Annotated in this window: 204 protein-coding genes, 2 tRNA genes, 7 pseudogenes and 1 riboswitch (2 of these 214 only partly in view); of the genes and pseudogenes, 102 read left to right on the plus strand and 111 right to left on the minus strand. The window is 71.6% G+C overall.

The window, feature by feature from the left end; genetic code table 11:
* From otsB to ACTWJ9_RS18210, 3 genes are all read right to left on the minus strand, one after another.
* Positions 1–9 carry the 5' portion of a trehalose-phosphatase gene (gene otsB / locus ACTWJ9_RS18200; protein WP_279335287.1) on the minus strand. It extends 897 nt beyond the left edge of the window, so 9 of the gene's 906 nt are visible here — the first part of the coding sequence; the start codon lies at positions 7–9; its stop codon lies beyond the left edge, outside the window.
* 83 nt (positions 10–92) lie between these two features.
* Positions 93–1,499 (minus strand): alpha,alpha-trehalose-phosphate synthase (UDP-forming), encoded by a 1,407-nt coding sequence (locus ACTWJ9_RS18205; RefSeq protein ID WP_279335289.1) that lies wholly within the window; start codon positions 1,497–1,499, stop codon positions 93–95.
* Between the two features lie 92 nt (positions 1,500–1,591).
* Positions 1,592–2,575, minus strand: a complete 984-nt coding sequence (locus ACTWJ9_RS18210; protein WP_443294435.1) for a glucosyl-3-phosphoglycerate synthase — start codon at positions 2,573–2,575, stop codon at positions 1,592–1,594.
* Between the two features lie 208 nt (positions 2,576–2,783).
* A riboswitch (SAM riboswitch) is annotated at positions 2,784–2,978 on the plus strand.
* A gap of 18 nt (positions 2,979–2,996) precedes the next feature.
* Between ACTWJ9_RS18210 and thrC the strand changes: the two genes are divergently transcribed.
* From thrC to groL, 4 genes are all read left to right on the plus strand, one after another.
* Positions 2,997–4,301 (plus strand): threonine synthase, encoded by a 1,305-nt coding sequence (gene thrC / locus ACTWJ9_RS18215; RefSeq protein ID WP_279335291.1) that lies wholly within the window; start codon positions 2,997–2,999, stop codon positions 4,299–4,301.
* Between the two features lie 175 nt (positions 4,302–4,476).
* Complete coding sequence (locus ACTWJ9_RS18220; protein WP_388703308.1) at positions 4,477–4,752, plus strand: ubiquitin-like small modifier protein 1; 276 nt, start codon at positions 4,477–4,479, stop codon at positions 4,750–4,752.
* A 430-nt stretch (positions 4,753–5,182) separates the two neighbouring features.
* The gene (locus ACTWJ9_RS18225; protein ID WP_004929928.1) at positions 5,183–5,386 is read left to right on the plus strand and encodes a cold-shock protein; all 204 of its coding nucleotides are present in this window, start codon (positions 5,183–5,185) and stop codon (positions 5,384–5,386) included.
* A gap of 372 nt (positions 5,387–5,758) precedes the next feature.
* The gene (gene groL / locus ACTWJ9_RS18230; RefSeq protein WP_279335293.1) at positions 5,759–7,381 is read left to right on the plus strand and encodes a chaperonin GroEL; all 1,623 of its coding nucleotides are present in this window, start codon (positions 5,759–5,761) and stop codon (positions 7,379–7,381) included.
* A 200-nt stretch (positions 7,382–7,581) separates the two neighbouring features.
* Here the strand turns inward: groL and ACTWJ9_RS18235 are convergent, their stop codons facing one another.
* Positions 7,582–8,151: a hypothetical protein gene (locus tag ACTWJ9_RS18235; RefSeq protein WP_279335294.1), complete on the minus strand. Its 570-nt coding sequence runs from the start codon at positions 8,149–8,151 to the stop codon at positions 7,582–7,584.
* Between the two features lie 274 nt (positions 8,152–8,425).
* Between ACTWJ9_RS18235 and ACTWJ9_RS18240 the strand changes: the two genes are divergently transcribed.
* Positions 8,426–8,983 (plus strand): hypothetical protein, encoded by a 558-nt coding sequence (locus ACTWJ9_RS18240; RefSeq protein WP_443294436.1) that lies wholly within the window; start codon positions 8,426–8,428, stop codon positions 8,981–8,983.
* On the opposite strand, the gene murQ is transcribed toward ACTWJ9_RS18240, so the two are convergent.
* Together murQ and ACTWJ9_RS18250 are read right to left on the minus strand one after the other, a co-directional pair.
* Positions 8,944–9,915, minus strand: coding sequence for an N-acetylmuramic acid 6-phosphate etherase (gene murQ / locus ACTWJ9_RS18245; RefSeq protein ID WP_279335296.1), 972 nt, complete (start codon positions 9,913–9,915; stop codon positions 8,944–8,946). The two genes, ACTWJ9_RS18240 and murQ, sit on opposite strands and share 40 nt — an antisense overlap.
* 124 nt (positions 9,916–10,039) lie before the next feature.
* Positions 10,040–10,948 carry a MurR/RpiR family transcriptional regulator gene (locus ACTWJ9_RS18250; RefSeq protein WP_387039882.1) on the minus strand — a complete coding sequence of 303 codons (909 nt, stop codon included), beginning with the start codon at positions 10,946–10,948 and terminating at the stop codon, positions 10,040–10,042.
* 55 nt (positions 10,949–11,003) lie between these two features.
* Here ACTWJ9_RS18250 and ACTWJ9_RS18255 point away from each other — a divergent pair, with 55 nt between their 5' ends.
* Both ACTWJ9_RS18255 and ACTWJ9_RS18260 read left to right on the plus strand, forming a co-directional pair.
* Entirely contained in the window at positions 11,004–11,435 is a 432-nt protein-coding gene (locus ACTWJ9_RS18255; protein ID WP_387039880.1) for a hypothetical protein, read from the plus strand.
* Positions 11,432–11,770 carry a DUF4031 domain-containing protein gene (locus ACTWJ9_RS18260; protein ID WP_279335299.1) on the plus strand — a complete coding sequence of 113 codons (339 nt, stop codon included), beginning with the start codon at positions 11,432–11,434 and terminating at the stop codon, positions 11,768–11,770. Before ACTWJ9_RS18255 ends, ACTWJ9_RS18260 begins: the two co-directional genes overlap by 4 nt.
* On the opposite strand, the gene ACTWJ9_RS18265 is transcribed toward ACTWJ9_RS18260, so the two are convergent.
* From ACTWJ9_RS18265 to ACTWJ9_RS18280, 4 genes are all read right to left on the minus strand, one after another.
* On the minus strand, positions 11,752–12,285 hold the full coding sequence (locus ACTWJ9_RS18265) for a GNAT family N-acetyltransferase (RefSeq protein ID WP_341483693.1): 534 nt from the start codon (positions 12,283–12,285) through the stop codon (positions 11,752–11,754). The genes ACTWJ9_RS18260 and ACTWJ9_RS18265 overlap by 19 nt on opposite strands.
* 129 nt (positions 12,286–12,414) lie before the next feature.
* On the minus strand, positions 12,415–12,585 hold the full coding sequence (locus tag ACTWJ9_RS18270) for a hypothetical protein (RefSeq protein ID WP_443294437.1): 171 nt from the start codon (positions 12,583–12,585) through the stop codon (positions 12,415–12,417).
* On the minus strand, positions 12,582–12,878 hold the full coding sequence (locus ACTWJ9_RS18275; RefSeq protein WP_443294438.1) for a hypothetical protein: 297 nt from the start codon (positions 12,876–12,878) through the stop codon (positions 12,582–12,584). The genes ACTWJ9_RS18270 and ACTWJ9_RS18275 overlap by 4 nt, the downstream gene beginning before the upstream one ends.
* Positions 12,879–12,931: 53 nt before the next feature.
* Entirely contained in the window at positions 12,932–13,576 is a 645-nt protein-coding gene (locus ACTWJ9_RS18280; protein WP_443294439.1) for an HD domain-containing protein, read from the minus strand.
* Between the two features lie 239 nt (positions 13,577–13,815).
* Here ACTWJ9_RS18280 and ACTWJ9_RS18285 point away from each other — a divergent pair, with 239 nt between their 5' ends.
* From ACTWJ9_RS18285 to ACTWJ9_RS18295, 3 genes are all read left to right on the plus strand, one after another.
* On the plus strand, positions 13,816–14,694 hold the full coding sequence (locus tag ACTWJ9_RS18285) for an alpha/beta hydrolase (protein ID WP_279335303.1): 879 nt from the start codon (positions 13,816–13,818) through the stop codon (positions 14,692–14,694).
* A gap of 40 nt (positions 14,695–14,734) precedes the next feature.
* Positions 14,735–15,415 carry a maleylpyruvate isomerase family mycothiol-dependent enzyme gene (locus ACTWJ9_RS18290; protein ID WP_279335304.1) on the plus strand — a complete coding sequence of 227 codons (681 nt, stop codon included), beginning with the start codon at positions 14,735–14,737 and terminating at the stop codon, positions 15,413–15,415.
* Between the two features lie 104 nt (positions 15,416–15,519).
* Positions 15,520–16,218: a copper homeostasis protein CutC gene (locus tag ACTWJ9_RS18295; RefSeq protein WP_279335305.1), complete on the plus strand. Its 699-nt coding sequence runs from the start codon at positions 15,520–15,522 to the stop codon at positions 16,216–16,218.
* A gap of 80 nt (positions 16,219–16,298) precedes the next feature.
* Here the strand turns inward: ACTWJ9_RS18295 and ACTWJ9_RS18300 are convergent, their stop codons facing one another.
* Entirely contained in the window at positions 16,299–18,449 is a 2,151-nt protein-coding gene (locus tag ACTWJ9_RS18300; protein ID WP_443294440.1) for a HelD family protein, read from the minus strand.
* 203 nt (positions 18,450–18,652) lie between these two features.
* On the opposite strand from ACTWJ9_RS18300, the pseudogene ACTWJ9_RS18305 reads away from it, so the two are divergent.
* Both ACTWJ9_RS18305 and ACTWJ9_RS18310 read left to right on the plus strand, forming a co-directional pair.
* A pseudogene (locus ACTWJ9_RS18305) lies at positions 18,653–19,678 on the plus strand (IS200/IS605 family accessory protein TnpB-related protein); the annotation flags it as partial.
* Between the two features lie 122 nt (positions 19,679–19,800).
* The gene (locus ACTWJ9_RS18310) at positions 19,801–20,007 is read left to right on the plus strand and encodes a hypothetical protein (RefSeq protein ID WP_384205043.1); all 207 of its coding nucleotides are present in this window, start codon (positions 19,801–19,803) and stop codon (positions 20,005–20,007) included.
* Here ACTWJ9_RS18310 and ACTWJ9_RS18315 read toward each other — a convergent pair whose 3' ends face one another.
* The 4 genes from ACTWJ9_RS18315 to ACTWJ9_RS18330 form a co-directional block, all read right to left on the minus strand.
* Positions 20,008–21,819 carry an alpha/beta hydrolase gene (locus tag ACTWJ9_RS18315; protein WP_443294441.1) on the minus strand — a complete coding sequence of 604 codons (1,812 nt, stop codon included), beginning with the start codon at positions 21,817–21,819 and terminating at the stop codon, positions 20,008–20,010.
* A 235-nt stretch (positions 21,820–22,054) separates the two neighbouring features.
* On the minus strand, positions 22,055–23,698 hold the full coding sequence (locus ACTWJ9_RS18320; protein ID WP_279335310.1) for a DNA repair helicase XPB: 1,644 nt from the start codon (positions 23,696–23,698) through the stop codon (positions 22,055–22,057).
* A gap of 140 nt (positions 23,699–23,838) precedes the next feature.
* Entirely contained in the window at positions 23,839–24,213 is a 375-nt protein-coding gene (locus ACTWJ9_RS18325) for an iron chaperone (RefSeq protein WP_279335311.1), read from the minus strand.
* A 32-nt stretch (positions 24,214–24,245) separates the two neighbouring features.
* Complete coding sequence (locus tag ACTWJ9_RS18330) at positions 24,246–26,846, minus strand: helicase-associated domain-containing protein (protein ID WP_443294442.1); 2,601 nt, start codon at positions 26,844–26,846, stop codon at positions 24,246–24,248.
* A 119-nt stretch (positions 26,847–26,965) separates the two neighbouring features.
* On the opposite strand from ACTWJ9_RS18330, the gene ACTWJ9_RS18335 reads away from it, so the two are divergent.
* On the plus strand, positions 26,966–28,027 hold the full coding sequence (locus ACTWJ9_RS18335; RefSeq protein ID WP_443294443.1) for a hypothetical protein: 1,062 nt from the start codon (positions 26,966–26,968) through the stop codon (positions 28,025–28,027).
* A gap of 31 nt (positions 28,028–28,058) precedes the next feature.
* Positions 28,059–28,700 carry an HAD family hydrolase gene (locus tag ACTWJ9_RS18340; protein ID WP_443294444.1) on the plus strand — a complete coding sequence of 214 codons (642 nt, stop codon included), beginning with the start codon at positions 28,059–28,061 and terminating at the stop codon, positions 28,698–28,700.
* Between the two features lie 27 nt (positions 28,701–28,727).
* On the opposite strand, the gene ACTWJ9_RS18345 is transcribed toward ACTWJ9_RS18340, so the two are convergent.
* Positions 28,728–28,976, minus strand: coding sequence for a hypothetical protein (locus tag ACTWJ9_RS18345; RefSeq protein WP_279335315.1), 249 nt, complete (start codon positions 28,974–28,976; stop codon positions 28,728–28,730).
* Positions 28,977–29,139: 163 nt separating this feature from the next.
* On the opposite strand from ACTWJ9_RS18345, the gene ACTWJ9_RS18350 reads away from it, so the two are divergent.
* Entirely contained in the window at positions 29,140–29,523 is a 384-nt protein-coding gene (locus ACTWJ9_RS18350) for a cold-shock protein (protein WP_384205024.1), read from the plus strand.
* Positions 29,524–29,584: 61 nt separating this feature from the next.
* Here the strand turns inward: ACTWJ9_RS18350 and ACTWJ9_RS18355 are convergent, their stop codons facing one another.
* From ACTWJ9_RS18355 to ACTWJ9_RS18370, 4 genes are all read right to left on the minus strand, one after another.
* Positions 29,585–30,439: a 1,4-dihydroxy-6-naphthoate synthase gene (locus tag ACTWJ9_RS18355; RefSeq protein WP_384205022.1), complete on the minus strand. Its 855-nt coding sequence runs from the start codon at positions 30,437–30,439 to the stop codon at positions 29,585–29,587.
* Positions 30,429–31,124, minus strand: coding sequence for a futalosine hydrolase (locus tag ACTWJ9_RS18360; RefSeq protein WP_388703349.1), 696 nt, complete (start codon positions 31,122–31,124; stop codon positions 30,429–30,431). Before ACTWJ9_RS18360 ends, ACTWJ9_RS18355 begins: the two co-directional genes overlap by 11 nt.
* 62 nt (positions 31,125–31,186) lie before the next feature.
* Positions 31,187–31,684 carry a DUF2771 domain-containing protein gene (locus ACTWJ9_RS18365; RefSeq protein WP_279335319.1) on the minus strand — a complete coding sequence of 166 codons (498 nt, stop codon included), beginning with the start codon at positions 31,682–31,684 and terminating at the stop codon, positions 31,187–31,189.
* A gap of 62 nt (positions 31,685–31,746) precedes the next feature.
* Positions 31,747–33,195, minus strand: coding sequence for an MFS transporter (locus tag ACTWJ9_RS18370; RefSeq protein WP_443295898.1), 1,449 nt, complete (start codon positions 33,193–33,195; stop codon positions 31,747–31,749).
* 317 nt (positions 33,196–33,512) lie between these two features.
* On the opposite strand from ACTWJ9_RS18370, the gene ACTWJ9_RS18375 reads away from it, so the two are divergent.
* Positions 33,513–34,439 (plus strand): DUF3027 domain-containing protein, encoded by a 927-nt coding sequence (locus ACTWJ9_RS18375; protein WP_387035555.1) that lies wholly within the window; start codon positions 33,513–33,515, stop codon positions 34,437–34,439.
* 590 nt (positions 34,440–35,029) lie between these two features.
* A complete protein-coding gene (locus ACTWJ9_RS18380) occupies positions 35,030–38,170 on the plus strand; it encodes a sacsin N-terminal ATP-binding-like domain-containing protein (protein WP_443294445.1) in 3,141 nt (1,046 codons plus the stop codon).
* A gap of 71 nt (positions 38,171–38,241) precedes the next feature.
* Here the strand turns inward: ACTWJ9_RS18380 and nhaA are convergent, their stop codons facing one another.
* A complete protein-coding gene (nhaA, locus tag ACTWJ9_RS18385) occupies positions 38,242–40,134 on the minus strand; it encodes a Na+/H+ antiporter NhaA (protein ID WP_443294446.1) in 1,893 nt (630 codons plus the stop codon).
* A gap of 327 nt (positions 40,135–40,461) precedes the next feature.
* On the opposite strand from nhaA, the gene ACTWJ9_RS18390 reads away from it, so the two are divergent.
* A complete protein-coding gene (locus ACTWJ9_RS18390; protein WP_443294447.1) occupies positions 40,462–41,388 on the plus strand; it encodes a hypothetical protein in 927 nt (308 codons plus the stop codon).
* Positions 41,389–41,575: 187 nt separating this feature from the next.
* Here the strand turns inward: ACTWJ9_RS18390 and ACTWJ9_RS18395 are convergent, their stop codons facing one another.
* On the minus strand, positions 41,576–43,993 hold the full coding sequence (locus ACTWJ9_RS18395) for a cation-translocating P-type ATPase (protein ID WP_443294448.1): 2,418 nt from the start codon (positions 43,991–43,993) through the stop codon (positions 41,576–41,578).
* Positions 43,994–44,110: 117 nt separating this feature from the next.
* Positions 44,111–44,503, minus strand: coding sequence for a DUF2530 domain-containing protein (locus ACTWJ9_RS18400; protein WP_279335327.1), 393 nt, complete (start codon positions 44,501–44,503; stop codon positions 44,111–44,113).
* Positions 44,504–44,684: 181 nt separating this feature from the next.
* On the opposite strand from ACTWJ9_RS18400, the gene ACTWJ9_RS18405 reads away from it, so the two are divergent.
* Entirely contained in the window at positions 44,685–46,136 is a 1,452-nt protein-coding gene (locus ACTWJ9_RS18405; protein WP_279335328.1) for an NCS2 family permease, read from the plus strand.
* 78 nt (positions 46,137–46,214) lie between these two features.
* On the opposite strand, the gene ACTWJ9_RS18410 is transcribed toward ACTWJ9_RS18405, so the two are convergent.
* Positions 46,215–46,397, minus strand: a complete 183-nt coding sequence (locus ACTWJ9_RS18410; RefSeq protein ID WP_109379380.1) for a ribbon-helix-helix protein, CopG family — start codon at positions 46,395–46,397, stop codon at positions 46,215–46,217.
* A 189-nt stretch (positions 46,398–46,586) separates the two neighbouring features.
* On the opposite strand from ACTWJ9_RS18410, the gene ACTWJ9_RS18415 reads away from it, so the two are divergent.
* Positions 46,587–47,024 carry a MarR family winged helix-turn-helix transcriptional regulator gene (locus ACTWJ9_RS18415; RefSeq protein WP_279335329.1) on the plus strand — a complete coding sequence of 146 codons (438 nt, stop codon included), beginning with the start codon at positions 46,587–46,589 and terminating at the stop codon, positions 47,022–47,024.
* Positions 47,025–47,056: 32 nt separating this feature from the next.
* Positions 47,057–48,448, plus strand: a complete 1,392-nt coding sequence (locus ACTWJ9_RS18420) for an MFS transporter (protein ID WP_279335330.1) — start codon at positions 47,057–47,059, stop codon at positions 48,446–48,448.
* A 50-nt stretch (positions 48,449–48,498) separates the two neighbouring features.
* Here ACTWJ9_RS18420 and ACTWJ9_RS18425 read toward each other — a convergent pair whose 3' ends face one another.
* Complete coding sequence (locus ACTWJ9_RS18425) at positions 48,499–49,086, minus strand: Uma2 family endonuclease (RefSeq protein WP_384204988.1); 588 nt, start codon at positions 49,084–49,086, stop codon at positions 48,499–48,501.
* 114 nt (positions 49,087–49,200) lie between these two features.
* Here ACTWJ9_RS18425 and thpR point away from each other — a divergent pair, with 114 nt between their 5' ends.
* Positions 49,201–49,797 (plus strand): RNA 2',3'-cyclic phosphodiesterase, encoded by a 597-nt coding sequence (gene thpR, locus ACTWJ9_RS18430; RefSeq protein WP_443294449.1) that lies wholly within the window; start codon positions 49,201–49,203, stop codon positions 49,795–49,797.
* Between the two features lie 158 nt (positions 49,798–49,955).
* Here thpR and ACTWJ9_RS18435 read toward each other — a convergent pair whose 3' ends face one another.
* The 3 genes from ACTWJ9_RS18435 to ACTWJ9_RS18445 form a co-directional block, all read right to left on the minus strand.
* On the minus strand, positions 49,956–50,948 hold the full coding sequence (locus ACTWJ9_RS18435; protein ID WP_279335333.1) for an aldo/keto reductase: 993 nt from the start codon (positions 50,946–50,948) through the stop codon (positions 49,956–49,958).
* Positions 50,949–50,978: 30 nt separating this feature from the next.
* Positions 50,979–51,581: a Uma2 family endonuclease gene (locus tag ACTWJ9_RS18440; RefSeq protein WP_279335334.1), complete on the minus strand. Its 603-nt coding sequence runs from the start codon at positions 51,579–51,581 to the stop codon at positions 50,979–50,981.
* Between the two features lie 115 nt (positions 51,582–51,696).
* Complete coding sequence (locus tag ACTWJ9_RS18445; RefSeq protein ID WP_279338013.1) at positions 51,697–52,383, minus strand: SGNH/GDSL hydrolase family protein; 687 nt, start codon at positions 52,381–52,383, stop codon at positions 51,697–51,699.
* An 88-nt stretch (positions 52,384–52,471) separates the two neighbouring features.
* Here ACTWJ9_RS18445 and ACTWJ9_RS18450 point away from each other — a divergent pair, with 88 nt between their 5' ends.
* Positions 52,472–53,503 (plus strand): WD40 repeat domain-containing protein, encoded by a 1,032-nt coding sequence (locus tag ACTWJ9_RS18450; protein WP_279335335.1) that lies wholly within the window; start codon positions 52,472–52,474, stop codon positions 53,501–53,503.
* A gap of 27 nt (positions 53,504–53,530) precedes the next feature.
* Here the strand turns inward: ACTWJ9_RS18450 and ACTWJ9_RS18455 are convergent, their stop codons facing one another.
* Positions 53,531–53,962: a PPOX class F420-dependent oxidoreductase gene (locus ACTWJ9_RS18455; protein ID WP_387035539.1), complete on the minus strand. Its 432-nt coding sequence runs from the start codon at positions 53,960–53,962 to the stop codon at positions 53,531–53,533.
* A 396-nt stretch (positions 53,963–54,358) separates the two neighbouring features.
* Positions 54,359–55,075 (minus strand): YqeB family protein, encoded by a 717-nt coding sequence (locus ACTWJ9_RS18460; RefSeq protein ID WP_443294450.1) that lies wholly within the window; start codon positions 55,073–55,075, stop codon positions 54,359–54,361.
* A 108-nt stretch (positions 55,076–55,183) separates the two neighbouring features.
* Between ACTWJ9_RS18460 and ACTWJ9_RS18465 the strand changes: the two genes are divergently transcribed.
* The 6 genes and pseudogenes from ACTWJ9_RS18465 to ACTWJ9_RS18490 form a co-directional block, all read left to right on the plus strand.
* Positions 55,184–55,810 carry a TetR/AcrR family transcriptional regulator gene (locus ACTWJ9_RS18465; RefSeq protein WP_387035535.1) on the plus strand — a complete coding sequence of 209 codons (627 nt, stop codon included), beginning with the start codon at positions 55,184–55,186 and terminating at the stop codon, positions 55,808–55,810.
* Positions 55,811–56,472: 662 nt separating this feature from the next.
* Complete coding sequence (locus ACTWJ9_RS18470) at positions 56,473–56,847, plus strand: hypothetical protein (RefSeq protein ID WP_387035532.1); 375 nt, start codon at positions 56,473–56,475, stop codon at positions 56,845–56,847.
* A gap of 496 nt (positions 56,848–57,343) precedes the next feature.
* Positions 57,344–57,667 carry a hypothetical protein gene (locus ACTWJ9_RS18475; protein ID WP_443294451.1) on the plus strand — a complete coding sequence of 108 codons (324 nt, stop codon included), beginning with the start codon at positions 57,344–57,346 and terminating at the stop codon, positions 57,665–57,667.
* Between the two features lie 95 nt (positions 57,668–57,762).
* Entirely contained in the window at positions 57,763–58,473 is a 711-nt protein-coding gene (locus ACTWJ9_RS18480; protein WP_387035528.1) for an ABC transporter ATP-binding protein, read from the plus strand.
* A 119-nt stretch (positions 58,474–58,592) separates the two neighbouring features.
* Positions 58,593–60,713, plus strand: coding sequence for an FtsX-like permease family protein (locus tag ACTWJ9_RS18485; RefSeq protein WP_443294452.1), 2,121 nt, complete (start codon positions 58,593–58,595; stop codon positions 60,711–60,713).
* Positions 60,714–60,768: 55 nt separating this feature from the next.
* Positions 60,769–60,906, plus strand: a pseudogene (locus tag ACTWJ9_RS18490) (integrase core domain-containing protein); the annotation flags it as partial.
* Positions 60,907–61,509: 603 nt separating this feature from the next.
* Here ACTWJ9_RS18490 and ACTWJ9_RS18495 read toward each other — a convergent pair.
* Positions 61,510–61,932 (minus strand): ATP-binding protein, encoded by a 423-nt coding sequence (locus ACTWJ9_RS18495; RefSeq protein ID WP_387035524.1) that lies wholly within the window; start codon positions 61,930–61,932, stop codon positions 61,510–61,512.
* A 188-nt stretch (positions 61,933–62,120) separates the two neighbouring features.
* Here ACTWJ9_RS18495 and ACTWJ9_RS18500 point away from each other — a divergent pair, with 188 nt between their 5' ends.
* The 3 genes from ACTWJ9_RS18500 (at position 62,121) to ACTWJ9_RS18510 (ending at position 64,547) form a co-directional block, all read left to right on the plus strand.
* Positions 62,121–62,990, plus strand: coding sequence for a helix-turn-helix domain-containing protein (locus ACTWJ9_RS18500; RefSeq protein ID WP_387035521.1), 870 nt, complete (start codon positions 62,121–62,123; stop codon positions 62,988–62,990).
* Positions 62,987–63,166: a DUF397 domain-containing protein gene (locus ACTWJ9_RS18505; RefSeq protein WP_387035519.1), complete on the plus strand. Its 180-nt coding sequence runs from the start codon at positions 62,987–62,989 to the stop codon at positions 63,164–63,166. Before ACTWJ9_RS18500 ends, ACTWJ9_RS18505 begins: the two co-directional genes overlap by 4 nt.
* A gap of 370 nt (positions 63,167–63,536) precedes the next feature.
* Positions 63,537–64,547 (plus strand): hypothetical protein, encoded by a 1,011-nt coding sequence (locus tag ACTWJ9_RS18510; RefSeq protein ID WP_387035517.1) that lies wholly within the window; start codon positions 63,537–63,539, stop codon positions 64,545–64,547.
* Positions 64,548–64,621: 74 nt separating this feature from the next.
* Here the strand turns inward: ACTWJ9_RS18510 and serC are convergent, their stop codons facing one another.
* The 7 genes from serC to ACTWJ9_RS18545 form a co-directional block, all read right to left on the minus strand.
* Entirely contained in the window at positions 64,622–65,740 is a 1,119-nt protein-coding gene (serC, locus tag ACTWJ9_RS18515; RefSeq protein ID WP_387035515.1) for a phosphoserine transaminase, read from the minus strand.
* A gap of 238 nt (positions 65,741–65,978) precedes the next feature.
* Positions 65,979–67,238 (minus strand): cytochrome P450 family protein, encoded by a 1,260-nt coding sequence (locus ACTWJ9_RS18520; protein ID WP_387035513.1) that lies wholly within the window; start codon positions 67,236–67,238, stop codon positions 65,979–65,981.
* Entirely contained in the window at positions 67,235–68,476 is a 1,242-nt protein-coding gene (locus tag ACTWJ9_RS18525; protein ID WP_387035511.1) for a cytochrome P450, read from the minus strand. The genes ACTWJ9_RS18520 and ACTWJ9_RS18525 overlap by 4 nt, the downstream gene beginning before the upstream one ends.
* The gene (locus ACTWJ9_RS18530; protein WP_279335344.1) at positions 68,473–69,090 is read right to left on the minus strand and encodes a GTP-binding protein; all 618 of its coding nucleotides are present in this window, start codon (positions 69,088–69,090) and stop codon (positions 68,473–68,475) included. Before ACTWJ9_RS18530 ends, ACTWJ9_RS18525 begins: the two co-directional genes overlap by 4 nt.
* The gene (locus tag ACTWJ9_RS18535) at positions 69,071–69,418 is read right to left on the minus strand and encodes a DUF742 domain-containing protein (RefSeq protein ID WP_109379351.1); all 348 of its coding nucleotides are present in this window, start codon (positions 69,416–69,418) and stop codon (positions 69,071–69,073) included. The genes ACTWJ9_RS18530 and ACTWJ9_RS18535 overlap by 20 nt, the downstream gene beginning before the upstream one ends.
* Positions 69,415–69,822, minus strand: coding sequence for a roadblock/LC7 domain-containing protein (locus tag ACTWJ9_RS18540; RefSeq protein WP_279335345.1), 408 nt, complete (start codon positions 69,820–69,822; stop codon positions 69,415–69,417). Before ACTWJ9_RS18540 ends, ACTWJ9_RS18535 begins: the two co-directional genes overlap by 4 nt.
* Entirely contained in the window at positions 69,819–72,038 is a 2,220-nt protein-coding gene (locus tag ACTWJ9_RS18545; RefSeq protein ID WP_443294453.1) for an ATP-binding protein, read from the minus strand. The genes ACTWJ9_RS18540 and ACTWJ9_RS18545 overlap by 4 nt, the downstream gene beginning before the upstream one ends.
* A 387-nt stretch (positions 72,039–72,425) precedes the next feature.
* On the opposite strand from ACTWJ9_RS18545, the gene ACTWJ9_RS18550 reads away from it, so the two are divergent.
* Both ACTWJ9_RS18550 and ACTWJ9_RS18555 read left to right on the plus strand, forming a co-directional pair.
* The gene (locus ACTWJ9_RS18550) at positions 72,426–75,308 is read left to right on the plus strand and encodes an FAD-binding and (Fe-S)-binding domain-containing protein (RefSeq protein WP_387035506.1); all 2,883 of its coding nucleotides are present in this window, start codon (positions 72,426–72,428) and stop codon (positions 75,306–75,308) included.
* A gap of 198 nt (positions 75,309–75,506) precedes the next feature.
* Positions 75,507–76,628, plus strand: a complete 1,122-nt coding sequence (locus tag ACTWJ9_RS18555) for a lipid II:glycine glycyltransferase FemX (RefSeq protein WP_443294454.1) — start codon at positions 75,507–75,509, stop codon at positions 76,626–76,628.
* A 331-nt stretch (positions 76,629–76,959) separates the two neighbouring features.
* Here the strand turns inward: ACTWJ9_RS18555 and ACTWJ9_RS18560 are convergent, their stop codons facing one another.
* Positions 76,960–78,543, minus strand: coding sequence for a YfbK domain-containing protein (locus ACTWJ9_RS18560; RefSeq protein ID WP_443294455.1), 1,584 nt, complete (start codon positions 78,541–78,543; stop codon positions 76,960–76,962).
* A 374-nt stretch (positions 78,544–78,917) separates the two neighbouring features.
* Here ACTWJ9_RS18560 and ACTWJ9_RS18565 point away from each other — a divergent pair, with 374 nt between their 5' ends.
* Both ACTWJ9_RS18565 and ACTWJ9_RS18570 read left to right on the plus strand, forming a co-directional pair.
* Positions 78,918–79,886 carry an EamA family transporter gene (locus tag ACTWJ9_RS18565; protein ID WP_279335350.1) on the plus strand — a complete coding sequence of 323 codons (969 nt, stop codon included), beginning with the start codon at positions 78,918–78,920 and terminating at the stop codon, positions 79,884–79,886.
* A gap of 46 nt (positions 79,887–79,932) precedes the next feature.
* Positions 79,933–80,292: a DUF6247 family protein gene (locus ACTWJ9_RS18570; protein WP_279335351.1), complete on the plus strand. Its 360-nt coding sequence runs from the start codon at positions 79,933–79,935 to the stop codon at positions 80,290–80,292.
* A 49-nt stretch (positions 80,293–80,341) separates the two neighbouring features.
* On the opposite strand, the gene ACTWJ9_RS18575 is transcribed toward ACTWJ9_RS18570, so the two are convergent.
* Both ACTWJ9_RS18575 and ACTWJ9_RS18580 read right to left on the minus strand, forming a co-directional pair.
* Complete coding sequence (locus ACTWJ9_RS18575; protein WP_279335352.1) at positions 80,342–80,632, minus strand: helix-turn-helix domain-containing protein; 291 nt, start codon at positions 80,630–80,632, stop codon at positions 80,342–80,344.
* A gap of 11 nt (positions 80,633–80,643) precedes the next feature.
* The gene (locus ACTWJ9_RS18580; RefSeq protein ID WP_279335353.1) at positions 80,644–81,042 is read right to left on the minus strand and encodes a type II toxin-antitoxin system RelE/ParE family toxin; all 399 of its coding nucleotides are present in this window, start codon (positions 81,040–81,042) and stop codon (positions 80,644–80,646) included.
* Between the two features lie 137 nt (positions 81,043–81,179).
* On the opposite strand from ACTWJ9_RS18580, the gene ACTWJ9_RS18585 reads away from it, so the two are divergent.
* Genes ACTWJ9_RS18585 through ACTWJ9_RS18620 form a run of 8 tightly spaced genes read left to right on the plus strand, consistent with a single transcriptional unit; the run spans position 81,180 to position 91,332 of the window.
* Positions 81,180–81,977: a TIGR03084 family metal-binding protein gene (locus ACTWJ9_RS18585; RefSeq protein ID WP_279335354.1), complete on the plus strand. Its 798-nt coding sequence runs from the start codon at positions 81,180–81,182 to the stop codon at positions 81,975–81,977.
* Positions 81,974–83,674 (plus strand): acyclic terpene utilization AtuA family protein, encoded by a 1,701-nt coding sequence (locus ACTWJ9_RS18590; protein ID WP_387035494.1) that lies wholly within the window; start codon positions 81,974–81,976, stop codon positions 83,672–83,674. The genes ACTWJ9_RS18585 and ACTWJ9_RS18590 overlap by 4 nt, the downstream gene beginning before the upstream one ends.
* Entirely contained in the window at positions 83,671–85,269 is a 1,599-nt protein-coding gene (locus tag ACTWJ9_RS18595) for an acyl-CoA carboxylase subunit beta (RefSeq protein ID WP_443294456.1), read from the plus strand. Before ACTWJ9_RS18590 ends, ACTWJ9_RS18595 begins: the two co-directional genes overlap by 4 nt.
* Before the next feature lie 6 nt (positions 85,270–85,275).
* A complete protein-coding gene (locus ACTWJ9_RS18600; RefSeq protein ID WP_443294457.1) occupies positions 85,276–87,192 on the plus strand; it encodes an ATP-binding protein in 1,917 nt (638 codons plus the stop codon).
* A gap of 57 nt (positions 87,193–87,249) precedes the next feature.
* Positions 87,250–88,386 carry an acyl-CoA dehydrogenase family protein gene (locus ACTWJ9_RS18605; RefSeq protein ID WP_388703421.1) on the plus strand — a complete coding sequence of 379 codons (1,137 nt, stop codon included), beginning with the start codon at positions 87,250–87,252 and terminating at the stop codon, positions 88,384–88,386.
* 17 nt (positions 88,387–88,403) lie between these two features.
* On the plus strand, positions 88,404–89,984 hold the full coding sequence (locus tag ACTWJ9_RS18610) for a 4-coumarate--CoA ligase family protein (RefSeq protein ID WP_443294458.1): 1,581 nt from the start codon (positions 88,404–88,406) through the stop codon (positions 89,982–89,984).
* Entirely contained in the window at positions 89,981–90,715 is a 735-nt protein-coding gene (locus ACTWJ9_RS18615) for an enoyl-CoA hydratase family protein (RefSeq protein WP_279335360.1), read from the plus strand. The genes ACTWJ9_RS18610 and ACTWJ9_RS18615 overlap by 4 nt, the downstream gene beginning before the upstream one ends.
* On the plus strand, positions 90,703–91,332 hold the full coding sequence (locus tag ACTWJ9_RS18620) for a TetR/AcrR family transcriptional regulator (RefSeq protein ID WP_279335361.1): 630 nt from the start codon (positions 90,703–90,705) through the stop codon (positions 91,330–91,332). The genes ACTWJ9_RS18615 and ACTWJ9_RS18620 overlap by 13 nt, the downstream gene beginning before the upstream one ends.
* A gap of 13 nt (positions 91,333–91,345) precedes the next feature.
* Here the strand turns inward: ACTWJ9_RS18620 and pdxH are convergent, their stop codons facing one another.
* Entirely contained in the window at positions 91,346–92,032 is a 687-nt protein-coding gene (gene pdxH / locus ACTWJ9_RS18625) for a pyridoxamine 5'-phosphate oxidase (protein WP_387035486.1), read from the minus strand.
* A gap of 318 nt (positions 92,033–92,350) precedes the next feature.
* Here pdxH and ACTWJ9_RS18630 point away from each other — a divergent pair, with 318 nt between their 5' ends.
* Positions 92,351–93,451: a citrate synthase 2 gene (locus ACTWJ9_RS18630; RefSeq protein ID WP_279335363.1), complete on the plus strand. Its 1,101-nt coding sequence runs from the start codon at positions 92,351–92,353 to the stop codon at positions 93,449–93,451.
* 364 nt (positions 93,452–93,815) lie between these two features.
* Here the strand turns inward: ACTWJ9_RS18630 and ACTWJ9_RS18635 are convergent, their stop codons facing one another.
* Positions 93,816–95,258 carry an NCS2 family permease gene (locus ACTWJ9_RS18635; protein ID WP_279335364.1) on the minus strand — a complete coding sequence of 481 codons (1,443 nt, stop codon included), beginning with the start codon at positions 95,256–95,258 and terminating at the stop codon, positions 93,816–93,818.
* 291 nt (positions 95,259–95,549) lie between these two features.
* Here ACTWJ9_RS18635 and ACTWJ9_RS18640 point away from each other — a divergent pair, with 291 nt between their 5' ends.
* Together ACTWJ9_RS18640 and ACTWJ9_RS18645 are read left to right on the plus strand one after the other, a co-directional pair.
* Positions 95,550–96,227 (plus strand): helix-turn-helix transcriptional regulator, encoded by a 678-nt coding sequence (locus ACTWJ9_RS18640; RefSeq protein WP_279335366.1) that lies wholly within the window; start codon positions 95,550–95,552, stop codon positions 96,225–96,227.
* Between the two features lie 191 nt (positions 96,228–96,418).
* Positions 96,419–97,870 (plus strand): PAS domain-containing protein, encoded by a 1,452-nt coding sequence (locus ACTWJ9_RS18645; RefSeq protein WP_387035565.1) that lies wholly within the window; start codon positions 96,419–96,421, stop codon positions 97,868–97,870.
* Between the two features lie 45 nt (positions 97,871–97,915).
* Here ACTWJ9_RS18645 and ACTWJ9_RS18650 read toward each other — a convergent pair whose 3' ends face one another.
* Positions 97,916–98,671 (minus strand): SIS domain-containing protein, encoded by a 756-nt coding sequence (locus ACTWJ9_RS18650; RefSeq protein ID WP_443294459.1) that lies wholly within the window; start codon positions 98,669–98,671, stop codon positions 97,916–97,918.
* 250 nt (positions 98,672–98,921) lie between these two features.
* Between ACTWJ9_RS18650 and ACTWJ9_RS18655 the strand changes: the two genes are divergently transcribed.
* Complete coding sequence (locus ACTWJ9_RS18655; RefSeq protein ID WP_279335369.1) at positions 98,922–99,614, plus strand: metal-dependent transcriptional regulator; 693 nt, start codon at positions 98,922–98,924, stop codon at positions 99,612–99,614.
* Positions 99,615–100,159: 545 nt separating this feature from the next.
* Positions 100,160–101,035 carry an alpha/beta fold hydrolase gene (locus tag ACTWJ9_RS18660; protein ID WP_279335370.1) on the plus strand — a complete coding sequence of 292 codons (876 nt, stop codon included), beginning with the start codon at positions 100,160–100,162 and terminating at the stop codon, positions 101,033–101,035.
* A 32-nt stretch (positions 101,036–101,067) separates the two neighbouring features.
* On the opposite strand, the gene ACTWJ9_RS18665 is transcribed toward ACTWJ9_RS18660, so the two are convergent.
* Together ACTWJ9_RS18665 and ACTWJ9_RS18670 are read right to left on the minus strand one after the other, a co-directional pair.
* Complete coding sequence (locus ACTWJ9_RS18665; RefSeq protein WP_443294460.1) at positions 101,068–101,217, minus strand: hypothetical protein; 150 nt, start codon at positions 101,215–101,217, stop codon at positions 101,068–101,070.
* 189 nt (positions 101,218–101,406) lie between these two features.
* A complete protein-coding gene (locus ACTWJ9_RS18670) occupies positions 101,407–102,114 on the minus strand; it encodes a bifunctional DNA primase/polymerase (RefSeq protein WP_279335371.1) in 708 nt (235 codons plus the stop codon).
* A 340-nt stretch (positions 102,115–102,454) separates the two neighbouring features.
* Between ACTWJ9_RS18670 and ACTWJ9_RS18675 the strand changes: the two genes are divergently transcribed.
* Together ACTWJ9_RS18675 and ACTWJ9_RS18680 are read left to right on the plus strand one after the other, a co-directional pair.
* Positions 102,455–103,840 carry a transcriptional regulator gene (locus ACTWJ9_RS18675; protein ID WP_279335372.1) on the plus strand — a complete coding sequence of 462 codons (1,386 nt, stop codon included), beginning with the start codon at positions 102,455–102,457 and terminating at the stop codon, positions 103,838–103,840.
* Between the two features lie 300 nt (positions 103,841–104,140).
* Positions 104,141–105,748 carry a hypothetical protein gene (locus ACTWJ9_RS18680; RefSeq protein ID WP_443294461.1) on the plus strand — a complete coding sequence of 536 codons (1,608 nt, stop codon included), beginning with the start codon at positions 104,141–104,143 and terminating at the stop codon, positions 105,746–105,748.
* Between the two features lie 171 nt (positions 105,749–105,919).
* Here the strand turns inward: ACTWJ9_RS18680 and ACTWJ9_RS18685 are convergent, their stop codons facing one another.
* Positions 105,920–107,218 carry an ABC transporter substrate-binding protein gene (locus ACTWJ9_RS18685; protein WP_443294462.1) on the minus strand — a complete coding sequence of 433 codons (1,299 nt, stop codon included), beginning with the start codon at positions 107,216–107,218 and terminating at the stop codon, positions 105,920–105,922.
* A 117-nt stretch (positions 107,219–107,335) separates the two neighbouring features.
* Between ACTWJ9_RS18685 and ACTWJ9_RS18690 the strand changes: the two genes are divergently transcribed.
* On the plus strand, positions 107,336–107,836 hold the full coding sequence (locus tag ACTWJ9_RS18690) for an SCO4402 family protein (protein WP_279335375.1): 501 nt from the start codon (positions 107,336–107,338) through the stop codon (positions 107,834–107,836).
* A gap of 46 nt (positions 107,837–107,882) precedes the next feature.
* A complete protein-coding gene (gene purU / locus ACTWJ9_RS18695; protein ID WP_279335376.1) occupies positions 107,883–108,764 on the plus strand; it encodes a formyltetrahydrofolate deformylase in 882 nt (293 codons plus the stop codon).
* Positions 108,765–108,873: 109 nt separating this feature from the next.
* On the opposite strand, the gene ACTWJ9_RS18700 is transcribed toward purU, so the two are convergent.
* Both ACTWJ9_RS18700 and ACTWJ9_RS18705 read right to left on the minus strand, forming a co-directional pair.
* A complete protein-coding gene (locus tag ACTWJ9_RS18700) occupies positions 108,874–110,133 on the minus strand; it encodes a maleylpyruvate isomerase N-terminal domain-containing protein (RefSeq protein WP_279335377.1) in 1,260 nt (419 codons plus the stop codon).
* Positions 110,130–110,726, minus strand: a complete 597-nt coding sequence (locus ACTWJ9_RS18705; protein WP_279335378.1) for a sigma-70 family RNA polymerase sigma factor — start codon at positions 110,724–110,726, stop codon at positions 110,130–110,132. Before ACTWJ9_RS18705 ends, ACTWJ9_RS18700 begins: the two co-directional genes overlap by 4 nt.
* Positions 110,727–111,131: 405 nt before the next feature.
* Between ACTWJ9_RS18705 and ACTWJ9_RS18710 the strand changes: the two genes are divergently transcribed.
* From ACTWJ9_RS18710 to ACTWJ9_RS18720, 3 genes are all read left to right on the plus strand, one after another.
* Positions 111,132–111,512: an STAS domain-containing protein gene (locus ACTWJ9_RS18710; protein ID WP_279338015.1), complete on the plus strand. Its 381-nt coding sequence runs from the start codon at positions 111,132–111,134 to the stop codon at positions 111,510–111,512.
* Positions 111,513–111,737: 225 nt separating this feature from the next.
* Positions 111,738–112,250, plus strand: coding sequence for an EF-hand domain-containing protein (locus ACTWJ9_RS18715; protein ID WP_279335379.1), 513 nt, complete (start codon positions 111,738–111,740; stop codon positions 112,248–112,250).
* Positions 112,251–113,056: 806 nt separating this feature from the next.
* Complete coding sequence (locus ACTWJ9_RS18720; protein WP_387041470.1) at positions 113,057–113,497, plus strand: ATP-binding protein; 441 nt, start codon at positions 113,057–113,059, stop codon at positions 113,495–113,497.
* 846 nt (positions 113,498–114,343) lie between these two features.
* On the opposite strand, the gene ACTWJ9_RS18725 is transcribed toward ACTWJ9_RS18720, so the two are convergent.
* On the minus strand, positions 114,344–115,546 hold the full coding sequence (locus tag ACTWJ9_RS18725; protein WP_443294463.1) for a flavin-containing monooxygenase: 1,203 nt from the start codon (positions 115,544–115,546) through the stop codon (positions 114,344–114,346).
* Positions 115,547–115,694: 148 nt separating this feature from the next.
* Between ACTWJ9_RS18725 and ACTWJ9_RS18730 the strand changes: the two genes are divergently transcribed.
* Complete coding sequence (locus ACTWJ9_RS18730; protein ID WP_279335381.1) at positions 115,695–116,309, plus strand: GNAT family N-acetyltransferase; 615 nt, start codon at positions 115,695–115,697, stop codon at positions 116,307–116,309.
* 82 nt (positions 116,310–116,391) lie between these two features.
* Here the strand turns inward: ACTWJ9_RS18730 and ACTWJ9_RS18735 are convergent, their stop codons facing one another.
* The 3 genes from ACTWJ9_RS18735 to ACTWJ9_RS18745 all read right to left on the minus strand — a co-directional run bounded on the left by ACTWJ9_RS18735 (position 116,392) and on the right by ACTWJ9_RS18745 (position 118,407).
* A complete protein-coding gene (locus ACTWJ9_RS18735) occupies positions 116,392–117,060 on the minus strand; it encodes a pyridoxine/pyridoxamine 5'-phosphate oxidase (protein ID WP_387041462.1) in 669 nt (222 codons plus the stop codon).
* Between the two features lie 42 nt (positions 117,061–117,102).
* Positions 117,103–117,528: a pyridoxamine 5'-phosphate oxidase family protein gene (locus ACTWJ9_RS18740; protein WP_443294464.1), complete on the minus strand. Its 426-nt coding sequence runs from the start codon at positions 117,526–117,528 to the stop codon at positions 117,103–117,105.
* 243 nt (positions 117,529–117,771) lie between these two features.
* Positions 117,772–118,407, minus strand: coding sequence for a TetR family transcriptional regulator (locus ACTWJ9_RS18745; RefSeq protein WP_279338017.1), 636 nt, complete (start codon positions 118,405–118,407; stop codon positions 117,772–117,774).
* 134 nt (positions 118,408–118,541) lie between these two features.
* Here ACTWJ9_RS18745 and ACTWJ9_RS18750 point away from each other — a divergent pair, with 134 nt between their 5' ends.
* The 3 genes from ACTWJ9_RS18750 (at position 118,542) to ACTWJ9_RS18760 (ending at position 122,600) form a co-directional block, all read left to right on the plus strand.
* Positions 118,542–119,360 carry a VOC family protein gene (locus ACTWJ9_RS18750; RefSeq protein WP_443294465.1) on the plus strand — a complete coding sequence of 273 codons (819 nt, stop codon included), beginning with the start codon at positions 118,542–118,544 and terminating at the stop codon, positions 119,358–119,360.
* Between the two features lie 278 nt (positions 119,361–119,638).
* Positions 119,639–122,005, plus strand: coding sequence for a serine/threonine-protein kinase (locus ACTWJ9_RS18755; RefSeq protein WP_279335385.1), 2,367 nt, complete (start codon positions 119,639–119,641; stop codon positions 122,003–122,005).
* Positions 122,006–122,057: 52 nt separating this feature from the next.
* Complete coding sequence (locus ACTWJ9_RS18760; protein WP_279335386.1) at positions 122,058–122,600, plus strand: hypothetical protein; 543 nt, start codon at positions 122,058–122,060, stop codon at positions 122,598–122,600.
* Positions 122,601–122,728: 128 nt separating this feature from the next.
* On the opposite strand, the gene ACTWJ9_RS18765 is transcribed toward ACTWJ9_RS18760, so the two are convergent.
* From ACTWJ9_RS18765 to ACTWJ9_RS18780, 4 genes are all read right to left on the minus strand, one after another.
* Complete coding sequence (locus ACTWJ9_RS18765; protein ID WP_443294466.1) at positions 122,729–122,911, minus strand: hypothetical protein; 183 nt, start codon at positions 122,909–122,911, stop codon at positions 122,729–122,731.
* A gap of 240 nt (positions 122,912–123,151) precedes the next feature.
* Positions 123,152–126,118 (minus strand): BTAD domain-containing putative transcriptional regulator, encoded by a 2,967-nt coding sequence (locus tag ACTWJ9_RS18770; RefSeq protein ID WP_443294467.1) that lies wholly within the window; start codon positions 126,116–126,118, stop codon positions 123,152–123,154.
* 211 nt (positions 126,119–126,329) lie between these two features.
* Complete coding sequence (locus ACTWJ9_RS18775) at positions 126,330–126,725, minus strand: nitroreductase/quinone reductase family protein (protein ID WP_279335389.1); 396 nt, start codon at positions 126,723–126,725, stop codon at positions 126,330–126,332.
* Between the two features lie 12 nt (positions 126,726–126,737).
* Positions 126,738–128,276 carry a CehA/McbA family metallohydrolase gene (locus ACTWJ9_RS18780; protein ID WP_443294468.1) on the minus strand — a complete coding sequence of 513 codons (1,539 nt, stop codon included), beginning with the start codon at positions 128,274–128,276 and terminating at the stop codon, positions 126,738–126,740.
* A gap of 293 nt (positions 128,277–128,569) precedes the next feature.
* On the opposite strand from ACTWJ9_RS18780, the gene ACTWJ9_RS18785 reads away from it, so the two are divergent.
* The 3 genes from ACTWJ9_RS18785 (at position 128,570) to ACTWJ9_RS18795 (ending at position 132,918) form a co-directional block, all read left to right on the plus strand.
* On the plus strand, positions 128,570–129,463 hold the full coding sequence (locus ACTWJ9_RS18785; RefSeq protein WP_443294469.1) for an LLM class F420-dependent oxidoreductase: 894 nt from the start codon (positions 128,570–128,572) through the stop codon (positions 129,461–129,463).
* A 115-nt stretch (positions 129,464–129,578) separates the two neighbouring features.
* The gene (locus ACTWJ9_RS18790) at positions 129,579–132,164 is read left to right on the plus strand and encodes a bifunctional FO biosynthesis protein CofGH (protein WP_279335392.1); all 2,586 of its coding nucleotides are present in this window, start codon (positions 129,579–129,581) and stop codon (positions 132,162–132,164) included.
* A gap of 163 nt (positions 132,165–132,327) precedes the next feature.
* Complete coding sequence (locus ACTWJ9_RS18795; RefSeq protein WP_279335393.1) at positions 132,328–132,918, plus strand: hypothetical protein; 591 nt, start codon at positions 132,328–132,330, stop codon at positions 132,916–132,918.
* Between the two features lie 28 nt (positions 132,919–132,946).
* Here ACTWJ9_RS18795 and ACTWJ9_RS18800 read toward each other — a convergent pair whose 3' ends face one another.
* Together ACTWJ9_RS18800 and ACTWJ9_RS18805 are read right to left on the minus strand one after the other, a co-directional pair.
* Complete coding sequence (locus tag ACTWJ9_RS18800; protein ID WP_279335394.1) at positions 132,947–133,201, minus strand: hypothetical protein; 255 nt, start codon at positions 133,199–133,201, stop codon at positions 132,947–132,949.
* 94 nt (positions 133,202–133,295) lie between these two features.
* Entirely contained in the window at positions 133,296–133,757 is a 462-nt protein-coding gene (locus tag ACTWJ9_RS18805; protein ID WP_279335395.1) for a prevent-host-death family protein, read from the minus strand.
* Positions 133,758–133,937: 180 nt separating this feature from the next.
* On the opposite strand from ACTWJ9_RS18805, the gene ACTWJ9_RS18810 reads away from it, so the two are divergent.
* Positions 133,938–135,074, plus strand: coding sequence for an ADP-ribosylglycohydrolase family protein (locus tag ACTWJ9_RS18810; protein ID WP_443295899.1), 1,137 nt, complete (start codon positions 133,938–133,940; stop codon positions 135,072–135,074).
* A 7-nt stretch (positions 135,075–135,081) separates the two neighbouring features.
* Here ACTWJ9_RS18810 and ACTWJ9_RS18815 read toward each other — a convergent pair whose 3' ends face one another.
* Together ACTWJ9_RS18815 and ACTWJ9_RS18820 are read right to left on the minus strand one after the other, a co-directional pair.
* Positions 135,082–137,034 (minus strand): MFS transporter, encoded by a 1,953-nt coding sequence (locus ACTWJ9_RS18815; protein ID WP_279335396.1) that lies wholly within the window; start codon positions 137,032–137,034, stop codon positions 135,082–135,084.
* A 202-nt stretch (positions 137,035–137,236) separates the two neighbouring features.
* A complete protein-coding gene (locus tag ACTWJ9_RS18820) occupies positions 137,237–139,849 on the minus strand; it encodes a D-alanyl-D-alanine carboxypeptidase (RefSeq protein WP_443294470.1) in 2,613 nt (870 codons plus the stop codon).
* 247 nt (positions 139,850–140,096) lie between these two features.
* Here ACTWJ9_RS18820 and ACTWJ9_RS18825 point away from each other — a divergent pair, with 247 nt between their 5' ends.
* From ACTWJ9_RS18825 to ACTWJ9_RS18835, 3 genes are all read left to right on the plus strand, one after another.
* On the plus strand, positions 140,097–140,855 hold the full coding sequence (locus ACTWJ9_RS18825; protein ID WP_279335399.1) for a GOLPH3/VPS74 family protein: 759 nt from the start codon (positions 140,097–140,099) through the stop codon (positions 140,853–140,855).
* Positions 140,856–141,207: 352 nt separating this feature from the next.
* Positions 141,208–142,065, plus strand: a complete 858-nt coding sequence (locus tag ACTWJ9_RS18830; RefSeq protein ID WP_279335400.1) for a helix-turn-helix domain-containing protein — start codon at positions 141,208–141,210, stop codon at positions 142,063–142,065.
* A gap of 225 nt (positions 142,066–142,290) precedes the next feature.
* The gene (locus ACTWJ9_RS18835) at positions 142,291–142,482 is read left to right on the plus strand and encodes a DUF397 domain-containing protein (protein ID WP_279335401.1); all 192 of its coding nucleotides are present in this window, start codon (positions 142,291–142,293) and stop codon (positions 142,480–142,482) included.
* Positions 142,483–142,642: 160 nt separating this feature from the next.
* Here the strand turns inward: ACTWJ9_RS18835 and ACTWJ9_RS18840 are convergent, their stop codons facing one another.
* The 3 genes and pseudogenes from ACTWJ9_RS18840 to ACTWJ9_RS18850 form a co-directional block, all read right to left on the minus strand.
* Positions 142,643–143,515 carry a MerR family transcriptional regulator gene (locus ACTWJ9_RS18840; protein WP_443294471.1) on the minus strand — a complete coding sequence of 291 codons (873 nt, stop codon included), beginning with the start codon at positions 143,513–143,515 and terminating at the stop codon, positions 142,643–142,645.
* Between the two features lie 123 nt (positions 143,516–143,638).
* Positions 143,639–144,148, minus strand: a complete 510-nt coding sequence (locus ACTWJ9_RS18845; protein WP_384208008.1) for a glutathione peroxidase — start codon at positions 144,146–144,148, stop codon at positions 143,639–143,641.
* A gap of 9 nt (positions 144,149–144,157) precedes the next feature.
* Positions 144,158–144,307, minus strand: a pseudogene (locus ACTWJ9_RS18850) (transcriptional regulator); the annotation flags it as partial.
* Here ACTWJ9_RS18850 and ACTWJ9_RS18855 point away from each other — a divergent pair.
* Positions 144,301–145,005 (plus strand): annotated as a pseudogene (locus ACTWJ9_RS18855) (MFS transporter); the annotation flags it as partial. The pseudogenes ACTWJ9_RS18850 and ACTWJ9_RS18855 sit on opposite strands and share 7 nt — an antisense overlap.
* Here the strand turns inward: ACTWJ9_RS18855 and ACTWJ9_RS18860 are convergent.
* Both ACTWJ9_RS18860 and ACTWJ9_RS18865 read right to left on the minus strand, forming a co-directional pair.
* Positions 144,996–145,247 (minus strand): hypothetical protein, encoded by a 252-nt coding sequence (locus tag ACTWJ9_RS18860; protein ID WP_279335406.1) that lies wholly within the window; start codon positions 145,245–145,247, stop codon positions 144,996–144,998. The pseudogene ACTWJ9_RS18855 and the gene ACTWJ9_RS18860 overlap by 10 nt on opposite strands.
* 184 nt (positions 145,248–145,431) lie before the next feature.
* A complete protein-coding gene (locus ACTWJ9_RS18865; RefSeq protein ID WP_443294472.1) occupies positions 145,432–145,719 on the minus strand; it encodes a hypothetical protein in 288 nt (95 codons plus the stop codon).
* A gap of 304 nt (positions 145,720–146,023) precedes the next feature.
* Between ACTWJ9_RS18865 and ACTWJ9_RS18870 the strand changes: the two genes are divergently transcribed.
* Together ACTWJ9_RS18870 and ACTWJ9_RS18875 are read left to right on the plus strand one after the other, a co-directional pair.
* Positions 146,024–146,635 carry a TetR/AcrR family transcriptional regulator gene (locus ACTWJ9_RS18870; RefSeq protein WP_443294473.1) on the plus strand — a complete coding sequence of 204 codons (612 nt, stop codon included), beginning with the start codon at positions 146,024–146,026 and terminating at the stop codon, positions 146,633–146,635.
* Positions 146,632–147,042: a DUF6069 family protein gene (locus tag ACTWJ9_RS18875; RefSeq protein WP_443294474.1), complete on the plus strand. Its 411-nt coding sequence runs from the start codon at positions 146,632–146,634 to the stop codon at positions 147,040–147,042. The genes ACTWJ9_RS18870 and ACTWJ9_RS18875 overlap by 4 nt, the downstream gene beginning before the upstream one ends.
* A gap of 1,117 nt (positions 147,043–148,159) precedes the next feature.
* Here ACTWJ9_RS18875 and ACTWJ9_RS18880 read toward each other — a convergent pair.
* The 3 genes from ACTWJ9_RS18880 to ACTWJ9_RS18890 all read right to left on the minus strand — a co-directional run bounded on the left by ACTWJ9_RS18880 (position 148,160) and on the right by ACTWJ9_RS18890 (position 150,194).
* The gene (locus tag ACTWJ9_RS18880; RefSeq protein WP_443294475.1) at positions 148,160–148,987 is read right to left on the minus strand and encodes an SAM-dependent methyltransferase; all 828 of its coding nucleotides are present in this window, start codon (positions 148,985–148,987) and stop codon (positions 148,160–148,162) included.
* Between the two features lie 137 nt (positions 148,988–149,124).
* Positions 149,125–149,334, minus strand: coding sequence for a DUF397 domain-containing protein (locus ACTWJ9_RS18885; RefSeq protein ID WP_443294476.1), 210 nt, complete (start codon positions 149,332–149,334; stop codon positions 149,125–149,127).
* An 8-nt stretch (positions 149,335–149,342) separates the two neighbouring features.
* The gene (locus tag ACTWJ9_RS18890; RefSeq protein ID WP_443294477.1) at positions 149,343–150,194 is read right to left on the minus strand and encodes a DUF5753 domain-containing protein; all 852 of its coding nucleotides are present in this window, start codon (positions 150,192–150,194) and stop codon (positions 149,343–149,345) included.
* A gap of 233 nt (positions 150,195–150,427) precedes the next feature.
* Here ACTWJ9_RS18890 and ACTWJ9_RS18895 point away from each other — a divergent pair, with 233 nt between their 5' ends.
* Positions 150,428–150,841, plus strand: coding sequence for an ATP-binding protein (locus tag ACTWJ9_RS18895; RefSeq protein WP_443294478.1), 414 nt, complete (start codon positions 150,428–150,430; stop codon positions 150,839–150,841).
* Between the two features lie 51 nt (positions 150,842–150,892).
* Here the strand turns inward: ACTWJ9_RS18895 and ACTWJ9_RS18900 are convergent, their stop codons facing one another.
* Positions 150,893–151,369, minus strand: coding sequence for a hypothetical protein (locus ACTWJ9_RS18900; RefSeq protein WP_443294479.1), 477 nt, complete (start codon positions 151,367–151,369; stop codon positions 150,893–150,895).
* Between the two features lie 65 nt (positions 151,370–151,434).
* Positions 151,435–153,567, minus strand: coding sequence for a restriction endonuclease (locus ACTWJ9_RS18905; protein WP_443294480.1), 2,133 nt, complete (start codon positions 153,565–153,567; stop codon positions 151,435–151,437).
* A 339-nt stretch (positions 153,568–153,906) separates the two neighbouring features.
* On the opposite strand from ACTWJ9_RS18905, the gene ACTWJ9_RS18910 reads away from it, so the two are divergent.
* The 4 genes from ACTWJ9_RS18910 (at position 153,907) to ACTWJ9_RS18925 (ending at position 158,236) form a co-directional block, all read left to right on the plus strand.
* A complete protein-coding gene (locus tag ACTWJ9_RS18910; RefSeq protein ID WP_279335419.1) occupies positions 153,907–155,280 on the plus strand; it encodes an MFS transporter in 1,374 nt (457 codons plus the stop codon).
* Positions 155,281–155,499: 219 nt separating this feature from the next.
* The gene (locus tag ACTWJ9_RS18915) at positions 155,500–156,174 is read left to right on the plus strand and encodes a TetR/AcrR family transcriptional regulator (protein ID WP_387040085.1); all 675 of its coding nucleotides are present in this window, start codon (positions 155,500–155,502) and stop codon (positions 156,172–156,174) included.
* Positions 156,175–156,496: 322 nt separating this feature from the next.
* On the plus strand, positions 156,497–157,141 hold the full coding sequence (locus ACTWJ9_RS18920; protein ID WP_279338019.1) for a DNA alkylation repair protein: 645 nt from the start codon (positions 156,497–156,499) through the stop codon (positions 157,139–157,141).
* A 756-nt stretch (positions 157,142–157,897) separates the two neighbouring features.
* Positions 157,898–158,236: a MerR family transcriptional regulator gene (locus ACTWJ9_RS18925; RefSeq protein ID WP_279335421.1), complete on the plus strand. Its 339-nt coding sequence runs from the start codon at positions 157,898–157,900 to the stop codon at positions 158,234–158,236.
* A 126-nt stretch (positions 158,237–158,362) separates the two neighbouring features.
* Here the strand turns inward: ACTWJ9_RS18925 and ACTWJ9_RS18930 are convergent, their stop codons facing one another.
* From ACTWJ9_RS18930 to ACTWJ9_RS18950, 5 genes and pseudogenes are all read right to left on the minus strand, one after another.
* A complete protein-coding gene (locus tag ACTWJ9_RS18930; protein WP_279335422.1) occupies positions 158,363–158,695 on the minus strand; it encodes a WhiB family transcriptional regulator in 333 nt (110 codons plus the stop codon).
* A 190-nt stretch (positions 158,696–158,885) separates the two neighbouring features.
* Positions 158,886–159,230, minus strand: coding sequence for an SCO5918 family protein (locus ACTWJ9_RS18935; protein WP_443294481.1), 345 nt, complete (start codon positions 159,228–159,230; stop codon positions 158,886–158,888).
* A 48-nt stretch (positions 159,231–159,278) separates the two neighbouring features.
* Positions 159,279–159,688, minus strand: a pseudogene (locus tag ACTWJ9_RS18940) (CBS domain-containing protein).
* A 46-nt stretch (positions 159,689–159,734) separates the two neighbouring features.
* Positions 159,735–161,225 (minus strand): DEAD/DEAH box helicase, encoded by a 1,491-nt coding sequence (locus ACTWJ9_RS18945; protein WP_387040080.1) that lies wholly within the window; start codon positions 161,223–161,225, stop codon positions 159,735–159,737.
* 276 nt (positions 161,226–161,501) lie between these two features.
* Positions 161,502–161,705 (minus strand): cold-shock protein, encoded by a 204-nt coding sequence (locus tag ACTWJ9_RS18950; RefSeq protein WP_030939356.1) that lies wholly within the window; start codon positions 161,703–161,705, stop codon positions 161,502–161,504.
* A 1,175-nt stretch (positions 161,706–162,880) separates the two neighbouring features.
* Between ACTWJ9_RS18950 and ACTWJ9_RS18955 the strand changes: the two genes are divergently transcribed.
* The gene (locus ACTWJ9_RS18955; RefSeq protein WP_279335425.1) at positions 162,881–164,521 is read left to right on the plus strand and encodes a helix-turn-helix domain-containing protein; all 1,641 of its coding nucleotides are present in this window, start codon (positions 162,881–162,883) and stop codon (positions 164,519–164,521) included.
* Positions 164,522–164,954: 433 nt separating this feature from the next.
* Positions 164,955–166,415, plus strand: coding sequence for an amino acid permease (locus ACTWJ9_RS18960; RefSeq protein ID WP_443294482.1), 1,461 nt, complete (start codon positions 164,955–164,957; stop codon positions 166,413–166,415).
* Here ACTWJ9_RS18960 and ACTWJ9_RS18965 read toward each other — a convergent pair.
* The 6 genes and pseudogenes from ACTWJ9_RS18965 to ACTWJ9_RS18990 form a co-directional block, all read right to left on the minus strand.
* Positions 166,348–167,883, minus strand: a complete 1,536-nt coding sequence (locus tag ACTWJ9_RS18965; protein ID WP_443294483.1) for a diacylglycerol/lipid kinase family protein — start codon at positions 167,881–167,883, stop codon at positions 166,348–166,350. The genes ACTWJ9_RS18960 and ACTWJ9_RS18965 overlap by 68 nt on opposite strands.
* A 27-nt stretch (positions 167,884–167,910) precedes the next feature.
* Positions 167,911–168,570, minus strand: a complete 660-nt coding sequence (locus tag ACTWJ9_RS18970; protein WP_443294484.1) for an HdeD family acid-resistance protein — start codon at positions 168,568–168,570, stop codon at positions 167,911–167,913.
* A 171-nt stretch (positions 168,571–168,741) separates the two neighbouring features.
* Positions 168,742–169,281, minus strand: a complete 540-nt coding sequence (locus ACTWJ9_RS18975) for a hypothetical protein (RefSeq protein ID WP_387041121.1) — start codon at positions 169,279–169,281, stop codon at positions 168,742–168,744.
* Between the two features lie 140 nt (positions 169,282–169,421).
* Positions 169,422–169,604: pseudogene (locus ACTWJ9_RS18980) on the minus strand (MFS transporter); the annotation flags it as partial.
* A 478-nt stretch (positions 169,605–170,082) separates the two neighbouring features.
* Positions 170,083–170,307, minus strand: a complete 225-nt coding sequence (locus ACTWJ9_RS18985) for a helix-turn-helix domain-containing protein (protein ID WP_279335430.1) — start codon at positions 170,305–170,307, stop codon at positions 170,083–170,085.
* Positions 170,307–170,927, minus strand: a complete 621-nt coding sequence (locus tag ACTWJ9_RS18990; RefSeq protein ID WP_443294485.1) for a DUF2975 domain-containing protein — start codon at positions 170,925–170,927, stop codon at positions 170,307–170,309. The genes ACTWJ9_RS18985 and ACTWJ9_RS18990 overlap by 1 nt, the downstream gene beginning before the upstream one ends.
* A 271-nt stretch (positions 170,928–171,198) precedes the next feature.
* Between ACTWJ9_RS18990 and ACTWJ9_RS18995 the strand changes: the two genes are divergently transcribed.
* A complete protein-coding gene (locus tag ACTWJ9_RS18995) occupies positions 171,199–171,891 on the plus strand; it encodes a DUF998 domain-containing protein (protein WP_443294486.1) in 693 nt (230 codons plus the stop codon).
* Positions 171,892–171,962: 71 nt separating this feature from the next.
* Complete coding sequence (locus tag ACTWJ9_RS19000; protein ID WP_279335433.1) at positions 171,963–172,175, plus strand: DUF4287 domain-containing protein; 213 nt, start codon at positions 171,963–171,965, stop codon at positions 172,173–172,175.
* Positions 172,176–172,221: 46 nt separating this feature from the next.
* On the opposite strand, the gene ACTWJ9_RS19005 is transcribed toward ACTWJ9_RS19000, so the two are convergent.
* Positions 172,222–173,238: an NAD-binding protein gene (locus ACTWJ9_RS19005; protein WP_443294487.1), complete on the minus strand. Its 1,017-nt coding sequence runs from the start codon at positions 173,236–173,238 to the stop codon at positions 172,222–172,224.
* 225 nt (positions 173,239–173,463) lie between these two features.
* Between ACTWJ9_RS19005 and ACTWJ9_RS19010 the strand changes: the two genes are divergently transcribed.
* Entirely contained in the window at positions 173,464–174,021 is a 558-nt protein-coding gene (locus tag ACTWJ9_RS19010; RefSeq protein ID WP_279335435.1) for a hypothetical protein, read from the plus strand.
* A gap of 123 nt (positions 174,022–174,144) precedes the next feature.
* Positions 174,145–174,219, plus strand: a complete 75-nt coding sequence (locus ACTWJ9_RS19015) for a 50S ribosomal protein bL37 (RefSeq protein WP_387042757.1) — start codon at positions 174,145–174,147, stop codon at positions 174,217–174,219.
* A gap of 75 nt (positions 174,220–174,294) precedes the next feature.
* Here the strand turns inward: ACTWJ9_RS19015 and ACTWJ9_RS19020 are convergent, their stop codons facing one another.
* The 5 genes from ACTWJ9_RS19020 to ACTWJ9_RS19040 form a co-directional block, all read right to left on the minus strand.
* Entirely contained in the window at positions 174,295–174,792 is a 498-nt protein-coding gene (locus ACTWJ9_RS19020; RefSeq protein ID WP_341483717.1) for a methyltransferase domain-containing protein, read from the minus strand.
* A 165-nt stretch (positions 174,793–174,957) separates the two neighbouring features.
* Entirely contained in the window at positions 174,958–175,326 is a 369-nt protein-coding gene (locus ACTWJ9_RS19025) for a hypothetical protein (RefSeq protein ID WP_443294488.1), read from the minus strand.
* A gap of 250 nt (positions 175,327–175,576) precedes the next feature.
* Positions 175,577–176,542 carry an aldo/keto reductase gene (locus ACTWJ9_RS19030; RefSeq protein WP_279335437.1) on the minus strand — a complete coding sequence of 322 codons (966 nt, stop codon included), beginning with the start codon at positions 176,540–176,542 and terminating at the stop codon, positions 175,577–175,579.
* A 556-nt stretch (positions 176,543–177,098) separates the two neighbouring features.
* The gene (pdxR, locus tag ACTWJ9_RS19035) at positions 177,099–178,523 is read right to left on the minus strand and encodes a MocR-like pyridoxine biosynthesis transcription factor PdxR (protein WP_443294489.1); all 1,425 of its coding nucleotides are present in this window, start codon (positions 178,521–178,523) and stop codon (positions 177,099–177,101) included.
* Between the two features lie 748 nt (positions 178,524–179,271).
* Entirely contained in the window at positions 179,272–179,574 is a 303-nt protein-coding gene (locus tag ACTWJ9_RS19040) for a DUF1540 domain-containing protein (RefSeq protein ID WP_388703534.1), read from the minus strand.
* A 966-nt stretch (positions 179,575–180,540) separates the two neighbouring features.
* Between ACTWJ9_RS19040 and ACTWJ9_RS19045 the strand changes: the two genes are divergently transcribed.
* The 3 genes from ACTWJ9_RS19045 (at position 180,541) to ACTWJ9_RS19055 (ending at position 184,069) form a co-directional block, all read left to right on the plus strand.
* Positions 180,541–181,383: a DUF4397 domain-containing protein gene (locus ACTWJ9_RS19045; RefSeq protein WP_443294490.1), complete on the plus strand. Its 843-nt coding sequence runs from the start codon at positions 180,541–180,543 to the stop codon at positions 181,381–181,383.
* Positions 181,384–181,388: 5 nt separating this feature from the next.
* Complete coding sequence (locus ACTWJ9_RS19050; protein ID WP_279335441.1) at positions 181,389–182,075, plus strand: class F sortase; 687 nt, start codon at positions 181,389–181,391, stop codon at positions 182,073–182,075.
* A 485-nt stretch (positions 182,076–182,560) separates the two neighbouring features.
* On the plus strand, positions 182,561–184,069 hold the full coding sequence (locus ACTWJ9_RS19055; protein ID WP_443294491.1) for a DUF4153 domain-containing protein: 1,509 nt from the start codon (positions 182,561–182,563) through the stop codon (positions 184,067–184,069).
* 480 nt (positions 184,070–184,549) lie between these two features.
* Here ACTWJ9_RS19055 and ACTWJ9_RS19060 read toward each other — a convergent pair whose 3' ends face one another.
* Entirely contained in the window at positions 184,550–186,607 is a 2,058-nt protein-coding gene (locus tag ACTWJ9_RS19060) for a PA14 domain-containing protein (RefSeq protein ID WP_443294492.1), read from the minus strand.
* Positions 186,608–186,660: 53 nt separating this feature from the next.
* On the opposite strand from ACTWJ9_RS19060, the gene ACTWJ9_RS19065 reads away from it, so the two are divergent.
* Positions 186,661–189,069 (plus strand): multicopper oxidase family protein, encoded by a 2,409-nt coding sequence (locus tag ACTWJ9_RS19065; RefSeq protein ID WP_443294493.1) that lies wholly within the window; start codon positions 186,661–186,663, stop codon positions 189,067–189,069.
* A gap of 4 nt (positions 189,070–189,073) precedes the next feature.
* Here the strand turns inward: ACTWJ9_RS19065 and ACTWJ9_RS19070 are convergent, their stop codons facing one another.
* The 4 genes from ACTWJ9_RS19070 to ACTWJ9_RS19085 form a co-directional block, all read right to left on the minus strand.
* A complete protein-coding gene (locus tag ACTWJ9_RS19070; RefSeq protein WP_157977391.1) occupies positions 189,074–189,316 on the minus strand; it encodes a hypothetical protein in 243 nt (80 codons plus the stop codon).
* Positions 189,317–189,413: 97 nt separating this feature from the next.
* Positions 189,414–189,472: transfer RNA gene (locus ACTWJ9_RS19075), tRNA-Phe, on the minus strand.
* A 176-nt stretch (positions 189,473–189,648) separates the two neighbouring features.
* Positions 189,649–190,407: a DUF2182 domain-containing protein gene (locus tag ACTWJ9_RS19080; protein WP_388703550.1), complete on the minus strand. Its 759-nt coding sequence runs from the start codon at positions 190,405–190,407 to the stop codon at positions 189,649–189,651.
* A complete protein-coding gene (locus ACTWJ9_RS19085; RefSeq protein ID WP_443294494.1) occupies positions 190,404–191,018 on the minus strand; it encodes a DUF1326 domain-containing protein in 615 nt (204 codons plus the stop codon). The genes ACTWJ9_RS19080 and ACTWJ9_RS19085 overlap by 4 nt, the downstream gene beginning before the upstream one ends.
* Before the next feature lie 120 nt (positions 191,019–191,138).
* On the opposite strand from ACTWJ9_RS19085, the pseudogene ACTWJ9_RS19090 reads away from it, so the two are divergent.
* The 5 genes and pseudogenes from ACTWJ9_RS19090 to ACTWJ9_RS19110 form a co-directional block, all read left to right on the plus strand.
* Positions 191,139–191,366, plus strand: a pseudogene (locus tag ACTWJ9_RS19090) (helix-turn-helix domain-containing protein); the annotation flags it as partial.
* Between the two features lie 39 nt (positions 191,367–191,405).
* Entirely contained in the window at positions 191,406–191,774 is a 369-nt protein-coding gene (locus tag ACTWJ9_RS19095; protein ID WP_443295900.1) for a type II toxin-antitoxin system RelE/ParE family toxin, read from the plus strand.
* A complete protein-coding gene (locus tag ACTWJ9_RS19100; protein WP_388703567.1) occupies positions 191,774–192,097 on the plus strand; it encodes a helix-turn-helix domain-containing protein in 324 nt (107 codons plus the stop codon). The genes ACTWJ9_RS19095 and ACTWJ9_RS19100 overlap by 1 nt, the downstream gene beginning before the upstream one ends.
* 429 nt (positions 192,098–192,526) lie before the next feature.
* Positions 192,527–192,799 (plus strand): hypothetical protein, encoded by a 273-nt coding sequence (locus tag ACTWJ9_RS19105; protein ID WP_279335449.1) that lies wholly within the window; start codon positions 192,527–192,529, stop codon positions 192,797–192,799.
* Complete coding sequence (locus ACTWJ9_RS19110) at positions 192,796–193,224, plus strand: type II toxin-antitoxin system VapC family toxin (RefSeq protein ID WP_279335450.1); 429 nt, start codon at positions 192,796–192,798, stop codon at positions 193,222–193,224. Before ACTWJ9_RS19105 ends, ACTWJ9_RS19110 begins: the two co-directional genes overlap by 4 nt.
* Before the next feature lie 206 nt (positions 193,225–193,430).
* On the opposite strand, the gene ACTWJ9_RS19115 is transcribed toward ACTWJ9_RS19110, so the two are convergent.
* The 7 genes from ACTWJ9_RS19115 to ACTWJ9_RS19145 form a co-directional block, all read right to left on the minus strand.
* Positions 193,431–193,503 (minus strand) — tRNA-Arg (locus ACTWJ9_RS19115).
* 202 nt (positions 193,504–193,705) lie between these two features.
* Positions 193,706–194,695 carry a zinc-dependent alcohol dehydrogenase family protein gene (locus ACTWJ9_RS19120; RefSeq protein ID WP_443294495.1) on the minus strand — a complete coding sequence of 330 codons (990 nt, stop codon included), beginning with the start codon at positions 194,693–194,695 and terminating at the stop codon, positions 193,706–193,708.
* On the minus strand, positions 194,692–195,492 hold the full coding sequence (locus tag ACTWJ9_RS19125) for a carbohydrate ABC transporter permease (RefSeq protein WP_279338021.1): 801 nt from the start codon (positions 195,490–195,492) through the stop codon (positions 194,692–194,694). Before ACTWJ9_RS19125 ends, ACTWJ9_RS19120 begins: the two co-directional genes overlap by 4 nt.
* A 107-nt stretch (positions 195,493–195,599) precedes the next feature.
* Positions 195,600–196,565 (minus strand): carbohydrate ABC transporter permease, encoded by a 966-nt coding sequence (locus ACTWJ9_RS19130; protein WP_279335452.1) that lies wholly within the window; start codon positions 196,563–196,565, stop codon positions 195,600–195,602.
* 198 nt (positions 196,566–196,763) lie between these two features.
* Positions 196,764–198,134 carry an ABC transporter substrate-binding protein gene (locus ACTWJ9_RS19135; protein ID WP_279335453.1) on the minus strand — a complete coding sequence of 457 codons (1,371 nt, stop codon included), beginning with the start codon at positions 198,132–198,134 and terminating at the stop codon, positions 196,764–196,766.
* Between the two features lie 181 nt (positions 198,135–198,315).
* Positions 198,316–199,077: a DeoR/GlpR family DNA-binding transcription regulator gene (locus ACTWJ9_RS19140; RefSeq protein ID WP_279335454.1), complete on the minus strand. Its 762-nt coding sequence runs from the start codon at positions 199,075–199,077 to the stop codon at positions 198,316–198,318.
* Positions 199,078–199,432: 355 nt separating this feature from the next.
* Positions 199,433–200,803, minus strand: coding sequence for a M6 family metalloprotease domain-containing protein (locus tag ACTWJ9_RS19145; RefSeq protein ID WP_387038774.1), 1,371 nt, complete (start codon positions 200,801–200,803; stop codon positions 199,433–199,435).
* 345 nt (positions 200,804–201,148) lie between these two features.
* Here ACTWJ9_RS19145 and ACTWJ9_RS19150 point away from each other — a divergent pair, with 345 nt between their 5' ends.
* The gene (locus ACTWJ9_RS19150; RefSeq protein WP_388703580.1) at positions 201,149–201,793 is read left to right on the plus strand and encodes a TetR/AcrR family transcriptional regulator; all 645 of its coding nucleotides are present in this window, start codon (positions 201,149–201,151) and stop codon (positions 201,791–201,793) included.
* Between the two features lie 215 nt (positions 201,794–202,008).
* Positions 202,009–203,601 (plus strand): MFS transporter, encoded by a 1,593-nt coding sequence (locus tag ACTWJ9_RS19155; RefSeq protein ID WP_388703583.1) that lies wholly within the window; start codon positions 202,009–202,011, stop codon positions 203,599–203,601.
* An 84-nt stretch (positions 203,602–203,685) separates the two neighbouring features.
* On the opposite strand, the gene ACTWJ9_RS19160 is transcribed toward ACTWJ9_RS19155, so the two are convergent.
* On the minus strand, positions 203,686–204,231 hold the full coding sequence (locus ACTWJ9_RS19160; RefSeq protein WP_279335458.1) for a MarR family winged helix-turn-helix transcriptional regulator: 546 nt from the start codon (positions 204,229–204,231) through the stop codon (positions 203,686–203,688).
* Between the two features lie 164 nt (positions 204,232–204,395).
* On the opposite strand from ACTWJ9_RS19160, the gene ACTWJ9_RS19165 reads away from it, so the two are divergent.
* The 3 genes from ACTWJ9_RS19165 (at position 204,396) to ACTWJ9_RS19175 (ending at position 207,841) form a co-directional block, all read left to right on the plus strand.
* Entirely contained in the window at positions 204,396–205,181 is a 786-nt protein-coding gene (locus ACTWJ9_RS19165; protein ID WP_279335459.1) for a dioxygenase family protein, read from the plus strand.
* Between the two features lie 533 nt (positions 205,182–205,714).
* Positions 205,715–206,713 (plus strand): sigma-70 family RNA polymerase sigma factor, encoded by a 999-nt coding sequence (locus tag ACTWJ9_RS19170; RefSeq protein ID WP_279335460.1) that lies wholly within the window; start codon positions 205,715–205,717, stop codon positions 206,711–206,713.
* A gap of 372 nt (positions 206,714–207,085) precedes the next feature.
* The gene (locus tag ACTWJ9_RS19175; RefSeq protein WP_443294496.1) at positions 207,086–207,841 is read left to right on the plus strand and encodes a TetR/AcrR family transcriptional regulator; all 756 of its coding nucleotides are present in this window, start codon (positions 207,086–207,088) and stop codon (positions 207,839–207,841) included.
* A gap of 80 nt (positions 207,842–207,921) precedes the next feature.
* Here the strand turns inward: ACTWJ9_RS19175 and ACTWJ9_RS19180 are convergent, their stop codons facing one another.
* Positions 207,922–208,890, minus strand: a complete 969-nt coding sequence (locus tag ACTWJ9_RS19180; protein ID WP_443294497.1) for a helix-turn-helix transcriptional regulator — start codon at positions 208,888–208,890, stop codon at positions 207,922–207,924.
* Positions 208,891–209,107: 217 nt separating this feature from the next.
* Here ACTWJ9_RS19180 and ACTWJ9_RS19185 point away from each other — a divergent pair, with 217 nt between their 5' ends.
* The 4 genes from ACTWJ9_RS19185 to ACTWJ9_RS19200 all read left to right on the plus strand — a co-directional run bounded on the left by ACTWJ9_RS19185 (position 209,108) and on the right by ACTWJ9_RS19200 (position 213,672).
* Positions 209,108–209,869 (plus strand): DeoR/GlpR family DNA-binding transcription regulator, encoded by a 762-nt coding sequence (locus tag ACTWJ9_RS19185; RefSeq protein WP_279335462.1) that lies wholly within the window; start codon positions 209,108–209,110, stop codon positions 209,867–209,869.
* The gene (pfkB, locus tag ACTWJ9_RS19190; RefSeq protein WP_279335463.1) at positions 209,866–210,813 is read left to right on the plus strand and encodes a 1-phosphofructokinase; all 948 of its coding nucleotides are present in this window, start codon (positions 209,866–209,868) and stop codon (positions 210,811–210,813) included. Before ACTWJ9_RS19185 ends, pfkB begins: the two co-directional genes overlap by 4 nt.
* 187 nt (positions 210,814–211,000) lie before the next feature.
* The gene (locus tag ACTWJ9_RS19195) at positions 211,001–213,160 is read left to right on the plus strand and encodes a fructose-specific PTS transporter subunit EIIC (RefSeq protein WP_387038760.1); all 2,160 of its coding nucleotides are present in this window, start codon (positions 211,001–211,003) and stop codon (positions 213,158–213,160) included.
* 170 nt (positions 213,161–213,330) lie between these two features.
* Entirely contained in the window at positions 213,331–213,672 is a 342-nt protein-coding gene (locus ACTWJ9_RS19200; protein ID WP_279335465.1) for a hypothetical protein, read from the plus strand.
* A 52-nt stretch (positions 213,673–213,724) separates the two neighbouring features.
* Here ACTWJ9_RS19200 and ACTWJ9_RS19205 read toward each other — a convergent pair whose 3' ends face one another.
* Both ACTWJ9_RS19205 and ACTWJ9_RS19210 read right to left on the minus strand, forming a co-directional pair.
* Positions 213,725–214,480 carry a DUF6227 family protein gene (locus ACTWJ9_RS19205; RefSeq protein WP_279335466.1) on the minus strand — a complete coding sequence of 252 codons (756 nt, stop codon included), beginning with the start codon at positions 214,478–214,480 and terminating at the stop codon, positions 213,725–213,727.
* A 237-nt stretch (positions 214,481–214,717) separates the two neighbouring features.
* On the minus strand, positions 214,718–215,794 hold the full coding sequence (locus ACTWJ9_RS19210; protein ID WP_387038757.1) for a P1 family peptidase: 1,077 nt from the start codon (positions 215,792–215,794) through the stop codon (positions 214,718–214,720).
* Between the two features lie 85 nt (positions 215,795–215,879).
* Between ACTWJ9_RS19210 and ACTWJ9_RS19215 the strand changes: the two genes are divergently transcribed.
* Positions 215,880–216,056 carry a hypothetical protein gene (locus ACTWJ9_RS19215; protein WP_109380318.1) on the plus strand — a complete coding sequence of 59 codons (177 nt, stop codon included), beginning with the start codon at positions 215,880–215,882 and terminating at the stop codon, positions 216,054–216,056.
* A 40-nt stretch (positions 216,057–216,096) separates the two neighbouring features.
* On the opposite strand, the gene mscL is transcribed toward ACTWJ9_RS19215, so the two are convergent.
* From mscL to ACTWJ9_RS19245, 6 genes are all read right to left on the minus strand, one after another.
* A complete protein-coding gene (mscL, locus tag ACTWJ9_RS19220; protein ID WP_279335468.1) occupies positions 216,097–216,567 on the minus strand; it encodes a large conductance mechanosensitive channel protein MscL in 471 nt (156 codons plus the stop codon).
* A 138-nt stretch (positions 216,568–216,705) separates the two neighbouring features.
* Complete coding sequence (locus ACTWJ9_RS19225; protein ID WP_279335469.1) at positions 216,706–217,242, minus strand: RcpC/CpaB family pilus assembly protein; 537 nt, start codon at positions 217,240–217,242, stop codon at positions 216,706–216,708.
* Between the two features lie 219 nt (positions 217,243–217,461).
* Positions 217,462–218,304, minus strand: coding sequence for an S-methyl-5'-thioadenosine phosphorylase (locus tag ACTWJ9_RS19230; RefSeq protein WP_279338023.1), 843 nt, complete (start codon positions 218,302–218,304; stop codon positions 217,462–217,464).
* A 108-nt stretch (positions 218,305–218,412) separates the two neighbouring features.
* The gene (locus ACTWJ9_RS19235) at positions 218,413–218,745 is read right to left on the minus strand and encodes an FmdB family zinc ribbon protein (protein ID WP_279335470.1); all 333 of its coding nucleotides are present in this window, start codon (positions 218,743–218,745) and stop codon (positions 218,413–218,415) included.
* 68 nt (positions 218,746–218,813) lie between these two features.
* A complete protein-coding gene (locus ACTWJ9_RS19240; protein WP_279335471.1) occupies positions 218,814–220,100 on the minus strand; it encodes an MFS transporter in 1,287 nt (428 codons plus the stop codon).
* 324 nt (positions 220,101–220,424) lie between these two features.
* Positions 220,425–221,954: a potassium/proton antiporter gene (locus ACTWJ9_RS19245; RefSeq protein WP_443294498.1), complete on the minus strand. Its 1,530-nt coding sequence runs from the start codon at positions 221,952–221,954 to the stop codon at positions 220,425–220,427.
* Between the two features lie 244 nt (positions 221,955–222,198).
* Between ACTWJ9_RS19245 and ACTWJ9_RS19250 the strand changes: the two genes are divergently transcribed.
* Complete coding sequence (locus ACTWJ9_RS19250; protein ID WP_279335473.1) at positions 222,199–225,042, plus strand: penicillin acylase family protein; 2,844 nt, start codon at positions 222,199–222,201, stop codon at positions 225,040–225,042.
* A gap of 140 nt (positions 225,043–225,182) precedes the next feature.
* On the opposite strand, the gene ACTWJ9_RS19255 is transcribed toward ACTWJ9_RS19250, so the two are convergent.
* A complete protein-coding gene (locus ACTWJ9_RS19255; RefSeq protein WP_279335474.1) occupies positions 225,183–225,797 on the minus strand; it encodes a 5-formyltetrahydrofolate cyclo-ligase in 615 nt (204 codons plus the stop codon).
* Between the two features lie 92 nt (positions 225,798–225,889).
* On the opposite strand from ACTWJ9_RS19255, the gene galU reads away from it, so the two are divergent.
* Positions 225,890–226,453 carry the 5' portion of a UTP--glucose-1-phosphate uridylyltransferase GalU gene (gene galU / locus ACTWJ9_RS19260; RefSeq protein ID WP_279335476.1) on the plus strand. 348 nt of this gene lie beyond the right edge of the window, so only the first 564 of its 912 coding nucleotides appear in the window; the start codon lies at positions 225,890–225,892; the stop codon falls past the right edge of the window.

Here is a 226,453-nt window from a genome sequence, read left to right on the forward strand (position 1 = left end):
ACTGCCCATACCGCCAACCTATCCATGCCCTCCCCGCGGCACGCCACCCCGACCGGCCGTACAGGACAGATCCCCTCGGGGACCCGCCCGGCCTACGACTCCTCGCGGAGGGCGTTCAGCTGGTCCAGGAACCACTTCTGCGGTGGCAGCGCGGTCGCCGCCGCGGTCAGGCGCTTGGCGCCTTCGGTCCGCTCCGCCGGGCCCGTCGTGAGGGCCTCGTGCAGGGCGCGCGCCGTGGCGACCACGTCGTACGGATTGACGGTGATCGCGTCCTCGCCCAGCTCCTCGTGCGCGCCCGCCTCCCGGGACAGCACCAGCGCGCAGCCCCCCTCGGCGAGGATCGGGATCTCCTTGGCGACCAGGTTCATCCCGTCCCGGATGGGGTTGACCAGCGCCACGTCGGCCAGCCGGTACGCGGCCAGCGAGCGCGCGAAGTCGTCCCTGACGTGCAGCACGACCGGACGCCAGCCGGGCGTCCCGTACCGCTCGTTGATCTCCTCGGCGACCCGCCGCACCTCGGCGGTGTACTCGCGGTACACGGCGAGGTCCTGCCGGGACGGATAGGCGAAGGCGAGGTGCACCACCCGTTCGCGCCACTCGGGGCGGTCCTCGAGGAGCTGCCGGTACGCCAGCAGACCGCGCACGATGTTCTTCGACAGTTCGGTCCGGTCGACCCGGACGACCGTCCGCCGCGCGGTGCCGTCGGGGGCCGTGCCGATCTCCTCGCGCAGCGTGAGGAGCCGCTCCTCGACGTCCGCCTCCCGCGCGCGCCCGCGCAGGAAGTCCGCGTCGGCGCCCAGCCCGTGCACACCGATCCGGGTGTCGCCGAGCCCGCCCACGAACCGCTCGCAGCACGCGGTGAACGCGTCCGCCCAGCGGTGGGTGAGGAAACCGAGCCGGTCCGCGCCCAGCATCCCGCGCAGCACCTGCCCGGCGATGTCGTCGGGCAGCATCCCGAAGTACTCCGGCGGCGCCCACGGTGTGTGCGAGAAGTGGCCGATGTGCAGGTCGGGGCGGAGCTCCCGGAGCAGCCCCGGGACCAGCGTCAGGTGGTAGTCCTGCACCAACACCGCGGCCCTCTGCGCCGCCTCCTCGGCCAGCGCCTCGGCGAAGGCCCGGTTGTAGGCCTCGTAGGAGGCCCACTGCCGCCGGAACTCCGCGTCGAAGACGGGCTCCACCGGTGTCTGGTACAGCATGTGGTGCACGAACCACAGCACCGAGTTGGCGATGCCGTTGTACGCGTCGGCGTGCACGTCCGCCGGGATGTCCAGCATCCGCACGCCGTCCTCGCCGACCCCGCGCCGCACGGCCTCGCGGTCGCCGTCGGACAGCGCCGAGCACACCCACAGCGACCCCGCGTCCGGCCCGATCGCCGACAGCCCGGACACCAGTCCGCCGCCACCGCGTCCGGTCCGCAGCGAACCGTCCTCCTCCACCGTGTACGAAACGGGGCCGCGATTCGACGCGACCAGCACCCGGGCACCTTGCATGGAAGCCATACGCCTGAACCTAGCCCGCCTCCGAAACGCTCAAACGTAACGGATCAGCCGTATACGGCCCGGGCGTTCCGGCCGGGGCGTGCCCGTCGTGCTCAGGCCACCCGGCGGGACCGGTACTCGGCGATCTCCGTCATCGGGGGCCGTTCCTCGGTGTCCACCGAGTGGGTACGGGGCTCGAAGCCGGCGCCGATCCGTTCGAACTGGGTGAGCGCGGGGCGGATCAGGTGCCCGCGGGCCAGGCGGAGCTGGGCGGTGCGGTAGATCGCGGCGGCCATGCGGCCGAGGGCCTGGCCGTCCTGATGACGGTGCCTGCGGACGCCGACGTCGACCTGGGCGAGGGCGTCCAGGCCCACCAGGTGCAGGGCGTCGACCAGCATGCCCAGCTCCACGCCGTAGCCGACGGGGAAGGGCAGCCGCTCCAGGAGCGAGCGCCGGGCCGCGTACTCGCCGCCGAGCGGCTGGACGAAGCCGGCCAGCTGCGGCCAGTGCATGTTGAGCAGCGGGCGTGCCATCAGCTCCGTGACCCTGCCGCCCTGACCGGCCGTACCGGCGGTGCCGGCGGTACCGGCCGTGTCTCCGTCGGACACCGTGAGGGGGCGGTCGTACATCGCCTTCACCAGGTGGACGTCCGGCTCGGTGAGCAGCGGGCCGACGATGCCGGAGACGAAGTCGGCGGAGAACTCCCTGAGGTCCGCGTCGACGAAGCAGACGATGTCCCCCCGGGTGACGAGCAGGGAGCGCCACAGCACCTCGCCCTTGCCGGGCACGGCGGGGAGGCGGGGCAGGATCGTGTCCCGGTGCACCACCGTCGCGCCCGCCGCCGCGGCCACCTCGGACGTGTGGTCGGACGAGCCGGAGTCCACGACCACGACCTCGTCGACCAGCGGGACCCGGAGCATCAGCTCGCGCCGGACGACCCCGACGATGTCACCGACCGTCGCCTCCTCGTTGAGCGCGGGCAGTACCACGCTCACCGTCCGGCCCGTGGCGCGCTTCGCGGCCAGGACGCGGTGCAGCGGGCGGTCGGCCACGGACCAGGAGCGGTCGGCCAGCCAGCGCTCGACTTCTTCCAGCACGGTCTGTGGCTCCTCACCTCTGTGACCTCTGTGATCCATACACCTGGCACCCGTTGATCCATCTCGCGGTTCGGACGCGCACTCTCCACCGTCCGAGCCGTCGGTTACAGTCTTGAACAACGCGGGCGCCCCTTGCACACCGGGGGTCTCGACCCCCCTTGCGTCCGCGGCGCACGACCGCGTCACCGCATGACACACAACCGAATACAGCTCATCCAGAGGGGCAGAGGGATACGGCCCGATGAAGCCCCGGCAACCCTCCAGCCGGTTCTCGTGGATCACCGTCGATCGACGATCACAGCGGAACACCGCACGCTGATCGCTGATCGTCCACGCGAGGCTCCCGGCTAGGGAAGGTGCCAAGTCCGTCTCACGACGAAACACGTCGTGAGGAAGATGAGGAGAAAGGGCCTCGCCTCACATGGCTGTGCAGACCGTCGCAAGCACCACCGACTCCGTCGCTGAATCCGCTGCGCCCTCCGTCGATCTCGGCCCCGCCGCCGCGCTGTCCTGCCGCGAATGCGGCCACCGCGTCCCCCTCGGCCCGCTCTTCGCGTGCGAGGAGTGTTTCGGTCCGCTGGAGATCGCCTACGACTTCTCGGCCTACGACACCGAGGAACTCCGCCGGAGCATCGAGGCGGGCCCCGCGAACATCTGGCGCTACGCGCCGCTGCTGCCCGTCCCCGCCGACGTGGCGACCAAGCCGAACATCAACCCCGGCTGGACCCAGCTCGTCCAGGCCGACCGCCTCGCCCGTGAACTCGGCGTCACCGGCGGCCTGTTCGTGAAGGACGACTCCGGCAACCCGACCCACTCCTTCAAGGACCGGGTCGTCGCCCAGGCCCTGGAGGCCGCCCGCGCCTTCGGCTTCACCACCCTGTCCTGCTCCTCCACGGGCAACCTCGCCGGTGCCGTCGGCGCCGCCGCCGCCCGCGCCGGCCTGCGCTCCTGCGTGTTCATCCCGCACGACCTGGAGCAGGGCAAGGTCGTCATGGCCGCCGTCTACGGCGGTGAACTCGTCGGCATCGAGGGCAACTACGACGACGTGAACCGCTTCTGCTCCGAGCTGATCGGCGACCCGGCGGGCGAGGGCTGGGGCTTCGTCAACGTCAACCTGCGGCCGTACTACGCCGAGGGCTCCAAGACCCTCGCGTACGAGATCTGCGAGCAGCTCGGCTGGCGGCTGCCCGACCAGCTCGTCGTCCCCATCGCCTCCGGCTCGCAGCTCACGAAGATCGACAAGGGGCTGCAGGAGCTGATCCGGCTCGGCCTCGTCGAGGACAGGCCGTACAAGATCTTCGGTGCGCAGGCCGAGGGCTGCTCGCCGGTGTCGACCGCGTACAAGGCGGGCCACGACGTCGTCCGGCCGCAGAAGCCGAAGACCATCGCCAAGTCGCTCGCCATCGGCAACCCGGCCGACGGTCCGTACGTCCTGGACATCGCGCGCCGCACCGGCGGCGCGGTGGAGGACGTGACGGACGAGCAGGTCGTGGAGGCCATCCGGCTGCTCGCCCGGACCGAGGGCATCTTCGCCGAGACCGCGGGCGGTGTGACCGTCGGCGTGACGAAGAAGCTGATCGAGAACGGCCTCCTGGACCCGTCCCTGACCACCGTCGTCCTCAACACCGGCGACGGCCTCAAGACCCTGGACGCGGTGGCCGACACCGGCCTGACCGCGACCATCCGCCCCAGCCTCGAGTCGTTCCGAGAGGCCGGCCTCGCCTGACCTCCTCCTCGGAGTCCCGAGGAGACCGACGGTCGCCCGTGGGGCATCGCGCCGCACGGCCGACCGTCCCCGGGGCGCACCCGGGCCGGGGTCCCGCACCGGCTTCACCGGCCGACACCGCCGACCCGGCGGCCGACACGCAGAGTATTCCCCTCGTCACTGGAGGTCGATCCGCATGAGCGTGACCGTTCGCATCCCCACCATCCTGCGCACCTACACCGGCGGCAAGGCCGAGGTGAGCGCCGAGGGGGCGACCCTCGGCGACGTCATCGCCGACCTGGAGAAGAGCCACACCGGGATCTCCGCCCGGGTCCTGGACGACCAGGGCAAGCTGCGCCGTTTCGTCAACGTCTACGTCAACGACGACGACGTCCGCTTCGAGCAGGGCCTGGAGACGGTGACCCCGGACGGTGCCGGTGTGTCGATCATCCCGGCCGTCGCCGGCGGCTGATCATTACCCTCGGTAACCGATGTGACCGAGGGTTTACCGTGTCGCCCCCTCCGTGAGAGAAGCGGAGGGGGCAATTCCATGGGGTTGAGCGCGGTAGGGTTGGGGAACGCGGTCCCGGCTCCCTGTTCTGGAACCGCCAATTCCTGCCGCACACCCGACTGGATGCAGCCAAAATCCGGTTCGCTTCTGCGGCATTTGCGGGCTTTGCCCCACCTGACTTGCCCTGAAATCAGGTGAATTCCCGTTACATTCCGGACTGGCGGCGTCCAGATTTCTCGTCCGATTGACCTGTTGCAGAGGGCAGTTGGACGGATACATTCGGCCGCGGTCGACGCGTTCCGGCGCACGCCCCCAGTCGTTGGGGGGTGAGGTCTGACCCGGATCCGCGAAGTGTGGATCTGTGCAAGGGCCAGTAATAGGGGAGTTAGGCATGGCTCAGGGCACCGTCAAGTGGTTCAACGCGGAGAAGGGGTACGGCTTCATCGCGGTCGACGGTGGTGCGGATGTTTTCGTCCACTACAGCGCGATCCAGATGGACGGCTACCGCACCCTCGAAGAAGGCCAGCGGGTCGAGTTCGAGATCTCGCAGGGCCAGAAGGGCCCGCAGGCCGACATGGTCCGTCTCAGCGCCTGAACGCGCTACCACCGCAAGAATTTCCTGCCGACGAAGGGTCCGCACCCCCAGGGTGCGGACCCTTCGTCATGCCGGGACCCGGGTGGTGACCGGCGCCCGGGGGCGTTCGCGCGCGGCCGGCTCCGCGCCGCCCGCGCTGTTCGCGTGCGGCTGACTCTTCCCCACGATCCACGGGGGGCGCTTGCACTCGCATGGGTCGAGTGCTAATCATTGGCGTTAGCACTCTGAAGGTGAGAGTGACAACGTAAGGACCGGGTCGGTGAGGCCCGCAGGCCGGTGGGGCAAGGAACCGCCGGTTCTGTGAGCCGTCCGTCGCGGGCGCGGGCGCGGTCCTAGGAGTCATCACCCCCAGTCCTGGAGGGACCACTTCACATGGCCAAGATCATCGCGTTCGACGAGGAGGCGCGACGCGGCCTCGAGCGCGGCATGAACCAGCTCGCGGACGCCGTCAAGGTGACGCTCGGCCCCAAGGGCCGCAACGTCGTCCTCGAGAAGAAGTGGGGCGCCCCCACGATCACCAACGACGGTGTGTCCATCGCCAAGGAGATCGAGCTCGAGGACCCGTACGAGAAGATCGGCGCCGAGCTGGTCAAGGAAGTCGCCAAGAAGACGGACGACGTCGCCGGTGACGGTACGACCACCGCGACCGTCCTCGCCCAGGCCCTGGTCAAGGAGGGCCTGCGCAACGTAGCCGCCGGCGCCAACCCGATGGCCCTCAAGCGCGGTATCGAGAAGGCCGTCGAGGCCGTCTCCGGTGCCCTGCTGGAGCAGGCGAAGGACGTCGAGACCAAGGAGCAGATCGCCTCCACGGCCTCCATCTCCGCCGCCGACACCCAGATCGGCGAGCTCATCGCCGAGGCCATGGACAAGGTCGGCAAGGAAGGCGTCATCACCGTCGAGGAGTCCCAGACCTTCGGTCTGGAGCTGGAGCTCACCGAGGGTATGCGCTTCGACAAGGGCTACATCTCGGCGTACTTCGCCACCGACATGGAGCGTATGGAGGCGTCGCTCGACGACCCGTACATCCTGATCGCCAACTCCAAGATCGGCAACGTCAAGGACCTGCTGCCGCTCCTGGAGAAGGTCATGCAGTCGGGCAAGCCGCTGCTGATCATCGCCGAGGACGTCGAGGGCGAGGCCCTGTCGACCCTGGTCGTCAACAAGATCCGCGGCACCTTCAAGTCCGTCGCGGTCAAGGCCCCGGGCTTCGGCGACCGCCGCAAGGCGATGCTGAACGACATCGCCATCCTCACGGGCGGCGAGGTCATCTCCGAGGAGGTCGGCCTCAAGCTCGAGAACACCGGCCTCGAACTGCTCGGCAAGGCCCGCAAGGTCGTCATCACCAAGGACGAGACCACCATCGTCGACGGTGCCGGCTCCTCGGAGCAGGTCCAGGGTCGCGTGAACCAGATCCGCGCCGAGATCGAGAACAGCGACTCGGACTACGACCGCGAGAAGCTGCAGGAGCGCCTGGCGAAGCTCGCCGGCGGTGTCGCGGTCATCAAGGCCGGTGCCGCCACCGAGGTCGAGCTCAAGGAGCGCAAGCACCGCATCGAGGACGCCGTTCGCAACGCGAAGGCGGCCGTCGAGGAGGGCATCGTCGCCGGTGGTGGCGTGGCCCTGCTCCAGGCCTCCCAGGTGTTCGAGAAGCTGGAGCTCGAGGGTGACGAGGCGACCGGCGCCAACGCCGTGAAGCTCGCGCTCGAGGCCCCGCTGAAGCAGATCGCCGTCAACGCCGGCCTCGAGGGCGGCGTCGTGGTGGAGAAGGTGCGCAACCTGACCCCGGGTCACGGCCTGAACGCCGCGACCGGCGACTACGTCGACCTGGTCAAGGAAGGCATCATCGACCCGGCCAAGGTGACGCGCTCCGCGCTGCAGAACGCCGCGTCGATCGCCGCGCTGTTCCTCACCACCGAGGCCGTCATCGCCGACAAGCCGGAGAAGGCCGGCGCGGCCGCCCCGGGCGGCATGCCGGGCGGTGACATGGACTTCTGAGCCTGACTCACCTCAGGTTCGGACCCGGTCCGTCAGTACCGAGGGCGGCACCCCCTGTTTCGGCAGGGAGTGCCGCCCTCGGGCGTTTCCGCGTTTCCGCTCTGGTGCCCGACCGGCTGGAGCGCGACGAGCTCGAGCCGTACGACGCGGCGTCGCTGCGGACGCCGAGCCGAGCCGAGCAGAGCTGCGGGCCCCGTCGACTACAGGTCGCGCATCGGTTCGATGTCGTGCCGGACCGGCGTGCCCCACACGCGCAGTACCTCGTAGTCGGTGAACTCGTGCACCACCCGGTACGCCGTGGCGGGCCGGGGCCCGCGCCGCTGCGCCGCGATGTACAGCTCGGCCTCGCGCCGGTCCCGGCGCGGGGTGCCGCACAGCTGCCACGCCTGACCGTTCCACAGCTCCGGCAGCCAGCGCTGCTGCGGCTGGGGGCGGTCGCCGTGCATCCCGTACCGGGACGGGACGGGCTCGGTGGGCGGCTGGTGGGGCGCCGGCCCGTTGAACTCGGCGCGGCGGGCGGTCCGGCGCCGGGTCTCGCACAGCAGGCACAGGTCGGGGGCGCTCTTGTCGACCGGCCCGGTCGGGTGCTCGGCACAGCGGGTGCTGGGCGCGGCCGTCTCGACGCTCTCCTCCAGCCGGTCCAGCGCGCGCTTCAGGTCGGCCCGTACCTCGTGCAGCTTGGCGTCCGGCGTGTCGGCGGCCAGCGCCTCGCCGTGCTCGCCGAGGACGCGCAGGGCGCGGCCCAGGGCGGTGAGCTGCGCGTGGTTCATGATTCGTCTCCGGGTGGGGGAGGTCCAGTATCCCAGTGTTCACCGGGGGCGGTCACCGTCGTGCGGAGCGGTCGTCCCGGACTGCTCGAGGCCCGGACGAACCGTGCGGGCGGTGTGGATCCAGCCGCCCGCCGCGTACGTGTTCCGGCATCCGATGAGCCGGGACCTTGCCGGGATCCGGCATGTCGCACGCCCGTGATGCCCGTTTACCCTGCTCGGACACATCCGGTGTCGGCACTGACCGGGACGGACGGCCGACGAGGGGAGGGGCGCGATGTTCTCGGTGGCCTGGGGGGTGTTCGCGACCGCCTTCGGCTGGATCGTCGCGACGGATTTCCGGGGGGCGGCCCACCGCTTCCACGCGATGTCCCGCGCGGCCACGCCGTTCGGCGGCGCCGGCGCCTCGTGTGTGGGCGTCGGCTTCCTCCGTGCCGTGGCGGGGGTGTTCGGCCTGATCGGCCCGTTCGTCCTGGGCGCGGGGCTCCTGGACCTGTGGCGTGGTGAGGCGGGGCCGGGCGGATTGCCCCCGGTGCCCTCCTTGCCCGCCTGGCTCCTCGTGTGTGAGGCGCTGGTCGCCGGTGTCGGTCTGTGGACGATGTGGCGGCGTTCCGGCATGCTGCGCCGTGAGTGGGACGCCGGCACCGGACTGCGGCGTGCTGCCGTCGTCGTTCTCACGGCGTCGTTGGTCGCGTTCCTCGTGACGCTGGGCCTCGGTCAGGGCGGATGGGCGGTGGGGAGCTGGCTGGTCGGCGGTCTGTGCAGCCTCACCCTGCTCCTGGGCCGCCGAACCGATCAGCCCTCCGCCGCCGGTCCGGCCCCTGCGGATTCCTGACCGCTCACCTTCGCCAGCGCGGCGCGCAGGTGGCCGGCGGCCTCGGTCAGCAGGCGGGTGGCCGTCGGGCCGTCCACGTCGGCGAGCAGGACCAGGATGGCGTGCTTGACCTCACCGTCCGTGGCGGCCAGGGCGCGCTCGATGTCGGCGTCCGCCGCGCCGGTCGCGAGGGCGACGATACGGCGGGAGCGGGCGCGCAGCTTCTCGTTGGAGGCGCGGACGTCGACCATCAGGTTCCCGTACGTCTTGCCCAGCCGGATCATCGTGATCGTCGAGATCATGTTCAGGACGAGTTTCTGGGCGGTGCCGGCCTTGAGGCGGGTGGAGCCGGTGAGGAGTTCCGGGCCGACGACCACCTCGACGCCGTGCTCGGCCGCCGCGGCGAGCGGGCTGTTCGCGTTGCAGGCGAGGCCCACGGTCAGCGCGCCCCGCTCGCGGGCCCAGGTGACGGCGCCGACGGCGTACGGGGTGCGCCCGGAGGCGGAGACGCCGACCACCGAGTCGTCGGCGGTCAGCCCCAGCGCGGCCAGGTCGGAGGCGGCCAGCTCCGCCGAGTCCTCGGCGCCCTCGACCGAGGTCACCATGGCGCCGGGACCGCCCGCGATCAGGCCGACGACCCTGGCGGGGTCGGTGTTGAAGGTCGGCGGGCACTCGGAGGCGTCCAGGACACCGAGCCGGCCGGCGGTGCCCGCGCCCGCGTAGACCAGCCGGCCGCCCCGGGCCATCCGGTCGGCGACGGCGTCGATCGCGGCGGCGATCCGCGGCAGCTGTCCGGCCACGGCACCGGCCACGGTGGCGTCCTCGCCGTTCATCAGCCGGGCGATGTCGAGGGTGGGCAGCCGGTCGACGTCCGCCAGCTCCGGACGGAACGCCTCGGTGGTCAGGGTCTCCAACTCGGCGCGGAGACCACGGGGTTCGGGCGTGGGGGTCATGGAACGGTTCTCTCCGGTGGTCTGTGTCCGGTGGGCTGCGCCCGGTGTCTTCGGCCGGTGTCCTCGGCCTGTGCGGGAACGCGGGAACCGCGGTGGGGCGTGAACGGCTCCGGTGTCCCGTCCGCTACCGCGGACCGCTCCGGTGCCGGTGGGCCAGCGCCTCGTACGACGCGGACAGGGCGGGGGCCGCCGACTCGTAGGTGCGCTGGGCGATGCCGACGAACAGACAGTCCACCACCAGGAGCTGACTGGTCCGGGACGACATCGCGGCCGGGCGCAGCTCGCTCTCGCGGGCCGTGGACGTGGTCAGTACGTGGTCGGCGTACTGGGTGACGGGTCCGTTCGGGCGGCCGGTCACCGCGATCGTCGTCGCCCCGTGCTCGAAGGCCACCCGCAGCGGTTCGATGACGTCCCCGGTCGACCCGGAGTGCGTGATGGCGACGGCCACGTCACCGGCGCGCAGCTGCACCGCGTTGGTGACGGCGAGGTGCGGATCGCCGGGGGCGTGGGCTATCAGGCCTATGCGCAGCAGCTTCTGGGTGAGGTCCTGGGCGACCAGGCCGGAGGCGCCGATGCCGTACACGTCCGTCCGGCGGGCACCGGCCAGCGCCGCGACGGCCGCGCCGAGCTGGACGGTGTCCAGTCCGGCCGCGGTGTCGGCGAGGGTCTGCTGCTCGTCGTAGGCGAGTTTGGCGACGACGTCGGAGATGGGGTCGTCCACCGCGATGTCGGTCGTGATGGAGGGCGCGCGGCCGGACTGCTGCTGGGCGGCGAGCCCGGCGAGGGCGAGCCGCAGGTCGCGGTAGCCGGGGTAGCCGAGCAGGCGGGCGGTGCGGACGACGGTGGCCTCGCTGGTGCCGGTGAGCTCGGCGAGGCCGGTGACCGTGAGGGCGGCGCAGCCGGCCGGGTCGCCCGCGACGGCCTCGGCGACCCGCTGCATGGAACGGGTCATCGAGGGGGCCAGCGTGCGCACCTTGGCCGCGAGGGCGGCGGGGGCGGGCGGAGCGAAAATTTCCTTCACGTCCTGGGTCACCCCTGAAAGATATTTTCGTTTCGGTGGTGCGGTCAAGGGTGCGCACAATGGGGGCATGGCCCCCCATGACGATCCCGTCGATCCCGTCGATCCCGGCAATTCCGACGACACCCCCGTCGGCCCTGTCAGCTCCCTGGAGCAGGCGTTGCACGCGGCCCGCGCGCTGGTGCTCGCGGACCTGGTCGCGCACGAGGTCGCTGAGGCGGACGTCGTCTCGCTCGTCGAGGAGTCCGTCGCGCACCGCCGCTGGTGGGTCGAGCAGTGGCCGGAGGGCATCGGGTTCCTCGCCGGTCTGGTCGCCCAGGACGTGCAGGACGCCCTGCTGGAGCGGTACGGCCGCTGGCCGCTGTGCCCGGTGTGCGGCTCCGGCGACCCGCACGCGCTGGAGGTGGAGCCGGAACTCGGCCCCGATCCGCACTGGGTGTGCCACCTGGCGGGCGTGAAGGTCGCGGCGGTCGGCTCGCTGGGCGGGGCGGCCTCGACGTGACCCTGTACATCGACCCGCCCACCTGGCCGGGACACGGCCGGCTCTGGTCCCACCTGGTCAGCGACGTCTCCTACGACGAACTGCACGCCTTCGCCGCCGGCCTCGGCGTCCCCCGCCGCGCCTTCGAACGCGACCACTACGACATCCCCGAGCACCGGTACCCGGACGTCGTGCTCGCCGGGGCGCTGGAGGTCAGCAGCCGCGAGGTGGTGCGGCTGCTGTACGGGGCGGGGCTGCGGGTGCGCAAGAGCACGGTGCGCGAGGGCGTGGTACGCGCCGACGTGGTGCGCACCGCCGTGGTGCGCGTCAGCGAGGTTCAGCGGCGCAGCTCGTAGACGTACTCGCCCGCGTTCTCCCCCGCGTTCTCGGCGGCCCGGGTGAATCCGGCGCGGGTGACGACGTTCCGCGAGGGCAGGTTGGCGCGGTCGATGACGGCGGTGACGGTCCGTACGCCGTCCTGCGCGAGCGCCCACGCCGACAGCGCGCGCAGCGCCTCGGTGGCGTAGCCGTGGCCGCGGGCACCCTCGACGAGGTCGTAGCCGATCTCCACCCGGCCGTCCCCGTCCGGCGCGCGGTGGAAGCCCATGGCGCCCACCGCGAGATCGTCCTCCCGCCGGACCAGTACGTACATGGTCCACGCCGGGTGGAAGGTCCCTTCCCCGTACTGCTCGACCATCAACCCGGCCCCCACCCGGGTCCCGTCGGCGGGAGCGGCGCCGACCCACCGGTAGCCGCCGTCACCGCTCGACGACAGATCGGACGCGACCGCGGGAGTGATGCTCGCCAGGGTGAGGCGGTCGGTGGGTATGCGGATCGTGTTCTCGCCCGCCGGCTCGTCAGCCCTTGTCATCCTCGCCCCCTTCGTTCCCCGAGTCGTCCGGTACGACCGACACGATGGCGCAGGTCGGGGGAGCCGGGTGGGGAAGGTGGACATACGTGACGGACAAGGCGGGGCAGTTCGCACGGGCTTCGACACGCGTCACCCGGACCTCCGCGCCCCGGTCGAGTACACGGCGCGACGGCCCAGCTGCTGCGTCCGCTCCAGCTCCGTACGTAACGCCTCGACGACCGCCTCAGCGGCGGGGCCCAGGAGGTCGAGGCGCTTGCGTGCGGTGTGCGTGACTTCCACGGCGGCCGTCGGCTCGGTCAAAGGGGACTCTCCAGCTTCAACGCGCGGGCCAGCTCGACGCCCTCGGCGAGGGAGGCCTCGAAGTCGGGATCGCAGCGTGTCAGGACATGCCCGCGATACGTCGCGATCAGCTCGGACACCTCACGCAGGTCCGTGAAGTCGACACGGTTGAGGGTGGCCGCCAGTTCGGCTTCGAGGCGGGCCAGGTCGCCCGGGAAACCAAGCCCGGCGGCAAGGGCGGCCCGGACTTCGCAGAGGGTCCGCATGGGCGGCGGTTCGACGGGCGCTTCCGGATGGACGGGCTGTTCACTCATGGAGGGTGATCCTTCCTGCGGAGAGCCGGTCCACGACGCTACTCCGGTCGGCCTCATTGCGTCAGCAGTTCCCACTCGCCGCCGATGTTGTACCGGGCCGTGGCCTCCCAACGCTCCTGTCCGTACGGCGTGCGGAACAGGCGGGGCAGGGCGAGGAGTCGGCGCAGGACGGCGGCGCGGCCCTCGCGGAAGGCGTCGCCCGGCACGAAGTGGTACTCCGCGCGGACGGCGGCGGTGTAGGCGGCGTACGCCGACGGGGGCGAGGCGAGGACCGCCAGGTCGGCGTCGCACAGCACCTGACCGTCCCGGTCGTCCTCGGCCGGGTCGTGCGTGACGGTGAGCCGCACCAGCCGCGCCACCTCGGCGACCTTCGCCTCCGGCACCCCGGCCTCGGCCAGCGCCCGCTCGGCGAGCCGCGCGGACCGCTCCTCGTTCTCGGAGCGGTCGGGCAGGTACACGGCGTCGTGGAACCAGGCCGCGAGCCGCACGACGTCCGGGTCGTCCGCGTACGCCTCCAGCTCGTCGACGTGATCGAGCACGGCGGTGAGGTGGGCGAGCGTGTGGTAGTGCCGCTGCGGCTCCTGCCAGCGGGTGATCAGGTCGTCGGCGTAGGGCGCCGGATCGGGCCCGCCCCCGGAACCCCGGGCCCCCTCCAGGGCGCGGGCGAAACGGGCACGCAGGACGTCGGTGTCGGCCATACGGCCATTCTTCCCGACCCGGTGGAACGCGGGGACCTCGCCACAGAGCTCCGACTCGGCCCGTACCGTGAGGTACCGGACGGGGTCGCGCCGCGCCCTGTATCTCTCGGGGCGTGCCTTGCGCGCAAGCGGAAGGGGCCGTTACGGGTAGTGCGGGTGATCTTTCGCTGGGTAGTGTGAATCGCCGGAGCGTGAACATCCGTCCGCGCGTGCCGCCGACCCGAAGGAGACCGGAAGAAGTGAGCAACCAGGTGCAACCGACGTTCGTACTGGTCCACGGGGCCTTCGCGAACTCCTTCTCCTTCGCGCCGCTCCAGGCCGAACTCGGCCTGCTCGGGCACCGTTCGGTCGCCGTCGACCTGCCCGGCCACGGCTTCGCGGCGACCTACACCCGCGCCTACCAGGCGCCGCAGGATCCCGGAGGGCTCGCCACCGCGCCCGGTGCGATCAAGGGCGTCACGCTCGCCGACAACGCCGCGCACCTGATCGGGGTCCTGGAGCGGGCCAGGCGGAACGGCCCGGTGATCCTCGTCGCCCACAGCCGGGGCGGCGCCACGGCCACGGCCGCGGCCAACGCGCGGCCCGACCTGATCGACCGCATCGTCTACGTCGCGGCCTGGTGCCCGGTCGCGCTCGACGTCGGCGACTACTACGCCGAGCCGGAGATGGCCACGGTCGACGCCGCCTCCCTGGGCCTGGCGATGGCCGGGAACCCCGCCGAACTCGGCCTGCTCCGCGTCAACTTCCGCACCGCGGACCCGGCCGCCCTCGCGGCGCTCAAGGATGCCTTCCTCGCCGACGGCACCGACGAGGAGTTCCTGACCTTCCTGAGCACCTTCCAGCCCGACGAGAACCTGGACGTCGGCACCTCCGCCGACCGGGCGCAGGCGGCGACCTGGGGCCGTATCCCGAAGACCTATCTCCGCCTGGCCGACGACGCGAGCATGCCGCTCGCCCTGCAGGACCGGCTGATCCGCGAGGGCGACGAGCTGACGCCGGACAACCCGTACGACGTCCGCACGCTCGCGGGCAGTCACCTGAAGTGGCTGGTCGATCCGGCGCCGGCGGCCCGGGTCCTGGGCGAACTCGCCACGCTCCCGGCCCCGTCCGCGGGGTGACTCCCCTCCCAGGGGCGGAGCCGCCACTAGCGTGGGCGGCATGACGACTCCTGCGGATGTGCAGAACGTACGAGACCCGGAGCTGCCCGGGCGGCTGCTGACCGCCGAGCGGGACGTGCTGATCCCGTTGTTGCGGGGGAGGGCGGACGCGGACTTCGCGCTGCCGGTGGTGGCGTGTCCGGGGTGGACGGTGCGGGATGTGCTGGCGCACTGTTCGGCCGCGTTCACGCGGGTGCTGGAGCGCCGGTTCGAGGAGGGGGTGTTCTCGCCCGCGTCCAACGGCCGGGACATCGCCGAGCGGGCCGGGTGGAGCAACCGGCGCGTCGTGGACGAGCTGGAGCGCGGGATGACCGAGGCCGGTCCGGTGATCGCGGAGGCGGGCGGGGCGCTGGACGTCCTCGCGCTGGGCGAGTGGGTGCACGCGGGGGACGTGCGTGAGGCGTTCGGGGAGCCCGGCGCGTACGCGGGCGCGGGGCTGCCGTCCGCGTTCTCCCTGCTGGCCTACGTGACCGGCCGGAAGGGGCACCTTCCGCTGCACGCCGACCTCGACGACGTGGACGAACCCCTGCGGCTGGGCGAGGCCTCGGGCAGGCGGCCCCCGGCGCGGTACATCGGGGACGGGCCGACGCTGGTACGGCTCTACGCGGGACGGCCGGTGGACGGCGCCGCGTACGAGCTGGCCGGGGCACGGGCGGCGGAGCTGAACATCTTCGGCGAGTGAGGCGCGGCGAGGGCGCTCGGGGCGCGGATCTCCGGGCGGCGGGCGTAGGGTGGATTGGACTAGACCTCTAGTCGCCGCCGACCGATGCCGAGGAATGGGGTCCCATGAGCGAGCGTGCAGTCCTGGAGGTGATCGCCCTCGACGTCGAGGACGCCGTCGCCGCGCAGGCCGGGGGCGCGGACCGGCTCGAGCTGGTCACCGACATGGCCGCCGACGGGCTCACCCCGTCCGCCCGCACCGTCGCCGCCGTGCGCGCGGCCGTCGACATCCCGCCGCGGGTGATGCTGCGCCTGGCGGACGGGTTCGCGGCGGGTGATCTCGACCGGCTGGTGGACACGGCGCGGGAGATGCGGGACGCGGGGGCCCAGGAGTTCGTGCTCGGGTTCCTGGACGCGGACGGCGGCGTGGACCTGGGCGCGGTGGAGCGGGTGGTCGGCGCGCTGGACGGCTGCCGCTGGACCTTCCACCGCGCCATCGACCGCGCCGCCGACCGCGACGCCCTGCGCAAACAGCTCGACGGCCTGCCCGGCCTCGACGCCTACCTCACGGCCGGCGCGCCCGGCGGGGTGGCCGACGGGCTGCCGACGCTGCTCGCCGAGGCCCGGCGGGGGAAGCAGGACGAACCCGGGTACGAGCAGCAGCTGCTCGTGGGCGGCGGGCTGCGGCTGGAGCAGGTGCCCACACTGCTCGGCGCCGGGATCCACGCCTTTCACATCGGGGGCGCGGCCCGGCCGGACGGGTGGGGCGGGCCCGTCTCGGCGGAGGCCGTGGCCGAGTGGCGCCGGGTGGTGGACGGGGGCTGATTCCGGCAGGCACCGGTCGGCACCGGCTGATTCCGGCAGGCACCGGCAGGCACCGGCCGGCACCGGCCTCACGGACCGGCTCAGTGCGGCAGCAACTGCTCCGGCAGCGGGGCCGCGTGGGTCACGATCAGGCCCGAGACCGCTCGGGTCAGGGCGACGTACAGGCGGCGCAGACCGGTGCGTTCGTCGGGCTCGGCGTCGACGACGGCGCATGGCTCGTCCAGGACCACGTAGTCGTACTCCAGCCCCTTCGCCAGGGACGCCGGGACCAGGGTGAGCCGGGTGTCGTGCGTCGTCTCCTCGCCGGGCGCGACGTGTCCGAGGCCCGCCGCGGTGAGCTCCCGGGCCAGTTCCGGGACGCGGGCGTCCGCGGCGATCAGGCCGACCGAGCCCTCGTGGCCCAGCAACTCCCGGCAGGCCGACACCACTTCGCCGCTGCCGGTGATCGGACGGACCGCGAAGAAGCCCGGGTTGTCGCGGATCGACGCCACCGGCGTCAGCCCCGGCGCGATGTGCGGGAGCAGCCGGGAGGCGTACGCGATCACGTCCGTCGGAACGCGGAAACCGGCCGTCAACTCCTCGACCACGGCGTCCCGTTTGCCCAGGTGGGCCAGTGCCTCCTCCCAACTCCGGGTCGCCCACGGCGTGGTGCCCTGCGCCAGGTCGCCGAGGACGGTCGCCGAGCCGGTGGTGCAGCGCCGGCCCACCGCCCGGTACTGCATGGGGGAGAGGTCCTGCGCCTCGTCGAGCACCACGTGCCCGAGGGAGGGGGTGCGCCGGATCAGGTCGGTGGCCTCGTCGATCAGGACCGCGTCGGCCGCCGACCACTTCGCGGACCTCACCGACCGCGCCGGCTTCGTCCACAGGATCGCCTTCCGCTCGTCCTCGTCCAGCAGTCCGGCCGCGTGCTCGGCCAGGAAGTCCGGGTCCGCCAGCAGGCGCAGGACGAGTTTCGCCGGGTCGACGGCCGGCCAGACCGTCTTCACCGCGGCCTTCACGGCGCCGGTGCGGGCCACCGTGTCCTGCACCCTGTCGTCCGGCGTCTCCCCGGCGCGCTCCATCCGCACCAGCACGGCGTGCGCGACGCGCTGCGGGAGGGCCTCGCGGGCGGCGCCGTAGCGGATGTCGCGGTCGAGCAACTGGCGGACGATCTCCTCCAGTTCGTACGCCGGTACCCGCCAGCGGCGTGAGCCGCGCACGACGACGACCGGTTCGGTGGGCATCGTCACGTGCGAGTGGAGGGCCCGGCGCAGGACCTCGGCCATCCTCGCGTCGCCCTTGACGAGCGCGGCCCGCGGGTCGTCCGTCCCGCGCACCTCGACATGGGCCACCAGGTCGTCCACCGTCGCCTGCCCGACCGTCAGCTCGCCCAGTGCGGGCAGCACCTGCTCGATGTAGTGCAGGAAGGACCGGTTCGGCCCGACGACCAGCGTGCCGGTGCGGGCCAGCCGCTCACGGTGCGCGTACAGGAGGTACGCCACCCTGTGCAGGCCGACGGCGGTCTTCCCGGTGCCGGGGCCGCCCTGCACGCAGACGCTGCCCGAGAGGCCGGAGCGCACGATCTCGTCCTGCTCGGGCTGGATGGTGGCGACGATGTCCCGCATCGGGCCGACGCGCGGCCGCTCGATCTCCTGCTGGAGCAGCTTGCTGGTGGCCGATGCCTCGGCCGGGTCGGACAGGTGCTCGTCCTCGTACGCCGTGAGGTCGCCACCGGTGTAGCCGAAACGGCGGCGCAGCGCGAGGTCCATCGGGTCCTTCCTGGACGCCCGGTAGAACGCCTGCGAGACCGGCGCCCGCCAGTCGATCACCATCGGGTCGCCGTCGACGTCGTGCACATGCCGGCGACCGACGTAGAAGCGCTCGCCCTCGGCTCCTTCCGCCTCCTCGGCGCCGTGGGGGTCCCCCTGCTCATGGGGGTGCCCCCGCTCGAGCGGAGTCGAGAGTGGGGGAGGAGCCGAGAGTGGGGGAGCGTGCAGGTAGTCGAGGCGGCCGAAGAACAGCGGGGTGTCGCTGAGGTCGGCCAGTGCCTTGACGCGCTCCGCCATCTGCCGTTCCAGGATCTGCGTGTTGACCCAGTTCGCGGTGACGTTGCCCAGGTCGAGGGCCTCGACGTCCGCGCGCATGGCCCGCAGGGCGGTACGGGACGCGGCGAGGTGGGCCCGCTCGCGGTCCAGCGGGCCGGTATCGGCGAGCGCGGGCGTGGGAGCGGGTTCGGGGACGTGCGTGGGCACGGGGCTGCCTCCGGCTGGTGCTGACGGTGATGCCGCCTGGTGCTGACGGTGATGCCGCGTGACCACGGCATGGCTGACCGGCCGGTTTCCGTCCGGGCGGTGGCGCTCCGGCGAGGGAGGCGGGGAGGCCCCGGACGGCGCGGCCGGGGCGAGCGGGAGATTCTAGTCGGCCGCAGGCCCCGGGGGCGAACGGTTTCCCTCCCGGCCGTTTCCTGCAGGCGGATGGGGAGTCCGGGAAACGCCACGGCAACGAGACCATCCGCATCGGCCCGGACGGTCAGGTCGGTATCAAGCTGCCCGCCCCGCTTGCCGGGCTGGCCAACGCCCCGCGCGGCCGGTACGTCCTGACCGGCCGGGTGGCGTTCGCGCACCGGGGCGAGCAGTGGGCCGACCGCGTGTCCGCGAACCGGGCGGTGGCCTACCGCATCCACTACGACGTGGACCGGGGCCGCTGGTACCTCACGGCCTCGTGGACGATCCCCCCGGTCCAGACCGTGTCCCTGGCGCAGGCCCGCTCGGGTGGTCTGATCGGGGTGGACACCAACGCCGATCACCTCGCCGCCTGGCGGCTGGACGAGCACGGCAACCCGTGCGGCGAGCCCCGCCGCTTCTTCTACGACCTCGGCGGCACCGCCCACCACCGGGACGCCCAGGTACGGCACGCCCTCACCCGCCTGCTGCACTGGGCACGACGCGAAGGCGTCGCCATCGCGATCGAAAACCTCGACTTCGGCGCGGAGAAGACCCGCGAGAAGCACGGCCGCAGGAAGCAGTTCCGCAAGCTCATCAGCGGCCTGCCCGTCGCCAGGCTGCGGGCACGGCTGGTGTCGATGGCGGCCGAACTCGGCATCGCCGTCGTCGCGGTCGACCCCGCGTACACCTCGATGTGGGGCGCGCAGCACTGGCAGAAGCCCCTCACCTCGAAGAACCGCAGGACCACCCGTCACGACGCCGCCGGCGTCGCGATCGGAAGGCGCGCCCTCGGGCACCGTGTCCGGCGACGGACGGCACCGCCCCCACACGACCGGAGTGATCGTGTGGGGCATCGGACCGCCCAGGCCGGACATCGTGCCCGGGGGCGTGAGGGAACCCGCCCCCGCATCCCCGGACCACGCACACGATGCGTGTCGCCGGATGCGGAGCGAACGCGGGCGACCAGTGCATCCACCACCGTTCGGGATGCGCCAGATGTTCAGGGCTGGGTCCAGGACTCACTCCTGCTCACTGATGAGGAACGGTTCCGGGTCCTTCTCGCAGGGGAGACCGGCCGCCTCAGGGGGGATCGGGCGGGGTCCGAAGCCGGTCCCAAGGACTGATGCCCCGAACGGGTGATCCGGCGCACTCTGGACACATGAGCGCAGCGACCTTCACCCCAGGCAACCGGGCCGGTGGCCAGGGCCCTCCGCGCCGCGGTGCCACCGCCACCGGCTCCGTCCACCACTCCCCGCACCGTCTCGGCAACGCCCTGCGCGCCGTCAGGGCCTTCACCGAGGCCTTCTTCTCGGTCACCGTCCTCGGCGAGTACAACGAGGAGGCCGGCGTCCGCCGCCGCCACTGATCACGTACGCGGCGGAAGCAGACCCTCGACGACCTCCAGCGGCCAGGCGCCGTACGGCGACGGCAGCGGCCCGTCCGGGGACGCGGCCCGCGGCAGGCCTCCGGCAGGCGTCCCGGCCTGCGCCCGCATCGGTTCCGACGCCGACGGCGCCTCGACCGGCGGGGCGAACGGCGGGAGGTCCTGCGTGCAGCGCGCGCCCTTCGGCGGCAGCGCTCCGGTGAGGAAGTACCGCACCACGTGCCGTCCCACGCACGCACTCGGGTTGTCCAGCGCGGTGTGCCCGTACCCGTCCAGCGTCAGCAGCCGCGCGTCGCCCAGCTCCCCGACCATGTTCTGGGCCGCCCGGTACGGGGTGGAGGGGTCGTGGGTCGTGTTCACCACCAGCACCGGGTGGGCGGTCGCCCGGTCCCACGGGCCGGTGTACGGGTCGGCGGCCCGGGCCGGCCAGGTGGCGCACGGCTCGTTGGCCCACACCCACCAGTGGGCCAGCTCCCCGGCCTCCGCCACCGCCCGCCGTTCCAGCTCGGGGTAGCGCAGTGGTGACCGCGGGTTGGGGCTCTCCGCGCACATCACCGCGAGCGGCTGCTCGAAGCCCGGGTAGGGCACCGGGACGCCCGTCGGGACGCCCGGTGCCAGGAGGGGCCGGCCGGACCACAGTGCCTCCAGCAGGTCCGCGACACCGGTCCAGCCGGGGTGCACGGTGTAGAGCCCGCCGCGCACCTCGCTCACGGCCCTCGCGTACGTCCTGTCACCGGCCGGCCGCGCGGCGAGGCGCCGCATCAGGGTGTCGTACTTGTCGCGGGTGGCGGCCGGGGTGCCCGCCGAGAAGACGCACCGGGTCACGGGTGCGCGCCCGCAGTGGTCGAGGAACTGTGCCAGCGTGTCGGCCGAACCGAGGTGGGAGCCGAGCCGCAGGAACGTGTTCACCGCCTCGGACCCACCCGCCGTCCCGGACCCACCCGCCGGGACGGCCTCGCCCGCCGCCCCGGCCTCACCCGCCGGGCCGGTCTCGCCGAACCAGGTGAGCGGGTCCACGTTCCCGTCGAGGACGAGCCGTCCGGCCCGCTCGGGGAACAGGTTCGCGTAGGTCGCGCCGAGCAGTGTGCCGTACGAGACGCCCCAGTACCGCAGCTGCTTCTCGCCCACCGCGGCGCGCAGCAGGTCCAGGTCGCGGGCGGTGTCGGCGGTCGAGACATGGCGCAGCAGGTGCGGATCGCGCTGCTCGCACCGCTTCGCGAGGTCGGCGTACGCGGCGACGAACGCCTGCTGCTCGCGCTCGCCCACCGGGAACGGCGGGAGCTTCGACTGCCAGGCGACGGCCTCCCCGGCGGTGTCGAAGCAGCGTACGGCCGTGCTCTCGCCGACGCCGCGCGGGTCCCAGCTGACGATGTCGTAGCGGTCCCGCAGTTCGTCCGGGAACTTGGCGTACAGCTGCGGCAGTCCCAGGGTGCCGGGGCTGCCCGGGCCGCCGGGGTTGAAGAACAGCGTGCCGACCCGCTTCTCCGGCGCGGCGGCCCGGTGTCTGATCACCGCCAGCTCGATGGTGCGGTCCCCGGGGCGGGTGTGGTCCAGGGGCACGTTCGCCGTCGCGCACTCGAACCCGGTCTGCGCGACGTCCGGGCAGTCCTGCCACCGCAGCACCACCCCGCCACCGTCACCGCCGTCGCGGCCGCCACCGCCGTCGCCGTCACCGCCGCCCGGTCCGCCCGCAGACGCCGGGCCGACCGCCCCGAGCAGCAGGATCAGTGCCCCGGCCGCCGCACCGGCGGCTCGGGTGAGGGGTATCCGTGGGGCGGTGGCGGTCCGTGGCATGGGCAGGCCCTTCCCTCGCGGCGACCGGGAGCCGGGCCCGCGGCAGCGGACCCGCTGTCATACCACCGGCGGTCCGCCGAGCGGGCAACCGACACGCGTCCGATCGGGTGTTGAAGTGAGTGGCCCGCCCCCTCTGGTGTTCGACCTTCCCGCAGGATGACGACCCGGGGACGACGCCCCGGGAACGAGGCCCCCAGGGACGACGCCCGGGAACAACGCCCCCAGGGGCGCCCGCTCAGCTCTCCGCGAGGAGTTCGTCCGCGTCCATGATGCGGTAGGCGTAGCCCTGTTCCGCCAGGAAGCGCTGGCGGTGGGCCGCGAAGTCCTGGTCGATGGTGTCGCGGGCGACCACGGAGTAGAAGTGGGCCTGGTGGCCGTCCGCCTTGGGCCGCAGCACCCGGCCCAGCCGCTGGGCCTCCTCCTGCCGGGACCCGAAGGTGCCCGACACCTGGACGGCGACCGTGGCCTCCGGCAGGTCGACCGAGAAGTTCGCGACCTTGGAGACGACCAGCACGCCGATCTCGCCCTGCCGGAACGCCTCGAACAGCTTCTCCCGCTGCGCGTTCGACGTCTCGCCCTTGATCACGGGGGCGTCCAGGTGCTCGCCCAGCTCGTCCAGCTGGTCGATGTACTGCCCGATGACGAGGATCTGCTGACCGGCGAAGCGGCGCACGATCGCCTCCGTCACCTTCCGCTTGGTGGCGGTCGTCGCGCAGAAGCGGTACTTCTCCTCGGTCTCCGCCGTCGCGTACGCGATCCGTTCGGAGTCGGTGAGGTTGACCCGGACCTCCACGCAGTCGGCGGGCGCGATGTAGCCCTGCGCCTCGATCTCCTTCCACGGCGCGTCGAACCGCTTCGGGCCGATGAGGGAGAACACGTCCGACTCGCGGCCGTCCTCGCGGACGAGGGTCGCCGTCAGACCGAGCCGACGGCGGGCCTGCAGATCGGCGGTGAACTTGAAGACGGGGGCGGGCAGCAGGTGCACCTCGTCGTAGAGGATCAGGCCCCAGTCCCGGGAGTCGAAGAGTTCCAGGTGGGGGTAGACGCCCTTGCGACGGGTCGTCAGCACCTGGTAGGTGGCGATGGTGACGGGACGGATCTCCTTCTTCGTCCCGCTGTACTCGCCGATCTCGTCCTCGGTCAGCGAGGTCCGCTTCACCAGCTCGTGCTTCCACTGCCGGGCCGAGACGGTGTTGGTGACCAGGATCAGCGTGGTCGACTTCGCCTGTGCCATCGAAGCGGCGCCGACCAGCGTCTTGCCCGCGCCGCAGGGGAGGACGACCACGCCGGAGCCGCCGTGCCAGAAGTTCTCCACGGCCTGCTTCTGGTACGGGCGCAGTGTCCACCCGTCCTCGACCAGCTCGATGGAGTGCGCCTCGCCGTCCACGTACCCGGCGAGGTCCTCGGCGGGCCAGCCCAGCTTCAGCAGCGTCTGCTTGATCTGCCCGCGCTCCGAGGGGTGCACGGCGACGGTGTCCGGGTCGATGCGGGCGCCGACCAGCGGGGCGATCCGCTTGGAGCGCAGCACCTCCTCCAGGACGGGCCGGTCGGTGCTGGTGAGGACGAGACCGTGCGCCGGGTGCTTGAGCAGGCTGAGCCGGCCGTAGCGGTCCATCGTCTCGGCGATGTCGACGAGCAGCGCGTGCGGCACCGGGTAGCGGCTGTACTGCACCAGCGCGTCCACCACCTGCTCGGCGTCGTGGCCGGCGGCCCGCGCGTTCCACAGGCCGAGCGGGGTCACCCGGTAGGTGTGGATGTGCTCCGGGGCCCGCTCCAGTTCGGCGAAGGGCGCGATGGCGCGACGGCAGTCGTCCGCCTGCTCGTGGTCGACTTCCAGGAGAAGCGTCTTGTCGGACTGGACGATGAGCGGACCATTCACGCGCGGCTGCCTTTCTGCGACGGGCTCGGCACGGGCACTGCACGGGCACAGCTCGGCCAAACGTCCAGTTTGCCTGATCGCCCGCCCTCCGGGACCCGGAGTGACGCCCGCCACTTCGGGTCCCGGAGGGTGTGAGCCCGTCAGCAGATCGGGCCCGGCTCGGCCGCTGTGGCCCGGAGCAGGTCGCGCACCAGGTCGAAGTCGATGGTCGCCGGATCCTCCGGCCTGCGGAACCGCAGGCAGCCCTTGCCCATGTCCTGCCCGGCCAGCCGGTTCTCGAAGGCCGTACGGACATCGCCGCGCAGGAGGTAGAAGGACAGGTACCGCTTCTGGGAGGCGAAGGCGATCTCGGCCGTGCCGTCCCGTTCGTAGGCGGGCATGCCGTACGCCATCACCTCGGTGAAGCCCGTGAGTTCCGCCCTGCACAGCCGCCGCAGTTCGGCCAGCGCGGCCCTGCGCGGCTCAGGGGCCTCTGCGAGGTAGCTCTCGACGTCCTGCACTGTGCTCCGCACCATGGACGGAGCCTACGCCGCGCCGCGGAGCGGGCTCAGCTCTCGTCGTCCGCCAGTTCCGCGACGCCCGTGATCCGGTGCAGCGGATAGGTGCGGACCTCGTCGGCGGTGTGGTCGTACGCCGTGACGAAGCCGCCCTCGACGCGGACCGGGGCGATGACGCGCTGGCTGGCCGCGCCCTCGGCGTTGACGTAGCCGATCCACAGTGCCTCGCCGGTGAGGACGGCGGCCTGCACGGTGGCGAGGGTCTCGGCGGACCCGGTGCGCGGCAGCTCGCCGCCCCCGCGCCCGGCCCGGGGCTTGCGGGGGGCGGTGGCGGCGAGGTCGCCCGCCCGTACGGCCCGGATCGCCGCCGTGAGCAGGGTGTCGTCGGGCACCGGCGGCCCCTCCGGAACCGGCTCGGGCGGCGTGCGCGGCGGGGTGCGGTGGGCATGGGCGCGGGTGATCAGGACATCGCCCTCGGCGGACTCGGCGGCCGGCGCGAACCCCATCCGGCGCAGCCCCTCCAGCAGGCCGGCCGGGTCGGCCCGCGCGGCCAGCACGGTCGGCGCGAGACGGCGCAGCCCCAGCTCCGCGGCCCGCTTGTCGGCGAGGATCTCGTTGAGCACCGCCTCGTCGTCGCAGCGTACGTACGCGGAGGCCGCGCCCACCCGCAGATGCCCGTGTCTGCGGGCCACGTCGTCGATCAGGTACGCCAGCGGCTGCGGAACCGGTGTGCGGGAGTGCGCCGTGAGGAAGGCGTGCAGGTCGGCGGCGGTCTGCCCGGCGTCCAGGGCACGGCGTACCGAGCCCGGAGTGAACCGGTAGACGGTCGCCCCGCCCTTCGACTCCACGTCCGCGAGCACGTCCAGCATGTCCGCGAGCGGCCGTCGCAGCGGGCCCGGCGCGACGGCCGTCAGGTCGGCCTGGAGCAGGACGTGGTCCAGCGGTTCGGGCAGCAGAGGTGCCAGCAGCCGGGCGGCGGCGGTGACGTTCTTCGGCTCGGCGGGGGAGAACCCGGCGGGGGAGAACCCGGCGGGGGAGAACCCGGCGGGGGAGAGGGGGCCCGGCGGCGGGGCCGGCCGGTGGTGGACCGGCAACCGGTCGCCCGGCCCCCGGGGCTCCGGTTCGGCCGGGTGGTCCGGACGGTCCGGTTCCGGCGCGGGCAGGCCGAGCAGCGCCCGCCCGTGGGCCGAGAGCGCCCCCCGGCCGGTGATTCCCAGTGTCTCCGCCTCGGTGAGCGTCCACCGGGCGAGCCGGGAGCGCAGGTCCTCGCCGTCGCCGGTGCCGGGGCGCGGCGGGCGTTCCCACCGCAGCCGCGCCGGCACCGACTCGGCCACCGGAGCCGTCCCCTCCGGCAGGCCCGCCAGCAGCGCCAGCACCCGGTGCCGCACCTCGGGCGCCGCCGACCGGTCGAGCCCCGGACCGAGCGCCGCCACCGTGTGGTCCTTCGCGTCCCGCTCGCCGACCAGTCCCGGGGTCCGGGTCGCCGCCAGCCACGCCGTGGCCAGCACCGTCCAGCGCTCGGCGGCGGGCCGCTCCAGCCAGGTGTCGTACGCCGGGGTCGCCGCGTACCGCTCGTCGGCCTCCCCGTCGGAGGCCAACAACCCTGCCGCATAAGCCAGTTCGACCCAGAACGCGGCGACCGGCTCGGGCACGTCCAGGGCGACGGCGGTCCGCTTCAGGTCCCGCACGCTCAGCCCGCCGGACCGCAGCACCGCCGGACCGCCCTCGTCCCAGTCCTTCAGCAGTTCCTCGACGGCCGCCAGCGCCGTGTACGCCTGCCCGGCCGCCGCCGCGTCCACCACCTGTGGACGGTGCGCGGGCGCGGGCGCGGGCTCGACGGGTGGCGGCACCGGCTCGGTCGCCCGGTGCGCCCGCCCGCCCCGCAGATGCAGCGCCACCTCACGCGGCAGCACGACCGTGCCGGGCGCCGTCGGCAGCAGCAGCCCCCGGTCCAGCAGCAGACGCAGCCGGGGCGCCGGATCGGCGGTGACCTGGCCGTAGGGCGGCCCCCACACCAGCCGTTCCAGCGTCTCCGCAGACTCGGGCGGCACCTCGGCGAGCAGCGCCGACATCCGCGCCCGGTCCGTGAACAGCCCGGTCAGGGCGGCCACCGCGGAGACCGAGTCATGGGTGGACGGCAGCCCGGCCGCCGTGACGATCTCCTGGATCCGCCCCGGGGACATCCCGGCCGTCGCCTCCCGCACGGTCGGGCCGAGACCGGTCGGCGAGGGGTGCTGCGCGGAGGGGGAGAGCAGCTCACGGGCCGTACGGACCAGCCGCAGTCGGTCGTCGCCGCCCCACACCAGCGCCTGTTCGCGCAGCGTCCGCACGACGTGCGGCAGCGCGGCGGACACCGCGGGATCGCCCTCGTCGCCGGCCAGCAGCCCGAGCAGCTCGTCGTACGGCGCCGGATCGGCCGCCACGGCCAGCGCCTGCGCGGTCTGCAGCGCGAACCGGTCCAGCCGCTCCAGGGCCCGCACGACCGAGGCCCGGGTCCCGGCCCGGGTGGCGAGCTGGGTGAGGTCGGTGGGCACGGGCGTGACGAGGTCCGGCCTGCTGCGCAGGAGCGCGGCAAGCCCGACGTCGTCCCGCCCCCGGAGCTCTTCCGCGAGGGATCGGGGGGCCGCCGCGGGCTTCTCCTCGGTGCTCATCCGCATCACGGTAGCGGGTGGGTACGCCGGTGGGGTGCGCGGAGTTGGGTCGGCCGACCGGACTCGCGGTACCGTCGTCCGACGTCGTGTACCAACGCATCCGCCCCGGAGGGCACTTCGTGGGTATCGAGAGTGACCAGGTCGTCTACGAGTACCTGAGCCGCGTCGGTGACGTGGCCCAGCAGCGGCAGCTGCCGTCGGCGACCCGGATGGGCCTGGTCGCCCGGCTGCGTGACGAGATCGACCGGCGCCGGGCGAGGACCGCGGTCGACTCCCCGGCCGCCGTGCGCCGCATCATCTCCCGCATGGGCACCCCGGACGAGGTCGTGGCGGCGGCCGCGGACCCCTCCGGGGCGGCCGGGGCCGGTGGCGCGGATCCTCGGCCGGAGGGGCCCACCGCGAACAGGCCCGCACCGCCGCCCGCCGAGGTTCCCGCCCAGCGGAGCGGGGACCTCGGCGGGCGCGCGCGGGACGTCCTGCGCCGCGCGGTCCCCCGCCCCCGTCCGGCCGGGAACCCGCACCCCGGGCCCGCCGCCGGCGTACCGTCCCCGCCGCACCGGGCCGGTACGGACGAACTCGGGGACAGCGCTGCCCAGCCCGACTGGTGGCGGGTGGACGACAGCCCCTTCGGCGTCGGCGACGAGGTCACCGGTTTCGTCGGCGGAGTGGAGATCCCCGAACTGCTCAAGCCCCCGCCGGCGAAGGAACCGGACGGGGCGGCGGGCCGGGACGGGAAGGCCCCCGCGCCGGCCGTCGTCGAAGCCGGGACCGACACCGACACCGGTGCCGGAACCGCGGCCGGGTCCCGGTCCGCCCGGCGTCGGTTCGTGCGGCTCCCCTCCGGCCGCTGGAGCAACCCCCTGCTCCTGGTCGCCGCGGGCCTGCTGGTCGTGGGTGCCGTCCTGGGCAACTGGTTCGCCCTGTTCCTCGGCTGGGTCATCGCCTACGCCTCCCGCCGCCTCACCCGGGCCGAGATCAAGTGGGCGGTCGTCGTCCTGCCGGGCCTCGCGATCGCGGGCGGGATCGTCTGGCTCTGGGGCCGGACCGAGGAACGCTGGGGCACCCCCGTCGCCGACGGCGCCATGAACGACGCCGTCTTCGAAACCTGGCCCTGGGTGGTCCGGGCCGCGGCGGTGACCTCGGCCCTGTTCCTCACCTGGCGCTCCCAACGCCCCCGCTGACCTCGCACGAGCCGCAGGCACAATGGCGGGCATGGCCTCCACGACCCCGCTCCCGTCCGCGCCGCTCACCGTCGGCTTCGACCTCGACATGACGCTCATCGACTCCCGGCCCGGCATCCGTGCCTGCTACCTGGCGCTGGCCGAGCGGACCGGCACCCCCGTGGACGCCGATCTCGTCGTCACCCGGCTGGGACCGCCGCTGGAGGACGAACTGATCAACTGGTTCCCGGCCGAGCGGGTCGAGGAGGCGGCGGACCTGTACCGGTCGATGTACCCGACCTACGCCATAGCCCCCACGCCGGCGCTGCCCGGCGCCCGCGACGCCATGGCGGCCGTACGGGAGGCGGGCGGACAGGCGATCGTCGTCACCGCGAAGCACGAGCCCAACGCCAAGCTGCACCTCGCCCACCTCGGCATCGAACCGGACGCGGTGATCGGCGATCTGTGGGCCGAGCAGAAGGCGCTGGCGCTGCGCGAGCACGGCGCGGGCGTGTACGTCGGCGACCATGTGGGTGACGTGCGCGGCGCGCGGGCCGCCGGAGCACTGGCGGTCGCGGTCGCCAGCGGCCCGTGCGACCCGGCGGAACTGCGCGCGGCGGGCGCGGACGTCGTCCTCGCCGACCTGACCGAGTTCCCCCGCTGGTTCGCGGACCACCGCGCGGCGCGCCCCTGACGGCTCCCCGCCGGGGCGCCCGACGGCCTACCGTCCGGCGCGTGCCTGACGGCGGCCGGCCGCGGCCGAGCGGAGCACTCCCGCACCGGCCATCAGGAAACCGACCCCCATGAGCATGCTCAGTACGAACATGTACGTCGGGAAGGGTTCCGTACCGAGGAACAACGGGGCCACCGTGACCAGAGTGGCCACGGTACCGATGAGGAAGACGACGCCGCCTGCACGGACCAGGCCGTCGCCGGGCGCCGCGGAATTCGCTTGGGTTTTGTCAGCCACCGGACCAGGGTAGTTCCTGGCCGGAGGGAACTACCGGGCGACGTCTTGTCACCCGCCCGAAGACCATTAGCCTTGGTTGCGGTGGGTCACCAGGATCTGCCCGAGCGTTATCGAGAGCTGTTCCAGAAGCGGTTTCCCGACGAGTACGAGGACGAGGACAGACGTGCCCACCGGCAAAGTCAAGTGGTTCAACAGTGAGAAGGGCTTCGGTTTCCTCTCCCGTGACGACGGCGGTGACGTCTTCGTCCATTCCTCGGTCCTCCCCGCCGGAGTCGAGACCCTGAAGCCGGGCCAGCGGGTGGAGTTCGGCGTGGTCGCCGGACAGCGAGGTGACCAGGCCCTGTCCCTGACCGTCATCGACCCGACCCCGTCGGTCGCGGCCGCCCAGCGCAAGAAGCCCGACGAACTGGCCTCCATCGTCCAGGACCTGACGACCCTGCTGGAGAACCTCGCGCCGAACCTGGAGCAGGGCCGCTACCCGGACCGCACCTCCGGAAAGCAGATCGCCGGCCTGCTCCGCGCGGTCGCCGACCAGCTGGACGTCTGATCCGGCCAGCCGGCACCGGTACCGACACCCGCGCCCGCACCGGCACCCGCGCCGGTAGGGGTCAGGGGAACCGCAGGGCGTCCGGGCCGAGGGGCGGCACCAGTCCCTCGGCCGCCGCACGCGTCAGCAGGCCCCGTACGGCCGCGTAGCCGTCCTCGCCGAGGTCGGCGGTGAACTCGTTGACGTACAGCCCGATGTGCTGGTCGGCGACGGCCGGGTCCATCTCCTGGGCGTGCGCCATGACGTACGGCCGGGCCGCCTCGGGGTCGTCCCAGGCGGCCCGTACGGAGCGGCGGATCGAGTCGGCGAGCAGGGTCAGCGTCCGCGCTCCGAGGGACCGCCTGGCGATGATCGCGCCCAGCGGGATCGGCAGCCCGGTGGTCCGCTCCCAGTGCTCACCCATGTCCGCGAGCCGGTGCAGCCCGTACTCCCGGTAGGTGAAGCGCGCCTCGTGGATGACGAGCCCGGCGTCGACCTTCCCGTCCCGGACGGCGGGCATGATCTCGTGGAACGGCATCACCACGATCTCCCCGACCCCGCCGGGCACCACGTCCGCCGCCCACAGCCGGAACAGCAGGTAGGCCGTCGACCTCTCGCTGGGCACGGCGACCGTGCGCCCCGCCAGGTCCAGCCCTTCCTCCCGGGTCAGCACCAGCGGTCCGCAGCCCCGGCCCAGCGCGCCCCCGCAGGGCAGCAGCGCGTACGCGTCGAGGACGTAGGGGAGGGCCGCGTACGACACCTTCAGCACGTCCGACTCGCCGCGCTCGGCCATGCCGTTGGTGACGTCGATGTCGGCGAAGGTGACGTCGAGGGCGGGCGCGCCGGGGACGCGGCCGTGCGCGAGGGCGTCGAAGACGAAGGTGTCGTTCGGGCAGGGGGAGTACACGATCCCCAGCCGCTGCTGCTCAGCTGTCATACCGGTTCCAACTCTCCAGGACGGGCGCGATCTTCCCGAAGCCCTCGGTGAGGGCGTCCAGGGCGTCACCGATGCGCCAGGCGGCGCGGTCGCGCGGGCCGACGGGATTCGACACCGCCCGTACCTCCAGCACGGGCAGGCCGTGTGCGGCGGCGGCCTCGGCGACGCCGAAGCCCTCCATGGCCTCGGCGAGCGCGCCGGGGTGGCGGTCGCGGAGCCGGGCGGCGCGGGCCGCGGTGCCGGTCACCGTCGACACGGTGAGCACGGCACCGGTGAGCGCGCCGGACGCGGCGGCCACCTCCCGGACCAGGGCGGCGGGGGGCCGGTGGGTGACGGTGCCGAAGCCGAGGTCGGTCACCGGCAGGAAGCCGTCGGCGGTCTCGGCGCCCAGGTCGGCGGCGGTGATCTCGTCGGCGACGACGAGCGAGGCGAGGGGCGCGTGCGGCGGGAAGCCGCCGGCGATCCCGGCCGAGACGACCAGGCGGTAGGGGCGGCCGTCCAGAGCGGCGGCGGTGAGCGCGGCGGCCGTGGAGGCGGCGGCGCGGGCCGGGCCGACACCGGCGGCGATCAGATCGGGGCCGTCGGCGATCGTGACGACCTCCACCCCGGGCAGGGCCCTCCCGTGCGCGGCACCGGGAAAGGCCCTGGCCACCGCGTCCCGTTCGGCGGGGACGGCGGTGGCCACGAGGACTCCTCCCCGCGCTCCCGGTCTCGTGGGGGCGGGGGGCGTCCGGGCGGACGACGCGATCAGGCGTCCTTCTTCAGCCGGAAGGACCACAGGCCGGTGGCCTCGTTCTCGCCCTGCTTGACCGACACCAGGGTCGAGTTGCCCTGGGCGCCGTACTGGGCGTTGAAGAACACGCTGCCGGGGATGGTGCGGTAGGTCTTGGTGCTGGAGTCGGTCAGCGGCTGACCGTTCATCAGGATCGTCCAGCCCTTGTCGGCGAGGTCCGGGTCGACACCGAAGCGCACGGTCTCGTCCGGGTCGACCGAGATCTCCTTGATGTCCTTGTCCTCCAGGCACGACGTCAGGTCGGAGGCCTTCAGGGCCTTGCCCTCGCCGCCGCAGGTGGCCTCGGAGGCCACCGAGTCGCTGCCGACGGTGATCGTGGACATGGCCGTCGGCTTGTCACAGGCCGACAGGACGAGCAGTCCGGCGGAGACGGCACCGGCGACGACGACGGCACGGCGCCGTCGCACAGCGCGGTCACTTCGAGCGGCTGTGCCGCGGGGCAACGTGGTCATGGGCGAAGGTTATCGGGCACGTCCGGTCCACTTCCCACGTGGGGTACGGCGTGGCCGGAGCGTTACGCCACTCGCGCGCGCCCGCGGCCCCTGTGCCGGGCGGAGCCGACCAGCGCGCGGACGGTGGTCAGCCAGCCCGCGGCGACGATCGCGGCGCCCACCGCGAGGCCCAGCGACCCGATCAGCGGCATCGCGATACCGATCGCCCCGCCCAGCACCCACGCCATCTGCAGCAGCGTCTCGGAGCGGGCGAACGCCGATGTGCGGACCGTCTCGGGCACGTCCCGCTGGATCAGCGCGTCCAGGGACAGCTTGGCCAGTGCCTGCGCGAAGCCGGCGATCCCGGCGAGGCAGGCCACCACGACCGCGCCGAACAGCGCCGCCGCCGTGATCGCCGCGGCCGTCACACAGGCCACCACCGTCACGATGATGATCTCCGGCGCGCGGGACCGGAGCGACGCGCCGACGGCCGTACCGAGCGCGTTGCCCGCGCCCGCCGCCACCCCCACGATGCCCAGGGACACGACGGCGCTCTGGCCGGACATCGGATGCTCGCGCAGCAGGAACGCGAGGAAGAAGATCAGGAAGCCGGTCAGACAGCGGATGGAGGCGTTGGCGGTCAGCGCGTGGGTGACGGCCGGGCCGACCGTGCGCAGACCGGGCCGCCTGCCGGACCTGCGGTGCGGGCCGTGCAGATGGGCCTCGTCCGCCGCGAGCAGCGCCGTGTCCTCACCCTTGGCGGAGTCCACCACCGGCGGCAGCCGGAAGGACAGGAACATGCCTGTGACGAAGAGCACGAACGCCCCGTACAGCGGCCAGCGCGGTCCGATCTGGTGCAGTCCCGCACCGATCGGCGCCGCGACGCCGGTGGCCAGCAGCCCGCCGAGGGTGACCCGCGAGTTGGCTTTCACCAGGGAGAACGCGGGCGGCAGCAGCCGGGGCACGACGGCGCTTCTGACCACCCCGTACGCCTTCGAGGAGACCAGCACGCCGAGCGCGGCCGGATACAGCTCGAGGCCGCCGGTGACCACCGCGCCGGACAGCACCAGGGCGAGCAGCGCCCGGGCGAGCATCGCGCCCGCCATCGCGGCCCGGCGGCCGTGCGGGAGACGGTCCAGGAGCGGGCCGATCACCGGGGCCAGAAGGGTGAACGGCGCCATCGTGATGGCGAGGTAGAGCGCGACCCGGCCGCGTGCCTCGTCGGTCGGCACGGAGAAGAAGACGGTGGACGCGAGCGCGACGGTGATCATGACGTCGCCGGCGCCGTTCACACCGTGCAGCTCGATCAGTTTGCCGAGCCCGGACTCCCCGGCGCCGTGCGCGTGGGTGGCCCGGCGGATCCCGCGTGCGGTTCCGGTCACCGGGAAGCGCAGGACACGGCCGGCCGCACGCAGACGGCCGCCCGGCCTGCCCGACGTGAGGCGCGGGCCCTTTCCTCTGACTCTGGCCCCTCTGGCTTCGTGCGGCCCACCGGTCCCGGTGGCGCCCTGGGGTGTCCTCGCGGTAGCCACGACGTTCATAGTGCCCTGATACGGCGGTCCGTAGTGCCCCGACCGCCTCGACGGCCCCACGGTGTGCGGCTTCCGGCGGAACGCGGCGCCGGCGCGCGATGCCCGGGAACAGCTGAGAACACTCGAGAACAACCGTCGGTGTAGGCCCAGGGCACGCGAGCAGGTAGCGTGCGTATCTCAGCCATCCCGCAGAATGGATGGAGGCGCGCCCGAGCACGATCAGGCGTGGACGTCGACGCGGTCCTCCGGTCCGCTCCGTCCGCCCTCGCGCCGGGAGTGGCGCACTCGTGAGACGGCGTAGGAGAGAAGCGATACCTGTGAAGGCAGCGACAACGCGAAGCCGCACCCCCGACCGGCTGTGCGCCGAGGCCGTCGACCTCGCCCGCGCGGCAGCCGAGGAGGCCGCCGCGCCCGGGGTCGTCGGCGAACACGAAGGCATGCTCTCCGAGGGCGACCGGGTCGTCACCCACTACTTCGCGTGCAGGGAACTCGGCTACCGCGGCTGGCGCTGGGCCGTCACCGTCGCCCGCGCCTCCCGCGCCAAGATCGTCACGGTGGACGAGGCGGTCCTGCTGCCCGGCCCCGACGCGATCCTCGCGCCGGAGTGGGTGCCGTGGAGCGAGCGGCTGCGCCCCGGCGACATGGGCCCCGGCGATCTGCTGCCCACCGACGCCGAGGACCTGCGGCTGGAGCCCGGCTTCTCCGGCGAGGACGCGCCGCCGCCGAACTCGCCGGTCTCCGAGGAGTTCACCGAACTGGCGGAGGCCGAGGACGCGGACGTCACCGAGGGCACCCCGGCGCACCAGGCGACCGTCCCGGCCCGCGGGTCGATCGCGGCCCTCGCCGAGGAACTCGGCATGCGGCGCGCCCGCGTCCTGTCCCGCTACGGCCTGCACACCGCCGCCGACCGCTGGGAGGAGGCCTTCGGCGCCAAGACCCCGATGGCGCAGGCGGCCCCCGCGTCCTGTGTGTCCTGCGGCTTCCTCGCCCCGATCGGCGGATCGCTCGGCCAGGCCTTCGGTGTGTGCGCCAACGAGTTCTCCCCGGCCGACGGCCGTGTCGTCTCCCTGGCCTACGGCTGCGGCGGCCACTCGGAGGCCGCGGTCATGCCCAGGCCGCCCCAGCCCGTCCCGCCCCGGATCGACGAGACCCGCGTCGACCCCTTCCCGCTGCGCCCCTCCCCCGACTCCGGCTCGGTCCCGGCGACGGAGGACGCGTCCTCGGCGGAACTGGGGCACTCGTAGGCTGCGGCACTCGTGCCAGGGTCCGAGGCGGACTCGGGCCCTGACACGGGTTCGGTCCCTCGTCGTGCGTGCCGGGAACCGTGAGCGGTCAGCGGCCACGTGTCGTCCGGGCGCTCGGGTGAGCGGCATGTGGACGGATGCGGCCGAAGTGCTCACGCGCGCGCGGACGGTGGTGTTCCGGTGGGGCGAGGCGCAGTCAGGAGCAGGCGGACCGGCTGATCCGGTTCCTCGGCGTCCGGGGAATCCACGATCAGGGAACGGGCCGCCTGGCGCGGCTCGACGAAGGTCCTGGCCCCGTCGGGCTCCAGGGCCACGATGCGCGCTGCCTCCGCGGCTCCGAGTTCAGCGAGCCGCCGGTGGCCGGGATCCGCGGCGTCGCACTCCGGTCTTCGGGCCTCCGGCGGGGGACGGGCGAGTACGCACTGTGGTCGGAGTCCGCCTGTCCGTCATCGAGGAGGTACCCGGTCCGCTTCCGCTGCGGGGCGGAGCGTCGCTCGAACGCCCCGGGGCCGACCGGGCTGTCCTCGGCGGGGTCCCGTGGAGGGGTACCTTCGGTCTCACGCCGATCGGGGCCGATGAGGAGAGTGACCGTGAGCATGTTCGTACGGCCTGCGGACGAGGGCGCCGACCCGTTCGGGACGGTGCGGTTGCGGCGTGGGGTGCTGGACGCCTGGGCCGCCAGTCCCGCCCGGTTCCGTGAGGACGCCAACGCCGAGGAGGACCTCGTCCTCGGCGGGTACCGGGACCGCCTCGTCGTCGAACTGGCGCAGAACGCCGCCGACGCCGCCGCCCGCGCGGGGGTGCCGGGACGGCTCCGGCTCACGCTGCGCGACGGGGTGCTCGTCGCCGCGAACACCGGCGCCCCGCTGGACGCGGCCGGGGTGGAGTCGCTGTCCACCCTGCGGGCGTCCGCGAAGCGGGACGAGCCCGCCGGGGCCGTGGGCCGGTTCGGCGTCGGGTTCGCCGCCGTCCTCGCCGTCACCGACGAGCCCGCCCTCGTCGGCCGGCAGGGCGGGGTGCGGTGGTCGCTGGCCGAGGCCCGGGAACTCGCCGGTGACAGCGCGGGGCACAGCGCCGGTCTCGGCGACGAGATCCGCCGCCGCGACGGGCACGTACCGCTGCTGCGCCTGCCCTTCGCCGCCGAGGGCACCGCCCCCGACCCGTACGACACCGCCGTCATCCTGCCGCTGCGCGACCCGGCCGCCGCCGACCTCGCCGAGCGGCTGCTGCACGCCGTCGACGACGCCCTGCTGCTCGCCCTGCCCGGCCTGGAGGAGGTCGTCGTCGAGATCGGCGACGCCGAGCCCCGCACCGTGCGCCGGAGCGCGGAGGGCGCCCTCACCGTCGTCACGGACTCCGGCCACGGCGCCACCCGCTGGCGCACCTCCGCCGCGCACGGCCCGCTCACCCCGGACCTGCTCGCCGACCGTCCCGTCGAGGAGCGGCTGCGGCCCCACTGGTCGGTCACCTGGGCCGTCCCCGTCGACTCCGACGGCAGCCCCGTCCGGCCCCGCACCGGCCCCGTCGTGCACGCCCCCACCCCCAGCGACGAGCCGCTCGGCGTCCCCGCCCTGCTCATCGCCTCCTTCCCGCTGGACTCCACCCGCCGGCACGTCGCCCCCGGCCCGCTCACCGACTTCCTGGTGGAGCGCGCGGCCGACGCCTACGCCGGTCTCCTCGCGGAGTGGCATCCGGTGACCGCCGGGATCATCGACCTGGTGCCCGGCCCGCTCGGCAAGGGCGAACTGGACGGCGCCCTGCGCCAGGCGGTCCTCGGGCGGCTGCCCCGCACCTCCTTCCTGCCCCCCGCCGTCCCCCCGCGCGAGCAGGACGACGACTCCGGTCTGCCCGAGTCCCTGCGTCCCCGGGACGCCGAGATCGTCGAGGGCGCCGGGGCCGACACCGTGCGGGTGCTCGCCGAGGTGCTGCCCACCCTGCTGCCCGCCGGGCTCGAACGGCGGACGGAACTGCGTGCCCTGGGCGTGCCCCGGGTCCCGCTGGCCGACGCGATCGACCGGCTCGCCGGGCTGGAGAGGGCGCCCGAGTGGTGGTGGCGGCTGTACGAGAGCCTTGCCGGGGTCGACCCGGACCGGCTCTCCGGGCTGCCCGTGCCGCTCGCCGACCGGCGTACCACCATCGGCCCCCGGCAGGTGCTGCTGCCCGGTGCGGAGGCCCCCCGGATCGACCCCGGGGTGCTGGCCCGGCTCGGCCTCAAGGTCGCCCACCCGGACGCCGCGCACCCCCTGCTGGAGAAGCTCGGCGCCCTCCCGGCCACCCCGCGCGCGGTGCTCACCACCCCGCAGGTGCGGGCCGCCGTCGCCGCCTCCCTCGACGACGAGGGCGGCATGGCCGCCATGGGCTGGGAGGAGGAGGCGCCCGACGCCGAGGAACTCGCCGACACCGTGCTCGGCCTGGTGCGCGACGCCGGTCTCGAACCCGGCGACGAACCCTGGCTGGGCGCCCTCGCCCTGCCCGACGAGGACGGCGGACTCTCCCCGGCCTGCGAACTGGTCTTCCCCGACGGCCCCTTCGCCCGTGTCATGCGCGAGGGCGAGCTCGCCTCGGTGGACATCGAGTTGGCGCAGAAGTGGGGCGAGGCCCCGCTGGCCGCCTGCGGGGTGCTGGTCGACTTCGCCCTCGTCCGCGCCACCGACGTCGTCCTCGACCCGGACGAACTCGAGCCGCGGGAAGGGGACTACGCCGAACCCGACGACGCGGGCCTGCTCGACGCGGTGGACGTGTGGAGCGAGGACATCCTCGACCGCTTCCCCGACAGCCCGGTGCCGCCGGTCGCCACCGAGATCGTCGCCGTGCGCGACCTCGACCTCGTCGACGACGACCAGTGGCCCCGGGCCCTCGCCCTGCTCGCCCGCCCGCCGCTGCGCGACGCGCTCACCCAGCCGGTGCGCGTCCTGCTGCCCGACGGCACCCACGAGGTGGTCCGCCCGTACACCGCCTGGTGGCTGCGCGGGCACCCGGTGCTCGGCGGCCGCCGGCCGGCCGGTCTGCGCGCCGCGGGGAGCGACCCGCTGCTGCGCGGCCTGTACGACGAGGCCGACGCCGCCGGCTTCGAGGACGAGCAGGTGCTGCGGGCGCTCGGGGTGCGCACCTCCGTGTCCGCGCTGCTCGACGAACCGGGCGGCGCGGCCGAACTCCTCGACCGTCTCGCCGACCCCGGCCGCGCGGTCACCGCCGCCCAGTTGCACGCCCTCTACGGGGCGCTGGCCGACCTGGAGCCGGAACAGGTGACCCTGCCGGACGAGCTGCGCGCGGTGGTCGACGGCCGGGTCGAGGTGGTGGACGCCGCCGACGCGGTGGTCGTCGACTCGCCCGACCTGCTGCCGTTCACCGCGGGTGTGGCCCTGCTGCCCGTCCGCCCCGCGCGGGCGGCCGAGCTGGCCGAACTGTTCCAGGTGCGGCGGCTGAGCGAGTCCGTCACCGGGGAGGTCGGCTCTCGGGGCACCGAGTACGACGTGCCGGAGTCCGTGCGGGTCCTGCTCGGGCCGCGCACCCCAAAGACGTACGTCGAGCACGAGGAGCTCGTCGTGGACGGCGTGGAGATCGACTGGCGGCTGACCGACGACGGCGTGCCGCACGCCGCCACCCTGGAGGGCGTCGCCGCCGGGCTGGCCTGGGCGGCCGGTCAGTGGCCGCGCCGCTTCGAGGTCGCGGCCCTGCTGGAGGATCCGTCCAGGACGGAGGAACTGGCACGGGACCGCTGGTTCGACTGAACGCGTGGGGGGTGGGCCGGGGTCGCCCCCGGCCCACCCCCCCACGGCGGACCTCTCGCCTGCTCCTGTCGCTACTGCTGCGTGGGCGCCTGGGCGCCGGACTCCTTCGCGTACGCCTCGAGCTCGCGGGCGAGCGTCGCCGCGTCGTACGGGCCGGTGTGCCGGCGGTTGCCGACGAAGAATGTCGGAACCCCTCGGGCCCCGCTGGCCTCGGCGCTGGCGGCGTCCGCCCGTACGCGCTCGGCCGTCTCCTCGTCGTCGAGGTCGCGGAGGAACTTCTCGACGTCGAGTCCGAGGTCGGCGGCGTAGCCGGCGCTGTCCTGGTAGTCGAGCTCGTCCTGGTGCCGGTAGAGCAGGTCGTGCATCTCCCAGAAGCGGCCCTGCATGCCGGCGGCCGTCGCCGCCCGCGCGGCGAGCTCGGCGTGCGGGTGCACGTCGGGCAGCGGCAGGTGCCGGAAGACGTAGCGGAACTGGTCGCCGAAACGCTGCCGCAGTTCCTGGGTGACGCCCGTGGCGCGGGCGCAGAAGGGACATTCGAAGTCGCCGTACTCCACCAGGGTGAGGGGCGCTTCGGGGGGTCCGAGGATGTGGTCCGTCTCCGGGTCGACCGGACGGTCCAGATAGCGGGGCAGGTCCGCGTCGGTCTCCCCGCGCAGGACCGCGGCCAGATGGAACACGAGCCAGCCCGCGAGGGTGGAGAACAGGGCGGCCAGCAGGACACCGACGGTCCCCTCGGCACGGATGACCGGATCCTCGAAGGCGAGCCCGACGATCAGCAGGGACACGGTGAAGCCGATGCCGGACAGGACACCGCCGCCCAGGACATGGCCCTCCCCCACCCCGGTCGGGAGCTTCCCGAGCCCGGTCCGGGTGCCGAGGTAGGCGCCGCCCCAGATGCCGACCAGCTTTCCGACGACGAGACCCACGACCACGGCCCAGGTGACGGGGGAGGTCAGGGAATCGGTCAGGACGCCGTTGCGCAGGTCGACACCGGCGTTGGCCAGTGCGAACACCGGGACGATGACGTAGCTGGACCAGGGGTGGAGCACCGTCTGCATCCGCTCGTTGACGGAGACGGCCTGCTGGAGCCCCCTGCGTGCCGTCTTGCCGACGTCCGCGAGGGGGGACTGACGGAAGGCGCGGAAGAGCCGCGCGGCCTGTTCCACTCCCTCGCGCGACGGGTTCCGGGCAGGGATCAGGAGGCCGCCGAGCATGCCGGCGATGGAGGCGTGGAGACCGGCCTGGAGGGTGGCGAGCCACATCACCAGGACGATCAGGACGTACGGGGCCGCCTGCCAGACGCCGAAGCGGGTCAGTGCGGACAGCAGCACGCCCAGGAGGAGCGCGATGACCAGCTCCGTCACATTGATGCTGCCGGAGTAGACCACGCCGATCACGGTGACGGCCACGATGTCGTCGATGACGGTGATGGCCAGCAGGAAGACGCGCAGCTGTGTGACGAACCGCGGGCCCACGATGGCGAGCGCGCCCAGCATGAACGCCGTGTCGGTGCCGATGACCACGCCCCAGCCCATGGCGGCCTCGCCCCCGGGCGCGATCGCCAGGTACAGCAGGACGGGCACGAGCATGCCGCCGATCCCGGCGAGGAGCGGGATCATGAGCTTGCTGCGGTTGTTCAGCTCACCGACGGAGACCTCGTAACGGACCTCCAGGCCGATGATGAAGAAGAACAGGGCCATCAGTCCGTCGTTGACCCAGTGCCCCAGGTCCATCGACAGCTCGGCGTTGCCGAGGGAGAGGGACAGGTCGGTGGCCCAGAGCGACGTGTACGTGTCCGACCAGGGTGAGTTCGCCCAGATCAGGGCGACCGCGACGGCTATCAGGAGCAGGCCGGCGCTGCCGGCCTCGGTTTCCATGAAGGAACGCACGCGGGTGGAGAGCTGTCCACCCAGTGAGCGCCGCTTCGCCCGGGACTGCGTGTCCGGAGTCTTCGTCGGGCTCATCACTGAACCACAGTACCCATCCGAATGGTGGACAAGGCCTGGAAATGATGCTGGCAGGGGTTGTCGCGGACGGGTGTGAGCATGCGGGACCCTCCTTCGGGTTCTTCAGATTTTTCTGGCCTTTCGGGCTCTGCTTGCGGCGCGCGGCGGCCGGGGCCGTGATCTTCAAGAATCGCACACAAGTTTTCGATCGCTCGTACAACCATTTGCCGGTGTGACGTATCTGATCCCCTGAGTCAACAGACTCCCAGGTCACTCGGGCCCCGGAAGTGACGACGAGCCGTTGGAACGACGACCGTCGGGGCCCCTTCTCCACATGGAGAACGCATGCGTATCCGAGCCACCGTCGCCGCAGTCTCCGGCGCCCTGGCCCTCTCCGCCCTCGCCGCCCCGGCCGCGCAGGCGTCCGGCGACGCCGCGAGCCGCGCGGACATCGCGAAGGTCCGTGAGGCCGCGCACGCCGCCTCGTCCGACAAGGCCGCATTCAGCGCCCGTGCCGCCACCTACGACGAGCCGTACGCCCTGAACGTCACCTTCTCCAACTTCAAGATCGCCAAGGCGATCAAGGTCGGCACGAGCAACCGGGTCACGACCAAGGTCACCTACACCCTGACCCACGGCGCGGACGTCGACGTCACCGCGCTCGGCTTCCTCACCGACCCGTTCCTCTACAAGGGCAGCTTCGCCGCGCCGCAGAACGTGCTGATCGGCGACGACTTCGGCCACTGCAAGGCGACCTCGGCGACCAAGGCCACCTGCTCCGGCACCATCGACATCCGTCCCAAGGACGGCGAGCTGCTGAACGCGGACGCCGGCACCTGGAAGGCCGGCGCCTGGGCCATCGCCTTCAACGGCGAGGACCTGGACTCCGACGACCTCGACATGGCCGAGGTCGGCTACGCGGAGAAGGGCGGCCTCGGCACCACCAAGGTCCAGCGCTACTCCAAGCTGACCGTCAACGCCTCGCCGGAGCCGGTCAAGAAGGGCAAGACCCTCACGGTCACCGGCAAGCTGACCCGCGCCAACTGGGAGACCAACAAGTACGCCGGCTACACGAAGCAGCCGGTGAAGCTCCAGTTCAAGAAGAAGGGCACCAGCACCTACACCACCCTCAAGACCATCACGACCGACGCGAAGGGCAACCTGAAGACCACGGTCAAGGCCTCCGTCGACGGTTACTACCGCTACTCCTTCGCGGGCAACACGCCCACCCCGGCGGTCAACTCCGCGGGCGACTTCATCGACGTGAAGTAAGCCGCGTCCCCCTGGTCGCGCGGTTCACCGTGAAGTAAGCCGCGTCCCTCTGGTCGCGCGGTTCACCAAAACGCCCCGTCAGGGGCGCGGGGAACTGCGCGACCAGCCCCCACCGGCCCGCAGGGCCAAGCGACCAGCCCCCACCGGCCCGCAGGGACGAACCGACCGTCCCCTCCCGAGCCGAGCGCTAAGCGAAAGCGCGGTCCACCCACCGCCACAGGAGTTCCAGGACGGCCGCCGCCAGCACCGCGATGCCGACCGCGATCCACGGCATCGTCATCCCCACCAGCCTCAGCGCGAAGAACTCCTGCAGCCACGGCACGACCAGCACCAGCAGGAACCCCGCGGCCATCGCCACCACCAGCCCGACCCGCCACCAGGTGTAGGGCCGGGCGATGATCGCCAGCACCCACAGCGAGATCAGGAACAGCGTCAGCGTCGCCGCGCTCGTCTCCGCCTCCAAGGCCCCCGCACCGCTGTAGTGGTGGCGGGCGAGCAGATACGTGGCGAACGTCGCCAGCGCGGCCAGCACCCCGCCCGGGATCGCGTACCGCATGACCCGCCGTACGAAGTGGGGCCGGGCCCGCTCCTTGTTGGGGGCGAGGGCCAGGAAGAACGCCGGGACGCCGATGGTGAGCGTGGACAACAGGGTCAGATGACGCGGCAGGAACGGGTACTCCACCTGCCAGCACACCACCAGCACCGCCAGCAGCACCGAGTAGACGGTCTTCACCAGGAACAGCGTCGCGACCCGGGTGATGTTGCCGATCACCCGCCGCCCCTCGGCCACCACCGACGGCAGGGTGGCGAACCTGTTGTCGAGCAGCACGATCTGCGCGACCGCCCGGGTGGCCTCCGAACCGGATCCCATCGCCACCCCGATGTCGGCGTCCTTCAGCGCCAGCACGTCGTTCACCCCGTCGCCGGTCATGGCGACCGTGTGCCCGCGCGACTGGAGCGCGCCCACCATGTCCCGCTTCTGCCGCGGGGCGACCCGTCCGAACACCGTCCCCCGGTCCAGCGCCTCGGCCATCTCGTCCCGCTCGGCGGGCAGCCGGCGCGCGTCGACCGCCGTACCGCTCAGCCCGAGCTTGGCCGCGACCGCACCGACCGACACGGCGTTGTCGCCGGAGACGACCTTGGTGCGGACGTCCTGCTCGGAGAAGTACCGCAGGGTGTCGGCCGCGTCCGGCCGCAGCCGCTGCTCCAGCACCACCAGCGCGGTCGGGCGGACGTCCTTGGCCGCGTCCGGGTCGCTCACGGGCACGTCGCTCCCGGCGCGGGCGAGCAGCAGCACCCGCAACCCCTGCTCGTTCAGCCGCGTGGTCCGCTCCAGGGCCGGGTCGTCGGCGTCCAGCAGCACGTCGGGCGCCCCGAGCAGCCAGGTGACGGGCGGCTGCCCGGTGCCCTCGTCGCCCTCGGCACCCTCGGCGAAGGTGGCGCCGCTGTACTTGCGGGCCGAGGAGAACGGCAGGGTGTCGGTGCAGCGCCGGTCCCCGGCGTCCGGGTAGGCGTCGGCGATCGCCCGGAGGGACGCGTTCGGCCGCGGATCGGACGCGCCGAGCGCCCCCAGCACCTTCCGCACGTACGTCTCGTCGTCGCCGTCGAGCAGCCGCAGCCCGGTGACGTCCATGCCGCCCTCGGTGAGGGTGCCGGTCTTGTCCAGGCAGACCGTGTCGACGCGGGCCAGCCCCTCGATGGCGGGCAGTTCCTGCACCAGGCACTGCTTGCGCCCCAGCCGGATCACGCCGATCGCGAAGGCGACGGAGGTGAGCAGCACCAGCCCCTCGGGCACCATCGGAACGATCCCGCCGACCGTGCGGGCGATGGAGTTCTTCAGCTCGTTCTCCTTGACCACCAGCTGGCTGATGATCAGCCCGATCGCGGTCGGGACCATCATCCACGTCACGTACTTGAGGATCGTGGAGATGCCCGAACGCAGCTCGGAGTGGACCAGCGTGAACCGGGACGCCTCCTCGGCGAGCTGCGCCGCGTACGCCTCGCGCCCCACCCTGGTCGCCTGGAAGGAACCGCCGCCCGCGACCACGAAGCTCCCGGACATGAGCCGGTCCCCGGGCCGCTTGACCACGGGATCGGCCTCGCCGGTGAGCAGCGACTCGTCGATCTCCAGCGCGTCCGCCTCGGCGCACACCCCGTCGACGACGACCTTGTCGCCCGGTCCGATCTCGATCAGGTCGTCCAGCACGATCTCGGAGGTGCCGACCTCGGTGCTCGCCCCGTCCCGGCGCACCGTGGGCCGCACCTCGCCGATCAGCGCCAGTGAGTCCAGGGTCTTCTTCGCCCGCCACTCCTGGACGATGCCGATCCCGGTGTTGGCGAGGATCACGAAGCCGAACAGGCTGTCCTGGATGGGCGCGACGACCAGCATGATCACCCAGAGGACACCGATGATCGCGTTGAACCGGGTGAAGACGTTCGCGCGGACGATCTCGAGCACGGACCGGCTGCTGCGCACCGGCACGTCGTTGACCTGCCCGAGAGCCGCCCGCTCGGCCACCTCCGCGGCGGTCAGGCCGGTCACCGGCGAGGTGACGGTGCCGGGCCGCGCGGCACCGGCCTGCGGGTCCGCGTCGAGATGCGTCATGCAGTCGACGGTACGTGCGGCGTCACGGCTTCACCCACCGGATGCGCGGAAGATCCGACCGGGGGAGGAGGACCGCGGGGCGGCCGTAGTGCCGTGGTCGTACGGGAGCGGCGGGGGTCAGTCGGCCGACGACGGGGAGGACATGCCGGAGGGGGCGCCGGAGGAGGTTCCGGAGGGCCCGCCGGCCGGTTCCGTCTCCGCTGTTTCCGCGGTCCGCGCAGCCGCTGCGGTCGCCGCAGCCCGGTCGCGCTTGATCGCGGCGTCGCGCCGGCGGACGTACCAGATGCCGATGAACCCGAGCCCGCCGCCGGCCAGGCAGGTCCACAGCCACCAGGTGCGGCCGTGGTCGTCGAACCAGCCGTAGAAGGGCAGCTGCACCAGGAAGAGGGCGAACCAGATGATCGTGCCGCCGACGATGGTGGCGACCACGGGGCCCTCCAGGGGCTCCGGCGCCTCGTGCTTGGGGGTCCCCGTGAACCAACGCGAGAGACCCGAGAAGAAAGCGGCCATGCGGACAGCTTACGAGGGCGGACGAGGGTGAGGTTCGCCGCACCGGTCCGCGGATGTCTACGCGCGGAGATAGCGTGGCTGTCGTTATATCTTCATACTGAATCTGTTTGTCTCTGGCTCGTTCTGATCGTAGGAAGCGCCAAAGGACTTTGTTGGAAGTCCGACGGTGATGAGGTTCCGCATGTCCACGTCGGCCCCCAGCAAGGCCCCCCTGCCCGATCAGCCGGGACCCGCGCCCGCACACGGCGCACTCGACCGCTACTTCAAGATCTCCGAGCGGGGCAGCAGCCTGCCCCGCGAGATCCGTGGCGGATTCGCCACCTTCTTCGCGATGGCCTACATCATCGTGCTGAACCCGATCATCCTCGGCAGCGCGAAGGACATGTACGGCAACCAGCTCGACAACGGCCAGCTGGTCACCGCGACCGCCCTGACCGCGGCGTTCACCACGCTGCTCATGGGCGTCATCGGCAACGTGCCGATCGCACTGGCCGCCGGCCTCGGCGTGAACTCGGTCGTCGCCCTCCAGCTCGCCCCGCGCATGGCGTGGCCGGACGCGATGGGCATGGTGGTGCTGGCCGGCTTCGTCGTCATGCTGCTGGTCGCCACCGGTCTGCGCGAGCGCGTGATGAACGCCGTCCCGTACGGTCTGCGCAAGGCCATCGCCATCGGTATCGGCCTGTTCATCATGCTGATCGGTCTGGTCGACTCCGGTTTCGTCTCCCGGATACCGGACGCCGCCCAGACCACCGTCCCGCTCCAGCTCGGCACCGGCGGTCACCTCACCGGCTGGCCGGTTCTCGTCTTCATCCTCGGCGCGCTGCTCACGCTGGCGCTGATCGTGCGCAAGGTACCCGGCGCGATCCTCATCTCGATCGTCGCGATGACGGTCCTCGCCGTGATCATCAACGCCGTGGCCGACATCCCCTCCTGGGGCCTGACCAACCCGACCTGGCCCGGCAACCCCCTCGCCACCCCCGACTTCGGCCTGATCGGCGAGGTCAGCCTGTTCGGCGGCTTCGCCAAGGTCGGCGTGCTGACCGGCGTCCTGTTCGTCTTCACCGTGCTGCTCTCGTGCTTCTTCGACGCGATGGGCACGATCATGGGCGTCTCCGACGAGGCCAAGCTGACCGACGCCGACGGCCAGATGCCCGGCATCAACAAGGTCCTGTTCATCGACGGTGTCGCGGTCGCCGCGGGCGGCGCCAGCTCCTCCTCCGCCACCACCGCCTTCGTGGAGTCCACGGCCGGCGTCGGCGAGGGCGCGCGCACCGGCTTCGCCAACGTCGTCACCGGCGCGCTGTTCGCCGTCGCGCTGTTCCTCACGCCCGTCGCCACGATGGTGCCGTCCCAGGCGGCCACCCCGGCGCTGTTCGCGGTCGGCTTCCTGATCCTGGCGGGCTCGATCAAGGAGATCGACTGGGCGGACTACACGATCGCCGTCCCGGCCTTCGTGACCATGGTGATGATGCCGTTCACCTACTCGATCACCAACGGCATCGGCATGGGCTTCATCACCTTCGTGCTGCTGCGCCTGGCGGCCGGGCGCGGCCGGGAGGTCCCGGCCGCGATGTACGCGGTGTCGGCGGTCTTCGCCTTCTACTACCTGATGCCGGCACTGGGCCTGACCTGACCTGGCCCGACCTGGGCCGGTCTGGCTTGACCTGGCCCGACCTGGGCCCGGCCCGACCTGGCCCGGCCCGGTACGGGCTCAGGTGACGCCGTAGAACTTCTCCGTCTCCTCGACGGCGGTCTGGAACCGCTGGTCGAAGTCATCGCGAATGAGCGTCTGGACGACATAGTCCTGGACGCTCATTCCGCGTTTGGCGGCATGGCTCCGGAGTCTTTCGAGCAGTTCCTGGTCCATGCGCAGGCTGAGTACGTCGGTCCCCATGGGCATGAGCCTTGCCGTACTTCCCGGCCCGGTGTGCCCTGTTCCGCTCAGGGATCACTCGTACGAGTGGTTTATGGCGTGCTCTGTGGTGTGATCCGCGACACGAGTGGCCGATGTCACGAGTGCGGGCGGGATTCGGGTGCGCCCCGGTCGGTCCTTTAGCGAAGGTAATGAGTTACGCTAAAGAACATGCCGGACCTCAGCCATGGCGACGACGCGGCCGCCGTCAACGCCCTTCGTTCCGCCGTGATGCGACTCTCCCGTCGACTCAGGCACCAGCGCGTCGACGAATCCCTCAGCCCCACCGAGATGTCGGTGCTGGGCACCCTCACCCGCTGCGGTCGGGCCACCCCGGGCGAGCTCGCCCGCAAGGAACACGTCCAGCCGCCCTCGATGACCCGCATCGTGGCCCTGCTGGAGGGCAAGGGACTGGTCCGGCTGGAGCCGCACCCCGACGACCGGCGCCAGAAGGTCGTGACGCAGACCGAACAGGCCGAGGCGATGCTCCACGAGAGCCGCCGCAAGCGGAACGTCTTCCTGGCCACCCTCGCCGAGGAGCTCGACGAGGACGAATGGGCGAAACTCCGTGCCGCCGCACCGGTGCTGGAGAAGCTCGCGCACCTCTAGGAACACCAGCAGTTTTCGCTAGGAGGCGAACTTTGAGTACGGGACCCGGAGCAGACTCCGCCCCCGGACCTGACACCCGCTCCACCCCCACCGGCGGTGACACCCCGCCCGACCCGGGGAAACCGGGACGGAGCATCCGCACGTCCCGGATGTTCTCCTCGCTGCAGATCAGGAACTACCGCCTGTTCTTCATCGGCCAGGTCGTCTCCAACATCGGCACCTGGATGCAGCGCATCGCCCAGGACTGGCTGGTGCTCACCCTCACCGCCTCCTCGGCCGCCGTCGGCATCACCACGGCCCTGCAGTTCCTGCCGATGCTGCTGTTCGGCCTGTACGGCGGCGTCCTCGTGGACCGCCTGCGCAAGCGGCCCACGCTGCTCGTCACCCAGTCGGCGATGGCCCTCACCTCGCTGGTGCTCGCCGCCCTCACCCTCACCGGACGGGTCGAGGTCTGGCACGTCTACCTCGCCGCCTTCGTCACCGGTCTGGCGACGGTGGTCGACAACCCCGCCCGCCAGTCCTTCGTGGCCGAGCTGGTCGGCCCCGGTCAGCTGCAGAACGCGGTCAGCCTGAACTCCGCGAACTTCCAGTCCGCCCGCCTGGTCGGTCCCGCCGTCGCGGGCCTGCTGATCACCGGCGTCGGCACGGGCTGGGCGTTCCTCCTCAACGGCCTGTCCTTCATCGCGCCGCTGGCCGGCCTGATGATGATGCGGGCCCGCGAACTGCACGCCGTCACGCCCGCACCGCGCGGCAAGGGGCAGCTGCGGGAGGGGCTGCGCTATGTCGCCGGGCGTCCCGAGCTGGTCTGGCCGATCGTCCTGGTCGGCTTCATCGGCACGTTCGCCTTCAACTTCCCCGTCTATCTCTCGGCCTTCGCCGACGACGTCTTCCACGGGGGCGCGGGCGTCTACAGCCTGTTCAACACCCTGATGGCGGTCGGCTCCCTGGCCGGCGCCCTGCTCGCCGCCCGGCGCGGCACGGCCCGTCTGCGGCTGCTGATCCTGGCCGCGCTGGCCTTCGGCGGACTGGAGATCGTGGCGGCCGGGGCACCCACCCTGTGGCTGTTCGCCCTGCTCATGATCCCGATCGGCCTGTTCGCCATGACGGTCAACGTCACCACCAACACCAGCATCCAGATGTCCACCGACCCGGCCGTACGCGGCCGCGTCATGGCCCTGTACATGATGGTCTTCCTCGGCGGCGCGCCCGTCGGCGCCCCGATCGTCGGCTGGATCACCGACACCTACGGCGCCCGTATCGGCTTCGCGATGGGCGGTGCCGTCGCGGTCCTCGCCGCCGCGGTGATCGGTCTGATCCTGGCCCGCGTCGGCAACCTGCGCCTGACGGTCGGCTGGGACCACGGCCACCCCCGGGTGCGGTTCGTACCGCGGGAGCGGCAACGGGAGCTGACGGCGGTGGCCTGACGCCGCCGGCCTGACGGCCGGACCCGCTGCCCCGACGAGTTCCCCCGCGATCAGGCGCGGGGGAACTCGTCGGTCTTGAGCACCAGACCGACGACCGTCCCGGTCAGGTCGACCTCCTTGCCGAAGGGGAGACTGACGGTGCCGTGGTACCTGCCGTCCTTCGGCAACGTGTGCAGGTGCCACTCACCGGTGTACGGGTCCACGATCAGGTAGACGGGGACGCCGACGGAGGCGTACGTGTCCTTCTTCGGGCCGTAGTCGTTGGCTGCGGTGTCCTTGGAGATCACCTCGGCGATGAACTCGACGTCCTCGTGGCGCCAGCGTCCGTGGGCGTCCTCCTTGGCGTCCTCCGCGAGCCCCACCACGTCGGGCGCGAGCCCGTTGAGACGTCCCGGGTAGTCCATGCGGACGTCGGACGTCACACGCTCGCGCGGGTACTTGGCGCGTAGTTGCTCGACGATGTTCAGGATGATGTCCCAGTGGGCGCGGCGCTGCGGCGTCATGAAGATGTGGCCCCCGACGATCTCGGTCTTGTATCCCTCGGGGATGGGCATCTTCTCCAGCCACTCGAACATCGCGTCGAGCGTGAGCTCGTCTCCGGTGTCGGCCATCTCGATCCTGTCGTCAAGGACGGTCATCGTGGCGCTCCTCCCCGGCTGCGCCCCGGACGGGCGCAGCCGCGCAGTACAACGATACGCACGGTGACCAGGACACGCGTGGGCGTACACGCGTTCCCCGGTGAGACTGGAGGCATGAGACTCTTCGCCGCCGTGGTGCCGCCCGAGGACGTGATCCGTGAGCTCGCCGTCGAGGTCGAGGAACTGCGGCGGCTGCCCGGCGCGGACGCCCTGCGCTGGACCGGGGTTCCCGGATGGCCCCGCGGCGGAGCCGCTGATTGGCACTTCACGCTGGCCTTCTACGGAGAGGTCGACGACGACCTCGTCCCCGAGCTGACCGCCCGCCTGGAACGGGCCGCGTCCCGGAGCGGACCCTTCGAGCTGGCGCTGTGCGGCGGTGGCCGGTTCGGCCACGGGCGGACCCTGTGGACCGGGGCGGACGGTGACCTGCACGCCCTGAGCCTGCTCGCCGACCGTACGGAGGCGGCGGGGCGCAGGGCGGGCGTGGCGATGGGGGAGCACCGCCGCTACAAGGCCCACCTGACGCTGGCCCGCAGCCGGACCGGTGCCGACGTACGGCAGTACGTGGAGGCCCTGGGGCGGTTCCGGAGCCGCACCTGGACCGTGGGCGAGGTGGCGCTGGTGCGCAGCAACCTGCCGAGGTCGGGGGTGCCGGGCGAACAGCCCCGTTACGAGGTGGTCGCGCGCTGCCCACTCGGCGCGGCCGGTTAGGCTCGAGGGCGTGGACCCGAAAACCCGGAACCGGATCATGGCCGGTGCGCTTGTACTGATGTTCGCGGTAGTGGCCGTGGCGGCGGCGCTCGGAAACTAGCCCCGCCGCCACCAGGCACCCCCGGCGATCCCGGCATGCCCGCCGGGAAGGCGGCGTCCTACCAGGCGAAGGCCTCCGGGGACGGCCCCGGGCCCGGGAAGATCTCGTCCAGCGAGGACAGCAGCTCCTCGCTCAGCTCCAGCTCGACCGCCCGCAGCGCCGACGCCAGCTGCTCGGTGGTGCGCGGACCGACGATCGGCCCCGTCACCCCGGGCCGGGTGAGCAGCCAGGCCAGCGCGGCCTCGCCGGGCTCGATGCCGTGCTTGTCGAGCAGGTCCTCGTACGCCTGGATCTGGGCGCGGGCGGTGGGGTCGGCGAGCGTTTCGGCGGCCCGCCCGGACGCCCGGCGCCCCTGGGTGGCCTCCTTCTTGAGGACGCCGCCCAGCAGACCGCCCTGCAGCGGCGACCAGGGGATGACCCCGAGCCCGTAGTCCTGCGCGGCCGGGATGACCTCCATCTCGGCGCGGCGCTCGACGAGGTTGTACAGGCACTGCTCGCTCACCAGGCCGATGGTCCCGCCGCGCCGGGCCGCGACTTCGTTGGCCTGGGCGATCTTGTACCCGGGGAAGTTGGACGACCCCACGTAAAGGATCTTCCCCTGCTGGATCAGGACGTCGATCGCCTGCCAGATCTCGTCGAACCGCGTGCTGCGGTCGATGTGGTGGAACTGGTAGAGGTCGATGTGGTCCGTCTGCAGCCGCTTCAGCGAGGCGTCCACGGCCCGCCGGATGTTCAGGGCGGACAGCTTGTCGTGGTTGGGCCACGCCTCACCGTCGGCGCCCATGTTCCCGTACACCTTGGTGGCGAGCACGACCTTGTCGCGCCGCTCGCCGCCCTGGGCGAACCAGTTGCCGATGATCTCCTCGGTGCGGCCCTTGTTCTCGCCCCAGCCGTACACGTTGGCGGTGTCGAAAAGATTGATACCGGCGTCCAGCGCCGCGTCCATGATGGCGTGGCTGTCGGCCTCGTCGGTCTGCGGACCGAAGTTCATCGTCCCGAGGACGAGCCGACCGACCTTGAGTCCCGTGCGTCCGAGCTGTGTGTACTCCATGAGCACCAAGCCAACGTCCTGGAGCGCGCTCTATGCAAGGGGAGGCCGGTCCCGGGGGAAGCCGCTGGTCCTCATGGTCAGGTCGGCCACGGTGCCCGTCAGATCGATGTCGTCGCCGAAGTCCACCCGCGTCCTGGTGACGTAGTCGCCGTTCTTGGGGTCGGTGTAGACGTAGCAGCGACCCCGGTAGGGGTCGGCGATGACGTAGAGGGGTACCTCGGCGGTCGCGTAGGCGGCCTTCTTCGGGCCGTAGTCGTTGGCGGCCGTGCCCTCGGAGATGACCTCGAAGACGAACTCGACGTCCTCGTAGCGCCAGCGGCCTTCGCCGTCCTTCTCGGCGGAGGCGCGAAGCACGGCCACGTCGGGGCAGAGGCCGTTCTCGTGGCCTGGGAAGTCGATGCGGACGTCCGAGAACACCGGCACGTCCATCCCGAACCTGTCCTCGATGGCTCGTACGATCCGGCGGATGATCCCCCAATGGGTGTCCCGCTGCGGTGTCATGTAGACGTTGCCCCCGACGATCTCGACCCTGAATCCTTCGGGGACGGGCATCCGCTCCAGACGCTCGAACCACTCGTCCAAGCGCTGTGTGTTGGTGTCGGCCATGGCGATCCTGTCGTCTACGACGGTCATCGTGGCACTCCTCCCCGGCTGCCCCCATGGACGGGTGCAACCGCGAGGTACAACGATACGCACGGTGACCGGGACACGGGGAGAGGCGCATATGCCGCCGCAGCGCCGTCGCCGGTTATGGCGTGCAGGACGCGGAGTAGGGCCCGCCCAGCTCCCAGCCCTCGTACATCGTCTCCGCGAAGGCCTCCGCGATCTTGTGTTCGCCGCTCGCGTTGGGGTGGGTGCCGTCGTAGGTGTCGGTGTGGAAGTCGTACGACGGCGGGACGGCGGCCAGGAGGAGCGGGGAGCCCGGGGTGTCGAGGTCGGCGGCCGTCTTCGCGAGCAGCTCGTTGAAGCGGGTGACCTCGCCTGCGAAGGACGGGTCGGCCTCCGCGCGGATGTTGGGTATCACCGGGAGCAGGACCAGCCGGACGCGGCGGTTGGCCGCCCGCGCCCCGGCGACGAAGGCACGGACGTTGTCCGCGGTCTGCTCGGCGTTCGTGTAGAAGCCGAGGTCGATCAGGCCCAGGGAGACCAGGAGCACGTCGGCCCGCTGGGACCGGACGCTCTCGCCGATCAGCGGCGCCATGTGCTGCCAGCCCTCGCCCCAGCCGGCCAGGTGGGCCCGGGGGAAGTCGGGCTCGGCGTAGGCGTACGAGGTGGGGGCGTCCGCCACCTGGTCGTGCAGCGTCTCGCGCGGGCCGACGAAGGTGAAGGGGCCGCCGTACTCCGTGCACAGGTGCTGCCACAGGCGGTAGCGCCAGGTGTGTTCACCCGCGCTCCCGATGGTCATCGAGTCGCCGACGGGCATGAACCTGAGCACCCGGTCATCATCGTCGATCAGTCCGGCCACCGCGATGTGAGACCGACCACCTGCCGTCAAGTCAGCGGTGTGATGGCAGTCTTGGGGCATGCGCCGATCCTTCGCCCTGCCCGCCGCGGCCCTTCTCCTCGCGGTGAGCGCCGCGCTCACCGCACCCGCCGCACCCGCCTTGGCAGCCGACGGCGACGAGGGGTTCACGATCAAGGACCCGCGCATCACCGAGTCCAGCGGTCTCGCCGCCTCCCGCCTCCACCCGGGCGTCTACTGGACCCACAACGACAGCGACGACGGCCCCTACCTCTACGCCGTCGACAGCGCCACCGGCGACACCGTCGCCCGGCTCACCCTCACCGGCATCGGCACGCCCCGGGACGTCGAGGCCATCTCCATCGGGCCGGACAACCGGATCTTCGTCGGCGACATCGGCGACAACCTCGGCGGCACCTGGCCGCATGTGTGGATCTACGAGCTGCCCGAGCCGAAGGAGCTGAGGGACCAGACCGTACGCGCCACGCAGTACGTCGTGACCTACTCCGACGGCGCCCGCGACGCCGAGTCCCTCGTCGTGCACCCGAAGACCGGACGCGTCTACATCGTCGACAAGAAGGAGGAGGGCGGGCACCTGTACGAGGGGCCGGCCGAACTCTCCGCCTCGGGCGGCAACGTCTTCGAGCCCATCGCACCCGTCGAGCTGTGGGCCACCGACGCCGCGTTCTCCCCGGACGGCCGGCAGCTCGCCGTACGCGGCTATTTCGGCGGGATCCACTACGCGTGGGACGACGCCCGGGACGGGAAGATCGAGCGCAAGGAGCGGCTCAGCGTGCCGCTCCAGGGGCAGGGCGAGTCCGTCAGCTACTCCGCCGACGGCTCCCGGCTGATGTACGGGAGCGAGGGCGAGCAGAGCCCGGTCGAGGCCCGGGAGGCGCCCGGCGGGGGCGGCTCGGGCTCGGCGTCCTCGTCGGGTGCCTCGGGTTCTTCGGGCGGGGGCTCGCAGGCGGGGGACGAGGGCTCGGAGGGCGGTGCCGGCTCCGGTGACGGACTCACGATCGGTGCCGTGGCCGCCGTGGCCGTCGTCTGCGCGGTCCTGTTCGGGCTGGGGCGCCGGCGTCGGCGGGGCTGAACCGGCGGGCGGTCACGTGCCGTCCGGTCACGTGCCGTCCGTGGGTGCCGTCCGCACCTCGTAGTGAAGCGTCCGTGTCCGCATCAGCCGGTGCGCGAGCGGGACCAAGGCACCCTGCACGACCGGGTACTTGCGCCGCAGCAGCCGTGCCGCGTGCCGGTCCTCCCTGCTCCCCTGGTTCAGCAGCCGGGCCCGGGCACGCATCTCCGGTCCGACCGGCTTGCCGTCGGGGGTGGCGGGGGCCAGCTCCACCAGCGGATCGAGGCGCAGGCGTGTGACCTTCTTGGCCTTGCCGGGAGTGCGGAAGTAGGCGTGGTCGCCCTCCACGGCGAGGTTGACGGCGGTGTCCACGCCCGTGCCGTTCCTGCGGTGACTGGTGAGCAGCACCGCCCACTGTCCGGCGAAGTCCGCCAGCTCCGGGTGGGTGGTGCGTTCCGGGTGCGTGTGCGAGGTGGTCATACCTCCATCCAGACACCGATCCGCCGGTCTGTCATCCGCTGGCCCGTCGACGGGCCAGAACCTCCAGCCCGTCCAGGACGGGCAGCCCGGGCGGTGTTCGGGGAAATGGGCCCTGCCCGCCTCCTTGACGTGTTCATGTGGCATGGCTTGCATGGGGGTGCAGGGTGATGGGAGCGCTCCCATATGTTCCGGGCCCGTCCCTCCGAGGGGAAGCGGTGACATGTTCCGCAGCTTGCGAAGAGCGCTGTGCGTGGTCGTGGCGGCGTTCCTGCTGCCGTTGGCGGGTGCGCCGTCGGCCGGTGCGGTGGAGCGGGGCGAGAGCCCGGTGCGCACTGCGATGGCGGGCGAGGGCTACTGGCACACCGAGGGGCACGGCCTCAACGGCCCCACCGCCCTTCATTCCGCGGCCGGACCTGCCTGGTGGAAGGTCCTCCAGTACTGGCGTCGCTTCTCGTCCCGCACCACGACGCCGAGACGGGCCAGTTCTTCGCGGAGTTCCTCGACGTCGTCGGAGGAGCCCTTCTTCTCCAGCGACTCCTGGCGGGTCTTGAGAAGGGCGTTCGCGCCCTCCGGGAGTCCGGGAGTCCCCGGGACCCAGCGGCGGAACTCGCCCTGGTGCGGATCGACGTCCGCCCACGCATAGCCGTGCTCGGTGAAGGCGTCGGCGAGGCGGCCGGTGTCCAGGTCGCACTCCTGCCGAGTGAGTTCGCCACCGTCGTGGCCGAGCAGGACGAGTTGCTTGCCGTCCCGGAACACTGTGGCGACGGCGTCGCGCGGGAAATCCTGTTGCCGCCCCTTGCGGGTGAGCGCAACGCGATCGTCCGACAGGCGAACCACCAACTGCTCGTACTGGGCGACCAGTCCGAGAACCAGGCCTGCCACCGCACCCGCGGCGGACAGTGCCGGAGCGGGGAGGGACGCGACCAGCTCGGCCGGTCCCTGCAACGGTGCCCAGGGCAGTGTCACCAGCCAGTCGGCCAGGGGGCCGATGAGCCACCCGACACCCGCCCCCAACAGTCCGAAAGCGGCATAAACGCACACGGTGATCAAAGTCGACTGCCGGAGCACGGTGAGCCGGCTCCCCTGCGGCTCCCGCCCCGTTCCCTTGTTCATGTCCATGTTCCCCTTCGCTTCCTGCGCCGGGCAATAATAGACCGAGCACTCAGTCTATTAATATCCGTCCGAAGGCCGGAGTCGAGAGTTGACCGGAAAGAGGCCCCGATGAGGACAGTCGACCCGGCCAGGCGCCAGGCACGGCGCCGGCACATCATCAACGCCGCGGCCGAACTCTTCGCCGCCAAAGGCTTCGAGCGCACCACCACGGCGGAGATCTGCAAGGCCGCCGGCATGAGCGCGGGCAACCTGTTCCACTACTTCCCCAACAAGCGTGCGATCTTCCACGCCGTCTTCGAGGACGACGAGGACGACGGCACCACCAAGGCCGAGCGTCTCGCCGCAGCCCGCACCGCCGACGACCCGTGGACCGCCCTCCTCGACACCGTGGACCTTCTCGCCGCCCCCGCCATGGAGCCGCTGGTCCCCGCCCTCGTCATGGAGGCGATGGTCCAGGCCTACCGCGATCCCGAGCTCGAAGCGCTGCTGAGCCGCGACAACGACGAGGAGCAGTCCACCATCCTCACCCTGCTGCGGAACGCGGCCGCGGCAGGCCAGATCGACCCCGACCTGGACCCGGACGACACCGCGGCATGGGTCATGGCCCTCATCGCCGCCCTCTACACCAGCGCCGCCACCGACCCCACCTTCAGCCCGGCCGCCCAGCTCCCCACCCTGCGCCTGATCCTCCACCGCTTCCTGCGGCCCGACACCACCCTGAAGCCGGAGCGGTGAACGGGCTGCCCTGAGAGAACCCGACGCAACGGCGGGCGCAGGCATACCCGGAACGCCCGCACCGTCCCAGCCGTCCTGCGCACTGGCTGGATCCGGGTGCTGGATCAAGGCCACCCGGGACAATACTGATCACGTTGTGCGCTGGGGGGCTGCGTCATCCTTTACAGCCTGATCTGGCCCATGGTGACCGCTGTCCGGCCCGCCAAAGGGCCGGAGACAGCGAAGGGGAAGCAGTGACCGGAAGCCCTACCGACCACACTGCGGGTGTGGTGCTGAAAGGTGTGAGCGCTTTGGCCATCACTGTCCTGATGCCGCTCTTTTGAGCGCTTGAGTGAACATGCCCGCCGACTGCTCACGGTTTTCGGCATGGGTACCTTCCTCCGGCCCCGCGGTGTCGGGCGAGTGCCTCACAGAGCTGACGGAACGTAAGCGCTCTCCGGCTCGCCGAGCGCGAACAGCGCCCACACGCACTTCGTGTACGGCCCCTGCCGGCAACCCCACGCCTTGGCCAGGGCCTCCACGAGTGCCAGTCCGCGTCCGCCCTCCCCGTCGAGGCCGGATTGGTGGAGCCTCGGAAGTCTGTTCCCGTCCGGGGTCGATACTTTCAGGATCCACTCCGCCCCTTACAGGGTGAGCGTTTCTACGACCGGGCCCTGGCCGAGGTGTCCTGGCCCTCATCGGCCGGCTCGCCCCGCCGCGGCTGGTTGCACCTGCTGCTCGTACGCCGCTCGATCAGCGACCCGAACGAGGTGGCCTACTTCATCGTGCTCGCCCGTACCGGCACCACCCTGCCCACCCTCGCGAAGATCGCGGGCTTGCGGTGGGTAGTGGAGGACTGCTTCGAGACCGCGAAATCCGACTGCGGCTTGGGCCAGGACGAGGTCCGCAAGCGGGAACCGTGGCACCAGCACGACGCCCTGGCTTGCGCCGCCTTCGCGTTTTTGTCCGTCAGCACCACTCGCACCGCCCGCCTGGCCTCACCCGACACCGGCACCGCAGCCAAAGACGGTACCGACACACAACCCGCCATGTTCTGACCGCCGTTGACCACACACCCGACCCCCGACCACTGATCGCCCACGCCGCCGAGGAGATCCGCCGCCTGCTCCACCAGCCCCTGTGGCACGTCACCATCCCGCATACCGTCGTCTTCGCCCGGCTGCTGTGGCGCCGAGCTCACCAGACCGTCGCCCGCCGCATCCACTACGAACACAGCAGACGAAAAGCTTCCAAAACTCCCCTATAGGGCAGGCTTGCCCCCTCGCCTGCGCACTTCCATGAACAGCAGGAGCGGTCCGATCCCGAAAGTTTTAGGCCAGATCACAGATTTCGAGATCTATTTTGCCTGATTTATCAGCTTTTTATTTCACGCGGGGCCGGATGGAATTGCACATTGAGTCGCATTGCTAGTTGATCAAGGTGGCTGAAAAAGTGATTCCCCCCTAAGGGGGACAGTTGATACGTTCCTGCTGATAGCTGCACCGGGTATTTTCTAGGAGGGGAACGATTTACATGCGCATAAAGGCTGCGGTAATGGCAGTGCTGATCGGGGCGAGTGTCATGGCGATGGCGGCTCCGGCTTCCGCTGCCGAGATCTACGCATCACTCAGTGGGGCGGGGACGGCTCGGACCTGGTACAACCGGCAGACCGTCGAGGTTTGCGACACCGACATGGACAACCACTCGGTTGCCGGCGAGTACTACCGCTCCGCGAACCCCAGCAACCTGCTGACCAAGTGGAACCATACGGGTTCTTCCACCTGTGCCTCCAGCGGAGAGGGAAGTAGCGTGACAAAGCTGCGCGTCCGCGAGCAGCAGATCGCCGGCGAGGACCGCTACGGTTCCTGGGCCTACTGAGCCGCGCTGGCACGCACCGATAATTGAAACGGCTGGGTCGTCCTCTTCCAGGGAGGCGACCCAGCCGTTGTCAACTTTGATCCTGAAGGAACCGAATGCCACCCCTCCCGCCACCCGCTGCCGATTCCGTGCTTACCGTGACCGGACTACGTTATGAAGTACCTGGCCGCACACTTCTGGGCGGAGCAGCACTGACAGTTGATTCTGGGCATTCCGTGGCGATCACGGGCCCATCCGGCAGCGGTAAATCAACTCTATTGATGTGTCTTTTGGGTCTGATTAAACCGAAATCGGGGCGCATTGAGATTGCGGGCGAGGATATTACCCGCATGCGGCCCGGGCGGCTTACCAAACACCGCCGTGACTCCATCGGCATGGTGTTCCAGTTCGCGGAACTGCTACCCGAGCTGTCTCCGGTCGAGAACGTCGCTCTCGCCGCGCTGCTTGCCGGACGAAAGCGCGACGAGGCATTTTCACGTGCCGAAGAACTCCTGGAAGACCTCGCCGTCGCGGGAGCACGCGATACAGCGACAGTCGATTTGTCCGGTGGCGAGAGGCAGCGAGTCGCGGTTGCCCGGGCCCTCATTAATGAGCCTGTGTTGCTGCTTGCCGACGAGCCCACGGGTGCTCTCGATGAGGAGAACCGCGACAGCGTGGCCACATTGCTGTTCTCTCTGCCGAAACAGTGGAACTGCGGCCTGCTCGTTGTCACACACGATGCCTCCATCGCTGACCGTGCCGACGAGCACATGGTGCTGCGCCAAGGAGCCTTCCATATGGCAGAGCGGGCGGGCAGCGGAGCATGAACACCAGTCACAAGAACCGTGACCGGGCTTCGTTGGGAGCTGTGGCATCACTGCTACGCATCGGACGAAGTGCGGCCCGGGGTGCCGAGAGCGGCAGGATTCGGTTGGTCGCCATGTGCGTGGCAACTCTCGCACTGGCATTGTCGTTCGCGGCCTGCGTCGTGGTGTCGGCCACCTACTCGGGTCGCGAGGCCGCACAAGCGGCACGCAGCCCGGTCACCGTTCCTGAACAGCAGGCAGGGCAGGCCATTGCTCGCTGGATGGAATCGGCTGACACCGTCGCGGGACGGCAGTACTCCGTGATCTACATTCAGCCGCTCCGCAAGGACTCGCCGCCGCCCCCCGGGCTTCGACACTGGCCGGCACCGGGCCACTCCGCAGTGTCCTACGGCGCCGAACTGGCCGGCCAGCACGAGAGCATCACCTCCCGCTACGGAGAGATGGACGTCCGCCTGGAACCCGAAGGCCTGGCCAGTATCTCCGAGCCTCTCATTTATGTACGCCCGGCCAAGCCCATGAAAGAGGGGCTTTATGTCTCGGCGTGGGGTAACCCTGAGGGTACTGTCTTCGGAGAGCCGCTGAACATTCAGCCGGCCACCGGCTTCTACGTCCTCATCATCGCAACGTGCCTGGTCCCCTCCTTGGCGCTCACTGTCATTGCGTGCCGCACCGGCTCCGTGAAGCGAGACCGACGTCAGTCGATACTCCACGCGATGGGAGCTTCCCGGCGTCACCGACTTCTTGTCGACCTGGGTGAGACAGTGCCGCCGGTCCTGACCGGAGCCGCTCTGGCCATCTTGGTGATGTATTTCTGGCAAGGCTCCAACTGGAATTTGCCCAAGGTCAACTACATGATGACCGTCGACTACCTGAAGCCCCATCTGCTGCCGTTCTTCGCCAGCGCCGGATTGGCAGCACTCGTAGTACTCACAGCAGCGGTCACCGTCCAGCCGCGGACCACCAGCAGCATCGGGGTACGCCCAGATGGACACCAGGGCCGCGCACTGGTACGCACCGCGCGATGGCTGTGCCCCGTGGCGTTCGCCGTTGCCTTCTTCGGCCCTGGTCTGTTCACCGCCCAGGACAACGAAATATTGTTCCTGCTGCCCTACGCTGCAGGTTCCCTGACCGCGCTTCTGCTGCTGCCCGCGGCTCTGTCAGCCCTCACCACACAGTTGGGTCGACTCATCGGCTGGTGGGGCCAGCGAGCGGGGCGTCCAGTGGCTCTGCTCGCCGGTCGGTGGGTCGCAGCCAGTCCGGCTGCCGTGACCCGTGTCGTCACCAGCATTGTTCTGCTGATCGGCCTGTCGGCCCAGCTCTACACCTGGAACAACCGGACCACGGAGTCCGACGCGAAGGCCCTGGCAACCCAGCGGATGCTCGACTCCTCCGTCGTGGTGGTAGATGGTATCGACCGCAACTCACCCCAGCAGTTGCAGTCCTTCATTACCGCGTTGCCCGACGGCCAGAAGGTACTGGCCGTCTACAGCAGTGACAGCCCTGAAATGCGAACGCATACTCGGGTTCTCGGTAGTGACGCAGCCCTGAGGCAAGCCGGCTTGCCCGTCCCGTCCAAGGACCGGCAGGTTCTGACGACTTCTGTCCAGAAGGTCGACTCCGACCGCGGACGGGCGCTGCTGCAAACCGCGGACGCCATGGCGGACGGCACAGCCGCTGTCGAGCGAGGCGTTGTGCACGCCACAGAGAACCTGCGCACACTCCAGGTCATCGCGTCCAGAGGCCACAAGGTCGACGAAGCAGCAGTCAAGCACCTGGCCAACCGGACTCTCATGCCGGGATGGCACGTCACCGTCCCCGGCGACGAGTGGACAGCGACCCTGGCCACCCACCGGGAACACAACTGGTGGCTGCCCATGTTCGCGATGGCTACGCTGGCCATCCTTGCCTTCGCCACCTGCCTGGCCAACATGGCCGAGTTCCTGCGCTTCTCCAAAACTCTGGCACCCACCATCGTCATGGCAGGAAACAGGCGTCTGTTCGCCTGGACGACACTGCTTGTCTTTCTGGGTGCCTTCTTCTGTGCGACGCTTGTCGGCGTCTGCGCTGCTGTGGTTCTCACCCTGCCTATGCAGGGACCTCCCATCCGCGCCGAAGGACTCCCTGTCACGCTCATAGGCTGGAGCCTCACAGTAGTGATGACACTCGCGCTGGTCATGACCGCGTGGGCAGCGCGAGTAGCCCTCAAGGAGGCAGGACGCTGGCGACCGGTATCTGACTAGCCGCGTTCTTGCATGAGGGTCCGTCAGCTTGCTGGCGGACCCTTTCGGCTCGTTCGAGTTGGCCACCGCCGAGTGGGCTGATTGGTACAACCACCGAAGACTCCATGGCGAGTTGGGCCACATGCCGCCCGTCGAATACGAAGCTGACTACTACACCCAATTCGTGAACCCTCAGGTCATCACCACAATCTGAGCCTGGACCCACCGAGCCGATTCCGTGAGTATTTTCCCGGCTGATTCCGGGTCGGGTTTCTACTGGTGGGCGCGATCGCCGGGTGGCTGTCCCGGTGGCAGGGGCTCCGAGGTTTTTGGCTGTGGTGGGCAGAGCGGCTGGCAGGTCAGGTCCGCAGGCGTAGCAGGCCGCCGTCCGCAACGCCTCGAGGGTGCTCTGCCAGGACCGGCGTTTGGGCAGGTGGAAGGTCAGGGTGCGCGCGCCAGTGGACAACCGGGCGGAAAAGAAGGTCAGTTGGTGGCAAATCGTGCTGGTGCGGGCCCTTGCGTGGAACGCGGAGGTCAGACAGCCGAGCATGCGGGCGAGGTTGTGGTTGATCACGGCCAGAGTAAGCCAGGCGGCGTTCGTGGTGAACTTCCCGACGGCATCGGGGGTAGGCGTTTTGGTGCCTCCCAGTACTCCTCGTCGAGAGGAAAAGGTAGATACCGGCCTGCGGCGCGGAAGCGCTTGTGCCAGCGCTGCCATCGGGCGTCGTACGGGTTCGGCAGCCGCACCACGTACGGGTCCGGCGTCCAGTCCTCGCGGGCGAGGTCCCGGGCGCTGCACGAGCGTCGGGCGAGCATTTCACGGAGCCGACGGAACACGAGCCCCCTCCGCCTCGCCGAGCACGAACAGCGCCCACACGCACTTCGTGTAGGGCCCCTGCCGGCAACCCCGTTCGTCGGCCAGGGCCTCCACGAGTGCCAGTCCGCGTCCGCCCTCCTCGTCCGGAGCGGAGTCGTGCAACCGGGGGAGCCTGTCCCTGTCGGGGTCGGAGACCTCCAGCGCCAAATGCGCCTTGCGCAAGCTGAGTTTCACCTCGACCTGGGCGCAGGAGACCCGGCAGCGGGTCACGGTGTTGGTGACGAGTTCGTTTGCCGACAAGGTCACGCTGTCGGCGAGGTGGTCGGTGATTCCCCAGTTCGCCAGGGCTTTGCGCACCTGCTGGCGGGCAGTGGGGACGTGCCGTCTGTGCTGGGGGATGCGGAAGGTTTCGGTTACGGGCATGGGGTGCCGTTCCTCCTGACGTAACGCCGACGTGCGCTGGTCCGCGGCGCTTTTGGGAAGCTACGGCTGAAATCGACATGTGTGAAATGCGCTTGAATGAATGCATGCACTCGTCCACTCGATCGAGTGATGTGCTCTCAGGGCTGTCGACCTGTGTGGCATCTTTGCCGCAGGAGAGGGGAGGGCCCATGCCCGCAGGTGGACGGCCGACGGTGCGCAGCAGGCGTCTGGGTACGGCGCTCAGGCAGTACCGGCTGGCCGCCAAGCTCGACCAGCCGCAGGCCGCCGAGGTCATCGCGTCAAGCCAGGCCAGAGTCAGCCGTCTTGAGACCGGACACGTCACCGCACGTGTCATCGAGGTGCGGCTGCTGCTGGACGCGTACGGTGTCACGACCCCGGAAGTGCGGTCGAAACTGGAGGAGTTGGCCAAGCACTCCAAGAAACGGGGCTGGTGGCTGGAGCATGCGGCGCACCTGCGCCCGGACTACCTCGACCACATCGCGCTGGAGGACGACGCGACATACATCCGGGAGTGGCAGCCGGTACTCGTCCCAGGGCTCTTGCAGACCCCGGCTTATGCCGAGGCGATCACTGCGGGAAGCCCCAACTACATCGCTCCGGACCGGGTCGCCCAGTTGCTGAAGGTGCGAGAGGGACGGCAGTCGAAGATCGAGGAGGGTGGGGCAACCTACTCCGCCATCCTTTGGGAGCCAGTCATCGCACATCCATTGGTGCGCGCTGAGGTTCATCGGGAGCAACTTGCCGCGATCCTGGAGCTCGCACAGCGGAAGAACGTCACAGTGCAAGTGCTGCCGTCCGGTACGGGCGTACTCGGAGCGGTGACGTCCGCCTTTTCCACGTTCAGCTTCGATTCCGAGCCGGTGGTAGAAGCTGTGACCCTGGAGAACCTGAGAGGGACATCGGTCCTCGAGGGATCGGAAGACCTCACCGCTTACGCCAATATGTACGACCTACTACGATCGTCGGCACTGGCGCCGGACGCGAGCGTGAAGCTCATTCGGGGCGTACTGCGGAGTTTGAAGGAAGACGCATCGTGACCGAGGTTATAGGACCCTTCCGGAAGTCGTCCTACTCCCAGGCGGAGAGTAACTGCGTAGAGGTCGCCGAAACGGCACCCGGTGGCCGAGCCGTCCGTGACAGCAAGCAGCGCGGCGGCCCCCTCCTCATCGTCTCCCGCGAGAGCTGGCGGGCGTTCCTGCGCCAGTTCGGGTAGTGCCGCGCGCGAGGGCCGTCAAGTATCAGCCCCGGCGTCATACTGAGGGGCGTCCGGCGGATGGATGACCCGCCGGACGCCCCTCAGTCACGTACGGCTGTCGTCCACAGATGCTCGATCACGTAGGGGCATCGCGGCGACGCCGGTCTGATGTCCGCCGATGCCCCGATGCGCTGTGCCACAGCCGGCTGTGGCACGAACCGGTACGCAAGGTCGCCGGACATGCCGCCAGGGTGGCGGGGATCGTGGGATTCCCCGTCCACAGTGGCCACCTGCGGTGAGACAACCCGAAGACCGCTGTCCCATACACCCGCCCAGCCACGCGTCAGTGTCCGATGGTCTGGCATAGGTCACTGGCATGTTCACTCGTATGGCTGAGTTCGCCATGAATGTTCGCTCAAGGTGTGCTCGTGCGATTACGTTCTGTTGCATGGTTAGTTCACCACATGAAGCGTTGCACCAGATTTTCCGGGTGGATCCGGGGCTGGTGGCCCGGCTTCTGCCACGGGCGGGCATCGGTTTCCCGGAGCACACCGAGATCGAGCCCCTGGATACCGATCTCACAGAGATCAGGCCGCTTGAGCGCCGAGTGGACAGTGTGTTCCGGGTGCGTGTGGCTGGTGAGGAGGGCGGCTTCGTGCTCGCCGTCGAGTCGCAGGGGAAGCCGGATCCGGACAAGCACAACAGCTGGACGTACTACTTGGCTCACATGTATGCCAAGTACCGGTTGCCGCCGTTCCTTCTGGTGGTGTGTAAGGACAAGGCGACCGCGTCGTGGGCGGCGGAACCGATCCGTGTCGGTCGTGGGTTCCACACGAGCATGGTTGTCTACCCGCTGGTCCTGGGGCCTGGAATTCTCCCCGTGATCACCGAGGCGGACGAGGTGGCCCAGGACCTTGGAGTCGCCGTCTTCTCCGCGCTCGCCTACGCCAAGGATCCGGGGCTGACTGCGATACTGGACGCGCTGGCGTCAGGAGTGGCGGACAACGCCCACAAGTCCGGGTTCAAGGGGCACATCGAGGCGGACGAGGGTGGGGGCGTGGACCGCGTGGACTGGGCGGAAATCGTCGAAATCGGTCTGGGTGAGGGCCCAGGTCGTGACTACTGGAGGCATCTGATGGCCACTTACACCCCGAACTTTCCGGGCAGCAACACGATTGTCGAAGAGTCCTGGCTCGAAGGCCGCGCCGAGGGGCAGGCCGAGGGCAAGGCTGAGGGCAAGGCCGAGGACATTCTGCACATTCTCGATGTGCGGGGTGTCGAGGTCTCCGAGTCCGTCCGGGAGAGGGTCAACCACTGCACCGATCTCGATGTGCTGGGGACCTGGCTCGACCGCTCCCTGAGCGTGGCGCACGCCGAGGAACTGTTCGTCGAGGAGTAGAGCGTATGGATGCGCGAAGGGCACCCGATGGGTGATTCACCGGGTGCCCTTCGTCGCCGTACGGGGAGCGGAAGTCAGAGCTGCTCGATGACGTAGTCGACGCACTTCGTCAGGGCCTCGACGTCCGCCGGGTCGATCGCCGGGAACATGGCGACGCGGAGCTGGTTGCGGCCGAGCTTGCGGTAGGGCTCGGTGTCGACGATGCCGTTGGCGCGCAGCACCTTGGCGATCGCGGCGGCGTCGACCTCGTCGGTGAAGTCGATGGTGCCGATGACCTGGGAGCGCTTGGCCGGGTCGGTGACGAACGGGTTCGCGAACTTCACGTCCTCCGCCCAGCCGTACAGCGTGCGGGCCGAGGTGGCGGTGCGACGGACCGCCCAGTCCAGGCCGCCCTGGCCGTTGATCCACTTCAGCTGCTCGTTGAGGAGGAAGACGGTGGACAGGGCGGGGGTGTTGTACGTCTGGTTCTTGCGGGAGTTGTCGATCGCCGTGGGGAGCGAGAAGAACTCCGGGATGTGGCGGCCGGACGCGTGGACGCGCTCGGCGCGCTCGATGGCGGCCGGGGAGAAGACGCCGATCCACAGGCCGCCCTCGGAGGCGAAGGACTTCTGCGGGGCGAAGTAGTAGACGTCCGTCTCGGCGATGTCGACGGGCAGGCCGCCGGCGCCGCTCGTCGCGTCCACGAGGACCAGGGAGCCCTCGTCGGCGCCGGACACCCGCTTGATGGGCATGGCGACACCGGTGGAGGTCTCGTTGTGGGTGAGGGCGTAGACGTCCACGCCCGCCGCGGCGACCGGTTCGGGGTGCGTGCCCGGGTCGGCGGAGACGACGTCCGGCTCGGCGAGCCAGGGGGCGAGCTTGGCCGCCTTGGCGAACTTGGAGCTGAACTCGCCGAAGGTGAGGTGCTGCGACCTGTTCTCGATCAGGCCGTGGGTGGCGATGTCCCAGAACGCGGTGGAGCCGCCGTTGCCGAGGACGACCTCGTAGCCCTCGGGGAGCTGGAACAGCTCACGGATGCCCTCGCGCACTTCGCCGACCAGGTTCTTCACCGGGGCCTGGCGGTGGGAGGTGCCCAGCAGGGACGTGCCGGTCGCGGCCAGCGCGTCCAGCGCTTCCGTCCGCACCTTGGAGGGACCCGCGCCGAAACGACCGTCGGCGGGCTTGATGTCAGCAGGAATCCGGATCTCAGCCACGGAAGGAGCCTAGCGGCTCCGGGAAACCCGGGTGCAATCTCGTCCGTCGGCTGAGACACGAATCAGCCGGTGGGGGGAAGGGCCGGGGCAGGGCGGTGGGGCGGCGGGACGGGGGTCGAATCCCCGTCCAGCCGCCCCGGAGGTTGTCCCGAAAGCCGCCCCGAAGGACCCCGAAGGCTTCTCGAAAGCTGTCCCGGAGGCCGGCCCGAAAGCCGCCCCGAAGGCCGGTTCGGAAAGGTCAGCCGCCGAGGGTCACCGGTAGCTCGTACAGGTCGTTCTGGGTGACCACCGGCTTGTTGCGGAGTTCGGTCGCCGGGACCGCCAGGTCCAGCTTCGGGAAGCGCGCGTACAGGGCCGGCAGGGCGACGCCCGCCTCCAGGCGGGAGAGGGCCGCGCCGGGGCACACGTGCGGGCCGTGCCCGAAGGAGATGTGCCGGTTGGCGGTGTCGCGGGTGATGTCGAAGACGCCGGCGCTCGGACCGTGGGCCTGCTCGTCGCGGCCGATCGCGGCGTACGACACGATCAGCGCCTCCCCGGCGGGCAGGACCTTGTCACCGACCGGTACGTCCTCGGTGGCGAACCGGATCAGCACGTGGGAGGTGGGCGTGGAGTACCGCAGGGTCTCCTCGACCACCGCCGACCAGTCCGCCTTACCGGACAGCACCAGCTCGCGCTGCTCGGGGTGGAGGGAGAGGTTGACCACCGCGTTGACGATGAGCGAGATCGTCGTCTCGTGACCGGCCGCGATCATCAACTGGAGCGTGAAGACGATCTCCTGGTCGGTGAGCCGGCTGCCGTCCTCGGACGCCTGGATCAGCGCGGACGTCAGGTCGTCGCCGGGGTTCTCCCGCTTGCGCGCGACCGTCTCGGCCATGATCTGCGCCAGTTCGGTCAGCGTCGCGATGACCTCTTCCGGCGGGGTCTGCGTCGAGAAGAACTTCTCGAACAGCTCCTTCAGCCGCGGCAGCCGCTCCTCGGCGAGCCCCATCAGGTCGGCGACCACGTACATCGGCAGCGGGTAGGCGAACAGGGCCTTCAGGTCGACCGTGTCACCCGGCTCCGCGGCCACCTTGTCCAGCAGGCCCTCGGTCAGCTCCGTGATCCGGCCGCGCATCTGCTCCACCCGGCGCGGGGTGAGCGCCTGGGCGACCAGGGTGCGCAGCCGGCGGTGGTCGGCGCCGTCCACGGTGAGCATGGAGCGGGGCGGGTTGGCGAGCCCGATCAGCGGCCAGTCGGGGGCGATCTCGCCGCGCTGCCAGGCGCCCCAGACGTTGATGTCCTTCACCAGCCGGGGGTCGGTGAGCAGCTTCTTCGCCTCGGCGTGGTGCGTGACCGCCCACACCGGTACGTCGCCGGGCAGGACCACGCGTGCGAGGGGCCCGGCGGCCCGCAGCGCCGCGCTCTCCGACTCCAGGTCGGAGACGAACGGGTCGAGGTGGATGGGGGTCTGGCCGGTGTCCGTCGTGGTGGTGGGAGAGTCCGTACCAGCAGCCGTCATCTGAGCTTGCCTCCAAGGGCGGGAGTGGGTGTGAAGGTGACCGGAAGTTCGGACAGCCCGCGCAGCCACGGCGAGGGGCGGCGGGTCAGGGACGCGGCCGGCACCGCGAGGTCGATGTCCGGCAGCCGGTCCAGGACGACCTCGATGCCGGTCCGCGCGATCACCTCGGCGATCTCCTGAGCCGGGAACGGGCACCGGTGCTCCCCGTGCCCGAAGGAGAAGTGCGCGCCGTTCCCGCCGGTCAGGGCGGAGCCGTCGGTACGCACCTGGGGATCGGAGTTGGCGCCCTGGAGGCCGAGGAGCAGCATGTCACCGGCGCGGATGCGGCGACCGCCCAGCTGGGTGTCGCGGGAGGCCCAGCGGCCGGCCACGTTCTGGGTGGGGGTGTCCTCCCACAGCACCTCGTTCATCGCCTCGGCGACGCTGTTGCGGCCGCCGAACAGGGACGCGGCGAACCGGTTGTCCGTCAGCATCAGGTGCAGGGAGTTGCCGATCCAGTCGGCGGTCGGCTGGTGCCCGGCCGCCATCATCACCATCAGGTCCTGGACGATCTCCTCGTCGGTGAACCCGGAGGTGTCGGCGAGCATCCGCGACGCCACGTCCTCGGCGGGCGCCTTCCCGCGGGCGGCCACCAGTTCGGTCATCGACGTGAACAGGTGGGCCTGGCCCGCGAGCGCCCGCTCCCGTCCGTCGATCATGTCGTTGAGGGCGGTGACCAGGGCCGGCCCCTGCTCGTCGGAGAAGCCGTAGAGCCGGGCCAGTACGCGCACCGGCAGCAGCATCGCGAACTCGCCGATGATGTCGGCGGTGCCCTGGGGGCAGATGCCGTCGATCAGTTCGTCGGCGAACTTCTCGGCGTAGCCGCGCAGTTCGAACGGGTCCACCGCCTCCAGCGCGTGCACCAGCATCGCGGCCCGCTCGCGGTGCCGCTCGCCGACGGTGTAGAGGATGGAGGGCTGCTTGCGGCCGATCATCGGCAGCAGCGGCCAGTCGTCGGGGATGTCCTCCCACTGGCTCCACAGGTCGGAGTCGCGGCTGAACAGCACCGGGTCGCCGGTGACCTGGTGCAGTTCGCGGTAGCCGAGCACCAGCCAGGCCGGTACGTCGCCGTCGAGCAGCACCGGGACCACGCTGCCGTGGTCGCGCCGCATCGTCCGGTACACCCCGGCGGGGTCGTCCTGGAGCAGGGGCCCGCTGAGGGCGACGGGGGCGGCCGGGGACGCGGGGGTGGGGCTCACACCAGCTCCTGACGGGAGGCTCGGGCCGGGTCGGCGTAGCGGGCCTGGATGTGCTCCACCAGCGTGATCAGCACCAGCTTGCTGGACTCCCGGGACCGGGCGTCGCAGGTGACCAGCGGGACGTGCGGATCGAGGTCGAGGGCCTCGCGGATCTGCTCCGGGGCGAAGGCGGGGCCGCCGAAGTCGTTGCAGGCCACGATGAACGGGGTGCCGTGCTTCTCCAGCCGGTCGATGGCGTACCAGGAATCGTCGATGCGCCGGGTGTCGACCAGGACGACCGCGCCCAGGGTGCCGGAGAACAGCCGGTCCCACAGGAACCAGAAGCGTTCCTGGCCGGGCGCTCCGAACAGGTACAGCACATTGCGCCGGTCCAGGGTGATGCGGCCGAAGTCGAAGGCGACGGTGGTCGCGGTCTTGCCGCTCACCGCGCTGACGTCGTCGACGGCCTCCCCGGCCCGGGTCATGGTCTCCTCGGTGTTGAGGGGACGTATCTCGCTCACCGAGCGGACCATCGTCGTCTTGCCGGCGCCGAAGCCGCCCACGACCACGATCTTGAGGCCGTTGTCGGCCGACGCGCCCAGCGGTGTACGCGTCTCAGAGGTTGCGGAGTCCAACGAGCACCTGCTCCAGGATGTCGGGGTCGGGTACGGCGGCCTGGCGGGGGTGGCGGGCGCTGACCCGTCCCGCCGCCTGGAGGTCGGCGAGCAGGATGCGGGTGATGCTCACCGGCAGCTTCAGCTCGGCCGCGATCTCCACGACCGCCGTGGGTCGTTCGGTCAGCCGCAGGATCGCGGCGTGCTCGGACTGCATGCCCGGCACCGGATCGCATTCGGCGACGACCAGGGTCACCAGGTCGAAGGGGTTGTCGGCCCCGGACCGGCTGCGTCCGCCGGTGACGGTGTAGAGCCGGTCGGGGGCGTCGTCCCTGCCAGGCCTGCTCATGAGGTGCGCGGCGGCGCGGTCAGGTGCTCCCCGAGCTGCTCCACCAGCTCGCTCATGTTGTGCCCGATGAGCCCGGCGTCGGCGTCCTCGTCGGTGACGACGGCCAGATGCGCGCCCTGGCCGGCCTCCACGATGAACAGCACGCCGCCGTAGAACTCGGTCATCGCCGACCTGACGCCTCCGCTGCCGTCACCGAACTCCACGGACGCGCCGTGCGACAGGGACTGGATGCCCGCGGCGATCGCGGCGAGCTGGTCGGCCTGGTCGGCGGAGAGCTCGGGGGTGCGGCACAGTTTCAGGCCGTCCCTGGACAGCACGAGCGCGTGCCGCGCGCCCGGCGTGCGCTCCAACAGGCCCTCTATCAGCCAGGTGAGCTTCTCGTCGGCGGTCGTCGTGCCGGTCATGAGGTGGTGTCGCCTTCCGGTGTTACGGGGGTGGAGGTCGGGGTCGGGGTGGGGGTGTCGAGGGGGGTGGTGCGTGCGCCGGTGTCTGTGCCGGTGCCTCTGTCTGTGCTCGTGCCTCTGTCTGTGCCTGTGCTCGTGCCGGTGTCCGTTTCTGTGCAGGGTGCTGCTTCCGGGCAGGGCGCCGCGTCGTCCGGGGCGGTGGCGCGGACGGCCTGGCGGAAGCTGCTGAAGCGGGCCGTGCGGGCCCTCGTCTCCTCGGCGGTGGGCGGCGCGGGGCGCGGGGTGGTGGCGCGGGTCCCGGCGCTCCGGGTGCGCTCGGCCTCGGCGAGGGTGCGGCCGCGGCGGCGGCGCGGGAGGCCGAGCGGGGACTCGTCCGGTGTGGAGGCGTCCGTGCCTGCGCCTGCGCCTGTGCCTGTGTTCGGGCTCGGGTCCGTGTGCCGGTCCGGGGACTCGTGGGTGGGCACCGGGTCGGGGTCGAGGTCGGCTCCGGCGCGGTGTGCCGCGTACGAGTGGCTGTTCGCCGCCGCGGGCGCCGGTGTGGCCGCGGGGTCCGTTTCCGCCGGGGCCGTGGCGTCGGCGGGGTGGACGGCCGGTGCCTCGGCCGGGCGGGTGTGGTGGCGCTGGGGGAGGCCCGACGCGGACGGCTCGGGTGCCGCGCCCGCCGGTGCCTCGGGCCCGGAGCGTGCGGGCCGTGCGGGCCGGGTGTGCGCTTCGGTGCGGGCGGGGGCGCCGGCGGGCGGGGTGTGGGGCGCGTCCGGCGATACGAGGATGTCCTGCGGTACGAGCATCAGGACGCCCGTGCCGCCGCGGGCCGAGGGCCGGTAGGAGACCCGGAGGCCGTAGCGCCGGGCCAGCCGGCCCACCACGGCGAGTCCGAGCCGGGTGCCGGTGAGGCCGCCGAGCCCGCTGGTCTCGCCGGAGACCGCACGCTCGGCACGCCGCAGCTGGGCCTCGCCCATGACGAGCCCGCTGTCCTCGACGGAGACGATGACGCCGGCCGGCACCTCCTCCACGTAGACGTGGACCTCGGCGGTCGGCGGCGAGAAGTTGGCCGCGTTGTCGAGGAGTTCGGCGAGCGCGTGCATCACGCCCTCGGCGGCGTGCCCGGCGACGGCGGTGTCGGCGGCGGAGTGGACGCGGACGCGCCGGTAGCCGCTGATCCTGCCCATGGCGCCGCGCAGGATCGACTCCATGCGGATCGGCCGGGCCCAGCGGCGGCCCGAGCGGGCGCCGGTGAGGACGGCGACGGAGTCGGCGAGCCTGCCCGCCTGCGCGGTGCGGTGGTCGAGGTGGAGGAGGTCGGCGAGGACCTCCTCGTCGTGGTGCTTGTCCTCCATCGCGCGCAGGTCCGCGAGCATGCCGGTGGACAGGGCCTGCATCCGGCCGGCCGCGTTGGCCGTCGCGGACAGCGCGGCGGCGCGGGCACTGTCGGCCTCGCGCAGCCGGACGGCCAGCCGCGCGTTCTCCCCGATGTGCCGGTCCCGGTCCTGGGACAGCCGCGCCCGCTCCTCGCCGATCCGCTTGAGGTCCGCGTCGAGCCGGTCGCGCTCGTCGGCGTGCTGCCGCACCAGTCCGGCGGTGTGGGCGTCGTGTTCCTCGGCGCGCCGGCGCAGTTCCCCGGCGTGCTCGTCGGCGAGCCGGGAGAGCTCGGCGACGTGGTCCTCCCTCAGCCGGGTGAGTTCGGCGGCGTGGGCGTCGGTGAGACGGGAGAGTTCGGCGGTGTGTTCCTCCGTGAGCCGCCTCCGCTCGGCGGTGTGCTCCTGCGCCGACCGGGCCGTGGTGGTGGCGTGCTGCTCGTTGAGGCGTTCGCGCTCCGCCGCCACGGACTTCGCGAGGCGGTCCCGCTCCTGGTCCAGGTCGGCCGACAACCGGGCCCGTTCCCGGGTGAGTTCGCCGGTCAGCCGCTCGTGCTGGCGGCGGGCCTCCTCCGCCTGCCGGGCGCGCTCCTGGAGCAGCCGGCCGACGTCCTGGGAGACCTCCTCCAGTCGCCCGCGGAGCGCCCGCGCCGTCAGGGCGGCGTGGGTGGCCCAGGTGACGGCCGCGCACAGCAGCAGGGCGGCGACCACTCCGGCCGCCGTGAGGACGGGGCGCGCGGAGGCCGGTCCCAGGAGCACCGCGACGACGACCCCGATCGCGGAGAGTGCCGCGGTGAGCAGGGGGACGGGCAGCAGGCTGCGGGGGGTGGGGCGGTCGCCGGGGAGCAGGGGAGAGGTCATCAATCAGGGTCCTCGGTCGGGTCCTCGGTCGGGTCCGCTGGGCATACGCCGTCGTCTGCCCGTGTCGTTTGTACGTGCTGTCCACGCGTGTTGTGCACACGTGCTGTCCACGCGTGTTGTCCACGCGTGTTGTCCGCGCGGCCCTCGGACGGTCCATGGGGTCGCCGGAACCGGTTTCGGGGTCGCTTCCGGAACGAGGGCCGACAACTGCGCGCAACTCGCGGTCACTATATGCAAGTTAGTGATCTGCTTGGGAAGATTCCGTTCCCGTTCTCGGGATTTGAGTCACTCCTGAGTGAATCGGCGCCCCGGCGTCCCCGCCCCGTGCGCCGCGCGGGGTGTGCGCCACCGCCGGTGTGCCGTCCGTTCCGGGGGCATCCTGGGAGCATGACGGATCTCCGGGAACTGCGGGCCGGACTGCGCGCGGGCGTGCGCGGCGATGTGGACTTCGGCGTCACCGCGCGGGCGCTGACCACCATGGACGCCTCCAACTACCGCCGGGTGCCGCTGGGCGTGGTGTCGCCGCGGGACGCCGACGACGTGGCGGCGGTGCTCGCCGTCTGCCGGGAGCACGGCGTCCCCGTGGTGCCGCGCGGCGGCGGCACGTCGATCGCGGGCCAGGCGACCGGCACCGGCGTGGTGCTCGACCTCACCCGGTACATGAACCGGCTGCTGTCCCTCGACCCGGAGGCCCGCACGGCCGTCGTCCAGCCCGGCCTCGTCCTCGACCGGCTCCAGGAGGCCGCCGCCCCGCACGGCCTGCGCTTCGGCCCGGACCCCTCCACGCACAGCCGCTGCACCCTCGGCGGCATGATCGGCAACAACTCCTGCGGCTCCCACTCGGTCGCCTGGGGGACGACGGCGGACAACGTGCGGGAACTGTCGGTGATCACCCCGCGCGGGGAGCGGCTGCGACCCGGACCGGGATGGGCCGGGGCCCCGGCGGGACTGCGGGAGCTGGTGGACGGCGAACTCGCCCGCCTGCGCACCGGTTTCCCCGAACTGCCCCGCCGCATCTCCGGATACGCCCTGGACGCCCTGCTGCCCGAGAGGGGCGCCGACGTCGCCCGCTCCTTCTGCGGCTCCGAGGGCACGCTGGGCGTGCTGACGGAGGCGGTCGTGGAGCTGGTGCGCGCCCCCCGCGCGCGTGCGCTCGCCGTGCTGGCGTACGCCGACGAGAGCGGCGCCGCCGAGGCCGCGGCCGGACTGCTGCCGCACCACCCGCTCACCGTGGAGGGCATGGCGGCCGATCTGGTGCCGTCCTCGGTGGACCTTCCGCGCGGGGGAGCCTGGCTGTTCGTCGAGACCGGCGGGGACACGGAGGACGAGGCACGCGCGCGTGCGGACGCGATCGTCCGCGCGGCGGACGTCGTGGACTCCCTGGTGGTGACCGACCCGGCCCGGCAGCGCGCCCTGTGGCGCATCCGGGAGGACGCGAGCGGCACCGCGACCCGGATGCCGGACGGGAGCGAGGCCTGGCCCGGCTGGGAGGACTGTGCGGTGCCGCCCGCCCGGCTCGGCGCGTACCTGCGGGACTTCCGGGGGCTGCTGGCCGCCCACGGGCTGCGCGGGTCGCCGTACGGGCACTTCGGGGACGGCTGCATCCACGTCCGTATCGACTTCGACCTGCTGACGGAACCGGGCGTCGCCCGCTTCCGGACCTTCTCCGGGGAACTCGCCGACCTGGTCGTGGCCCACGGCGGATCGCTGTCCGGCGAGCACGGCGACGGACAGGCGCGCGCGGAGCTGCTGCCGCGCATGTACGGCCCGGAGACGGTGGCCCTCTTCGAGCGCGTCAAGGGCCTCTGGGACCCGGACGACCTGCTCAACCCGGGGATGCTGGTGCGCCCCGAGCCCCTGGACGCGAACCTCCGCTTCGCCGTCCTGCCGCGCGAACCGGTGGACGTCGCCTTCGGCTACCCCGCCGACGGCGGCGACTTCTCCGCGGCGGTCCGCCGCTGCGTGGGCGTCGCCAAGTGCCGTACGGAGTCGGTGTCGGGACCGGCGGTGATGTGCCCCTCGTTCCGGGCCACGGGCCGGGAGGAGCACTCCACGCGCGGGCGGGCGCGCCTGCTGCACGAGATGCTCGCCGGCGAGCTGGTGACCGACGGCTGGCGGTCCACGGAGGTACGGGACGCGCTGGACCTGTGCCTGTCCTGCAAGGGCTGCCGTTCGGACTGCCCGGTCGGGGTCGACATGGCCACCTACAAGGCGGAGTTCCTCCACCACCACTACGCCGGCCGCCGCCGGCCCGCCGCCCACCACACGATGGGCCGGCTGCCGCTGTGGCTGGGCTGGGTGGCGCGTACCAGGTCGGCGGCGCTGGTCAACGCGGGCGCCTCGGTGGGCCCGCTCGCGCGGGCGGCGAAACGGCTGGGCGGGATCGCGGGGGAGCGGGAGATCCCGCGCCTGGCCGGGGAGCCGTTCACCCGCTGGTGGCGGGGACGGCGGACCGCCGTGCCCGCTGACAGCGGTGCCCTGGTGGTCCTCTGGCCGGACACCTTCACCGAGCACCTCTCGCCCTCCGTGGGCCGCGCGGCCGTACGGGTCCTGGAGGCGGCGGGCCTGCGGGTCGCGCTGCCCCCGACACTGCGCCTGGCCGGAGCCCGGAGCCCGGTGGGGGACGCGCGCTCCCGCTCGGCGCTGCGGCTGCTGACGGCCCGCCGCGGCCGGGTCTGCTGCGGCCTGACGTACATCTCGACCGGTCAGCTCGACCGCGCCCGCGCGGTGCTGCGCCGCACCCTGGACCTGATGGAACCGGTGCTCGCCACCGACGCCCCGGTGGTCGTCCTGGAGCCGAGCTGCGCGGCGACCCTGCGCACGGACGCCCCGGAACTCCTGCACGACGACCCCCGCGCGGCACAACTGGCGTCCCGTGTCCGCACGTTCGCGGAGACCCTGGAGCAGTACGCGCCGGACTGGACCCCACCGGCCCTGGACCGCCCCGTCGCCGGCCAGACCCACTGCCACCAGCACGCGGTCCTCGGCGACACGGCCGACCGCCGGCTGCGCGCCGCCGCGGGCCTCACCGGCGACCTGAGCGGCGGCTGCTGCGGCCTCGCCGGCAACTTCGGCTTCGAGCAGGGCCACTACGAGGTCTCGGCCGCCTGCGCGGAGGACCAACTCCTCCCCGCGGTACGCCAGGCACCCGAGAACGCCCTGATCCTGGCCGACGGCTACTCCTGCCGCACCCAACTGGCCCAACTGGCGAACACCCGGGGCCGCCACCTGGCGGAGGCCCTGGCGGAGGCCCTGGAGGAAATCCCGTGAACGGCTCCCGCCCTTGTGTCCCCAACGCGCTCACCTGAGCCACCGCAACCTCCGCCCCCGGCTCTCCGCCCCCGGCTCTCCACTTCCCGGTCTCCGGGAGACGATGCGGTGAGCGTCTGCCCCAGCAGCCGGAGCAGGCGGGCTGAGGAACGGCAGCGCTTTCAGTGGGCTGATGACTCGAACAAAGGGGCACTGGACATGAGTTTCCGTCTGAAGGCGATCACCCGCGAGGAGCACCTGGCCTTCGTCACGGCCCGGCCTTCGGTGAGTCACATGCAGGTGCCCGCCTGGGGGGATGTGAAGCCGGACTGGCGGGCCGAGAGCCTGGGGTGGTTCGACGACGAGGATCGTCTCGTCGGTGTGGGGCTGGTGCTGTTCCGGCCGTTGCCGAAGCTCAGGCGGTTCCTCGCCTATCTGCCCGAAGGACCGGTCATCGAATGGGACGCGCCGGATCTCCACCGATGGCTCGATCCCATGCTCGCCCATCTGAAGGCCCAGGGCGCGTTCTCGGTGAAGATGGGCCCGCCCGTCGTCGCTCGCCGCTGGAGTGCCGAGGCGGTCAAGGCGGCGATCGCCGACCCGCGGGCCAGACGTCTGCGGGACGCGGAGGCCACCGCGCACGAGCCGAGGGCCTTCGACGTCGCTGACCGGCTGCGACAGATGGGCTGGCAGCAGACCGAGCCGGGCAGCGAGGACGGCTTCGCCGCCGGCCAGCCACGCTATGTGTTCCAAGTCCCGTTCTCCGGAAGGTCGCTGGAGGACATCCAGCGCGGCCTCAACCAGCAGTGGCGCCGCAACATCAAGAAGTCGGAGAAGGCGGGCGTCAAGGTCGTCCGCGGCGGCTACGAGGACCTTCCCGCCTTCTACGACCTCTACGTCGAGACCGCGGAACGCGACCGGTTCATCCCGCGCCCGCAGGCCTACTTCCAGCGCATGTGGACCGCGCTGACGGCCGAGGACCCGGACCGGATGCGCCTCTATCTCGCCCACCACGAAGGCGAGGTGCTCGCGGCGGCGACGATGCTGACCGTCGGTGAGCACGTCTGGTACTCCTACGGAGCCTCCACCCACCGCAAGCGCGAGGTTCAACCGAACAACGCGATTCAGTGGCGGATGATGTGCGACGCCCACGAACTCGGCGCGAGCGTCTACGACTTCCGTGGCATCACCGACACCTTGGAGGAGAGCAATCACCTGCTCGGCCTGCTCCGGTTCAAGGTCGGCTCCGGAGGCCAGGCCGTGGAATACCTCGGTGAGTGGGACTTCCCCCTCAACAAGTTCCTGCACAAGGCCCTCGACCTCTACATGTCCCGCCGCTGAGACCGCACGGCGCCGCGGGCACCTCCGATCACTGGACCGGTCCACCGGGTGGGGTGCCATCGTGCATGGCGGGCGAGCCCTGAGGCGGCGCCGGAGGTCGTGACACGCCTGCCGAAAAGCGTGAGCACTTCGGGTGTTGGTGTCCATGTGCTGCTCGTCTGAGCGCTCAAGGGACACTTTTCCGCTGACTGCTCACGCTTTTCAGCAGGTACCCCCGTCGGGCCGCCGGAGTACGGGGATCGCGCGTTCCGGGCCACCGGCCCGCATGGTCGGCGTCTTCTCGCGTGCGCTGCCGGGGAGGACCGGGGTTCCGGAGTGTTGAAGGGCGGCTTCAGGCCAGGCGGTTCGCGTCGCGGATGGCCTGGGTCAGGTCGCGGACGGCTTTGTCCTCGGTTCGGGAGGGCAGGTCGGCGGCGTGGTCGGCGAGTTCGCCGAGGCCGGGGGCGCCGGGCAGGGCGCTGTGGCGGTGGTCGGTGGAGCGCAGGGCGTCGGCGAAGTAGGCGGCGGTCGCGGTGAGCGTGAGGCCGCGGTCGGCGGTCCAGACGGAGTCGTCGAGGGCGTCGGCCTCCAGGTCGCCGGTCTCCTCGTGCGGGGCGCGGGTGTCGGGGTCGAGCCAGCGGACCGTGGCCGTGGCGAGGTGGCCGTCGGCGCCGGGCCTCGTACGGACCGCGTACAGGGCGGTGACGGTGTGGCCGGGGCCGACCTCGCCGCCGTCGACGTCGTCGTCGCGGAAGTCCTCGTCGGCGACGCGGCGGTTGTCGTAGCCGACGAGGCGGAACTCGGCGACCGTCCGCGGGTCGAAGGCGACCTGGGCCTTGGCGTCGCGGGCGGTCAGCTCGATGTTGCGGGGCAGCTGTTCGCAGAAGACCTCGCGGGCCTCCTCCTCGTCGGACACGTACACCGTGTGGCCGTCGCCCTTGTCGGCGAGGCGTTCCATCAGGGCGTCGCCGTAGTCGCTGCCGACGCCCACGCCGAAGAGGGTGATGCCGTGCTCGCGACGGGACGTCGAGATGCGTTCGAGGATCGCGTCGGCGTCGGTCTCGCCGGTGTTGGCGAGTGCGTCGGAGACGAGGACGACCCGGTTGGTGGCGCCCTCGCGCAGGCCGTCGACGGCGGTCTCGTAGCCGGTCTCGACGCCCGCGCCGAGGTTGGTGGACCGAGCCGGTTCCAGGCTGTCGACGGCGTCGTGGATCTCGCCCCGGTTGCCGTCGAGGCGGGTCATCGGCAGCACGGTCTCGGCCTCGTCGCTGAAGGTGACGATCGCCACGGAGTCCTCGTCGCGCAGCCGGTCCGTCATGGTGCCGAGGGACTGCCGGGCGAGGTCGAGGCGGCCCGGTTCGGCCATGGAGCCGGAGATGTCGACGACGAAGGTGAGGGCCGCGGGCGGGCGCTCGCCGCTTGGCTCGGCGGGACGGGTGGCGAGGCCGACGCGGACCAGGGACCAGTCGTCCTCGTCGGTGCGGGCGCCGTCGAGGGTGACCGTGAAGCCGTCGCCGTCGGGACGTTCGTAGTCCTGGCGGAAGCTGTTGACGAACTCCTCGGGCCGGACCGTCGACGGGTCGGGCAGCCGGCCCTCGGCGAGGGTGCGGCGGGCATAGCCGTAGGAGGCGGTGTCGACGTCGAGGGCGAAGGTGGACAGGTAGTCCGGCGCGGGGGCGATGTCGCGGGAGTCCTGCTCACCCTCGCGTCGCTCACCCGGGCCCCGGGGGCCGTCGGGGGCGGGGAGCTGGGCCGAGCCGTTCCCCTTGCGGTCGTACCCGTTGTCGGCCGTCGCGTTCTCGTTGCCGCCGCCCGCGCTGCATCCGGTGAGCAGCAGGCCGCTCGCCGCCGCGAGCGCCAGCAGCGCGCCGCTCAGCCTCCGTGCCCCGTGCCGCTTCGTTGTTCCGTGGTGCTTCGTCGTCGTGTGCCACTTCATCGTCCGTTCCCCCTCGGTCCGTTGAATCCGACTCATGCGACTGTGACGCCGGGGCGTGGCGGAACGTGCGGTACGGGGCGTCACAGGTGCGTCTCGAAGCGGGCACGGCCGAGGGCCGCCGAGACCGGTGGGTGACCTTCCGTTGACCTACGGCGTCATGGCGTCGTGTCGTCGTGTCACTGCACGTCCGGTCGTCCGTATGACGGACCGGATTGACCCGGGCGGGACGCGGGCCTCATCGTCAGGTACGTGAAAGCTGCACGGTGCTGACTGAGTCCATTACTCTGGACCGGATAGTTCAGCGTCGTGCACAATCCCCGAGGGGGAGCGCCTCTTCCCCCCGTTCCTCCCGTACCGAACCCATGGAAGGCGCCGTGACCATCCCCAGCTCCGCCACCCCGTCCGTCCCGGCTCCGGCCGCCCTCCCCGCGGCGGCTCCCGGGCATGCGCCCGGCGGGGCGGGTGCTCCGCGCGGGCGGGGCGCGCTGGGGCCCGTCGGACTGGTGCTCGCCGGGGGGATCTCCGTGCAGTTCGGCGGGGCGCTCGCGGTGACGCTGATGCCGCGGGCCGGCGCGCTCGGCGTCGTGACGCTGCGGCTGCTGGTGGCCGCGGTCGTGCTGCTCCTGGTGTGCCGGCCCCGGCTGCGCGGGCACTCGCGCGCCGACTGGACCACGGTGATCGTCTTCGGGCTCGCGATGGCCGGGATGAACGGCCTCTTCTACCAGTCCGTCGCCCGCATCCCGCTCGGTACGGCGGTCACCCTGGAGGTGCTCGGCCCGCTCGCCCTGTCCGTGCTGGCCTCCCGGCGCGCGATCAACTTCGTCTGGGCCGGACTCGCCCTCGCCGGTGTCGCCCTGCTCGGCGGCGGAGGCTTCGGCAGCCTCGATCCCGTGGGCGCCGCCTACGCCCTGGGGGCCGGTGTCATGTGGGCGGCCTACATCATCTTCAGCGCGCGTACGGGCCGCCGCTTCCCACAGGCCGACGGGCTCGCCCTCGCCATGGGCGTGGCGGCGCTGGTGTTCCTGCCGCTGGGCATCGCCGAGTCCGGTACCAAGCTCCTCGACCCGACGGTCCTCGGGCTGGGCGCGGCGATCGCGGTGCTCTCCTCCGTCCTGCCGTACACCCTGGAACTCCTCGCCCTGCGCCGTCTGCCCGCCTCCACGTTCGCCATCCTGATGAGTCTGGAACCGGCCATCGCCGCCGCCGCGGGCTTCCTCATCCTCAGCCAGGCCCTCACCCTCACCGAGGCCGCCGCCATCGCCCTGGTCATCGCGGCGAGCATGGGAGCGGTACGGACCCAGGTGGGGCGGGGGCGCCCGAAGGCGCCGGGGACGGTCTCCTGACGCTTGCGGCGACGTGGCGAGGGGCGACGGGACTAGAGTCGCTCTCGTGCAACCCATTGAGACCGTCGGCGGTGGACCGCTGATCCCTCGCCCGGAGCGCACACCGGGCGCCCTGCGTGCCGCCTGCACGGTTGTCGCCCCCGACCTTCTGCCGGCATACGACCGGGTGAAGGACCGGGCGCTCACCGAAGCGGTGGAACACGATTCGCTCAAGCCGGTCCACGCCTACCTCAGCCACTGGGCCGTGCTGATCGAAATCGAGCGTCACCCGGTCATGGCCAAGGCGTACCGCCGTGCCGAGCACCTCGCCCGGATCGCCGCCACTGCCGACGAGGCGCGCGGGCACCTGGCCACGGCGAGTTCCCTGTACCGTGAGGCCGCCGCATCCGTGCGGCGCGCGCCGTGACCGCAGGTGGGACGAGAGAGGGCCGACGCCGGGCTGCGATCGTTGCGCCCTACAGCCGTACCGAAAGATTTCCCACGGTGGCCGTTATGGTCAGCTCGCCACCGATCGCGTGCAGGTAGGCCGCCATCGTCGAGGTGTCCAGGCGAGCGGTGCCTCGCTCGATCTGGCTGACCCGGCCCTGCGTGACGCCCATCGCCTTGGCGACCTGGATCTGGGTGAAGCCCTGAGCTTTGCGGAGCGTGGCCAGTTCGTGTCCGCGCTCCGCATCGACCATCTCCGCCTTGATGGCATCGATGCGCTCGCGCTTCTCGGGGGTGATGTCGGCCGTCAGGTCGTCCATGGAGCCGAGGTTCATTCGCCCTGCCCTTTCTTCTTCTCCTGTTCCAGCGCCTCAAGGTATGCCGTGAACTTGTCGTCGGCCTCTTTGACTGCCCGGGGGTACCAGGCCGCCCACTGACGCCCGGCGGCCTTGTTGCCCGCCACCAGGAAGATGGCCCGCCGCTCGGGGTCGAAGACGAAAAGCATCCGAATGCTCACTGCCCCGCCGTTGCGTGGGCGTAACTCCCGCATGTTCCGGTAGCGGCTCTTCTCGATCGCGCCGACCGTCGGCCGCCGCAGCGCCGGGCCCACTTCCTGGAGCCGTTCCAGAGCGGCTATCACGTGGAGGTGGCTGTCCGGGTCCTCCTTGGCGAGTGTTTTGATCCAGTTCAGCACATCGTCGAAGAAGCGCAGCTCATAAGGTTCGGCCACGTCTGAAAATTAGCACGAACTAATATTTGCGGGCAAGTGGGCGTCGGTGCTCGGCCTTGCCCGCTGCCGCTGTGGTGGCGGAATGAAATCCAGCAAGCACGCTTGATTGTTTTCTGAGGGCCTGTCATGCTCGCTCCATGGCCGACCCGACGCCCGTGATCGACGACCTGTGTGCGGAGAGCGACGACCTCGACCGGCTGGTGGCCGGGCTGAGCCCGCAGGAGTGGGCGCGACAGACGCCCGCCGCCGGCTGGACCGTCGCCCACCAGATCGCGCACCTCGCCTGGACCGACCGTTCCTCGCTGCTCGCCGTGACCGATCAGGGCGCCTTCGCCCGTGAGGTCGAGAAGGCGCTGACCGAGCCCGGGGACTTCGTGGACAACGCCGCGGAGGAGGGGGCGGGCCTGCCGCCCGCACGGCTGCTCGCGGACTGGCGCGCCGGACGCGAGGCCCTCGAGAACGCCCTGCGGGCAGCGCCCGAGGGGGCGCGGTTCCCCTGGTACGGCCCGCCCATGTCGACGGCCTCCATGGCCACCGCCCGGCTCATGGAGACCTGGGCCCACGGCTCGGACGTGGCCGACGCGCTGGGTGTGGTGCGGCCACCCACCGACCGGCTCCGGCATGTGGTGCGGCTCGGTATCCGCACCCGTGACTTCGCCTTCGGGGTGCACGGACTGCCCACGCCGTTCGAGCAGTTCCGCGTCGAACTCACCGCCCCCTCGGGCGGACTGTGGACGTACGGTCCCGAGGACGCCACGGACCGCGTCACCGGCCCCGCGCTCGACTTCTGCCTCCTGGTGACCCAGCGCGCCCACCGCGCCGATCTCGCCCTCACCGCCGACGGCTCCGACGCCGACCGCTGGCTGGACATCGCCCAGGCCTTCGCCGGGCCGCCCGGAGGTGGCCGGGAACCGAAAAGGGACACCGCGCGGTGACGGCGACGGCCCTGCGCATCGGCAACGCCTCCGGCTTCTACGGCGACCGCTTCGACGCCCTGCGCGAGATGCTCACCGGCGGTGCGCTCGACGTCCTCACCGGCGACTACCTCGCCGAACTGACCATGCTCATCCTGGCCCGCGACCGGCTCAAGGACCCCACCGCCGGGTACGCCCGCACCTTCCTGCGGCAACTGGAGGAGACCCTCGGCCTCGCCCACGAGCGCGGCGTCAGGATCGTCACCAACGCCGGCGGGCTCAACCCGGCCGGCCTCGCCGACGCCGTACGGGAACTGGCCGGGCGGCTCGGCATCCCGGTACGCGTCGCCCATGTGGAGGGCGACGACCTCACCGCCTCCCACCCGGGCGCGCTGGCCGCACATGCCTACCTCGGCGGCTTCGGCATCGCGGCCTGTCTGCGCGAGGGCGCCGACATCGTGGTCACCGGGCGGGTCACCGACGCGGCCCTGGTCACCGGGCCGGCCGCCGCCCACTTCGGCTGGGCGCCGACGGAGTACGACCGGCTCGCGGGCGCCGTCGTCGCCGGACACGTGCTGGAGTGCGGGACCCAGGCCACCGGCGGCAACTACGCCTTCTTCGGCGAGCGGCCGCCCGGCGACTTACTGAGGCCCGGCTTCCCCCTCGCCGAACTGCACGAGGACGGTTCCTGCGTCATCACCAAGCACCCCGGCACCGGCGGCTTCGTCGACGTCGGCACCGTCACCGCGCAGCTGCTCTACGAGACGGGCGGCGCCCGGTACGCCGGACCCGACGTCACCACCCGGCTGGACACCGTACGGCTCACCCAGGACGGCCCCGACCGGGTACGCGTCGAAGGCGTCGAAGGGGAGGCGCCGCCGCCCACGCTCAAGGTCGGGCGGAGCCGGCTCGGCGGCTTCCGCAACGAGGTCGTGTTCGTCCTCACCGGGCTCGACATCGAGGCGAAGGCGGCTCTCGTACGGGAGCAGATGACCGGCGCGCTCGCCAGGACGCCGCCCGCCGAGGTGCGGTGGGAGCTGGTGCGCACCGACCGGCCCGACGCGGACACGGAGGAGACCGCGAGCGCCCTGCTGCGGCTCGTCGTGCGGGACCCCGGCCAGGAGGCGGTCGGGCGTGCGCTGAGCGGGGCCGCCATCGAGCTGGCGCTGGCCAGTTACCCCGGATTCCATGTGGTGGCACCACCGGGGAAGGGCGCTCCCTATGGGGTGTTCGAGGATGTGTACGTCCCCCATGGCGGGGTCCACCATGTGGCCGTCCTCCACGACGGGCGCCGGATCACCGTGGACCCGCCCCACGCCACCGCCGTACTCGCGGACGTGCCGGAGCCGGAGCTGCCGGAACCCCCGGCACCCGGGCCGACCCGCCGCGCCCCCCTCGGTCTGATCGCCGGGGCCCGCAGCGGCGACAAGGGCGGGAACGCCAACGTCGGCGTGTGGGTCCCGGAGGCCCGCGGTGACGACGCCTGGCGGTGGCTCGCGCACGAGCTGACCGTCGAGCGGTTCCGGGAGCTGATCCCCGAGGCCCATGCTCTGCCCGTCACCCGGCACGTACTGCCCCGCCTGCGCGCCCTGAACTTCCTCGTCGAGGGCATCCTCGGCGAGGGCGTCGCCGCGCAGGCCCGTTTCGATCCGCAGGCCAAGGCGCTCGGCGAATGGCTGCGCTCCCGGCACCTCGACATCCCGGAGGCCCTGCTGTGACGGTCCTCGAATCCGCCCTGGACACGGCCGACCCGGAGTACCGGGCCCACCGCGAGGCCATGCTCGCCAAGCTCGCCGAACTCGACACCGAGCACGCCAAGGCCCTCGCGGGCGGCGGCGAGAAGTACGTCGAGCGGCACCGCGAACGCGGCAAGCTGCTCGCCCGTGAGCGCATCGAGCTGCTCCTCGACCCGGACACGCCCTTCCTGGAGCTGTCCCCGCTGGCGGCCTGGGGCAGCGAGTACACCACCGGCGCCTCGCTCGTCACCGGCATCGGGGTCGTCGAGGGCGTGGAGTGCCTGATCACCGCCAACGACCCGACCGTACGGGGCGGTGCCAGCAACCCCTGGTCGCTGAAGAAGGCCCTGCGCGCCAACGACATCGCGCTCGCCAACCGGCTGCCCGTGATCAGCCTCGTCGAGTCCGGCGGCGCCGACCTGCCCTCCCAGAAGGAGATCTTCATCCCGGGCGGTGCCGTCTTCCGGGACCTCACCCGGCTCTCGGCGGCCGGCATCCCGACCGTCGCCGTCGTCTTCGGCAACTCCACCGCCGGGGGCGCGTACGTCCCCGGCATGTCCGACCACGTGATCATGGTCAGGGAACGGGCGAAGGTGTTCCTCGGCGGGCCGCCGCTGGTGAAGATGGCCACCGGCGAGGAGAGCGACGACGAGTCGCTGGGCGGCGCCGAGATGCACGCGCGCGTGTCGGGCCTCGCCGACCACTTCGCCGTCGACGAACCCGACGCCCTGCGGCAGGCCCGCCGGGTCGTGGCCCGCCTCAACCACCGCAAGGCGTACCCCGATCCGGGACCGGCCGCGCCGCCCGAGTACGACCAGGACGAGCTGCTCGGCATCGTCCCCGGCGACCTGAGGATCCCCTTCGACCCGCGTGAGGTCGTCGCGCGGATCGTGGACGGCTCCGACTTCGACGAGTTCAAACCGCTCTACGGCACCAGCCTCACCACCGGCTGGGCCACCCTGCACGGCTATCCCGTCGGCATCCTCGCCAACGCCCGAGGGGTGCTGTTCAGCGAGGAGTCGCAGAAGGCCGCCCAGTTCATCCAGCTCGCCAACCAGCGCGACATCCCCCTGCTCTTCCTGCACAACACCACCGGCTACATGGTCGGCAAGGAGTACGAGCAGGGCGGCATCATCAAGCACGGCGCCATGATGATCAACGCGGTCGGCAACTCCCGCGTCCCGCACCTGTCCGTCCTCATGGGCGCCTCCTACGGCGCCGGGCACTACGGCATGTGCGGCAGGGCGTACGACCCGCGCTTCCTGTTCGCCTGGCCCAGCGCCAAGTCCGCCGTCATGGGCCCGCAGCAGCTCGCCGGCGTGCTGTCCATCGTCGCCCGGCAGTCGGCGGCGGCGAAGGGCCGGCCCTACGACGACGAGGCGGACGCGGCGCTGCGCGCCATGGTGGAGCAGCAGATCGAGTCCGAGTCGCTGCCCATGTTCCTGTCCGGGCGGCTGTACGACGACGGCGTCATCGACCCGCGCGACACCCGCACCGTCCTCGGCCTGTGCCTGTCGGCCGTCCACACCGCGCCCTACGAGGGCGTGCGCGGTGGCTTCGGCGTCTTCCGGATGTGAGGGACCGTGTTCACCTCGATCAGCTCGATCCATTCCGTACTGGTGGCGAACCGGGGCGAGATCGCCTGCCGTGTCGTCCGCACCTGCCGTGAGCTCGGGATCCGCACGGTCGCCGTGCACTCGGACGCCGACGAGCACGCCCGCCACGCGCGGGTGGCCGACACGGCGGTACGCCTGCCGGGGGCGGCGCCCGCCGACACCTACCTCCGCGGCGACCTGATCGTGAAGGCGGCCCTCGCGGCCGGCGCGGACGCCGTGCACCCCGGCTACGGGTTCCTCTCCGAGAACGCCGGCTTCGCGCGGGCCGTCCAGGACGCCGGACTGGTGTGGATCGGGCCGCCCCCGGAGGCCGTCGAGGCGATGGCCTCCAAGACGCGGGCCAAGGAACTGATGGGGATCGAGCCCCTGCGGGACGTCACCGAGGCGGACCTGCCGGTGCTGGTGAAGGCGGCGGCGGGCGGCGGCGGACGCGGGATGCGCGTCGTACGGCGACTCGCCGACCTGGAGGGCGAACTGGCCGCCGCCCGCGCGGAGGCGGCGAGCGCCTTCGGCGACGGCGAGGTGTTCGTCGAGCCCTACGTGCAGGGTGGACGGCACGTCGAGGTGCAGATCCTCGCCGACACCCACGGCACGGTGTGGGCGCTGGGCACCCGGGACTGCTCCCTCCAGCGCCGCCACCAGAAGGTGATCGAGGAGGCCCCGGCCCCCGGGCTGTCCGCGCGGCTCACCGGCGAACTGCACACCCTCGCCGTACGCGCCGCCCGCGCCGTCCGTTATGTCGGCGCCGGGACCGTCGAGTTCCTCGTCGCCGGGGGCAGGGCGCACTTCCTGGAGATGAACACCCGCCTCCAGGTCGAACACCCGGTGACGGAGGCCGTGTTCGGCGTCGATCTCGTCGCCGAGCAGATCCGCGTCGCCGAGGGGCACCCGCTCGAGAAGGACCCGCCCCGTGCGCACGGTCACGCCGTCGAGGCCCGTCTCTACGCCGAGGACCCCGCCCACGACTGGGCCCCGCAGACCGGCCGTCTGCACCGCCTCGCCGTCCCCGACGGCGTCCGCCTGGACACCGGTTACGGCGACGGCGACGACATCGGCGTCCACTACGACCCGATGCTCGCCAAGGTCGTCGCCCACGCCCCCACCCGCGCGGAGGCGATCCGCAAGCTGGCCTCCGCCCTGGACCGCACGGTGCTCCACGGCCCCGTCACCAACCGGGACCTGCTCGTCCGCTCCCTGCGGCACGAGGAGTTCGCCGGAGCCCGCATGGACACCGGCTTCTACGACCGGCACCTGACCGGGCTGACCACCCCCGCCCCCGACCCGTACGCCCCGCTCGCCGCCGCCCTCGCCGACGCCCACGGCCGCTCCCGCTTCGGCGGCTGGCGCAACCTGCCCTCGCAGCCGCAGGTCAAGCGGTACGCGAGGGCGGGCGAGGAACACGAGGTCCGCTACCGGCACACGCGCCAGGGCCTGGCGGCCGACGGGGTGCGGGTGGTGCACGCCGACGCGGGGCTGGTGATCCTGGACGTGGACGGCGTACGGCGCCGCTACGAGGTCAGCCGCCACGACGACCGCGTGTACGTGGGCGCCACCGCCCTCACCGTCCTGCCCCGCTTCCCCGACCCCACCGCCCGGCACGCCCCCGGCTCCCTCCTCGCCCCCATGCCGGGCACGGTCGTCCGCATCGCGGAGGGCCTGACCGAGGGGGCGCCGGTGAAGGCCGGCCAGCCCCTCCTCTGGCTGGAGGCGATGAAGATGCAACACCAGATCACCGCCCCGGTCACGGGCACGGTGAGCGTCCTCCACGCCACACCGGGCCAACAGGTCGAGCCCGGAGCCCTTTTGGCTGTCGTGGAGGAAGACACCCTTCAGGGGCGCGGGGCTGTTCCTGACATGCGGCTACCGCCGCGTGGGCGCGAGTAACCACAGACGACCCGCACTCTCCCGACGATCTGAAGCCCCTCCCCCTTAGGAGCGCTCATGCCCGTCATCGAGACAGAAGAACACAAGGCGCTGCGCGAAGCGGTCGCCTCGTTCGCGAAGAACCACCCCCGCACCCCCGGCGCCGACAGCCGCCCGTTCTGGCAGGAGGCCGCCAAGCTCGGCTACATCGGCGTCAACCTGCCGGAGGCATACGGCGGTGGTGGCGGCGGTATCACCGAACTATCCCTCGTCCTGGAGGAGATGGGCGCCGCCGGCAACCCCCTGCTGATGATGATCGTCTCCCCGGCCATCTGCGGCACCGTCATCTCCCGCTTCGGCACCGAGGCCCAGAAACGGGAGTGGCTGCCCGCCCTGGCCGACGGAAGCCGCCTGATGGCCTTCGGCATCACCGAACCCGACGCCGGCTCCAACAGTCACCGCATCACCACGACCGCACGCCGCGACGGCACCGACTGGCTCCTCACCGGCCGCAAGGTGTTCGTCTCCGGCGTCGACATCGCCGACGCCACCCTGATCGTCGGCCGCACCGAAGACGCGCGCACGGGAAAGCTCAAGCCCTGTCTGTTCATCGTCCCCCGCGACGCCGAGGGCTTCCGGCGGCGCCCCATCGACATGGAACTCCACTCCGTCGAGAAGCAGTTCGAGCTGGTCCTCGACGACGTACGACTGCCCGCCGACGCGCTCGTCGGTGATGAGGACGCCGGGCTGCTCCAGCTCTTCGCCGGGCTCAACCCCGAACGCATCATGACCGCCGCCTTCGCGATCGGCATGGGCCGCCACGCGCTCTCCCGCGCCGTCGAGTACGCGCGGGAGCGTACCGTCTGGAACGCCCCCATCGGCGCCCACCAGGCCATCGCGCACCCCCTCGCGCAGGCGCACATCGACCTCGAACTGGCCCGTCTGATGATGCAGAAGGCGGCCCACCTCTACGACGCCGGTGACGACACGGGCGCGGGCGAGGCCGCCAACATGGCCAAGTACGCGGCCGCCGAGGCCTGTGTGAAGGCCGTCGACCAGGCCGTGCACACCCTCGGCGGGAACGGTCTCACCCGCGAGTACGGGCTGGCCTCGCTGATAACGGCCGCGCGCGTGTCCCGTATCGCCCCGGTGAGCCGGGAGATGATTCTCAACTACGTCTCCCACCAGACCCTGGGCCTTCCCAAGTCGTACTAGGCCGTCCTGGAGGAACCATGTTCCGCAGCGAGTACGCAGACGTTCAGCCGGTCGAACTCCCCATTCACGACGCGGTGTTCGCGCGCGCCGCCGAGTTCGGGAACACCCCGGCGCTGATCGACGGCACCGACGGCACCACCCTCACCCACGAGCAGCTGGACCGGTTCCACCGGCGCGTCGCCGCCGGTCTCGCCGAGGCGGGGGTGCGCAAGGGCGACGTCCTCGCCCTGCACAGCCCCAACACCATCGCCTTCCCCACCGCCTTCTACGCGGCCACCCGCGCGGGCGCCTCCGTCACCACTGTGCACCCGCTGGCCACCGCCGAGGAGTTCGGCAAGCAGCTGAAGGACTCCGCGGCCCGCTGGATCGTCACCGTCTCGCCGCTGCTGGAGACCGCGCGGCGGGCCGCCGAACTCGCGGGCGGAGTACGGGAGATCTTCGTCTGCGACAGCGCGCCGGGACACCGCTCCCTGATCGACATGCTGGCCTCCACGGCCCCCGAGCCGGTCGTCGGGATCGACCCCGCCGAGGACGTCGCCGCCCTGCCGTACTCCTCCGGCACCACCGGCACCCCCAAGGGCGTGATGCTCACCCACCGGCAGATCGCCACCAACCTCGCCCAGCTCCAGCCGCTGATCACGGCGGGCCCCGGCGACCGCGTCCTCGCCGTGCTGCCGTTCTTCCACATCTACGGGCTGACCGCCCTGATGAACGCCCCCCTGCGGCAGGGCGCCACCGTCGTCGTGCTGCCGCGCTTCGACCTGGAGACGTTCCTCGCGGCCGTCCAGAACCACCGCATCACCGGCCTGTACGTGGCCCCGCCCATCGTGCTGGCCCTCGCCAAGCACCCCCTGGTCGACCGGTACGACCTGAGCTCGCTGCAGCACGTCATCAGCGCCGCCGCCCCCCTGGACGCGCGCCTCGCCGCCGCCTGCTCGCAGCGGCTCGGGCTGCCGCCCGTCGGCCAGGCGTACGGCATGACGGAACTCTCGCCCGGCACCCACGTCGTCCCCCTGGACGCCATGCGGGACGCGCCGCCCGGCACCGTCGGCAAGCTGATCGCCGGCACCGAGATGCGGATCGTCTCCCTCGACGACCCCGGCAAGGACCTCGGGCCCGGCGAGTCCGGCGAGATCCTCATCCGCGGGCCCCAGATCATGAAGGGCTACCTCGGCCGCCCCGACGCCACCGCCGCGATGATCGACGCGGACGGCTGGCTGCACACCGGCGACGTCGGCCACGTCGACGGTGAGGGCTGGCTCTTCGTCGTGGACCGGGTGAAGGAGCTGATCAAGTACAAGGGCTTCCAGGTCGCCCCCGCCGAACTGGAGGCGCTGCTCCTGACCCACCCCGGCATCGCCGACGCGGCCGTCATCGGCGTCTACGACGAGGACGGCAACGAGGTCCCGCACGCCCACGTCGTCCGTCAGCCGTCCGCCCCGGGGCTCGCCGAGGGCGAGGTCATGATGTACGTGGCCGAGCGCGTCGCCCCGTACAAGCGGGTCCGGCACGTCACCTTCCTCGACGCCGTCCCCCGCGCCGCCTCCGGAAAGATCCTGCGCCGTGAACTCCGCGCGGCGCACGAGGAGCCCTCGTGACCCTGATCGGCCACGCCCGCGCGCGGGGTGTCGAAACGCTCAGTCTCGACGCCCCGGAGCGCCGCAACGCCCTGTCCGCCGCCCTCGTCGGGGAACTGGCCGAGGCACTGACCGGCGCCGGCCGGGACACCGGCGTGCGCGCGGTGGTCCTCACCCACACCGGCACCACCTTCAGCGCGGGCGCCGACCTGCGCGACCCCCCTCCCCCCGAGGCCCTGGTGGGCCTGCTGCGGCAGATCGTCGAGCTGCCGAAACCGGTCGTCGCGCGGGTCACCGGACACGTCCGCGCGGGCGGTCTCGGCCTGCTCGCCGCCTGCGACATCGCCGTCGCCTCCCACGCGGCGACCTTCGCCTTCACCGAGGTCCGCATCGGGGTCGCCCCCGCCGTCATCTCCCTGCCGCTGCTGCCCCGCACCGACCCGCGCGCGCTGGCCCGCTACTACCTCACCGGCGAACGCCTCGGCACCGACGAAGCCGTCCGCATCGGGCTGCTCACCGCCGCCGGTGACGACGTGGACGAGACGCTCGCGCCCCTCCTCGACGGCCTGCGCAGATCCGCCCCCGAGGCCCTGGCCGAGACGAAACGGCTGCTCACGACTAGGGTGCTGGAAACCTTCGACCGGGACGCCGCCCACCTGACGGCGCTCTCGGCCCGCCTCTTCGCCTCCGCCCCCGCGCGCGAGGGGATGACGGCCTTCCTCGAACGACGGGATCCGGAATGGGTGGTGTGAGCGCGGCGGCCGACCGCGGTGAACGCGTCCCCAAGCAGGACCGCAGCCGGGCCACCCGGCAGCGCCTCCTGGAGGCCGCCGTGGCCTGCCTCGCCGAACGCGGCTGGGCGGGCTCCACGGTCCTCGTCGTCGCCGAGCGCGCCGGTGTCTCCCGGGGGGCGGCCCAGCACCACTTCCCGACCCGCGAGGACCTGTTCACGGCCGCCGTCGAGTACGTCGCCGAGGAACGCTCCACCGCGCTGCGCGCGCTCTTCCCCGAGGGCGCGGCCGCCGGTGACCGCCGCGCGGTGGTCACCGCCCTGGTCGACCTCTACACCGGGCCCCTGTTCCGCGCCGCCCTGCACCTGTGGGTCGCCGCCTCCGACGAGGAACAGCTGCGGCCCCGCGTGACCGAACTGGAGGCGCGGGTCGGCCGGGAGTCCCACCGCATCGCCGTCGACCTCCTGGGCGCCGACGAGTCCCGCCCCGGCGTCCGCGAGAGCGTCCAGGGCCTCCTCGACATGGCCCGCGGCCTGGGTCTGGCCAACCTCCTCACCGACGACACGGCCCGCCGCGAACGGGTGGTGGGGCAGTGGGCGGCACTCCTCGAGGGGGCACTGGACGAGGCCCCGGGCTGAGGCGGGCAAGCCCTCACGGGCTCAGCCGCTCCACCCTCCAGCCCCCGTCGGCCCGTGCCACGTACCGCAGGCGGTCGTGCAGGCGGTTCTCCCGGCCCTGCCAGAACTCCACCGCCTGCGGGGCCACCCGGAAACCGCCCCAGTGCGGCGGCACCGGCACCTGCTCGCCCTCCGGATAGCGGGCCGCGAGCTCCGCGTACGCCGTGTCCAGCTTCGTACGGTCCGCGAGCACCGAGGACTGGCCGCTCGCCCAGGCGCCCAGCTGCGAGCCGTGCGGCCGGGTGCGGAAGTAGGCGGCCGTCTCGTCCCGGCCGGTGCGCACCGCGACCCCGGTGACGATGACCTGCCGGGCCATCGGATGCCACGGGAACAGCAGCGAGACGTACGGGTTCCCGGCCAGCTCGCGCCCCTTGCGGGAGTCGTAGTTCGTGTAGAACACGAACCCCTGCTCGTCGAAGTGCTTCAGCAGTACCGTGCGGGAGCTGGGCCGGCCCTGCGCGTCCGCCGTGGAGACGACCATGGCGTTCGGTTCGAACAGCCCGCCGTCCGTCGCGGCCTGCTTGAACCAGCGCGCGAACTGCTCGACGGGGGTGGCGGCCAGATCGGTCTCGGAAAGCCCCTCGGCCCGGTACTGCTTGCGCATCGAGGCGAGAGCGAGGGGGACGGAGTCTCGGTCGGTCACGCCGTCATCCTGCCGCATGGAGGGATCCCGTGGGGACCCGGTGCCCATGGTCCCGTATGGCACTGAGTGTCGTGAACCCTCCCGAAAAATGGCACTCAGGGATATCGTGCTGACACGGAGCAGGTTGGGTGGCCGCCCACCGGGCATCACAGGAGTGACCGGTGGTGTTCCGGACCGCGAGTCCTCGCAGGGGACCGCGGATCCGACGGGCACCCGCCCCGCTCCCGTCGACCGGCCCGCACGAGGCCGCCCCCCACGACAACACCCCCCGCACCCCCTGCAACGACACCCCCCACGACAACATCATCCGTCGCCCACACCATGAGGAGCCGCCTGATGTCCGACTTCGTACCCGGGCTCGAAGGAGTCGTCGCGTTCGAGACGGAGATCGCCGAACCGGACAAGGAGGGCGGGGCTCTCCGGTACCGGGGCGTCGACATCGAGGATCTGGTCGGGCACGTCTCCTTCGGGAACGTCTGGGGCCTGCTCGTCGACGGCGCCTTCAACCCCGGCCTGCCGCCCGCCGAGCCGTTCCCGATCCCCGTCCACTCCGGTGACGTCCGCGTCGACGTCCAGTCCGCACTCGCCCTGCTGGGCCCCGTCTGGGGCCTGAAACCGCTCCTCGACATCGACGCCGAGCAGGCCCGTGAGGACCTCGCCCGCGCCGCCGTCATGGCCCTCTCCTACGTCGCCCAGTCCGCGCGCGGCCGGGGACGTCCCATGGTCCCGCAGGGGGAGATCGACAAGGCGCGCTCCATCGTCGAACGCTTCATGATCCGCTGGCGCGGCGAACCCGACCCCCAGCACGTCGCCGCCGTCGACGCGTACTGGACCTCGGCCGCCGAGCACGGCATGAACGCCTCCACCTTCACGGCCCGCGTCATCGCCTCCACCGGCGCGGACGTGGCCGCGGCCCTCTCGGGCGCCGTCGGCGCCATGTCGGGACCGCTGCACGGCGGAGCCCCCTCACGGGTGCTCGGCATGATCGAGGAGATCGAGCGCACGGGCGACGCCGAGGCGTACGTGAAGCAGGCCCTTGACAGGGGCGAACGCCTCATGGGCTTCGGTCACCGCGTCTACCGCGCCGAGGACCCGCGCGCCCGTGTCCTGCGCCGCACCGCGCGCGACCTGGGGGCCCCGCGCTTCGAGGTCGCCGAGGCCCTGGAGAAGGCCGCCCTGGCCGAACTCCACGCCCGCCGTCCCGACCGCGTCCTGGCCACCAACGTCGAGTTCTGGGCCGCCATCGTCCTCGACTTCGCCGAGGTTCCGGCCCACATGTTCACCTCGATGTTCACCTGCGCCCGTACCGCGGGCTGGTCGGCCCACATCCTGGAGCAGAAGCGCACCGGCCGCCTGGTCCGCCCCTCCGCCCACTACATCGGCCCCGGCAGCCGCGGCCTGCACGAGATCGAGGGTTACGCGGACCTCGCCCGCTGAGCGCGAGAGCCCCGGGGTCCCGGGGTTCAGGGCCCCGGGGCCCTGAACCCCCGAGAAACGCAGACGACCCGCGAGTCTGGTCCTCCGAAGGAGGGGCCGGCCGGACGTACCGGCGACTCGCGGGTCGGGCGACTGCGTTGGGTTAGGCCGGTTGCGTGTATCTCGCACACGCCGGTCCGGCGCCGAACCGAGTACGGCGACGGGCTACTGGCCCGCAGCCACCTCTTCCGTCCGGTATGCATACATCTGCCGAACCACCTCCTTTCCGAAGTACCGCCAGCCTAAGAAGCGATCCCCTCCGGAGCAACCACTTTTTTCGGTGGTCCCGGAGTGCCGGCGGCGGCCCCGGTGGCGGCCGGTGCGGTTAGACGCCGAGCAGCTGCTTCAGCGGGTCGATGGCGAAGTAGACGAGGAAGAGCCCCGCGGTGCTCCACAGCAGCCAGTGCACCTCGCGGCCCTTGCCCAGGAAGGCCTTGATGACCACGTAGGAGATGAAGCCGGCGCCGATGCCGTTGCTGATGGAGTAGGTGAACGGCATGACCACGACGGTCAGGAAGGCGGGGACGGCGAGCTCGAAGCGGTCCCAGTCGATGTGCCTGACCTGCGTCATCATCAGGAAGCCCACCGCGATCAGGGCGGGGGCCGCGGCCTGCATCGGCACGAGGGTGAGCAGGGGGGTGAAGAAGAGGGCGAGAGCGAACAGGCCGCCGGTGACGAGGTTGGCGAAGCCGGTCCGGGCACCCTCGCCGACACCGGCGGCGGACTCGATGTAGGTGGTGGCGGACGAGGACGAGGAGACACCGCCCGCGACGGCCGCCGCACTGTCGATGAACAGGACCCGGCCCAGACCGGGGACCTGCCCGTGCTCGTCGAGCAGCCCGGCCTCGGCGGTGACACCGACGACGGTGCCCATCGTGTCGAAGAAGTCGGACAGGATGAGCGTGAAGATCAGCAGGACGATGGTGAGCACGCCGATCTGACCGAACGCACCGAACAGGTCGAACTTCCCCAGGAGCCCGAAGTCGGGCGCGGCGACGGGGGTGCCGGGCAGCTCGGGGGAGGTGAGGCCCCAGCTCTTGACGTCGGCGAACTCGTTGACGACGACGGCGAACACCGTCATCGCCAGGATGCTGATGAGGATGGCGCCCCGCACCTTGCGGGCCATGAGGACGAACGTCAGCAGCACACCCAGGCAGAACACGAGCATGGGCCAGCCGGTGAGGGTGCCGGTGCCGAGCTGGACGGGCACGGTGGTGTTCGCGGCGTCCGGGATGCGCGAGACGAACCCGGCGTCCACGAAGCCGATGAAGGCGATGAACATGCCGATGCCGACGCTGATCGCCTGCTTGAGCGGCTGCGGGATGGCGTGCATGACGGCCTCGCGCAGACCGGTCAGCACCAGCACACAGATCAGCAGACCCTCGAGCACGACCAGACCCATCGCGTCTTCCCAGGCCATCAGGGGAGCGATCTGGAAGGCGACGACGGCGTTGAGACCCAGACCCGCGGCCAGGGCGAGCGGCAGGTTGCCGGCCACACCCATGATCACGGTCATCACGGCGGCCACCAGGGCGGTGGCGGTCGCCAGCTGGGGGGCGCTCAGGGTCTGGCCGAACTTGTCCTCGGTGCTGCCCAGGATGATGGGGTTCAGCACCAGGATGTAGGCCATCGTGAAGAACGTGGCGAAGCCACCGCGTATCTCCCTGGCGTAGGTCGAGCCGCGTTCGCTGATGCGGAAGAACCGGTCGAGCGGGCCGTGGGCTCTGGCAGGCGCCGGGTCGGCCGGGTCGGTCGTGAGGGTTTGCATGGGTCGGGTCTCCTGGGCGAGCAGGTGCGGGGAAGCGTGACGGCAGCCGCCGGACGCGTGCGGCGTCGGGAATTTCGAGAAAAACGAAATCCGGACGCACCCGCGGCAGACCGCCAGCGGATTCTACGAACCAGCGCTATTTCCTCAAGGCCTTTGAGGAAAAGAGGAGTTGATTCCCTAGTTGGCCTTCCGTCGGTTCCTACAGAATTCGCGGCGACCTTCCCGTCATAACGGGAGGCAGGCGACAGGAGGGCATGGTTCTCACGGTGGGTCACTCCCTACTCTCGGTGCGTGAACTCACCGCTCCCCTTCAACGCGCGCGCCGCCCGGACCCTGCGCGGGAAGGTCGGGATGGCCCCCGGCCACGTCGCCTACGGCATGCGCGCCTCCTACGGACTGACCCACATCACCCCCGACCACATCACCGCGTGGGAGCGCGGCGTCGCCCTGCCCACCGCCACCGAACTCACCGCTCTGGCCGGCGCACTGTGGTGCTCCCCGAGCGACCTCATGGGTGCTCCCCGCACCCTGCGGGAACACCGGATCGCCAGTGGATTCGCCGCCGAGGACGTCGCCCGCGTCACCAGCCTGAGACTTCACGACTACCTCCACATGGAGGAAACCGGCCGATGGGCCGGTGACCGGAGGCAGTCGGCCAAACTGGGCGCCCTTCTCAGGCTCCCCCCGAGGGACTTCGTCGCCATCACCGGCGGGGAGGCGGAACTCACCCGGCTGCTCGCCGAGGCCGTCTCCACCCGCTGGCAGGCCCACATCCGCGACATCGCCCGCCTTCTCTCGATGGAGCGCCGCGAGCTGCAGGACCCGCTGCGCGCCATGCACGCCGAGTACCAGACCCTCATGGCGGCCACCCTCAGCAGGGGCGGCGGCGCCAACACCTCCGGCGAGCAGGGGCGGCGCTACCTCGACGACATCGTGGACCACTTCTGGTCCCGTTTCCCGGAGGGGTGACGCCGCCTGCCGCCCGCGCGTGCGGACGCCGTACCGGGCCGGCCGTGCCACAGCGCCGCGACGCTGCGGCACGGCCGGCCGCGGTGCTGCCGGGGCGGTACGGCGGTTCCTTCGACGATTTCCTCGATGTTGCGGGAATCCGATGTGCGCCGGGTCACGTTCAAGTTGAATGATGGCAAGTGAGCCGACCGATGTGCCGTACATGCGGACACAGCCTGCAGGGGGTCCAGGTGAGCGCTTCCCGGCGTAGTGGGGCCACCGACGAGCTGGGGCCCGACGAGCCCGGGCGGGAGAACCCGGCCGGGTCCGATCTGCTGGCCGCGTTGCTGGACGGCATGGACGCCGCCCTGTGCGCCCTCGACGCGGACGGGGTGGTGACGCACTGGAACCGGGAGGCGGAGCGCGTCCTCGGCTGGACCGCGGCCGAGGCGGTGGGCCGGCCGGGGTTCGCCGGATGGGCGGTGCGCGGCGCCGACGCCGCGGAGGTGGAGGCGCGGCTGATGTCGGCCATGAGCGCGCCGGGCCGGCAGGTGCACGAGTTCGCACTGCTGACGAAGGACGGCGGCCGGGTGCTGGTGCGGACGCAGTCCGCGGCCGTGCGCGGGCCGGACGGGAAGCCGGCGGGCGTGTACTGCGCGTTCAGCGAGGTGCACGCGCAGATCGACCTGGAGCGGTCGATCGCGCTGAGCGAGGCGCTGCTGGAGGACGCGAGCTGGGGCGTCGTGCTCGTCGACGCCGATCTGCGGCCCGCCGTGGTGAACCCGCACGCGGCCCGCGCGCTCGGCACGGGACGCGGGTCGGTGCTGGGGCGGCCGCTCGGGGAGCTGCTGTCGCAGGGGGTGGAGGAGCTGGAGAGCGCGCTCACCCATGTGCTGGCCGAGGGCGCCCCGCCCGCGCCCGCCGACATCTGGGTGAGCGTGCGGGAACCGGAGGGCGAACGGCGGCGCTGCTGGCGGTGCGGATTCGTGCGGCTGTCGTCGCCGCTGGCGGAGGAGCCGGTGCCGCTCGGCGTGGGCTGGCTGTTCCAGGACGTGACCGAGTCCCGGCAGGGCGAGCAGGAGGCCTCGCTGCTGCGGTTCCGCGCACAGCAGCTGCACCGGGCGGCGCGGGCGGCGGCCGAGTGCGAGGACCCGGCGGAGGCGGTCACCGTCCACCTGGACTTCGCGCTGGCCGGATTCGCCGACCACGCGCTGATCGACCGGGTGGCCGACCGGGGGCCCGACGGGACGGCGGGCGAGGGGGAGGGCGCCGGGCGGGTCCGGCTGGTGCGGATCGCGGCCACCCCCTCCGGGGCGCCGGGGCCGAGCAGACTGGCCGGGCGGGCGGGGCTGCCGGTGCGGTACCGCGAGGGGCATCCGGCGCTGCAGTGCGTGGAGCGGGCCGGCTCGGTGCGGGCCGACGCGGGGGCGGTGCCGGCGGAGGAGGCACGGGTGTGGGCGGTGTCCCGGCAGTGGCCGGCGGACGCGGCACACGCCCTGTGCACGGTGCTGCGCAGCCGCGGCCGGACGCTGGGTGCCGTGACGTTCCTGCGCGGCCCGGGCCGGAACGCGTTCGAACGCTCCGACGCGATGTACGCGGAGGACGTGGCCGCACGCATCGCCACGGCCCTGGACCTGGCGGGGGCCACCGGGCGGCGGGAATGACCGGAGCGGCGGGAGCGACCGGGCGCCCGGGGCGACGGCGGGTTCTCAGCGCCGGTAGAAGATCCGGTCGGCGTATTGGTCCATGACGCGGCCGTTCCAGTCGTGGCCGCCGTCGACGTTGCCGGAGCGCAGGAGCGGGGGCTCGATGCCCCGGTCGGCCAGGGCGGCGGCGGCGGTGGCCACGACCGCCTGGAGCAGGGCCGTGGTGACGACCGTGGAGGCGGGGGCGAAGGGGGCGGGGACGTTGTCCAGGGTGAGTTCCGCGTCGCCGACCGCGATCTTGGAGTCCAGGACGAGGTCGCAGTGGTCCTTCAGGTACGTCCCCGACACGTGCCGGGACGTCGTCTGTGCCGCGTACGCCACCGAGGTCACACCGATGACCTTCATGCCCAGGGCGCGGGCGTTCACGGCCATCTCCACCGGGAGCGCGTTGCGCCCGGACAGGGAGACGATCACCAGGGCGTCGCCCGCGCGGGCCGGTGACGCGTCGAGCACGGCGCTCGCGAGGCCGTCGACGCGTTCGAGGGCGGAGCCGAGGGTGGCCGGCATCACGTCGACGCCGACGACCCCCGGGACGGCGAGCAGGTTCATCAGGGCGAGTCCGCCCGCACGGTAGACGACGTCCTGCGCGGCGAGCGAGGAGTGGCCGGCGCCGAAGGCGAAGAGGCGTCCGCCGTCCGCGACCGTGTCCGCGAGCAGGGCGCCCGCGGCCGCCACGGAGTCGGCCTCCTCGTCGCGGACCCGGTGCAGCAGGTCGATCGCGGCGTCGAGGAACCGGTCGGCCGGCGTACGGTCGCTCATGGAGGACCATCCCTTCGGGGTGGGCTGCTGCGGATCACCGTGCGGTCCGGACCAGTGCCGTGTCAACAGGGCGGCAGGGGCCCGGGCGGACCCCCTGGCAGCCCGTACCGCCCGGCGAACGCCCGGCGTTTCCACGGCGTGCCCCGGTTGTCGGCGCGATGGGTCAGAATTGAGTCCAGGGCCAGCACATGCGCCGGTGAGCCGTCCAGCCTCCGGCAGAGCCAATCGCAGATCTCATCGAGGGGCATGTATGTCCGGACTGATCGACACCACGGAGATGTATCTCCGCACCATCCTCGAGCTGGAGGAGGAAGGCGTGGTGCCCATGCGCGCCCGGATCGCCGAGCGGCTCGACCAGAGCGGGCCGACGGTCAGCCAGACGGTGGCCCGGATGGAGCGTGACGGCCTGGTGTCCGTCGCCAGCGACCGGCATCTGGAGCTGACGGACGAGGGCCGCCGGCTGGCCACCCGGGTGATGCGCAAGCACCGCCTCGCCGAGTGTCTGCTCGTCGACGTGATCGGCCTGGAGTGGGAGCAGGTGCACGCCGAGGCCTGCCGCTGGGAGCACGTGATGAGCGAGGCCGTCGAGCGTCGCGTGCTGGAGCTGCTGCGGCACCCGACCGAGTCGCCCTACGGCAACCCGATCCCGGGCCTGGAGGAGCTGGGCGAGAAGGACGGCGCCGTCCCGTTCCTGGACGAGGGCATGGTCTCCCTGGCCGATCTCGACCCGGGGGCCGAGGGCAAGACGGTCGTGGTGCGCCGGATCGGCGAGCCGATCCAGACGGACGCGCAGCTGATGTACACGCTGCGCCGCGCGGGCGTGCAGCCCGGATCGGTGGTCAGTGTGACGGAGTCGGCGGGCGGTGTGCTGGTGGGCAGCGGCGGCGAGGCGGCCGAACTGGAGAGGGACGTCGCCTCCCACGTGTTCGTCGCCAAGCCCTAGGACCGGGGGCCTGTCGCCGCATCGCCTCGTCGTCCCTCGCCGCATCACCGGCTCGAACCCCAACTCGTCTGTTCCGGTAGGGAGTTGGGGTTCCGGCGCGATCGCGCCGAATCCGAGATCCACTGCGCCGAAGTGCAGCGCTCACCGGGTTCACGTGCGAGGCTGTCGCGTGAGGCATATGACGCGAGGGGCTCTTGGCCGGGCCCGGCACGATGTCGCCCGGCCGGGGAGGGGCGGAGGATGTGCCGTGCGTACGCGAGGGGCCCCGGCGCCGTGCGGCGCCGGGGCCTGCCCTCCCCGGTGCTGACCCGGAGCCCCGAGCTCCCAGGGTCATTTCCCTCGAACCGTTTTCCCCGAGCGGTTCGCCCCCCGCTGAAGATCTCCCCTCGGCTCCGGCGATCAATCCTCGAGGGATGTCACTCGATCGAGGGGTGTTGGCGACGGGAACGGGGTTCTCGAAAGCGCATTCGATAACCTGTGTGGGGCGGCAACAGCAGGCAGGGCAAGCAGCACGGCAGGCAGCGAGCTTGGGGGGTGCCAACACGATGGCGCGACGCATCGACGTGACGGGGGCGGACGGCGTACGGCTCGCCGCCTGGGAGTTCGGCGATCCCCCCAAGGGCGCCGGCGACCCGGCGGAGCACGCCGCCGGGAACACGGGCGTGCTGCTGTTGCACGGACTCATGGGACGGGCCTCGCACTGGGCGTCCACCGCCCGCTGGCTCTCCGAGCGGTACCGGGCCGTCGCCCTCGACCAGCGTGGCCACGGCCGCAGCGACAAGCCCGCACAGGCCTCGTTCACCCGGGACGCCTATGTCGACGACACCGAGGCCGCCCTGGAGCAGCTGGGGCTCGGCCCGACCGTCCTCATCGGCCACGCGATGGGCGCGCTGACCGCCTGGCAGCTGGCCGCCAAGCGGCCGGACCTGGTGCGCGGGGTGATCATCTGCGACATGCGGGCCTCCGCGCTCGGGGCCGCCTCGCAGCGCGAGTGGGCCCAGTGGTTCACCGCCTGGCCCCTCCCGTTCGCCACGCTCGCCGACGTACGCAAGTGGTTCGGCGAGGACGACCCCTGGGTGGAGCGGCCGAACCCGGCCCGCGGTGAGTTCTACGCCGAGGTGATGGCCGAGTCCTCCGACGGGTGGCGGCCGGTCTTCGACCCGGACCAGATGCTCCGCTCCCGCGAGACCTGGGTCTACAACGCGCACTGGGAGGAGCTGGCCCAGGTGCGGTGCCCCACCCTGGTGGTCCGGGGCCTCGACGGCGAGCTGGGGCGCGCGGAGGCCCAGGAGATGGTCCGCGTCCTGCCCCGCGGCCGGTACGCGGAGGTGGCCGACGCCGGCCACCTGGTCCACTACGACCAGCCGGAGGCCTGGCGGGCGGCGATCGAGCCGTTCCTGGCCACCCTCCGGGCCGACTGAGCCCGGCCGCCCCCGCCGCCTGCCCGGGGTGCTCAGCCCTTGCCGGCCGCGGCGAGGATCTCCGGGAGGCGGCGGGCCGTGCCCGGGGCGGCGAGCCGGAGACCGGGCAGGCCGAGGGCGGCGTCGCACACCGTGCCCACCGGGAGCAGCAGCCGCGACGGACCCGCTCGGCCCGCACTCACGTTCAGCCCGATCCTGAGCGCGACGACCGGTGCGCACGGCGTTCGGCCCGACCGTGAGCGCGACGACCGGTGCGCACGGCACGGTCGCCGCCACCGTGCCGCCGAAGACCGAGATCCGGGCGAGCCCGGTCTGCCCCGGAGCTCCCGCGGGCCCCACCGGATCTACCGGATCTACCGGATCTACCGGATCTACCGGCCCGGCCGGTTCTTGAGGTCCTGCCGGTCCTGCCGGTCCTGCCGGTCGCGGCCGCAGGCGTAGGCGAGAGGGGAGATCAGTTCCGTCGCGTCCGGCAGCCAGCGGTTCGCCGGGGTCGGCCTGCTGGCCCACTGCACGGCCCCCCTGGACCCGAACCGCGTGGGCGGCGCCGCCACGTACGCACCCTCGCCCCGCACGCTCAGATCGAGCGGGGACAGCGACCAGCCCAGGGAGCGGATCAGACCCGGCACCTTCGCCGAGGCACCGGGGAGCACGAAGAACTCCATGCGTCCGGCCGGGCTCAGGGTCACCGGACCGAGCGTCAGTTCCATCCGCTCCATCCGGGCCAGCGCCAGGAACCCGGCCGTCTCGGGGACGGAGATCGTGTCGAAGGCGTGGCCGGTGGGGATCAGGATCGAGGCCGTCGGCCACATCTGCCACATGCGGCGCACGGTGGTCGCACTGCCGGTCGCCTGGGCCGCCCAGTCCGAGCGCGTCGGGTGCGCGCCGGGTGCCGGGCACTTCGCGACGCCGCACGAGCAGCGGTGCACCCCGTCGACGGCCTCCAGCCAGGTGCCCGCGAACACGTCCCAGTGCCGCTCCTCGGTATAACGCACCGCGGTCTCCAGCAGGGTCTCTCCGCGCTGCTTCGGGATGTGTCCGGCGCCGGTGCCCGGGATCGTCTCTTCCACGACGAACACAACTACGTCCGTCACCAGGGGTTACGCCCGGGTCCATGCGCGGGGGAGGAGCACTGGCTCCGCGCCCGGGGCGCATGGGTGCATCCGCGGGGGCGCGCAAGGGGATCCACGTCCCCGGGTGGGTAGCCAGGAGTGGGCCGCCGGGCGGGGCAGCCGTCGACCGTCACCCCGGCAATCCGTACATGCCTCGCATCTTCGGCACCTCGACGGGGCATTGATCTTCAGGGCCGGAACTTTTGCTCCTGGTCGAGAGGAGTTGTCAGGAGATGCCGGGTCTCCGGCCGCGGAAGACACGTCAACTCGGTGCGCGGGCAGGCACCGCAGCCACAGGGGGTATGCCATGGCCGCAAGGCCTCTCGTCGCGCGGCAGCCGAACGAACGACTGCAGGCGCTCATCCAGGAAGCCGGGTGCTCCAACGCCGGGCTGGCCCGCAGGGTCAACCTGTGCGGTGCCGAACACGGCCTCGACCTGCGCTACGACAAGACGTCGGTGGCCCGTTGGCTCCGCGGACAGCAGCCGCGGGGCCGGGCGCCGGCGATCATCGCGGAGGCGCTCGGACGCAAACTGGGCCGCACGGTCACCATCGACGAGATCGGCATGGCCAACGGCAAGAACCTCGCGTCGGGCGTCGGTCTCCAGTTCTCGCCGACGGTCCTGGGGGCCATCGAGCAGGTCTGCGAGCTGTGGCGCAGTGACGTGGGCCGGCGGGACTTCCTGTCCGGCTCCTCCGTCGCCTCGTCCGCCCTGGTGGAGCCGAGCCGGGACTGGCTGATCTCCGCCCCCGACCCGCAGGTGGCGCGCTCGGTCGGGCCGCGGGTCGGGCGGTCCGACGTGGCGGCCGTGCGGTCGATGACGCAGGCCCTGGTGGACCTGGACCACCAGTACGGCAGCGGGCATGTGCGTCCGGTCGTCGTGCACTACCTCAACAGCGTCGTCTCGGGGCTGCTCGCGGGGTCGTACCGGGAGGCCGTGGGGCGGGAGTTGTTCGCGGCGGTCGCCCGACTGACCGAACTCGCCGGATACATGGCGATCGACACCGGGCAACCGGGCCTCGCCCAGCGCTACTACATCCAGGCGCTGCGGCTGGCCCAGGCGGCCGGCGATCGCGGCTACGGCGGGTACGTGCTCGCCGCCTCCATGAGCCATCTGGCCGCGGAACTCGGAAACCCGCGGGAGATCGCGCAGTTGGCGCGTGCCGCGCAGGAGGGCGCGCGGGGCCGGGCGACACCCCGCGCGCAGTCCATGTTCCGCGCGGCGGAGGCGCGCGGGCACGCGCTGATGGGTGACGCGCACGCCGCGCAGATCGCGGCCGGGCACGCGATCAGTGCCATGGAGGCGGCCGATCCGGCGTCGGGGGACGACCCCGTGTGGATCGCACACTTCGACGAGGCCTATCTGGCCGACGAGCTGGCGCACTGCCACCGGGACCTGGGGCAGGCCGAGGCGGCCGCGCGGTGCGCGCTCGAGGCCCTGGCCGGGCATCCGGAGTCCCGGGCGCGGCGCCGGGCGATCGGCTACGTGCTGCTGGCCACCGCGCAGGTGCAGCAGCGGGAGGTCGAGCAGGCCTGCAGCACGGGCCTGAAGGCGGTGGAACTGCTCGACGGACTCAGGTCGAACCGCGGTGCCGAGTACCTGGAGGACTTCCGGCAGAGACTGGAGCCGTATCAGGAGGAGCCGGTGGTACGGGAGTTCGGCGCCCGCGTCGCCCTCCCGGCCGCGGCGTGAACAGGGGCATGAACAGGAGCAGGGGCTGGGGCCCGAGTACTGGTGGATGTACCAGTACTCGTACGCGCGGTGGCGGTGCCCGTGGACGAACGGGGCGGGCATCGGCGGTGAACGGGAGGCCGACGCGGAGTTGACGCGGGGCGGAGGTGAAGGAGGGGACGGAAACAGCGTGGGGCGACCTGGTTCTGTTACTGCGGTCACAGGGCGGGAGCGAAGGCCCCGTGCTGCGTGGCACCGGGCTCCGGGGACCCGGTAGCGTGAGCCGACGATTCACAAGGTCCCCCATGTGTAGGAGTCCCGGTGACGCAGAGTGGACAGGGCGAGGAGCCCTCGGCGCGCCCCGCGCGCGAAGGCATCGTGCTGCCCTCCGACGGTGGCGCGCCCCTGCTGCCGGGCGGGCCGGCCGGTCCGGTCGCTCCGGGGGGTACGGGCGGGCCGGCGCCCGCCTCGGCGCCGTCCGGCGGCCAGACCTGGGGGACGCCCTGGGGACCGGAGGAGCAGCCGCCGGCCCCGACGCAGGGTCAGGGCTGGCAGTCCCCGCCCGCGCAGCAGTGGAGCCCGCAGGAACCGGCCCCCTGGGGTGCGCAGGGCCCGGCCGCGAGCGGGCCCGGCCAGGGGCAGCACGGTCCGGGGCCGCTGCCGCCCGAGGGCGGGCAGGCCCCGGTGTACGGCGCCCCCGCCTCGTACGACCCGTCCGCCCCGCTGCAGCCGCAGGACGGTTTCTCCTACGGCGTTCCCGCCGTCGACGCGTACGGCTCCGCCGCCGCGGGAGCGCTGCCCGACGGGTCGGAGGGAGCCACCCAGTTCCTGCCGCCGGTGCCCGCCGCCCCCGTGGACGAGGCTGCGACGCAGTACATACCCCCGGTGGGCCCGGGGGCGCTGCCCCCCGAGATGCCCGCCGCACACGACGCCGGGGCGGCCCGGTACCCGGGCCTGCCCGCGCAGGGCGCGGACGGCGGGCCGCCGCCCGCCGGCAACCCCGACGCCGAGGCGACCCAGTTCATGGCCCCGGTGACCGACCGGCCCGGAGGAGCGCCGGGCGCGGCGCCGTACGGTGTTCCGGCCGAGGACGGGAACCGGCAGCCGCCCGCCGAGTTCGACAATCTCTTCCGCGGCGCGGGCGACGACCCGGGCGCGGTCGGCTCCACCCAGCAGCTCCCCCGCTTCGAGTATCCGCAGCCCGCCCCCACCCCTGTCCCCGCCCCGCCCGGCCGGGGCGGGGGTGGCGGCCGGCGGGCCGCCCGTGGGGGCGACGGCGGCGGCCGGAGCGGCGGTACGGGGTCGAGGGTGCCGCTCATCGCGGCGGTCGGTGTCGGTCTCGTCGTCCTGGGCATCGGCGCGGGCGCGCTGCTCGGCAGCGGGGACGACAGCGGCAAGAAGCAGCCCGTCTCCGCCACCGCCCCCGCGAGCGAGGAACCCGAGGCCGAGGCCGAGGCATCCCCCACCGTCGATCCGGTCCGGCAGCAGGCCGAGGAGCTGGACAAGCTGCTGGCCGTCAGCGGCGACAGCCGGACCGCCGTGATCAACGCGGTGGCCGACGTGAAGGCCTGCCGCAATCTCGACCAGGCGGCCAAGGACCTGCGGGACGCGGCCGACCAGCGCAACCAGCTGGTCACCGACCTCTCCGGCATCGAGGTGGACAAGCTGCCCGACCACCAGGCACTGAGCACCGCCCTCACCAAGGCGTGGCAGGCCTCGGCGTCGGCCGACGACCACTACGCGGCCTGGGCCGACCAGGTGGCGGGCAAGAAGGGCTGCAAGAAGGGCCAGGCCCGCACGACGGGTCAGACCCAGGAGGGCAACCGGGCCAGCGGCACCGCGACGGAGGAGAAGACCAAGGCGGCCGCGCTGTGGAACACGATCGCCCGGCAGCACGGCCTGACCGAGCGGCAGCCGACCCAGCTGTGACCGGTTTCTGACGGCGGAGGCGGCGAGAGCGGCGGGGCAGCGAGGGCGGCGGAGGAGCAACGGAGAGGGCCGAACCGGTCGGACGGCCTCCGTCCGCACCCCGCCCCTCCGCACCCCGCCCGGTCCTCGACGCGTCCCCCGCGCGCGTCACACCGCGTCGCCCCCGCGCCGTCACACCACGTCGGCTTTGTGCAGGGTGTCCGTCACGTCGATGAAGCCCTCGCTGCAGGCCACCAGCCGCCCGTCCTTGACCTTTTGCAGTGTCACGTTGGCGTTGACCAGCCGCGGGAAGCCGACGGCGGCCAGCTTGTCCTGGAACTGCCAGCGCAGGGTGGGGGTGAGCCCGCCCGTCTCGACCTTCAGCCCCTTGTTCAGGGTCCGGGTCACGCTGCTCGAGCTCACCTCGCCGTCGCCGAGCGACTCGAGGACCTGCTTCAGCACCGTGTAGGCGATCCAGGTGGTCTGCACCCCGGTGTCGGCGGGGTCGATCCGGTTGTCGCCGAACGCCTCCTTCTTGATGACGTCCTTCATCGGGTCCCAGAGCGCGTCGCTCGACGCCGGGTACCAGCCGGTCACGTACGAGCCCTCGTACGGGCTCGACGAGCCGCCGGACGTGTTGATCGTCGTCTGGTCGACGCTGCCCATCACGGTCGCGGTGCGCACGTCGGGGTAGTCGGCGCGGGCCCGCCGGAAGGAGTCCATGAAGGTGCCGGTGCGGTCCCCGAGCGCGGGCACCACACAGCCCGGGGCCTCCGGGTCGGTGGTGCTGGTCTCCAGAGCCTGTTTCGACTGTCCCTCGTACTCGGTGGCCTCCTCCTCCGCCCGCTGGTCCGCGGTCGGCTCATGGCCGCCGGCGGACAGGCCCGAGTTGAGCAGCGGGGGCAGCTGGTCGCCCGCGATGGTGTCCGGCCGGATCAGGGTGACCGGCCCGCAGGAGTCGGCGAGGGCGCGGCCGAGACCGGCCAGCAGCGCCGGCTGGCCGCCGTTGACGGGGTAGGACAGTGGGCTGGTGAACTCGTCGGTGGTGATGCCGTAGCCGCCGATGTACGGGATGCCGGCCCCCTCGAGGGCGGGCATGAAGGCGTCGGCGTGCTGGCTGTACGAGCCGACGACCGCGACGGCGTTCTCCTTGACCGCGGTCCGGGCGCACCGCGCGGCGGCCACACTGTCGTTGCGCTCGTTGCAGGTGAGGACGTTGAGCTTGCGGCCGTTGATGCCGCCCTCGGAGTTCACCCAGCTGGCGTAGGCGCGGGCGAAAGCGGGCATGCCTGGCTTGTTGGTGGCCTTGGTCTCCTCGGGCGCCCAGGTCATGACGGTGATCGGGTCGTCGGCCGCCGAGATGCCGGGGACGACCCCGCAGCCGGCGGCGAGCGTCATCGCCGCCAGCGCGCCCGTGGTGATGACGCCGGCTCTGAACGGCCGGGAGCGGTGGCGGGAGAGGGGACTGCTGCGAAAGCGACTGCCGGTCATGCTCACGCACGATTCCCTCACATCGCCAACCCGGGGGTGACCCATGGTCGACGCGTGGTGACGCGGAAGTGAATTAAGGGGGCGGTGTGGCCTCCGGGGAAAGGAAACGTACGATCGATGACCGTGCAAGGTTCGGAGAACTCTTCCCGCCGCGGCCGTCGCTCCTCCACCATGGGCGGCATGCCACTCAACGACATGCCATGGTGGCGCTGGCGCAGCAATGTGCGCTCCGCGCTGCACATGCTCTCCGACCCCGGGTTCCAGCAGGGCGTCTGGCTGGCCGGGGTGGACGGCTACGGTGACGTCACCGACGCGGTCTACCGGCTGGTCGAGGACACCTGGCTGGACAACTGGTCCGCCGAGAAGTACGTCGGCACGATCTTCCGCGACTCCCAGGAGGCGGCGCTCGTCGACACCGCGGTGCTGCGGGTGCTGCGGATCATGCACCAGGTCGGTCCGGACGCACCGGTCACCGCCTACCTCGCGCACGAGGGATGGCCGGACGCGGTACGGGCCGCGCGGGACGCGCACGTGCGGCTGGCGGTGAGCGACGGGGAGGATCCCGACACCGCGCCGCGGACCCTCGAGGCGCTGCACATCCTTACGCGGTCCGCGTAACGGGACGGCTCCTCGTCCGTGATCCGCGTGTGGGACCCTTTTCCGCATGAGTGAGCAGCCCATTCGAACAGAGACCCCGGCCGACCAGTACGTCCTGACCTTGTCCTGCCCCGACAAGCAGGGCATCGTGCACGCCGTGTCGAGCTATCTGTTCATGACCGGTTGCAACATCGAGGACAGCCAGCAGTTCGGCGACCACGACACCGACCTGTTCTTCATGCGGGTCCACTTCTCCGCCGACGCACCGGTGACCCTGGACAAGCTGCGGGCGAGTTTCGCGGCGATCGGTGACGCGTTCCGGATGGACTGGCAGATCAACCGGGCCGACGAGAAGATGCGCGTCCTCCTGATGGTCAGCAAGTTCGGCCACTGCCTGAACGACCTGCTCTTCCGCGCCCAGATCGGCGCGCTGCCGGTGGAGATCGCCGGAGTGGTGTCCAACCACACCGACTTCGCGGAGCTGGTGGCCTCGTACAACATCCCCTTCCACCACCTGCCGGTGACGAAGGACACCAAGGCGGAGGCCGAGGCGAAGCTGCTGGAGATCGTGCGCGAGGAGGACGTCGAACTCGTCGTGCTCGCCCGCTACATGCAGGTCCTCTCGGACGACCTGTGCAAGCAGCTCTCCGGGCGGATCATCAACATCCACCACTCCTTCCTGCCGAGCTTCAAGGGCGCGAAGCCGTACCACCAGGCGCACGCCCGGGGAGTGAAGCTGATCGGCGCCACCGCGCACTACGTCACCGCCGACCTCGACGAGGGCCCGATCATCGAGCAGGAGGTCGAGCGGGTGGGGCACGGTGTCACCCCGGACCAGCTCGTCGCCGTCGGCCGCGACGTGGAGTGCCAGGCGCTGGCGCGCGCGGTGAAGTGGCACGCGGAACGCCGCATCCTGCTGAACGGGCGGCGGACGGTGGTCTTCGCCTGAGGACGGTGGTCCTCGCCTGCGGGCGGTGGCCCTCGCCCGAACCGCCGGCCGTCCGGACCCGGGGCCTCGTGCTCCGTCCGGAAGGGCCGGCGGGCCCTGCCGCCTCCTGCTACATCCTGCTCAGTGAGGCCGCCGCCAGGAGGACCTCACTGATCGCCTCCTTGTCGCCGACCTGCCCGGCGGCCGCCTCCCGCGGGGGCACGTGGCCTGCCGCCAGACGGCAGAACTCCGAACCGTCGAGGGCGATGTGGGCCACCTCGTGCTCGGCGGAGCCCCGGGCGGCGGGGGAGTCCAGCGGGATCAGCCACTCCCCGCCACCGGACCCCTCGATCTCCAGCCGCAGGCTCCGCCCCGGCGCACCGGCCGCGACCAGCCGCCGCCCGCCGGGCGCGTCCGGCCCGGAGCGGCGGCGCGCCTCCAGGACGGACGGCAGCATCCGCGCGGCCAGGTCGACCATGCGGTGCAGATGCCGTCCGGTGGGCGGATCGTACGGATAGTCCACCGCCTCGGCGATGTCCTCCGCGTGCACCCAGCACTCGAAGGCGCGGTCCAGCATCGCGTCGTGCAGCGGCAGCTCGAAGTCGCCGTACGACACCGCCATCCGCCCGGCCCGGCTGCCCGTGAAGGACACGGTCCGCACCAGGTCGTGGGTCTGCGCACGCCAGGGCGTTCGTACCGAGCGGGTGGGCGGGGAAGGGGAGGCACTCCAGTACGCCTCGGTGCGGGCCGACGGGGTGGGCCGCTCGGCCGGCAGGCCGCCGAGCGGGTCGTCCAGCCCGAGGGCGACCGCGACCAGGCCGTCGACGGTCAGCAGATGCGCGATGACCCCGGCGACCGTGGTGCGGCGGGTGGTCGCCTCGTCGGCCTCGTACCAGCGCAGCCGCACGGGTGCGTGCCACTCGGTGTCGCCGAAGTCCTGGAGCAGTGCGTCCAGCCGGGCCGTCTCGGCGTCGTAGGCGGCGGCCCAGTCGGGTACGGGGATGCGCGGCGGGCGCCGCTTGAGGCAGGACTCCAGGACGCGGGTGCGCAGCCCCGGGTTCAGATCGAGGTTCTCGGGGCGCTGCAGCAGCCCGACCGCGTCGCGCAGGCGCAGCGCCTCGTCGGCGCAGGCCCCGCAGTCGCCGAGGTGCTCCTCGACGGCCGCCGTCTCCTCCGGCGCGCAGGCGGCCAGCGCCCACGCGCCCAGCAGTGACTTCAGCACCCGGTGCTCCAGCACCAGCGGCTCGGCCGGTTGCGACGCCGGTGCCGGCCGGGGCGGTCCGCCGTCCTCACGCGTACCGTCCGCCCCGTTTCCCGGGGCCGTGGGTGTCCCCGCGGCGGCGGCGGTGGCGGTGGTGTCGTCGGACGGCTCGGGACGGTCGTCGTTCACGCCGCACCCCCGATGCCGGGCGGGGCGTCCAACTGTGCCGTCTCGGTGTCGTGAGCCGTGGCCAGCAGTTGCAGGCCCAGTCGGAGGCGGCGACGGGCCTCGTCCTCGGTGACGCCGAGGTCGGCTGCGGTCTGGTGGTAGTCGCGGCGCTGGAAGTACGCCTGCTCCAGTGCGGCCCGCAGCGGTACCGGCATGGCGTGCACGATGTAGTCCGCGCGGGCGGCCACCGAGGCGTGGCGCACCTGGCGCTCCAGCTCCTCGGCGTCGCCGGGGGAGCCGTGGGTGCTGTGGGCGAGCGCCGCCGTCCTGGTGGCGCGCAGCCGCTCGACGGCCAGTCGGTGGGTCAGCTCGGCGACCCAGGTGCGCAGCGGGCCCCGCCGGGGGTCGTAGGTGTCCGGCTGCTCCCAGACGTGGGCGAAGACCTCGCGGGTGATGCCGTCGGCGGCGTGCTCGTCGCCGAGGACGCGATGGGCGAGGCCGTGCACGAGGGAGGCGAACCGGTCGTAGAACTCACCGAGTGCCGCGGCCTCCCCGCGGGCGAGCCGCTGCTGCATCGTGCGGTCCCAGTGAGGCGGTACGTCGCTTTTCGTCATGCGGCCCTCTTCACCCCTGCTCCTCCCCGGAACCCCGGGCCGGTCGTGCCCGGGCCGGCGTGTGCCACCGACTCCATGAATCGTGTGCCCACCGACTCCATGAATGTAGTCGGCACGTCGGAGAACGCACGCCCCTTTACGGCAATGTGCGCCCCCTGCCGAGCCGCAGGTGGTAGGGAGCCACCCACGGGCACATCGGATGCCGTCCCGGGTGCGCCTACCCAGCTGCTCGCCGATCGGAACTGACTGGACTGGATCTGAACTTGTCGAATGGGACCGAAGTCGACTGAAACAAGCCTTTACTGTTCGGTAACGGTTTCTCCGCTCGCGTTTCAGGGCACGGCCGGTGGGCAGCCGCGCTGCAAGGAAGCGTAGGTGTTTCTTCCGTTTCGGCGAGCGAAGGGCGTGGTGGTGGCCTTCAAAGTGACCGACGGGCAGCAGGGCGAGTGGGCCGTGCTCCGGGTGTCGGGCGAACTGGACCTGGTGACGTCGCCGGTGCTGCGTCAGCGGGTGCACGACGCGGTGGCCGACGGCAGACACCGCCTCGTCCTCGATCTCTCCGAGGTGTGGTTCTGCGACTCCAGCGGCGTCGGGGTGCTCATAGCCACCCGCCGGCTGCTGCGTTCCTGCCAGGGCAGTCTGCGGTTGATCCTGCCCGCGCACGGGGCCGCCGACGGCAGTCACGTCAACCGGGTCCTGGGCGCGCTCGGTGTCCGCCGACTCTTCGACGTGCACCCGGACGTCCCGTCCGCGGTGGACGGGAGCTCCCGCCCGCTGTCGGCCTGAGCCGACCGCGGGCCCTCGGGGCGGCGCGCGCGACGGACCTCGGGCACACGCGCACCACGAACACCCTGCGCACCGCGCATACCACGAAAGGTGCCGTGTGTCACATGGTTGTCCTGGAATTCTCCCGTTCTTGGTGCAAGCACCGTTTCCGAATTCATGAAGCCGCCTCGCACGACGTACCCTCCGAGCGAGACGACCCTCTGAGTAAGGCGGCCTGAAAGAAACATGGTCACCAGCGAGTACGAGCGCCGGATCGCGGCCCGGTTCGCCACCTTCGACCAGGACGGCAACGGTTACATCGACCGCGAGGACTTCAGCGGAGCGGCCAAGGCGCTGCTCGCCGAGTTCGGCACGCGGGCCCGCTCCGACAAGGGCCAGGCCCTGTACGGCGGCGCCGAGGCCTTCTGGCAGGGCATGGCGGGCATCGCGGACCACGACGGCGACCAGCGCATCACCCGCGCGGAATTCGTGACCGGCGCGGTGAAGCGGCTGCGGGACAACCCGGACCGGTTCGCCGAGATCGCCCGGCCCTTCCTGCGCGCGACCCTCGCCCTGGCCGGCCCGGACGGCGACGGCGCGGTCGGCGTGGCGGAGATCGCCCGCGTCCTGAGGGCGCTCGGCGTCCCCGATGCGCTCGCCGGATCCGCTGCCGCCACGCTGGACACGGACGGTGACGGCAGGATCGGCGAGGAAGAGATCGTACGGGGCTTCGCCCGCTACTTCACCGTCCCCGAGTAGGACGGGTCCCCACGGCTCCGGGCGCGAGCCGACGGCGCAACACGCCCGGAGCCGTGAACGGTTCGGCCGCGGCCGGTCGGGCCCCTCCCGGTGGGGGCCCGACCGGTGCGCAGGGAGGACGGCCCGCGCGGAGAGTGTCCGCGCCGCCGCCCGCGGGACGGCCGTCACCGCCGGCCCCGCGGACAGTGCGGCGGCCCGGCCGCCCGCCAAAACGCCTGGGTGCGGACGCGGCGTGCGGGATCGGTGACAGAGCGTGAGGGTTCGTCCGTTGTGGAACCGCTCGCCGGAACGGCCCGCCCCGCCCCCCGTCTGCGATGTCCTGGAATGCTCCCGCTCGAATGTCGCGGATCGTGGCGCGGTGAGGTCACGGAGCGTCGGTACCGTGTTGTGTCCTCTGCGTGACTCGTCACGGCCCGGAGTCGGCTGCCCGCTCCGGTACCTTGTGTGGGATGCGAGTGGTCGTGAGCACGCACAGCACGGGAGTCGCCTCCGGGGCGGCCCCGGACATGTCGCCGTCTGCCACTGTTCGCCGTGCGACCAGGCCTGCCGCCACCGCCTGTTCGGCCGGCCGGGGCGGGCGTCGCACAGTATGCCGTACGCGTACTCCTTCGCGCTGGAATATGCCCGAAGCGCTTGTTGACGTGACTGTACGTCAACCATGCTGTCCCGTAAGGGACTCACGTTCCGTGATCCCTGTCCCGGCCGCTGTTCTGGCCATGCAGAGAATGGCTACGATCGTGGCCCTCGTGAGGCGCGAGTCCAAGTGTCCGCCGGTTCGGATGGTGTGAGCGGTGCAGGTGCTTCAAGTGCAACTGGAGATCCGGCCCGACCCCGCTGAGGTGGGGCGAGCCCGGCAGTGGACCCGCTCACGGCTGGCCGGGTCGGGTATAGAGGCCGACGAGCCGCTGTCCGAGACGCTGGTCCTTCTCGTCTCGGAGCTTGTCACCAACGCCGTCGTGCACACCGGCTGTCCGGCCGTACTGAGACTGTCCCTGACGGATGTGGAGGCAGGGGAGGCCACCGTCCGTCTGGAGGTGGCCGACCGGAGCAGCAGGGTGCCGGTGCCGCGCTGTGTGGACGGCGACGCGACCGGTGGGCGCGGGCTCGCCCTCGTCGACGGCCTGGCGGACCGCTGGGGGTGGAGTGCCGACGGCACCGGCAAGCGCATCTGGTGCGAACTGGACCGCGGCGCGGCCGCGCAGGAGCCCGCCCCGGCCTGTGGTGGAGTCGCGTACGAGGCGGTGTAGGGCACGCGTGGGGCCGCCGGGTGGACGTGCGGTCGTGCCGGCGTGCCGGTGCACGGATGCACGGGGAGCCGGTCTCGCCGGCCGGAGTGTGAGCCGGTGCGCCGGGTGTGCTTCCGTGCGCGGTGACGAATAACCGGGCATATGGCGCAGGATCACCCCTAAGGCCACGAATCGGCATTGACGTGCCGTGACCGCTTGATCACTCTGTTCGTCAGCGATTCGCTGCGAGGGGACGGCGAGGGCTTCGACGACGGGAGTCCTCGGCGAGTGTGGGTCGCGGCTGCGGCGTCGGTCCCCTTTGTGGTGAGGGGACTTGGGGAGGGAGCGCCGGAGCCGGAAGGCGGTGCGGTGCCGCCGCGCTCGGGACCGAGCGGCACCGCACCGCTGTCGCCGTGTGCCGCGGCCGGATCAGGATCGCGGAGTCGCGGAGTTCTGGAGCCCAGGAGCCCTGGAGGGTGGTGGCCGACTCCTCCACAGGCTGTGGATAACTTTTCTTTCGTGGCGGCGGCGACAGTGTGCACAGGGTGCCGCCGCGGAGTCCGGATCGCCGGGCCGCTCCGGCGGGGCCGCCCCCTCGGCGAACTCGTCACCGTGATCTGTCCGGTGGAGGATCCCGAGGAGGCGCACGGTGCCCGGCTTCCGGCCGTTACGGCCGTTCGCCCGTTCCGCCCTCGCTCCGCCCGCCCTTGCTCCGCCCGTCCTCGCTCCGTGCCGCGAGCGCTGCGGCCCGGTCGTCTTCGGCCGGGTCCTCCTCCGGTCCCGGCCGGTGCCGCGACGGCACGACCGGGCCGCCGAGCTGACAAGGCGTCAGAATCGGTCGGATCGGGGCGAGTCGATGAGCGGAAGTCATCGGGGGAGTCGGGAGAGCCCCGGTGCCCCGTGGCGGGTCACCGCCTTGGCTATCTTCTCCGCGTCGATGGCCAGCTCGCGGAGGTTGCCGCTGATGGGGTTGGTGAAGCCGGTGAAGTACAGGCCGGGCGCGTGGGGCGGGGTGCCGGCGCCGCGGGCCACCGGTCTGCCCCGGTCGTCGAGGACGCCGAGGTGGCCGACGAGCCCCTCCAGTCCGCGGGCGTACCCGGTGGCCGCGATCACCGCGTCGGGGTCGACCCGGGTGCCGTCGGCGAGGGCGACCTTGCCGTCCTCGAACCCCGCCACGGCGGCCACGATCTCCACCCTGCCCCGCCGTACGGCGTCGACCAGCCCGACGTCCTGTACGGGGATGGCGCCCTCCAGCACCCTGCTGTAGAGGCCCTTGTCGGGGCGCGGAAGGCCCTGGGCCGAGAGGTCGGGCAGTGCCACCCTGGCCTGCGCCCGGGAGAGCCGGTCCACGAACCCGACCGGCAGCCGACGCACCAGGACGGCCGAGTGCTGGGCGGGCCAGCCCGCGGTCGAGCGCCGCACGATGTGCGGCACGGTACGGACCGACAGCCGTACCCGGGAGGCGCCGCCCTCCACCAGGTCGACGGCGATCTCCGCGCCCGTGTTGCCGATCCCCGCGACGAGGACGTCCCGGCCGGCGAAGGGTTCGGCGTTGCGGTACTCGGACGCGTGCAGGAACTCGCCGGTGTGGGTCTCCCGGCCGGGCCACTCGGGCAGGCGGGGCGTGTGGTTGAAGCCGGTGGCGATCACGACCGCGGCGCCGGTCAGCTCGCGGCCCCCGGTGGCGCGCAGCAGCCAGCCCGTGTCGTCGGCGGTGCGCTCGACACGGGAGACCTCGACACCGGTGACGATCTCGAGGCGGTGGTGCTCGGCGTACTTCTCCAGGTACCGCACCATGTCGTCCCGGGTCACCCACTGCCCGAACCGGCGCGGTATCGGCAGACCGGGCAGCGCGGACAGGCGCCGTGTGGTGTGCAGGCGCAGCCGGTCGTAGTGGCGCCGCCAGGACGATCCCACGTGCTCGGACCGTTCCAGGACGACGGCCCGCACGCCCCGGGCACGCAGCGAGTACGCGACGGCGAGTCCGCCGGGACCACCGCCGACGACGTAGACGGGGCGGTCCTCCCGGGGTGGTGCGGCGGGGTTCGGGGGCGTGGTGGAATCGGCCATGAGCGCGAGCGTAATCACGCATCAGGTTGATGGGTATCGGTCAAGACCGAAATTGGTTGCGGATTGATCACGTCTGGAGGGGCGGGGGCGGAACCGGGCACGAGAAATTCCGGTGTCCCGGCCGGTCGTGCAGGTTTGAATGACCCGTATGGCTGATACACATACGCACCCGCGCTCCTCGCGGTCCCTCCCCGAACTCCACGGCCACGGCCTGCACCTGCGCCCCTGGGACCCGGCGTCCCGGTCCGACGCCGAGGTGTGGCTGCGCGGCACCACGGACCCGGAGTTCACCCGCTGGAACACCCCGCTCCGGCCGGTCACGGACGTCGAGGGCGCCCGGGAGACGCTGCGCAGGAGGGCGCAGTGGACCGAGGACGGCACGACCGTGTCCTTCCGGATCGCCGACGCGGACACCGGTACGCCCCTGGGGCACATCGGTGTCAACGACGTCCGGCCGGTGCAGGGGCTGGGCATGGTCGGCTACTGGGTGCTGCCCGAGGCCCGCCGCCGGGGCGTGGCCACCCGGGCGCTGCTGCTCACCGCGCGGTGGGCGCTCACCGAACTCGGCCTGCACCGGCTCGAACTGGACCACGCGGCCGAACACGAGGTGTCCTGCCGGATCGCCGAACGGTGCGGGTTCCTTCCCGAGGGGACCCTGCGCGAGGCGATGTTCGCGGAGGGCCGCCACGACGCCTTCCGCGACTCCCACCTGCACGCCCGCCTCGCCACGGACCCGGAACCGGCCCCGCCGAAGGCCCACTGAAGGCCCGCCGAAGGGCCGCCGAAGAGTCGCCGAAGACCCGTCGAAGGCCCCACGGCACTCCGTCGCGCGCCCGCCCCGCACCTCACGGCCAGAGCAGTTCCCGTGTCCAGTCCTGCCCGGACGAGCGGCGGTAGCGCAGCCGGGTGTGGCGGCGGAGGGCGTCGCCCTGGAAGAACTCCACCTCGTCCGGGCGCAGGCGGTACAGGGTCCAGGACGGTGCCGGGGCGTCCTGCTCCCGCCGGGCCCGCTCCCAGGCGGCCTCCGAGGCGCGGGCCAGCTCCTCGGGCGAGCCGAGGACCTCGCTCTGGCGGCCGGTCAGCGCGGCGGCCAGCGCCCCGGTCGAACGGGCGTGCAGATCGGCCTGCGCCTCCTCGGCCGGAGCGGTGTCGACGGGCCCGCGGACCCGGACCTGGCGGCCCAGCACCGACCAGTAGAAGACCAGCGCGGCATACGGGCGGGCGGCGAGGTGACCGCCCTTGCGGCTGTGGGCGTGGGACGCGAAGGACCAGCCGTCCGCGTCCGCGCCGTGCAGCATCACGATCCGTACGTCGGGCAGGCCCCCGGCGTCCGCCGTGGCCAGCGACATGGTGTGCGGTTCGGGCTGGCCGGCCGCCACCGCCTCGGCGAACCACCGGGTGAACAGCGGCAGCGGCTCGGCGGGGGCGGCGGCCCGGTCCAGTTCCGGCAGATCGGTGACCTCCGGGTCCCACACCCGCAGTGACCTCAGCAGCTCGTGAAGATCGGTTCCCATACCTCGAGTCTGCCCGTCCACCGGGTCGTCACCGGGCCGTTCTCACAGGGAGCCCAGGTCGGACGAGACCCAGTGCTCGGGACGCATGCGCAGGACGACCTGCTCGCCGTGGTCCTTCCACGCGGCGGAGACATAGCCCTCGACCTTGTCGGCCGGGAGGTAGCGGGCGGAGATCTCCCGGAGCTGTGCGAGGGTGGCGGGGGCGGTCCCGACGACCGGTCCCTCGACCGAGACGTACCGGACGGTGGGTTCGACGCGGTCGACCATGAGGGAGAACCGGCCCGCCGCGCCGATCAGCCGGTTCTTGCGGGAGTCGAGTCCGGTCATGACCCATAGGTCCCCGCCGGGTGCGTACTGGTACCAGATCGGCACGGTGAGCGGGGCGCGTCCGGCTCCCGCGTCGACCGCCAGCGCGGCGACACGGGGCTCGGCCAGGAACTGTTCGCGTTCTTCACGGGTCAGGGCCATGGCGGGTTCCTCCTGCGATGTCTGCGTAGGGGGCGGTTGTGCCCGGGTCGTGTGGGCGACGGGACAGAGGTGAGCGGTTCCGCTCCGAGGGGGCGAGCCGTCGGACGGGGTGGCGGCGGGACCGCCGAGGTGCCGTGACATGCGACAGGCGGTGGTTCACCGGGGTGAACCACCGCCTGTCCGACAGGACGCGGGTGCGGGACGAGGCACCGGGGGAAGGGGGAAGGAGCGTTGGCCGTCCACCTACTTCGTCGGCTTCTTGCCGGTGACGCCCAGGTGGACCAACAGGGCCAGGTTCGGTTTGAGTTCGGCCTGCTTCACACCCCAGGAGGTGAAACCTTTCTGGTGCAGGGCGACCGCCCCGAGCATGGTGACCAGGGAACCGGCCACCGCGGCAGGGTTCACGTCCTTGTCGACCCGGCCCCTGGACTGCAACTCGGCGACGGCGTCCGTGAGGGAGCTGTTCACCGAGTTGAGGACCTTCATGCGGATCTTGTAAAAGCGCTTGTCGCCCTCGGCGGCGCCGAGATCGACGACGCGCAGGATCGCGTCGTTCTTCCGCCAGAAGTCCAGGAAACCGTCGACAAGTTCCTGTGCCGTCTGCCAGCCGGCCTTGCCGACCCAGGAACGGCCCTCCAGGAGCTCGCTCAACCCGGCGCTGTCGGCGGCCACTTGGTCGGCGATCTCGAGGACGGCGCCCTCGACGTCCGGGAAGTACTGGTAGAAGGTCGCGGGCGAAGTCCCCGCCCTGCGGGCCACATCGATAACTTTGACATCCCGGTAAGGGGAGGAGCTGAGCATCTCGCTGAGGCAGTCGAGCAGCTTCTGCCGGGTCGCCTGCCCACGCCGGCCGGCCACGCGACCGTCGACGGTACGCACTTGTCCTGTCATGACGTCAGCTTACCGACGGGTGATCGGAGCGCGATTCGGCCGACTGCAAATGGGGTGCGTGGGTCCTTGACACCGGGTGTGCCTGGTCTGCGCGGTGCGTGCGGCACGGCTAGTTTGGCTGTATGGCCGAAAACGCCGGAAACGCCGGGAACCCCGGAAACGCCGGGAGCAGGGCGTCGGAGTACGCGGAGGGCACCCCTTGCTGGGTCGACGCGCAGCTTCCCGACGTGGAGGCGGGCAAGCGGTTCTACGGCGAACTCTTCGAGTGGACGTTCGAAGACCAGTCCGAGCAGCCCGAGTGGCCCGCCCCGGCGGGGTCTTCGGGCTCGACGCAGGCCTCCCCGCCCCTGGGGACCGTTCGGGCGCTGCTCGACGGTGAGCCGGTGGCGTCCCTCGCGCACAAGACGGACGGCCGGCTCCCCACCGTCTGGACGGTGTCCTTCGCGACCCCGGACGTCGGCGCGCTGTGCCGGCGGATCGTCGCGGCCGGCGGACAGCTCGTCTCGGCGCCGCGTCCGGTCGGCGCACTCGGCGTCACCGCACTGGTCACCGACCCCGAGGGTGCCGTGTTCGCCCTGTGGCAGCCCGGCGACCGCCCCGGCTTCGGGCGCCGGCACGAGCGGGGAAGCTTCGCCTGGGCCGAGCTCTACACCCGGGACACCGAGGCGGCCAACGCCTTCTACGGCGGTCTCTTCCGCGACGCCCTGTTCGGGGAGGGTGCCGAGCCCGACTTCGGCCGGGCCCCGGTCTCCGACGTCTTCCCGGCCGAGATGCCGCCCCACTTCCTGGTCCACTTCGCCGTCGAGGACCCCGCGGCCACCATGGCGGAGGTGACCCGGCTCGGCGGCCGCGTCCAGGTCCCGCCCTTCGACACCTCCTACGGCACGGTGGCCGTGGTCACCGACAACCAGGGCGCGTCCTTCGCTCTCCTGACCCGCTGACCCGCTGACCCGCTGACCCGCTGACCCGCTGACCCGCTGACCCGCTGACCCGCCGGTCCGCCGACCCGCCGGTCCGCCTGCCCGGTGGGCTCTCGCCTCCCCATCCGTCCCTTTATTTTGCATATAAGACTAGACACCCCCTATGTCGTCGGGTTCGCAACCGGCGCTCCGGACAGGAACAATCGGGGTGCGTGCCGCCACGGGGCTGCGGTGGTGAGACGCTGCACTTCGGTCGCGTACAGGTGGTGGCGCGACTCGTACGGGGAGGTGGCAGGCAAGTGGTGGATCAGCTGACGCAGCACGATCCGCGGCGTATCGGGCCGTTCGAGGTGCTGGGACGGCTGGGGGCCGGCGGGATGGGGCTGGTCTATCTCGCGCGCTCGGCGTCCGGGCGGCGCGTGGCGATCAAGACCGTCCGGACCGAACTGGCCGAGGACCAGCTGTTCCGCGTCCGCTTCACCCGCGAGGTGGAGGCGGCCCGCGCGGTCTCCGGTTTCTACACCGCGGCCGTGGTGGACGCCGATCCGCGCGCCGCCGTGCCGTGGCTGGCCACCGCGTACGTCCCCGCGCCCTCCCTCGAGGAGATAGTGAACGAGTGCGGGCCGATGCCGGCCCAGGCGGTGCGCTGGCTGGCGGCCGGTGTGGCGGAGGCACTGCACTCCATCCACGGCGCCGGACTCGTCCACCGCGACCTCAAGCCGTCCAACGTCCTCGTCGTCGAGGACGGCCCCCGGGTGATCGACTTCGGTATCGCCTCCGGAGTGTCGAACACCCGGCTGACGATGACGAACGTCGCCGTCGGCACCCCCGCCTACATGTCCCCCGAGCAGGCCAAGGACTCCCGCAGCGTCACCGGCGCCAGCGACGTGTTCTCGCTCGGTTCCACCCTGGTCTTCGCGGCCACCGGGCACGCCCCGTTCCACGGCGCGAACCCGGTCGAGACGGTCTTCATGCTGCTGCGCGAGGGCCCGGACCTGGACGGCCTCCCGGACGAACTGCGTCCGCTGATCGAGTCCTGTATGCAGATGGAGGCCCCGGGCCGGCCCAGCCCCGCCGACCTGCAGTCCCAGCTCGCCCCGCATCTGTTCGGCTCCGGCTCCGACGACAGCGGTACGGCCTCCGCGTGGCTGCCCGAGCGGGCGGTGAGCCTGATCGAGGGGCGCCGGGGCGGCCGTCCGCCCGCCCGCCCCGCCCCCGTGGGGGGCCGCAGCGTCAGCGCCGCCCGCCCTCCGGTCCCGCCGCCGCCCGCGCACGACCCCGTGATCCCGCCGCCGCACCCGCCCGTGCCGGTCGGCGCCCCCGACACCGGCCCGGTCCGGCTGGCCGGCGCCCCGGTGCCCATCGGCCCCGGCCCGCGCGTCGCCGACGTCCGCGCCGCCGCCGTCAAGGCACCCCCGCCGGAGGCCGCCCTCGCCGCCTCCTGGTCCAAGCCCCGCCCCGGCGTCAACGGCGCCGACCCCGCCGTCCCCGCGACCGTGGCGCCGCCCGTGCCGCCCCTGCCGCCGGAGCAGCCGAGCGGCTGGCGGCCGTGGCGTTTCCGGATGTCCAACGACGTCTGGGGCACCCCGTCCGTCGCCGACGACCTCGTCTACGTCACCTCCTTCGAGGTGCACGCCCTGGACGTGGCCACCGGCCGCCGCCGGTTCAAGACCCGGGACGTCGCCTGGTCGATGGCGGTCGCCGACGGCCGTATCCACGCGTCCGACGGCCCCACCCTGTTCGCCCTGGACGCCCGGGAGGGCGGCGATCTGTGGCGGCTGTCCACGGACGCCTGGGTGTACTCCCTCCAGGCCGACCACGGCACCGTCGTCACCGGCACCCGGGGCGGCGGCGTCCAGGCGTGGGAGGCGTCCACCGGCCACAAGCTGTGGGAGGTCACCGGCTGCCAGACCGACTTCGAGACCCCGGAGGCCGGCCCCGCCGTCCACGACGGCACGGTCTACGTCTGGCAGGACGCCCGCCTGCGCGCCCTGGACGCCCGCACGGGCGACGAGCGCTGGTCGTACCCGATCGGCGACGCGGCCTCCTGCGGTGGCGTCCCGGTCCGCCTCACCCGCGCCTCCGACGGGTACGTGTACGTCTCCGCGGGCACCCGCGTCCTCGCCCTGGACGTCGCCGGCGGGCACGTCCGCTGGCACTTCGAGGCGCCCGCGGTCTTCCTCTCGCAGCCCACCTTCGTACCCGGTGCGGCGGTCACCGGCGGAGGCGTCTATCTCGCCGACTACCTCGGCACGGTCTACGCCCTCGACGCCACCGACGGCCGCGACCGCTGGCGCATCGCCACCGAGGCCCGCGCCTCGATCGAACCGGTCCTGGTCGCCGCGGGCCACGTCCACGTCGGCAGCGGCAGGGGCCTCTACACCCTGGACGCCGTCACCGGCACGCCCAAGTGGCGCTTCCAGGCCGGCGGCGACATCGTGGGCGCCCCCGTGGTCGCCGAGGGCCGCATCCACTTCGGCTCCACCGACCATCTGCTCTACACACTGAAGGCCGACGACGGCCGCCTGAGATGGAAACTGGCGACCGGCGGTGAGATCACCGGCTCCCCGGTCGTCCGGGACGGCGTCGTCTACGCGTGCAGCAAGGACCGCTGCGTCTACGCCCTGGACGCGGAGAAGGGGACGGGCACGGCACGTACGACGTGACGGTCGACAGATAGTGACGTGCTCGTGACAGAAGCTGGATAGTCTGCCGGACATGCAGTCACGGGGGAACGCTCTCAGGCTCACGGCGGTGGCGGCGCTGGTCGTCCTCACCCTCACCGGCTTCTCGACCGGCCGCGGCCGCGGCGGCGGGGACGGCGGTGGCGGTGGCGGGTGCAGCAGTTCGTCGCAGGACCACGACTCCTCGCGGAAGTCCGGCGGCGGAAGCCACCGCGACTACGACGACGATGACTATGACGACAACAATTACGGCAACGGCACCGACACGGGCAGCAGCAGCGGCGGGAGCCCGTCCTCGTCCCTGCGGGACGCGACCGTGGAACTGCTGAGCTGCGCCTCGAAGAAGGCCCCGTACGCGACCGTCCGGGTCACCAACCCCAACACCGTCGACGGTGTCTTCAGCGTCGTCGTCGACTTCGAGGACAGGGCCGGGCGCGCGGTCGCCTCCTCGGCGCAGCAGGTCGCCGTGGCCGCCGACGATACGGCGACCGCGCGGGTGAAGGTCGGCGGCGACCGCAGACGCGCCGCCCAGGCCTCGGTCTGCGACCCCGACCTGTACGCCCCGGCGACCCGCTGATCCGCTGACCCGCCGGCCCCGCGCACGGTGTGGACGGGGCCGGCGGACAGGTGTGCGCACACGGCTGGGCCGCGACGGCTCCCCCTCCGCGCCGTCGCGGCCCAGCTGTCTCCCCGTGCGGGTGCGGTCTACCGGGTCGGCTTGAACGGCTCCGACGTGGCGTGGATGTCCTTGGTCTCCAGGGGCTCGTCCGTGGCGTGGATGTCGCCCTGGGTGGTCGCGCCGCCGTCCTCGGCCTCAGGGGCCTTCGGGTCGAGCGGCTCCGAGGTGGCGTGGATGTCCTGCGGCTTGACGACCTGCTCGTCACTCATGATTCTTCGGTCTCCCCTGTGTGGTGTTCGTCGTCATGAGGCCCGCCCGGGCACTCCCCCGAGGATGACCGGACGGGCCTTTCGGCCGCTCGACCCCATGGGGCGGGTACAGCGGCCTTTCGGTGACGACCCGCCTGCCCCCCGACGCGACGGATCGACTGACCCCACGATGGCGCCCGGCGATAAACGAATGATGAACGCCGCTGTCATCCGCCGCTGTCATCCGCGGTCGGCGTACGCTCAGGCGGCCTCGACGGGGGTCAGCAGCGCGCGCACCGCGGTGGCCTCCGGTGAGCCCAGCGCCTCGTAGATGCGCACGGCCTCCTCCCAGCAGACGCGGGCGCGGCCCGTGTGGCCGACCCCGGTCAGGGCGTGCCCCAGCACCGTCAGGACGTTGCCGCGCCGCCACTGCCCGCCGATGCCGCGCAGCACCGTCAGCGCCATCTCCGCGTTCGCCGCGGCCTGGGCGTGGCGCTGCCCCGCGATGTCGACCTCCGCCAGGCGGAACAGGGTCATGCCCTCCCACAGCCGTTGCCGGCTGTCCCGGAAGACCTCCAGGGCCTCGTGGAGCCGGTCGGCCGCGTCGACGAGGCGGTGGCTCTGGGTGAGGGCCATGCCCAGCGCGTACCGGCCGTTCGCACCGCGCATGGAGTTGCCCATGGCGTCGTAGATCTCCATGCCCTCCTGCGCGAGCGCCACGGCGCTGTCCGTGCTGCCGGTGGCCAGCCGGATCCGCGAGAGGTTGCAGAGCGCGCTGGCCTCACCGGGGCGGTCGCCCAGCGTCCGGAAATGCGTCAGGGCGTGGGAGAGGTGCTCCTCGCCGGCCGCGGTACGGTTCTGGTAGAGCGCGATCACGCCGCGGGCGTTGTGCGCCCAGCACACGGGCAGCAGGTCCTCGGCCCGCCGTGCGAGGCGGACGACCTGCTCGGCCTCCTCGTCGGCCAGGTCGAACCGGCCGCCGTCGAGGTGCGCGTGCGTCAGGGTCATCAGCGCCCGGGCCTCCACCTGCGCGACGCCGCCCTTCCGGGCCGCCTCCAGCAGGGTCTGCGCCGTGAACTCGTACTCCTTGGAGTTGGCCCCCGACTCCGACAGGTCGAGCGCCGCCCACAGCAGGTCGATGCTGCGGCGCAGGGTGTCCGGCCGGTCGGCGCACTGCCGGGCGAAGGACAGCAGGCAGTTCGCCTCCGTGTAGAGCCAGTCCCGGGCCGGCCCCCGGTCGGGGAAACGCAGCCCGGGATGGTCGGTGGCGGCCAGATGGTCCACCAGCCGGTCCCCGGGCCGCTCGATCGCGTACACGCCCGCCGCCGTCGCCAGATAGAAGTCCAGCAGACGGGAGAGGGCGGCGGCGCGCTCGCCCGGGGGGTGCTCGTCGCGTTCGGCGCACGCCCGCGCGTAGAGGCGGACCAGGTCGTGCAGGCGGTAGCGGCCGTGTGCCGCGGACTCCAGCAGGGAGGTGTCCACCAGGGACTCCAGGAGGTCCTCCGTGTCGTCCGCCGGCAGGTCGAGGACCGCCGCCGCTGCCGCCAGGGAGATGTCCGGTCCGTCGGCCAGGCCGAGGAGGCGGAAGGCGCGGGCCTGGGCCGGCTCCAGCTGGCTGTAACCGAGCTCGAAGGTGGCCTTCACGGCGAGGTCGCCGGCCTGCAGCTCGTCCAGGCGGCGGCGCTCGTCGGCGAGCTTGGCCGCCAGCACCGAGACGGTCCAGGTGCGGCGCGCCGCCAGCCGGGAGGCCGCTATCCGGATGGCCAGCGGGAGGAAACCGCAGGCCGCCACGGTGTCCAGCGAGGCCTCGCGCTCCGCCGCCACCCGCTCCTCGCCGACGATCTTCGTGAACAGGGCCAGCGCCTCGTCCGGGGACATCACGTCCAGGTCGACCAGGTGGGCGCCGGCCAGGTCCACCATCCGCACCCGGGACGTCACCAGGGCCGCGCAGCCCTCCGTGCCCGGCAGGAGGGGGCGCACCTGGGCGGCGTCCCGCGCGTTGTCCAGCAGCACCAGCACCCTGCGGCCGTCCAGGACCGACCGGTACAGCGCCGCCCGTTCCTCGAGCGAGTCGGGGACGGCGGAGTCGGCGGTGCCCAGGGCGCGCAGGAAGGCGCCGAGCACCGCCTCGGGCTCGGCCGCCCGCTGCCCCGCGCCCTGCAGATCGACGTACAGCTGGCCGTCGGGGAAACCGGCCCGCGCCTGGTGGGCCACGTGCACCGCGAGGGTCGTCTTGCCGACGCCGCCTATCCCGGCCAGCGCGGACACCGCCATCACCCGGCCCTCGGCCGAGGCGAGGATCGTGCCGAGTTCGCGCACGAAGGACGTGCGGCCGGTGAAGTCCGGCACAGTGGCGGGCAGTTGAGCGGGACGGACCGGGGCGGCGGCGGGCTCGGGCGGCGCGGGGGAGGAGGGCTCCGCCAGGTGGGGGTCCGCCTGGAGGATGCGCTGCTGGAGTTCCTGCAGGCCGGGCCGCGGGTCCACGCCCAGCTCGTCGGCGAGCAGCCGGCGCGTGTCCGCGTACACCGCCAGTGCCTCGGCCTGGCGCCCGCTGCGGTACAGCGCCAGCATCAGCAGTTCGCGCAGACGTTCGCGCAGCGGGTGGGCCGCCGTGAGCGCCGTCAGCTCCGAGACGGCCTCCGTGTGGCAGCCCTGCTCCAGGTCCATGTCCAGCCGGGTCTCGGCGAGTTGCAGACGCCATTCCTCCAGCCGCACCCGCTGGGCCTGAGCGTACGGGCCCGGTACGCCCGCCAGTGTCTCGCCGTCCCAGAGCGCGAGGGCGCGGTTCAGCAGCGTACGGGCCGTGCACAGGTCCCCGGCGTGCTTCGCCCGCTCCGCCTCGGCGGCCAGCCGCTGCGCCACCTCGACGTCCAGCGCGTCCTCGCCCGGTCCGCGCACCGCGTATCCCCCGGACTCGCTGACCAGGATCCCGGGGTCCAGCACCTTCCGCAGCCGGGACGCGTACGTACGCAGCGCCGCCAGCGCCTGCGAGGGCGGCTCCTCGCCCCACAGGGCGTCGATCAGCTCGGCCGCCGTGGCCGTACGGCCCCCGCGGAGCAACAGGGCGGCGAGCAGGGCGCGTTGCTGAGGGCTTCCGGTGCTGACGGGTTCGCCGCCGCGCCAGGCGCGCACCGGTCCGAGCACGCTGAAGCGCAGCACCGGCGGCTCGGGCGGTGCCGTCGGCGCACCGGGACGTCCCTGCTCCGGCACTCGCGGTGCACCCTCCATGGAGTCCCCTCTGCATCCTGAACAACCAGGCCAGTCTGCCTTGTCCGTGACGCATGCGTCAGTCGTGCGAGACGGCGATCACACGGCGGCGCACGCGGGTTTACAAGGCTCTCACCCCTTCTGCGTACACGTGTGCGTCGATGTCACCGGAATCGGCCCCTGCTCCTGTAGTTGACGCTTCGTCAGGTGAGCTGCGGTGGTGCCGCACGCCTCAGCCGTCCAGGTCGACCCGTACCGTCAGCAGTCCCGCCCCCACCGCCCGTACCGCCGCGCTGTTCATGCGCGGCAGGGAGCGCAGCCGGGCGACCGGGTCGTCCTCGGGCAACGGGTGGGCGGTACCGGTGTGCCAGCGGCCCCGGATGCGGACCCGCACCCGGGGGTCCGCGCGGATGTTGCGCACGTACTGGGACCGCTCGCCGAACTCCGACACCAGCCAGAACGCGTCTCCGACCCGCCGCCCGCCCACCGGGGTGCGCCGGGGCAGGCCGGAGACGCGGCCCGTGGTCTCCAGGAGGGTCTGCAGCGGGGAGCGGCGCATGAGGGGATTGGCGATCCGGCGCTGGACGGCGGTGACGGCCCGGTACGTGCGTTCGGCGTGACGGCTCATGGTGCGGCGAGCCTACCGGCGGCCCAGGAAGATCGGGTTGGTCAGCGCGGCCGGGGTGCCCGGCAGCGGGCCGGCCGCCGTCTCGTGCCGCAGCTCGGCGCGGACGTAGGCGGCGTACGCGGGGGTGGTCCGCCACTCGACGACACCCGAGCCGGACACCGGCAGCGGGGCGCTGGTGTGCAGAACGCCCTGGTCGGTGACGAGGCGGACCGTGCAGCGCGGGGCGCCGCGGGCCTCCAGGCGGACGGTGACCGGTGTGTCCCGGTCCACGCCCAACCGCTCGCCGACACCGGCGTGTTCGCCCCGCCCGCCGGAGGCCGTGAAGGCGACGGAGACGCGTGCGGACTCGGCGACGTACGAGCGGCCCGCGCGGATGCCCTCCAGGACGGCCCGGCGGGACAGCTCGTCGGCGAGGACGACGGTCTGCGGGTGGCCGACGACGTCCGGGTCCCGGTGGGCGTCGCTGCTGCCCATCGCCGGAATCCAGCCCCGGCCGCCCCTGCCGTCCCGCCCGCCCTGTCCGCCCCGCACCGAGGCGACGAGCATGCCGTCCCAGTCGGCCAGGGCCACCTCGTCGTCGGGTGTCCAGGGGCCGTTCCACACCTCCACGGCGTCCGCCTCGCCGAAGCCGAAATTCCAGTTGCAGCCGATGCAGGTGGCGTGCGGATGCGCCGGCACGACCAGGCCCCCGGCGTCGCGGACCCGGCGGGCGAACCGGCCGAACCGGTCGTCGCGGGCCCGGTAGCGCCAGTCGACGAAGGTGCCGGGGTCCGTGCCGAGCGCGACGACGTGCCCGTTGCGGGTGGTGACCTCCTCGCCCAGCAGCACCAGCAGGTCGTCCCCGGCGGTGTCCGCCCAATGGGCGTGCGCGGAATGGGTGTTGTGCTCCGAGCTGTTGATGAAGTCCAGCCCCGCCGCCCGCGCGAGCGCCGCGATCCCGGCCGGGGTGCGACGGCCGTCGGAGTGCCAGGAGTGCAGATGGCAGTCGCCCCGGTACCAGGCCCGCCCGCGCCCCTTCGCCCGCTCGGGCGGATACACCGGCCGGACCGTCTCGCCGGGCTCCCCGTAGGTCAGCGTGACGGTGATCTCGTACGACAGCCCCTGCGGGGCCACGGTGTACGGGCCCAGCGCGATGTGCCAGGTGCCCTCCCGCACCGGGCCGGGCAGATAGCCGGGGGTCGCGTCGTCCGCGCGGAGGAAGAACTCCGTACGGGCCCCGCCCGACCAGCCCCGGAAACCCTCACCGCCCGGCTCGGTGCCGCGCTCGTCGAAGATCCCGACGTCGAGGGCGTTGCCCGCGGTCCCGGCCGGGACGGACGGTCTGTCGTAGGTGTAGGCGACCCTGATCTCCCGTACGCCGTCCGGCACGTCGACGGGGACGTAGACGAAGTCGGGGGCGCCCGGCGGGAGGGTGCCGCGCACCGTCCTCGTCTCCTGTTCACCGCGGCCGGCCGCGGAGGCGAAGCTCACGCCTCCCAACGTAAGCGCGGCGGCGGCTCCCGTCAGGAGGACGGCGCGCCGGCCGATCCCGCTCTGGTGCTCCTCGCACATGCTGCTGCTCCCGGGGTGTCGTGTGGTGACGGGCGGATGACAGGGCACGGGCTGCACGGGTGGTGCGGGGTGCTGCGGCACCACACTGATATCGAGCGGTGAACTGCCGTGCAAGGGAAGGGAATCAGCGGATTCAGCGACGGAGACCGCTCATCGTCGGACCCGCTGTCGCGGGCCCTGTCGTGTGCCCCCGCCCCGCCGCGGCCGCCCCGGTGTCCCGACCGGTCGGTATGGACAGGAGGTCCGGGCCCGGGTATTGATGGGTCCGTCGTCCGCGTACGAAAGGCCCGCTCATGCGCATCGCCGTCACGATCTTCCTCACCGACGAGACGATCACCCCGACCCGGATCGCCCGTGAGCTGGAGCAGCGCGGCTTCGCAGGGCTGTATCTGCCCGAGCACACGCACATCCCCGTCGAGCGGACCAGCCCCTACCCGGCGGGCGGCGACCTGCCCCGGGAGTACAGCCGCACCCTGGACCCCTACGTCGCGCTCGCGCAGGCCGCGGCCGTCACCGAGCGGCTCGGCCTCGGCACCGGCATCACGCTCGCCGCGCAGCACGACCCGATCGACCTGGCCAAGCAGATCGCCACCCTCGACCACCTCTCCGGCGGCCGGTTCACCCTCGGGCTCGGCTTCGGCTGGAACGTCGAGGAGGCCGCCGACCACGGGGTGGAATGGCGTACCCGGCGGGAGCTGGTCCGGGACCGGATGGGCCTGATGCGGTCGCTGTGGTCGGAGGAACCGACCGCGTACGACGGGAAGTTCGGCAGCGTCCGGGCCAGCTTCGCGCACCCCAAGCCGGTGCAGAAGCCGCGCGGCCCCGTCGTCGGTCCGCGCACGCTGGTCGGCGGGATGTCCGGGCCGAAGCTGTTCACGCACGTCTGCGAGTACGCCGACGGCTGGATGCCGATCGGCGGGCGCGGCCTGTCCGAGGCGATGCCCCGGCTGCGCACCGCCTGGGCCGACGCGGGCCGCGACCCCGGCGCCCTCCAGGTCGTCCCGTACGCGGTCCAGCCCAGTGCGGGCAAGCTCGCCCACTTCGCCGAGCTCGGGATCGAGGAGGTCGTGGTGCAGCTGCCGCCGGAGGACGAGGCGGGAGTGCTGCGGGCCCTGGACGCCTACCAGCCGTTCGTCGACGGCACGGGCGGCGGGTCGGGCGACGGCGCCGGTGAGGGAACCCGATGAGGGCACTGACGGCACTGACGGCACCGGCGGCCCCCGTGACGGCCGGTGCGCACCGCGCCGGGAGGAGGGCCCAGGCCCCCCTTTGCCCTGATCACGCCGAACGTATGCTCAAGGAATGACGACATCCGCGACCTCCGGGACAGGTCCGACCGAGAACTCCATGCGTCGCGCCCTCAAGCGGGCCCGTGACGGCGTCTCCCTCGACGTGTCCGAGGCCGCCGTCCTGCTCCAGGCGCGCGGCGAGCAACTGGAGGACCTGTGCGCCTCGGCCGCCCGGGTCCGGGACGCGGGCCTGCGGGCGGCGGGCCGGCCCGGGGTCATCACGTACTCGAAGAGCGTCTTCGTCCCGCTGACCCGGCTGTGCCGGGACACGTGCCACTACTGCACCTTCGTCACCGTGCCCGGCAAGCTGCGCCGGGCCGGGCACGGGATGTTCATGTCGCCGGACGAGGTCCTGGACATCGCCCGCAAGGGCGCCGCCCTCGGCTGCAAGGAAGCCCTCATCACCCTCGGCGACAAGCCCGAGGACCGTTGGCCCGAGGCGCGCGAGTGGCTCGACGCGCACGGCTACGACGACACGATCGCCTACGTCCGCGCGATCTCCATCCGCATCCTGGAGGAGACCGGACTCCTCCCGCACCTCAACCCGGGCGTCCTGACCTGGACCGACTTCCAGCGGCTCAAGCCCGTCGCCCCGTCGATGGGCATGATGCTGGAGACCACCGCGACCCGGCTGTGGTCCGAGCCCGGCGGCCCGCACCACGGCTCCCCGGACAAGGAACCCGCCGTGCGGCTGCGCGTCCTGGAGGACGCCGGCCGCTCCTCCGTCCCCTTCACCTCGGGCATCCTCATCGGCATCGGCGAGACCTACGAGGAGCGCGCCGAGTCCCTGTTCGCCCTCAGGAAGGTCTCCCGCGCCCACCACGGCATCCAGGAACTGATCGTCCAGAACTTCCGCGCCAAGCCGGACACCGCGATGCGCGGCATGCCGGACGCGGAACTCGACGCGCTTCTCGCCACGGTCGCCGTGGCCCGGCACGTCCTCGGCCCGGCCGCCTGCCTGCAGGCCCCGCCCAACCTCGTCGACTCCGAGTACGGACGGCTGATCGCGGCCGGCATCGACGACTGGGGCGGCGTCTCCCCGCTCACCATCGACCACGTCAACCCCGAACGCCCCTGGCCGCGGATCGAGGAACTGGCCGAGAAGTCCCGGGCGGCCGGCTTCGAGATGCGCGAACGCCTCTGCGTCTACCCGGAGTTCGTCACCCGCGGCGAACCCTGGCTGGACCCGCGGCTGCGCCCGCACGTGGCGGCGCTCGCCGACCCCGCCACCGGCCTCGCCCTGCCGGACGCCGTGGTCGAGGGCCGCCCCTGGCAGGAGCCCGACGAGGTGTTCACCGCCAGCGGCCGCACCGACCTGCACCGCACCATCGACACCGAGGGCCGCACCGCCGACCGCCGCGACGACTTCGACGAGGTCTACGGCGACTGGGGCGCCCTGCGCGAGGCCGCCGTCCCCGGCATGGCACCCGAGCGCATCGACACCGACGTACGCCAGGCCCTGGCGACGGCGGCCGACGACCCGACGGAACTGACCGACGACGAGGCCCTCGCCCTGCTGCACGCGGACGGCCCGGCGCTGGACGCCCTGTGCCGGATCGCGGACGACGTCCGCGCCTCGGCGGTCGGCGACGACGTCACCTACATCGTCACCCGCAACATCAACTTCACCAACGTCTGTTACACCGGCTGCCGTTTCTGCGCCTTCGCCCAGCGCCGCACCGACGCCGACGCGTACACGCTCTCCCTGGAGCAGGTGGCCGACCGCGCCCAGCAGGCCTGGGAGGTGGGCGCGGTGGAGGTCTGCATGCAGGGCGGCATCCACCCCGACCTGCCGGGCACCGCGTACTTCGACATCGCGAAGGCGGTCAAGGAACGCGTCCCCGGCATGCACGTGCACGCCTTCTCCCCGATGGAGGTGGTCAACGGCGCCACCCGCACCGGCCTGTCGATCCGCGAGTGGCTCACCGCGGCCAAGGAGGCGGGCCTGGACTCGATCCCCGGCACGGCCGCCGAGATCCTCGACGACGAGGTCCGCTGGATCCTGACCAAGGGCAAACTGCCGGCGGCCACCTGGATCGAGGTCGTCGAGACGGCCCACGAACTGGGCATCCGCTCCTCCTCGACGATGATGTACGGCCATGTCGACCAGCCCCGCCACTGGCTCGGGCACCTGCGCACCCTGGCCGGCATCCAGCAACGCACCGGCGGTTTCACCGAGTTCGTGACCCTGCCCTTCATCCACACCAACGCACCCGTCTACCTGGCCGGCATCGCCCGCCCCGGCCCCACCACCCGGGACAACCGCGCGGTCACCGCGATGGCCCGCCTCCTGCTGCACCCGTACATCCCCAACATCCAGACCAGCTGGGTCAAACTGGGCGCGGAGGGCGCGGCGGACATGCTCCGCTCCGGCGCCAACGACCTCGGCGGCACCCTGATGGAGGAGACCATCTCCCGCATGGCGGGCTCCTCCTACGGCTCCTACAAGTCCGTCAAGGACCTGATCGCGGTCGCCGAAGCCGCGGGCCGCCCGGCCAGGCCCCGCACCACCCTGTACGGCGAGGTCCCCGAGGAACGGCAGCAGGCGGCCCAGGCCTCCGACGGCCACCTCCCGGCCCTCCTGCCGGTGCTGGACTGAGACCGGGGGACCGGGGGACCGGGGGACCGGGACGGGCCGGCACGGGGCAGGGGCGGACCGGAGCGGGCGAGGGCGGCCCACCCGGCTGCCCCGCCCCCGTCGCAGTACGATGATCGGGCCCCGAAGTCGAGGGGGGTTCTCGTAGCTGAGGAGATGCGTACCGGTGCCTGCCCGTCTTCCTTCGTGGGCCTGGGTGACCGGGCTGACCACGGGGGCGATAGCCGCGGTGGCGGTCCTGGCCGTCCAGGCGGACCAGGGGCCGAAGCCCACCGCGTCCACGAGCCGCCCGAGCGCCGCGTCGGCGACGGCGGACGCGAAACCGTCCGCCGAACCGGAGGAGAAGGAGACCGGGACGGAGACGGAAGCGGAGTCGGAGGCGGTCCCGGCCGACTCGGGCACCGGCCGCCGGATCGTCTACTCCCTCGACGACCGGCAGGTGTGGCTGGTGGACGCCAGTGACGCCCCCCGCCGCTCCTTCGAGGTCTGGCCGGGCACGGTCGCCCCCGACCCCGGCACGTACGCGATCGGCACCCGCACCGAGGCCACGACCGGCAGCGACGGCGTCGCCGTCGAGCACATCATGTACTTCGCCGCCAAGTCGGGCGTCTCCATCGCCTTCTCCAACGCCGTCGACGGCTCCTCACCCCCACCACCCGACGGCCGTACCACCGGCGGCATCCGCGTGGCCAAGGAGGACGGCGAGGCCCTGTGGACCTTCGGCACCCCGGGCACCACGGTCCGGGTCGTCGGGTAACGGCCGACCCGATGCCGTCGCGGGCAGATCAGTCGGTGTCCTTGGGGTGTCGGGTGGACGCGTACACGAGGTGAACAGTCCGGCGCTCCTCGTCAACGAGGTAGCGGACACGGCCGCCTGCCGTCACCTCGTACTCCCACTGGGCGAGGTCCTGGCCGCGGAGGTCGGCCGTGGCCAGCCGGCCGCGCAGCCTGTGCTGACGATCGAGGTCTGCTCGGGACAGCGGGTCCCTGCGCAGAGCCTCGAAACAGCGACGTGTGTTTCCGGGCGCCTCCGCGCCCAACTCGCCCCACCCCTTCGCTGCCTCGTTCGTCGCGAATCGCAGGTGCCATTCCTCACCACGGAGGGCGGGGCGACATCGTCACCACGCTTGGGGCTCACGGTGCGGTCACCTCGCCATGGTCCTCGTCCGGCAGCCGACGGGTGAGCTGTGCGGTGAGTTCGGGATCGGCGAGGATGCGGGCCGTGGCGCGCCATTCGACGATGACGCGGTGGAGTTCGCTGTGTATGTCCAGTTGGGCGACGTCGTGCGTGGCGTCGATGAGGTCGGTCACGAACTGCCGCAGCTCTTCCGAGGACAGGTGACGGACCCAGGGGAAGACCGAGGGGAGCGCGCGCTGTATGGCCCGCTCGCCTCCGTCGCTGCGAACGAGGGCGGCGAGTAGGCGGGCGGTGACGTCCGCCGTTTCCTCGCGCTGCTGGTCATGGCGAGCCGTGGTCAGGTAGAGGTCCTCGCCGTCCCGACGTGTGATGTGTACGCGGTGGGCCCGGTCGAGCGTTTCGGCGACACGTCTCGAGTTCTTCGAGAGCTCTGAGAAGGCGACCGTAGGAGTGGACATACCGGAAACCGCACTTCGGAACATGTTCCGAAGTCAATCGGTGGCGTAGACCTTTGTCGTGTGGCGATCAGATCTGGTCGTTTCGGGCGCCGCTCCCCTACCTCACCGCGTGCTGAACCGGTCACTCCCGTTCGTTACAGTGCTGGCGTCGTACGTATGCACGGTGGCCTGGGAGGTCTGGTGGACGCGACGGCCGGGCCCGTGTGGGGGCGGCGCGAGCAGCAGGACTTCCGCAGCCGGGTGCGCGGAACGCTGCTCGGGGTCGCGCTCGGGGACGCCCTGGGCGCACCCGTGGACGGGATGGGCGCCGAGGCGGTACGGGAGGCGTACGGCGCCGCGGGGATCACCGGGTTCGCCCCCGCCCACGACCGGCGCGGAGCCGTCACGCACCTCACCCAGATGACCCTGTTCTCCGTGGACGGGCTGATCCGCGCGCAGGTGCGGCGCGACACCGGCGCCTGGCACCCGCCGACCGACCTGCACCAGGCGTATCTGCGCTGGGCGGTCACGCAACGCGACTGGGGGCCGGACGAGCGCCGCGCGGAGGACGGCTGGCTCGCCCGGCAGGAGTGGCTCTACGCCCGCCGGGACCCGGCCCGCGCCCTGCTGCTGGGGCTCGGCGACGGGATCATGGGGACGCCCGGGTCGCCCAAGAACCCCGGTGAGGCGGGGCCCGAGGCGGCGGCCCGTTCGGCGCCCTTCGGGCTGCTCGTCGGCTGGGAGCCGCACCTCGTCGCCCAGCTCGCCGTGGAGTGCGCGGCCCAGACCCACGGGCACCCGACCGCCTACCTCGCGGCCGGCGCGTACGCGGTGCTCGTGCACGGGCTGGCCCGGGACGAGAGCCTGGACGCGGCGGTGCAGCGGGCGCTCGCGCTGCTGGCCGCCCGGCCGGGGCACCAGCCGGTGTCGGAGGCCCTGCAGCAGGCCCTGGGCGCCGTGCGGCAGGGGATGCCCACCCCGGACCGGGTCACCCGGCTCGCCGGGGCGGGCACGGCGGAAGGCCTCCTCGCCACCGCCGTGTACTGCGCCCTGGTGGGGGAGGACGTACGGCACGGGCTGTGCCTCGCCGTCAACCAGGACGGGCCGAGCGCGGCGGCCGGGGCGCTGACCGGCGGACTGCTGGGCGCCCTGCACGGCGAGACGGCCCTCCCGCCGGCCTGGCTGGCCGAACTGGAGGGCCGTCCCACGATCCTGGAACTCGCCGACGACTTCGCCATGGAGATGACCCAGGGCCCCGCCCTGCACAGCCCCGCCGGCTCGTCCCCGGCCTGGCTGGCGCGCTACCCCCGGGCCATCGCGGGCTCCCTGCCCGGCTGAACCCGCCTCAGCGCAGCTCGTCCGGGCACGGCGTGCCGCGCGGCACGGTGTACGGCGCCGCCAGCCGGTACGTGCCCGGCTTCGGCGCGATCAGCACCGTCCACCGGTCGCCGTTCGCGTCCTCCTCCGTCTCCATCAGGCAGCCGTTGACGTTGTCGTACGTCTTCGGCACGTCCTCCGCGCCCCCGGCGCCGCCCCTCTCGGAACGCTCCTCGGACTCCGCCGTCTCCTGCGGCGGCTGCAGCTTGTCGCCCTCCGCGTCGACGATGCTCAGCCACGGCGAGTACGGGATGCGCACGAGGATGCGGCCCGCCTCCTCGACCCGCATCGTCATCCCGCCCTGCTCGGCCCGCTCCACGACCGTGTTCGGCTCGGCCAGCGGAGTCGGCTCGCTCACCTCGAACAGCTGCCAGTTCGCGTCGCCCCAGACCTGCTTCAGATAGGGCAGCCCCCGCTGGACCAGCTCCCGCTCCCGCTGACCGCCGTCACCGTCCGGCTCGTCCTTCGGCAGCACCACGAAGTGCACCGCCCAGCGCTTCAGCCATTCGTGGTAGTTCGCCGAGTTGAGCGTGTCGTCGTAGAAGAGCGGATTGCGCTCCATGTCGGCCTGCCGGTTCCAGCCCCGGGCCAGATTGACGTACGGCGCGAGCGCCGAGGCCTCGCGGTGCGAACGCGCCGGCACGACCTCCACCCGGCCCCGCTCCGCACCGACCTCCTGGAGCTCGTTGACCAGCGGCGCCAGCTCACGCGCCCAGGAGGCGGCCGGCGTGGTGTTGACGACGTCGTCGGCCGACTTGAAGCCGATCCACCCGACGAACCCGACGGACGCCACGACGAGCGCGTACCACCTGAGGCTCCGCGGCACCGTGAACGGCAGCGCCGCCACCAGCGCCATCCCGGCGAACAGCATCGCCAGCCGCGTCATGTTGGAGCCGATCTGCGAACTGACCAGCCAGACCAGCACCACCCCCAGTCCGTACACCGCGGCCGTGATCCGGACCGTGATCCACTCCCGGGGCACCAGGACGGCCACCAGGACCGAGAACACCAGCGGCAGGACCACCGAGCCGAACCCCATCGGCTGCGTCCCCGAGAACGGGAACATCCAGGCCGACACCGCCACCACCGCGGTCGGACCCAGCCCCAGCGCCCACGCCCCCGGCCGCCGCTTCTGCAGGAACAGCGCCACCGCCACCAGCCCCACGAACAGGCCCGCGACCGGCGAGGACATCGTGGCCAGCGCCGCCAGCGGCGCCGCGCACAGCGCCTTCGCCCAGCGCTTGTAACGCCAGCGGTGAGGCCAGCAGAACACCACGGCGACCGCGGCCAGCCCGAACATCACGCCCAGCCCGAACGTCACCCGCCCCGAGGCCGCGTTGCCCAGCAGCCCGAACACGCCCGCGAGCGCCGCCCACAGGGGATTGCGCAGACCGGGGAGACCGCGGATCAGCAGCATCGTCAGCAGCGCGGCCGACGCCGTCCCCACGAGCATCATCGTCGTCCGCACCCCGAGGAGCGACATCAGGTACGGCGACACCATGCTGTACGACACCGGGTGCATGCCGCCGTACCAGGCCAGGTTGTACGCGGAGTCGGGGTGCCGGCCGACGAACTCGGCCCAGGCGTCCTGCGCCGCGAGGTCGCCACCGCTGTTCGCGAACGTGAAGAACCAGACGATGTGCAGGACGCCGGCGAGAGCGGTGACGGACAGCACCGGATGCCGCAGCACCCAGGTTCGCACCGCGCGGACGGCGGCCCTGGGACGGGAGACCCGCGCGGGGGCGGGGACGGCGTCCGAGCCGGGTGCGGGTGCGGGGGCGGCGTCCGAGGCGGGTGCGGAGCCGCCCTCAGGGCCGGGTGCGCCGCCCGGCGGCCGGTCCGCCTCCGGCTCGGGTATTCGCGGGCCGGGCCCCGGGCCCGGATCGGCGTCGTCGGCGCGTGTCGGCTCCGCAGTGGCCACCTGAAGGCACTCCCCGTGTCCCGTCTTCTGTTCGCGTTCCGGTCGGCGGTCGCGGCCGTCCGCCGTGGTGCTGACATCCGCGCCCCGGTCACCGGCGACCTGCCCGTTTCGTGACGCTAGCACGCACCCCGCCGACCGGGGCCCAGGACGGGCTCCGGTCGGCGGGGTGCGATGCCCGCCGCTCGCCGGGGAGCGGGGTGGATCAGGCGATGCGCGTCAGCTTGTCCGAGAAGCCGGGCTCCACGAGGTCCTCCTGGAGAGCGACCGGCACCTTGACGGCGGCGCTGTCCTTGCCGTCACCGACGGTGAGCGTGCCCACCTTCGTGCCGGCCTTCTCGGTGTGCGGCAGGGCGTCGGCGGAGAGGTTCAGCTTCACCTTCAGGCCGGCCCAGCCGACCGCGGTGACGTCCTGGGTGACGACGACCGGGGTGCGACCGCCGAACCGGTCGTCGACGTACCCGACGACGTCGCCCTTCTTCAGGATCTTCTCCGAGGTCGGCACGTCCTGCGCGGCGAGCAGCGCGGTCTTGCTGACCGCGTTGACCAGGTCGAGGGTCGACGGTGCCTTGCGCTGACCGAGGATCGCGCCGACGACGGTCACCGTCTGGCCGTCGACCTTCTTGTGGGTGGCGAAGAGCAGGTTGCCGCCGGCCGCGGTGGTGTTGCCGGTCTTGAGCCCGATCGCGCCGATGGTGAAGGGCAGCTGGTTGTGGTTGCTCCAGTACTTGCCGGTCGGGTCCGTCCAGCTGGCCACACTGGTGATGGCCACCATGGCCGGGATCCTCATGGCCGCGCTGCCGAGCTTCACCTGGTCCTCGGCGGTGGAGACGGTGGTCTTGTCCAGACCGGACGGGTCGGTGTACGTCGTGTCGGTCATCCCGAGCTCCTTGGCGGTGGCGTTCATCTTCTCGACGAACGCCTCCTCGGAGCCCGCGTCCCAACGCGCCAGCAGGCGGGCGATGTTGTTCGCAGAGGGGATCATGACCGCGGACAGGGCCTGCTTCTGGGTGAGGAAGTCGCCGGCCTTGACGGTGTTGAGGGTGGACTCGCCCTGCTGGTCGTAGCCGCCCTCCTTCTCCGCCGTCGGGTCGATCTCGATCTTCGGGCCTTCCTCGCCCGGCTTCAGCGGGTGGTCGCGCAGGATGACGTACGCGGTCATGGTCTTGGCGACCGAGCCGATGGCGACCGGCTTCTGCTCACCGAAGTGGTCCATCGCGCCGATGCCGTCGACGCTCATCCAGCCCTGCCCCTCGTCGGGCCAGGGCAGCTTCACCTGGTCGCCGTCGAAGGTGTGGGTTTCCTCGGCGGTGAGTTCGAGCGTGGGGGCGGGAAGCGGGCGCATGTTCTGTACGACCGCGAAGACGATCACCAGCAGAATGGCCAGCGGCGTCCAGATCTTGACCCGCCGCACGGCCGTCCGCAGCGGGGTCTCCGGCGGCGGCGGGGTGTTGGTCAGCTCGGCCAGCAGATCCAGCGGAGGCTTGGGCGGCAGCGGCTGCTGCCTGGTCAGCTCCGGCCCGACCTGCGGGACCGAACGGGTGGCGTCGGCGGGGGCGGTGACGGGCGACGCGGGGGCGGGCGACGCGGAGGGCGGCACCCGGAGCGCGGTGGTGACGGAGTCCCCGACCTTCGGGGCCTTGCGCACCTCGGGGTCGTCCAGGTCCTTGAGCGGCACGAACTTGCTGGTGCGCTCGGCCGCGGACTCGGGCTGGGGGTCGGTGTCCGCGGCCTTGTCGGTGGCCTTGCCAGCGTCCTTGTCGGCCTTCTCACCGGCCTTCTTGGCAGCGTCGCCCAGCTTCAGCATGGTGGTGGGCTGGTCGACGGCGGGCGCGGAGGGGCGCGGGGCCTTGAAGACGGCGGTGGGCTGATCGGTGCGGGGCGCGCCGGGGGCAGCCTCGTCGGCGTCCTCGGCCTTCCCGGTGTCCTCGGCGTCGGTCTCGTCGGCCCCGGCGGTGGACTTGGCGTCGACGTCGTCGGTGCCGCTCGCCTTGTCCGCGCCGGCCTCGGGCGTGGCCTTGTCGGCCTTGTCGGCCTTCTTGGCGTCCTCGGGTGTCGCGCCCGGGTCGGTGCCGTCGCCGCCGTCGGCGGTGGGAGTGTCGTCCTCGGCGTCCGGGGCGTCGGCGGCGCGGGCGGCGGCGGGGGCCGCGTCGGCGTCGGCCTCCGGTGTCACCTCGGACTCGGACTCGGCCTCCGCGTCCGCGTCCGGTGCGTCGGTACCGTCGGCCCCGGAAGGCTTGCCTGAGCCCTCGTCAGGGCTCTCGCCGCCGCCCTGGGCGTCCTCCCGCTCGTCCTGACCGTTCCGCTCGTCCTGACCGTTCCGCTCGTCCGTGTCATCCCTGTCGGCGTTCTCGGCCTTCTGGGCGCCCTCCATGCCCTTCCCCGGCCCGTCCTGCTCCGCCTCGTCCGCCGACCGCACCCACGAGGCGGCTACGGCCTGCAGCCGCCCGTCGCCGTCCGTAGCGGAATCGTCACGCCCGTCGGATGCGGCTTCCTTCGCCCCGGACTCCGGCTCGGCGGAATCCGAGGCGTCCTCGTCCATCCGGTCGGCCCGGTCGTCTTCGTCCTCCTGCTCGTCGGTCTGCGCGTCGCGCACCGACAGCACCCGGGTGGCCGTATCGACTCCCCCCACGGAGCCCTTGGCCGACGCGGACGACTCCGACGGCGTCGCGTCCCGGCTCACCGTCAACCGGGGGTCCCGCTTCTCCGTGGAACCCTCCGCCTCGCTCCTGGCCTCGGGAACCGGGCCCGCGCTCCCCGGCGTCGGTTCTGCCGACGACTCGCGCTGCTTCGACCTGTCGGGGGACTCGCCCGCCACCGATGCCTCCTCCGTGCGCCGCGCGTCCGCGCGTACGCCTACCGAACCGTGAATCCGCAATTCGCCCGCCCGGAACAACGCTCAGCGGCGCTGTCCGAACCATGTACCAGTGTCCTGTGTGCGGGCTTCCCCCACGTGGTAGACGAGAACGACATACCTACCGGTTCCCTCACGAACCGGTCACGCGCCCTCGACAGACCAATGTGAGAGGGGTCACCCTGTCATTCATCCACGCGGGGAGGCATGGATGGGCAGGAGCCGAAGAACACTTCCGGAAGAGCTTTTGCTGCTGGCATTGGACCCGACCACGGGTACCACTGCGCAGCCGCAGTCGCTCGACCTCGGTCTGGCCGGAGCACAGCTAGTGGAGCTGGCGCTGGCCGGACGGATAGCCCCAGACGGGGATCGTATCGCCGTGGTGGTGCCACGGCCGACTGGAGATCCGACTCTGGACAGCGCGTTGGAGTTGCTGCGTAGGCGCGGCGCTCCGGTTCGGGCTGTCCACTGGATAGGCGGGCCGCGTCTCGGGCTCCGCCAGACCTACCTCTCGCATCTGGAGCGGTGCGGCATGGTGCATGCCGTGGCGGGCCAGATGTGCGGGGTGTTGCCGACGACTCGCTACCAGGCGACGGACACCGAGATCAGCCGGGAGATCAGGGCCCGGCTGGACTCCGCGATCCGCACCGGCGTGCCGCCGGACCCGCGGACCGCGGCGCTCGCCGCACTGGCGCACGCGGTGGGCCTCGGCAAACACCTGTACCCGGGGAACGAGGGTCGCTCCTCGCGCTCCCGGTTGCGGGACCTGATCCGGCACGACCCGATGGGCGGCCTGGTGGCGCATGCCGTGATGGACGTGCAGAACGGTGCGGCGGCCCAGCCGCGCCGTGGCGCGGCCCCGGCAGGCGGCCGTCAGACCACCACCGGCGGCCGGGGCGGACCGGAACCCGCCCGAGGGGTACCGGCCCAGCCGCGCCACGGATCCATGGCGCGCGCCGCCGCCCACTAGGCCGACGGCCGGGCCCCGCGGGGCCCCTGGTCGGCCACGGCACCACAGACCCGGTCACGGGAGCCGCTGTTCGAGCGGGGCGGAGAGAGTTCACGGCTCTCTCCGCCCCGCTCGGCATGCCGCGAACCGGTGGACGCCGTGACCGCTCGCAACCGCTCGACACCGCAACCGACCGACGTTACCCGTCCGCACCGGTCCGTGGCGTCACCACACCGCGAACTGCCGGACAGCGGCCGCATAACCGCTGTTTCCCAGCGGTAGGAAGCACCTTGGTGGCAGTCTGCTCAACACCAGATACGCAAAGTGGCAAGTACGAGTAAGTACGAGGCACGCAGCCGGAGGTGCACGTCCCGTGGCGTCCAATGTCAATCCCACCGTCAGGCGACGCCGGCTGGGCCAGGAGCTCCGCAGGCTCCGCGAGCTCAAGGGCATGACGGCCGAGGAAGTGGCGGAACGACTGCTGGTGTCGCAGTCGAAGATCAGCCGGCTGGAGAACGGCCGGCGCAGCATCAGCCAGCGTGACGTCCGCGACCTCTGCGGCGTCTACGAGGTCGAGGACCAGCGGATCGTCGAGTCGCTGATGCAGATGGCCAAGGACTCCCGCCAGCAGGGCTGGTGGCACGCCTTCGGTGACATCCCGTACAGCGTCTACATCGGCCTGGAGACGGACGCGGAGTCGCTCAGGGTCTACGAACCGCAGATCATCACCGGCCTGTTGCAGACCCGTGCGTACGCCGAGGCGATCGTCCAGGGCGGTTCGCCCGAGTCGTCCGACCAGGAGAACGACAAGCGGGTCGAGGTGCGTCTGCGCCGACAGGGCCGGATCACCGCCGACAAGGACCCGCTGCGGCTGTGGGTGGTCCTGGACGAGGCGTCGCTGCGCCGGGTCGTCGGGAGCGGCCAGGTCATGCGTGAACAGCTGGAGCACGTGATGGAGTTGTCCCAGCTGCCGCACATCACCGTGCAGGTGCTGCCGTTCGAGGTCGGCGCGCACTCCGGCATCAACGGCCAGTACTCGATCCTGGAGTTCGCGGACGCGGCCGACTCGAGCGTCGTGTACATCGAGGGCGTGACCAGCGACCTGTACCTGGAGAAGCCGCACGACGTGCAGAAGTACACCGTGATGTACGAGCACTTGAGGGCGCAGTCCCTGAACGTGGAACAGTCCCGCCAGCTCGTGGAACGCGTGGCGAAGGAGTACGCGCGCTGACCTCCCGGAGGGGAGGGCGGGATGCTACACCGCTGCCGTGCCTGACTGGAAGTATCTCTTGGGATATGCCACCCGGTCGAGTGAATGGCTGCGCCGGAAAAGGATGCCGACCAGTAGCGTCGATCACGCCAGCCACGAACGAAGGTTGGCGCAATCCGTTCTGCGGGTCCCTGCCGGAATGCGCAGCCCGGTGACAGCAACTCAGCAACTGGCTACGGAGCGAACATGGCAATTCGTCTGGGCACCACGGAAACGTGGACGACGTCCTCCTACACCAACAACAACGGCGCGTGCGTGATGGTCAGGTCGACCACCGTGGAGGCACTGGAGCTCGGGGACACCAAGATCCCCGAGGGCCCGAAGCTGGCCTTCCCCACGGACGCGTGGACCGCTTTCGTGGCCTCGGTGAAGGTCTGAGGAGGCCGGAACCGGACAGAGCTCCACGGAGCCCTCTCGACGAGACCGCCGTCCTTGCCGAGAGGGCTCGGCCCATCCCGTCACCCTCTCGGCCCGGCGAACGCCTCCCCGCGACCCGCCTCACCTCACCGCACGCACCGCACCATGTCGGCTCGACGGCTCACCGCACCGGAAAAGCGACGTCACACACCGGATCCTCCGCCCCGGCGGCCTCCCAGTCCGCGAAGTACACCTCCCTGCACGGTCCCGCGGCCGCCAGCCCCTCGGCCGCCATCCACTGCTCCACCGCCTCGAACGCGGCCAGGATCTGCGGATGCGCCACCTGCGCCTTGGTGATCCGGGTGTAGGCCAGCCGCTGGGCCGGCTCCACCCGCACCGTCGTCTCCCACGCCCGGCCCCGCGCCTCGGCCCAGGCCCGCGCCGCCGCCTCGTCGGCGACCGGCACACACGCCTCGGCAGGGCCGTCGCTCTCCATCGACACCTCGGCGTGGTAGGCGACGAACGGCACCCCGGCCACACCTCCGCACTCCGTGGCGCCCCGCTCCAGCCGTTCCAGCGCCGCCCCGATCCACGCGGGCAACTCGTCCGCCAGCGTGTGCCGCGTCTCGATGATCAGCACCTGCTGCGGCACGTCCACCGTCTCGACCGCGAACTTCCCGTACATCTCGGAACTCCTCCCTGAGAGCCGTCCACGGAGGAATTCGGCGAGTGTCCGCTGTCCGGCGATCCGGGCCTCGACGTCCGCCCAGTAGGCGGCGAGCCGGTCGGACGCGGCCGCACCGTCGTCCGCGTCGAGAACCTCGGCGATCCGGGCGAGCGGCATGTCCAGCTGACGCAGCAGCGCCACCGTACGGGCCCGCTCGACCTGATCCGTCCGGTAGGACCGGTAACCGGTGACCTCGTCGACCCGCGCCGGCGCCAGCAGCCCCAGCCGGTCGTACAACCGCAACGCCTTGGCCGACAGCCGCGCCCGCGCCGCGAACGCGCCGATCCCGAGCAGTTCCCCGCTCTCCGGATCCACCTCTGGGTCCACCGCGCCATCCTCCGTCGTCGGGCGGCCTCTCCGCCCGACGACACGAACGCTGGACCCTGCCCCAGGGGCAAGGTCAACGCGGCCCCGGAACCGGACGCCGGGGCGTCAGCCCTTGAGGGGCTGCTAACCGAGCGCGCCCTCGACCGCCGCCACGAGCTCCGCCGCCTCCGGCTCGGTCTGCGGCGAGAACCGGGCGACGACCTCGCCGTCCCGCCCGATCAGGAACTTCTCGAAGTTCCAGCGGATGTCCCCGCTGTGCCCCTCGGAGTCCGCGAAGCCGACCAGCCGCTCGTACAGCGGGTGCCGCCCCTCCCCGTTGACCTCGACCTTCTCGGTCATCGGGAAGGTCACCCCGTACGTCGCGGAGCAGAACTCGGCGATCTCCTCCGAGGTGCCCGGCTCCTGCCCCATGAACTGGTTGCAGGGCACCCCGAGCACCGTGAAGCCCCGCGCCGCGTACTTCCCGTGCAGCAGCTCCAGCCCGGCGTACTGCGGCGTCAGCCCGCACTTGGAGGCCACGTTCACCACCAGCACGACCTGCCCCGCATAACGCCCCAGCCCGGCGGACCCACCGCTCAGAGCACCGATCTCGACATCGAGGGGAGAAGAACCGTTGGTCTCTACAGTTGTCATACCCGGATGCTAACTCCGCCCGTCACGGGACATCCCCGTACCCGCCTCCAAGAGCACCTCACCGGCCGCCGACCGTACGTACAACACGGACCGCCCCGCCCGGCCTCACCGCTCCACCAGCCCCGCCTCCAGCAGCACCCGCAGATGGCGGCCTGGCCCTGCCCCGCCGCCGCCCGCGCGCCTTTGGCCGCCCCTCCGTACGAGCCACCTGGTGCGCGAACGCCGCCCTCTGGTCGTCCCCACCCCGCCGTCACGTCTACCTGGCGCTGTGGATCCCCAACGGCCTGATCGTCGGCTGCGAATCCCTCTACGTCCCCTACGCCCCCGAGGCCGCCGGCACCCTCTTCGCCTGCGCCGCCTTCGGCATGCTGGTCGGCGACATCATCATCGGCCGCCTGGTCCCGCCCAGCCGCAGAGCCCGCCTGGGCACCCCGCTCCTCCTGCTCCTGGCCACCCCGTACCTGCTCTTCGCCCTCCACCCGCCTCTCCCCGTGGCCGCCGTCCTGGTCGCCGTGGCCTCGGTCGGCTTCGGAGCGAGCCTGGTCCACCAGGAGCGCCTGACGACCCTCACCCCGCCCCACCTCTCCGGCCACGCCCTCGGCCTCCACTCCTCAGGCATGCTCACCCTCCAGGGCCTCTCCGCCACCCTGGCCGGCACCCTGGCTCAACTGACCACCCCGGCAATCACCATGACAGCCCTCGCGGCGACGTCCCTGACGGTGACGGCAGCACTGGCGGCAACGTCAAGCCGCCACAACAAACGACACGCATCGACGGAGAGGCCGGCACCCTCAACCCCCACCATCGGGTCGCGAACCCCAGCCGCCCACGAAACCAAAGACACCGATCACACCTGATCGCTGTGTTTCTCCTTCTCCTCCAGGCTCCTCGCCATCCAGGCCCGACAAGCCCAGCGGGCAAGGGCACCCACGGCCAGGGAGACGAGGATGGCGCCCCAGTCGATGACATGAGGCAACCCGGGGAAGAACGCGAAGAAGGCGAGAGCCGCGACAAGCCCCGCAACGAACGACACGATCCCGGCCCGGCGCCGACGCATTTCAGATCCCGGATCCGTGCCCGGCCCACGCTGCTCGGTCATGAATGACTCACTTCGTGATGTGGTGACACTGACTTACTCGCTGTACCCCGTTGACGTAGAGGTGGGCGCATGCCTTGCCGTAATGCGGCAGACGCTGTGGAGAGTTGTTGCGCACGGGGTCGATCTTGCATTCGCTGTGCGTTCTGCCGGGGGACGTCCGGTAGGCCCTGTTGTTCGTGTCGGCTTAGGTGAAGTCGATGCGCCAGTTGCAGAAGCCGCTGCTGAGTGCGCCCACGAAGGCACAGTCGACATCGGCGTTCTGGTAGGTGATCTTCTTGCCGCTCCCGCGGACGGCGTGCGTGAACATGCACCCGGTCGGGATCTTCATCGTCACGCCACCGACGTTGTACTCGAAGGAGCGGACCGGGGCCGACCCGATCGCGCCGGCATGTGCCGCGGATGGCGTCGTGGCGATGAGGGCGCTCGCCGCAGCGAGTGCGGTGGCCAAGCGTACGACACGCGACCGCATCAAGGTGATCTCCTCCTGGTTGTTCCTGCGAACGTCGGGAACAACCAGGAATTGCCCTTCCGGTTGTCTGCTGTCGGACGGTTTCACCATCACAGGTGATCACGTGACTGCTGCGCTGACCTGCAGAAACGTTACCCGGGGTCGCCAGTGCCGGCCGTCGGCCCTGAGGCCGGGAAGCCCTGGTGCTCCAACCGTGGTTGTGGATCTTGGCGGACTGTCGTCGGCGGGCAGTCGAGTGCGGGAAAAGTGGGCGGAGTGAGGACTCACTCATTGACGGAGTGAGTCCTCACTCCGTACTCTCGCGGTCATGACAACACCCAGAGAGAACCCGACCACCCGCCGCCGCGCCCCCGGCATGTCACCGGAGCAGCGCCGCGCGATGATCATCCAGACCGCGATCCCGCTGATCGCCGAGTACGGCGCCGCGGTGACGACCGCGAAGATCGCCCGCGCCGCGGGCATCGGCGAGGGCACGATCTTCCGGGTCTTCGCCGACAAGGACGAGCTGCTGCAGGCCTGCATGGCCGAGGCGCTCTCTCCCGAGCACGCGGTCCGCGAGCTGGACGCGATCGACGTGTCCCAGCCGCTGCCCGACCGGCTCGCGGAGGCGGCCGAGGCGCTGCAGGCGCACCTGTCCCGGATGGGCGCGATCGCCGGCTCGCTGGGGCATCGCGGCGGCAAGCACCCCGGCACGGTGCGCGGCGCGGGCCGTGACGAGTCGACGACCCGTATCCGCGCGGCCCTCGCGGAGCTGCTGGAGCCCGACAGGGCCGCCCTGCGCCGGCCGCCGGAGCAGATCGCGGCCCTCTTCTTCGGGCTGCTCTTCACCCAACCGCGTACGGAGGACGAGCCCGACCTGACCCCGCAGGAGCTGGCGGAGGTCTTCCTGCACGGGGCGCTCTCGGGGGGCGCCGAGTGAGCACGCGGAGAAGGCGCCTGGGGGTTACGGCGCTGGCCGTCCTGGCCCCCGTCCTGGTGTGGCTGGTCGCGGACCCCCTGCTGGGGCACCGACTGCGGATCGCCGACGGCGAGCAGACACTCGACATCGGCGCCGTGCCCGTGGCGGTCGTCGCACTGCTCGCGTCGCTCTCCGGCTGGGGACTGCTGACCGCCCTGGAGCGGTTCGGGGCGCGGCGCGCCCGCGCCATCTGGACCGGGGTGGCCGGCACCGTACTGGCCGTGTCTTTCCTGCCGTTCATCGGCGACGGCATGGACGGCGGCACCCGGGTCTCCCTCGCTCTGATGCACCTGGCGGTGGCGGCGGTGCTGATCCCGGGGCTGGGCGGCAGGTCCCCTGAGGCGGGAGCCGGTGCCGCCAGGGGATGACCGCCGGCACCAAGTACGCCGCGAACAGCACCAGATGGAGGCAACCCTGCCAGAGCGTCGCGCGGCCGGGGATGACCGTCAGAGTGCCCACCATGGTCGAGATGAAGAGCGGTACCTGGTGGGTCGGGCCGAGGCCCAGCAAGAGCGGACCCTCGCGCCGGATCGCTGCGATGCCACCGCCGGGATGGTCAGGCCGATGCCGGCGATGTCGGAGCCGTAGGCGAGGTCGGGGGAGGTCTGGGGGTGGGGTCGGAGACGGGTGCGGCCACCGGTGATCATCGGCGTGTGAAGACAGAAGATCAGGCGGTGGCCGCTGGTCACAGCGTAGACCCGGGCCGTTGGGACGATGACTTCGCAGGGCTGGTGCGGCACATAGCCGGACGGTTTGCGCGTGCCGAACCCCGCTGTCGGGTGGGGAAGTTCGCCCGAGGGCGGGAGACCCATCTCGCCCATCGGGGATGGTGTCCCTGTGGGTGGTGCAGGGGATCTCCGCGGTCCCTGCGCTGCGGGGCCGGAGACGGGTACCGTGCCGAAAACCGTGAGCAGTCGGCGGCCATGTGTCACGTAAGCGCTCAAACGAGCGACATGAGGACAGTGGTGGCCAAAGTGCTCACGATTTTGGGACAGTGTGTCCTCCCCGGGGCGTGGGCGCGTGTCCCGGCATCACCCACGTCGAGGCCGCCGTCCCACCGGGCGGTCGCGGAACACCGCCCGCACGAGCAGCCGACCGCCCCCGACGAGACCCGATGCGCCGTCACTCGATTTCACGCCCGCCGGGCGGCACGACCGTCCCCGACCCGCGACGCCGCCTTCAGGTCCCTTGCACCACCCGCAGGGACACCATCCCATCGGGCCGGTCGGATATGGGGGGATGCCATCGGGTCATCCCCTGCCTGTAGGGGCGCCTTCAGCGGCGCTGATCCGGTACTCCACGGTGTGGGTGCCGTGGCCGAGCAGGTACTGCGCACTGGAAGTGCTGGTCAGCAGCTGGTAGTCGTCTTGCCTTTGGTGTTGTAGAGCTTGCGAGAACGGTCTGCGGTTTCTCCTCCAGGCTCCTCGCCATCCACACGACGGGTAGGGGGACGACCCGTGGTCGACCCCCTACCCGCCTGCCCGGCTAAGCCTTGCGCCCCACCCCGCAGAAGGCGTCCACGTCCTTCGCCTCGTCCTCGCCCGAAGCAGCGGCCTCCGGCCGCCACTCCGGGACCCGTACGACGCCCGGCTCCACCAGCTCCAGGCCGTCGAAGAACCCGGCGATCTCCTCGACCTCGCGCACGTAGTACGGCACGGCGCCGCTCGCGTTGTAGGCGTTCGAGGCCGCGACCATGCCCTCGCTCGTGGCCGTACTGTCGCTGATCACCAGGTAACTCCCCGAGGGGAGCCCCGCCATGAGCCGGCGCACCAGATCACGCGCCTGCTCGTGGTCGGCGACATGGCCGAGCGTGTTGAGGATCATCAGCGCGACGGGCTGGGACATGTCCAACGTCCCGGCGGCGGCCCGCAGGACGGACTCCGGGTCGTGGAGATCGGCGTCCAGATAGGCGGTCCGGCCCTCGGGGGTGCTGGTCAGCAGGGCATTGGCGTGGGTCAGCACGATCGGATCGTTGTCGACGTACACGATCCGCGCGTCCGGAGCGACGCGCTGCGCCACCTGGTGCGTGTTGTCGGCGGTCGGCAGTCCCGTACCGATGTCCAGAAACTGCCGTATCCCCTGCTGCCCGGCCAGATGCCCGACGGCCCGCCCGAGGAACCGTCGACTGGTGTGGGCCACGTCCACCAGCCCGGGGAAGATGTCCTTGATCTGGTCCCCGATCTCCCGGTCGACCTTGTAGTTGTCCTTGCCCCCGACGAAGTAGTTCCAGAACCGAGCCGAGTGCGGCTTCGTCGTATCGATGCGGGCACGTGTCTCGAAACCGGCACTGTCCGGGGTGGTGTCCTTCGACACGGCTGAGCCTCCTGTGATGAGCGCGATCAGTGCGCCCAACGTAGGCGAACGTGACCGGATTTCACCCTGGTTGACGTCGAACCCAGCGACCGAAGCACTTGTTCCAGCCACTTCACCGCGTGGCAGAGCGCCTGTTGTTACACCGAAGGCCCCGGTGGGACCTTCAGGCCACCGACGAAGGCGGCGAACACCGGAGCGGGGACGGAGAGAGCGGTACGGGCCGGGTACTTCGAGTCGCGGATGGCTATGCGGGCGTCATCAGACTCCGCGATCTCCACGCAGTCGTTGCCTTCACCGCCACCGGAGAAGGAGGATTTGCGCCAGCGAGTAGAGGAGTGGGCGGTCATTGGGTTCCTCACAGCTCCTTGGTCAGCTCATGGATGAGGTCACGTGACTGATCTGGGGCAAGCGACCGTTCATTCACCCTACGGAAGAGCTTCCGGAAGTGTTCCAACTGGGCCTCGGAGTCGAGGAGTGCTGTGCCGTGAGGAGCGTCGCGTACCACGGTGTCCAGCCGGGGGACCGGTCCACCCAGGTGCACCATGGTGCTCCCGGCGCCTGCGAAGTCGTCCAGTGCGAAGGGAATGACCCGGACCGTGACATGGTCGGCATCAGACATCTCGAGGATGCGCATCAGTTGAGCCCGAGTCGCAGCACGTCCGGCAACTTTGATCCGGAGCGCTGCTTCATGGATCACGGTGTCGTACGGGATCGGATCCGGGCCTTCGGTGATGATCTTCCGCCGCATCCTGTGTGACACCCGGTGTTCCACCTCCGAGTCCGGGAATTCCGGGTTCATGTAGGCGAACAGGGCCCGTGCGTAGTCCTCCGTCTGAAACAGCCCCGGTACGTGGATGGCCGCCACGTCCTTCCGGAACTTTGCGTGATGCTCCAACTCGGCGAGATCCAGGTAAGCGGCGGGCAGAAGACCTCGGTAGTCCTCCCACCAGCCTCGGGCCCGCTCAGTTGCCATGGAGACCAACGCGTCGATCAACTCGACGTCCGGGCAAGCGTAGTTGGCGGCAAGGCGACGTAGTCGCTCCTCGCTTACGCCGGCGAGGGCAGATTCGATGTGGCTGATCTGTACAGGGCTCACTCCGAGCAGCGCCGCTGCCTCCCGGGCGGCGAGCCCCGCGGCGTCACGGAGGCGACGCAACTCGGTCGCCAGTCTCAACTGACGTGCCGTCGGTTCGCGCCTCAAGGCCATCGACTGCTCCCCAATCCAATGTGCCAGTGAGTGCAACTCGTTCGGGGTCAGATTACGCGAACCGGCTTGCGTGACATGAAGAATTAGACCTACCGTCGGTGACGTGTTGGGCGCGCTCCGTGTGGGCTGGGGCGTCGGAAGTGCACCGCTTCGCCCTGTCATGGCGTGGCGGCAGTGACACCGTCGCCCGCCTCCTGCAGCGCTCCCGACTCCCTCACCCGACTGGAGTTCGCATGCCCGAAACCGAACCGTGGGAGTACTCGCTGTACATCCCGAACGACCCGAGAGCCGTCACCATCTGCCGTCGCACCCTGCGTCTGATCCTCACCATGCACGGCCTGGTTCGCCTGGTCGACGTCGCGGAGCTGGTGGCCACGGAGTTGGTCTCCAACGCCGTGCGTCACACCAAGGGGCCGGCGGCGCTGCGGGTGCGCTGGTCGGCCAACGGCGTCCTGCGGATCGGGGCGTGGGACGCGGACCCCTCCCCGCCGGAGCCTCCGCGGCCCTTCACCTCGGAACTGGAGGGAGAGGGCGGGCGGGGCCTGGCTCTGGTGCGTGCCTGCGCCGACGTGTGGGGCTGGCATCCGCTCTCCCGGTTCGGCAACCGGGGCAAGTACGTGTGGTGCGAGCTGGGCGTTGCTGGGTAACTCCAGTCGGCACAACCACCAGGGTGCCGCCGATCAATTCGGCGGGCATGCTTACGGCAGGTCGGTGCGTCCCAGCCAGGCGGGCTTGACCGGGACCCCGTCCGCGTACCGCTCGACCTGCTGTTCCGCGGGCTCGGGTGCCGCGGCGACGGGGGCACTCGGCGCCTCCGCCACAGGTTCCGGGACAGGCTCCGGAACGGTTTCCACCACAGGCTCCGGCGCGGTTTCCGGCGCCGGTTCCGGGGCGGGGGGCGCGGCGGAGTCCTCGATCAGTTCCGCCACCGTGAACCGGGTGACGAACGACTGCCACGCCCCGTCCACGACGAGCAGGAACCCGTCGTCCTGCCGCAGGAGCCGACGGCGCTTGGGGTTTCTGGGGTGCGGGGGCGAGTAGCTTCGCGCCCGTCGTTCCAGCTCCGCGAGTGCCTCCTCGCGCTCTCCGGTGACGTGAGCGAGCACGTATGCCTCGGTGTGCTTGCGTTCTCCGACCCCCATGGTGGTCTCGATGACCAGGCCCCAGGTCGTCATGTTCTTTGTCCCCCTCGTCCGCCCTGGCCCCGCCTCCGAACCGGCACGGCCGCTCGACGGCGGCACTATTCCACGTCGACGCCGTAGTCCCGGACCAGTTCCTCCAGGCCGCCCCGGTATCCCCTGCCGCCGGTGACGAAGTCCCAGTCGCCGTTCGCGCGGCGGCGGAAGGAGCCCAGTACGAGGGCGGTCTCGTCCGGGCGGCCGTCGGAGACGTGTAGTTGGCCGAGCGGGGTGCCCTCGGAGTCCAGCAGCCGGATGCCGGCGTCGGCGAACCCGGACAGGTCGGCGCCGGGGTTGGCGACGGGGTCGACCGCGGCGATGACGACGAGACGGTCGGCGTGTGCCGGCAGGGCGTCGAAGGAGACCTGGACGGCGGCCCTGTCGGGCGCGACGGGGACGAGTGTGCGCACCGTGCCGTCGGGTGTGCGGGGATTGTTGTAGAAGACGAAGTGGTCGTCGTCCAGGACCCGGTTGCCGTGGCAGACGAGCGCGCACACGTCGAGGGCGACGTTGCCCGACCAGTACATGCCCAGTACGTTGTGGTCGTCCGCGCCGGTGTCGCCGGTGCCGGTGCCGGTGTCACCGCCGGTGTCGCCGCCGGTGTCGCTGTCCAGTGCCGTCCGCTGAGCGGGCACCGGGCGTTCGCCGCCGCCCAGGCGCCCGCGCAGCCCGTGGCGGTGCAGCAGGTCGACCAGTTCGGAGCCCGCCACCAGTTCCAGGGGTTTGCCGTTGGCGAAGGTGTGCGAGCCGGGGCCGAACGCGGAGGTGGTGACCAGGACCCCCTTGTTGGCGCCGGCGTCCTGGACGGTTCCGTACAGGTCGCGGACGGCGGTCGGGGGGACGGTGTTGCGGTAGCGCTTGACCTGCACGACGATCTTGCCGCCGCGGATCGGGGCCGGGTCCAGCGCGTCGACGTCGACACCGCCGTCGTTCGAGCGCTGGGTGGTCACGGCCTGCATGCCCATGGCCCGGAACAGGTCGGCGACCAGCGTTTCGAAGGCGACGGGGTCCATCTCGTACAGATCCGGCTCCTCGCCGTCCCCATGGGTGACGACGTTGTTGCCGACGTCCTCGGGAAGCCGGCCGGGCCGCACGGGCGTGTACTGGTCGGGGCGCGAGGACAACTGCCCCCGGAGGCCGTCCACCAGGCAGTTGACCGCGTTCACCTGTTCCAGGTGCAGCGCGGCGAACGTCGCACGCGGAGCCATGACGGTGGCGAGGAACATGGGCGCCCGTCTGCCGGTCACCGGGTCGTGATCGTCCACGAACCCGTTCAGCGCGACCGATTCCAGCGCGCCGAACTCGTCGGCCGCGAACAGGTCCCGCAGCACCAGCAGGAGGCACTGCGCGAGTACGTCCCGGTACAGGGTGCGGCGTTGGGTGACCGGTCGGGGCGACTCCTTCACCTGGTCGGCGTTGATCAGGTAGCGCGCCGACTTCGCCTCCGGGACGACGTCGTACCTGGGCAGCTCCCAGTTCAGCACCAGCTGGCGCGCCCCCGGGTCGTACGCCGCGGACAGCCTGCGGGGCAGGTCCTCCGGCCAGCCGGTCGAGGCGTAGAGGGCGGCGGAGAAGTACTCCACCGCGGCCTCCGGATCTCCGTTGCGGAGCCCCGTCGCCATCTCCGCGACGCCGGCGTTGTGCCGACGGATCTCGGCCGACCGGGCCTCGGCCCACTGCTGGTACTGCGCCTGATAGGTGGCCAGTTGGTGCAGGCGCTGCGCTTCGGCGGCCTGTGCGGCGTGCCAGTCGCGCTCGAACCTGGAGCGGGCCTCCGCCTGCGCCTGCGCCCGCCGTGCGGCGGTCCAGCCGCTCTGCTGCGGCTGGTACTGATGCTGGTTCGGGTCCGGCATGGGGAGGGGGTGCGCGAGCTGTCCCGGGGCGAACGCCTCGATCTGCTCCGGCCGGGCGAGCGCGTCGGCCCGGAAGGCCGGAGCCCGGCACCCCGTCGTCAACAGGCCCTGCAACGCCTCGACCTGCGCGTCGAGTTCCTGCGTACGCCGCCGGGCCTCCGCCTCGCGCTGCTCCCGGTACGCCGCTTTCTGCTCACGGTAGCTGCGGGTGATCTCCCGCTGGTGGGCGCGCTGTTGACGCTCCTGCTCCCGCTGGAACCTGGCTTGCGCCTCCTGTTGACGTTGCTGTTGGCGCTGCGCCTCGGCCCAGACGGCGACCAACCCATTGGAGCGACGGCTCATGCTCGACAGGCCCTCCCCACCGGTGACCCGGCATGCGTGCACCCGGCTCCGGCCCCATAACCAGCAGTGATGGAAAGACTCTAGTCGGCAACCGGTCGCGCACCCGCACGCTTGCTTCAAGTGATCTTCACTTCACCGTCACCGACCTCGGGAGGCGCCGAGGCGGCCTCCGGGGTGCGGGCCGGACGGGCCCGCGATGGTGCTCTGCCGCCCGTGCTCAGGGGCGTCAACTCGAACCTGTGTCAGAGGTCTTGTGCCCCCGTGTGGCGTGTGGCACAGTCCAGCGCCACCGAGTGTCAAAAAATGACATCCAGTGCCATACGCTCCGGGAGCCCCGTTGTGAACCAGCAGCGAACCGCGCAGGACGGCACCGACGCCCTGCACGCCACGGCGAGCCGCAAAGCGGCCTTCCGTCTCTTGCCGATCCTGTGCCTCACGTACTTCATGGCGTTCGTGGACCGCACCAACGTCGGTATGGCCAAGACGTCGCTCGAAGCCGACGTGGGCATCAGCGCCGCGGCGTACGGCGTCGGCGCGGGCATCTTCTTCCTGAGCTACGCGCTCCTGGAGGTGCCCAGCAACCTGATCATGTACCGGGTCGGGCCGCGACGCTGGATCACCCGGATCGCCGTGACCTGGGGACTGCTCTGCTCCTGCATGATGTTCGTCCAGGACGAACTGTCCTTCTACATCGTCCGGTTCCTGCTCGGCGCGGCCGAGGCCGGCCTGTACCCGGCGCTCATGTACACCGTCACGATCTGGTTCTCGCAGAAGCAGCGGGTGACCGTGGTCGGGATCCTCTACCTCGCCGTGTGCGCCGGTTTCGCACTCGGCGCTCCCCTCGGCGGCGCTCTCATGGAGCTCCACGGAGCGGGCGGGCTGTACGGCTGGCAGTGGATGTTCCTCGTCGAGGGCCTGCTCACCGTGGTCGTCGCCTACTTCGTGTGGCGCCTCGTGCCCGACCGGCCACAGGACGCGAAGTGGCTGACGGCGCGGGAGGCCGCGGTGCTGAACGAGCGCGCGGTCGTGCGGACCGCCCCGGGGCACGGCACCCTGAAGGGCAACGCCAGGATCGCCTTCGCCCGGCCGTTCATCCTCGCGCTGTCCCTGATCTACTTCGCGAACCAGGTCAACAGCGTGGCGATCCAGTACAACTTCCCGTCCATCGTCGAAAGCCTCGACGTGGAAGGGTCCTTCCTGATCGGTGTGGTGAGCGGCAGCGCCGGCATCGCCTCGTTCATCGGCGTGCTCGTGATCCCGTGGATCCAGCGCCGTGTGCAGAGCGAGGTCCGGGTCCTGACGTACGTGACGCTCGCCACGGTCCCGGTGGCGGTCGCGTACAGCGTCTCCGACGGTGCGATCCTGCGCATTCTGCTGATCGACGCGGCGATGCTGCTGCTGGTCGGCATCCTCCCGCTCTACTGGTCGGTCGCGATGGCGAGGATGTCCGGGCTGATGGCCGCGGCCGGACTCGCGTTCATCAACACGGTCGGGCTGCTCGGCGGGTTCGTCGGCCCCTATCTGTACGGACTCGCCGAGGGCCGGGGGAGCGAGTCCGCCGGACACGCCGTGCTCGTGGGCGCCGCCGTCCTCGGCGTGCTGCTCCTGCCGGTGCTGCATCGAACGGTGCGTTCCGAGGACCGGCGGGCCGGCCAGGGCGCCGGCCCGGGCTCTCCGGCCGGTGGGGAAGCCGGTGCGGAAGCGGTGAAGTGACCCTGCGGAACCGTGTCGTCGCCGCCCGGACCGGCCCGTTCGGCGGGTGGGCGGCGTCGACCGTACGCGGGGGCGGCGGCCGACCCGGCCTCCCCCCGCGGCCGTGGTCATAGACTCACGGATTCACGGGTTCACCGACTCACGGGCGCACGGCGACTTCGTGCGGAGACGCCGAGGAGTCGAGGAGTCGGGGAGTCGGGGAGGGGGAGGGGAGGAGCCATGGCCGAACGAGGGCTGGAGACGAAGTACCGCATCGCGGAGACGGCGATGGCGCTGTTCCTGGAGCAGGGCTACGAGAGCGTCACCGTGGAGGCCGTCGCGGACGCGTCGCAGGTGTCACGGCGCACGGTGTTCCGGTACTTCGACGGCAAGGACGAGCTGGCGTTCCCCGATCACTCCGCGCGGCTGGAGCTGCTGGCGCGCCACCTGGTGAAGCCGACCGGGGGGCGGTCCCCGGTGGACGTCGTCGTCGCGGCCACCGAGGTGGTGATGCTCGACTTCCTGAGCAGGCCCGAACTGGTGCTCCAGCGCTACCGGCTGACCCGGATCGTGCCTGAGTTGCGCAGGCGTGAGGTGCTCGAGAACGAACGCTACGTCGCCCTGACCCGGGCGTATCTGCGTGACCGACTGCCCCCGGACGGTCCGGCGTTCCTGCCGATGGCGCTCTCCGCGCTGATCGACGCGATGCACCGGTCGGCGCTCGGCAACTTCGCCCGCAGCGGCGGGACGGCGGACGCGTACGCCGAGCTCAAGGACGGCATGGAGTGGATCCGCCGGACCCTGGCCGAGGAACCGGCTGCCGGCAGTCCCCTGCTGTTCGCCGTGCTGCCGGACACGGCGGCCGCGCGGCACGCGTTGTCGACGCTGCGCGACGAGGCCCGGGACCTGCTCTGAACCCGGTGCGCCGGCCGCGGCCGATCCCGGGCGTGCAGGACCGAACGGTGCGGGGCACGGTGAGTCTGCCGACCGGGAGGGCCCGCGCAGGCGGCGCGGTCGCCGCTCTCGCCCCGTCGGCCGCCCTGACGGGCTGAGACCCCGGCACATCGGTGCCATGACATGGATGCACCGAAAAATGAACAGCGCCTCTCGGAGTGCCCCCGGCACTGACGTCGATGGCTAGCATCAATGCCGCTGACTGTGATGTGAGGAGGCCGAGGTGGCCGAGGTGGCCGAGGTGACCGAGACGACGCCGGTCGAGACGGCCGTGGCCGAGGTGATGGCCGAGCTGGCCGAGCTCGAGGACCCGAAGACACGCCGGGTGAACGAGAAGCACGGTGACGATCACGGTGTGAACCTCAGCAGGCTGCGCGCGCTCGCGAAGCGGCTGAAGACGCAGCAGGAACTCGCGCGCCGCCTCTGGGCGACGGATGACACCGCGGCGAGACTCCTGGCGATCCTGGTCTGCCGCCCGAAGGCGTTCGAGCGCGAGGAACTGGACGTCATGCTGCGCGAGGCACGCGCACCCAAGGTGCACGACTGGCTCGTGAACTACGTGGTGAAGAAGAACCCGCACTCCGAAGAGCTGCGCCTGGCCTGGTCCGCCGATCCGGATCCCGTGGTCGCGAGCGCCGGCTGGGCGCTGACCACCGAACGCGTGGCGAAGCGGCCTGGGGGTCTCGACCTGGCAGGACTGCTCGACGTCATCGAGGCGGAGATGAAGAACGCCCCGGATCGCTTGCAATGGGCGATGAACCACTGCCTGGCCCAGATCGGCATCGAGCACGCCGAGCACCGTACCCGCGCAGTCGACATCGGCGAGCGCCTGGAAGTGCTCAAGGACTACCCGACCTCCCCGGGCTGCACGTCCCCGTTCGCGCCCGTCTGGATCACCGAGATGGTGCGCCGACAGCACGACGGGTAGGAAGAGCCGCGCTCGCGCTCACGCTCGTGCCGCTACCGGGGCCCTTCGCCGTGCACGGCCCTGCAGGGCGGAAGCAAAGCGGCTCTTCGGGGCTCTTCGGCCTGCTTCGACACGCGCCGGCCGTGACCGCTGTCGGCCCCGGCGTGGCACCACGGCGGCCGTCCGTCGAGGCGGCTGCCGCTCCCACGCGTCATGCCCCGGCCGAAGCCGAGCGGTTGCGGCACTCGGGTGCCGGTGGATAACCCTTCACTCGCACGGACCGAAATCTGTGGTGGCTGATGTAGACATGTGCGCGCACCGAGGTTAGTGTGTCTGCTGTAGCCAGGAAGTCGGTGAGGCGTGGCAGACACGAACTGCCCGCGGGAACAGAGGTTCTGGCACGGCGGTGGAGTGGTGGGGCCGGAGTAGGCTTGGGGCCCCCTCGCTGACCGCCGGGCCTGGTGGCCGTACGAGGGCCGCCGGCAGTACGCAGGTCCGCAGGAGTGAGAAGCCAGACAGAAGGAAGAGAAGGAGGAGGACGCCATCAGGATCGCCCGGGCGAGAACGGTCTGCCCGGGTACCGCAGGCCCCGGAACGGAAGGTGGTCCCACGGTCACGCATCCGCGATCCCCGCACTCTCCGCCCCTCGTCAGGGGTCGGTGCGGAAACAGAAGGCCGGCCTCGCAGTAAGCCGGTCGATGGTGTTACAAATCCCTCGGGGCCTTGGTGCCGTACGGCACCAAGGCCCCTCGACGCATTCCCCCCTCAGAGGTGCAGATGACCACAGACACGCCGCTCGACCGAATCGACGACGACGACTACCCCGCTTACACCATGGGACGAGCAGCGGAGATGCTCGGCACCACGCCCGCCTTCCTACGGGCTCTCGGTGAAGCCCGGTTGATCACACCCCTGCGCTCCGAGGGCGGCCACCGTCGCTACTCCCGCTATCAGCTGCGCATCGCCGCCCGTGCCCGGGAGATGGTCGACCAGGGCACCGCCATCGAGGCGGCCTGCCGCATCATCATCCTGGAAGACCAACTGGAAGAGGCCCGGCGCATCAACGACGCACTGCGAGGCGGTGAGGTCGGGGCCGACCACAAGGCGGACGCCTGACCCACACGCTCACGGCGGACGGTGGCACGCCAGGACCGCGGCCGGCAGCCGATCGGACCGGCGATCGAGTCCCCTTCGGGAGGGCCCGGGGCTGCGCTGCTCGGCCGACATCCCTGCTGTAAGCGGTCATTCCCGGCGTGTACGAACCGTTTTCCCCGTCGCTTGTCCCGCCGGGCCGCCGAACAGTTTCCGGCGGATGGCGCGACGCTGCGCGGCGGTGGTCGCACCCCAGATGCCGACGTCCTCCCCCTGCTCGACGGCCCACCGGCGGCAGGCGAGCAGTACGCGGCAGCGATGGCAGACCGCACGGGCGCGAGCGACCTGGGGCTCGCTTTCCCGTTCGATCAGAGGGAAGAAGAGCTCGGGATCCTCGCCCACGCACGCGGCATCGCGGATCCATCCGCGTGCGGCGGGGAACAGGTCGACGCTGAAGCGAGAAGGCCGACGGTCGTCCGGCACGGTGACACCTCCGCCAGATGCCGGCTGAGCCGGCAGGTGGCTGCGGCACAGGCGTGCCGCAGGCCCGGCAGGGGTCGTGCCCACCACTCTAAAAGCGTGCCCGTGGACTTGTCAGCCCGGACGGGGGCCGTGCGGGCCGTACTCGTCATGCCCTGCTCAGGGCCGGGGCGGTGGCCGCCCCTCCCGCAGGTCAGATGGACATGGGGGCGCCGAGCATCAGGGAAGCCCGCTGGAGCGGGTCGGCGATCCTCGCCTCTGCGACCTCTGCGACCTCTGCGACCTCTGCGACCTCTGCGGCCTCGGGGGCGGTGCGGCAGGTGAAGCCGAGCCGGGTCATGGCCCTGAGGACTTCGCCGCCGCTGAAATCGCGGCGGTCCTGGCGGGTGACGACCTGGCCGACCTGCTTGGCGGGGTAGTGGCGGCGCCCGATGACGACGGAGTCGCCGGTGACCGGCTCGGGCTTGACGCCCTTCATCGATTCCAGCACGCCGTCCTTGGTGAGCTCGAACGGAAAGCGGGCGATGACACAACGCATGACGCCTCACAAGGAGAAGGGGAAAGGGGCCGGCTGTGATGTGGCGGTTCAGCGGGAGAGGGCGATGACGCCCGGGGCGTCATCGTGTTCGTCGACCACGGGCAAGGCCCCGAGCCGCCGGTGGCGCATCGCGTGCTCGGCCTCGGCCACCGTGGTCAGCGGCGGGGCGAAGGGCCCGCCGTCGTCGCGTCGGAGACGTCGCGCAGGCGGATCCGGTCGGTGTAGCCGGAACTGTCCCGCACGGCGGTGAGCCGGGCCTGGGTGACCAGGTCGGTGTACTGGCCGTCCTCGTCGCAGACGACGAGGTGACCCGTGCGGGCGGCGGCCATGAGGGACAGCGCCACTTCGACGGTCATGTCGTCCCAGACCTGAGGCCCGGCCGAGTCCACGGCATCGGCAGCCGTCCTGTGCACGGCGTCGGGGCCGGTCGGGCGGGAATGCATCTGGACCAGCGTCAAGAGGTGCCTCCTGCAGAGATGGGTCAGCTTCCTGATCAGGACGGGTCTAGGCGGCGTCGGAGACGGACCGCCGTGCGGGCGCGCGCCGGGCCGCCGGCACGGAGCGGCGCCGGCCGCGTGAGGTGGCGCCGCGCCGGGGGCGTTCGGTCACCGGTGCGGTGATGACGACCGGGATGCCGGAGGGGGCCTGGGCGCCGGTGATGCGGTGCAGGGCCTCCGCGCCCGCGCGGACCTGGGTGGTCTGCGGGACGATGCCGGCCATTTCCATGAGGCGGGTCATGGCGCGGCGCTGGTTCGGGGTGACCAGGGTGACGACGCTGCCGGACTCGCCGGCGCGGGCCGTGCGGCCGCCGCGGTGGAGGTAGTCCTTGTGGTCGGTCGGAGGGTCGACGTTGACGACGAGGTCGAGACTGTCGACGTGGATGCCGCGCGCGGCGACGTTGGTCGCCACCAGCACGTTGACGTGCCCGTTCTTGAACTGCGTCAGCGTACGGGTGCGCTGCGGCTGCGACTTGCCCCCGTGCAGGGAGGCGGCCCGCACCCCGCTGTTCAGGAAGTGCTCGGTGAGGCGGTCCACGGCGTGCTTGGTGTCCAGGAACATGATCACGCGGCCGTCGCGTGCGGCGATCTCGGTGACGGCCGCGTGCTTGTCGGCGCCGTGGACGTGGAGCACGTGGTGCTCCATCGTCGTGACCGCGCCGGCCGACGGATCGACGGAGTGCACGACGGGGTCGCTCAGGTAGCGGCGCACGAGGAGGTCGACGTTGCGGTCGAGCGTGGCGGAGAACAGCATGCGCTGCCCCTCGGGACGGACCTGGTCGAGCAGGGCGGTGACCTGCGGCATGAAGCCCATGTCGGCCATCTGGTCCGCTTCGTCGAGGACGGTGACGGACACCTGGTCCAGTCGGCAGTCGCCGCGTTCGATGAGGTCCTTGAGGCGTCCGGGGGTGGCGACGACGAGCTCGACGCCGCGGCGCAGCGCGCCGGCCTGCCTGCTGATCGGCATCCCTCCCACGACCGTCGCCAGGCGCAGCCTCACCGCGCGGGCGTACGGCGTGAGCGCGTCGGTGACCTGCTGCGCCAGCTCACGCGTCGGTACGAGGATCAGCCCCAGCGGCTGCCGGGCCTCGGCGCGCCGCCCGGCCGTACGGGCCAGCAGGGCCAGCCCGAAGGCGAGGGTCTTGCCGGAACCGGTGCGCCCCCGGCCGAGGACGTCACGGCCGGCGAGCGAGTTCGGCAGCGTCGCGGCCTGGATCGGGAACGGTACGGTCACGCCCTGCGCGCCGAGCGCGGTCAGCAGCTCCGCGGGCATGTCGAGATCGGCGAAGCCCGCCACGGCGGGCAGCGCCGGGGTGATCGTCTTCGGGAGGGCGAACTCCCCCTGGAACGCGGCGGGGCGGCGGCTGTGACCGTGGGAACGCACCGGTCCGCCGGAGCGGCTCAGGGACGACGAGCCGAACTGTCTGCCGTTCTTCCCGGGGACGGCGCTGCCGTTCCGGGTGCGGGCGAAGCGGTCGTTCGTGCGTGTGCGGTTCATGCGGAACCTTCCTTGATGCGGCACATATCAAGGAATTCCCGCAGCGGTGAGCGGCATGGAGAATTGCAAGAACGGGCCGAGTGGGGCGCGAAAATGAATCGTGCGCCAAAACATGATGCACGGGAGATGCTCTGGCATTCCCGAAAGGGAATCCTTTTGTGTAGGTCTGTGGATTCCCCGCGGTCGTCCCGCAGGCGAAACCACTGCGGGACGTGCATGCAGCTGGGGCCCGCACCCCGAAGGATGCGGGCCCCAGCTACGAAGTGTGCGCCGGTGTCAGGCGGGGACGATGTTCTCGGCCGTCGGGCCCTTCTGCCCCTGCGCGATGTCGAAGCTCACCTTCTGGCCCTCCTGGAGCTCGCGGAAGCCCTGGGCGGCGATGTTCGAGTAGTGGGCGAAGACGTCGGGGCCGCCGCCGTCCTGCTCGATGAAGCCGAAGCCCTTTTCCGCGTTGAACCACTTCACGGTGCCAGTAGCCATGTCTTGTCTCCTTCGGGGCAGTGAATCGGCATCCGCACTGCACGGGCGCCGTGTCGCCGCGATGATCGACCCGCCCGGAAAAAGACCGGTGCCAAAGATGTTTCCAGTGGCACGGAAGCCGCCTGAGAAGAACTTGGAATTCGGGAACCACAACTGCAACTGCGATTGACAGTAGCACGTTGTGGCGGCCTGTGCGCGGCGAATAATTCCGCTCTGTTCGCTGCTGTAAGGAAACTGTCCGCACGTTCCGTCAAACTCTCATCCCGTGGGTGCAGATATCATGGTGTCCGGACCTTGGCGATCCTTGAATTTCCACCTCCGCCGGCAGTCGGCCACGGACTGTTCCGCTGCACCCGCCCCCTCGGAGCAAGCGACCGGCCGCCGTACGAACCGCTCCAGAACTCTGGCGGTGCCGGCTCCCGGTCCGTGCCCGTCGGGGGCCCGGGAGGGGACGGAGGACCGGTTCCGCTCGGGGCGATCGCCCACCGGATCGACGTCCGGTCGGCGGGCGTGCGTCTCGCGTGCGACGGGACGGTCGCCGCGGCACTGCTCGGTGGGCCGGACGCGCACGCGGTGCCGCTGAGCCGGATGTCCGCCGAGGTGCACACGGACGCCCCCGGCCGCCACGTGGACGGAGGACCATGCCCAGCCGGGTCGGGGCCGGGGGGCGACGCACACCGCACGAGGGCGTCAGCGGGTCAGGAGGGCGGGCCTGCCTGCCCGGCACGCCCGGTCGGCGCACCGCCGCGCTCGGACCGGGCCGCGCGCCGGGCGCAACATCGGCCGGTGGCCGCGTACCCCTGGACAGCGAGAGCCGGCGCGAGGACGACTTCGACCGTGTCTTCGAGCAAGGCGCCGTCGACGTCCTCCGACTCGCTCCGCCGGACAGGCCCTGAGCCCCGGCCCGGTTCCCGGCGTCTTGCCGGAAGCGGGGAAACGACAGCGAGGCTCCGGGGCACACGGGGCGGTGTGGTCACCGGCATCGCTCACGCTCGGGCGGATGCGGTGAGCGGCCCGACCGCGTCCCACGTGTCCCGTGCGCGTGCGACGGCCCGGAAGGCATCGTGCCGTCGCACGCGCCGCGGTCCGCACGCGCCGCGGTCCGCACACACCCGGTGCGGTCCCCCGGTGCCGAGCGGATAGCATCGCGCTCGGCACGGCCCCCGGCAGAGGCGATGACCATAGGTTCGGACGCGGTACCTCCCCCCACAGCGAGCATCAGCCTGCGCGAGTTGCTGATGGCACTGGGTGATGCGCTGTTGGAGGTGCAGGCGGCTCCCGCCGGACTGGACGTCGAGATCCGCAGCGTCGCCCTGCTCGACCCCGAGGACCCGCCGGTCACCCGGCCGGGCGAACTGGTTCTCGTCATCGGTGCCCGCGGCCGGGCCGCCTATCCCGCGCTGCGGGCCGCCGGGCGCGACGGAGCCGCCGGCGTCGTGGTCAAACTGGACGGCCCCGGCCAGGCCGCGGCCCTCAGCGAGACCGCCGCCGAGGCCGGGGTCGCCCTGCTCTCGCTGCGCGGCGAAGCGCGCTGGGAACAGGTGAACACGCTGGCCCGCGCCGCCCTCGACGACGTGCCGCCGGGCCTCCCGGGCGAAGGGGCCGAGGAGGGCGACCTGTTCTCGCTCGCGCAGACCACCGCCATCCTCACCAACGGCATCGTCAGCATCGAGGACGCCGCCCACCGGGTGCTGGCGTACTCCCGCTCCACCGACTCCGACGAGATCGACGACCTGCGGCGGCGCTCCATCCTCGGCTGGCAGGGGCCGGAGCCGTACCTGGCGAAGCTGCGCGAGTGGGGCGTGTTCCAGAACCTGCACTCCAGCGACGAGGTGATCAGTATCGACAGCCACCCCGAGCTGGGGATCCGCCGTCGGCTCGCGGTGGCCGTGCGGTCCGGGGGCCGGCAACTGGGGACCATCTGGGTGCAGGAGGGCTCGACGCCCCTGTCCGAACACTCGGACCGGGCACTGCTGGGTGCGGCCCGGGTCGCCACGCTCCACCTGGTGCGCCGCCGCCGGGAGCTCTCGGAGGGACTGACGTTCACCCGGACCCTGCTGGCCGGACTGCTGGACGGGAACACCGGGCCCCAGCCGCTGGCCACCCACCTGGGATTCGACGCGGCCCGCCCGGCCGCCGTCCTGGGCTTCTCGTACGAGACCGCGGATGTCGTCGCCGCCCCGGAACTGACCCACGCCGAGGTCACCAGCCTGATCTCCGTGCACATGGCCGCCCGGCATCGCAGTGCGCTGGTCACGCAGGCCGACTCCCGCATCTATGTGCTCCTGCCCCAGTTGCCGCGCAGCATCGACGTGGACACGTTGCGCGGCTGGGGCCAGGAGATCACCGACGCCGCAGGCCGCCATCTGGACCTGCCCCTGCGCGGCTCGGTCGGTTGCGTGGTGTCCGGGCTCGGGGACGTCCCGGAGTCACGCCGGGAGGCCGACCGCATCCTCGACGCCATGCTGGGGACCGACGTCCCCACCGCGGTCGCCGCACTGCCGGACATCCAGGCGGAAGTGCTGGTCAGTGAGCTGCTGACGCTGCTCTCCGTCCATCCCGAGATACGGGATCCACGGCTGACCGCCCTCCTCGAGCACGACAGCCGCAACCAGGGCCGCCTGGCGGAGACCGTCCTGACCTATCTGAATTCCTTCGGCGACGTACGGGCCGCCGCCGCCCAGCTGTATGTGCACCCCAACACGCTGCGCTACCGCATTCGCCGGGCCGAGGAGCTGACCGGTCTCGAACTGAGCCGTCCTGACCAGCGTCTGCTCGCCATGCTCCAGCTGCGGCTGTCGCCGCCCACCGCCTGATCCCGCCTCCTTCCGCATTGGCCGGTCGTACAGCCGATCGGGGTCGGGTTCGTCGAGCCGTACAAACACATCGCCTCACGGCCCCCCATACGCTTGCGCGAATTCATCTCCGCGAGTGATGCGGACCGGCTCTCGCACCGCCTCTCACGAGGAGACGGAGCACAGCGCCGACGTGCGATGACGACCCCATCATCGACACCGCATCCGTATATCGAACACCACCCCCCACATAGTGAACGGTTTCGAGAACTTCCAGGGTCACGGCCGACCCGTTGCCGAACCGGCCTGCTCGTTCCCGAACCGGTCTGCTCGTTCCCGCCGATCACGGGGTATCCGGAGATCCGGATCGCCGGTGATCGGAGACCGGTGGCCCGGTGAACACGGCGGCCACTTCCGGCAAGACTCCCCAACCCCACTTTGGACGGATGTCGACATGACTGCACGCGCCCCTGACTCCCTGGCCACGGCCACCACTCCACCGGCCGGTGACCCGCCCCCGGAGCAGTCGGGTCTGAAGGCCGGTCTCAAGAACCGCCATCTGTCCATGATCGCCATCGGCGGTGTGATCGGCGCCGGCCTCTTCGTGGGCTCCGCCTCCGGTATCGCCGCCGCCGGGCCCGGCATCCTGCTGTCGTACGCGCTGGTCGGAGCCCTGGTCGTCCTGGTGATGCGGATGCTCGGCGAGATGGCTGCGGCCAACCCGAGCTCCGGCTCCTTCTCCGCCTACGCGGACCGGGCGCTGGGCCGCTGGGCCGGGTTCTCGATCGGCTGGCTGTACTGGTTCTTCTGGGTCGTCGTGCTCGCCGTGGAGGCGACCGCGGCCGCCGTGATCCTGGAAGGGTGGGTGCCGGCCGTACCGCAGTGGGCCTGGGCACTGATCGTGATGGTGGTCCTCACCGCCACGAACCTGCTCTCGGTCGGCTCCTTCGGCGAGTTCGAGTTCTGGTTCGCGGGCATCAAGGTCGTCGCCATCGCGGGCTTCATCGTCCTCGGCGGCCTGGCGGTCTTCGGTGTGCTGCCCGGCTCCGACCACGCCACCACGGGCTTCGCCAACCTCACCGCACACGGCGGCTTCCTGCCGCACGGGCCCGGAGCGATCCTCACCGGCATCCTGCTGGTCGTCTTCTCCTTCATGGGCAGCGAGATCGTCACCCTCGCCGCCGCCGAGTCCCCGGACGCGCAGCGGGCCGTCGCGAAGGCCACCAGGAGCGTGATCTGGCGGGTCGGCATCTTCTACGTCGGCTCGATCCTCGTGGTGGTCTCCCTGCTGCCCTGGAACGATCCCGCGATCCAGGAGAAGGGGTCGTACGTCGCGGCACTGAACTCCATCGGCATCCCGCACGCCGGCGAGATCATGAACTTCATCGTGCTGACCGCCGTGCTGTCCTGCCTCAACTCCGGCCTCTACACCGCCTCCCGGATGGCCTTCTCCCTGGGCCAACGCGGCGACGCCCCGCGGTCCTTCGTACGGACCAACGCACAAGGTGTCCCACAGGCCGCGATCCTGGCTTCCGTGGCCTTCGGCTTCGTGGCGGTCGCCTTCAACTACCTGTGGCCGGACACGGTGTTCCAGTTCCTGCTGAACTCCTCGGGCACGGTCGCGCTCTTCGTGTGGCTGGTCATCTGCTTCTCGCAGCTGCGGATGCGGGGGATCATCCTGCGCGAGAGCCCGGAGAAGCTCGTCGTCCGGATGTGGCTGTTCCCGTACCTGACATGGGTGGCGATCGGGATGATCTCGTTCGTGCTCGTCTACATGCTCACCGACGGCAGGGAGGGCGGCGGACGGAGCCAGGTGCTGCTCTCCATGCTGGTGGCCGTGCTGGTGATCACGATCGCGTTGGTCCGGGAGCGGAGGCGCCCGAGAAGTACCGAGGACGCGGTCGCCCCCCGGTAGCCGCCCCGGACCTCCACCCGGCGGTCCGGGCTCCCCGCCGTCCCCGGCGGGGAGCCGCCACCGGGACCGGACGGCCCAGCGCCGACCGTGCCACGCGCGGCCAGTCGGCCGCCGCGCCGCTGCCCCGCCGTGCGTGCGGGCGGTCGCGCGGCACGCGGACCCGGAGCGCACCGGGCGCGCTGCGGCACACCACGGGTGACGGCAGGACGACGTGCTCTCCGTCGATGCCGACCGGGAGGGTGTCCGTGCCGGCCTCGACGACGACCTCTTCGGCGGACAGCCGGACGAGCCCCCCGGAGCGCGGACCGCGCACGATGCGCGCGGCCTCGGCGGTGCTGCCGACCCGCACGCACACCAGGCCGAGGAGCCCCGAGTCCAGCCGCTCCCTGCGCCCCGGACGGGCCGCGTCCACGGCACGTCCGTAGGGGTTGTTGCTGACGAGCAGGGCCTGGAGCCCGTCGACGCGGGTCCGGCCGGTCCGTACCCGCAGCCTGAGCGCCTCCTCGCCGGTGAGGAGGCCGGGAAGGGCGCGCAGGGTCGTACGGGCCTTGGCGTCCCGGTACGCGGGGTCGGTGACGACGGACGCGTACGTCCCGAACGAGGCGTTGTTGACGAAGACCCGGTCCGCGGCGTACCCGAGGTCGACGCGGAGTTCGACGCCGTCCCCCAGGGCCCGCAGGGCGGCGGCCGGATCGTCGCGGTCGAGGCCGAGATCGAGGGCGAAGTGGTTGCGGGTGCCCGCGGGGATCACCACGAACGGCAGGTCGTGGCGTGCCGCGACCTCGGCGACCAGGGCCTGGGTGCCGTCGCCGCCCGCCACCGCCAGCAGATCGGCTCCCTCGGCGACGGCCTGCCGGGCCAGCTCGACGACGTCCTGGCCCGCGTCGAGCAGGGCCACCCGGCAGCCCGCCGCCCGGGCCTTCTCCACCAGTTGGAAACGGCCCACCTTGCCGCCCCCGGAGTACGGGTTCATGAGCACCCAGGGGGTGTGGGGCGCCTCGATGACCGCCTGTTCGGAGGTGGGGTGATCCGGTGTCGGGGCCGTACGCGCCGTCGTGACGGCCAGCGCCCACAGGGCCAGGGACACCAGGGCCGGTCCCAGCAGGCCGAACGCGGCGTACAGGGCGAACACGGTGACCGGCGCGGCCACCGACAGGACCGCCCCGAGGACACGGAGCACACCCGTGTGGGCCAGGGCCCACCACACGCCGACGGCGGCGAGCGCGAGCCCCGCGACGCCGACCAGGACCCACAGCACGCTCCGCAGACCGGCGGCGACGAGCGGCACCAGGATGCTTCCCAGGAGGGCGAGCAGGGCGAGGCGGGCCCGTCCGGCCCCGCCTTCGAGTGCGGCCGGGGCCCTGGACCCGCCCGGTCCGCTCGTACCACCTCTGCGCCGTTCCACCTGTCGGCCCCTCTCCTCGTGCTCCCGGTCACCGGGCGGGTCCGGGGCCGTGGCCGGGTTCATGGGTGTTCCTCCGCGGCGGCCGTGGTGTCAGACCGCCGGGACGGGTGGGTACGGCTCCGCGGAGTGCGTCCTTCGGAGCGCGGCCCGCCACGCGAAGGCGACCACCACCTCGGCCAGGCCGAGCAGGACGAGCCACAGGCCGAGCAACCGGGTCAGGGCGCGGGCCGATTCGACCGGCAGGGCGAGGACCACGATCCCCGCGACGACGGCGAGCACGGCCGTGCCCAGGACGACGCCGCGGTGCGGCAGGTCCGGGGTGGCGAGGGCCGTGTAGAGGGTCAGCACGCCGGAGACGAGCCAGACCACCCCGACGATCAGGGAGAGCGCGGCGATCGTCTGCAGCGGGTTCCGCAGGCACAGCACCCCGGTCAGGACGTACAGCACGGCCAGGAGCAGCCCCGGGAGCCGTTCGTGCCCCTCCCGGGCGAAGACGGCCACGAACCGGAACGCCCCGGTCACCAGGAGGTACAGGCCGAGGAGGACGGCCAGGACGTGCAGGGTCGCCTCCGGCCAGACCAGTACCAGGACGCCGGGCACCAGCGTCGTGACGGCCGAGCCCAGGAGCCAGGTCCAGGAACGGCCGAGCCGTGCGAGTGCGTGGGTGGGATCGCCCATCGGATCGAAGGGCACGCGGTCGGGACGGCGTTCCGGCCCGGTGTGCGATGCCGGACCACGCGGCATGGACATGGCTCCTCCTCCTCGCGTGGCGGTGTGCGAGGACCTGACGGATCCAGGGTCACGCCGGTCACCCGGTGCCGGATCACCCACCGGGGGTGATCCGGCACCCGGTGCAGGGGCCCTCCACCCGGTGGCCGACACCCCGGGCCCGCGTGTCCTCGGTGCGACCTCAGTGCTTCCTCAGTGCTTCAGGACGATCTTGAAGGAGACGATCAGCAGGCCGATCAGCAGATTGACCGACGCGGTGGCGGCCATCAGCCGCCGGGAAGCACCGGCGCGGTGCGCCGCGGCCACGGACCAGCCCACCTGCCCGGCCACGGCGACGGAGAGGGCCAGCCAGAGGGCGCCCCGCACGTCCAGGCCCAGCAGCGGGCTGACGGCCACCGCGGCGGCCGGCGGGAAGGCGGCCTTGACGATCGGCGACTCGTCACGGCACACGCGCAGCACCAGCCGGCGGTCCGGAGCCCGCTGCGCCAGCCGAGCCCCGAACAACTGGGCGTGCACGTGCGCGATCCAGAACACCACACCGGTGAGCACCAGCAGCAGCACCAGCTCGGCGCGGGGGAACGAGCCCAGCGAGCCGGCGCCGAGCACCACCGAGGCCGCGAGCATGGAGCCGTAGACGGCACCCGTGTAGTCCGCGTGGGCCCGGCGCTCGGCGCGGCGCACCCGCCGGTCCGTGGCCGGGCCGGCCCTGGTTCTGGCCCTGATTCTGGGCACGCCTGGCTCCCTCGGTGTCGGCCTCGGTCTCAGCGCGTCGGGCCGGTCGCCTCGGCCGGGGCACCGGTGTCCGGCTGCCGCGGACGGCGGCCCGGGGCGGTCGGCAGATGCGGTGTGACCAGGAAACCGGCGAGAGCGACGCCGCCGATGATCATGAACGCCGCCATGACCGGTGCGTACCACGTGATGACGGCCTGGAGGGCGGTGACCTCGGTGTCGACGTCCTCGACCAGCCGGCTGACGGACACGTTCATGACGGAGGTGACCAGGACCATCAGGAACCGGGCCGTACCGAGAACGATCAGGACCCGCCAGTGCTCCACACCGTCCACCTCACCGAGTCGGCCCGGGACACCGGTGGGGCTGGCCGGCCGGGCAGCGGCCGACGCCCGCCGCTCCGTCCATCGCACCCGAAGCGCGCGCCCCGTGCCTCACCCGCCACGGGGGAAGGAACGGCGCTTTCCGGGGGCCTTGCGCGCGGAGTGGGAACCGGCTTTCCCTCCGGCCCGGAGGTCCGGCCCGCCTCGGCCACGGGCTGGTCTCGCGCCGGGTGACCGAACCGGGCGCCGACCTGCTCGACCTGCTCGACCTGCCGCGCCTGCGTCGGGCGCTGTCCGTCCACTACGACGACCACACGGTTTTCCGTTCCCCGCTCGAGGACCTCCTCGCAGAAGCCGGACGCCGGGGCCACGACACGCGTCTGCTGCGGTGCGCCTTGGTTGCCGGGCTCCGGTCTTCGGTCACCGGTCACCGGTCACCGGTCGCCGAAGGCTCCGTGACCGGCGGAGCCGACCACCGGGTTCAGTCCTCGCGGACGCTGAGCAGGTCGCCGGGCTGGCAGTTCAGTTCGCGGCAGATCGCGGTGAGGGTGGAGAAGCGGATCGCCTTCGCCCGGTCGTTCTTCAGGACGGAGAGGTTGACCACCGTCACCCCGACCCTGGCCGCCAGTTCGGACAGGGTCATGCCGCGGTCGGCCAGCAGCCGGTCCAGGTGGACTCGGACCCGGTGTTCCTCCTCCGGCGGCATCAGACCAGCCCCTCGGTGTCGGCCCGCAGCTTCGTGCCGCGGCGGAAGACCTCGCTCAGGGCCAGGACGAGGAAGGCGAGCAGGACGTACTCGCCGGAGAAGGTGGCCGAGAAGGGGATCAGGTCGGCCAGGGGGGTGCCGCTCACCAGCGCCTGTGTGGTGAGCGACAGCAGCATCGGGGAGAAGACGCCCTGCACCAGCACCACGATCCCTATGACGCTCAGGCGTCGGGCGTTCCTCGGCACGAAGACGTCGCCGCCGTGCAGGGTCCTGGCGATCTGGAGGAGGAGGGCCAGGACGAGGAGCAGGAGCAGGCTGCCGACGAACTCCGGCAGGGCGAGCAGCAGGCGCCGGCCCAGGTCGGGGTCGGTGAAAACGAGGTCGGCCCGGTGGGTACCGGTGAGCGTCATGCCGTGGCCCGCCGCCGCCTCGGTCACGGCGCCCGAGACCGAGGCCGTGCTCCCGGTCTCGACCTCGCGGGTGTCCACCGGGTCGATGAGGCCGACCACCCCGAGGGCCGGGGCCAGCACCCCGAAGACGCCGACCAGCAGAGCGGCCAGCCCCAGGACCGCCCCCAGCAGCCGGTCGTCGGCCCGGCTCCACCAGAACTTCGTACGCATGCTTCCCCCGTCCGCCCGCCACCGGCATATCGATTTTCGATACTATCGACAATCGATAGGTGGGCTGTCAAGCCCACGGGTCCACTCCCCGGGCGCAGCCGGCGATCGCCGAGACCGCAGCCCGCTCGTCCCGCTCGTCCCGCGCGCACCCGCGCCGCCCGGGCACCCGGGAGCATGTGACCCGGCGCACATCGTGTGCGGCGATGACTTCTCCCCGTGCCGTCGGTCATACGAGCGACCACGACCACACCGGCACGGGGAAGGCCCGACCATGACTCACACGCTCAGCGCGACCCGGCACCCCGCTTCCGTCACGTCCGCGGCACGACCGGCGGCACGGCGGGCTCTGACCGGCGGCGCGGTGGCGGGCCCCCTGTTCCTCGCGCTCGGCGTCGCCCAGGGCCTGGCACGGGACGGCTTCGACTTCACCCGCAACGCCATCAGCCAGCTCGCCCTCGGTGAGGCGGGCTGGATCCAGACGGTGAACTTCCTGCTCACCGGAGTGCTGCTGATCGTGGGGGCGACCGGTCTGCGCCGGGCGCTGCGGGGCGGTACGGGCGGCACCTGGGGGCCGGTCCTGGTCGGGGTGTTCGGTGCCTCGTTCTGGGCCGCCGCGATCTTCCCGGCCGACGCGGGGGCCGGTTTCCCCGCCGGTGCGCCCGACACGGCCACGCTGAGCGGGCACGGTGCCGCGCACATGGCGGCCGGGACGGTCGGCTACCTCGCCCTGTGCGCGGCGTTCGTCGTTCTGGCCCGCCCGCTCGCCGCCAGGGGCCACCACGGCTGGGCCCGCGCCTCACGCCTCGTGCCGGTGGCCGTCCTGGCCGGCTTCACGGCCTCCGCCGCCTTCGTGCCGGCCTTCACCGCGGGGGCGGGCCTCGGCCTGCTGTGGCTGGCCGCGGTGACGGCCCGCCTGGCCGCCACCCCGACACCCCGTCTGGCCGTCACCCCGGCAAACCGCTAGCCGCCCGCCGCTCCGGCGGACACCATTGAGACCACCCGGAGCATCCGGATCAGAAAGGAAACGGGCATCCCATGACCAGCGCAGTGAAGGGTCCCGCCGGCTACTTCCCCTCCATCGAGAAGAAGTACGGCCGCCCGGTCGCCGAGTGGAAGGACCTCATCCGCACCTCCCCGCTCACCCAGCACATGGAGCTCGTCCACTGGCTCAAGGCGGAACACGGCCTCGGCCACGGCCACGCCAACGCCCTCGTCGCCCACACCCTCGCCGAAGACGCGGGCAAGTGACCGTGCCGGTCCCCGCCTGAGGCGTGGAGGCGGGCGGCCCTGCCGCCTACGCGTGCCAGTAGCTGCGGCGGAGCAGTACCGCCAGGGGGACGATCTCGATACGGCCGAGGAGCATGAGAGCGGTGAGGATCGCCTTCGACAGGTGACCGAGCGGCGCGTAGGAGCCGAACGGGCCGACCTCGCCGAATCCCGCCGCGCTGACGCGCTCACGGCGCAGGAACGCCGGGTCGAGGCCCGTGGCGTGGAACACCCGTGCCCGGTCGAGTGCGGCCGCGGCCGCACTCGACCGGGCCGCGTCCGGCTCGATCAGCCGCACGGAGACCCCCTTGTCGAGCAGGACCCGGGCGATGGCCGTCCCCATGCGCCCGGCGCCGAAGAGCGCGACGTCATCGACGGGATCGGCCCCGGTGACCAGCCGGCTCCACGCGCGCGCCGCCGCGAGCGACGCCATCACGATCACCCAGTCGCCGGGCCGCGCCACCTCGTGCGCGGTCGGTCTGATCCACTTCCCCTCGCGCACGACGGCGACCACCCGCGACGCCTCGGGCAGGCCCGCATCACGCAGACGGCGGCCGGCGAACCGCGGCGGCCCCGCCTCGTGGATGTCGACGCCGAGCACGACCACCTCGCCGCCGGCGAAGAAGTCCACGTGCCGCGCACCCGGCACGTGGAGGACGCGCGCGACGGCGCTCGCGGTCTCGAACGCCGTCGAGACGAGGAGGTCCACGTCGAGATCACCCGCACGCCAGGCTTCCAGGTAGTCCGTCCCGGTGGCCCGTACGACCGTCCGCGCCGACGACAGCCGGCGGGACAGCATCGCGGTCACCAGGTTGACCTCGTCCCGCGACGTGCACGCCAGGACGAGCTCGGCGTCGGCCACCCCGGCTTCGAGGAGCGTCTCGCGCCAGGTGCCGCTGCCGTGCGCGATCCGCACGTCGTAGGCGTGCGACACGGCCTCCAGGCGCGCCTGGTCGATGTCGATCACCGTGCACTCGTGCGTCTCGGCGAGCGACTTCACCACGGTGTGACCGACCTGCCCCGCACCCACCACGACGACCCGCATGCCAGCATCGTGGCACGCACGGCCCCCGACCGCCGCGACGCCGGCGTCGGGCCCCCGAGGCCGCCCACGAGCACCCCGGACCGCGCCCGCCCCGGGTCGGCGCGGGCTCTCCGACGACACCACGCACGCGAGGTCGGTAACGGGCCTGGAGCATTCCGATTGCGCTGTCGGCGGACCGTTCCGCCCTCCCTTGTGTTCATGAAAATGTCGAGTAATCGTCATTACATGATTACGGCACAGCAGCGAGAGCAACTGAGGGGCTGGTTCAGCGGCCGGCTCCCCGACGATCTCTTCGAGGAACTGGCCGAGGTGACGGTCGACCGCGAGGAGATCACGGTGATCGGACGCATTCCCGGACCCCGGCCGGTAGAGGACGCCTCTCCGGCCGAGCGGGAAGCGGCGATCGAGGGCCGGATCCAGGAGTTCCGGGAACGCACCCGGGACGCCCGGATCACGGTCGCCCGGGACGCGGAGCACCGCTTCGGCCGGAAGGTCTCCTGGGGAGTGGAGTGCGACGGGCGGCGCGCCCTGTTCACCCATGTCGCCGCACCCGTCATGACCCGGCTGCGCCAGCCGGAGCGCCAGGTCCTGGACACGTTGATCGCCGGCGGGGTGGCCCGCAGCCGCAGCGAGGCGCTGGCCTGGTGCGTGCGCCTGGTCCAGAGGCACACCGACGACTGGCTCACCGAACTGCGTGAGTCCCTGGAACACGTCCAACGGGTGCGGGCCCAGGGACCGGACAGCGAACGACAGGAGGACGAGCCCACCGCCGACGGCGAGTGAACGGCGCCACCGCGCGGGGCGCGCCCCGTCCCGTAAGGGCCGCCGCGCCGCTGATGCGGACAACCGGGGCCGAACCCTAGACTGGCGACGCCAGGAAGAGCCCCGATCAGGGAGATGTGAGCCATGGCCAAGCGAGCCAACAAACGACGCGGCCGTAAGAAGAAGAAGGCCAACCACGGCAAGCGCCCCAACAGCTGAGCCTGAGCCCATCGAACACGCCACCGAGGACGATGAACCGCTCCGGGGCTGATGGAGGCTCTGATACGCCTCCCCCTACCGTGCTGTGGTCGCCGCGGCCACGAACACCGGCAGCGCCAGGAAGAGCCGGTCGGCCCTGGCCCGTGCCCGCTGCTCGGTGAGCCGGCCACCCGCCTGCTTGCGCGTGACGGCGCCGGCGGAGCAGGCTCCCTCGACCAGTCCGGTGAGCAAGGGCGACATCGCCGGTCCGGTGCACACCCCGGTGTGCACCTCGACCGTCACGTCGTCGAAGCCGGTGTCCAGGAGAGGGCTGCGGTACCGGCGGGCGGAGCGCGGGCCGGCGATCAGGCTCGCGCGGGCGTGCACGACGGCGCGGGGGAGGGCCGGATCGTCGGAGTCGATGACGATGGTGTCCCAGTCCCGGCCGATCAGCGTGATCCGCCCTTCGGGCGCGAGAACCCTGCGGGTCTCTGCCGACGCTCCCTCTGGCTCGGCCGGTTCGTGGAACACCTGGTCGGCTCGGTAGGCGCCCACAGAGGTGTCCGGCAGCGGCAGGTCGTACGCCCCCGCGATCCGGAAGCACGCGTGGAGTTGCCGTGCGCCTCTGCCAGGGGGTACAGCCCGCTCTCCCGGAGTACGTCGTGGAAGCCGGTACGGCGGTCCGCCCCGGCCTGGAGGTCCGGGGGCCGGTGATGGTCGCGATACGGCGTCGCCCCTGCTCGACGAGGTGCCGGACCGTCAGCCGGGCGCCTTCAGCGTCGTCGACGTCGACGGACCGGTCGGGGACGTAGCCGGTGGGGCGGTCCACCAGCACGGTGGACGTCCCGAACCGTTCGATTTCAGCGGGCAGCGGGTCCTCGCCCCGGAATGAACTGAGCAGGGCCCGTCGACGTGGCGGGCCCTGAGGAACGCGGTCAGCCGGTCGCGGTCCCGCTGGGACTGGGCGATGGCCGGCAGCAGTGGGATTCCCCTGTCCGCGAGACCCGCGGTGGCGCCCCGCACGACGGCCGAGAAGCAGGGTTCCTCCCGGAAGACCCGATCCTGCTCGACGGCGACGGCGACGGCGAAGGCGACGACGAAGGCGACGGTGTCGGTGCGCCGGCGCACGAGGGCGCGAGCCGCCGGATCGGGTACATGACCCCGTTCCCCGTTCGCGGACGGCCCGGGACGGCACCGTCCGCCGTCGAGCCGACCGCGACGTCAGGCCGCGATTCCCGTTGGCCGGCGGGTTCTTCCCCTCGGTCGTACCGAAGGCCCGGTGCGACCGGGGTACGCGGAGAAGGGAATACCCGGACAAACCTTCCGTCAGGACGCTCCGGTTTTCGGACACTTCCGAAAGCCGGCGGCGGGGCGGCCGTCAGGCCTGGTCGAGGCGCGCTCGCTGGTCGGGCTCCAGACGCAGGTCCACAGCCGCAAGGAGCTCATCGAGTTGCTCGACGGAACTGACGCCCGCAATGGGGATCACCGGAGGGGTGCCGTGCAGCAGCCAGGCCAGCACCACCTGGTGGGGCGTGGCATCCAGCTCGGATGCCACCTCGCGCAGAACCGCCAGTCGCGGTGCGGTGCCCGGGTGGTCGTAGGCAGGCGACAGCGGTTTGTCACCCCGTGTATAGGCGCCGAACAGGAGGGTGGAATAAGCCATGAGCGTCAGATCCTGCTCGCTGCGCACGTAGTCCAGCATCTCCGGCGTCACATGGACGTGACCCCCTTCGGGCAGGGCGACGTCGAACCGCGGCTGGAGGTAGGAATATCGCTGCTGCACACAGCTGTAGCTCGCCCAGCCGTTGTCCTGGGCGACGGCACGGGCCTGCTCGACGCGCCAGGCCGGATGGTTGGAGGCGCCCAGCACCCCCACCCGGCCGTCGGAGACCAGCTCGTTCAGGGCGCCGAGGGTCTCCTCCAGTGGGACGGTCCGGTCTTCGACGTGCGACCAGTACAGGTCGATACGGTCCGTGCCCAGGCGGCGCAGGCTCTCCTGCGCGGCCTTGCGTACCACGGGCGCGGACAGGCCCTCGGCCGTCTCCAGTCCGGTCCCGGGAACGGTGGGGCGCCCGCCGAACTTCGTGGAGATCACCACCTCCTCGTACAGCTTCCGGTCGGCCAGCCAGCGGCCGATCGTGGACTCGCTCTCGTCTCCCGTGCTTCCCGGAAGCCAGAAGACGTAGTTGTTGGAGGTGTCGATGAGGTTCCCGCCGGCCTCGACGAAACGGTCGAGGATGGCGAAGGAGGTGCGCTCGTCGACGGTGCTGCCGAAGGGCAGCGCCCCCAGGCAGAGTGCGCTGACCTCGGGACCACTCGGACCTCCGATGCGGCGTCGCAACATGTCGGATCTCCTTGATGCCATAGGTGCCACGGGGGCATGGGGCATGGGGGGCATGAGGGGGCATGGGACGGTCGGCCGCTCATGGTGGGCCACCGGGCCGCACTGACAACCTAGGCGCCGATCGGTACGGGGTCCCGGTCCGGTTGCAGGCCGGAAATCCAGGCCAATCGTCCTTACGGCCGAGGTTCGGCGCGTTCCCCCGCAGACCCGACTGCCTCCACGGCCGCCCTGCTGATCGGGTTCGGGTTCTTCCGCGTGGGCCTGGCCTGTGTGAGGCCGCAGACGTTCAAGGCGGTGGAGGGCCTTTCCACAGGAGACGGGTCGAGCGGTCGCCGCTGTCGCGACGCCGGGCTACGCCGGCCCGATCAACGGCCGCCGCTGATCGGGCCACTGGCCCATCCGCTGGGGCTGCCGACAGCCCTGGGCCTGCTGGTGCTGCTCATGCCCGCCGTCGCGCTCGCCCCCGTGTCATCGCCGTCCGGTCCTTCGCACACCCCCAGCACGGCGAACAGCCCCCGGGGAGGGACAGCCGACGATCAGGTGAACCGGGCACCCGTCACTCGCGGGTCCTGCTGATGCCTGCGGTCCGTACGGCCTCCGACAGCCGGCCGACTGCTTCCGGCACGGCCGCGTCCGAGAGGTTGCCGTATCCGAGTACCAGGGCGGGCGGGCCGGGCCGGGCACCCATCCGGTACTCGTCCAGGTCCACCAGACGCAGCCCCCGCCGCGCCGCCCGGTGCACCACCCGCGCGGCGCCGCGGCCGTCGAGGTGGAGCAGCAGATGGAAGCCGGCCGCAGCACCCGAGATCTCAAGCCCGGGCAGTGCCGATGCCAGTTCCGCGAGCAGGAGGTCCCGGCGGCTGCGGTACCTCAACCGCGACGCCCGCAGATGGCCGTCATACCACCCCGCGTCCAGGAACGCCGCGAACGCGAGCTGATCGATGACCGGCGGTGGCGTGACGGCCACCGCCGCCTCATGCATCGCCTCGGCCCAGCGCGGCGGGGCGACCACCCAGCCGATCCGCAGGGCGGGGGAAAGCGTTTTGCTCAGCGACCCCATGAGCGCCACCCGGGCGCTGTCCATACCCTGAACGGTGCCGACAGGACGGCGGTCGTAGCGGAACTCGGCGTCGTAGTCGTCTTCCAGCACCAGCCCGTCGACCTCCCGTGCCCAGTCCAGGAGTTCGGCACGGCGGGCGGGGGAAAGCACCGTTCCGGTGGGGAACTGGTGGGCGGGCGCCACGACGACCGCGCGGGTGCGTGAACTCGCCCGCAGCCGGTCGATGCGCAGACCGTCGCGGTCGACCGCCACCGGAACGGGCGTCAGACCGACGGCGGACACCGCGGATGACAGTCGCGACCAGCCCGGATCCTCCACGGCCACATGGGTGTGGCCCGCCGACCGCAGCACACGGCACATGCGCACGACCCCGTCCAGGGTGCCGTTGCACACGACCAAGTCGTCGGCGGAGGCGACCGCGCCCCGTCCCCGCACGAGATACGCGGCCAGCCGCTCCCGCAGCCGTGGATGGCCGAGGACGTCCGGATAGCCGAGATCCGAGGAAGCGATCGACGCGGTCACCTCCCGCACCGCGTCCGCCCACCGCTTCCTGGGAAACGCCCGCAGGTCGGGCATGCCCGGCAGCATCTCGAACTCGACCGGCGCGGCGACCCGCGGCTTCGCGTGGGGCCGCCTCTGATCCGGCACCGCCGTGGCCCGCACTCTGGTCGCCGAGCCGCTGCGGGCTTCCAGATAGCCCTCTGCGATGAGCTGGGTGTAGGCCTCGGTGATCACCCAGCGGGAACACCCCAGATCCGCGGCGAGCACCCGACTCGGCGGCAGCGCGCTGCCGGGTGCGATGCGGCCGCCGACCACGGCGGAGCGCAGGGCTCCGCACAGTCTGCGGTGCAGTGGCCCCTCGGGTCGGTCGTCGAGTTCGAGCAGGGTGCTCCAGGCCGGGCTCTCTCGGTCCTGCCGCATGACGGCCGATGCTATCCGAGCGTCCACGCCGTCTTGCCTGCGCGCACAGCAACGTTGAGGAACCGCACCGCAGGACGGTGAACGCCGAAGACGGATACGCGGCCCGCGAAGACCTGGCGCGCCCTCTGCCCGTCGCGATCGCCACCGGCCGGTAAGAACAGGACTGCCGCGCTCTCGTCCGTGCCTGTGCCCTCGAAGCGGGAACCACGCCGGACCGGCTGCAAGCGGAACTGACCGGAGCACCGCGCGCCAGTGACAGCGTGATCCGGGAAAGCCTCACACGCCGCTCAGAACTCGGACCTGCACCCCGTACAGAGAGCACCCCTGACGGACGCACGCACCTGAGGAGATCGTCGAGCGGCGGCACCGACTCACGCGGACGAGGCCGACCAGAGCGCCTCCCTGGGGGAGAAATCCCAGGTCAGAGGGTAATGCGCTGTGCCCCGGCAGGATTCGAACCTGCGACACCCGCTCGAGGAGTTCGGTCCGATCCTGCTCCGGTTGCTGTCGGTGACTGGTGCGACGGCCGGACAGGGGTGCTGACGTACGTCCCGGGCCGACGTCGTTGACGGCAGACGTGAAGGTCGGCGACCTTCTGGTCCGTGGCTCTGCGGAGCTCGGTCAGCGCTGGTCGGACGGGTCGCTTCCTGGTTCCCGGCGGGCGCTGCCGACCGGGACGGCCGCCGGGGTCGCCGTACTTCGCTGCTGTACGGCGACCCCGGCAGTTCGCGGTGGCTGCGACCGTCGCTCAGGCCCGCGCATAGGTGAGGCAGTCGACCTGCTCGTGCTCATGACCGACGGTGATGGACGGGGCGTGGCACTCCAGTCCGGTGTTGTGCCGGCAGTCGGCCATCTTGCACGCTCCGACCCGGCCGGTGACGGACGGCTCTCCGCCCTCCATGTCCGCGCTCATGAACGTGTCACAGACGGGGGCGTCGGCGTCTCCCACGGTGATCGCCACGGCGTGGCAGGTGTGGTCGTGGTTGTAGGCGCAGCTCTCGGCCGCGCATTCGCTGATGACTGGCAGTTGCATGACGGGCGTGGCTGCCATGAGAGGGTCTGCTTTCTTGAGATGTCCTACGGGTCGGTCGCTGCGGTGGTGGCCCTCCCTGAGCGGCGTGGCACGCCACCACCACGAGCAACGGTCACTGCTCCGGCTTGCCGGACCGGTGCCTCAGCTCGTCCACGTCCCGCCGAGGCCTGGCGATCTCGTTCTGGAGCTGTCGCAGGCAGTCCCTGGTTTCTCCGCGTCCGCGGCGCGGGCACGAGGCTCCGGCGGCGGCGCGTAAGGACGGGGTGCCGGAGAGTGGCCATGGGGTGGCGGGTACGGAGGGGCATGGCGGTGCCGTGGACCGTGTCCACGCCGACAGCTCATGGGACGCTCCCTTCCTGACTTCCACTTTCCGCGATGTTCGGTGGTGGCGCACTTCGGCCGGGGGCAGAAGGCCTGAGGCCGACAGGCCGACCGCTTCCCTCTTCCCCAGGGGGAGGGGGCGATCGTCCCTCCCGGTGTGGTCCGTACCGCCGCGGACGTCGACGCCACCGACGGTCCAGCGGCTCCGGCCACGGGCCTCGCCCAGGCCTCGGACCATCCGCCGGGCCCGAGCCGGCCGGGACGGCGAGCCGTTCCCGGCCGGGGCATACGGTGCATAAGTGGCGCACTGTCACATGGCATCCCATACTGAGCCGAGTGTCACGGGAAGCAGGCCGCTCGATGAAGAGCGCCTGCCTCGCCTCGCGGCGGCCGGAATCGAAGTGCTGGGCCCTGCTCAAGGGCCCGCCCGGGTAGCCCGCCCTCACTTCCGACAGCACGGCTGACCTCACCAGTGGCACCCCTCCCGACAGCACCCGTGGCACCGACCGTGGCCGCGTGCGACAGCACGACGGTCGCCGGACACCGGTGAGGGGTCGCTGGACACCCTGCCGAAGAAAACTCGTCGCGCGATGCATCCGAGAAGCCGCTCATCCGGAAGCCGGGCCCCATGTGTGACCGGGGTCCCCCACGAAGGGAGTTCCGATGACGAACTCGCGCAGCAGGAAGATCGCCACCGCCACCGCCAGTGCCTGCGTACTGTCCCTCGCCGTGGCCGTCCCCGCCTCCGCGGACGGTACGGCGCAGGAGGGCGGCAAGGCGTCCGTGTCCGTCTTCCACGGCGTTCCGGGCCTCACCGTCGACGTGTACGCCAACGGGAACGAACTGCTTCCCGACTTCAAGCCCGGCACCCTGACCGAACCCCAGTCCCTGGACCCGGGCGTGTACGACATCGAGGTCTTCGCCGACGGCAAGGGCCCCGACGGCGGTCCCGCCATCCAGAAGAGCGTCGAGATCCCGGCCGGGGCGAACGCCACGCTCGCGGCCCACCTCGACGCGCGGGGCACCCCCGTACTCACCGCGTTCGTCAACGACACCTCCAAGGTCCCGGCCGGTCGGTCGCGGCTGACCGTCCGTCACGTGGCCGCGGCACCCGCCGTGGACGTCCGCGCGGGCGGCAAGCCGGTCATCGAGGGCCTGACCAACCCGAACGAGAAGTCGCTCGAGGTGCCCGCCGGCACGGTGAGCGCCGATGTCGTCCTGGCCGGAACCGACACCGTGGTCATCGGCCCCGCCGACCTGGACCTCGCCGAGGGCACCAGCACGGTCGTCTACGCCTGGGGCAGCGCCGCGGACAAGAACCTCGCGCTGAAGACGCAGACGATCAGCGGCATGGACTCCGCGCCGCGCGGTGTGAACGCCGGCGAGAGCGGCACGATGGCCGCCGACAACGAGTCCGCCACCGTCTGGCTCGCCTGGGGCGCCACGGGCGCCGTCGCGGTCGCCGGTCTGCTGGCCGCCCGCCGCCGGTACTCCCGGAGCCACTGACGGCCATGCGCTCCTCCCTCAGGGGCGGGCGGCCCACCGCGGCGGCCGTCGGGGCCGCCGCGGTGGTCGCCGTCGTCCTGACGGCGCTGCTGTTCTGGTCGCTGTGGCCGTCCGGAACCTCGGCGCCGTCGGACTTCGGCACCCGGCCGCGGGCCCAGGAGCCCACGGCCGGGGCCTCGTTCGAGGGCCACGACAGTGGACCGGGCGAGACGGAGAACGCGTCCGGCCCCGTACCCGAGCCGACGGCGCTGCGCATTCCACGGGTCTCTCTGGACGCCCGGCTCCAGGGCGTGGGCGTCAAGGACGACGGAACGGTGGAGATCCCCGACAGCGTGGGGCAGGCCGGCTGGTACCGCCACGGCCCCGCGCCGGGCGCCCCCGCCGGATCCGCCGTCCTCATCGGCCATGTGGACCACCGCACCGGCGACCTGGGTGCCTTCGCCAAGCTGTACGGACTCCGGAAGGGCGACGACGCCACCGTCACCCGCGAGGGCGCGCCCCCCGTGAGGTACAAGGTGACGGCCCGCGAGGTGGTCGACAAGGACGGACTCCCCGACGAGGTGTTCCGGCGCCACGGACGGCCGGTCCTGACCCTGGTCACCTGCGCTCCCCCGTACGACCGCGAACGCGGCGGCTACCAGCGGAACTTGCTGGTGTACGCCGTTCCCGCCCAGGAGCGCGGCCAGGGGTGACCGGCTCGGAGCCCGCCAATGAACCGGAGGCGATGGCCTGACGGCCCAGCAGTGCAATCCGGAGGGGAACGACCTCTGCGGGGTGCAGCGGACCGGGTCTGCCCGGTGGGGCATGCCCCACCCGCGACTCCTGCCATACCTCCGTGAGTTGCGCGAGCGCGGACGCCCCCGTAGGTCCCGCTACCCTTGCGGGCACGCCGCCCTGACGATCATGGCGGCCGGCTTCGCAAGAGATACCGGTACCCGCTTGACGTACCCGAGTACGTGTGTTCAGGGGCCGGTTGGGAGGGGGTCCCGTGACAGAGAAATTACCTGTGCCCGTCGAATCACCTGAGCCCACCGAACTGCCTGAGCGGTCCCGGCATTCGGGTCGAATACCCGAGAGAGGGGTCGCGGACACGGGAGGAGCACGGAGGACGGGAACGCCACCGGAGGGCAGGACGCGCGCGACGACGGACACGCAGCTCGGCGAAGTCCCCAGCCTCATGTACGCGGGCGCCTACGCCCACGACCTCTGGTTCACCGACCTGCGCCGCGGATCACCCTCCCCCGTGGGCACCGCCGTCCTGTGGGCGGCGCTCGCCACCGGCGTGCTCAGCATGACGCTCCTCGACGACGGTGTGGGCGTCAATCTGTTCCTCGTCGCCCTGCCGGCCACGCTCACCGCGTACTTCGCCGCACGCCAGGCAGGCCGGTTGCAGGCCCGCCCCTGGACGCTCGCCTGGGGCCTTGGAGGGATCGCCCTCCTACTGGTTCCGGCGCTGCGCGCCGCCCTGTGGCCTTCTCTCCTCGCCGTGGCCACCGCCGTCGGTCTTGCCTCGCTCGCCCTCCACGGCCCGCGGACCTGGGCCGGCGTCGTCCTCAGCCCCTTCGGGCTGGTCGACTCGTTGTTCAAGGGCGCCGGGTGGGGCTGGCGAGGACTGCGCACCCGGGCCGGCAAGGCCTCCGGCAACGTGGGTTCCGCACTGCGCGTCCTGGTCGTGACGGCCGTGCTCCTCCTCGTCTTCGGCGCACTGTTCGCCGGGGCCGACGCGGCCTTCGCCGACCTGCTGAGCAGGCTGCTCCCGGACACGTCCGTCGGCGACGGCCCCTGGCGGCTGGTGCTGTTCGGCCTCGGACTCCTCGGGGCCCTCGCAGCGGCACACAGCGCCGCCGCCCCTCTGTGGTGGGACAGTTTCCGGACCAGTCCGGGCCGCGCCCGCGGCCGGGGAGAATGGGCGCTTCCCCTGCTCCTGCTGTGCGTGCTGTTCGCCGCCTTCAACGCCATCCAGCTCGCCGTCCTGTTCGGCGGATACCGGGCCGTTCTGGACAAGACCGGCCAGACCTACTCCGCGTACGCGCGGCAGGGCTTCTGGCAGCTCCTCGTCGCCACGCTCCTCACCCTCCTGGTCATCGTCCTCGCGCTGCGCTGGGCACCACGCGGCGGGCCCGGTGACCGGAACCTGGTGCGGGGAGTCCTCGGCACCCTCTGCGCACTCACCCTGATCGTGGTCGCTTCGGCGGTACGGCGCATGGACATGTACGTCGAGGCGTACGGGCTGACCCGGCTGCGGATCTCCGTCGTGGCCGTGGAGCTGTGGCTCGGCCTGGTCATCCTGCTGATCATGGCCGCCGGAGTCCGGGGCGCACGCCGGCTGCCCCGCGCCGTCGCCGCGTCGGCCGCCGCCGTGGTCCTCGCCTTCGGCCTGGCCTCTCCCGACGGACTGATCGCCGAGAACAACGTGCGGCGCTACGAGAAGACCCACAAGCTCGACCTGGACTACGCGCGCGGCCTCTCGGCGGACGCGGTCCCGGCTCTGGACAGACTGGAAGAGCCCATGCGGTCCTGCGTCCTCGGCCCCCTGGCGGAGGGGCTCGGTCCGGCAACGGCGTCCTGGTACGAGATCAGCTGGGGAGAGGTTCACGCCCGGCAGATCCTCAAGGAACGGCCGCCGGTGACGACCGACCCGGGCACCTGCGGCAGCAGCGGGGAGAGCCTCGAGTACGACCGCTGACCGGGCCCCCGTTCCGCCGGGGCGGCCGGCCGCCCCGGCCCCGGTGTCCGGGACGGTGGGGGAGACGCCTCCTCCTGGGAGATGTGGACCCTGTGCGGACTCCAGCGGCACGGTTTCGAACACGGGGGAAGGGCCAGTTCAGGAGGAAACCCCTCCCGAACCGGCCCTCCTGTCTGCGCCCCCGGCGGGATCCGAACCTGCGACACCCGCTTGAGGAGTTTTCCCGGGCAGGGCTGTGGCCTGTGGAGACATGGGCCGCAGGGTGTCTGACCAGGGGTAAGGACTCCTCAGCGGTTCTCACGTGTTCACGGTGCTTCCCGTTCTCGTGTGTGCTGAATGCGTTCCACAAGGGCCGTCTTCCCGGCATGACGGTATTCCCTCAGCAGCGCCACGGAGAGCGGCAGCAGCAGTCGGATTGACGTGCATGCGAACGTGAAGGAGCCGAGCCTCCCGACGCCTTCGGCGTGTTCAGGGAAGTGTTCAGACCAGGTCCGGCCGGATCTTCCACGGGTGCGCGGCCGCGGTCTCGGTGCCGTCGGCGAGGACGCCGACCACGCGGTAGTAGGAGATGGAGCCGAGCGGCTGGGCGGGGTCGTCGTAGGACTGGTAGTAAGCGCTGGTGGGTGCGACGGTGCCCAGCAGGTCGTAGGCCCGCGTCTCGGGATTCCAGCGGCTCACCCGGTACTCGGTGACCGAGGCGCAGACGGCGCCGGAGCAGTGCCACTCGACCGGCCTGGCGTCCTCGGAGGCCGTCCAGCCGCCACCGCCGTACAGCGGGCCCTTGTCCTGGCGGATCGGCTCGGCCGGGGTGGTGTCCAGCTCGGTGGCGGTGACGGTGGCCCAGTCGGCGGTGGCCGTGGCGTTGCCCCACGTGTCGACCGCGTAGACCGCGTAGACGTACGACTCGCCGTTCGGGACGTCGATGCACAGCGCGGCCGTCGGGTCGTCCTGGCCCAGGGTGCAGGTGCCCAGCCACTTGACCGAGCCGTCGGCCTGCCGGGTTCCGCGCAGGGCGCGGTAGGAGGCGATGTCGTCCTCCGTCGAGGCGTTCCAGCGCAGCAGCATGCCGTCGGCGCGCGGCGTCGCGGTCAGTCCGGTGACCGGCCGCGGCGCGACACGGTCGGCGGTGGTCACCGTGACGGTGCGGGAGGGAGCGGACTCGTTGCCCTGCCAGTCGGTGAAGACGACACCGTAGGTGTAGGTGGTGTCCAGCTCCCCGCTCTCGTCGTAGCAGACGAACGAGTACTCCTTCCGGATGGGGTTGAACGTCTCGCTCTCCTCGGCGCACCGGACCCGCACCGCGTCCGCCCCGAGCCGGGTGCCCTCGGAGCGCAGCACCGTGAAGTAGGCGTCGTTGATCAGCTCGTCGAGCGTCGGGTGCTCCGGGGCGTTCCAGGTGAGCAGCACCCTGGTCCGGCCCGGCGTCACGTGCAGGTTCACGGGTGCGGCCGGGGCCGCGCGGTCGATGCCGTCGGAGGTGACGGGCTTCGAGTACGGGCCCGGGTTCCCCGCCGCGTCGAGGGCGCGCACGACATAGGTGTGCGGCGTTTCGTCGTGGCCCACGGAGTGCGTGTACGAGGTGCCGGTGAGTTTCTCCACCAGCGTGTACGAGCCGGTGGCCGGGTTCCTCTCGTACAGCTGGTAGGCGACCGCGTCCGGCACCGCGTTCCAGCCGAGCACCATTCCGTTGAGGTCGCCGTGCGCGGTGAGCCCGGTGGGGGCCGCCGGACCCGTGCGGTCGGGCGTGGTGACGCCCTGGTCGGCGGTGCCGGCGGACTCGTTGCCGGCCTTGTCGACCGCGCGGACCTCGTAGTAGTACGTCTGGCCGGTGGGGGGCGGGGTGTCGGTGTACGAGGTGGAGGTCGTGGTCGCCAGCGGCTTGGCGGGGTACGCGCTGCCCTTGAGGCGGCGGTGGACGCGGTAGCCGGCGAGGTCCATCTCCTTGTTCTTGGACCAGGTGATCCTGGCCTTGCCGGTCGCCGTGTCGTACGTGACGGTGGTGCCCGTCGGGGTGCGCGGCTTGACCTTGTCGACGGTGGACGAGGTCCGCGGCGTGTAGCTGAACTTGACGTTGGCGGCGCCGGTCCAGTTGACGAAGTCGATGCGCAGGGTGTGCTTGCCGGACGGAATGGAGACGTTGACCGTCTTCTTCACCGTCGTCGAGACGTTCTTCCACAGGTTGACCTTGCGGACGCCGTCGAGGTAGACGCGGATGCCGTCACGTGTTTCGACCGGGAAGGAGAAGGGGCCGCCGGAGCCGAAGTCGCGGGTCACCGTCCAGCGGACACCGAAGTGGTTTGCCGGCAGGCCGGAAGCCGGGGCTTTCGTGCCCCAGTTCTGGTCGATCTTGGAGTCGCAGTCGGTCTTCTTCGGCTTGCCGGAGAAGGTGGTGTTCGCGAAGAACTGCCGCTTGTAGACCGGCGAGGCGCAGGTGGTCGCGGCGGAGGCGGGCGTGGTGACGGCGGTGAGCAGGCCGCCTGTGGTGGCGAGCACGATCGCGGTCGCGGCCGCGGAGGTGGTGCGTCTGTCCGGGTTCATTCAGTCCTCTGGTTCAGGATCGGGACGGCGGATGAGGCCGTCCCGATCACGACGTGCGAGCAGGGGTGTTGGTTGTACGGCTGTGGGGACGTGGGCCGGCGCCCACCCGACGCGACAGTCGGGCCACCAGCCTGACCACCTGCAGAAATCTCCACCTCGAACGAGCCGAAAGGGTCCGTCAGCAAGGTGACGGCTCCTCATGCAAGATCGAGGCCGACGCGATCAGGCACACCGAACCCGGGGCCTTGGGATGCATGACCCGCCGGCTGGCGCAATCGCTGGACGAGGCCGTTTGCAGCAACGAGTTTTGGTCGTGGCCGCGCCGATGTGCAGCCCGCACGCTGCCCGGGCCCGGCAGCCTGACGACACGCCAGACAGGTTCCACCACGCACGGTGTGCGCGCCCTAACATTCCGTCAGGAAATGACCGAGGCCCTCGGACTGCAGAAGGCGAGAGAAATGATCGCACGAAGAGACCTTCTCGTGACCGGGGCCGCTGGTGGGGCGGCCCTGGTTCTTCCAAGGCCTGAAGGGGCGATGGCACTCCCCGATGGGACCGCGGTGACCCCGAGGGCCGGGTCTGCCGGCACATTCCCCGTCCCCACCCTGGATCCCACGACCGTCCCGAAATACGTCACCAACCTGGTGATTCCGCCGGTGATGCCGAAGGCCCGTCACTCGCAGCGACACGGCATCGACACGTACGTCATCGGTGTCCGGCAGTTCAGCCAGCAGGTATTGCCGCCCACTCTGCCGTCCACCACTGTGTGGGGATACGGCTCGCTCGAGGACCGCAACACGTTCAACTCCCCCTCGTTCACCATCGAGGCCAGGGTCGACCGGCCTGTCCGGGTCACCTGGGTGAACGACCTCGTCGACAGCCGCGGCCGGTTCCTTCCGCACCTGCTGGCGGTGGACCCCACCCTGCACTGGGCGAACCCGCCGGGCGGCAAGGCCGGGCGCGACTCCCGGCCGACCTTCACCTCGACGCCGGGGCCGTATACCGGACCCGTGCCGATCGTCACTCATCTGCACGGTGGGCATTCGACCGAGGAGAGCGACGGCTACACCGAAGCGTGGTACCTGCCACGCGCGAAGAACATTCCTCGCGGATTCGCCACCGTGGGCTCGTTCTACAACGAGTTCCGGGAGGAGTTCGCCCATGCGCACGGCCTGGAGTGGGAGCCGGGTACTGCGACCTTCCAGTACGCCAACGACCAGCGGGCGGCGACCCTCTGGTTCCACGATCACACCCTGGGCATGACCCGGCTCAACGTCTACGCCGGACCCACCGGGTTCTATCTGCTGCGCGGCGGCGAGTCCGACCTGCCCAAGGGGGTTCTGCCCGGGCCGGCGCCCGCCTTCGGCGATCCGCCGGGCACGCGGTACCACGAGATCCCCCTGGCCATCCAGGACCGCTCGTTCAACTCGGACGGCTCGCTGTTCTACCCCACGAGCCGGGAGTTCTTCGACGGGTTCCCGGGGCCGTACATTCCCACCACCGATGTACCTCCCATCTGGAACCCCGAATTCTTCGCCAACACCATGGTGGTCAACGGCCGGACATGGCCGAAGCTCGAGGTCGAACCGCGCCGCTACAGGCTGCGCTTCCTCAACGGGTGCAATGCCCGGTTCCTGATTCTGAAGATCGCGGACAGCCCGACCGCCCGGCCGGCCCAGTCAGCCCTGCCGTTCTGGCAGATCGGCAACGAAGGCGGATTCCTGCCCGCACCGGTGCGACAGGAGCGGCTGCTGTTGGCCAACGCGGAGCGGGCCGATGTCATCGTCGACTTCACCGGGATTCCGGAAGGCACCGAGCTGTACCTCGTCAACGAGGGCGCGGACGAACCCTTCGGCCGGGGCGAACCAGGTGTGGACTTCCCCGTGGCGGATCCGGCCACCACCGGTCAGGTGATGAAGTTCGTGGTCGGCCCACCGGCGAGTAAGGACACCAGCGTCCCGCCGGACCAGCTCAGACTGCCCAGGACCAGGCCACTCGGCTCGCCGAGCGTCACACGTCGGCTCTCCCTCAACGAGGTGCAATCCAGCAGTCCCCAGGTGCCACCGGGAACGCCGGTCCAGACTTTGCTCGGGACGGTCGACTCCGTCGGCAATCCGGTGTTGCTCGGCTGGGCCGATCCGGTCACGGAGAACCCAAGGCTGAACGCGACCGAAACATGGGAGCTGTACAACTTCACGGTGGACGCCCACCCGATCCACATCCACGAGGTGGCGTTCGAGGTGGTGAACCGGCAACCGTTCGACGGGTCCCCCATCCCGCCGGAGAGCTGGGAGCGTGGCTTCAAGGACACCGTGATCGCTTATCCGGGAGAAATCACCCGGGTGAAGGCCCGGTTCGACCACCCTGGTCGCTTCGTCTGGCACTGCCACATCGTCGAGCACGAGGACAACGAGATGATGCGGCCGTACCACATCGGAGGCAGGCGCAAGAAGGACCACTGACAGGTCAGCGCACGTTGTCGGTCACAGCAGTGAAGCCACCACCGAGGCGGTCTACAGCAAACAGCTCCGGCCCATCCGCGCGGACTACGCCGGTGGCGCGGGCGACGTACGACAGGTGGACGCGTACGACGTCGTCCCCGCTCTCGATGCCGAGGGACACGACCTCGACCAGGTCGCCGAGCCGGCGCTGCAGCGCAGCCTGGACGGAGAGTTCGAGGGTGCTCATCAGTTCGGGGCTGGAAGACACTCCTTCAGAGTCCCGAGGCGCGCCTCGTGTGTGCTGCGAGATCAAGAGGCCCTGCCGCCCACTCGGGCGACAGGGCCTTTGACCTGCCATTTCTCTGTGCCCCCGGCAGGATTCGAACCTGCGACACCCGCTTCAGGGGCTCTCCTTGAGCGGGGCTGTGATCTGCGGAAACGTCGGCAGTGGGGTGCCTGACCTGAGGAAACGCCTCTCCGTAGTTCTCACGTGTTCACGGGGTTTCCCGGCCTCATGTGTGCCGAATCCGTTCCGCGTACGTATCCGACTGGCAAGACCACCACGTCTACTGCGGGATGGAGCCGAGGGACGGCCCGCCCTCACATCCCAGCCATACCGCCACCGGTGAGGCTCGGAGCCAGCGCCGGGACCCAGAAGACGGCGACGGCCAGGGCGATCGAGGCGATACCCACGGTACGGGCCACCAGGCGACCGGCCGGAGCGAGCTTCTCGGCGGTGATCACGGCGGCCAGGACCACCATGGCCCACAGGTTCATCAGACCGAACGCCGCCAGCAGCACCATGAGCGACCAGCAGCAGCCCAGACAGAAGGCCCCGTGGTGGGCTCCGGCACGCAGATCGCGCGAGAGCCCCGGGTACGAGGCGTAGCGCAGCATCAGCCCGATCGGCGAGCGGCATCTCGCCAGGCAGCGGTCTTTGAGGGGCGTGAGCTGGTAGACGCCGCTGACCGCGAACACGGCCGCGGCCACTGCGGTCCCCGTGGCGGCGGGGAGGCTCGCCGCCCGGCCCAGGCCGGCGGCCAGCGCGTACGCCGGCAGCCCGGCCGCGGCCCAGACGAGCAAGTAGGCGACCGTGAAAACGACCATGCGCGGCGTCCGATGCACGGTCATGGTGCGTGCGTACAGCGCGGCGACGGGCGCCGTGGCGGGCAGCATCATCGCGGCCATCATCAGAGTCCACACGGCCAGGAAAGCGGACAGGCCCAGGCTCATGGTGCCGGGCATCGCCTGCATGCCGCCCCAGCGCGTCACCACCCAGACCCAGGCGGCGGCCGCCGTGACCAGCAGCAGCCCGGCGGGGCCCGCCCTGCGGCGGCCGGTGACCGGCCCACCGGTCACGCGGACCACGTGAAGGGCGCCGAGTGTCCGTTGCCGCCGGTGAAGTCCCAGGACCGGCCGTACACGCCGTCGCCCGTCGCCCGGGTGGACCGGGCGATCGTCAGCGTGCTGTTCGCCGGGTGGAACATGCCGGTCAGGCCCATCACCGGACCGCCCTCGCCGAACTGCGGGGCGACCTGGTCCTCGATCTCGATGTCGATGGCGTCGCCCACCCGCGCGGCGTGGCGGCGGCCGTCGTCGTGGTAGTCGATGGGGACGCGCTCCACGCCGAGGACCTCGCGGATGAGCGGAGTGAGCGCCGCCATCGGCCCGCCTGCCTGGCCGGAGAAGACCTTCCCCAGCGCCTCCGCCTGACCGTCGTCGGCCGAAGCGTCGACGTACAACGCCACCTGCCAGCCGCCCTCGGCCATCACCCGGGGCCCGTCGATGAAGACGGCGACGCTGCGGTCGGAGACGTCCACGCCGTCCACGTTCCCGCTGTCCACGTGGAACGCGAAGGTCACCTGGCAACGCTCGTGGTCGGCCGGTGCGGCGAAACCCGAGGTGGTGCAGGGACACACCACGTCGCAGTTGCAGCTCTCCAGGTACGTGCCGTTCAGGTTCCAGGGCATGACTCTTCCTCCCTGTTTTGGGTCCCCTCCGGCGAAGGGAGTACACCGGGAGGGCCCGCCCCTCCCGGTGCCGCTCTTCTTCAGGCTATTCCCGACGACCCCCGTCGTGCAGATCCGCTTGACCCGGTGGTCCCCGCCTCCAGCGTCCGTGTCCAGGCCCACGTCCTGGTGCGCTTCCTGGTGCGCGAGAAGCACACCACCGAAGCCGTCACCCTTGTCCGGCCCACCGCCGACCAGCTCACCGGCTCCTACGACCGGCGCTCCCCGAAGCGCCTCGCAGCTGTAGGGCTGTTGCTTCTGCGTGGCGTGACCGCGGCCGGCAGTGGTGGTGACCGCGCGGCTGCGAAGGCTTGCGCTATGCAATGGGAGGTATATGCCGTTGATTGCATGACGGAGCGGTGGGAGATCGGGATCGAACCCGAGGGGCGGGATTGGCTGGAGCTGCTTCCGTTTCGCCTCTACCGGCGGGTGGAGGACAAGACGGACCGTCTCCTGGACGAGCCGACGACGCTTGGTGAGCCGTATTCGCGTCCCCTGGGTGGCAAGCTGCGTGAGCTGCGTTTCGAGTCGGACGGTGAGGCCGTGCGTATCCCGTACCGGCTTGCCCCCGGGCAGCGGATCGTTCTGCTGACGGTGTTCCGCAAGACGCGGATGCGTGAGGCGGCGGAAGTCGAGCGTGCGCACCAGGCCCAGAAGGTCTGCGAGGCCGAGCACGGCCGGGCCCAGTACACCTACGGTCGGTGCGAGGGGAGTTGATGCATCACAGCACGTGGAGGACGCGTCGGGCCCGGCAGCTTGCGGGTGAGGCGGTGGAGTGCGACCAGGAGTGCGTCGACGCTCGGCTGGTCGGCGACCTCGGGCAGGCTGTCTACGACCGTCGGATCGAGCTCGGCCTGTCCCGGGCCGAGTTGGCCGAGCGGGCCGGGATGACGCAGCCTCAGGTGTCCCGGATGGAGGGCGGCGACACCGTGCCGACGCTCCCGCTGCTGCGACGCCTGGCCAAGGCCCTGGACGGCACCCTGAACCTGGCCATCGACGAGGGCGACTCCCGCGTCACCTTCACCCCGCACGCCGCCTGAAACCGAACCGCCAAAGACCCCGGACCATGATCGGTCCGGGGCCTTTGGCCTGGTGCCCCCGGCAGGATTCGAACCTGCGACACCCCCTTTAGGAGTTTTCCCTGGTCAGGGCTGTGACCTGGGCAGACGTAGCCCGCAGTGCACCTGACCTGCGAAATCGCTTCTCCACGGCTCTCGTGTGTTCTCAGCCATTCCCGGCCTCATGTGTGCTGAATCCGTTCCGGTCGGCCGCTGGGCCGGGGTGGGTACCTGATGCGGAGCCTCATTGACGAGGGCGACCGGGCGCACTCCGTAAGAACTGCCGCTGTGGCTCGGCGGGCAGGCATGATGAATGCCCCGCTTCCGCCCCAAAGCTGTGAGCGGGCAGGTGGGAACCCGTAGCCTGGGACCAGCAGCAGTACGCAGCCTGATCAAGCGGAGGGGATGCCGATGACCACAGCCCCGAGCGGTGTGCCTCACCCGCCACCCCCGTCGTCGCACCCGCTGCGGACCATCCGTGACATCCGGGAGTCCCTGCCCGAGGACCAGCGTCGGCACTTCGACGCAGAGCTCGCCGACACGGAGATCGAGGCACTGCCCGAGATGCTGCACCGCTGGGTGGCCTTGAGCAACGACGGCTTCGAGGAGTTCCTGCTCTCCCGGCCGTTCGAGGGTCTGGAGTTCGGTGCCCGTTCCTACGACGAGCAGACGGACACCGAGTGATCTACCTGTTCGACACCAACGTTGTCGCCGAACTCACGACCCGGGCCACGCCCGACCCGCGCGTTCTGACCTGGTTCAGGTCCACAGCCCGGCCCAACCGCTTCCTGAGTGTGATCACTGTGGCCGAGATCGAGGTCGGCGTGGCCGCCGCCCCGGATCCCGCACGACAGGCGCGCTACGCCCGAGCCCTCGCTGCGGTACGGCACGAATACCGCGATCGCATCGCGCCGATCGGCGAATCGGAAGCGGCTGCCTACCTGACCATCCACAAGACGCTCAAAGCCGCAGGCGCCAGCATCGACCCACCGGACGCACTGATCGCCGCCACCGCCCTGGCCAACGGGTGGACGGTCGCCACCCGCAACATCAAACACATGGCCCGAACCGGGGCCCTGGTGGTCAATCCATGGGAAGAGAAGCTGTAGGCGGTACTCAGGGCACGAGCCACCCTGCTGGCGCCGCCCCGGGGTTGGCGCAAACTCTCTTCTCGTCTTCAACCGCTCCGGGATTCCGCAGACCCATAGCGGATCGCCATGACTCACGGGTCGACGAGGCGGCTGGGTGGTGTGCTGTAAACGCAGGGGCCCTCCAGTCCATCGGACGGAAGGGCCCCTGACCAGGTGTTTCTCTGTGCCCCCGGCAGGATTCGAACCTGCGACACCCGCTTTAGGAGAGCGGTGCTCTATCCCCTGAGCTACGAAGGCGAAGGCGTCCCCCGGGAGGGAGTGAGCCTACTGGTCGGGCATGGTGCGGGGTGCTCCGCGGTCTTGCTCGGTTGCGGGGCGCGGCGTACCGATGACCGACCAGGGACAGCGTAGCGGATGCGTGCCGGTGAGGGTCGTCGGTATAGGGGCAGGGGAGGGGGAGAGGGCCGGGCGGGCGCCCGGCCCTCTCCGTCCGCCCGTGTCAGGGGGTGACGAGGATCTTTCGGCCCTGGCCCGCTGCGAACTGGGCCATGGCCTCCGGGTAGCGGTCCAGCGGGATGCGGTCGCTGATGAAGACGTCCGGGTCCAGGACGCCGGTGGCGAAGAGGTCGGCGGCGCGTTCGTAGCTGTGCAGGACGGCCATCGAGCCGGTGATGGTGATCTCCTGGTTGTAGATGCGGTAGGGGTCGATGGTCACCCGGGTGGCGTAGTCGGCGACGCCGAACTGCAGGAAGGTGCCGGCCTTGGCGACGCGGTCCAGGCCGTCCTGGATGGCGGCGGCGTTGCCGGTGGCGTCGATGACGAGGTCCCAGCCCTGGGGTCGGTCCAGTTCGTCCGCGTCGGCGGCGGTGGCGGAGACGCCGAGCTGGTGGGCGGTGGCGAGGCGGTCGGGGTTGAGGTCGACGACGTCCACGCGGGCCGCGCCGGTGCGCTTGGCCAGTTCCAGCATCATCAGGCCCATGGTGCCGGAGCCGTAGATCAGGACGTGGGCGCCGAGGCGGGACTGCAGGACGTCGTAGCCGCGGACCGCGCAGGAGAGGGGCTCGATCAGGGCGGCGTCCTGGGTGCGGACGTGTTCGGGCAGTTTGACGCAGTTGGCCACCGGGGCCACCGCGTACTGGGCGGCTCCGCCGGCGGTGGTGACGCCGATGGCGGCCCAGCGTTCGCACATGTTGTTGTGGCCGGTGCGGCAGTGGCGGCACTCGTAGCAGTACAGGGAGGGGTCCACGGCGACCCGGTCGCCGAGGGAGAGTTCGGTGACCGCGCTGCCGAGGCCGACGACCTCGCCGGCGAACTCGTGGCCGGGCACGATGGGCAGCTTGGGGGCGAACTCGCCCTGGAGGATGTGCAGGTCCGTCCCGCACAGCCCGCAGGCGGCGACCTCGACGACGACGTCGCGGGGACCCGGGGTGGGGTCGGGGACCGTGGTGACGGTCACCTTGCCGGGGGCTTCGATGAGGGCGGCTTTCACTTGACTGCTCCTAGGGACAGACCGCGGACCAGCTTGTCCTGGGCGGCCCAGCCGGCGATGAGGACGGGCAGGGACACCAGGGTGGCGGCGGCGCACAGACGGGCGAGGAAGAGACCCTCGTTGGTGATGAACCCGACGAGGAACACCGGGGCGGTGGAGGCGTTGGTGGCGGTGAGGTTGACGGCGAACAGGAACTCGTTCCAGCTGAAGATGAAGCAGATCAGCGCGGTGGCGGCGACCCCGGGCATGGCGACGGGGCCGACGATGCGCAGCAGCACGGTGGGGAGTCCGGCGCCGTCGACCTCGGCGGCCTCCAGGATCTCCTTGGGGACTTCGGCGAGGAAGGAGCGCATCATCCACACCGCGATCGGCAGGTTCATCGCGGTGTAGAGGACGATCAGGGTCCAGACGTTGTCCAGCATCCCGGCGTCCTTGGCGATCAGGTAGATCGGCAGCAGCGCCGCGATGACGGGCAGGAACTTCGTCGACAGGAAGAAGAACATCACGTCGGTCCACTTCTCGACCGGCTTGATGGACAGCGCGTAGGCCGCCGGAATCGCCAGGGCCAGGACGAGGAGTGTCGAAATGACGCTCGCCATGGCCGAGTTGAGAAGGTACGGGGTGATGTCCCGGCCCAGCAGCAGTTCGTACTGGTCCAGGGTGAAGGGGGCGAGCAGGCTGGGCGGGTTGGTGGCGGCGTCGGACTCCTGGTGGAAGCTGGTCAGCACCATCCAGGCCACCGGGGCGAAGAAGGCCAGGGTGGCGAGCCAGGCGACGAAGGCCCACACCGGGCTCAGCCGCGGTGAGTCGCCCTGACCGCCCTGACCGCCCTGCTCGTTCTTGCGGCGGAGGAACTTCTTGGGCCCGGCCGCGGGAGCGGCGTCCGGCGCCGCTTGGGTGATGGTCACCGGGAGACCTCCTCACGGAACAGCGACGCGATGGTGCGCAGGGCGAACGTGGCGATGACGATGGCACCGATCACCACGACCACACCGGCGGCGGCCGCCTCGCCGTACTCGTACTTGCGGAACATGGTCAGGTAGATCTCGTAGGGGAGGTTGGTGGTCTGCGAACCGGGGCCGCCCTGGGTGATGGTGAAGACCGCGTCGAAGGTCTGCACGACGTAGATGGTGCCGAGCAGGACGCCCAGTTCGATGTACTGCCGCAGGTGGGGCAGGGTGATGTGGCAGAAGGTCTGCCAGGCCGAGGCGCCGTCGACCCGGGCGGCCTCCAGCACGTCACCGGGCTGGGCCTGGAGCCCGGCCAGCAGGATGAGCATCATGAACGGGGTCCACTGCCACACCAGCGAGACGATGACGGCCGGCATCGCGGAGTTCGACAGCCAGTCGATGGTGGGGCCGTTCTCGGCTCCGAAGAGGCGGTAGACGGCGTTGAGGGTGCCGTTGAGGAGGCCGTAGTCGGGGTTGTAGATGGCGTGCTTCCACAGCAGCGCGGCGGCCACGGGCATGACCAGGAACGGCGTGATGAGCAGGGTGCGGGCCAGGCCCCGGCCGGGGAAGCGGCGGTCGAGCAGGAGCGCCAGTCCCAGTCCGAGGAGCACGCTGAGGATCACCACCGACGCGGTGAGCGCGATGGTGTTCAGGACCGCCGTGCGCAGCCTCTCGTCGGTGAAGACGAAGCCGTAGTTGGACAGGCCGGTGAAGTGCCGTTCGCCCGGCTTGAGGATGTTCCACTGGAAGGTCGAGATGACGAGCGTGGCCACGAACGGCAGTTGGGTCACGACGACCGTGAAGATCAGTGCCGGCAGCAGGGGGATGCGCCGCCGCCATTTGTTCGGCGTCTCACGTTTGCCCGGCCGGTGCGGGGGGTCTGTGCGCACCGTTCGGGGTGCGGGGGTGAGCGTGGTCATGAGGGGTCCTTGGGCCGGCCGGTCGCAGCCGAGCGCGGCCGGGGGTGGGGAAGGAGGCGGTGCCCGGTCGGCGGACGCCGACGGGATGACGTCCGCCGATGCGGAGGAGGGTGTACCGGGCACCGCGGCGGGGGCGCTGCCCGTCGGGGCGTCGGGGACCGACGGGCAGCGGGATTCACCGGAGGGTGACCGGGCGGGTCACCGGTAGTTCTTGGCGACTTCCTCCGCGAGCTTCTGGCCCTTCTCCAGGGCCTTGTCCACGCTGGTCTTGCCCGCGATGGCCGCGGAGATGTCCTGCGTCACCTTGGTGCCGAGGTCCTGGAACTCGGGGACGGCCACGAACTGGACGCCCACCGTGGGCCGCGGCTGCACACCGGGGTTCGTCGGGTTCGCCTGCTCGATGGACTTGACGGTGATGTCACCGAAGGCCGCCGACGCCTCCTTGTACTGGGGGATCTCGTAGGTGCTGGCCCGCTTCCCGGCGGGAACCCGCGGCCAGCCCAGCTTCTCGCCGACGAGCTTCTCGTACTCCTTGCCGGACGCCCAGAGCATGAACTTCGAGGCGGCGTCGGCCTTCTTGGTGGTCTTCGGCATCGCCCACGCCCAGGTCCACAGCCAGCCGGAGCTGTCCGTCTTGTCCACCGGCGCGTACGCGTAGCCGACCTTGCCCGCGATCTTGCTGGAGCTGGGGTCCTCCAGCGGTCCCGCCGCGCTGGTCGCGTCGTACCACATCGCGACCTTGCCCTGGCTCATGGCGTTGAGGCACTCGGTGAACCCGGACTGCGCGGCGCCCGACTGACCGTGCTTCCTGACCAGATCGACGTAGAAGTCGGTGGCCTTCTTGAACTCGGGGCTGTCGACCTGGGCCTTCCAGTCCTCGGTGAACCAGGTGCCGCCGAAGGTGTTGACCACGGTCGACAGCGACGCGCCGAGTTCGCCCCAGCCGGCCAGGCCGCGCAGACAGATGCCCTTCATGCCGGGGCGTGCGCCGTCGGCCTTGGCGGCGATGTCGGCGACCTGCTGCCAGGTCGGCTTCTCGGGCACGGTGATGCCCTTCTCCTCCATGACCTCCTTGTTGTACATGAGGAAGGAGGACTCGCCGTAGAACGGAAGCGCGTACAGCTTGTCGTCCTCGCCGGACAGGGACTGGACCATGGGCTTGAGCAGGTCGTCCTTGTCGAAGGCGGCGTCCTTCTCGGCGTAGGAGCTCAGCTCCTGCAGCCAGCCGTTCTTGTTCCAGATGGGCACCTCGTAGGCGCCGATGGTGGCGACGTCGTACTGGCCGGCCTGGGTGGCGATGTCCTGGGTGACCTTGTCGCGCAGTTCGTTCTCGGGAAGGATCGTGAAGTTCACCTTGATGCCGGTGTCCTTGGTGAAGGTGTCCTTCGTCAGCTTCGCGATGTCCTCCATCTGCGGGTTGCCGACCATGAGGACGTTGATGCTCTCGCCCCCGGCTTCCGAACTCGACCCGCCGGCCCCGCTGCACGCGGCCAGCAGTGAACCGGCGGAGACGGCGACGAGTACGGCGCGGATGGTTCTCCGGGATCGGGCGGTCTGGTGGGTGGACATGGTTGGCTCCAGGGGTGTTCGAGGGCGTGGAGGGCCCGCGCCCGGTCGGGCGAGTGGCGAGTGCGTGGTGTGTGTGCTGCGTGGTGTGCGTGGTGTCTGGTGCGTGATGGGCGGTGTCTGGTGCGTGGTGTGTGGCGGATGGTGCGTGGTGCGTGGCGTGTGATGGGGGGAGAGCGGCGGGTCAGACCCGGATGACCTGTGGTCCCAGGAGGACGTAGTGACGGGCTTCGGAGGCGGGGAGCCCGGTGTCGGTGACGATCGCCTCCAGGTCGCCGATACCGGCGAAACGGCAGAGGCTGGCCGCTCCGAACTTGCTGTGGACGCCCGAGAACACCCGGCGTCGGGACACCGCCATGACCCGTGTCTTCACATCGCTCACCGCGGGGTTCGGAGTGGTGAGACCCCACTGGCGGGAGACGCCGTTCGCGCCGATGTAGGCCAGGTCGATGACGAGGTCGGACAGCGTGGGGGTCACCCAGTGGTCGACGGTCGCCAGCGTGGCGCCGCGGACACGGCCACCGAGCAGCAGCACGGTGATGTTCTCGGCGGAGGCCAGGGTGCCGGCCGTGGCGAGGGAGGAGGTGATCACGGTCAGCGGCCGGTCGCGCGGCAGGCCGGCGGCGATGAGCTGCGGGGTGTAGCCCTCGTCGATGTACACCGTCTTCGCGTCACCGAGCAACTCCACGGCTGCGGCGGCGATCCGCGACTTCTCCCTGACCTGGCTGGTGGTGCGGTAGGAGAGCGTCGTCTCGAAGCCGGAGCTCTCGACGGGGTAGGCGCCGCCGTGGGTTCGCCGCACCAGCCCGTGAGCCGCCAGCAGGTTCAGGTCGCGCCGTACGGTTTCCTTGGAGATGCCCAGGTCGGCGGCCGTCCTGGCGACGTCCACCGAGCCGGCCCGGCGCGTCGCTTCCAGGATGGAGCGTCGGCGTTCTTCGGCGTCCACGGTGACACCTCCCCTGCGCGCCTTGAGCCGACACTCGGTCGGTTCGTTTCCGGTGTGGCGCGATCGCGCCAGGCAGAGTCCGGTCCGTTCGGACTCTTGCGGACTATTTATGGCTACGCGCAGGCTTATGACCAGGCAAAACGTCATGCGTTTCGTGACCGGATGTGCCCGCTTCGCAGGGGCTGTTCCCGCAGACAGGGGCCTTCTTCGGCCAAAAACGAAGCATGATCCCCACCCGGACCGCTCGGAACGGTGCCCGTTTGCTGCCTGCTTCGTTTTCGCGCCGCCTGTTTTCCGACGGCGGAAGTGAGTCCTCGCCCGCCCGGCCGGGCACGCGAGGGTCTCGGACGAGGGTTCAGCCTCGGGTGATCCGGACCCGGTACTCCGGCGTTTTCGAGTCCGAGCCGGGTCCGGATCCGGAGCCCGTGTCGAAGGCCGAGTCCGAGCCCGTGTCGGAGGCCGAGTCCGTGTTCGGGGTGGTCGGCTCCAGGACCTCGACGCGGATTCCCGCCTTGCGGTCGACGAAGGTCTCGCCGGGGGTGAAGGTGGCGTCGGAGAGTTCCGCGTGGACGTTGGGGCTACGGGTGCAGCCGCCACTGTCCCGACGGGAGTCGTAGACCGTGACGGGGCCCATTCCGGTGTCGACGTCCGCGTCGACCTTGTAGACGAGGATGCCGGGGCGGCACACCGCCTCGTCGTTGCCGGCCCGGGTGCGGAACTCGACGGCGTAGCCGGAGCCGGTGTCCAGCGGGAGGAAGACGAGTTTCGGGCCGCCCGACTCGGCCAGCGGCGTCAGGGTGTACTCCCTGGTGCCCGTGCCCGCCGCGCAGTGCACCTGGGGCGCGTCCAGCCAGCCCAGTTTCCACTTGTGCCAGCCGAGCAGGTCGTTGTTGGCGCCCCAGTCCTCGCTCATGATGTCCCAGTGGCCCGCGGCGCTGCCGCCCTCGGCCGTGTAGAGGTCGGGCAGACCGAAGACGTGGCCGTTCTCGTGGGGGAGGACGCGGTAACCCGTGCGGTCCAGGGAGCCGGAGCCGTCGTCCTGGCGGGAGTAGACGAACGACGCGTTGGCGACGGGGACGCCGTCCGCGGTCGGGGCCTCCGTGTTGCCCGCGAAGGTCACCGACAGGACCGTGTCCAGGGCGGAGGGCCCCGCGTTCGGGGTCACCAGTACGTTCACCAGGTCGTACGCGCCGAAGTCCACCTTCGGATCCGCCTCCGCCACGAGGTCCCGGACCAGTTCGCGGTAGTCGGGGGCGAAGGGGGCGCCGCGCTCTATGCCGTAGTCCCGGAACGACTTGGGCATCCGCAGCCAGTCGGGGATCGGCAGCTCGGGGCGGTAGTCGAGGCGGCCGTAGGAACTGGTCCGGAACCACTCCTGCGTCTGCGGGAAGAACTCCCGGTAGCGGTCGAGGGCGTCGCCCTCGCCGGGGGCGTCCGAGAAGTCGACCAGGAGGGTGAGGGCGCGAACGGTGCCGGTGGAGCGGACGTAGCCGGCGCCCGTGGGGATGCCCTCCGACATCTGCACCTCGCGGGCGCTGCTGATCATGCACGGGCCGTGTGAGGAGGCGGGGGCCAGGGCGCTGGGGCCGGCGCCGGGGGCCGAGGTGTACGGGGAGAGGTGGCCGTTGCCGGCCGAGGGGAGGGCGGCGAGGGTCAATGCGGTCACGGACGCCAGGGCGGCCAGTCGGCGCGGGGATATCCGGCTGCTGGTCGACTGCGCCTGCATGCGGGGGACCTCCGCTCCACACGGCAGCCGCCGGTCTCCGACTGCACCCTTTCGATCACCCTCTGTCGCGGGATGCGCGGGCGCGCGCTGGAGGGGCCGATCGTGCGGTTTCCGGCCGGGAGGACGAGAGGGCGGCGGGGAGGCGGTGGCGGCTGCCCGCGTGGAGGTGACTCAGGTCACATCAGAAGTTTCCCGGGTGGGAAATAAGCGGGGACCGCTTCCCCGTTTGGACCTGTGTTCGCGTGAAGCGGGGAGTTCTTCCCCGGATCGCGAGGACGAGCAGAACAGCAGCGAGTGGAACATCAGCGAGCAGTGCATCAGCGAGCAGGACGACAGGAGTGCATCGTGCAGACCGCCCCTTCCGTATCGCGCAAGGTCTCCCGGCCCCGTGCCGACGCCCTGCGCAACCGGGAGCGGATCGTCACCGCCGCCCGGGAGATGTTCGTCGAGTTCGGCCCCGACGTGCCCTTCGACGACATCGCCCGACGGGCCGGCGTGGGCAATGCCACGGTGTACCGCAACTTCCCCGACCGCGGCGCGCTGGTGCGCGAGGTCGTGTGCGCCGTGATGGACCGTACGGCGGAGGCGGCCGAGCGTGCGCTCGCCGAGACCGGGGACGCCTTCGAGGCGCTGGAGCGCTTCGCGCACACCGCTGCCGACGAGCGGATCAGTGCGCTGTGCCCGATGATCGCCGACACCTTCGACCAGAACCATCCCGACCTGGGGGCCGCGCGGGTACGTGCCGAGGGGCTCGTCGCACAGATCATGGACCGCGCCAAGGCGGCGGGTCAGCTCCGTGCCGACGTGGACTTCGGTGATCTGCTGGTCGGTGTCGCCCAGCTCAGTCGGCCGCCGGCCGGTACGGGGTGCCTCGACGCCGACCGGTTCGTCCACCGCCATCTTCAGCTGTTCCTGGACGGGATGCGGGCCCCGGCCCGCGGTGTCCTGCCGGGCGCGGCGGTGACCGTGGAGGATCTGCGCGCGCGCTGAGCGTTCCCTGACCGAGTTCCAGACCGAGTTCCCATCCGAGTACCAGTCCGAGTTCCCATCCGACTTTCAGGCCCAGTTCCAGACCGAGTTCCAGACCGAGTTCCGTAGAGCTGTCTCAACGGCCGTCCTCTGTGGGCGAGTCGTTCCCTGACGACATCGTTTTTTCATCTCAAGCTCTGAATTTTCCGTCACGAAGTTCCGAAGTGGGTACCCCCATGTCTGAAACAGCGTCAAAGTCCCCCGGCGTACCGGGAGCACGGAAGACACCAGGAGCACAGAACGCACCGGACGCCAACCGCTGGAAAGCGCTCGGCTTCATCGCGCTCGCCCAGCTGATGGTCGTCCTGGACGCCACCATCGTGAACATCGCCCTGCCCTCCGCCCAGCAGGACCTGGGCATCTCCGACGGCAACCGGCAGTGGGTCGTCACGGCCTACGCCCTCGCCTTCGGCGGGCTGCTCCTCTTCGGCGGCCGGACAGCCGACCTGTGGGGCCGCAAGCGGGCCTTCGTGCTCGGCCTGGGCGGCTTCGCCGCGGCCTCCGCGCTGGGCGGCGCGGCCACCAACGAGGCCATGATGTTCGGTGCCCGTGCGCTGCAGGGCGTGTTCGGCGCGCTGCTCGCGCCGGCCGCGCTGTCCCTGCTCGCGGTGATGTTCACCGACGGCAGGGAGCGCGCCAAGGCGTTCGGCATCTACGGTGCGATCGCGGGCGGCGGGGGCGCCGTCGGTCTGATCCTCGGCGGTTTCCTCACCGAGTACCTGAACTGGCGCTGGACGTTCTTCGTGAACATCCCGTTCGCCGTCGTCGCCGCGCTCGGCGCGTACTTCGTCATCCGTGAGCCGAAGGGCGGCCGCAACCGCTCGCCGCTGGACATCCCCGGCGTGGTGCTGTCCACCCTGGGCCTGGTCGCGCTCGTCTACGGCTTCACCCGCGCCGAGTCCGAGGGCTGGAGCGACTCGCTGACCGTCGGCATGTTCGTCGCCTCGGCCGCCCTGCTCCTGACGTTCGTCCTGGTCGAGTCCCGGGTCAGGGCGCCGCTGCTGCCGCTGCGCGTGATCACCGAGCGCAACCGCGGCGGGGTCTACCTCTCACTGGGCCTGGCGGTCATCGCGATGTTCGGCCTGTTCCTCTTCCTGACCTACTACCTGCAGGTCGTGAAGGGCTACTCGCCGGTCAGGACCGGCTTCGCCTTCCTGCCGATGGTCGCGGGCATGATCACGGGCTCCACCCAGATCGGCGCCCGCCTGATGACCCGGGTCGCGCCCCGGCGGCTGATGGGACCCGGCTTCCTGGTCGCCGCGGTCGGCATGCTGCTGCTGACCCGGATGGAGATCGGTACCTCCTACGCCGCCGTACTGCTGCCCGGCATGCTGCTGCTCGGTCTCGGCATGGGTACGGCGTTCATGCCGGCCATGTCGCTGGCCACCTCGGGCGTCGAGCCCCGGGACGCGGGCGTCGCCTCCGCGATGGTCAACACCTCGCAGCAGGTGGGCGGCGCGATCGGTACGGCCCTGCTGAACACGATCGCGGCCTCGGCCACCACGTCCTACGTCGCCGACCACATCGGCGGCGCCGCGAGCCGGTCCCAGCAGCAGACGGTGCGGCTCGAGGGCATGGTGCAGGGCTACACCAGCGCGATCTGGTTCGCCGTCGGCATCCTCGTCCTGGCCGCGGTCATCGCCCTGGTCCTCGTCGACGCGGGGCGCCCGGCGACCACGGTCACCGGGCCCTCCGACGGGGCCGGGCGGGGCGCGGGGGGCACCGAGGGCGCTCCGGAGGAAGCGGTGGTGCCGGTCGTCGCCCACTGACCGGCACCCCTTCGGTCCACCCGTACGGGTGAGGAGGGGACGCCTCGTCCGTACGGCTCCCAGGACCTGCCCCGGCTCCCGCGCTCAGCGGAGCCAGGGCAGGTCCGCACCCGCTTCGCTGGGCTGAAGTCCCTCGGCGACGATCTCCATGATCTCGCCGAGGGACTTCTGCTGTTCGGGGGTGAGCCGGTCGAGGAGCGCCTGCCGTACGGCGTGCACATGACCGGGTGCGTGCCGGCTCAGCACCTCGAAGCCCTCGTCCGTCAGTACGGCGAACTGGCCGCGCTTGTCGGAGGGGCAGTCCTCGCGGCGCACCCAGCCGTTCTTCTCCAGGCGGGCCACGGCGTGCGAGAGACGGGAGCGGGTGATCTTCGCCAGCATCGCCAGCTCGGTCATCCGCAGCCGACGCTGCGGTGCCTCGGCGAGTTTGACCAGCAGGCTGTAGTAGAGGTGAGGCATGCCCGCGTCCCGCTGGAGCTGGCGGTCGAGGTGGTCCTCCAGGAGGGTGCTGGCCTCGATGTACGAGCGCCAGACGCGCTGTTCCTCGTCGTTCAGCCAACGTGGTTCGTCGGTGCGTGCCGGGTCGGGGGCCGGACCCGGGGCCGGTGCGGAGGTGGGTGCCGTCGTCATGTACTCACTGTACGACGCTTCTGCTTGAAGGTTAAACAAAATTACGGTAGGGTTGGGGCAGAGGTTGAGGTTTCAAGTAAAAACCGCGCCAGCCCACGGCAGTCCGTGTCGGTCCGTCCTGGTCCGTGACGGATCTGCGCCGATCACCGGAAGGAGTCGCAGCCATGACCGCCGCCACTCAGGAACGCATGCCCGCGCTGTACCTCAGCCACGGCGCCCCGCCGCTGGCCGACGACCCCGTCTGGCCCGGTCAGCTGGCCGCCTGGTCCGCGGAACTGCCCCGTCCGAAGGCGATCCTCGTCGTCTCCGCCCACTGGGAGGAGGCCCCGCTCGCCCTCGGCGCCACCGAGACGGTGCCCCTCGTCTACGACTTCTGGGGCTTCCCCGAGCACTACTACCAGGTGAAGTACGGCGCCCCCGGCGCCCCCGCGCTCGCCGAATCCGTACGCAAGCTGCTGCGCGCCCCCGGCATTCCCGTGCAGGACGTTCCCGACCGCGGGCTGGACCACGGCGCCTACGTCCCGCTGGTCGAGATGTTCCCCGGGGCCGACATCCCGGTGCTCCAGGTCTCCATGCCGACCCTGGACCCGGTGAAGCTCATGGACATCGGGCGGAAGCTCGCGCCGCTGCGTGACGAGGGCGTGCTGATCATCGGTTCCGGCTTCTTCACCCACAACCTGGCCGCGCTGCGGCAGGGCGGCATCCCCAGGTGGTCGGTGGAGTTCGACGACTGGGGCAACCGGGCCCTGGACACCGGCGACGTGGACGGGCTGCTCGACTTCACCCGCAAGTCCCCGGCGGGCGCGCTCGCCCACCCGCGCACCGAGCACTTCGCACCGCTCTTCGTGACCATGGGCGCCGCGGACGCCGCCGGCGACCTGGACACGCAGAAGTCGGTGATCGACGGGTTCTGGCTGGGGCTGGCGAAGCGGTCGGTTCAGTTCGGCTGAGCAGTGAGGACTGAGGACTGAGCGCTGGGGGCCGAGCACAAAGGGCCGAGGGCTGCAGTCGCGGTGACGGAGAGGGTGGCGGGTGGCCGGAGTGTCCGGTGCCCGCCACTCGGCATCGCCCAGGAGGACTCCGTGACAACCATCGAGGGGTGCGGACCGTCTACAGGGGAGAGCGGTCCGGGGCGGGGTGGTGCTCCTCCGGAGTGAAGGCCGCGTACCGAATGTGATTGCCGTCTCACGCGGGCATCGGTCCTGCGGATCGGTGGGCGGTGTCGGATCACCCCCCGCCACCGGCCTGACCTGGGCCTTCACGTAAAGCGACGGCACCCGTGCCCTCTGTGGCCCGACAGGGTACTGCATGATCAGAAAAATCGGGGGGCAGGTTGGGAATTCTGTCCGGATTCCAGTCGTTGTTTCCAACAGATGCCGGGCACTCGAGCAGAGTCCGCATGAGATCGAGACGCAGACCTGACCGTACGTGCCGAGTATCCGCAGGAACCACCCGCTGACCTCATCATCGTAAGGGAGCAAGCATGGCAACCCGTGCCGTCGCCCGTCGTAAGTCCGCCTCCGGCGAGACGGCCGACTCGGCAAGCAGTGTTCGCGCCCATCGCGGCGAGATCGCCGACCGTGACCTGGTCGGGATGTACCTCGACGAGATCGCGCGCACGCCGCTGCTCGACGCAGCCAAGGAAGTCGAGCTTTCCCAGATCATCGAAGCGGGTGTGTTCGCACGGCAGATCCTCGACGGCACCGAGGAGAACACGGTGGGGGCCACCACCGAGGAGCTCCAGGTGCTGTACGACGCGAGCGAGCAGGCCAAGGACGTCTTCATCCGTTCCAACCTGCGTCTGGTCGTCGCGGTCGCCCGCCGCTACCCCCGCAGCGGTCTGCCGCTGCTGGACCTGATCCAGGAGGGCAACGCCGGCCTGGTGCGCGCGGTCGAGAAGTTCGACTACCGCAAGGGCTTCAAGTTCTCCACCTACGCCACCTGGTGGATCCGTCAGGCCATCACGCGGTCGATCGCCGACCAGTCCCGCACCATCCGCCTGCCCGTCCACCTGGTGGAGGAGCTGGGCCGGATCCGGCGCGTGCAGCGCGAGTTCAACCGCGAGCACGGCCGGGACCCCGAGCCCACGGAGATCGCCGCCGAGCTCGGTTCCACCCCGGAGCGGGTGACGGACGTGCTCGACTGGGCCCGTGACCCGGTCTCGCTGAACATGTCGGTGGACGACGAGGGGGAGACCCAGTTCGGCGACCTCCTGGAGGACACGTCGGCGGTGTCGCCGGAGCAGTCGGTGATGACGCTGCTGCGCAGCGAGGAGCTGGACGACCTCATAGGCCGTCTCGACCAGCGCACGGCCTCCATCATCAAGATGCGGTACGGCATCGAGGACGGCCGGGAGCGTACGCTGACCGAGGTCGGCAAGCAGCACGGCCTGACCCGTGAGCGCATCCGCCAGATCGAGAAGCACGCGCTGCTGGAGCTGAAGAAGCTGGCCCGCGACACCGGTTTCGACGCGGTGGCGTAGTGCCGGCGCGGAGCAGGAGCGCTGTGCCGTCGCTGTGAGGGCCGGAAAGGGGAAGACGGCGCAAACCTGACGCCGTGACACTGCTTCAACTCCCTGGGCTCAGGGAACAAGAAGGCAAGGCCCAGGAGTTCGGGTCTCGGGGTCTCGGCCTCCTGGGCCTTCTGAACCACGTCCCGTCGCACCACCCCCTGGCGCCGGGACTTCCCAGGCCGGGTTCGGCGCCCTCCCCCCGGGTGCCGAACCCGGCTTTTCCCCTCCCTGCCGGACTCCCCCCACCGGCCGGACGGGCGGGAAAGCGGGCCACCCCGGACCTGAACCCCGGGGTGGCCCACCAGATGGCAGATTGTGCCACATGGGCATAGCCTGCCGGGCGTGAGTAGCACGACCCCCACGCCTTCGACGCCATCCGGAGCCTCGGCTTCGCAGTCCCCGTCGGCTCCGCGGGCCTCGCGGGCCTCGCTGACCGAGCGGCGCAAGGCCGAGACCCGTATGGAGATCGCCCGCGCGGCGGCCGGTCTCTTCGTCCGTGAGGGCCTACGGGCCACCCGGGCCGAGGACATCGCCCAGGCGGCGGGCGTCGCCCCGCGCACCTTCTACCGGTACTTCGCCGCCAAGGAGGAGGCCGTCGCCCCCCTCTACGAGGCCGGGGCCCGGCGCTGGGTGGAGGCGGTGCGGACGGCGCCGCCCGGAACCCCCGTGCCGCAGGCCCTGGAGGACGCCGTGCGGTACACCCTGACACCGGGTGTCGGGGTGTCGGAGGCCTCCTGGGCGTGGGTGCGCGCCCTGATCCGGCTGGCACACACCGATCCGTCCCTGCGCCGGGTGTGGGCGGAGGCGTGCCAGGCGTCGGAGCGTGCGCTGGTGGAGGCGCTGGCGTCGCGGTCGGCGGCCGACGGGTCGGGGGGGAAACGGGTGACGGGTGGTCAACTCCCGTCCGACAACGTTGCCGTGGACACGCGGCTGCGCTTCGCCGCCGCCGTCGCCAGTGCCGCCGTACGCACGGCTACGGAGGGCTGGGCGGCGGGCGATGACCCCGCCGAGGGCCCACAGGGGCCGGCGGAACTGGCCCTGGCCAACCTCGCGGCGCTACGGGACTTCCCCTGGGACGATCTGACGGCGAGGTCCTGAGGTGTTCTCCTGATGGCGAGGCCCTGACGGCGATGTTCTGACCGCGGTGTCCTGACGGTGGAAGTCCGTGGGGCCCTCCTTCAGTGCCCTGCCGCCGCCCTCGTCATTCGCTCTCCCAACTCCCGTACGCTCTCCACCAGTTCTGCGGGCTTCCGCACCGTGAAGTCGTAGCCGGGCATGGCCAGGCACACCGCCGTCCAGTCCTTGGGGCCGTCCAGCGTCGTGCGCAGCCGGCAGCTCCGCTCGTCCAGCGGCTCGGGCGTGCCCAGCCAGCCCGGCAGCCGTGCCGCGACGGCTTCGGCCGGTGCGGCGAAGGTGACGTCGAGGTCGTACGACTCCTGTACGCGGTGCATGGACTGCCGCAGGTACTCCGCCGCGCTCCCGGTCGGCAGCTCACGCGGCGTGAACCTGGCCCCGGTCGCGAACGGCTCGCTCACCCGGTCGACGCGGAACGTGCGCCAGTCCGCGCGGTCGAGGTCGTACGCCACGAGGTACCAGCGCCGCTCGGTCGACACCAGTCGGTACGGCTCCGTCACCCGCCGGGACTCGGTGCCGTCGGCCGCCCGGTAGGCGAACCGCAGCCGTTCCCGCCCGGCCACCGCGGCGGCCATGACGGTCAGCGTCCCGGGTGCGATGGTCGGCCCGTCCCCGCTGATCAGCGGGGTGGTGGCGGCCTGGAGGGTGGTCACCCGGTGGCGCAGCCTGCCGGGCAGCACCTGCTCCAGCTTGGCCAGCGCCCGCACGGAGGCCTCCTCCACGCCTTCGAGGGCGTGCCCGGCACCGACACGCAGTCCGACCGCGATGGCCACGGCCTCCTCGTCGTCGAGCACCAGCGGTGGCATCGCCTTGCCCGCGACCAGCCGGTAGCCGCCGTCCGGGCCCAGCGTCGCCCGCACCGGGTAGCCGATGTCGCGCAGCCGGTCGATGTCCCGCCGGATCGTGCGGCGGGAGACCCCGAGACGGTCGGCGAGCTCTCCGCCGGGCCATTCGCGGGGCGTCTGGAGGAGGGAGAGGAGTTGGAGGAGCCGGGCGGGGGTGTCCGTCGTCATGGGCTCGAGGGTGCCGCAGGACCAGGACACGATCTGACCTGTTCCGGGTACCCGTTCAGCCGTTTCCGTGGCGCTGCCCGAGGGTGCCACCGGGAAACAGACACAAACAGAAGCCCGTTCGTGCCCGTTTGGATCCGTTCCTGTTTACTTTCCGGGCATCTCGCCGTAGCCTCGAAGAGAAACCACGCGTTCGGGCATTGGCCGGAGGTGAGTGAGCATGTACGCACCAGAGCGTCAGCAGGAGATCCTGCGGCTCGCCCGTGACGGCGGCCGGGTGGATGTGGTCTCGCTGGCTGAGCATTTCCAGGTGACGGCGGAGACGATCCGCCGGGACCTGAAGTCCCTCGATCGCGCGGGCCTGGTCCGCAGGGTGCACGGCGGGGCCATCCCCGTCGGACGCTTCGACTTCGAGCCGGACCTCGCCGAGCGTGAGACGACCGCCGCCGACGAGAAGGCCCGCATCGCCAAGGCCGCCCTCGCGGAACTCCCGAACGAGGGCACGGTGATCGTCGACGCCGGTTCGACGGTGGCGTTGTTCGCCGGCTCCCTGCCGGCGGAGCTCTCGCTCACCGTCGTCACCCACAGTCTGCCCATCGCGGCCCGCCTCGCCGACCACCCCGGCATCCAGCTGCACCTGGTCGGCGGCCGCGTGCGGCACCGTACGCGTGCCGCCGTGGACGCCTGGGCGCTGCGCGCGTACGGCGAGATCCGCGCGGACGTGCTGTTCGTCGCGGCCAACGGGTACTCCGTCGAACACGGTCTGACCACACCCGATCTCGCCGAGGCCGCGGTGAAGCGCGCGGCCATGGCGGCCGCCCGTCGCGTGGTGCTGCTCGCCGACTCCTCCAAGTACGGCCAGGAGCACTTCGCCCGCTTCGGCGGCATGAACGACGTGGACCTGCTGATCACCGACAGCAGGCTGAGCCCCGAGAACGCCCTCGCGATCGAGCGCGGCGGTACGGAAGTAGTGCGTGCATGATCCTCACGGTCACCCCCAACCCGTCCCTGGACCGTACGTACGAGGTCCCCGCGTTGGACCGCGGCGAGGTCATCCGGGCCACCGGCGAACGCGTGGACCCGGGCGGCAAGGGAGTCAACGTCTCCCGCGTCGTCGCCGCGGCCGGCCGGCGCACCGTGGCCGTACTGCCCCTGGGCGGCGCCCCGGGCGGCCTGGTCGCCGAACTGCTGGACGCGCAGGGCATCGAGGTCGCTCCGGTCCCGGTGGCCGGTGTCACCCGCTCCAACATCGCGCTCGCCGAGGCGGACGGTGTCCTGACGAAGATCAACGCGCCCGGTCCGGAACTGACGGCGGCCGAACAGGAGTTGCTCCTGGAGACGGTTCACCTGCAGGCGCGGGGCGCCGACTGGATCGCCTGCTGCGGCAGCCTTCCGCGCGGCCTGGAGCCCTCCTGGTACGCCGAGCTGGTCGCCCGGGCGCACGCCTCCGGGGTGCGCATCGCCCTGGACACCTCCGGGCCCGCACTGGTCGCGGCGCTGCGCGAGCGGCCCGACGTGGTGAAGCCGAACGCCGAGGAACTCGCCGAGGCCGTCGGACGCCCCCTGGCCACCGTCGGCGACGCGGTGAAGGCGGCCGGGGAGCTGCGCGAGATGGGCGCCCGCGCCGTGCTCGCCAGCCTGGGCGCCGACGGGCAGGTGCTCGTCGACGAGAACGGCGCCTGGTTCGGCACCGCCCGGGTGGACGTCGTCCGCAGCAACGTGGGCGCGGGCGACTCCTCGCTCTCCGGCTTCCTCATGGCCGGCGGGCACGGGCCGGAGGCACTCGCCTCGGCGCTCGCCCACGGAGCGGCGGCCGTCCAGACACCCGGCAGCGTGGTGCCCACGCCGAGCGACCTGGACCCGGGCGCGGTGACGGTCACGGCAACGGTGCCGGTCGACCGTGTACTGAAGGAGCCGGTGTCATGACCGTCCGTAGCACCTGTGCCGCGCGTGCCGCCCGTACCGCGCACACCCCCTCCGCTGCCTCGGGCGCCGACCCCGGCGCCGTCCTCCGCAGCCCCACCGTCCCCCACCGCATCACCGGCATCACTGTCCCCGTTATCCCTTTCGCCCACCCCACGCCACGGGCGATACGCGTGCGAAGGAGCCCGCGATGAGCGAGATGATCACCGCGGATCTGGTCGACCTCGACCTGTCCGCCGACACCAAGGAAGCGGCGGCGCGAGCCCTCGCCGAGCGGATGGTGACCCTCGGCCGGGTGACCGACCTGGAGGGTTTCCTCGCCGACGTGGCCGCCCGTGAGGCCCAGATGCCGACAGGCCTCGACGGCGGCATCGGCATCCCGCACTGCCGCAGCGAGCATGTCACCGAGCCGACGCTGGCCTTCGGGCGCAGCTCCGCCGGGATCGACTTCGGTGCCGCGGACGGGCCCGCCGACCTGATCTTCCTGATCGCCGCGCCGGCGGGTGCGGACGACGCTCATCTGACGATCCTTTCGTCGCTGGCCCGGAAGCTGATGAACGCCGAGTTCACCGACGCGCTCCGGTCGGTCGGAGACGCGGAGGGCGCGGCGGCGCTCGTCCGCGGGGACGAGCGGCCGGCGGCGGACGAGTCGGCGGCCACGGCATCCACGGCTGGGACCGGCAGCTCCGGCAGCCCCGCCGGTGCCACGGACACGGCGGGCACCGCGGGCACCGCGGACGTCAAGGACACCGCAGACTCCGTGGCGGCTCCGGTGGCGGCCTCCACCGGTGCCGCCACGGGTACCACCGACGCGGCGGGAGCCTCCGGTGCGGACGAGGGCGCGCGTCCCTTCCGGATCGTCGCCGTCACCTCCTGCCCCACCGGTATCGCCCACACGTACATGGCGGCCGAGGCGCTGGAGAACGCCGGCCGGGAGGCGGGCGTCGAGATCGCCGTCGAGCCGCAGGGCTCGGCGGGCTTCGAGCGGCTCGACCCGGCCGTGATCGCGGCGGCGGACGGTGTGATCTTCGCCCACGACGTGCCCGTCCGGGAGAAGGAACGCTTCGCGGGCAAGCCGACCGTCGACACCGGCGTCAAGGCGGGCATCAACCGCCCCGCCGAGCTGATCGCCGAGGTCCGCGGCAAGGCCGAGCGCGGTGAGGTCACCGCGGCCGCCGCCTCCACCGGTACGCCCGTGGACCGCGCCGGCGAACCCGGCGAGGGCTACGGCACCAAGCTGCGCAAGTGGCTCATGTCCGGCGTCAGCTACATGGTCCCGTTCGTCGCGGCGGGCGGTCTCCTCATCGCCCTCGGCTTCGCGATCGGCGGCTATGAGATCAACGAAGCGCCGTCGGTGATGGAACACTTCGCGTGGACCCAGGCCGCCAGCTGGGGCGCCCTGCTCTTCCAGATCGGCGGCGTCGCCTTCGGCTTCCTCGTCCCGGTCCTGGCCGGTTACATCGCCTACGGCATGGCCGACCGGCCCGGACTCGTGCCCGGCTTCGTCGGCGGTTCGATCTCCCTCACCATCAACGCCGGCTTCCTCGGCGGCCTCGCGTCCGGTCTGATCGCCGGTGCGGTCGTGCTGGCGATCCAGCGGGTGCGCATCCCGGCGTCGCTGCGCGGCATCATGCCGGTGGTGGTGATCCCGCTGATCTCCTCGGCGGTGGTCGGCTTCCTGATGTTCGTGGTGATCGGCAAGCCGATCGCCTCGGCGCAGAAGGGCATGACCGACTGGCTGAACGGCCTCACCGGAACCAACGCCATCCTGCTCGGCACCCTGCTCGGCCTGATGATGTGCTTCGACCTCGGCGGCCCCGTCAACAAGGTCGCGTACACCTTCGCCACGGCCGGTATCGCGGTCGCGAGCCCCAGCGACTCCGCGATGAAGATCATGGCCGCGGTGATGGCGGCCGGTATGGTTCCGCCGCTGGCGATGGCCCTGGCCACCACGGTCCGCGGCAAGCTCTTCAACCGGACCGAGCGGGAGAACGGCAAGGCCGCCTGGGTCCTGGGCGCCTCCTTCATCTCCGAGGGCGCGATCCCGTTCGCGGCGGCCGACCCGCTGCGCGTGATCCCCGCCTCGATGGTGGGCGGCGCGGTCACCGGCGCCCTGTCGATGGCCTTCGGTGCCACCCTGCGCGCACCCCACGGCGGTATCTTCGTGGTCCCGCTGATCGGCAACCCGTTCCTCTACCTGCTCGCCATCGCGGCGGGCGTCTGCGTCACGGCGGCTCTGGTGATCGTCCTGAAGAGCCTGGGCAGGTCGGCTCCGGGAGTGGACGGCGCGAACGCGGGCAAGGGCCCGGTGGCCTCGGCGGCCGAGGCGAAGCAGCCGGTGGCCGCGTGACACGGCAGCCGGAAAGGGCGGCGGATTGCCCCTTTAGGGCCGTATAGATGATTCCTGGGTGCTTATAGGTCACTCAAGGTGATTCGCAGCCGTTCACGGCAACTGCGATATAGATCACGTTCACCACGGTCCGGGACCAAAGTCCCGGACCGTGGTGTGTACTGGGGCGCATGCCTGAGCACGACTCGATCTTGAGGGTGGCGGGCGCCGCCGTCCTCACCGTGGTGGCCGTGGCCTGCACGGTGGGCCTGGCCGGTGTCCTGCGGCGCGGACGCGGACGCGGACGGGGCGGGGATGTTCACCCCTGGCAGGGACCGGAGCCCGGACCGAGGTCCGGGCCGGCGCCGGGGTACGCGGACCCGGCGGGGCAGGAGCTTCAGGCGCTGCGCGCGATTCCGCGTCAGCGGCGGACGGACCCGCGGGCGGAGGAGGTACGGCTCACGCCGGCGGAACGCGAGGCGTTCGCCGTGCTGGTGCGGCGCCTGGCCGGCGGCGCCGCGGGCGACCGTTGAACCGGGACCGGGACCGGGACGGGGCGGGGCCCGGGGTCCTCGGGGTCCGGGGTCAGGACACCTGTGCCGCGCGGCGCTCCATCGCGTCCCGGGCGGCGTCCTCGGTGACGTACACCTCGCACATGTGCCGTCCGTCGGGCGTGGCCGTGTGCTCCACTTCCCAGAGGGACATCTCCACGCCGTCACGCAGCAGGAACGCGTGCTCGTACAGGGAGAAGCTCAGTCCTGAACGCCCCGCCCGTCCCGCGCGGAACGGGCGGCCGAAGGCCTGGGTGATCTGGTGGGCGAACGCCGTGGTCAGCAGCGCGGCCGTGCCGGGGCCCGGACGGTCCGCGTTCTCCGCCCGGCGCAGTAAGCGGCGCGCGTGGTCCGCCGAACCGTCGGGGACGTAGACCGGGCGGGGTGTGGGGATCCGGGACAGCTGCACCACCACCGGCAGCTCGAAGTCCGGGGCCTCCGGCGGCAGCGGCAACCGGGCGGTCGCGACCCGCAGTTCCTCCTCGTCCGCGTACACCTCGTGCTCGGGCTCGCTGCCCGGGGTGGCGTTGTGGACGAGTTCCCAGAGGGTGAGCGCCGAGCCGTCGGCGAGCAGCCAGGTGTGCCGGTACGTCTCCCGGTGCAGGCCGGCGCTGTGATGCGCGGAGTGCAGCGAACTGTCGTGTGCCAGCGCGCAGTCGAGCCGGTGCACGGCCTCGTCGGGCAGTTCGAAGGAGTTCAGGGCACGGCCGAGCAGTCGCGCGAGGTGCTCCTCAGGAGACTCGGGCGAGTCGGCTGGTTCGTACGCTGCCGTCTCGTACGGAACGCTCAAGGTTTCTCCCGGCGTCGCTGCATGTCACCCAGTGGGTGCATACCGTAGCCCCTCGGGCGGACATCATGTCCGGGAACTGAGAAAAAGGTACGGCGGGAAAACGAACGAGAGACGCGGGAAATTCCCATCCGCTCCGGCGGACCTCTCGTACCTCCTGCTCAGTCGCCCCTCCCGGGGTGAGTCGCCGGGCCGTCGGCCGGTGAACCCGGACTCCGCTCAGCGGTCACCGCTCTCCGCTCACCGGTCGGCGCCGGTTCGCCCGTCGCTCCCTCCGCGTGTCCACGTGTCCGCCGCGCCGTACAACTCCCGGTACGACGGCCAGACTCCGCCCGGCCCGTCCACCGACTCGGCCGCGCGCACGGCCCGTACGATCGCGCGCGTCACCAGGTCGGCGCCGGCCGCGAGGATCGCGTTCAGAGCGAGGGGGGCGGCGTCGAGCGGGCGGGTGCCCGTGGCGAGGGCGAACACCGTGTCCCCGTCGTTGAGCAGATGCACCGGCCGCACCGCCCGCGCGATGCCGTCGTGCGCGGTACCGGCCAGCTTCTGCGCCTGGGCCTTGGACAGGTCCGCGTCGGTGGCGACCACCGCGAGTGTGGTGTTGAGCGGGGGAGGACCGCTCAGCTCGGCGAGGTCGGCGAGCCGCCGGAGCGCCGCCTCGTGCACCTCCGGGTCCGGATGACGGACCCGGCCACCCTGGAACAACTCCCCGTACAGCACCCCTGTTTCCGGATCCGTCACCGCGCCCGCCGCGTTGGCCACCACCAGCGCGGCCACCGTGATCCCCGAATCCAGCACCCTGCTCGCGGTGCCGACCCCACCCTTCACCGCTCCGACCACGGCCCCCGTGCCGGCGCCCACGCATCCCTCCGGCACCCGTGCCCCCGGTACGGTCGCCGCTGCCGCCTCCACCGCGGCCCGCCCGGTGGCCGCGTCCGGACGGGCCCGGAAGTCGCCGCCCCGGCCCAGGTCGAAGACGCAGGCGGCCGGCACCACCGGCACCACGTGGGCGGGTTCCGGTCCGACGCGGACTCCGCGGCCCCGCTCCTCCAGCCAGGCCATCACCCCGGAGGCCGCGTCGAGTCCGTAGGCACTGCCGCCGGTCAGGACGACCGCCTCGACCCTCTGCACGAGGTTGCGGGGATCGAGCGCGTCGGTCTCCTTCGTGCCGGGACCGCCGCCGCGTACGTCCACGGCGGCCACGGCACCGCCCTCGGGCGCGAGCACGACCGTGGTGCCGGTGAGCAGGCCGCCGCCGGAGCGGGTCGCGTGCCCCACGCGAACGCCGGCCACATCTGTGAGCGCGTCAACTGTCATGGCGCCAGTCTCGTGCAGGGCCCTCCTCCCGCGCGGTCACCGACGGAAACGGAAGAGCGGAACGGCGAGGTCGTACCCTGGAGGGATGAGCACCGCCCCCGAACCCCGGCCGCGCGAGCCGAAGCCCGCGCTGGTCTTCGACGATCCGCTGGACCAGCAGTCCTCGGACGACACGGACCGGGGATGGGGCGAGCGCCCGTCGGGCGACAGCGCCTCTGACCTGAAGCGCTTCCTCGACGAGAAGCCGCCCCACCACATCTGACCGGGCGCGGTCCGACGGCCGGGGGCCGTGCCGGTGCCGGCTATCGCCCGCCGTTGATCGAGCCGCGCTGTGCGACCAGCTCGTCGCGGATCTCCTTGAGCACCTCCAGCTCGGAGATCTCGACGATCTCCCGGGTGCCTTCCTTCGCCTTCCTGCGGGCCTCCACCCGGGCCAGGTAGCGAGCCATCGGCAGCACCATCAGGAAGTAGACGACAGCGGCCGTGATCACGAACTGGAGCGTCGAGCCGAGGACCGAGCCCCACAGGATGCTGACCCCCGTCGCGGCGTCTCCGGTGCCCTCGCAGGGGCCCTTCAGGCACGAGCTGTAGCTGTCCAGGTCCTGGGTGCCGAAGGCGCCGACCAGCGGATTGATCACGCCCTTCACCACCGAGTTGACGATGTTGGTGAAGGCCGCGCCGATGACCACGGCCACCGCCAGATCGACGACGTTCCCGCGCATCAGGAAGGCCTTGAAGCCCTGCCAGATGCTCGGTTCGTTCTTCTCGCTCACCTCGGAGCTCCATCCTGTAGGCGTGACGCCGGTGGCCGAACGCTCCGCAACCTACGACAGGGCATCGTCCATCTGCCCAGTGGGGCCCCTCGAACGGGGTGCGTGAGGTGAAGACGGCGTCAAGGGCCGGCGAATCCCTCACCCCAGCGTCACCGCCAGCCGTGCCGTGGTGCTCGCGCCCGCCAGCTCGGCAGCGGTGGCACGCGGAACCGACAGCACCACCAGGGCCCCGCCCGCGTCCGGGGTCTCCGGCGGCTCCGGCACCTCTGTGACCCGTGCTCCCCGCGCGACCACGCGGGCTCCACCGCCGGCCGCACCGCCCGCGCCCCGCTCCCCGGCAGCGATGACGTCGACCCGGTCGCCCGGCCGCAGCAGCCGCACCGTGGCGGCGTCGGCGATCCGCACCGGTGCCGTGACCCGGTCGCCCGCAGGCCGGGTCCCTGCGGCACGGTCTCCCGTGGACCCGTCCGCCGAGGCGGCCGACGCCGACGTGACCCGCGTGCCCGAAGCGCCGTCCGGATGCCCGCGGGACCGGTCCGTCTCCCGTGGGCCCGCCGCCACCAGCGCCACCGCCGTGACGGCGAGGCCGACCGCCGCGGCCCGCCGCCGGTGCCGGACGAGCCGGCCGGACCACAGCAGACCGTCACGCACCCGCACCGGCGCGAAGTGCGGCACCTCGCACCGGGGCGGGACACCGGCCGAAAAGGACGAGAAGGAGGAAGGAGAGGAAGGGAAGCGGTGCGAGGGCTCACGGGACGAAGAGAACGGCACGGGACACCACCTGCGGCGAGGGAACGGCTTGCGCACCCCACGATGAGGCTTCCCGCCGTTCTCCGCCGGAGCCTGTGGACACACCGCGCCCTGTGGAAAACTCCCTCACCCGAACGTGCGGCCCTACGGCAGCGCGAACCCCGGGTCCATCCCGCCCAGTGCCGAGGCGCACAGGCAGTCCCGCTCCTCGGTGGCGGGCAGCGCCGCCACCGTGTCGAAGAGCACGTTCCGCAGGCGGTCCACGTTCGCCGCGAACACCCGCAGCACCTCGTCGTGCGAGACGCCCTCGCCGGTCTCGGCGCCGGCGTCGAGGTCGGTGACCAGGGTCAGGGACGTGTAGCAGAGCTCCAGCTCACGGGCGAGCATTGCCTCGGGATGGCCGGTCATGCCCACCACCGACCAGCCCTGCGCCCGGTGCCACGACGATTCGGCGCGGGTGGAGAAGCGCGGCCCCTCGACCACGACCAGCGTGCCGCCGTCCACCGGTTCCCAGTCCCGTCCGCGCGCCGACTTCAGGGCGGCCGCCCGGCCGGTGGGGCAGTAGGGGTCGGCCGGCGACACGTGCACGACGTTCGGCACCGTGCCGTCGGGCAGCGGCAGCCCGTCGAAGTACGTGCCGACCCGGGACTTCGTACGGTCCACGAACTGGTCCGGGACCAGCAGCGTCCCCGGTCCGTACTCGGGCCGCAGCCCGCCCACCGCGCACGGTCCGAGCACCTGGCGGGCGCCGACCGACCTGAGTGCCCACAGGTTGGCCCGGTAGTTGATCCGGTGCGGCGGCAGATGGTGGCCGCGTCCGTGCCGGGGGAGGAAGGCGACCCGCCGGCCGGCCAGCTCGCCGAGGAAGAGGGAGTCGCTGGGCGCCCCGTACGGGGTGTCCACCCGGACCTCGGTCACGTCGTCGAGGAAGGAGTAGAAACCGGAGCCGCCGATCACGCCGATCTCGGCGTTCGCCTTGTGCACCATGTTCGCCATGCCCCGCACCCTAACCGCCCCGAAAACGCCCCGGGACCGCTCCCGGAAACGCCGAGGACCCCGTCGTCGGACGACGACGGGGTCCACGGGAAACCGGGCCTACGCGGCGGTGGTGCTGCTGGAGCCGGTCGACGGGCCCGAGCTCGAGCCCGAGGAGGACGACGCCGAGCCCGAGGAGGAAGACGACGAGGACGACGACGAGCTCGTCGAGGAGTCGGACGACTTCGACGCCGCCGGGGTGCTGCTCGACGAGGAGCCCCGGCTGTCGTTGCGGTAGAAGCCGGAGCCCTTGAAGACAATGCCGACCGCCGAGAACACCTTCTTCAGGCGGCCCTGGCAGTTCGGGCACTCGGTCAGAGCGTCGTCGGTGAACTTCTGCACCGCCTCGAGGCCCTCGCCGCACTCGGTGCACTGGTACTGATAGGTGGGCACTGTCTTCCTCCTGGCACTCTCACTCGATGAGTGCTAAACGACGCTTCATAGTGCCGTATTCCGGGTGTTCAGTCCACTGTGACGGGCGAGCGGTGACCCACGCCACGTGCGACGGTGCGTCCGTGCGGGGCCGGCACCAGCCGTGACCGCAGCGCCAGCAGGGTCACCAGGGCGAGCACCGTACCGCCCATCGGCACCAGGAAACCGGAGCCGTCCCACAGGCGGTCCTCGAACTGTCCGGCGACGGTGACCGCGGCCGCCTGACCGAGTGCCACCGCGCCGGTCAGCCAGGTGAAGGCCTCGGTGCGGGCCCCCGCCGGAACCAGGTCGTCGACCATGGTGAAACCGGTGATCAGGGCGGGCGCGATGCACATGCCGACCAGGAGCCCGAGCGCTGCGAGGAGCAGCGACGACTGGGCGGTCCACAGGGCGGACGCGCTCACCGCGAGCGCCGCGTACCCGACCACGAGGCGCCGCTGCGGGGCGACCTTCCAGGCGATGGCGCCGCAGGCGATGCCGGAGAGCATGTTGCCCGCGGCGAAGACGCCGTACAGGACGCCGTTCAGACCGGGTTCGCCGATCGACTCGGTGTACGCGGCCAGCGACACCTGCATGCCGCCGAAGACGGACCCGATGCCCAGGAAGGTGACGATCAGCACGCGCACCCCGGGGACGCGCAGGGCGGAGGCGTGCTGCACGCGCGCGTGCCCGCCGGCGGCGACCTCGGGCTGGGTGCCCTTCTGCGCGGCGAACAGCAGACCGCCGACCAGGGTCAGCGCGGCCTCGGTGACCAGGCCCGCGGCCGGGTTCACGGCCGTGCACAGGGCGGTGGCCAGCAGCGGTCCGACGACGAAGGTCAACTCGTCGGTGACGGACTCGAAGGCCGCCGCGGTGGTCATCAGCGGGGAGTCCTTGAGCTTGACGCCCCAGCGGGCGCGCACCATGGGCCCGATCTGGGGCACCGAGGCGCCGGTGGGAACGGCCGCGACGAACAGTGCCCACAGCGGGGCGTCGGTCAGCGCCAGCGCGGTCAGGGCCAGCGCGGACAGGGTGTGCAGCAGCACACCGGGGACGAGTACGGCGCGCTGCCCGTGGCGGTCGGCGAGCCGGCCGCTGAAGGGCGCGAACAGGGCCATGGAGACACCGGTGGCCGCCGCGACGGCGCCGGCCGCGCCGTAGGAACCGGTGGTGTGCTGCACCAGCAGCACGATGGAGAGGGTGAGCATCGCGAACGGCTGGCGTGCCGCGAAACCGGGGAGCAGGAACGTCCAGGCGCCGCGGGTGCGCAGCAAGCGGCCGTATCCCGGACGGGAGGTGGCCGCGGAGTCCTTCGACGTGGTGACCGTGGATGCCACGGCCCGTGCCTTTCTGCCGCCTGGTGGCGCGCGGCCCTCACACTCGGGCTTCGGGCACGCCGAGAGCTGTCCTCTTGCGCTGACTGCGGTAGATGCCGGGTGCCACAGCTCAGGGCAGGTCGGCCGCCATACGGTCGCGCCAGCTCTGCGTCAGGCAGAGTTGGTTCGATCTGGGTACTCCATGCATGGTACAGGCGTCGCTTCGGCGCGGTCGGGCGTCCACCGGCGGCAAGGGCTTGTGCGCCGCTGGAACCGGGCGCCGGGAGACCATGACCCGGTGGAACCGGGCACTGCGGGGCCGTGACCCGGTGGACGACGGACGTGTCAGCGCTTCGGGTCCTCGCCGTCGATGCCCAGCCAGTCGGCCAGCTTGCCGCCCTGGCCCACCGCGCGCAGGCGGCGTTCGGTGGCGTCCCGGACCGGGTCGGTGGCGACGACGAGGAGTTCGTCCCCGTGCCGCAGCATCGTCGTCGGCAGCGGGACGAACGAGGTGCCCCCGCGCACGACGAGTGTGACGGCCGCCCCTTTCGGCAGCCGGAGTTCGGCGACCTCCACACCGTGCATCTTCGACTCCTGAGGGATGTCGACCGACAGCAGATGCCCGCGCAGCCGTTCCAGGGGCGCCGACTCGATGCCCAGGTCGGCGGCCTCCGTACCCGTGCCGAGCCGCAGCTTGCCGGCCAGCCACGGCAGCGTCGGCCCCTGGACGAGGGTGTAGACGACGACCAGGACGAAGACGATGTTGAAGATCCTCCGGCTGCCCTCGACGCCCTCCACCATCGGAATCGTCGCCAGGATGATGGGCACGGCGCCGCGCAGTCCCGCCCACGACATCAGCGTCTGCTCCTGCCAGGGCACCCGGAACGGCAGCAGGCACAGCACGACGCTCAGCGGACGGGCCACCACGGTCAGCACCAGCCCGATGAGCAGCGCGGGCACGATGTCGTCGCCCAGTTCGTGCGGGGAGACCAGCAGACCGAGCAGGACGAACATGCCGATCTGGGCGATCCAGCCGAGCCCCTCGGCGAAGCCGCGGGTGGCGGGCCAGTGCGGCAGTCTGGCGTTGCCCAGCACCATCGCGGCGAGGTAGACGGCGAGGAAGCCGCTGCCGTGGGCCATGGCGCCCGCCGCGTAGGCGGTGACGGCGATGGCCATGACGGCGATCGGGTAGAGGCCGGAGGCGGGCAGCGCCACGTGCCGGAGCCCCCAGGCGCCCAGCCAGCCCACCGCGAGTCCGACGACGGCGCCGATGGCGAGTTCCAGGGTGATCTCGCCGAGCAGGATGTACCAGTGCTCGATCGGGCCGGCCGTGGAGAAGGCGAGCACCAGGATGACCACGGGGGCGTCGTTGAAGCCGGACTCGGCCTCCAGGGTGCCCGTCACGCGTGGGGGGAGCGGAATGCGCCGCAGTACGGAGAAGACGGCCGCCGCGTCGGTCGAGGACACCACCGCGCCGACGATGAGGGCCTGCCGCCACTCCAGACCGACCAGGAAGTGCGCGGCCGTCGCGGTGACCCCGACGCTCACCGCGACGCCGACGGTCGCGAGCGCGGCGGAGGCGGGCAGGACGGGTCTGGTCTCCGTCCACTTGGTGCCCAGACCGCCCTCGGCCAGGATCACCACCAGGGCCGCGTACCCGAAGACCTGCGTCAGCTCGGCGTTGTCGAACTGGACGTGGCCGATGCCGTCCTGGCCGATGGCGACGCCGATGCCGAGATAGACGAGCAGGCTGGGGAGCCCGCTGCGCGAGGAGATCCGGACCGCTGCGACGGCGACGAGCAGGATCAGCGAGCAGACGAGCAGGAGCTGGTTGAGGTGGTGGACAGTCAGCGGCCGTTCCCTTCCCTGGCTCACGTGCGGCGCGCCCGACCTCGGCTGCGGGGCGCGGGAAGCCGTCGCGTTCGCGGCGAACCGCTTCGTTACCTTACCTAACTCTTGACGCGTTCTTGATGCGCCCACCTGGCATCATCGAACGTCCGTCCGGGCTGGTTCCCGACTCCGCGTCAAGCGGCGTGGGGTCCTGCGCCTATCGTTGCTCCAGCGCTCAGTTAAAAGCACAGCCCGCCCTGCCGCTCGCGTAAGGACAGCAAGGACAGCGATGCCCACCGACACCACCGCCTCCACGGGTCAGCAACCCGTCAAGTCCGGCCGGAAAAGGGGGCGCAAAGCCCGTCTGCTCGTGTTCGTCCTGGTGCTGGCCCTGATCGGCGGTGTCGCCTACGGGGCGTACTGGTCGATCGGCACCGTGCGTGCCTCCTTCCCGCAGACCAAGGGATCGATCACGCTCAAGGGCCTGTCGGGTCCCGTCGACGTCAAACGCGACGGCCACGGCATCCCGCAGATCTACGCCTCCTCCGACGAGGACCTGTTCATGGCGCAGGGCTACGTCCAGGCGCAGGACCGGTTCTACGAGATGGACGTGCGCCGGCACATGACCTCCGGGCGCCTGTCGGAGATGTTCGGCGAGAGCCAGATCGAGAACGACGAGTTCCTGCGCACCCTGGGCTGGGACCGGGTCGCGAAGCAGGAGTACGAGAAGAAGCTCTCCCCCGCCACGAAGAAGTACCTCGACGCCTACGCCAAGGGGGTCAACGCCTACCTGGAGGGCAAGGAGGGCGCGGACATCTCCCTGGAGTACGCGGCGCTGGGCTTCACCAACGACTACACGCCCGGACCGTGGACCCCGGTGGACTCCGTGGCCTGGCTGAAGGCGATGGCCTGGGACCTGCGCGGCAACATGCAGGACGAGATCGACCGCGCCCTGCTGACCAGCCGGCTGGGCCCCGAGCAGATCGCCGACCTGTACCCGGCGTATCCGTACGGCCGGAACAAGCCGGTGGTCCAGGAGGGCCAGTACAACGAGCTGACCGGGGCCTACGAGTCGGGCGGCGGCGAGAGCGGCACGGGCGACGGGACCGGGACCGGCGACGGAACCGGAACCGGCATCGGCGGTGACGGCACCGGCGTGGGCACCGACCCGGGCACGGGTGCGGGCACCGGCGGTGCGGAGGGCGCGTCCGGTGCCGTCGGGACCGGCGGGGGCGGTCTGGAGAGCCAGCTGTCGGGGCTCCAGGAGGTCCTGCAGAACCTGCCCACGGCCGTCGGCGTCAACGGCGACGGCATCGGCTCCAACTCCTGGGTGGTTTCCGGCGATCACACCGTCACCGGTGAGCCGCTGCTGGCCAACGACCCGCACCTGTCGGCCTCGCTGCCGTCCGTCTGGTACCAGATGGGCCTGCACTGCCGCAGCGTCTCCGCCGCCTGCCAGTACGACGTCACCGGCTTCACCTTCGCGGGCATGCCCGGCGTGATAATCGGCCACAACGCGGACGTCGCCTGGGGCCTGACCAACTCCGGTGTCGACGTCACCGACCTCTACCTGGAGAAGATCACCGGCGAGGGCTACCAGTACGACGGCAAGGTGGTGCCCTTCAAGGCGCGCGAGGAGACCATCAAGGTCGCCGGCGGCGCGTCGCGGAAGATCATCGTCAGGGAGACCGGCAACGGCCCGCTGCTCTCCGACCGTTCCCCCGAGCTGGTGCGGACCGGGAAGAAGGCCACCGTCGACTCCGCCGCGCCCGACCGGGGCGACGGCTACGGTGTCTCGCTGCGCTGGACCGCGCTGGAGGCGGGCCGCACCATGGACGCCGTCTTCGCGATGAACCGCGCGAAGAACTGGGACGACTTCCGCGAGGCGGCCACCCTCTTCGAGGTGCCCTCGCAGAACCTCGTCTACGCGGACACCGAGGGCCACATCGGCTACACCCTGCCGGGCAGGATCCCCACCCGCGCGAAGAACCACGACGGCTCCGTCCCGGCACCCGGCTGGAACTCGGAGTACCGCTGGACCGACTGGATAGACCAGGACGCGCTGCCCTACGAGTTCGACCCCGATCGCGGCTACATCGTCACCGCCAACCAGGCCGTGGTCGACCCCGACGCGTACCCGTACACCCTGACCACCGACTGGGGCTACGGCGCCCGCAGCCAGCGGATCAACGATCTGATCCAGTCGAAGATCAAGGACGGCGGCAAGATCTCCACCGACGACATGCGGCAGATGCAGCTCGACAACAGCAGCGGTATCGCCAAGCTGCTGGTGCCCGAACTGCTCAAGATCGACGTCAAGGACCCGGAGGTCCGCAAGGCGCAGAAGCTGCTGGAGGGCTGGGACTACACCCAGGACGCCGACTCCGCGGCCGCCGCCTACTTCAACTCCGTCTGGCGCAACGTCCTCAAGCTCGGCTTCGGCCACAAGCTGCCCAAGGAGCTGCGGGTCAAGGGCCAGTGCCTGTGGGTCGACCCGGTCAACCCCACCGGGCCCGCCGACGAGAGCGCCAAGGTGCGCGAGTGCGGCATGCGCGAGGCCGACCAGGCCCAGCCCGACGGCGGCGACCGCTGGTTCGAGGTGGTCCGCACGCTGATGGAGAAGGAGGACAGCGCCTGGTGGACGACCCCGAAGGCGGGCGCACGCGAGGGCGCGGAGAACCGCGACGAGCTGTTCAGGCGCGCCATGATCGACGCCCGCTGGGAGCTCACCGCCAAGCTCGGCAAGGACATCGACACCTGGAGCTGGGGCCGGCTGCACCGCCTGTTCCTGAAGAACCAGACCCTGGGCACCTCCGGCCCCGACGTCCTGCAGTACGTCCTCAACCGCGGCCCCTGGAAGCTCGGCGGCGGCGAGGCCACGGTCAACGCGACCGGCTGGAACGCCGCGGGCGGCTACGGGGTGGTGTGGGTGCCGTCGATGCGGATGGTGGTCAACCTCGGCGACCTCGACAAGTCGCGGTGGATCAACCTCTCCGGCGCCTCCGGCCACGCCTACAGCTCCCACTACGTCGACCAGACGGACAAGTGGGCCGAGGGCGAACTGCTGGAGTGGGCGTACTCGGACAAGGCGGTCGAGGGCAGCACCAGCGACACGCTGCTGCTCAAGCCCTGAGAGGCCCGGCCCTCGACGCATGAGGCATGAGGCATGACGCATGAGGAAGGCGGCCGCCACGTACGCGTGGCGGCCGCCTTCCTCATGCCGGGGCCTCCGGGCCTGCGGTCCCGCCGAGGCCGCCGGAGCGGTGCCGGCGCTCAGCCGAACCGCCGTACCCCCGACGGGGTCACCACCGCGTGCACGGGCCGGTCGTGGGGTTCCTCGGGAACCCGCTCGACCACCTCGGTGTCGTACAGCAGCACCACCAGGGCCGGGTGCGCGCCCGCGCGCTCCAGCCGGGCCAGCACCCGGTCGTAGGAGCCGCCGCCGCGCCCCAGCCGCATCCCGCGGGAGTCCACGGCCAGGCCCGGCAGCAGCACGGCGTCCGCTCCGGTCACGGCGTCCGGCCCGAGGCGCTCCCCGGCCGGCTCGAGCAGGGCCATCCGCCCGCCGTGGCGCACCCGGGTGAGCGAGTCCTGGCCGGTGTACGCGCCCCAGTCCAGATCGTTGTCGGGGAGCAGGGCCGGCAGCAGCACGCGTGTGCCCCCCGCGCGCAGCGCGTCGAGCAGTGCGAGCGTGCCGGGTTCGCTTCCCACGGAGACGTATGCCGCCACCGTGCGCGCGTGCGCCAGTTCGGGCAGTCCGAGCGCGCGGTCGGCCAACGCGGTCGCGGCATCCCGCACGTCATCCGCCGTCAACCTGTTCCTCGCCAGGAGGATTTCCCGTCGCCATGCCCGCTTGTCAGAATCGTTCGCGCGACCGTCGTGTCTCAACTCTGTTCCTCAACTGTTTCATTGTGCGCATATAAGCATTAAATATGCGGAGTCGCAGATTCCCTGCAAAGGCACCGGATATGGTGGCGGGCATGAGTCAGTCGCACCCTCGGATCAGCAAGGCTGTCATCCCCGCAGCAGGCCTCGGCACCCGGTTCCTGCCGGCCACCAAGGCCACTCCCAAGGAGATGCTGCCGGTCGTCGACAAGCCGGCGATCCAGTACGTGGTCGAAGAGGCCGCAGCCGCCGGCCTCGATGACGTCCTCATGGTGACGGGCCGCAACAAGCGCCCCCTGGAGGACCATTTCGACCGTAATTACGAACTGGAGTCGGCCCTCGACAAGAAGGGTGACGCCGCCCGTCTCGCCAAGGTCCAGGAATCCAGTGACCTCGCGACCATGCACTACGTCCGCCAGGGCGACCCCAAGGGGCTCGGCCACGCCGTCCTGTGCGCCGCCCCGCACGTCGGCGACGAAGCCTTCGCCGTCCTCCTCGGCGACGACCTGATCGACCCGCGCGACTGCCTGCTCCAGCGCATGATCGAGGTCCAGGAGGAGCACGGCGGCAGCGTCGTCGCGCTCATGGAGGTCGCCCCGGAGCAGATCCACCTCTACGGCTCCGCCGCCGTCGAGGCCACCGCCGACTCCGACGTGGTC

The organism is Streptomyces sp. GDS52 (genome assembly GCF_052246875.1).
In the GTDB taxonomy this organism is placed as follows: Bacteria; Actinomycetota; Actinomycetes; order Streptomycetales; family Streptomycetaceae; genus Streptomyces; species Streptomyces cathayae.

Bases quoted from the DNA above. Each gene is read 5' to 3' on its own strand.
- ACTWJ9_RS18520 (WP_387035513.1), bottom strand. From the start codon at position 67,238: ATGACGGCTGCTGGTACGGACTCTCCCACCACCACGACGGACACCGGC.
- ACTWJ9_RS18920 (WP_279338019.1), top strand. From the start codon at position 156,497: ATGGCCGAGCTGGCCGAGCTCGAGGACCCGAAGACACGCCGGGTGAAC.
- ACTWJ9_RS18240 (WP_443294436.1), top strand. From the start codon at position 8,426: ATGTTCTCGGTGGCCTGGGGGGTGTTCGCGACCGCCTTCGGCTGGATC.
- ACTWJ9_RS18355 (WP_384205022.1), bottom strand. From the start codon at position 30,439: ATGACAGCTGAGCAGCAGCGGCTGGGGATCGTGTACTCCCCCTGCCCG.
- ACTWJ9_RS18705 (WP_279335378.1), bottom strand. From the start codon at position 110,726: ATGACGAAAAGCGACGTACCGCCTCACTGGGACCGCACGATGCAGCAG.
- ACTWJ9_RS18455 (WP_387035539.1), bottom strand. From the start codon at position 53,962: ATGACCACCTCGCACACGCACCCGGAACGCACCACCCACCCGGAGCTG.
- ACTWJ9_RS19180 (WP_443294497.1), bottom strand. From the start codon at position 208,890: ATGACGACGGACACCCCCGCCCGGCTCCTCCAACTCCTCTCCCTCCTC.
- ACTWJ9_RS19085 (WP_443294494.1), bottom strand. From the start codon at position 191,018: ATGCCCTGGAACCTGAACGGCACGTACCTGGAGAGCTGCAACTGCGAC.
- ACTWJ9_RS18225 (WP_004929928.1), top strand. From the start codon at position 5,183: ATGGCTCAGGGCACCGTCAAGTGGTTCAACGCGGAGAAGGGGTACGGC.
- ACTWJ9_RS18645 (WP_387035565.1), top strand. From the start codon at position 96,419: ATGTGCCGTACATGCGGACACAGCCTGCAGGGGGTCCAGGTGAGCGCT.
- ACTWJ9_RS18655 (WP_279335369.1), top strand. From the start codon at position 98,922: ATGTCCGGACTGATCGACACCACGGAGATGTATCTCCGCACCATCCTC.
- ACTWJ9_RS18785 (WP_443294469.1), top strand. From the start codon at position 128,570: ATGCGCATCGCCGTCACGATCTTCCTCACCGACGAGACGATCACCCCG.
- ACTWJ9_RS18845 (WP_384208008.1), bottom strand. From the start codon at position 144,148: ATGACAACTGTAGAGACCAACGGTTCTTCTCCCCTCGATGTCGAGATC.
- ACTWJ9_RS18965 (WP_443294483.1), bottom strand. From the start codon at position 167,883: ATGAACCCGGCCACGGCCCCGGACCCGCCCGGTGACCGGGAGCACGAG.
- ACTWJ9_RS18780 (WP_443294468.1), bottom strand. From the start codon at position 128,276: ATGTGCGAGGAGCACCAGAGCGGGATCGGCCGGCGCGCCGTCCTCCTG.
- ACTWJ9_RS18870 (WP_443294473.1), top strand. From the start codon at position 146,024: ATGACAACACCCAGAGAGAACCCGACCACCCGCCGCCGCGCCCCCGGC.
- ACTWJ9_RS18660 (WP_279335370.1), top strand. From the start codon at position 100,160: ATGGCGCGACGCATCGACGTGACGGGGGCGGACGGCGTACGGCTCGCC.
- ACTWJ9_RS18535 (WP_109379351.1), bottom strand. From the start codon at position 69,418: ATGAGCAGGCCTGGCAGGGACGACGCCCCCGACCGGCTCTACACCGTC.
- nhaA (WP_443294446.1), bottom strand. From the start codon at position 40,134: ATGAGCCCGACGAAGACTCCGGACACGCAGTCCCGGGCGAAGCGGCGC.
- ACTWJ9_RS18435 (WP_279335333.1), bottom strand. From the start codon at position 50,948: ATGGAGTACACACAGCTCGGACGCACGGGACTCAAGGTCGGTCGGCTC.
- ACTWJ9_RS18985 (WP_279335430.1), bottom strand. From the start codon at position 170,307: ATGCCGCCGGAGGAGGAACACCGGGTCCGAGTCCACCTGGACCGGCTG.
- ACTWJ9_RS18635 (WP_279335364.1), bottom strand. From the start codon at position 95,258: ATGCAAACCCTCACGACCGACCCGGCCGACCCGGCGCCTGCCAGAGCC.
- ACTWJ9_RS18765 (WP_443294466.1), bottom strand. From the start codon at position 122,911: ATGAGTGACGAGCAGGTCGTCAAGCCGCAGGACATCCACGCCACCTCG.
- ACTWJ9_RS18480 (WP_387035528.1), top strand. From the start codon at position 57,763: ATGCCACCCCTCCCGCCACCCGCTGCCGATTCCGTGCTTACCGTGACC.
- ACTWJ9_RS18925 (WP_279335421.1), top strand. From the start codon at position 157,898: ATGACCACAGACACGCCGCTCGACCGAATCGACGACGACGACTACCCC.
- ACTWJ9_RS18725 (WP_443294463.1), bottom strand. From the start codon at position 115,546: ATGGCCGATTCCACCACGCCCCCGAACCCCGCCGCACCACCCCGGGAG.
- ACTWJ9_RS18650 (WP_443294459.1), bottom strand. From the start codon at position 98,671: ATGAGCGACCGTACGCCGGCCGACCGGTTCCTCGACGCCGCGATCGAC.
- ACTWJ9_RS18440 (WP_279335334.1), bottom strand. From the start codon at position 51,581: ATGACCGTCGTAGACGACAGGATCGCCATGGCCGACACCAACACACAG.
- ACTWJ9_RS19095 (WP_443295900.1), top strand. From the start codon at position 191,406: ATGACGGAGCGGTGGGAGATCGGGATCGAACCCGAGGGGCGGGATTGG.
- ACTWJ9_RS18500 (WP_387035521.1), top strand. From the start codon at position 62,121: ATGCCCGCAGGTGGACGGCCGACGGTGCGCAGCAGGCGTCTGGGTACG.
- ACTWJ9_RS18265 (WP_341483693.1), bottom strand. From the start codon at position 12,285: ATGACAAGGGCTGACGAGCCGGCGGGCGAGAACACGATCCGCATACCC.
- ACTWJ9_RS19100 (WP_388703567.1), top strand. From the start codon at position 191,774: ATGCATCACAGCACGTGGAGGACGCGTCGGGCCCGGCAGCTTGCGGGT.
- ACTWJ9_RS18330 (WP_443294442.1), bottom strand. From the start codon at position 26,846: ATGAGCACCGAGGAGAAGCCCGCGGCGGCCCCCCGATCCCTCGCGGAA.
- ACTWJ9_RS18425 (WP_384204988.1), bottom strand. From the start codon at position 49,086: ATGACCGTCCTTGACGACAGGATCGAGATGGCCGACACCGGAGACGAG.
- thrC (WP_279335291.1), top strand. From the start codon at position 2,997: ATGGCTGTGCAGACCGTCGCAAGCACCACCGACTCCGTCGCTGAATCC.
- ACTWJ9_RS18450 (WP_279335335.1), top strand. From the start codon at position 52,472: ATGCGCCGATCCTTCGCCCTGCCCGCCGCGGCCCTTCTCCTCGCGGTG.
- ACTWJ9_RS18690 (WP_279335375.1), top strand. From the start codon at position 107,336: ATGACCGTGCAAGGTTCGGAGAACTCTTCCCGCCGCGGCCGTCGCTCC.
- ACTWJ9_RS19010 (WP_279335435.1), top strand. From the start codon at position 173,464: ATGATTACGGCACAGCAGCGAGAGCAACTGAGGGGCTGGTTCAGCGGC.
- ACTWJ9_RS19170 (WP_279335460.1), top strand. From the start codon at position 205,715: ATGGCAACCCGTGCCGTCGCCCGTCGTAAGTCCGCCTCCGGCGAGACG.
- ACTWJ9_RS18970 (WP_443294484.1), bottom strand. From the start codon at position 168,570: ATGTCCATGCCGCGTGGTCCGGCATCGCACACCGGGCCGGAACGCCGT.
- ACTWJ9_RS19155 (WP_388703583.1), top strand. From the start codon at position 202,009: ATGTCTGAAACAGCGTCAAAGTCCCCCGGCGTACCGGGAGCACGGAAG.
- ACTWJ9_RS19050 (WP_279335441.1), top strand. From the start codon at position 181,389: ATGCGCTCCTCCCTCAGGGGCGGGCGGCCCACCGCGGCGGCCGTCGGG.
- ACTWJ9_RS18400 (WP_279335327.1), bottom strand. From the start codon at position 44,503: ATGGCCGCTTTCTTCTCGGGTCTCTCGCGTTGGTTCACGGGGACCCCC.
- ACTWJ9_RS18275 (WP_443294438.1), bottom strand. From the start codon at position 12,878: ATGAGTGAACAGCCCGTCCATCCGGAAGCGCCCGTCGAACCGCCGCCC.
- ACTWJ9_RS18950 (WP_030939356.1), bottom strand. From the start codon at position 161,705: ATGGCTACTGGCACCGTGAAGTGGTTCAACGCGGAAAAGGGCTTCGGC.
- ACTWJ9_RS18280 (WP_443294439.1), bottom strand. From the start codon at position 13,576: ATGGCCGACACCGACGTCCTGCGTGCCCGTTTCGCCCGCGCCCTGGAG.
- ACTWJ9_RS19135 (WP_279335453.1), bottom strand. From the start codon at position 198,134: ATGTCCACCCACCAGACCGCCCGATCCCGGAGAACCATCCGCGCCGTA.
- ACTWJ9_RS18495 (WP_387035524.1), bottom strand. From the start codon at position 61,932: ATGCCCGTAACCGAAACCTTCCGCATCCCCCAGCACAGACGGCACGTC.
- ACTWJ9_RS18995 (WP_443294486.1), top strand. From the start codon at position 171,199: ATGACTCACACGCTCAGCGCGACCCGGCACCCCGCTTCCGTCACGTCC.
- ACTWJ9_RS18415 (WP_279335329.1), top strand. From the start codon at position 46,587: ATGCCGGACCTCAGCCATGGCGACGACGCGGCCGCCGTCAACGCCCTT.
- ACTWJ9_RS19045 (WP_443294490.1), top strand. From the start codon at position 180,541: ATGACGAACTCGCGCAGCAGGAAGATCGCCACCGCCACCGCCAGTGCC.
- ACTWJ9_RS18310 (WP_384205043.1), top strand. From the start codon at position 19,801: ATGAGCGCAGCGACCTTCACCCCAGGCAACCGGGCCGGTGGCCAGGGC.
- ACTWJ9_RS18560 (WP_443294455.1), bottom strand. From the start codon at position 78,543: ATGAAGTGGCACACGACGACGAAGCACCACGGAACAACGAAGCGGCAC.
- ACTWJ9_RS18860 (WP_279335406.1), bottom strand. From the start codon at position 145,247: ATGACCGAGCAGCGTGGGCCGGGCACGGATCCGGGATCTGAAATGCGT.
- ACTWJ9_RS19250 (WP_279335473.1), top strand. From the start codon at position 222,199: ATGCCCACCGACACCACCGCCTCCACGGGTCAGCAACCCGTCAAGTCC.
- ACTWJ9_RS18605 (WP_388703421.1), top strand. From the start codon at position 87,250: ATGCCCGTCATCGAGACAGAAGAACACAAGGCGCTGCGCGAAGCGGTC.
- ACTWJ9_RS18405 (WP_279335328.1), top strand. From the start codon at position 44,685: ATGTCCACGTCGGCCCCCAGCAAGGCCCCCCTGCCCGATCAGCCGGGA.
- ACTWJ9_RS19165 (WP_279335459.1), top strand. From the start codon at position 204,396: ATGACCGCCGCCACTCAGGAACGCATGCCCGCGCTGTACCTCAGCCAC.
- ACTWJ9_RS18290 (WP_279335304.1), top strand. From the start codon at position 14,735: ATGACGACTCCTGCGGATGTGCAGAACGTACGAGACCCGGAGCTGCCC.
- ACTWJ9_RS18460 (WP_443294450.1), bottom strand. From the start codon at position 55,075: ATGAACAAGGGAACGGGGCGGGAGCCGCAGGGGAGCCGGCTCACCGTG.
- ACTWJ9_RS19030 (WP_279335437.1), bottom strand. From the start codon at position 176,542: ATGTTGCGACGCCGCATCGGAGGTCCGAGTGGTCCCGAGGTCAGCGCA.
- ACTWJ9_RS19130 (WP_279335452.1), bottom strand. From the start codon at position 196,565: ATGACCACGCTCACCCCCGCACCCCGAACGGTGCGCACAGACCCCCCG.
- ACTWJ9_RS18390 (WP_443294447.1), top strand. From the start codon at position 40,462: ATGCGTATCCGAGCCACCGTCGCCGCAGTCTCCGGCGCCCTGGCCCTC.
- ACTWJ9_RS18895 (WP_443294478.1), top strand. From the start codon at position 150,428: ATGCCCGAAACCGAACCGTGGGAGTACTCGCTGTACATCCCGAACGAC.
- ACTWJ9_RS18960 (WP_443294482.1), top strand. From the start codon at position 164,955: ATGACTGCACGCGCCCCTGACTCCCTGGCCACGGCCACCACTCCACCG.
- ACTWJ9_RS18890 (WP_443294477.1), bottom strand. From the start codon at position 150,194: ATGGCCTTGAGGCGCGAACCGACGGCACGTCAGTTGAGACTGGCGACC.
- ACTWJ9_RS18905 (WP_443294480.1), bottom strand. From the start codon at position 153,567: ATGAGCCGTCGCTCCAATGGGTTGGTCGCCGTCTGGGCCGAGGCGCAG.
- pdxR (WP_443294489.1), bottom strand. From the start codon at position 178,523: ATGCGGCAGGACCGAGAGAGCCCGGCCTGGAGCACCCTGCTCGAACTC.
- ACTWJ9_RS18545 (WP_443294453.1), bottom strand. From the start codon at position 72,038: ATGACCTCTCCCCTGCTCCCCGGCGACCGCCCCACCCCCCGCAGCCTG.
- ACTWJ9_RS18760 (WP_279335386.1), top strand. From the start codon at position 122,058: ATGCAGTCACGGGGGAACGCTCTCAGGCTCACGGCGGTGGCGGCGCTG.
- ACTWJ9_RS18555 (WP_443294454.1), top strand. From the start codon at position 75,507: ATGAGTTTCCGTCTGAAGGCGATCACCCGCGAGGAGCACCTGGCCTTC.
- ACTWJ9_RS19200 (WP_279335465.1), top strand. From the start codon at position 213,331: ATGCCTGAGCACGACTCGATCTTGAGGGTGGCGGGCGCCGCCGTCCTC.
- ACTWJ9_RS19005 (WP_443294487.1), bottom strand. From the start codon at position 173,238: ATGCGGGTCGTCGTGGTGGGTGCGGGGCAGGTCGGTCACACCGTGGTG.
- ACTWJ9_RS18775 (WP_279335389.1), bottom strand. From the start codon at position 126,725: ATGAGCCGTCACGCCGAACGCACGTACCGGGCCGTCACCGCCGTCCAG.
- ACTWJ9_RS18235 (WP_279335294.1), bottom strand. From the start codon at position 8,151: ATGAACCACGCGCAGCTCACCGCCCTGGGCCGCGCCCTGCGCGTCCTC.
- ACTWJ9_RS19210 (WP_387038757.1), bottom strand. From the start codon at position 215,794: ATGACAGTTGACGCGCTCACAGATGTGGCCGGCGTTCGCGTGGGGCAC.
- ACTWJ9_RS19230 (WP_279338023.1), bottom strand. From the start codon at position 218,304: ATGGTGCACAAGGCGAACGCCGAGATCGGCGTGATCGGCGGCTCCGGT.
- ACTWJ9_RS18315 (WP_443294441.1), bottom strand. From the start codon at position 21,819: ATGCCACGGACCGCCACCGCCCCACGGATACCCCTCACCCGAGCCGCC.
- ACTWJ9_RS18620 (WP_279335361.1), top strand. From the start codon at position 90,703: ATGGGTGGTGTGAGCGCGGCGGCCGACCGCGGTGAACGCGTCCCCAAG.
- ACTWJ9_RS18465 (WP_387035535.1), top strand. From the start codon at position 55,184: ATGAGGACAGTCGACCCGGCCAGGCGCCAGGCACGGCGCCGGCACATC.
- ACTWJ9_RS19055 (WP_443294491.1), top strand. From the start codon at position 182,561: ATGTACGCGGGCGCCTACGCCCACGACCTCTGGTTCACCGACCTGCGC.
- ACTWJ9_RS18750 (WP_443294465.1), top strand. From the start codon at position 118,542: ATGGCCGAAAACGCCGGAAACGCCGGGAACCCCGGAAACGCCGGGAGC.
- purU (WP_279335376.1), top strand. From the start codon at position 107,883: ATGAGTGAGCAGCCCATTCGAACAGAGACCCCGGCCGACCAGTACGTC.
- pdxH (WP_387035486.1), bottom strand. From the start codon at position 92,032: ATGCGGCAGGATGACGGCGTGACCGACCGAGACTCCGTCCCCCTCGCT.
- ACTWJ9_RS18885 (WP_443294476.1), bottom strand. From the start codon at position 149,334: ATGACCGCCCACTCCTCTACTCGCTGGCGCAAATCCTCCTTCTCCGGT.
- thpR (WP_443294449.1), top strand. From the start codon at position 49,201: ATGAGACTCTTCGCCGCCGTGGTGCCGCCCGAGGACGTGATCCGTGAG.
- ACTWJ9_RS18610 (WP_443294458.1), top strand. From the start codon at position 88,404: ATGTTCCGCAGCGAGTACGCAGACGTTCAGCCGGTCGAACTCCCCATT.
- ACTWJ9_RS18540 (WP_279335345.1), bottom strand. From the start codon at position 69,822: ATGACCGGCACGACGACCGCCGACGAGAAGCTCACCTGGCTGATAGAG.
- ACTWJ9_RS19195 (WP_387038760.1), top strand. From the start codon at position 211,001: ATGAGCGAGATGATCACCGCGGATCTGGTCGACCTCGACCTGTCCGCC.
- groL (WP_279335293.1), top strand. From the start codon at position 5,759: ATGGCCAAGATCATCGCGTTCGACGAGGAGGCGCGACGCGGCCTCGAG.
- ACTWJ9_RS18295 (WP_279335305.1), top strand. From the start codon at position 15,520: ATGAGCGAGCGTGCAGTCCTGGAGGTGATCGCCCTCGACGTCGAGGAC.
- ACTWJ9_RS18685 (WP_443294462.1), bottom strand. From the start codon at position 107,218: ATGACCGGCAGTCGCTTTCGCAGCAGTCCCCTCTCCCGCCACCGCTCC.
- ACTWJ9_RS18915 (WP_387040085.1), top strand. From the start codon at position 155,500: ATGGCCGAACGAGGGCTGGAGACGAAGTACCGCATCGCGGAGACGGCG.
- ACTWJ9_RS18740 (WP_443294464.1), bottom strand. From the start codon at position 117,528: ATGGCCCTGACCCGTGAAGAACGCGAACAGTTCCTGGCCGAGCCCCGT.
- ACTWJ9_RS18835 (WP_279335401.1), top strand. From the start codon at position 142,291: ATGGCAATTCGTCTGGGCACCACGGAAACGTGGACGACGTCCTCCTAC.
- ACTWJ9_RS19215 (WP_109380318.1), top strand. From the start codon at position 215,880: ATGAGCACCGCCCCCGAACCCCGGCCGCGCGAGCCGAAGCCCGCGCTG.
- ACTWJ9_RS18715 (WP_279335379.1), top strand. From the start codon at position 111,738: ATGGTCACCAGCGAGTACGAGCGCCGGATCGCGGCCCGGTTCGCCACC.
- pfkB (WP_279335463.1), top strand. From the start codon at position 209,866: ATGATCCTCACGGTCACCCCCAACCCGTCCCTGGACCGTACGTACGAG.
- ACTWJ9_RS18730 (WP_279335381.1), top strand. From the start codon at position 115,695: ATGGCTGATACACATACGCACCCGCGCTCCTCGCGGTCCCTCCCCGAA.
- ACTWJ9_RS18990 (WP_443294485.1), bottom strand. From the start codon at position 170,927: ATGCGTACGAAGTTCTGGTGGAGCCGGGCCGACGACCGGCTGCTGGGG.
- ACTWJ9_RS19185 (WP_279335462.1), top strand. From the start codon at position 209,108: ATGTACGCACCAGAGCGTCAGCAGGAGATCCTGCGGCTCGCCCGTGAC.
- ACTWJ9_RS18255 (WP_387039880.1), top strand. From the start codon at position 11,004: ATGGCCCCCCATGACGATCCCGTCGATCCCGTCGATCCCGGCAATTCC.
- ACTWJ9_RS18475 (WP_443294451.1), top strand. From the start codon at position 57,344: ATGGCAGTGCTGATCGGGGCGAGTGTCATGGCGATGGCGGCTCCGGCT.
- ACTWJ9_RS18205 (WP_279335289.1), bottom strand. From the start codon at position 1,499: ATGGCTTCCATGCAAGGTGCCCGGGTGCTGGTCGCGTCGAATCGCGGC.
- ACTWJ9_RS18735 (WP_387041462.1), bottom strand. From the start codon at position 117,060: ATGGGAACCGATCTTCACGAGCTGCTGAGGTCACTGCGGGTGTGGGAC.
- ACTWJ9_RS18395 (WP_443294448.1), bottom strand. From the start codon at position 43,993: ATGACGCATCTCGACGCGGACCCGCAGGCCGGTGCCGCGCGGCCCGGC.
- murQ (WP_279335296.1), bottom strand. From the start codon at position 9,915: ATGACCCCCACGCCCGAACCCCGTGGTCTCCGCGCCGAGTTGGAGACC.
- ACTWJ9_RS19145 (WP_387038774.1), bottom strand. From the start codon at position 200,803: ATGCAGGCGCAGTCGACCAGCAGCCGGATATCCCCGCGCCGACTGGCC.
- ACTWJ9_RS18805 (WP_279335395.1), bottom strand. From the start codon at position 133,757: ATGTCCACTCCTACGGTCGCCTTCTCAGAGCTCTCGAAGAACTCGAGA.
- ACTWJ9_RS18630 (WP_279335363.1), top strand. From the start codon at position 92,351: ATGTCCGACTTCGTACCCGGGCTCGAAGGAGTCGTCGCGTTCGAGACG.
- ACTWJ9_RS18575 (WP_279335352.1), bottom strand. From the start codon at position 80,632: ATGGACGACCTGACGGCCGACATCACCCCCGAGAAGCGCGAGCGCATC.
- ACTWJ9_RS19000 (WP_279335433.1), top strand. From the start codon at position 171,963: ATGACCAGCGCAGTGAAGGGTCCCGCCGGCTACTTCCCCTCCATCGAG.
- ACTWJ9_RS18945 (WP_387040080.1), bottom strand. From the start codon at position 161,225: ATGAACCGCACACGCACGAACGACCGCTTCGCCCGCACCCGGAACGGC.
- ACTWJ9_RS19105 (WP_279335449.1), top strand. From the start codon at position 192,527: ATGACCACAGCCCCGAGCGGTGTGCCTCACCCGCCACCCCCGTCGTCG.
- ACTWJ9_RS18675 (WP_279335372.1), top strand. From the start codon at position 102,455: ATGGCCGCAAGGCCTCTCGTCGCGCGGCAGCCGAACGAACGACTGCAG.
- ACTWJ9_RS18955 (WP_279335425.1), top strand. From the start codon at position 162,881: ATGACCATAGGTTCGGACGCGGTACCTCCCCCCACAGCGAGCATCAGC.
- ACTWJ9_RS18550 (WP_387035506.1), top strand. From the start codon at position 72,426: ATGACGGATCTCCGGGAACTGCGGGCCGGACTGCGCGCGGGCGTGCGC.
- ACTWJ9_RS18825 (WP_279335399.1), top strand. From the start codon at position 140,097: ATGGGCAGGAGCCGAAGAACACTTCCGGAAGAGCTTTTGCTGCTGGCA.
- ACTWJ9_RS18790 (WP_279335392.1), top strand. From the start codon at position 129,579: ATGACGACATCCGCGACCTCCGGGACAGGTCCGACCGAGAACTCCATG.
- ACTWJ9_RS18340 (WP_443294444.1), top strand. From the start codon at position 28,059: ATGGCCTCCACGACCCCGCTCCCGTCCGCGCCGCTCACCGTCGGCTTC.
- ACTWJ9_RS19060 (WP_443294492.1), bottom strand. From the start codon at position 186,607: ATGAACCCGGACAGACGCACCACCTCCGCGGCCGCGACCGCGATCGTG.
- ACTWJ9_RS18365 (WP_279335319.1), bottom strand. From the start codon at position 31,684: ATGACCACGTTGCCCCGCGGCACAGCCGCTCGAAGTGACCGCGCTGTG.
- ACTWJ9_RS19160 (WP_279335458.1), bottom strand. From the start codon at position 204,231: ATGACGACGGCACCCACCTCCGCACCGGCCCCGGGTCCGGCCCCCGAC.
- ACTWJ9_RS18935 (WP_443294481.1), bottom strand. From the start codon at position 159,230: ATGCGTTGTGTCATCGCCCGCTTTCCGTTCGAGCTCACCAAGGACGGC.
- ACTWJ9_RS18410 (WP_109379380.1), bottom strand. From the start codon at position 46,397: ATGGGGACCGACGTACTCAGCCTGCGCATGGACCAGGAACTGCTCGAA.
- ACTWJ9_RS18770 (WP_443294467.1), bottom strand. From the start codon at position 126,118: ATGGAGGGTGCACCGCGAGTGCCGGAGCAGGGACGTCCCGGTGCGCCG.
- ACTWJ9_RS18510 (WP_387035517.1), top strand. From the start codon at position 63,537: ATGGCTGAGTTCGCCATGAATGTTCGCTCAAGGTGTGCTCGTGCGATT.
- ACTWJ9_RS18900 (WP_443294479.1), bottom strand. From the start codon at position 151,369: ATGACGACCTGGGGCCTGGTCATCGAGACCACCATGGGGGTCGGAGAA.
- ACTWJ9_RS18220 (WP_388703308.1), top strand. From the start codon at position 4,477: ATGAGCGTGACCGTTCGCATCCCCACCATCCTGCGCACCTACACCGGC.
- ACTWJ9_RS19040 (WP_388703534.1), bottom strand. From the start codon at position 179,574: ATGGCAGCCACGCCCGTCATGCAACTGCCAGTCATCAGCGAATGCGCG.
- ACTWJ9_RS18585 (WP_279335354.1), top strand. From the start codon at position 81,180: ATGGCCGACCCGACGCCCGTGATCGACGACCTGTGTGCGGAGAGCGAC.
- ACTWJ9_RS18325 (WP_279335311.1), bottom strand. From the start codon at position 24,213: ATGGTGCGGAGCACAGTGCAGGACGTCGAGAGCTACCTCGCAGAGGCC.